Here is a 201,434-nt window from a genome sequence, read left to right as displayed (position 1 = left end):
CTCTGATTTCGAGTGAATCGCTTAGTTACGAGTAAATCTATTAACCGTACAGGTATCAAATCTATGGTCACATTAACATGCGGATGTAGTTTAGTGGTAGAACTTCAGCCTTCCAAGCTGATCGTGAGGGTTCGATTCCCTTCGTCCGCTCCAAATTATCCGACGGCTAACAACTCTAAGATTTCCACTTTTTAAGTGGGAAATAAGAATTGTACAGCCCCTGGATAGGTTCAACTATAATTCAGACAGAGTCTGAATTAAGTTTCACTCTATGGGTGCATAGCTCAGTTGGATAGAGCAACGGCCTTCTAAGCCGTGTGTCCGGGGTTCGAATCCCTGTGCGCTCACCATTTATATGGCGGTTAGCATATTGTGCTAACCCCGCCTATATGATATGATATATATAGATCATGCGTCCTTAGCTCAGTCGGATAGAGTCGCTGGCTTCGAACCAGTTGGTCGGGGGTTCGAGTCCCTCAGGGCGCACCAGTAAAAAGAAGGCTTGTGGCAGTAATTAATTTACTACTACAAGCCTTTTTACTACTATTTTACTACTACCACTTTTTTAAATCCAACAATTATGATGATTTTGTTTTTTGCTACTCACAATGTGCAACTTATTTAATAAAGTTCATATTATATCTAGCAGGAGAATGGAAAAAAATGTAGTATATATACAATAATAGACAAACTCCCCGAAATAAAGATGATTATTAAATATTGATACCATCAATCTAGACTGTTAAATTTTTAAGAAGATAGAGATTTTAGGAATAGAATACACAAATGATGGATAAACATTTAAATATAATAATTGAAATCGAAAACTGGGAGTGTTATAATGAAAACGTTTAATAATAATAGGGAGGAGGATGTCAAAGTGAATTCCGTTCTAGTGATGAAGGAATATGCAGAAGAGCGCATCCCCAAGAAAGCAAGAAAAATAATCGTGAATTGTAATAGTAAATGTAGTGCTAAAGGTAATGTTTCTGTCTTTACTAAGGAAGAAGTTCAAAACATTTATGCACTAGAAACTCGTCGTAGTGGATGTGATGAGTTTAGTGAACTATGGGATGAGTAAAGGGATGAAAGGGAGAATTACTAATGGGGGACTTGCCAAGATTAGTTTCACACAAAGATATTATTAGAGGAAAAATATTTAATGTAGCGGTGCCGCATACATCAGGGAGACCACTTAATTTTGTCATTGAAGATCCAGGACAAAAAGGGACATATAAAATAATAACTAAAGATGATGGATTTGAAGGTGAAAAGGACCCTAAGACAGGAAAAAAAATTGCTCCTGTTGTAAAGGTGGTCACTGAATTTAAATTACGACCTGCAATAGTTATTTCAGATGATTATTGGAATAACAATGAAGATTATTATTCTGTGGTTGTCGTGCCAATTGCATCAATATATGAAGAAGATAAGAAGAATCCACTTATAAAAAGAATGATGACAAGTAATGATTTAGATGGGTTGCACTATATAGGGACGAAAACAGGAAGAGATGCGTATGTGACAGTAAATGATCCTGTGCGTTTAAATAAAAATATGTTATTTGAGCCTAAAAAACAGATTGTTTTGGATGACCCGTTAATGACTGTTTTAATGGAAAAGTTTGCAAAGTGCTTCGCTGTGAAAAAAATTGCAAGATGCAGAGAATGTGAACACAATTGTGAGAGTTGTGAATTTAGGCTTGCAGTTAATAAGTAGAATTACATATACAAATTAAATCACCCAACAACCATTAGTTTGTTATATTTAATGGTTGTTGGGTGATTTAATTTTCATTGCTTGGCGAGGCTTTTTTATTTTGGAAAAGAAAGTTTGTTTTTGCAGCAGCAGCTTGCTTTATTTCTGGCATGACATGGCTATAAATGTCTAGTGTCATGCTGATATCGCTGTGTCCTAATATTTCTTGAACTACTTTGGGATGTTCGTTTAATTCTAATAGCCTTGTTGCATAAGTGTGTCTAAGGGCATGGAAGTTTACATTTTGAAGGTTGGCCCGCTTACTTATAGAGCGGCATTTTTGGAGAAAATTATTAGTGTCAACTATCTTACCGATTTCAGTGGAAAATAATAAATTATTATCCTCGTATATTTTACCAGCGATTAGCTTTTCTTGTAGCTGTCTTTTCCTGTGTTCCTTCAATTCTGCAACAGCGTTCTGGGGTAGGGAATGGATCTACGTCCAGACTTAGTTCTTGGTTCTTGAAAGATAATATGGGTTTTTGTAGTACTGCTAGGATCAAAGTTCTTAACCCTTCTCATTGGTGAACACACTCTCTTTTGACTGCCATCCACAGAGGATAGCAACTTCATTATAAATCCTCTTTGGAATTAAATCAAATAAAATTTTAGGAGGATGTACAAATGAAAAGAATGTATGTAGAATTACCTGAGAGTATTATGTCTATTGAGTTTGAGGATGAAATTTTCATTAATAGCTTGCATGTAAAAGATGAATCATCAGTAGAAGATAAAGAAATGTAGATATCAATCTAATATCTTATCAACTTTAGACGGGAGTTTTATCCCGTCTTTTTATATTAAACTTGGTCTGGGTAATATTATTACTATTTTTGATAATCGCTGAGAGGGCTCATGTGTGAATGATCATGAAAAATTGTACCACTTGCTAATGAATTTTTTTACCACTTCCGATCACCAATTGTTTACCACTTAGTGGTCATTCATCGGAGCGTAGCGGAGACTCTTTATTTTGAGTAGGAGCCATGTTAGCCTTATATGGCAAGGGGTAGGCAGATATGAGCCATCCCACTTTCCACTCAGAAACATGGCTCCAGAGGCTCAATGTAAAGAGTGACCACGTCTCTAAAGTGGTAAAATAATTCATTAGCATTTATGCTGTATTTGGTAAAGAAATTCGTTAGCATTTACACTCATGTATAAAAAAGATAAATTAACAAAAGATATCTCTAATTTAAAGGAATAAAATGGATTTTATTTTTATTACTAATTAGAGAGGAAGAAAATAATTGAATTACAGATTAAATAAATTTCAACCCCTATTCAGCAATAAAATTGTACTGAATGAAATTAAAGGTATAAAGATTCCTAACTTTAGAGAGAAGCATGATGTAATAAGAAGATGGATTATAAATAAGGATATATTACAAAAATCAAATGAGGAGGAAATAAAACCTGATTATTTCATAGATTTTTTTAAAACAATTCTAGGATACACTGGAATAACGACTCAAGAGGATAAATTCACACTTAGAATTGAAAAAAAGACTGAAACTGATAGAACTAAACCAGATGGTATCCTAGGATTTTATGATAAAAAAGGAAAAACAGAAACTACCCAAGCCGTTATTGAAGTAAAAGGCTGGAAAATAGATTTAGATGCAAAGCAGAAAGATAGAACGCCTGTTGAACAAGCATTTAGGTATCTACATAAATATGATAAATGTAGGTGGGTTATTGTAACTAATTTTTATGAATTAAGATTGTATAAAAATGGTAGAAGTCAAAACTATTGTGAAAGATTTTTTTTAGAAGACTTATAAGATGAGCAGGAGTTCAAAAAATTCTATCTGCTTTTGACTAGTGAAAATTTGATAAAGGAAAGCAATAAATCGTTTACAGAAGTATTAAGCGAAAAAAGTGAAATAAATGAAAAAGACATCACAAATAAATTTTATCATCAATATAAACAAATAAGAATTCAATTAATTCAAGGATTAAAGGAAAACAATGTAGGATTAAATATTGAAGATTTGGTTAGATTGGCTCAAAAGCTACTTGATAGAATAATTTTCATCCGATTTTGTGAAGATATGAGGCTTCTACCAGAAGAATTTAGATTAGGAGAAATAGTACAAGCAGCAAAGGAATCCTATCAAAATGTTTGGGATGTGCTCAAAAACCTCTTTAGATTGTTAGATGAGGGATGTAATGAGAAAAATATTAACAAATTTAATGGAGGGCTATTTAAGTTCGACAAGGAATTAGATAATTTAAATATTCCCGAATCATTGTTTCACTCTTTATTTTACTTTATATCCGAATATGATTTTTCTTCTGATATTAATGTAAATATACTTGGTCACATTTTTGAGCAATCAATAACAGATTTAGAAGAATTGAAAGCAGGTCTAGGCGATAGAATGGTCGGAAAAAAGCCTGCAAAGAAAAAGCGAAATGGGATTTACTATACTCCAAAGTTTATAACCAAGTATATTGTAGAAAATAGTTTAGGAAAATATTTAGAAGAAAAGCTTACTGAGGCTAGAGCAGAAGCCGAAAAAATCATGGAAAAAAGCAACAACAAGAGAAAACTGCCCAAAAATAAAATAGAACTTAAAACTTTAGAGATTTATAGAGATAAGCTTTATAAGATCAAAATTTTGGATCCTGCTTGTGGCTCGGGTGCATTTTTGGTTGAAGTATTTGATTATCTAATTGATGTATATACAGAAACACAGAAAAGAATTGAGGAACTGAGCAAGAGAGCAAATCAGATAAGCATTTTTGATTTAAATAAGCAAATTTTAAATAACAATATATACGGGGTAGATTTAAATGAAGAAAGCGTTGAAATAACAAAGTTATCACTTTGGCTGAAAACAGCAGAAAAGGACAAACCTTTAACATATTTAGATAACCAAATCAAATGTGGGAATAGCCTAATTAGTGATAAAAGGTATTTAGGAAATAAAGCGTTTGATTGGGAAAAAGAGTTTCCAGAGGTTTTTGAAGCTGGTGGATTTGATGTAGTAGTAGGTAATCCACCCTACGTAAATTCAAAATTAATTAGTCAGGAAGAACGACAGTATTATTGGGACAATTATAAAGAGATACTAAAGAATGATTTAGACCTATACCAAATTTTTATGTATTTAGGTTTCGACAAGTTGTTAAAGCAAGACGGATATTTAGGTTATATAACTCCTAATTCATATTTTGTAAATATGTCGTTTGAACTTCTAAGGGATAAAATTCTAAGCAACACTACGATTGTAAATATAGTTGATTTTCCATATAGATATTTTCCTTTTGAGGACGTAAATACTGAAACTGCTATTACTATTATTAAAAAAGCTGAGACTAAATCTCACTGGTCCAAAGTAAATAAAATCATTAAAAATGAAATTATGAATTTACCTATAAGGCTTCATAACCCTAGAGATATAAGGCTTCCAATGATGAGAAATGATAATAGGTTTTTTATAAACATAAGTGACCTGAGTCTGAATATTTTAGATAGAACTAAAAGTATCAACTTTGATAAGATATTTAAGGTTAGCAACCCTTCTAGCCTTGATAGAGCCAATAGATATCCAAGAACTTCTAGCAAAAAATATAACAAATGCATTTTTACCAAAGACGAATTAGAATTGGATCCAGAACTTAAAGAAATTTGTGTTCCGTGTATTGAGGGTGATAACATTGCAAAGTATCACATTCATGGTGAAGAAAAATACACAAACAAAGCGTGGCAAGAGAGTTCCACGATAAAAGAAATTAATCACAGAACTATGCAATTAATGAATCAAGAAAAATTAGTTGGGCAAAGAATTACAGGGCAGGCAAAAGAAAGAATTGTATTTAGCTATGACGAAAATAACCATATAACTATGCCGAGTGTGAATATAATCAATGTTATAGATAGTGGCGGTATGTATGACAAAAAGACTCTGTTACTGTTTTTATTAGGAACATTAAATTCAACATTATTTAATCATCTATATAAAGATATTTTTGGAGAAGCAAATACGAATATAACGAGTGATGTATTTACAACTATACCTATTCCGCAATATAGAAAAAGTTTTCTAGAAGAATTCGGAAAAGTAGTTAATGAGAAACTTGAAACTAAAAGAAAAATATATTCTCAGACAAACAATTTTACAAGCTATATGAATAAAGCACACAATATAGATAAAAATATTGGACCGCTTAAAAACTTCTACAAGCTAGACTTCCATACTTTCCTTGATGAGTTAGATAAACGAAAGATCAAATTGACTGAACAAGTAAAATTTGAATTAATGCACATATTTGAGCAGGAGAAAAAAAATATATTTAAGATGGAAGAAAAAGCGAGTAATTTAAGGAAGGAGATAGATTCATTAGTATATAAATTATATGGTTTGTCATCAGAAGAAATCGGAGAAATAGAAAAAAGTAAGTGATTACGGAAATGAAAGTAGTAAATATATAGTAGGGACTATAACTTAAAGGAGATTAACTGTAAAACTTGTACTACTATTTTACTACTACAGCAATGAAAAACTATTAATCTTAATGTTCTTATATGAACCAACTAACATTATAAGTGTTGGAATATAAACATTTATGAACGATAAAGAAGTTCGGCGACTTGTTTGCCAACGAACTTCGAACCAGTTGGTCGGGGGTTCGAGTCCTTCAGGGCGCACCAGTAAAAAGAAATAAAAAAACCATCAAAGCATTGCTTTGATGGTTTTTTTATTTCTTTTTGTATTTACGTAATCATGTTTTTGTCCAAGTATAATCTGGCATATTCTTTGCAACGAAAAAGTTTCTAATGGTACTGTTGAATGCTTTGGGATATTGAGGATGAAGTCATTGAGCAGTTCTATTATACAAAGGTAAGTGTAAGGAGGCGTAAAAATGGCAAAAGAGCTGATCATTCATCCTTCAAAATGTATTGGCTGCAGCAGTTGTGTATTAACGTGTTCAATTACCTACCATAACGAGTTTAGTAAAAGCAAATCGCACATATCTATCCAAAAAAATGATTTTGAAGGCATATTTCAAATCTGTTTTAAATCTACTTGTCTAAAATGTTGTAAGTGTGGTGAAGTGTGTCCAACAGATTGCCTAAGGGTGAGTAACTTATAAAGGAGATGGCGCAATATGAACGGATATGCCAATGGATTACTAGAGATTGATCTATCAAGTAATACCATAGAGTTACGGAAGATAACCAAAGAAATAAAAAAACAATATATCAGTGGTGCTGGATTGACTACAAAAATACTTTGGGATGAATTACCTAAAGGAGCGGATCCTTTAGGCCCTGACAATATACTTTGTTTTGCGGCTGGATTATTGGTAGGAACGAATATTCCTACAGCCTGTCGCGTTGAAGCCTCCGCAAAATCACCCTTAACAGGTCGTCTAGGAACATCAAACTCTGGAAACTATTGGGGAAGTGAATTAAAGTACGCAGGATATGATGGAATTATCATAAAAGGAGCAGCTGAATCATTAGTATATCTTTATATTAGCGATTATCATGTGAAAATATTATCGGCAGAGCATTTGAGGGGATTAGATGCATGGGAGACCATCCATCAAATACGATTAACCCATAGGGATCAAGAAATTCAAGTTGCCACCATAGGGCAAGCGGGCGAAAACTTATGCCGTTTTGCAAGTATTCAAAATGGACCTTTTGATGCATGGGGACGAAGCGGATTAGGTGCAGTCATGGGGTCAAAAAAGTTAAAGGCTATAGCTGTAAAAGGAAACAAAAGCATCTCTGTATTCAATAAAAAGGAATTTACAAAAATTTCCCAAGAAACTAGAAATGCCATATATTCCTCTCCCTTTTATGGTCCCTTTCGTAAATATGGTACGATGCTTGCCACGGTGCCTTATCATGAATTTGGGGCGCTGCCAGTGAGAAACTTTCAAAAAGGCTATGCTTCTAATTGGATAGAGACTAGAAGCAGGAAACAAGTGGATAACTATAGTACGAGGGGGGTATCTTGTATGTCATGTCCTATTGCTTGTGCTCATTGGGTTGAAATACCCCATGGTCCTTATGAAGGCTTGAGGATGAAGGATTTGGAGGTAACTCCTTTTGTGGGGTTTGCTGCTGGTTGTGATATCGAAAAAGTGGATTCTGTCATCAAACTCACGGAAATGTGCCAGCGGTATGGAATGGACCTTGTTTCAGCTGCTGCTGTAATCGCATATGCCATGGAGCTTTTTCAAAGAAATATTTTAACCGAAGAAATCCTTGGCTTTCAATTAGCATGGGGGGATGAAAAGGCTACACTTAAATTATTGGAACGAATTGCCCATAGGGAAGGCATCGGCGATGTATTAGCAGAAGGAACCTATAGGGCATCAAAGAAAATACCAAATTCAGAGCAGTATTCCATCCATGTGAAGGGCATGGAGATACCAATGATAGACCCTAGAGGCCGCTGGTCTACCTGGACATTTGGAAATCTTACGAATATTCGTGGAGGCGATCATCTAAGATGTCGTAATCCAGTGGAAAACTTAAAGTATAATGAAAACCCCACACCGTATATGACAGAAAAATTTGGTTTTTCGGACGAAATATATGAACAATTAGATATGACGGAGGAAATGAGAAATACAATATTTGACCAGGATACGAAAGATGTAAATATACCCTTCATGTCAAAGTGGGCTGAGGACCTAATTTCTGTTTACAACATCTTGGGGATGTGTATCAGACCACCAGTTTTACAGACCGTTGGGCCTACTAAATTGGCAGCTATGATTAATTCATTAACTGGTCAAAATATCCTTCCAGAAGAACTGCTAAAGGTAGGAGAAAGAACTTGGAATCTACAAAAACTCTTTAATGTTAGAGAGGGAGAAATCCATCAAGAAAGTAAGTTTCCAGAAAGATTTTACTGTGAAAAATTAATAGATCAGTCAGGTAAGGTGAGAGGCCTTGAAAGAGAAGCCGTGGAGAAAACCCTAAGTGAATACTATAGAGCTAGGGGCTGGCATGTTGATACAGGAGTGCCAATGAGAGAAAAGCTGGCACAGCTAGGCCTTTTGACCAAGGAAACTTATACATAGAAGTTATGATAAATATGTTATATGGCGCTGTAGTATATCGATGGTCCAATGAATCGAAAATATAATGAAATATAGAAAGGTGTTAATTTAAAAATTTTATAGGGTGATGCAGTAAAGCATCTCTCCTATGATAAATTGCATCATTAGATTCTAGACGGATTTTTATAGGGAACAAAGACATGTACTATAAATCAGTCCTATGAGAATCAATGATAGCTTGAGAATGAATGCTTTGTTTATAAATAGGATGCAAATACGCATCGAGTTCCCCTTAAATAGAATTCGTAAGAGGTATCTAAAGCAGGTTTTTAAGCAATAAATGATTGGCATACTTGTTGCAACAATATATGTACAATCCAAAAAATATAAGGGGGTATTTTCATGATCTTTAAATTAACGCAAGAGCAAGAAGCTGTGCAAAAACTTGTACGGGAATTCGTTGAAAAAGAAGTTGCTCCTGGGGTAGCAGAAAGAGATGAAAAAGAAGATTTTGCACCTACCTATGAATTGCTGATGAAAATGGGTAAGCTTGGTTTGCTAGGATTACCTTATCCTAAGGAATATGGTGGTGCAGGTGGAGATCAAATCGCTTACGTTTTGGCAGGATTAGAAATTAATAAAGTAGATGCCTCATTAGGATGTTCTTACTCCGTAGCAATTTCCTTATCTGCATGGCCAATATTCCATTATGGCAATGAAGCACAAAGACAAAAATACTCTGTACCTATGTTTAAAGGAGAAAAATTAGGCGCCTTTGCTTTGACAGAGCCGAATGCAGGCAGTGATTCAGGGGCAAGTGAATGTACAGCTGTGCTAGAAGGAGATCATTATATACTTAATGGTACAAAAATATTCTGTACGAATGCTGGTTTTGCGGATATCTATGTAGTATTTGCTATGACAGATCCATCAAAAGGCGTCAAAGGGATCAGTGCTTTTATCGTTGAAAAAGATACGCCTGGCTTTAATTTCATGAAGCAAGAAAGAAAGATGGGAATAAGAGCAACTGTTCAAAGAGAAATCGTCATGGAAAATGTTAAAGTACCTAAGGAAAACCTACTCGGAAAAGAAGGCGATGGCTTTAAGATAGCGATGACTACCTTAGATGGAGGAAGAATCGGTATCGCTGCCCAAGGAGCTGGTATTGCATTTGGAGCCTATGAGTATGCAAGAAAGTATGCTATGCAAAGAGTTCAGTTCGGAAAGCCCATTGCGGCACAGCAAGCAATTGCTTTTAAACTCGCAGACATGATTACAAAAGCTGAGGCATCTCTCCTACTATCATTAGAGGCTGCTTATCTAAAGGATTCAGGACAAAAATATGGGATGCATGCTGCAATGGCAAAAATGTTCGCCACCGATTCGGCTGCACAAAATGCATCAGAGGCAGTGCAGATTCTTGGCGGCCATGGGTTCCTCAGAGACCATCCTGTTGAAAGAATGATGCGGGATGCAAAAATAACACAAATTTATGAAGGAACCAATGAAATTCAAAAGGTTGTAATTAGCGGTCATATTCTAAGATAGTAGTTTACATATATCAGAACATGACCCCTCTTTAGAGGGGTCTTCAAACCATTTTGATTATACCGTAAAATGCTTATGAATAGATCAGGGAGGGGTATGGATGGTTCAAATAATTTCTATAGAAGCAGCAGCGGCCATGGTTAAAGAAGGAATGCGCATTATGGTGCCTGGATTTTTAGCAGTAGGAACAGCTGAAAAGCTGGTGGATGCTTTGGTAGCTGCGAATACGGGAAATCTCACTTTAATTGCCATTTCCACAGCATATGAGGGTAAGGGCAGTGGAAAGCTTGTAGTAAACAAACAGGTGAAGAAAGCGATTGTTTCATATATTGGAGCGAATCCTGAGTCAGGGCGACAATTTGCAGCAGGTGAACTAGAAGTAGAGTTTGTTCCCCAAGGTACATTGGTGGAGAGAATACGATGCGGAGGTATGGGTTTAGGCGGGGTTCTAACACCTACAGGGGTAGGCACAGAAGTAGAAGCACATAAGGAAAAAATTGAAATTGATGGACGTACATATTTGCTAGAAAAAAGACTCAGGGCAGATGTTGCTTTCCTGAAGGCGAAAAAGGCAGATAAGGCTGGTAATTTGGTGTTCCATCGTGCTGCAAGAAATATTAATCCAATTATGGGGCCAGCTGCAGACATTACGATTGTTCAGGCAGATGAAATAGTAGAGATAGGTATGCTTGACCCTGATGAAGTAATGATGCCGGGTATTTTTGTTGATTATTTGGTTCAGGGCTAAGGAGGGGGAAAGCATGGATATAAAGACGTTTATTGCAAAAAGAGTTGCTCAAGAATTTAAAAATGGTGATTTTGTAAACTTAGGGATTGGCATTCCTACTTTATCTGGCAATTACATTCCTGAAGGTGTAAAGGTAGTGATGCACTCTGAGAACGGACATTATGGTTTCGGACCTTCTCCTAAAAATGAGACTGAAACAGATAGTGAGTTGATAAATGCCAGTGGTGCTGTGGTTACCTTATTGCCAGGAGCAGCTTGCTTTGATAGCGCATTATCCTTTGGAATTATGAGAGGCGGCCATTTAGATGCGACTGTCCTTGGCGCCTTACAGGTGGACCAGGAAGGAAATCTAGCGAATTGGAAAATGCCTGGAGGGAAAACGCCTGGCATGGGTGGAGGAATGGATCTTGTGGTAGGTGCCAAAAGAGTTATTGTGGCGATGGAGCATACTGCGAAGGGCAGCCCTAAGATACTAAAAAGATGCACGATTCCATTAACTGCGGAGAAGGTAGTAAGCAGGATTATTACAGAAAAGGCTGTTTTTGACGTGACAGATCAAGGACTGATGCTCATTGAAATTGCAGATGAAACTACCGTTGATGAGCTTCGAAAAACGACTGAAGCAGACTTTAGGGTATCAGAGGATTTGAAAAAAATTGCAGTTGAATAAGATATTTATTTTTTTATTCAATATTTAGATTTTTACGAGGGGTGATGGGATGAAGAATAGAGCATTTGTCTTTCCTGGTCAAGGAACCCATTATGCTGGAATGGGGATGGATTTGGCAAAGAATTTTAGAGAAGCAGATGAAATATACCAAATGGCCAATGATATCATGGGCATTGATATAAGAAAGCTTTGCTTTATGGGGCCGGAGGAAGAGCTTTTGAAGACAGAAAATTCACAGCCTACAATTCATACCACGAGTATTGCAATATTAAAGGTATTACAAAAATATGGGTTTGAGGCAGATGTAACCGCAGGATTTAGCTTAGGACAATACTCTTCCTTAGTCTATGGGGGGGCTCTGAGGTTTGAAGACACTGTTAAGCTTGTGAAAAAAAGGGGCGTTCTCATGCAAGAAGCAGTACCTATGGGAAGGGGAAAGATGTGTGCGATCGTGGGACTCGAAAGAGAAGAAGTGTTTAGTATTGTTGAAGAATCTAAGCATTTAGGGCATATAGAACCATCCAATTATAATTGTCCGGGTCAGGTTATTGTGGCAGGTTTAAATGCTGCTGTAGAGAATGCATCAAGATTGGCCATTGAGAAGGGGGCAAAAAGTGCGGACTACTTGAGGGTGAGCGGCCCCTTCCATACGGAACTGTTAGTAGAGGCGGGAATAAAGCTAAGAGAAGAACTGGATAAGATCGATGTAAAGAATCCTATTAAACAATATGTAGATAATGTGACCGGAGATTTTTTCACTGAGAAAGACGATTTAAAGGAACTACTCAAGGAGCATGTGTATAAGGCTGTGATGTGGGAAGATTCAGTAAATGCAATGCTAAAGGCAGGTGTAGATACCTTTATCGAGATTGGGCCTAAGAGTGTACTAACAGCTTTCAACAAACGTACAGCAGAAAAGCAAGGAATTAAGATTAAGTGCTATAATATCGAAGATATGAAAACCCTTGAGGAATTTTTGAGACAAGAGTCTCCAGCGTAAATATTTTAGCCGGTATTATGTTCGTTTTTCTAAGAATTTATTATGGATAAAGGGGAGAGTATTTATGAAGATAAAGAAAGTATTAATTGTAGGGCCTGGACAAATGGGAAGTGGGATTGGCCACGTAATGGCTCAAGCAGGAATCGAAGTATCACTGAGGGCCCATGAGTTAGTCTTTGCACAAAAAGGATTAGCATCTATTGATAAGAATTTAAGCAAATTGGTGGAAAAGGGTAAAATGTCAGTTGAAGAAAAGGCTGTTATTTTAGGTCGTATCAATATTGGAGAAGGCTTTGACGAGAAAGATTGCGATGTCGATCTAGCCATTGAAGCAGTACCAGAACAAATGGAATTAAAGATAGAGATCTTCAAAAAATTAGATAAGCTTTGTCCGCCTCACACAATTCTTGCTACCAATACTTCTTCTTTACCTGTTACTGCAATTGGAGCGATTACAAGTCGTCCTGAGAAAGTAGTAGGAATGCATTTTTTCAGCCCGGTGCATTTGATGAAATTGGTTGAAGTTGTTAAAGGTTTGGCTACGAATGAAGAAACTGTTGAGACCATCATGAAGTTGGGTGTAGAAATTGGTAAGCGTCCTGTGGAAGTAAAGGACTATCCAGGTTTTGTTGGTAATAGGATTATGGTACCAATGATGAATGAGGCAATTTATACATTATATGAAGGTGTTGCAGATGCAAAAACAATAGATGATGTAGCTGTACTTGGCTTCAATCATCCAATCGGACCCTTAAGATTATGTGATGCAATCGGTAATGATACGATTCTTGCAGTAATGGAAGTTCTTTATAAAGAATTGGGTGATCCTAAATATCGACCTTGTCCATTATTAAGAAAAATGGTAGAAGCGAATTATTTAGGAAAAAAATCAGGGCGTGGTTTCTACAACGATTATCAAAAATAATTTATTTGAATAAGGGGGAGCGTTATGTCACGATACAAGAATTTGCTTTATCAAAATGAAAATGGCATAGGAATATTGACCATGAATAGACCTAAGGCTCTAAATGCCTTAAATGCAGAAACAATGGAAGAGCTTTCTGACTTCTTCGAAAGAGCAGCGAAGGATGAGGAATTAAAGGTTCTTATCATTACTGGAAGTGAGAGAAGCTTCATTGCAGGGGCAGACATCACTGAAATGCTGCCAATGTCAAGTGCAGAAGGTAAAGCATGGGGTGAAGTGGGGCATAAAGTTTTTAACCAAATAGAGTCTCTACCAAAACCAGTCATTGCTGCTATAAATGGCTTTGCTCTTGGAGGAGGCTGCGAGTTCGCAATGGCATGTGATATTCGCATTGCATCTGAAAAAGCAAAGTTTGGGCAGCCAGAAGTTGGTCTTGGTATCATTCCTGGGTTTGCAGGGACGCAAAGATTACCAAGGCTTATAGGAAAAGGCAGAGCAAAAGAACTTTTGTTTACATGTGATTTAATCGATGCACAAGAAGCATATCGAATTGGACTGGTGAACAAGGTAGTTGCACCTGAAGAATTATTAAACGCTGCCATGGCTATGGCCGAAAAGATTTTGAAACAGGCTCCTTATGCTGTTCGTTTGTGCAAAGAGGCTGTAAACGTCGGGATGGAAGTAGATCAAGATACTGGCACATCCTATGAGGGAACGCTATTTGGTATCACATGCTCTACGGAGGATAAAAAAGAAGGTATGACTGCATTTGTTGAAAAAAGAAAACCGACTTTCATAGGAAGATAACGTATCTAGGCCTTTGCGTAACAGTCAAGGGCCTTTTTTATATCATTTTTTTATTGTATGCATATGAATACATATATTTCTCTGGGCATATGCTTGTACATCTGCACATATAATTGGATTAGAAGTAGATTGGGCGGCGACTGAATGATATGCTTGAAAACTTACATTCACTGAAAATGACAAACAAATGGTGAAGAAATATGGAGTATTATAGGCCTCTAGCTAGCAGAGAATCAAGGGAAAGGAGGGAGAAATTTTGAAAATCCTTGTGTTAATGAAGGAAATAATAGACACGGAATGCCGTATTCGATTAGATAGTAATCATAACATCGATGAAGAGGACATAAAGTATATTTTTAACCCAAGTGATGAACATGCCCTTGAAGAAGCGCTCAGAATAAAAGAAACCGTAGGCGGAGAAGTCATTATTTATGCGATCGCGAGACAAGCATCTACACCATCGTTTAAATATTTATTAGCAAAAGGAGCAGATCGTGTATTTATTATTCCGAGCAATGAAAGTAATCCAGTTTTGATGAGTCAGATGATAGGAAATGCCGTCTACAATGAAAGCGGTGATTTTGACTTAATATTGGCAGGGGTCATGGGAATTGATAGAAACAATGGACAGATTCCTGGAAGATTGAGCATAATTTTGGACATTCCACTGGTGACCATGGTAGAAAAAATCGATTTAGTAAAGGACAGAATGATTTGTTATAGAGAAGCTGAAACTCAATTAGAGATGATCGAAGTTAGACTCCCAGCTGTAATCACAGTGCAGAGAGGAATAAATAAATTACGCTATCCCACAGCGAATTCGTTGATAAAGAATAACGAATCAAAAATTATATATTTATCAAACCAATTATCAATAACCCATGAAAAAGCGAATATCAAATATGCATATCCAAAGACAAGACCACCAGTTAAACTGTTTGATGGTCAGGAACCAGATAATGCGGTGAGAGAACTAATAAAGGCTTTAATCCAGGATAAGATATTGTGAAGATATATAGGTTAGGTGGGATTGGAATGGATAAGAGTATTTTGGTCATTGTAGAGCATGATGATGGTAGATTAAAAATTTCAAGTAAAGAAATTCTTAGCTTTTCTAGTGAAATAGCCGTAAAAACTGGAATGAAAGTATTTGCTGCAGTTTATGGAAGTGCTATTAACCATGAAGTGTTTGAGGAGATTGGGAAGTGTGGGGTGGGTGAGATATATTATGGAGAAAACCATCTTTTTTTGATGCCAAATGTTGAAATTTTACTTCCATTTCTAGCTGAAGTTATTACTGAATGTAGACCTCAGTTCGTATTCACTGGAAATACACCTATTGGAAAAGACCTTCTACCTCCGATGGCACAAATATTTTCATCAGAAATGGTTAGTGATGTTATACAAATCAATACGATCCATGATTCATTACAGTTCATCAAAACAATTTTTGGGGGAAAAATCATAGAAATGAATGGGTACAAAAAACAAAGAGTATTTGCAACCATACGACCGAATGCTATTGGCATAAGAAACAATATGGCAGTGATACCATCAATTAAAGTAATAAAAAGTCAAGTAAACCCTCCAATAAACTACATTCTCAAGGAAGTTGTTAAGAAAAATCAAAGCCGTAAACCGTTATATGAAGCAGAAATAATTGTTTGCGGAGGCCGCGGTATTAAGCGGTCAGAGGATTTTTTTCTATTAGAAGAATTGGCTGGAGTATTGGGGGCTTCGCTGGGTTATACAAGGGCAGTGATAGATGCTGGATTCAAGCCTCGTTCATTGCAGATTGGTCAAACAGGAAAAACTGTTTCACCCAAAATCATTATTACCTGTGGCATATCCGGGGCAATTCAATTTGTGGCAGGAATATCCACTGCCCAACACATTATTGCAATAAATAAGGATCAACGTGCTACAATTTTTAAGACTGCCCATTATGGAATAATCGGAGACTTATATCAAGTGGTTCCTGCTTTGACAGATGAGTTTAAGAGAATCCTGAATAAATAAAGTAAGTCACGGTAAGCAGGAATACCGTAAGTTTGACAAGTGACACACATTACTTATGGTAAATTTAAAAAGGAGAGTGAAGGTATGGATAAACAGTTCTTAGAACTTGTTAGTCATTTGTATGTTTTGGAGAATCAAACGATTCAACAGGCCATTGAATTATTGGATAATACACATGTAAATGCTCTCCCAGTAATTAGTGAAGAAAAAAAATACATAGGTGTTGTTACGCTAAAAAGTCTAATTTATAACAGGTGTATTGATCAAAATCAATCCATACTTACGTATATTAAGCGATATAAGCCCATCAGACTTAAAGATGATATGTTGAAAAAGGCAGCAGCAACAATAAAAAAATATCATTATGATATTGTACCAGTAGTAAAAAATAATCTTTATCAGGGATTTCTTTCAAAAGAAGATATCTATCATTTTGCCTATTTGCACTTTATGGAAAAATCAAATGAATACAGTCAGGTAATAGATTCTTCATATAATGGTATCGTAGCAATCAATGCAGAGGGGATTATTTTTGTATATAACCCAGCTGCGGAAAGAATACTTGGCTATAAAAAAGAAGAGATGCTTGGAAAGCACGTGTCCTGCTTAGACCCTGCTAATGGACTTTTAGAAACGTTAAAATCAAGGAAAACCTCTGTTGGAACCAAAACTACACTTAATGGTTTTACCATTTTGACAAATAGAACCCCTTTAATTTATAAAGGAGAATACGTGGGAGCAGTTGGCGTTTTTCAAGATGTTTCAGATCTAGAAAAGGCCAGTCATGAGCTAAATATATATAAAAGTCTATCCCAAGAGCTTAATACAATACTGGAAAGCTCTTATGATGGACTGTATATTTGTGATCAAAATGGCCGGGTTATAAGGGTAAATACTGCATGGGAAAAAATATGCGGGATTAAACGGGAATTTGCATTGAGCAAAACTGCAAAAGAATTAGTGGATGAGGGATGGTACGACAAATCTGCTGCCCTCATGACGATCAAGACCAAAAAGGTTTTTTCCACCATGTTAGAAATTAAGTCTGGGCCTAAAAAAGGTCAGATCATCATGGCTACAGGTACGCCAATTTTCGACGAAAATGGTGAGTTAATTCAGGTGGTGGTCAATGTTCGAGATATAACGGATCTAGAAAATCTTAAAGTACGGCTTTTAGAAACGATGGAATTAAGCAAACGCTATGAAAGTGAGTTAGAAGAGATTAGGCTTCAACTTCACAAAAAAAGTGATGATATCGTTGTTAGAAGTCCAGCAATGCAAAGTGTAATGGAATTGGCTGTTAGAGTCTCAAAGGTGGACTCTACGGTAATGATCACTGGGGAATCAGGGGTAGGGAAAGATGTGATTGCTAAAAAAATCCATATGCTTAGCAATCGAAGAGATAATAGTTTAATAAAAATAAACTGTGGAGCTATTCCCGAGAATCTGCTGGAGTCTGAATTGTTTGGCTATGAGGGAGGGGCTTTTACAGGAGCAAAAAAAGAAGGTAAGCCAGGAATGTTTGAATTGGCCTCGGGAGGTACGCTGTTTTTAGATGAAATAGGAGATATGCCATTAGGCTTACAGGTAAAGCTGTTGAAGGTGCTGCAAGAAAAGGAAATGATACGGGTGGGTGGGACAAAAACGATTAAAGTCGACGCGAGGATCATTACTGCCACCAATAGAGACTTGGAAGAAATGGTTAAGGAAGGCACCTTTCGCAAGGATTTATTTTACCGCTTAAATGTAGTGAATATAAAAATACCTCCATTAAGGAATCGGAAAGAAGACATGGAGCATTTGCTGGGTTTTGTGCTAAACAACTTAAATAAAAGATATCAGTCGAATAAATATCTTTCCCAGCCTGTGATTGAGAGACTACTTCAATATGATTGGCCAGGAAATATCAGGGAACTTGAAAATATGCTAGAAAGATTGGTTATACTTTCTGACGATCAACTCATTCAGTTGAAACATTTACCTGGTTTCTTAATTGAATCTGGAGTTGTCACTGACAATATTACTATAAAAGGAATCATTCCGTTGAAGGAGGCTGTGGAGGAGCTAGAAAGCCAACTGCTTAAGGAAGCACTAAAAAAATATAAGACCACAAGGCAGGTTGCAAAATCTCTGGGTGTTAATCAGTCGACCATCGTTCGAAAACTACATCAGTATCAAATTAACAGAGATGATGCAGAAGAGCATGACCTTGATGCGTATGGGCATCTAATTAAAATCTAAGACTAGCTCAATATTTGCGATAAACTGTTGTACCTTGATGCAATATTCAATCAAAAAACTTAAAAGTTAAAAATACAAAAAGAATCTTATCCATTGAAAGGGTGAGATTCTTTTTTTTATGAGTATTCCGATCGTGTAATTATCAAGGATTAAGGCGAAAGAAATTAAAAGTGATTCTATGCTGTATTGTTGGCACACAACTTGCTCTTCTCAAGGGCAGAGAGAACATATAGAAAATTAGAGAAAGGAGAGATCGTGTGAATAAATGGAACGAAATGTATAAAGCCAAACTGGCATCTGCAGAAGAGATTGTAAAAAACATTAACGCCGGTGAGATTTGCGCCAGTACCTGTGCATTAGGGGAACCGATTGGTTTAGTGGACGCTTTGGCAGAGAGAGCAAAGAGGGAAAAGTTAGAAGGAATCACCCATCACCTCTTACTGACACTTAGAAATAATCAATACTTATCCCCTGAGGTATCAAGTCGGTTAAAGCATGTAGCATGGTTTACCAGTGGATATGCACGAAAAGCAGTACAAGAAGGATATGCCGATTTCATGCCTTGCTATTACTATGAAGCGCCGAAGCTATGGCGGGAGTTTGTAGAAGCAGATGTATTCTATGCTACTGTTTCACCGATGGATAAGCAAGGATGGTTCAGCTTTGGTGTATCTGTAAGCAATGCTAGAGCACAAATGCTTCGGGCTAAAAAAGTATATTTGGAAGTGAATAAATACATGCCTAGAACGCATGGGAGAGGGTTTGTTCACATTTCAGAGGTTGATGCTATTTATGAAAATGATGTACCTTTGATAGAAATGATGGAGGCGCCTATTACGGAAAAAGATGAAATCGTAGGGAATTATATAGCTGAATTAATTCCCAATGAGGCAACTATTCAATTAGGAATTGGTGGAATCCCTAATGCAGTAGCAAAGGCACTTAGAAACAAACGAGACCTTGGTATCCACAGCGAAATGTTCACCGAGGGAATGGTAGATCTAATAGAATCAGGAATCGTAACCAATCGAAAAAAGAATGTAAACCCATATAAAACAATTGCTGGTTTCGCAGCGGGAACCCGTAGAATGTATGATTTCTTACATGATAATCCTGGTGTCGAATTTCATCCCATAGACTACGTTAACGATGTCAACGTCATTGCTTCTCATGATAACTTTATTTCTATCAATGCTACCCTTGAAGTAGATTTACTGGGGCAAGTATGTTCTGAATCTATTGGTTCTAAACAATTTAGCGGTACCGGTGGGCAGGTTGATTTTGTAAGAGGTGCAGGCGTTTCTAAAGGAGGAAAATCATTCATTACTACCTATTCCACAGCAAAAAATGACAGCATTACAAAAATCAAGCCAACATTGGCAGAAGGTTCCCATGTAACCTGTGCGAAAAACGATGTTGATTATATTGTTACTGAGTATGGTGTTGCAAGACTAAAGGGGAAGACTGCTTCGCAGAGGGCGACTGCACTAATTAATATCGCACACCCGAACTTTAGAGAAGAATTGACTCATGAAGCTAAAAAAATGCATTTGATTCCTTAAAGCGCGTGCTAAAAGGGGATATAGAGAAAAGCCATTGAAAGCATTAAGGTCCGGTAGGAAAGCATGACAAAATATGATTAAGGAGTGATTGAATATGACATTAATGAATGGAAATCAGTACAAAGAGAGCTTAAAGAAAATGCGTCCAAATATTTACAAGTTTGGTGAACTAATCGAGGATGTTACAACACATGCTGCAACGAGGCTGCACGTTGAATCAGTTGCCCACGCTTATGATATGGCTTTTGACGAGAAAAAATCTCCACTTTATACCACAATATCTTTCCTTTCTGGTGAAAAAGCCCATCGTTGGAATACGCTCATGACCTCAATGGAAGACATTGTTGGCAATGCTGATATGAAACGTGACCAATATCGCTGGTCTGGTACCTGTACCGGGGCTACTTGTGCGGGCTGGACCGTCCTTTCTGCTCTTTGGGATGCAACATTCCAATGTGATAAAGAAAACGGTACCAATTATCATGAGCGGCTTAAAAACTATATGATGCATGTGGAGGACAATGCCCTTGCATTGGTAGGCGCAATAACTGATGCGAAAGGGAATCGTTCTCTGAAGCCATCACAGCAATCCAATCCAGACTCCTACCTACATATTAAAGAAAGACGGGCAGATGGTGTTGTTATCAGCGGTTATAAAATCCAGATCTGCGGTACTGCAGCTGCCCATGAACTTGTGTTTATTCCCACCAGCGGTTATGGTGCAGATGATGCTGATTTCTGTGTAGCCGGTGCAATCCCCAAGGATGCTCCAGGGATCACCATCATAGAAACTCGTCGTCCAAGTGATGAGCGGGATTTGGAAGAAGGTTGGGATGCCCCAAAGGTTGGTAACATTACTCAGGCTTACATCCTTTTTGAAGATGTGTTTGTACCTAATGAGCGTTTATTCCTCTGTGGTGAATTCAAATACTCTGGCAAGATTATCGGTGATTTTGCGGCTATATACCGTGCAGCCATCGGTGCTTGCGTTGCTGGCCAGGGTGACATCATGATTGGAGCTGCTATCAACATGGCTCGCGCCAACGGGCTTTCCCAAAAGACATTCCAAACTACCCTCAATGAAATGGCAATAAAAAATGAAATTACTTATGGATTGGGACTTGGTGCCATGGTAAAAGGTAAGAAGACTGCCTCAGGAACCTTTATTCCTAGCCCTCTATTAGCCCATACCAACAAGACGCAAGTTGCAAAACTGCCCTATGATGTAAAGGTTATGGCCCAGGATATCAGTGGTGGTATAGCAGAGACAGGTTGTATGCCTCCCTACGCTGATTTCCAGCATCCAGAATACGGTAAGAAGTTGATCGAAACGCTTACAGCTGGTACAGATGGCGAGTCTCGTGCCCGTGCAGCTCGTCTTGTTGAATGGCTGACAGTTGGCGGCGGCATCCCAGGTTGTATGCACGGTGGTGGATCTCCTGATGGTGCCAAGCTAGTAGTTAAAGCACTTACAAAATGGGAAGACCATGCATCTGATGCCAAGAGAATTGCTGGTATCACAGCTGATCTTGCAGAACCTCCAAAAAAGTAAGCAACAAGAATATAGTAAATTTGACGAACACATAAGGCATTTCACCCTATAGGGGATGTGACCGAGGACATCGACAGGGATGTTATACGAATCATTACATTTGTTGGACTCCTGCTTTCAGTGAGGGTGGACCTCACAGCATACTAGTTGCTAATGAAAGTATGAGTATGGGGCCTCTCACCCTTGAAATAGGGGAGAGGACCCTACAAATAATTGGTGTTAAGGATGACAGCCATCTATACCACCGTTCTGATAGGTAAATATATCGATGAATTGAATGTAAGGATGCTTTCATAAGAACATATTTCTGAATTTTTAATGAATAAGGAGGGTTATTATGGCCATTGTTAGAGAGTATGGAAAAGAACAACCCTATATAAGTTTAGGACTTTTTAAACTGCGGCTGCCATTTATTCACTACCGCTGGGAATTACCAGAAATAATACAGGGGATATTACTGGTTGCGGTACCCATGGGGGCGATACCAGTGGTTCAAGAAACCTTAGGGTGTTCCTTTGAGGTTGCACTGACCATGATGATATTAAATGGATTGCTTTATATTTTACACCCTACATTTGGTGATCCCGTGTTTCCTGGATGGATTACACCTGCTATTCCTTTGGTACTTGCTTTTGCAGGTGGATTCCCAGAAGGACCTGATCGAATTCATGCAATTATCGCATTGCAGTTATCAATGGCAGTATTATTCACTTTTATGGGAGTAACAGGCTTGGCTAAAAAATTAGTCTCCTATGTGCCCGTTTCCTTAAGAGCTGGAATCATTCTAGGAGCTGGTATAGCTGCAGTTCATGGGGTAATCAAACCTGGTGGAAGAATGGAAGGAAAAGAGATTACGATATTGGTGGGAGCAGCCCTTTGCTTTCTAGTATTATTCTCATGGCGTTTTGCAGTGGCAAAAAATAAAAGCGCGTTCTTGGGTCAGGTATCCAAATACGGAATGTTACCTGGATTTATAGTTGCAGCAATTATTGGTCCTATTGTTGGAGAGATACCTGCTCCTGTCATCGAAGGTGGGGTAGTCAGCTTAAGATTTGGAGAGCTAATCAGTGGATATACAGTCTTAGGTACACCTGGGTTTCCTCCTTTGGCATACTTTATAAAGGCGATACCAATGGTGTTTGCAGCGTATATTATTGCTTTTGGAGATTTTGTATTGGCAGAGGTTGTGACGAAAGATGCTGATCAAGTCCGACAAGATGAAGTCATTGAATTCAATCCAACGAGATCAAATATTATCTCAGGAATTAGAAACCTGATCATGGGAATTTTTGCACCATATGCACCATTATGCGGCCCATTGTGGGCAGGGGGAACCATTGCAAACGCAGAAAGATATAAGCATGGTCGAAAAGCTATGGATAGTATTTTTTCAGGTATAAGCTCCTTTGTCTTTGCCATGGCCATAGCTGCCTTCTTTATGCCGGTTATTTCATTGGTTAAACCAGTACTTCCTGCAGGACTTTCTCTTACGCTCCTTGTACAAGGCTTTGCATGTACTTATATTGCGGTAGATATGCTAAAGAGCAAGGAAGAGGCTGGCGTAGCAGGAATTATGGCTATATTCCTTGCCTTCCAAAGTGCTGCTTGGGGATTAGCTGCAGGGATTGTTCTTCATTTCCTAATCGGAGTAAAGAAAGCATATGAAAATAAAAAAGAGCAGGAACAAGAGATTTCTGAAGCTTAGTTATATTAGATGGCTGTCACAAAGTGATAGGATAAACCAGTGGCAAACCCTTGGAAATGTAAATTTTCAAGGGTTTTTCCTTTCAGTTCCACGAAATGGTACCTTATAAACAATAAATAGGTCTTTTGTTTTAATATATGATGACGATATAATAAGATAGAAACTATTTATTGGACCACGAAGGGCATAAGGAGGCAAAATTGAAAAGACATATACGATTTGTATTTATATTAGGGATTGGAATGGGATTGATTATCGCTTCAATGTTAGGCATGGTAGGAACCAAGATGACGAATTATCAAAAAGAGGTCATGGGGAGGCTTGATGCTGCCAACCAGGTCGTTCAGGAAGAAACTCCAACCGACAAAGAAATTGTAGATAATGAAGAAAGCAAAGAGGAATCAGCAAATGAGCCAGAAATTGTTCAGATTGTGATCAAGGAAGGGCTATCATCGGAAGAAATAGCAGAAATGCTGTATCGGAAGCAATTAATAGCAAGTAAAGAGGACTTTAAAATCCTTTTAAACCTAAGAACACTAGATACTGTGAAAGCTGGACAGGTGTTAACCGATCACGGCATTATCAGCCAAGGATGGAAAGTAACCCAGCTGCTGGGCGTAGTATCAAGAAAGCATCATGTGACTTCACAAAAGATATATGAGGCCAAATTGATTGATGATGAGGCCAGCTTAACGTATATCTTAGGTGCATTAAAAGAAAAAGAAAACGTGGTTCCCGGTAAGAAGAGCATCAAAAGGGGAACGAGCATGAATGAGATTGTGGAAATACTCATTCAATGAGGCTAATTAAATATTAAAAGATCCGTCCAATTATCTTTCAGTTCCTTTTGGACGGATCTTTTTACTTTCTTTCGATTGTATTTTACATCTCCCATAACACCACAACCCCGTGATACTTCAGACATGCTGCGATTAAGTTTGTTGGCACTGTGGATAAAAGCCTTTTTTCCATCGAGATGGATGCTTTCTTTCTGTATTGCTTTTTTCTTTTTCATTTATGATCACCTCTTGTGTATATTATACCACAAATAATTTGGCATGGGTGAAAGGGATAAACAGGGATTTAGAAAAAGAAAAAATAAACGCAAAATATGGAGAACGATGTAGAAACTTGCAAATGAATACTATATAATACTGATAAGTATTTATATGATAACGGACAGATAAAAGATATCAAATTGCCGACAGGCTGTAACATGCATCCGCTAATGAGAAAAATATAAATTTCTATATGAAAGGTGTTCTACTATGAACAAGACAAACAAAGATAATGGATGGAAGCAGTCGATTCAACAAAGGGATACTAGCCAGGAAGTCGATGGAATAAAAGGGTTATTGGCATTACATAAAAAACCGGAGTTATCCCTTGTACCGATAAAGGTAGCACTGCTTTACTTAACCATAGGTTGTGCATGGGTCATATTATCTGATGAAGCCCTTGCCGAGCTTTTTAATAATATTGAAACTTTAACCATGGTACAAACCATCAAGGGCTGGATGTTTATCTTTGTCACAGGGATCATGATTTACTTTATGGTCGGAAGCAGCTTGAAAAAAGGCGAGTATTGGAATCAGAAACTGATTCAGAGCTATGAAGAACTAGAAGCTGTCCATGGGCAGCTTATCGCTACCGAGGAAGCCTTAAAAGAAAAATATGATGCGCTTTTGAAAAGTGAAGTAGCTTTAAAAGAGAGCGAAGAACGATATCGATTAGCCCTTGAAGGAACCAGTGATGGAATTTGGGTTCACGATATAACCAAACAAGACAATTTTTTCTTCAACCGAACCAAGGAAATCTTAGGGTATGAGGAAGATGAGATTCCCAACACAATAGAAGGGTGGCAGAGTATCATCCATGCTGAAGATATTGCCAGTACCTTGGAAGTAAGGGGAAAATATCTAAGTAGAAAAATACCTTCCTATGAGCATGAGTATCGATTACGGACGAAGGAAGGCGATTATCGTTGGATTGCCAGTCGGGGAAAGGCTGTATGGGATGATCATGGAAATCCCATCAGAATGGTAGGCTCCCATAAGGATATAACCAATCAGAAGCGGGCAGAAGAGAAGATACATCGGCTGGCTTATTATGATAATTTAACTGAGTTACCAAACCGTGTGGTATTTGAAGAAAGTCTTTCTACTTCCTTAGAGGATTCGAAGAAAAAAGGAGAAATGACCGCTTTGCTTTATCTAGATCTAGATAATTTTAAAATGGTTAATGATACCTTGGGCCATATTTTTGGAGATCTGCTGCTGAAGAATGTGGGGGAGCTTTTGAGACGATGTCTTGGTGAACAGGGAATTGTTACCCGATTAGGGGGAGATGAGTTTGCCATTCTTTTGCCCGGTATTACGAAAAAAGAGGATGTTATACCGGTTGTCAATAGGGTGCTTGCAGCTTTCCAAAACCCTTGGCTTCTAGATGACCGAGAGTTTTATATTACGACTAGTATTGGTATCGCCGTATATCCATTGGATGGAGAAGATCGGCATGCCCTCCTTAGAAATGCAGACACAGCCATGTATAGTGCAAAGGACTTCGGAAAGAACAATTTTCGATTCTATACCATGGATATGAATAAAAAGATTGTAGAGAAGCTTGAAATGAGCAATAGCTTAAGGCGTGCTTTAGAACGTAAAGAATTATTACTTCATTATCAGCCCCAAGTAGATCTGGAAAATGGAAAAATAGTAGGTGTTGAAGCCCTTATTCGATGGAATCATCCCGTCTGGGGAATGGTGCCTCCTGTAAAGTTTATTCCCATAGCAGAAGAGACGGGAATGATTATGGATATAGGAGAATGGATATTAAGTGAAGCTTGTAGCCAGTGCAGGAAATGGAAGGATGCAGGCTATCCACCATTAGGAATTGGCATCAATCTTTCGGCGAGACAGTTTCAACAACAGAATTTGGTGGAGATGATTCATCGCATCATCTTAGAAAATGATTTAGAGCCTGAGTACATAGAGTTGGAAATCACGGAGAGTTTGGCCATGAAAGATTTAGCACATACTGTGGAGATACTTAAAAAGCTCAGAAGCTTAGGCATTAAGATCGCTTTGGATGATTTTGGAACCGGATATTCCTCTTTGAATTATTTGAAACAGCTGCCAATAGATACATTGAAGATAGATAAAAGCTTTGTAAAGGATATTACTATGGGTTCCAATGAAGAGGCTATTGCCAAATCATTGATTACTTTGGCCCACAGCATGAATCTTACTGTGACAGCAGAAGGAATCGAAACAGAGACCCAACATAAATTTCTTCAAGAACAAAACTGTGATAAAGCCCAAGGATATTTATTTAGTAAGCCAGTATCCCCCGATGCATTGGAAAAATTGCTTGCAGATCAAGAAAAAGGCCTTGATTAGATTGAATAGTAATTAATTACATAAGAATGGACACATTACAAAACTCCTGGGTAAATCCAGGAGTTTTTATTTATATCTAGAAAATTACGATCTTAAATTTTCTAGATATGGGGGATTTTTAAAGGGGTTCATCCCTTTATGTCTAATATTTGGAGGGTCACAGCGAAGCGTCATAGGGAACTATTAGTTCCCTATGAAGAACAAAAGCATTTCCTTAGATTTCAGAGTATGAAATGTTTTTGTTCAAATTGATCATTTTTCGTAACTTTTTTGTAACGACTTAAAAGAACAGAGATAATACAATGGAACTATCAAGATAGGATACAAGCACAAGGAGTGGAACAAGGATGGAAGTTTTATCAGAGAACATGGAAAAGCAAGGATTGGGTCTAGAGGAACAGGAAATGGTTTATACCCTCTATTATAAAAACGTATATTATACTGTCTACCGTTTTTGCAGAGACTATGAATTGGCAAAGGAGCTAACCAATGAAGCATATTTAGTAGCTTTTCAAAAGATATCAATGCTAAAGGACATGGACAGATTTAAAGGTTGGATTTGTCGTATTGCTCTAAATTTAGCAAGAGATCATATAAGAAAGAATCATAGAGTATCACCCGTAGCTTCCATTGAGCAATGGACCCAGCCTTGCTGGACAATAGAAGATGAGGTAGTGGCAAAATTTGAATTTAACCAGATAAAAGCAGCAATCGATGGGTTGGACAGCCATTATCGCAAGGTAATCATTCTCAGGTATTACCATGATTTGCCCTATAATGATATTGCAAAAAGGCTAAATCTAAGCTGCGGTACTGTAAAAACGAGGATTCATCGTGCAAAGAGTAAGCTTTATCACCTTCTTGAGGAAAAAGAGTTGAAGCAAGAATTCACAGTTTCGTCTGCCATGTAGAGATAAATGGGCTTGTAATGATATAATTACAAATATACGCTAGAAACAAAGGAGTTGTACTATGAAGCATAAAGTCTTGATCGTAGAGGACGAACATAGTATCAGAAGCTTATTAAAAGTAAGTTTGGTTCATGGTAATTATGCGATTATTGAAGCTGCATCAGGAGAAGAGGGCCTAACAAAGGCTAGAGATGAAAACCCCCATGTGGTGATTCTAGACGTGATGCTGCCAGGGATAGACGGGTTTATGGTCTGTGAAGCCCTCCGAAAAGAATTTCATAACATTGGAATTATTATGTTGACTGCTCGAGGTCAAGATACAGACAAGATTTGCGGTTTGAAATTTGGCGCGGATGATTATGTAATAAAACCCTTCAATCCTACAGAGCTTGCATTACGGGTGAATGCTTTACTGCGACGTATGGAAAGCGGAGCAACGGCAATGGGCGTTCAACATATTGAAAGACCGCCTTTTCTGCTGGATACCGAGGCACATAAGATATTTAAGGAAGGCAAAGTACTTGAGATGACACCGAAAGAATACCTTTTAATGAAATTATTTTTAGAGAACCCTGGAAAAGCTTTTACGAGAGATGAACTGTTGAATGTGATATGGGGATGGAGCTATATTGGAGATACAAAAATCGTGGATGTAAACATTCGGCGCCTCCGAACGAAAATCGAAGATGATTCATCTAGCCCTACCTACATTGAGACAGTGTGGGGTACTGGATACAGATGGAAAATATGAAAAGTATAAAAAAACGATTGGTATTTGATTTCATGCTGGTTATTTTAATTACGGTCATTATATTGGAGTTGATATTGATTGGCTTTGTAAAGCATTATTATTATGCCAGCGTAGAAGATGTACTCACCAATCAAATTACGATGTCTTCACAGTTTTATTCTCGGTACTTTGCCAATACAACATTGGAGGAAAATATTTTAGATAACATAGATGTGTTTTGGAAACAAACATCGGCCCAAGTTCAAATCATCGATTCCGACGGAACGGTTTTGATGGACTCCATTGGTTTATCAATAAAAGAACCGATAGAGTCCAATGATTTTAAGATGGCTATAGACGGGAAAAAGGGAACTTGGATAGGCGCGGTGGATTATGATGATGCACCAGTGATGATCGTATCCTATCCTTTAAAATCTGAGCAGAAGGTTATTGGTGTCATTCGTTTTATCACATCTTTAAGAGAGGCAGACGATAGAATCCATAGGATATCCCAAATCTTTGTGGGTATTGGACTGTTGGTTATCTTGATTTCAGGGGCTGTGAGTATTGTATTGGCAAATAGCATCATTGGACCAATAAAAGAGGTAACTCAGGCAGCGGAAAAGATGGCGACAGGTAATTTTCGGGTGAGGAGCAGGAAACGATTCGATGACGAGATTGGAAAACTTTCCGATACGTTAAACTATATGGCAGGAGAAATCTTAAAAAAGGATGAGCTGAAGAATGATTTTATTTCTTCTGTTTCCCACGAAATTAGAACACCATTGACAGCGATCAAAGGCTGGGCTATTGTGTTAAACAAAGGTGAAATCAAGGATTCAGAGACTATCCAAGAAGGATTAGGAATCATTGAAAAAGAAAGTGAAAGACTTACTGTTATGGTGGAGGAGTTATTAGATTTCTCAAAATTTGCATCGGGAAAGATTACCTTAAACAAAGAAGAAACCCATATAGAAGAGCTGATACAATATATTGTCAACTATATGGCCCCAAGGGCAGATCGGGATGAAATCGAATTTATTGTGGAATGTGAAAAAAATCTGCCATTGGTGTGGATAGATGGCAATAGAACCAAACAGGTACTGATTAATGTGTTGGACAATGCTTTTAAATTCACTGATCCCGGAGGACAAGTATACCTTTTCGTAAAACGAGAAGATCAGTATGTATGTATGACTGTCAAAGATCAGGGATGCGGCATCAGCAGGGAAGATTTACCCAAAGTAAAAGACAAGTTTTTTAAGGGAAAAAGCAGCAAATCTCAGAATGGTATTGGTTTATCTGTATGTGATGAGATCATGAATTTGCACCAGGGTGATCTTGAGATTCACAGTGAATTAGGAATGGGAACTACGGTACACGTTCGTTTTCCCATAGACACTGCTTTCTAGAGGTAGGAGAAGGAACATGACAAAGCGGATAATAATATTGTTAATAGTATTAGGTCTGAATATCTTTATATTTCAAGGATGTACAGAGGTTAAGGTAGATACAGAGGAAGCTATAGTGCCCCCTAGAAATAAGTTCATTCCCATCAAAGGGACGTGGAGAGTCGAGGGTGGGATGATGCCAACAAAGGATAAACAAGTGTTTAGAAATTCTTTGGTGGGAAAGCAAGCAGCCTTTGATGAAAATATTGCGCTATTGGGAAGTGAACTCTGTGAAAATCCAGAATATAAGATTCGAAGTGTCCGGAGCAAGGACTATTTCTTATATACCTATCACATTTCTCATAAGATGTTGGGATCAATGGAATCAATCATAGAAATTGTTTCTGTAACAGCCAAGGGGCAACATTTTTATGATTTCATTGTAATAGATGATCAGCAACTAATTGTGCATAAGGACGACGCTTTTTTTTATCTAAAGTATGTACGTCCAGATGTGGATGAAAGAGCAGCAGATAGGTTTAACAAGAAGGTTGCGGGTAATGATCCTCAAATTCCTGCGATTGAATCTAACTTACTTCGGTCAGGCGTGTTACTGGGATTGAGATTCCCTAGCCATGGGAATGCCTCTAGTTTCCACGAGCAGGAGTGGGAAGGAGAAGAAATGAACTATAGAACAGTATGGATTGCTGCTAAAAATAGGCAGATTTTTTCCATAGAAGAAATTAAAAATCTGCTTGTTCCTAGAAAAAGTGGATTTTGGATTGTTGAAAGCAATCGTAACAACAGGAACGATTATTCACAAGATTATTTTATAGTGAGTCCTTTGGAAACTGGCACGGAAAGGACTAAAAAGACAAGCATGTTGTTACATCAACAGAAGAAAGAACAGCGGGAAACGGAATCAAGAGAGGAGACAAGGATATTTTCCGCAAATCTGTTCAAACGAATTCGATTTATTGGCAATGATTATGCTGCCATAGAATATCATCAATCACAGGAGAATAACGGAAATACAAAAAACTATTTCCAGCTTATGCCCATAGATAATATGAACAATGGACAAGGTATAAATATCTCTGACATAGCAGGAGCAGAGGGACGAGAGATATTATTAAATTCTGCCCAAGGCTATCTATCTAATAGAAACGGAAAAGAGCTTGACAGAATGGAAGAACAAGTCCGAGAGGATTATTTCACACTGGAGCGTAGGAACGGCCACTGGCTCATGAAGGGGAGATTGTATTATACCGATCATGAAGAACGGCCTTACGTGGACTACAGTATCAATATGATTCCCCCTGATAAGATCGTAAATTATGATGAACTTCATGTGTCCTGGAATAAGATTAAGGAAAAGGTGCCGGAAGCAATAGATGCTTTTGTTTCTCCCAATAAGGATATGGCGGTGATTGTTACGGAAAACTTCATCCATATCTACGGGCTTATCAAAGGAGAGCTCGGAGAAAAACCCCTGGAAAAAATCAAGCTTCTTGAAGGGGAAGATGTTGTTATGGCTGAGTGGGCTACAGGAAATTACGTAGAAAGGTGGAAAAATTTCATAAAAGAAAGCCTACCCCCTAAGTTGCACTAGGACAATGACCATGATGTATGAACGTAAAATATGTTGACATCACTGCTTGTTATGCAGGATTTTGTGTAATTAATGGAAAATATAATCAGGATTGGCTGCCTCATATTAAAATGAAATTAGGAAAGCTTTCATGAGGAGGTGGAACCATGAACGATAAAAATTATTCCATGGATCGCATTTACAGAATTTTGATGAATTCATCAGAACTCACCGATGCAGACCTAAGGTATTTGCCAATAGGGGCAATGGGTTTAAATGGAGAATATGATGCAAGAGAGTTGTTGATGATCTATGAAAAGCTTGGGGAAGTACAGAAAAAAAGCTTGATGAAATTCGCCAAGCAATGCTTAAAAGAAGAAAGTGGTAGTATGGCATAATAGCCAAGGGTATGTATCCCTTGGCTATTGTTATTTGCTTCTTAATTTGACAGCTGTACCATAGACCATAATCTCGGCTGCACCCTGCATTACCGCTGTGGTAGAATATCGAATACAGACAATTGCATCGGCATTTAATTCTTGGGCCTCTTGGACCATTTTGCCCATGGCAATTTTTCTAGCCTCTTCAATCATCTCGCTGTATTCCTTCAATTCGCCACCTACAAGATGCCGAAAACTGGCAACAATATCTTTCCCAATATGTTTTGCCCGAATCGTACTTCCCTTTACCAAACCTAGGGTTTCGGTAATTTCTTTTCCTGCAATTTCATTAGTATTTACTAAAATCATTTTTATCTTCCTCCTTTTGATCTTTTATTCTTTCCCGGATGACTGAAACCAAAAGGCCTACAGCACCAAAAATTCCAAGGCCTATGGCTATAAGAAAGAAGACAGGAACAAACATTGCTGTGACAAAGGGAAGTATAAAAATTCCAGCAAAATAGATGATACCTGCAAAAACGATGAGCCAACTAAAAAACTTGATCATACTTTCCTCACCTTCCTTCTTCTATTATATTATTCTTACCTTTGGGAGAATAGATGTAATCAAAAACGACTTAATTTGTTCACCCATTAAGTCGTTTTTGATTACTTTACAAATACGTTTAGCTGCAATGGATTTCGTATTGGATATAATCTGTTTCGATTTGCAGAAGCTTAATATGTTGAACCGTATAGAAACGATCACATAGCCCGAAGTCATTGGGTCCATATTCTATGGTCTCTTTTCCTAAGATGCCAAGATAACGGTCAAATCGGATGACGTCTCCAGGATAAGCAAGTACATACATGTTGGCACTGGATGCCCCTTGACAATTGGTGGGAGGGCTTTCACCCGAGGCGCAAGTGAAGCTGAGGATGAAATTAATCCTCCATGGATTGTCACACCCCGATCTTTCGGCACCCCCAAAAATGATTCGATAATATCCTGTTTTACACTTTGTATTGGAATGAAGAACTTCTGATCCTAAAAAACCGTCTTTTAACCAGATGTGGCCATGATGCTTCATATATCCGCCCCCTTCCACTAATAGTATATGACGGAAATTCTAAAAATGACTTTTGAAGGAGAATTCTAGGCAGAATAAACAATTTTCCCATCTAGTATTGTCATCACTACTTCGGTAGTTTTGATAGCGTTGGGATCTATGGTAAAGATATCTTGGGATAAAACCACCATGTCAGCCAGTTTTCCAGGGCTGATAGAACCTTTGATGTCCTCAGAGAAGGAGGCGTAGGCAGCACCCATGGTAAAACCATAAAGAGCTTGAGAAACAGAAAGTCTTTCCTCAGGAAGCCAGCCTTGAGGTGGATACCCTTGTAGATCTTTTCTCGTAACGGCGGCATATATACCAGGTAATACATCGAAGGGTTCTACTGGACAATCAGAACCGCAAGCTACAGTAACCCCGAGATTTACCATGGTACGCCAGTTATAGGAAGTCTGAGCCCTATCTTTTCCGATACGCTGCTCGACGATGTGAAGGTCATAGTCAATAAAAATAGGCTGAATATGGGCGATGACATCGAATTCAGCAAATTTATCCAGCAATGTTTCATCTGTAATTTGACAGTGGATGATACCATGGCGGTGGTTATCCTTCGGTTGGATATTTAATGCCTTTTCGATGCTCTCAAAAGCCATATACATGATACCGTCACCTATACAGTGAATGGCAAGCTGCATACCTCCTTGGTGGGCAGTGAGAACCAGCTGATCTAACGCCTGTTGCGTATAAACTGGAATGCCGCAAGTAGTAGGATCGTCAGTATAGGGATCTCTCAGATAAGCAGTTCTGGCACCAAGGGAACCATCACAAAGCAGTTTTAGAGGACCTAGTTTAAAAAAATCATCACCGTGTCCTGTTTGATAGCCTGAGGACATAAAAAGCTGCAGTTTTTCAATGGTAGGAAGCAGACACTGCTCATATACCCTTATGGGCAGCATGCCATTGTCCCTCAATGATTCATAGGCTTTGATAATCTTCATAAAATCCTTTTCAGGCAAGGCTTCGAAATCATCGGACTGAACAGATGTGATTCCTTGGGCAAGGGCAAGACGGCCGCCCTCTATGATCATGGACTTTATCTCTTCAAGGCTTGGGTCAGGAATATGTCGGCAAATGAGCTGGAGTGCATTCTCACGGAAGATACCAAGGGGCTCTCCTTCAGAATCTAGATCAAAATGACCTCCTTCTAATTGGGATGTAGCTTTGGTAACTCCTGCTATGGCAAGGGCTTTACTATTCACTACAATCACATGACCGCAGGCCCGGGCAAAAACAATAGGATACTCTGTTGTTATTTTATCTAGGTCATGCCGAGTGGGGAAGGTTTTCTCAGAGAAGAAGTCTTGATTCCAGCCCCTGCCTTGCAGCCAAAAACCACCTGTCTCTTCTCTGGAGGATAGAAAATCTATTCCTTTCTGAATGAATTCACCCATTGATGTTACACCCCGTAGATCAACCTGGTGCAGACTAAGGCTGTAGTTCAAAAGATGCATGTGGCTGTCATGAAAGCCTGGTACAAGCAGCTTACCACCGAGATCTATCATCTCTGTATGGTCTTTCTTAAGCTGAAGGATTTCATCCCTACTGCCTACTTTCATAATTTTGTTACCTTGTATAGCCACTGCTTCGGCTTCAGGCTGTGAAGAATCCATCGTAACGACCCTTCCATTATGTAAAATCATGTCCATTTTTTAACCCCCTCTGTTCATTTGATCATTTTATTTACATCATATATAGTAGAAAAGGAAAAATCAAACAAAAGGATCATAATCTTCTCTGCAGGCTCCATATCTAGGAAGTAGAAGATAAAAATATCCTAAGCATGAACAAAATGGAAAATAAAAAATATTCAGAAAACTATTGCATAATCTTACAGTTTAGTGATATAATAAATACAAGAAGAAGTTCTTCTAGCAGATTCTAATTCACGGTAGTGTAAGTTAAGGATCACTTGTTAGGTTTAATTTTCTTCAAGTTGTTGGCAGTGCACATTGGTGTTAGAAGTTAGAAGTTAGAAGTTAGAAGTTAGAAGTTAGAAGTTAGAAGTTAGAAGTTAGAGGTTAGAGGTTAGAGGTTAGAGGTTAGAGGTTAGAGGTTAGAGGTTAGAGGTTAGAGGTTAGAGGTTAGAGGTTAGAGGTTAAATAATTTAGCAAATTGGAAGTATTTGTCTAGAAAGAAAGGAATGGATGGTAATCAGTTTAAGTAATATGGGTGATTTAGAGTCTGCGGGATAGCTGGTTCTTCATTTGTAGGGAAGGCCCCCTGTGGCCTTCCGTTTATCTCGGGGAAACAACCTAACGGAACGGCACAGGGGCCGCTCCCTACGAATATTCTTTTCACAATCATGATCTCGATCTTGTGTCGCATCTTTTATCTTATATGTAAATCTCATCATTGGGTAAAAAAATAGAGACACAGCATCAGCTGTGTCCCTATTTTTTTATGTTATTCTTAACAACCGAAGCCGCCACAACCAAATAAAACGACTAGTAATAGGAAGAAGAACAACAATGAATCATTGTCACCAAAGTTAATGCCGCCGATACCACCAATACCACAGCCGCTGCCACTGAAGAAAAGAACAACCAACAATAGGAAGAAGAACAACAAGGATGAATTATCCCCAAAGCCAGCTAAAAATCCTTTTTTTGCGTCACTCATAAATCTGACCTCCTTAAATTATGATGAATGTGTTTTACACCTAGTTTTATAATATGATATAAGCATAAAAAGGTTACAAAAGACTAGAAACCCAAACCATAATAAAAAAGATCATATTTTGATTTGATCGTTTACAAATAAAACTTTAATGGTATAATGTATATGGAAAAGACTTATGAATGAATAAAAGACCAATGGGAAAATCCATTGGTCTTTGTGAGTATACAGGAAAGTGACTTCCTAGCGAAGAATAAAAGCATTTCCTTTCCTTACATTCCAGAGCATGAAATGCTTTTGTTCTATTGTATACTTTTCCTTATGATAGGAAAAAATTACTAGGGTAAGAGCGTCAACATAAATTGAATATGTTGCAAAAAATTAGTTTACATGGCATTTTTATGTTATAATAGTAAGGATTATACATAGCTGGTATAAACAAACGATTCTGATTCCCTTGTAAATTTTAAGCTCATTTTAAATATAGAGGAGGAACAAATTCAATGAGTTCAACTGTAGTAAAAAAGGAAAATAATGAAGTAACCTTAAGAATTGAAGCAAGTGCTGGAGATTTCGAAAAAGCGGTACAAAAGGCCTATACGAAAATGAAAGGAAGATTCAATATTCCTGGATTTAGAAAAGGGAAAGCACCTAGAAAGCTGATCGAGGTTCAGTATGGTGAAGGTGTATTCTATGAGGAAGCGATCAATGAGATCTTCCCTGAATTATATGATGAGGCAGTGAAGGAGCATAATTTAGAGCCAATCGATAGACCATCCATTGACATCGAGCAAGTAGGAAAGGGAGAAAACCTTGTAATTACAGCGGTGGTTACTGTAGTTCCAGAAGTTACCCTTGGCGACTATAAAGGTATAGAAGTAACTAAAAAAGAGTATAATGTAGAAGAAGCTGAGGTAGGTCAGGAAATTGAAAAGCTTCAGGAAAGAAATGCAAGATTGATTGCTGTAGAAAGACCTGTTCAAGACGGAGATACTTTGATTATCGACTATTCAGGCTTCGTGGGTGAAGAGCAGTTTGAAGGCGGCACAGCTGAGAACCAAACGTTGGTTATCGGCTCAGGACAGTTTATACCTGGTTTTGAAGAGCAGTTGGTTGGTAAAACAATTGGTCAGGAAGTAGAAGTAAATGTGACATTCCCAACAGAATATCACGCACCAGATTTAGCTGGCAAAGAAGCTATCTTCAAGGTTACAATCCATGAAATTAAAGAAAAGGAACTACCTGTATTAGATGATGAGTTTGCGAAAGATGTCAGCGAACATGATACATTAGATGAACTAAAAGCAGACTTACGTAAGAAGTTAGAAGAAACTGCGAAAAACAGAGCGGAAAGAGAAACAAGAGATGAAGTTGTAAAAAAAGTAACAGACAACGTTCAAGTGGATATTCCAGAAATCATGGTTGAACATCAGTTGGATGATATGTTAAATGAATTAGATTATCAGCTGAGATTCCAAGGTTTAAATTTGGAAACTTATCTTCAATATATGAATCAGAAACCAGAAGATATTAGAAACCAAATGAGAGATGATGCATACAATAGAGTAAAAACTCAGTTAACCCTTGAAACCATTGGTGATGTCGAAAATATTGAAGTTACTTCTGAAGAGCTTGATACAGAAATCGAAAAATATGCAAAGCAATACAATACAGAAATGGAGAAGTTCAAATCTTCTCTAAGAGATTCCGATTACAAGAACATCAAAGAGGGTATCAAAGTTAGAAAGACAATTGATTTCCTTGTAGAAAGCGCATCAATTGTAGAATAATGAGAATGAATGGAGGTCAGAGCCTATGCCTTTAGTTCCAATGGTCGTAGAGCAAACAAACAGGGGAGAAAGATCCTATGATATCTATTCAAGATTATTAAAGGAGAGAATTATATTCATAGGTGATGAAATTAATGATCATACTGCCAGCTTAGTAGTAGCACAGTTACTGTTTCTGGAATCTGAAGATCCAGATAAGGATATCAGTATCTACATAAACAGTCCTGGAGGATCTATCACTGCTGGAATGGCGATATTTGATACAATGCAGTTTATCAAACCAGATGTATCAACAATTTGTATAGGAATGGCAGCAAGCATGGGTGCATTCTTACTGGCTGCTGGCGCAAAGGGTAAGCGTTTTGCCCTTCCAAATGCGGAAATTATGATTCACCAACCATTAGGGGGCACAAGAGGTCAGGCAGAAGATATCCGCATTCACGCAGAACGAATGATACAGATAGAGATTTCTTTATGGAAGCTGCTGATGCTGTAGAATATGGCTTGATTGATAAGGTGATCACTTCTAGGAAATAAGACAAGAGAGGTGGAAAAATGTCCAGATTTGATGAGAAGAAGCAGCTAAAGTGCTCTTTTTGTGGTAAGTCCCAAGATCAGGTCAGAAGATTGATTGCCGGGCCTAGTGTGTATATATGTGATGAATGTATTGAACTATGTCAGGAAATTATTCAAGAGGAATTCGATGAGCATATCGATTTAGAAATGACTGATTTGCCGAAACCACAGGAGATTAGAAATGTATTAGACCAGTACGTTGTGGGCCAAGATCGGGCAAAACGAGCTTTGGCTGTAGCTGTATACAATCACTACAAAAGAATTAACCGGGAAGGCAAGCCTGACGACGTAGAGCTTCAGAAGAGCAATATTGCTATGCTGGGACCGACAGGATCAGGAAAAACACTACTTGCACAAACCCTAGCAAGAATTTTGAATGTTCCTTTTGCTATTGCAGATGCTACTTCTCTGACAGAAGCAGGTTATGTGGGCGAGGATGTTGAAAATATTTTATTAAAGCTGATTCAAGCAGCAGACTACGATATAGAGAGAGCTGAAAAAGGGATCATTTATATCGATGAGATTGATAAAATTGCTAGAAAATCAGATAATCCTTCTATTACCCGAGATGTAAGCGGGGAAGGGGTACAGCAGGCACTCCTGAAGATTCTGGAAGGAACTGTGGCCAGCGTACCGCCTCAAGGAGGCAGAAAACATCCCCATCAGGAGTTTATTCAAATTGATACAACCAATATCCTGTTTATCTGTGGTGGTGCTTTCGATGGTATTGATAAAATCATCGAAAGACGTATTGGACAAAAGTCCATGGGCTTTGGTGCAGATATTCAAAGCAACGTAAAGAAGGATGTTGGTGAGCTGCTAAATCGAATTCAGCCTGAAGATTTATTGCGATATGGTCTAATTCCCGAATTTGTAGGAAGAGTACCTGTGGTAGTAACCCTTCATGAGCTAGATGAAGAAGCGCTTGTGAAGATATTGGTTGAGCCTAAAAATGCTTTAATCAAGCAGTACAAAAAGCTCTTTGAGATGGACAATGTAGAGCTTGAGATGGATGAAGAAGCATTAAAGGCTATTGCTAAAAAGGCTATTGAGAGAAAGACTGGTGCGAGAGGTTTACGAAGCATTGTAGAAAATATTATGCTGGATGTAATGTATGATATTCCATCTAGAGATGATATCGAAAAGTGCATCGTGACGAGAGAAACCGTTGAGAACAATACGGAGCCTACATTGGTTTTATCTGATGCCAAGAAAAGAAAGAGCAAAAAGAAAAAAGAAGAAACTGCTTCTTAGTAAGAAGGCGAATCTACGGATTCGCCTTCTTTTTATTGTATCTCCAAATTTTGTACATTATATAAAGATTTTGAGGAGACATACTAAATTTAGTTACATAAAGTCAAGGTTAAGGTTAAGGCTAAGGTTAAGGTTAAGGTTAAGGTTAAGGTTAAGGTTAAGGTTAAGGCTAAGATAGAGGCTAAGGTTGAAGTTGTAGGGGCGAACAGTGTTCGCCCGTAGAGAATTAGATTGAGATTGTAGGGGCGATTCACGAATCGCCCGAAGAGAAAGGAGGAAGCGACATTGCCAAGTGCCTTTTTTTTAGTTCAATTCTTTTTTGCAGTGATTATTGGGCTATATTTTTTAAATCTGTTAAGAAGCCAGAGTGGAAATAAATCTGCTATTGAGAAGGAGTCTAGAAAGGAATTGGAAAGACTCAACGAATTAAAGAACATTTCATTGACCATACCCCTTTCAGAGAAGACAAGACCGCGATCATTTAAAGAAATCATTGGACAAGAGGATGGCGTCAAAGCCTTGAAGGCTGCGCTGTGCAGTGTAAACCCCCAGCATGTGCTGATCTATGGACCACCAGGGGTTGGAAAGACAGCGGCTGCAAGGCTTGTACTGGAGGAGGCGAAGAAAGTACAGCACTCACCCTTCAATTATCAGTCGAAATTCATCGAGATGGATGCCACAACCCTCCGATTTGATGAGCGAAGTATAGCTGATCCACTGATGGGCACAGTCCATGATCCCATTTACCAAGGAGCTGGTCCTTTAGGACAATCGGGAATTCCACAACCAAAACCCGGAGCGGTGACGAAGGCTCATGGAGGAATTTTATTCCTAGATGAAATTGGAGAGCTTCATCCCGTACAGATGAATAAGCTGTTAAAGGTATTAGAGGATCGCAAGGTATTTCTAGATAGTGCCTATTATAATTCAGAAGATCCAAATACACCAAAGTATATCCATGAGATTTTCCAAAATGGATTGCCTGCCGACTTTAGACTTGTAGGTGCAACGACCCGAACTTCCAATGAAATACCACCGGCTATCCGATCTAGATGTGTGGAAATCTACTTTAGACCTTTGCTACCTGAGGAAATAGGGCTAATTAGCAGGAATGCAGCAGAAAAAGTGAAATTTGCCATTGAGGATGAAGCAGTGGAGATTGTCAAAAAGTACGCCCACAGTGGAAGAGACGCCATCAATATGATTCAGATCGCCAGTGGTGTGGCATTGAATGAAGGGAGAAAGCTTTTGGTGAAGAAGGATTTGGAGTGGGTGGTAGAAAGTGGGCAATACCATCCAAGACCTCAATCCAAGATTGCTAAAGCGCCGCAAATAGGGGTTGTCAATGGCTTGGCTGTGGTAGGGCCCAATATAGGGGTTGTATCGGAAACAGAAGCCACTGCCATACCTACCGAAAAGGGAACAGGAAAGATCATTATTACAGGAATGGCTAGTGAAGAGGAAGTATCCTCAACAGGAAGAAAATTAAAGAGAAAAAGTACAGCCCAAGGGTCTGTGGAAAATGTAATGACTGTCATCAGAAAAAACTTTCAAATCGATCCAAGGGATTATGATATTCACTTGAACTTTCCAGGAGGCATGATGGTGGACGGTCCATCGGCAGGTATTACGGTGGCAAGTGCAATTTACTCCGCCATCACCAATAAAGAAATAGATCATCGTATTGCGATGACGGGTGAAATATCGATTAGAGGAAAAATAAGGCCTGTGGGTGGTGTTGTAGCCAAGGTAGAAGCTGCACGGTTAGCTGGATGTACCAAAGTATTGATCCCCAGTGAAAATTGGCAGGATCGCTTTAAGGATATGGGTGTAGAAGTAATACCCGTAGAAGATATACAAGAGGTGATTCATCATGCTGTGGTGAAAGAGCACGTAGAAATAGCATCTATCCCTAACAATCATGTGATGATTGCCATGGCCCAAGGATTAGATCGTCAGAATAGCACCCTTTCTTAGGTGTGCTATTCTTGGCTTTTTGTAAATTTTTGTGGTAAAATAGCATAGGCAATCGACTGGGTATGGAATGACAAGGGGGCTTAGAATGAATCATAAAATATTACACTTGACATAATGACCCAAGCCAGCAGTTATTTTATACTAATGGCCATGTTAGGAATAGGACTAGAGGTGAACTTCAAAGAAATAGGCAGCCGGGGCCTAAGGGCTTTCGGATTAGGTATTTCCATATTTGCTGTTATAGGTGTTGTAGGTATAACCATGGTATTGTTTCTAGTGGCATAATCGATCAAGGTATTTCGGTGAAAGAAGTATTGAAAAAATTGGTGATTTTATATATAATTAGGAATTGCCTAACAGTGGGTTTTAATATACGGTCAGATGTGTATATATAAGGTGTAACGATATACAAATGAAGGGTCATAACATCTAAATACACAGACTGTCTGAGATGGTGTGGTCAGACTGTTTATATAAACAGCCTTTCCTAGGAATATAAAGAGAAACAATGAGAAAAATATAATTGTAATCCTTAATAAACGAGGAGTTGATGAATATGGAGGATCAAAAGACGAAAAAAGAAATATTGCCTTTAATACCACTGAGGGGACTATCTGTTTTTCCATATATGGTACTGCATTTTGATGTAGGGAGAGAAAAGTCAATCAATGCCTTGGAAGAGGCCATGGTGAATGATCAATTGATTTTTCTGACCACCCAAAAAGAAGCAGAAACAGATTTGCCTTCAGCTGAAGATTTTTATGAAGTTGGTACCATCGCAAAGATTAAACAGATGTTAAAACTGCCGGGAGATGCCATTCGTGTATTGGTTGAGGGGATTAGCAGGGCAAGAATTATTGAGCTCGTCCAAGAAGAGCCCTTCTTTAAAGCAGAAATTGAGGAAGAAGTGGTGGACGAAGAGCTGGAGATTGATAAGGAACTGGAAGCCTTGATGCGAACAGTGCTGGATGCGTTCGAAAATTATGTAGGTATTAGCAATCGTATTTCACCTGAGATTCTTATGTCTGTTACAGCCATTGAAGAGCCAGGTAGATTGGCTGATGTCATTTCATCCCATATGCTCTTAAAAATAGAGCAGAAGCAAGAAATACTGGAGGCTTTTCAGCCTAAGGATCGACTAGAGGTACTATACCGCTTACTTCTACGGGAAATTGAAATTTTAGAAATAGAGAAAGAAATCAATGCCAAGGTAAAAAAACAAATCAACAAGGTGCAAAAAGAATACTACTTAAAAGAACAACTGAAGGTGATTCAAGAAGAGCTTGGAGATCATGGCAACATCGATGATGAGATGGAAAATTATCGTGATCGAATCAAGAAAGCAAAGCTCCCCAAGAAAGTGGAGGAAAAGGTTGTAAAGGAAGTAGACAGGCTCTCAAGATTGTCACCGGGTTCAGCAGAAAGTGGTGTTATTCGTACTTATGTAGATTGGATATTGGACTTACCATGGAATAAACAGACGAAGGACCGATTGGATATCAACAATGCCAAAGAAATATTAGATGAAGACCATTATGGTTTAAAGAAGGTTAAGGAAAGAATTATTGAGTATTTAGCCATTCGACAGCTGGCCAAGGAAATGAAGGGGCCGATTATTTGCCTTGTAGGGCCTCCAGGTGTTGGAAAAACATCTATTGCAAAATCTATTGCCCGATCATTAAATAGAAATTTTGTACGCATGTCTTTGGGCGGTGTACGGGATGAAGCAGAAATTCGTGGACATAGGAGAACCTATATCGGTGCGATCCCAGGGAGAATCATATCTGCCATCAAAGAAGCAGGTTCAAAAAACCCAGTATTCCTATTCGATGAAATCGATAAGTTAACCAGTGATTTCAGAGGAGATCCTGCGGCAGCCCTATTGGAGACTCTTGATCCTGAGCAAAATAAAGATTTTACTGATCACTATTTGGAAGTGCCCTTTGATTTATCAAAGGTAATGTTTATCACCACCGCCAACAGCCTAGGGACAATTCCAAGACCTTTATTGGATCGAATGGAAGTTATTGATGTTTCAGGCTATACAGAAGAAGAAAAATTGATGATTGCCCAGAAATACCTACTGCCAAAACAGATCAAAGAGCATGCCATGAAGCCAGAAAATCTACAGATTTCTGAGCAGGTTATCCGAGATGTGATTAATTATTATACACGGGAGTCTGGCGTAAGAAACCTGGAGCGGCAATTGGCTACCATCTGCAGAAAGGCTGTCAGAAGAATGCTGGAGGAAAAGACAAAAGTGGTGCGAATTCAGCCAGGAAATCTCAAAAATTATTTGGGGATTCCACGATTTAGATATGACAAAGCCCAAGAGAAGGATGAAGTAGGCATTGCCACTGGATTGGCGTGGACAGCTGTGGGTGGAGATACCTTATCCATAGAGGTTACCACCATGAAAGGAAATGGCAAGCTGGTACTCACAGGACAATTAGGGGATGTAATGAAGGAATCAGCGAGGGCTGGTATCAGTTATATTCGTTCCAAGATGGAAGAACTGAAGCTGCAGGAGGATTTTTATCAAACCCTAGATATTCATATTCATATTCCTGAAGGGGCCATTCCAAAGGATGGACCATCGGCGGGAATTACCATGGCCACGGCTGTTATTTCAGCGCTGACCAATATGCCAATCCATCGAGAGGTTGCCATGACGGGAGAAATTACCCTAAGGGGTCGTGTGTTGCCTGTAGGTGGCATCAAGGAGAAGGTTTTAGCTGCCAATCGGGCAGGGATAAAGAAAATTCTTCTTCCTGTTCAAAACCAAAAAGATGTGGAAGAAATCCCCGAGAATGTAAGGAAAAAGCTTGAGCTAGTATTCGTTGAGCATATGGATCAAGTACTAGCCCATGCCCTTGTTAGGAAGGAAGAAATCAATGAAGATTAAGAGTGCAGAGATTGTCATTAGTGCTGTAAAGCCATCTCAGTATCCAGAAGAAAATATACCTGAGATCGCCTTTGCTGGAAGATCCAATGTGGGGAAATCTTCGAGTATTAATATGCTGACAAACCGTAGAAAGCTGGCTAGAACCAGCTCAAGTCCAGGGAAAACACAAACGATTAACTTTTATCGTATTAACGATGAATTTAGCCTGGTGGATCTACCTGGCTATGGCTACGCCAAGGTATCCAAGAGCAACAAGGAGACATGGGGAAAGATGATTGAAACATATCTGACCAGTCGGAAAAACCTATTAGAAGTATTTCAACTGGTGGATATCCGTCATAAACCCACGGAGCAGGATCAGCAAATGTACAGCTGGATCAAGCACTTCGGTTTTAATGGCATTGTGGTGGTTACCAAGGCAGATAAGATTGGCCGGGGCCAAAGACAGAAACACTTAAAGATTATTCGAGAGACATTACAGATGAAAAAGGAAGATATACTGATTCCAATTTCTGCTGAAACCAGAGAAGGAAAAGAGGAGCTTTGGTCTGTAATTCATGAGATTTTTAGGGTAAATGGTCATCAGTTGTATGACATGGATGTGCTTCCTGATGAAGATGGAGAAGATTTCGAAGAAGGCATTGAAGAAGACGATGAAGTTATAGAGGAATAAAATAAAAAATGGGCATTTTGCCCATTTTTTATTTTATTCCTCTATAACTTTTCCCTTCTTTGCCTTGAAGAAAGATAGGTCAAAATCTATTTCAGCCACGATCATACCTGCAACAATCAAAATACTGCCAATGATTCCTCTATTGTTCATTACTTCCCCGATAAGAATATAGGCAAATATGGCAGAGAATACAGGCTCTCCTGTGAAAATAAGAGCAGTGTGGGTGGTAGAGGTATATTTTTGTACTGCATTTTGTACAATAAAAGCACCTGAGGTACATACAAATGCTAAAAATAAAATGGAGAACCAGTCACTTCCTGCTGCGGGCATGACAGGGGTTTCAAATAAAAAGCTAACGATGGTACTGAGGATGCCGACTACACCAATCTGAAGAATGGCCAAATTGATGGAATCCACCTGTACAGCGTATTTGCCCACGGTGATAATGTGCATAGCAAAACAAACGGCGCCGATTAGGGTGTAGAAATCACCTATGTTTAATTGTAAGTTGGCATCCAGGGTGAGCATACCTAAACCGATGATTGCCGATACAACGCCAATGATTGAAGAAAACTTTGGCAGTTTTCTTAAAACCACTGCAGAAAAGATGGGAACGATTACGACGGAAAAGCCAGTAATAAAGCCAGACTTTGACGCCGTGGTATAATTCAGTCCAATGGTTTGGGTGGCATAGCCAGAAAACATGATGACACCGATGAGAAGACCATATTTCAATGTGGTGCGATCAAGCTTCATCAATCGTTTATAAAAGAATAATGCCGAGGTAACAGCGGAAATTAAAAAACGAATGCCCAGAAAATTAAAGGTCTCTAGGGATTCGAGGGAATTCTTCGTTAAAATAAAAGAGATACCCCATGCTAAGGTTACACCAAGTAAGGCCAGGTCAGCCTGGTGCTGCTTCTTCATTGTGTTCACTCCTTTAAAGATATTTCTAGTATCTAAATATATTATGTAAATATTTTATCATAGAAGTAAGCACAGAAGTAAGAAGTATTATAGAGAAGAAACAGAAATTTGGGAATCAAAAAATGAAAGAGGCACACCCCAGTGCGCCTCGTATGTATGTTTTTTTATTCTTCTGGCTCAAACATATCCTTGCTTACGCCGCAAACTGGGCATACCCAATCTTCAGGAATATCTTCGAAAGCAGTACCTGGTGCGATGCCGCCGTCTGGATCGCCTACCTCAGGATCATAAATATAACCACATGGAATACATCTGTATTTTTGCATTTGACATTCTCCTTTCATTATAAAGCATGAATCAACAATCTAGTTTGATTTTACCCACCATAATAGTATTCTAAACAAAAAATATAAATCCTTTTTAATATTTGTTCATATTTATTTATATGTTAGGTTCAATACCATATGTATGTAAATTTGACATTTGGATGGAAATTATATAAAATTTTTAGAGAGTAAGAATATTAATAGACAATAATCGCATGTAGTTTATCCGATGGCTAACAACTCTAAGCCTCCCGCTTGCACGCTGTGTAAGCGATGATCAATAAATCAAAGATTTATGATCCCTGCTTATACAAGGGGGAGGCAAGAGTTGTACAGCCCCTGGATAACACGACTTGGCGTTCAGGTGGAGTTACCTGTGCCCGCGGGTGCAAACTCCATCTGAACTGAGTCTTAGTTGATAGAAGGGGATAGGGCTTATGAAAAATATGTTTAAAATGTTTATGATTTTTTTTAAGATTGGAGCCTTTACTTTGGGGGGCGGCTATGCCATGATTCCCTTAATTGAGGAGGAAATCGTTGAAAAAAATAAATGGATTGATCCTGAAGAGTTTATTGATATTATCGCACTATCCCAGACAATACCAGGAGCCCTAGCCATCAATTCTTCCACCTATATTGGCTATCGACTGTTCGGTTTTCCAGGGGCTGTAGTGGGGTGCTTAGGTACCATTATGCCCTCAGTAATTATCATCCTCCTGGTAGCAACGTTTTTTATTCAATTTAGAAGTCTGCCATTGATTGAGTCCATATTCCGCGGAATCCGGCCTGCCGTGGTTGCCTTGATTTTGCTTGCAGTTATGAAGTTGGGAAAACCCCTGCCAAAAAATGCTGTCAACTTGGTGTGGGTGATTGGTGTAGCATTGGCGATTACTTTACTAAACGTACATCCTATCATGGTTATTGTAATGTCAGGAATTGCAGGATATATGCTATTTAGAGAAGGAGAAAAGACGGATGAAGATACTCATTGAGATATTTCTAACCTTTGCCAAAATAGGTGCGTTTAGCTTTGGCGGTGGATTGGCAATGCTGCCCATGATCGAAGAAGAAATTGTACACACCCACCATTGGCTTACAGTCCAAGAGTTTATTGATGTGGTGGCGATCTCTGAGATGACACCTGGACCTATTGCGGTCAATGCTGCTACCTTTGTGGGGCACAAGGTAGCAGGTGTACCAGGAGCCATTGCTGGAAGCATTGGGGTAGCCATTGTTTCCTTTATGTTGGTCACATTATTGGCAAAGTTTTTTATGCGAGTCAAAGATGCACAGGCGACCCAAGCAGTGTTTAAAGGAATTCGCCCTGCTGTTTTAGGGTTGATTCTTAGTGCAGGGATTTCCATTGGTAAAACAGCCTTTGTAGATATAAAAAGCATAGGTATAGCAGTGGTTGTGTTCCTAGGTATATGGAGATTTAAAGTCAATCCTATTCTAGGGATTATCCTAGCCGGAGTCATGGGAGCGATTTTGTTTTAAGGGATGAGGTTAAGGTTGAGGTTAAGGTTGTAGGGGCGATTCACGAATCGCCCTTTGTCCTCAGCCAGGAGGCAGAAAGCATAGGAGTGATCAAAGATCACTCCTATGCTTTTCTTTTAACCTTAGCCTCAACCTTAACCTGCTAAAATGCCTTTGGCGAAAACTACCATGGGAAAACCATTGAACTTTCATGAAATGTCTTTATAATAGTAAGGAGTATAACAGTAAGGGAAGAAAGGTAAGGTGGGCAGTCAAGAAAGGGGGATACGGATGAAAAGGATCTATTGGTTTATAGGATTATCATTGATACTAGGTGTAGCAGCGGGATTCATATTTATGGTATTTCAATCCCAAGAGGTTTCCCCTGTGAGCTATGAGGGGAGGGCAAAGATCGTCATCGGAGCACGGCTGGTGGAAGAGGAGCCTTTGATTCTTTATAATGATGATATTTTGTACATGCCTTATGAAGTCATAAAGAATTATATCAACCAAGATATCATCCTTAGCGAAGATCAGAAGAGGGTATATATGCCACTGCAAGATACAACGATGGAGCTAGAAAACAAGGAGCTTACAGAATATGTAAAAAACGCTGGTGTTCAAGTAAATATACCAACCCGTATAGAAGAAGGAACCATATTTATACCTGTTACCCTTTTAAAAGAAATACTTGGAATAAAGATTGATTATATTGAGGATGGAGCCACTGTGATCATTGATGCAGCTGCCACAGAAATAAGCCAAGGCGAGATTGTCGGAAATAAAGTGGGAATGAAAGAAAAAGCTTCTCGTCTAGAATTCTCAAAGGCAGAGCTAAAGCTCGGTGACCGTATTGTGGTATTTGAAGAAGTGGGCGATTGGTATCATATTCGCAGCAATACAGGAGAATTGGGATATGTAGAGAAAAAGCATGTTCAAATTTTAAATCCAGTAGAGTCCCCTAGCATGCAGATCAATGAAAAACGGGCACAAGAGGATTTAGGTGATAAAAAAATAAATATCGCTTGGGAGTATGTCCATGACAAATCTCCTAATATAGGAGCAGAAAGCAGAATCCAATCGCTAGACGTGGTTGTACCCACATGGTTCAGCATTGCAGATGAATCAGGGATTGTGATGAACAAAGGGAATCGGCATTATGTGAATGAAGCCCATAAAAAGGGATATAAAGTGTGGGGGCTGGTAGATAATGGGTTTGACCCTGCATTAACTTCTCAAATACTACAGGATCCTCAGAAAAGAAAACAAGTGATCGGTCAACTGTTGATGTATGCAAGCATATATAACTTAGATGGAATCAATGTGGATTTCGAAAATATCTACTATAAAGATAAAGACGTTTTGACAGCCTTTGTAAGGGAACTAAGTTACTATACGAATAAGCAGAATATCAGCCTATCCATGGATGTAACCGTACCTTCCAGCAGCGAGCAGTGGTCAAAGGTTTACGATAGAAAAGAATTAGCGAAGCACGTGGACTATATGGCGGTAATGACATACGATGAACACTGGGCTACCAGCCCTGTCAGCGGTTCTGTTGCATCTATGCCTTGGGTCGAGCGTGGGATTATTCGAAGCATGGAGAATATACCACCTGAAAAGCTGCTTTTAGGACTGCCGTTTTATACTCGGGTTTGGAAAGAGTATAGGGATGAAACTGGAAAAATAAAGGTAGAATCTAAGGCTGTATCCATGGTAAGGGCCAAGGAAATCATAGAAGAAAAAGATGCAGCGGTACTTTGGAACGAGGATCTAGGACAGTATTATGCCCAGTATGAAGAAGATGGCGCAACCTTCAAGATTTGGCTAGAGGATGCAAGATCCATTGCCTTAAAAACAACCTTGGTGGAGAAGTATGATTTGGCTGGGACCGCCTCCTGGAGGCGGGGATTTGAAGACCAAGACGTCTGGATGGTGTTGGACGAGATAATCAAAAGAGGAAGAGAATATCACGAGCTGAGTTTTGAGAATAACTAGGGATGAACTCCCTAGTTTTTTATTTAGCCATGCAAGGCTAAGGTTGAGGTTGAGGTTGAGGTTGAGGTTGAGGTTGAGGTTGAGGTTGAGGTTGAGGTTGAGGTTGAGGTTGAGGTTGAGGTTGAGGTTGAGGTTGAGAGCGTAGGGGCGATTCACGAATCGCCCGTCAATCATTCTCTTTCTACATATTTCCCGGGAAAAGGACAAAAATATTTTTTAAATTCGACGTAATAAACTTGCAAAGGAATACTCAAAGGAGTAATATAATAGTGAGTAATCACTCATTTTGGAGGTGCTGATATGGATAAGGAAATCTTGACAACAGAACAGAAGATATTGGAAACAGCAGTGGAGATTTTTTCACAAAAAGGATTTAATGGTACAACGACGAAGGAAATCGCCCAAAAGGCAGGCATCGCGGAAGGAACCATATTCCGTTATTTTCCTAAAAAAAAGGATATACTGCATGGGATTTTGCTGAAGATGATCGAAGCAGTTGGACCTAAAATTGTTGGAAGCGGATTAAAAGAAATATTCGAAAGCAATGAAAAGAAAAGTGATCGAGAAATCTTCATGGATTTCATACAGAATAGAATCAAACTGATTAAATCCCATTTACCCCTTATAAGAGTGGTATTAAATGAAGCCCAGTATCACCCGGAATTACAGAGTGCCTATTTTGAAAAAGTAATACTGCCGATTAAGGGCGTGATTGATGAGTTCTTTCGAAGGGGCATGGAAGCAGGACGATTTAAAAATATTTGCCCCACGACCATGACATTAACCCTCATAGGGTTTACTGTAAGCAACCTGCTGGGAAACAATATACTGACTTTTTCAAAGGATATAAACGCAGACCAATTGTTGGAGGAAACTATAGAAATATTTTTGAAGGGAATATCAAAATAGTATTTGGGGGAATGATTTATGAAAAAAATCGGATGGATGGCGATCATATTCCTATTGATTTTAACGGGATGTGGGCAAAAGGATAGAGATCAATTGAGGTACACAGGCACAATAGAAGCTACCCAGTATGATGTGACAACGGATATCGGGGGGATGATCAAAGAACTTTTTGTAGAAGAAGGGGATGTTGTGGAAACAGGTAAAGTGGTGGCCCAGTTGGACGATGCCACGCTGAAATATAATGCTTTGCAGCAGGAGGCAGGCTATAATGCAAAGCAGGAGCAGCTGAATGACATCAAGAATGGCTCAAGGGAAGAGGAAATCGTCATTGCAGAGCAGGAACTCGAGGCAGCGGAAATTGCTTTGACAACGGCGAAAGAACAATATAGCCACCAGTTAGACCTTTATAATAGCACAAAGACACTGTTCAATGAAGGTGCCGTAAATGAGCAGCAAGTGAAAGATCGTAAGCTTCAACTGGATCAAGCAGAGGCAAGCGTACAAAATGCGGAAAAAGCCATTGAAAAAATGCGTTCAAAGGTGGCTTTGGTGAAAAAGGGTGCAACCCGGGAGACAGTGAAAAGCAGTGAGTATAGTGTAGCCCAGTCAAAGTATGCCTATGAGCAGGCTTTGACCCAAAAGGAGAAGGTGAACGTGAAGACAGTCCATCAGGGGGTTGTTTTATATAAATATTATCATGAAGGCGAATTTCTACCAGCAGGGGCACCGATCATTACCTTGATGAATAGGGAGGATTTGTGGATGAAAATATATGTACCTGAAAAAGAGATCCATCAAGTAAAAATTGGCGGGAAAGTGAATTTACTTTCCGATACAGTGCAAGACCAGAAACTGAAAGGAAAGGTTATATTTATTTCGCCCCAGGCTGAATTTACTCCATCCAATGTAACCACAAAGGAAGATCGCCATAATAGGGTCCACCAGGTTAAGATCAAGGTGATTGAGGGAATGGACCAGTTAAATCCAGGTATGGTACTAGATGCAGATCTCGATCAAGAGAACACAAATTAAGAAGGTGAGAAGATGGAATTTGCCATAGAAATTCAAGACTTAAAAAAACAATTTGGAGACTTTATAGCCGTGGATGGCATCAGCTTTTCTATTCCAAAAGGAAAGATATTTGGTTTCCTAGGACCTAATGGTTCGGGAAAATCAACGACGATTCGTATGTTGTGTGGTGTTCTAAGACCCACATCAGGGAAAGGAACGGTCTTGGGCTTAGATATCCTTCAAGATGCAGAAAAAATTAAACAAAACATCGGTTACATGTCTCAAAAGTTTGGGCTTTATGAAGATTTGACGATTCTTGAAAATCTGCAGTTCTTTGCATCTATTTACGGAATACCTAAAAAGGAGTTAGGATGTCGCATCGATGAAATCCTAGATTTGTGTGCTTTACGGGGAAGAGAAAATGCCATTGTCGGTATCCTCTCAGGGGGATGGAAACAACGGGTTGCCCTTGGATGTTCCTTACTTCACAAACCTGCACTGCTTATACTTGATGAACCGACGGCAGGGGTAGATCCTGTATCAAGAAGGGTGTTTTGGGAAGTGATTCATACACTGTCTCGAGAAGGCATTACGATTCTCGTTACAACCCACTATATGGATGAAGCAGAAAGCTGTGACATACTTGGCTTTATTTACCGAGGAAAGATTATTGCATTGGGATCGGTGGGGGAAATCATGGAGGAAAATAACAATAAAAACATTGAAGATATATTCATTTCCTATGTGGAGAAAATCAGTGATATTAAAGTAAGAGGATCCTTCAGAGATATGAAGGATCATATAGAATAGAGGTGGCTCCATGAATTTTCAGCGATTTATGTCTATTGTTAGAAAGGAATTTATCCATATTAGAAGGGATAAAGCCAGTATGGTTATTGCATTTATTGCACCGATTATGATGTTGTTCCTATTTGGATTTGCAGTAAAAATAGATATTGAGAATGTGGAAATGGCTGTAGTAGACTGGGATCAAAGTACGGCCAGCAGGGAGTTCGTCCAGAAGCTTAAGAATACAGATTATTTTATTGATAAATATTACGTATCAAGGGACCAGGATGCCATTGACCTTATTGATCGTGGATTGGTAAAGGTGGCTGTGATCTTTCCTCCGGGATTTGAAAAAGACATCCACAAAGGGAAGGAGGCAGAGGTACAATTCCTTATTGATGGCAGCGACTCAACGGTCTCAAGAACAGCCTTGCCCAGTGCTGTAATGACAGCAAACCAATATTCCGTACAGTTAAAGACAGAAGCCATGGAGAAAAAAGGAGCCATGGCAATGGGAGGGAAGGCTGGTGTGGCGGCAAAGGCGAGGGTTTTATATAATCAGGAAATGGATAGCATTAAGTTTACCATCCCTGGCTTAGTTGGATTGGTGATTCAGAACATCACCATTATACTGACAGCATTTGCCTTGGTCAGAGAGCGGGAACGTGGAACCCTAGAGCAGCTCATTATCACACCTATTCGCCCTATAGAGTTGATTTTAGGCAAGCTGACGCCCTATGTACTCATCGGATTTATGAACTTTGGTATGGTCATGATCTTAGCCATTGTTGTATTTCATATGGACATCCAAGGCAATGTGCCCCTTTTATTGGTATTGTCTGCCTGCTTTGTGATTTGTGCTTTGTCTATGGGACTTATTATTTCCACGGTGGCAAAAACCCAACTCCAGGCCATGCAATTATCTTTATTGGCATTATTGCCCAGCGTATTGCTATCCGGCTTCGTATTCCCCAGGGAGGCTATGCCAAAGCCCATCTACATGATGGGGTACGGAATCCCATTGACCTACTATCTACAAATCATTCGAGGCATTGTGCTGAAGGGCGTGGGTATTGAATATATCTATCAGCAGGTAATACTGTTGATTCTGTTTACCATTTTGTTGATTAGCATTGCAATCTTTAGGTTTAAAAAGAGACTCGATTAAGGAGTGTGGATATATCCACACTTTTCTTCTTGCATTTTCTGATTCCTTTTTATAATATAATACCAAAGGAACACAAATTCGAGGAAAGAGCTGCAACGGTGAAGCGTCGGGTGAGAATCCTAGATTATCTATGATTAAAAGTGAGAACAGGCAAAATTCTATAGTAAAATCTTGGGGAGATAAAATATGCCGTATACATATATTTTAAAGTGTTCAGACGGAACCCTATATACTGGTTGGACAACAGATGTTCATAAAAGGCTAATAGCTCATAATGAGGGAAAGGGAGCCAAATACACGAGGGCAAGGCTACCTGTTGAGTTAGTTTATTGGGAGGAAAGTTCGACCCGTAGTGAAGCTCAGATGCGTGAGAACAATATAAAGAAACTGAAAAGAAGCGAAAAAGAAAAACTGATAGAAACTAATTTTGAAAAGTGAGTCGAACAATGGTGCTGGCTTTCTTTTTGTTTATAGATAAATTTTTTCGATAAAACATAAAATCGACATAATTTTACTAAATATGAGTAATCGTTTATAATATAAATATCAAAAGAGTTTTCTATGTTTGAGTTGTTTTTTAAAATATGCTCTAATCATGATGTCTTAGTTGATAAAAACATTGTGTTGAAAGTGATGTGTTTAGATGAGTAAAGCCTTATATATTGCAGAAAAACCAAGCGTTGCACTAGAATTTGCAAAAGCATTAAATATTAAGGGTAATAAAAAAGATGGGTTTATCGAATCAAATGAAGCTGTTGTGACATGGTGCATTGGGCACCTAGTAACCATGAGTTATCCTGAAAAATATGATGAGAGGTATAAAAAATGGTCACTTAAAGACCTTCCATTCTTACCTGAGAAATATAAATATGAAGTAATAAAGAATGTAAAGAAACAGTTTGATGTACTAAAGGCACAGATGAAAAGACAAGACATATCTACCATATACGTATGCACAGACTCAGGGCGCGAAGGTGAATATATCTATAGGCTTGTAGATGAGATGATTAATGTTAAAGGTAAGACCAAAAAAAGAGTATGGATTGATTCACAGACAGAAGATGAAATAAAAAAAGGTGTCAAAAATGCAAAATCATTAAATGAATATGATAATTTAGCAAATGCTGCTTATCTAAGAGCAAAAGAAGACTATCTTATGGGAATAAATTTTTCTAGATTATTGACTCTGTGTTATGGAAACACACTGAGTAGACAACTTGCAAAGAAATATGTTGTTATCGCTGTTGGGAGGGTTATGACATGTGTACTTGGAATGATTGTTCAAAGAGAAAGAGAGATTAGGGAATTTGTGAAAACTCCATATTATAAGATTGTCTCTAATTTTCAATTCGATCAATCGATTGATTATGATGGAGAGTGGAAGGCTGTTGAGAGTTCGGATTATTATATGTCTAACTTGTTATTTAAGGATATCGGATTTAAGGATAAAAAATCTGCTGAGAAATTTATTCATGATTTAAAAGAGGACAATATAGATTTAATTGCTGTAGTGGAGGAAATTAAAAGGAAGAAGGAAACAAAAAATCCTCCTTTACTTTATAACTTGGCAGAATTACAAAATGAGCTCTCTAAGAAATTAAAGTTAAGTCCAGATGAAACACTCAAAATTGCACAAAAGCTATATGAAAAGAAGATGATCACTTATCCAAGAACAGATGCAAGAGTTTTATCAACAGCTGTAGCGAAGGAAATAGAATCAAACCTAAAAGGACTTTTGCATATCAAAGAATCCTGTAGATTAGATAGTAAAGATCAAGCAATAGGAAGTTTTCTTCAGAAAATATTGGATGAGAGTTTGTATAAGGGCTTACAGAAAACCAAGTATGTAAATGATAAAGCAATTACGGATCACTATGCAATTATACCTACTGGACAAGGGTTAGGTAGTTTTAATAAGTTGTCAGATCATGAAAAAGAAACGTTTCTGTTTATCATAAAACGGTTTTTAGCAATCTTTTATCCACCTGCAATCTTCAGTCAGTTATCAATCACGACTAAAATTAAAACAGAGAGCTTTTTTTCCACTTCAAAAGTATGTATACAAGAAGGCTATCTTGTAGTATTGAATGATGATAGTAAGGATGTATCTTCAAAACTGGATAAAGAAGAATCACTAAAGAAATTAAAAAAAGGCCAGAAAGTGAAAATTGATAAACTTGAAATCAAGGAATCAGAGACTACACCCCCTAAAAGATATAACTCAGGTTCTATGATTTTAGCTATGGAGAGTGCAGGAAAGCTAATTGAAGATGAGGAATTGAGGGAACAAATTAAAGGTAGTGGAATAGGTACTAGTGCTACAAGAGCTGAGATATTGAATAAGTTGCAGAAAATCCATTACATTGACTTAAATAAGAAGACACAAATATTAACCCCTACATCATTGGGGGAAGGGATTTATGACGTAGTGAATGGGTCGATCCCGTCATTATTAAAACCAGAATTAACAGCTAGTTGGGAAAAGGGACTTAGTATGATTGCTAATGGTGAAATAAGATCAGAAGACTATATGGTAAAGTTAGAGACATATATAAGGAAAAATACACAGAAAGTGTTAGAACTCAGTAACAATTCAAATCTTGCGAGTTCGTTTTCAATTAGTTCTAATAATGTTGGAGAAAGAAACATAGATGCTAAAAAAAGGAGAGAAAGAAGACTCGCTATTGGAAAGTGCATCGCATGTGAAACAGGAGAAATTTTAGAAAATAGTAAAGCCTTCTATTGTAGCAATTGGAAACAAAAATGCAAATTTACCGTTTGGAAAAATAGTCTGGATCTTTATAAACAAGAAGTCAATATGGAAATGGTAAAAGAACTGCTTGAAAAAGGAAAAATAGATAAAGTGAATATTGTATTACCACAAACAAAAGAAAATTGTACAGCATCCTTAGAATTCAAAGAGAGCAAAACTGGTGCACTAGAGCTGAAGAATGTTAATCGTATTACAGAATAGTTATTGACGGGTTATTGGGGAGGGTGCTTTGATTTTAATAATGCTTCAGATAATCAGGAAAAGGATAAGATAGTAAATAGCAAATAGAGAGGGTGTACTACACCCTCTCTATTTACATTGAAGTTTAAATTATAGAAGACCAATTCCTTTTAAGAATACAAGGGCAATAAGAATCGGAGCTACGAACTTTGTTAAGAAGATGAATGGCTCAAAATAACCAGCTTTCACACCCTCAGACCGTAACTCTTCCGCTACAGAGGATTTCTTCATATACCAGCCCACAAAGAGTGTGATGAATAATCCGCCCAATGGCAGCAATAGATTGTCTGAAAGCCACATCAATAGATCCATAAATGTCAATCCCAATATCTTAGCTTCGGCCAAAGGACCGTTAGATAATGAACAGAACACACCAATCACTGTGATGATGAGGGCAGCAATAAGGGTAGCCTTCTTTCTAGACATTTTTAAATCTTCCACAAAGTAGGCAACAACAACCTCAAGAATCGAGATCGATGAAGTTAAGGCTGCCACAGCAAGCAGTATGAAGAATAGTACGCCAAAGATATGTCCATAGGGCATATGTTGAAATACATTAGGGAGTGTTATAAAAACTAAACTAGGACCTGCACCGGGTTCAATGCCAAAGGCGAATACGGCTGGAAATATGGCTACACCAGCTAATAAAGCAATAAATGTATCAGCAAGGGTAACCTGTACAGCTGTTTCACCAAGATTTTCTTTTTTATGAATATAGGAGCCATAAGTAATCATGGTACCCATTCCTAAGCTGAGAGAGAAAAAAGCGTGACCTAATGCTGCTAGAATTGCTTCGCCGGTTATTTTTGACCAGTCAGGCTTGAACAGGAAGGCTAGACCCTTTTCTGCACCTGGAAGGGTAATAGCGCGAATATCTAGGATAATGATGAGAACAAGGAGTAAAGGCATCAATACCTTAGAGTATTTTTCAATGCCATCCTTAATACCAGCCACAACAATCCAGGCTGTTAATCCCATAAATGCGATCTGCCATAAAACTGGTTTTGCAGCTGAGCTTATAAATGCACCAAACATTCCCCCAATCTGGCCTGGAGATTGGCCAGCAAAGGCGTTGGCAGCGGCTTTCACAATATACTCCATACACCAACCTGCAACTACACCATAGAAAGAAAGAACAACGAAAGCTGCAGCCATCCCGATCCAGCCTGTTAAATACCAAGGTGTGCCCGGGGCTAATTTTTTGAAAGCGCCAATGGCATTCTTTTGTGACTTACGGCCAACCAAGAATTCAGAAAGCATTAGGGGAAAACCAATGAGTGCAATACAAATTAAATAAACAACAATAAAGGCAGCGCCCCCATATACACCTGTGATATATGGAAACTTCCATATATTCCCTAAACCAATGGCAGAGCCAGCTGCTGCAGCAATCACACCAAATCTACTACCAAAGGAATCTCTTTGAAGAGATGGTTTGTCCATTCATTCATCCTCCTTAAAGTTAAAGATAATTCTGAACTATCAAAAAAATACTAAAAAGTCTTAAAGAGATAGTAACACGGAAGATAAAATGTGTCAATTATGTAATAAATATCTCGATGTTTTAATATATATAAACTTTATTAAATGATTAGTGGGAATATGTGAGGATTTAGACTAACATTAGGGTATCCAAAACCTAATTATAAAAGCACACTTTGTCGAAGCAAAGTGTGCTTTTATTAGATGATTAAACAAATAAGTTCTTATTCTTGAAGCCTCGATAGGCCTGGAGTGCTGCCAATACCAACAAAATCAATGCTAGAACTGGAGGTCCAGTTACCAGTGCCTTTGCTACACCAAGGGAACGACCTGTATCAGCAACCACTTGACCAACAGCCTCCTGATAGTTCGATAAAGCATAGATGCCGTATCGTATCCAAATGAAGGATGTCATTAAGGCTACAGGTACCACAGAAAGGCTCATATATAGTCCATTGATTGAACGACTTTTTATGCCACGCATACCTAGGAACATAGGTACAAAAAATACTGCTGGGAGGATGAAGCCAAAGTATTGAGGAGAAAGGGCCAAAAATAGAGCCGAAGTAAAGAGGAAGTTGATATGATACCTATTTACCTCCTGAGTTTTGCCTTCAAAGTCGCCCTTGGCCGCATGTAAATATCGCACATAGCTTTCAAGTTTGCTTAGGTTCTCTTTCTGATCTTTGCTTTCCTTTAATTTTTTAACAGTGTCTTTACCTTTCTTGCAGAGGGCTTCATATACATGTTCATAGGAATCAGGAATTTCCATTCCCCTATAGCCTGTTTCCAAGGAAACGAGGTCTTTTCGAAGTTTATCCCCCTTGCCTGGAGCAATCACCTTGGGGTTTGCTGTCAAGGTATTTAATTCTTTCATGATATCCATTAAATGTGATGTATGCATGGAATCACTCCTTATCTGCTGATCATTTCATAACTATAGTATGATTGATATTAGTGTATCATATTCTAATCCCTGTTGTATATGGGTTGATATAAAACCCTGCCGATAATAAAACCCCACCAAAGGTGGGGTCCTATCCCTAAATTATTTGTCTCCCTTTAAAAGGGGCTTCATTGTAACCACTATGGCAACAATGATGATACTCCATGTAACAACCATAAATCCCAAAGCTGCACCTGTCATATGAATACCTCCTTCAATGTTATATACGAACAGTTACCTTATTGGTTTCAATTTCATCAGCATACTTTCTCTTAATAGATCTATAGGATTGGATGAAACCAATAATCATTACAGAGAATACCACAACTCTTGCAGCATTTACCCAAGGAATTAACTGTGGAGTACCTGCCACGAAATCTGGAATTGCCTTGAAGTATCCAGCTCTATAGAAATCTCTATAGGAGAAGAAGATTAAAATCATGATGACCAACGGTGTTACTACTTTGTGGAATGTATTGAAGAACCACTTTGGTACCTTCCAAATTCCACCACGATTCATTTCTTCAAATGCCCGATCACCCATCAACCAGCAAGCTGCGATGATTTCGATCAAACCAAGTACGATCAACAAGTTGGAACCTACCCAGTTATCAACCTCTGTAAAGTAAGCTAAATCTGCTGTTTTTGTTAAAATTGGTTCTAGACCAACTGGTAAACCTACAATGATATAGCCAAGGAATACTAACCAGGCTGCTTTACCTCTAGCAATACCCATATCTTCTTCCAAAAGGGCCACTAGATAGTTGTACATTGCGATTGCAGATGTAAATCCAGCGAAGAATAACAGTAGGAACCATAATGCTCCGAAGATTTCACCACCAGCCATTGTTCTAAATACGTTAGGTAAAGCGATGAAGGATAGACCTACACCAGCACCTACGCCATCTGGACCAAGGAATGCATACGCGATTGGAATAACCGCAGTACCACCAAGGATAATTTCTGCAAATTCATTTAACGAAATTGTAGCATAGGATGATAAAACTACGTCATCATCAGCTTTCAAATAAGAAGCATAGTTACAAATGATACCCATACCGATAGACAATGTGAAGAAAATTTGTCCAGCAGCAGCAACCGCTGATTTCCAGCTAAGGGCTGTAAAGTCAGGGTTCCAAATGTAATTTAGTCCTTTCATGGAAGACCAGTCAGGATTTACTGGGCTGCCAAGGGTTAAAGCACGGATTGCTAGGATGATACCGAATATATAAAGAACTGGCATCATTAATTTTGCCCAAGCCTCGATACCTTTTTGGATACCTCTCATAACTGCAAATCCAAGACCTGCAAGAGCCAAAATCCAGAAAGTAAATACCATACCTGGAGATTGGATGTAGTTTACAAATACTTCCCCTGTAGATACTGCTGTGTCTGAGTAACCACCTGTTACAGAAAGGAAGCTGTATCCCAATGTCCAACCGATGATGTGGTTGTAGTAGGAGTTAACTAGCAAGGTTACTGCGAAAGCAATCATACCCGCCAATGAACCAATGATAAGAGCAGTTTTTGGTTTTGTGCCTTCTCTAGCCTGTAGATAAACCATTGGACCTAATGTACCATGACCGTACTTACCGCCGTAACGTCCAAGGTTCCACTCTACCAACATAACAGGAATACCGATAAGAAGTAGTGCTGCAAAATAAGGAATCATAAATGCGCCGCCGCCATTGCTAGCTGCTTGATACGGGAATCTCCAGAAGTTACCCAAGCCAACGGCATTACCTGCCATAGCAAGGATCAATCCTAATTTGGATCCCCAGTTCTCTCTTGAATTGCTCATAAGAGTGCTCCCTCCTTTAAAATGTATGATTTCTATTTCAACTTCCATTATAAATAGTTTCAAAATAATTAGCAATGATTATTTTTACTTTTCTGAATGTTTATAATTAGGGAATAATTGTAGATTTTTTGTCAAAGTATTGTCATTTGAATAATAAAACATACAAATAAAGTAATAAATATACAATTGTTCAAGTTGAAAAGCAGGAAAAGTAATATATGTATCTTATGTATATGTTAATAAAATGATAAAATTATGACAAAAAAGTAAAAAAACTATTAAAAATAAAGCCAACAATGGAAAAAATTAGGGTATTTATATCCAAAAATATTTTTGAAATTTAAAGAGATAATAATCATTCTTTGAGTTGCTAAAATTTTTTAATAGCATAGTTTGGTTAGTAAGTTACTCTTTTATAGATATCAGGTAAAGAAGAATAATAATCATATAAAAATGAGGCTGTTAGCTTGACTTTTTCAAAAAAAGCTCTATAATTTAACATAAGTGAATATGATTTGCATTAGGTTCCGTTTAGGAAGAATAGGGAAGTACGGTGAAAAACCGTCGCAGCCCCCGCTACTGTAAGTGATGACGAAACCCCAAAAAAGCCACTGATTCATCGGGAAGGTGAGGGGAAGTAGATTGATTCATGAGCCAGGAGACCTGCCTATTGCTGATATCACTACCTTCGGAGGGAAGGCTAGGAAGTGTTGTCGTTGAACGCTCATCCTATCTTCTGATAGGATTTTTTATTTCTTCCTGTATAGAAGGTAACTGGTCTATTTTCAAACATTTTTTTCCTTAACTCGCCATCCAATAGGATGGCATTTTTTTTCCCAAATTACTTCTCTAAAGAATCCCTATTGCGCATAAACTAGAATAGATATAAAATAAGATTGTACTAAATAAGTATAAAAGTACAAAGTATATGTATTGTTCACTATTGAAAGGAAGGATTTACATGTCTACCCAAAGCATGAAGAAATACAATCGCCTCATGGAAAAGGCAGAAGAGTTATTCTTTACCATGGGATATAAGCGGGTGACCATTGATGAAATTGCCGCTGCTGCTGGAATAAGTAAAATGACTATCTACAAGTATTTTCCTTCTAAGGAAGATTTACTGATAGAGGTGTTAATTCAGATCAGTGAAAGGGCATTGCAGCCCATCATGGAAAAAGTAGATGAAATCGTGAGTCCTGCGGAAAAGATTGAATATATATTTTCTCTGGGTACAAATGCTGCGCGGACGATTCCTGTCGTTCTCTATAGAGATATACTGGAAACCCCTCGTGTGGTAGAAAAGCTGCAGGACTACAAAAAAAATCATATGTTTTCAATCTGGAATAAGATTCTACAGGAGGGGATTGATCAGGGAGAGATTAGGCCCTTTGACATTGAATTTATGTCTCATTTCCTATCGGATATGGCTGTCCATCTGGACTGGACAAAATTGCTCTCAAACTCTTTCTATTTAAATGAAGAAAAAGGAATCGGATGGTTGATTGAAAATATTTATGATTTTTTCAAATATGGATTATTGGGTAAGAAAAATGATAAAGCATAAAGTATCTATGCCATTGCAAAGGGGGGACAGATATGGAGAAGAAAATACTCATGGGTGTCCAAAATGTCAGCAAGACGTATCAGATGGGCGAGGTCAAAGTCCATGCGTTGAAAGATGCAAGCTTTGAGTTGTATGAAGGAGAGTTCGTGGTGATTTTAGGCCCTAGTGGTTCAGGAAAGAGTACGCTCCTAAATATCTTGGGTGGAATGGATTCACCTTCGGAAGGAAGGGTATTTATTCATGAAGAAGAGATTACCGATTATAATGATAAGCAATTGACAGTATACAGAAGGGATCATGTGGGCTTTGTGTTTCAGTTTTATAACCTGATGGCCAATCTAACTGCGAAAGAAAATGTGGAGCTGGCAACAGAAATTTGTAAGAATGCCTTGAACATTGATGAGATTATGGACGATGTTGGGCTGGGTGATCGAAAGGATCATTTTCCATCCCAGATGAGCGGGGGTGAACAGCAGCGAGTTGCCATCGCCAGGGCAGTTGCTAAAAATCCAGTGCTCTTATTGTGTGATGAGCCTACAGGGGCCTTGGATTTTCAAACAGGTATTATGATTTTATCTTTACTGCATAAAATTAATCGGCAGTTCAATAAGACGGTTGTGATTATTACCCACAATACGCCCATTGGAGAAATGGCTGATCGAGTGATTAAAATGCGCAGTGGAAAGATTGTTGAGATGAAAGAAAATGTCAATCCAATGCCACCAGAAAGGATTGAGTGGTAATGAGGAAGCTGGATATACGTCTATTAAGACTATTGCGGAATTCAAAGGGACAGTTTATTTCCATTGCCATGGTAGTTACCCTCGGGTTATGTATGTATGTTTCTTTTAGCATGACTGCCATGAACTTAAAAAATACAGTGGATTATTACTATGAGTTGACAAACTTTGGAGATATCTTTGCCCAGGTTGTTAAAATACCTGAAAGTGCGCTGGATAAAGTAAAAGAAATTGATGGCATTGAAGTCGTACAGGGACGCGTCAGCTTTGATGTTCCGTTAAAGGTAGAAGATGACAAAGAAAAGGTTCGTGTAAGAATCGTATCTCTCCCAGATCAGGAAAAACGTATCAATGATTTGTATATGCTTGAAGGTAAGATCCTTGAGGGCCAGCCTAAAAAGGTAGTCGTTCTGGAACAGTTTGCAAAGGCCAGAAACATTACCGTAGGAGATAAAATTGCGGCCTATATAAATGGAAGAGTAGTTCAGCTAGATGTATCAGGGATCGTGGCTAGTTCTGAATATGTATATCTCATGGAAAATGAACAAGCACTGCTTCCAGCACCTGAAAAATTTGGTGTGGTTTTCGTCAGTGAAGAGTTTGCTCAGATGACTTTTGGTTATCAAGATAGTTACAATGAACTGTTGATTCAGATAAAAGATCAAGAAAAGATGGATGAGGTTGTAAAGAAGCTTGAAGAACGATTAGACCGATATGGTGTAAAGAGAATCATCGAAGGAAAAGATCAATTAAGCAATCGGATGCTGACAGAAGAAGTTAAGCAATTGGATAATATGTCCAAGACTATACCCTTGCTATTCCTGTCGGTGGCTGCAATTATTATTTATATCATGCTGACGAGAATTGTGAAAAACGATCGTATTTATATCGGTGTGCTGAAGGCAATAGGGTATGGAAATTATGAAATACTGTCTCACTATGTGAAGTTTTCCTTGGTGATAGGAATAACGGGGGCAATGATCGGCAATGGGGTTGGGATCATGCTTTCAGGTCTATTGGCACAAGTCTATGTGATGTATTATAATCTACCGTTGTTAAGGTCGCAAATCTATTATGGATATATGGTGAATGCTATATTACTGACCTGTATCTTTTGTATATTTGCAGGCCTTATGGGTGCAAGGCCCGTGCTGGGTATTATGCCAGCGGATTCCATGCGCCCAGAGGCACCCAAAACAGGAGGAAGGATCTTATTGGAGAGAATTCCATGGTTTTGGAAGCATGTGAGTTTTAGCTGGAAAATGGTCATTCGAAACATAGCCAGGAGCAAGAAAAGATTTGTGTTTTTGGTACTGGGCATTGCATTGACCTATGGCATAACCGTTGTTCCAATTTTTCAGGGAGGTGCCATGGTCAACATGTTCACGCTCCACTATGGAGAGTTCCAGAAGATGGACTACAGCATTGACTTTAATAAACCGATGAATCGCAAGGCAATGATTGAAGTTAAGCAGTTGGCTGATATTCGTTATATTGAACCAAAACTAGAATATCCATTTGAGCTCAGAACGGGATGGAGAAAAAAGGTGGTAAGTATTGTAGGTGTTCCAAGGGATACCCAGTTCTATGATTTTACAAATAAAAACCAAGGGTCTATAAGGTTGCCTGAAAAGGGGATATTCCTTACGGCAGGATTGGCAAAAGTATTGAATGTTCAAGAAGGTGATCTCATCACCATTAAAAATTTCATTCCAGGTAAAGATGATGTCAAGGTAGAAGTGAAAGGAATCGTGGAGCAATATATAGGTGTCAATGCTTACATGAATATTGTGGAAATGGAAAATACCTTGACAGAAAAGGGGATGATTACTGGTGTCAATATCCGATCCAAAGACCGTGTACAGGAAAAAGTGAAGGATATAAAGCATGTTGCTGTTGTCCAGTCGGTGGACGATATGAAAAACAGCTTCTTACAGTTTCTAGATGCTGCCAAATATTCTACGGGTGTGATGATGATCTTTGGGGGAATCTTAGGATTTGCTATTGTGTACAATTCCACCATTATTAGTATTGCTGAGAGAAGTATGGAGTTTTCTTCTCTCCGGGTGCTGGGGTTTGAAAAGAAAAATATATATCAAATGATTACGAAAGAAAATATGCTGATGACCGTGGTGGCCATTATCCTAGGCATACCTATTGGATATGGAATGTGTAACGGCATTGCCCAGGCATTTAATACAGATATTTTTTCTATCCCAGTTTTCTTAACGCCAGACGTATTTATTACGGCCGCCATTGCTACAATTGGTTTTGTCTTTATTGCACAGCTGGCTACATGGAAGAAAATTTATGGGCTTAATTTCATAGAAGCTTTAAAAAATCGTGTCTCTTAGGGGGAATGAAGATGAAGAAGAAAATCAAATGGATTGCCTTAGCGGTTATAGTCATCGTAGGGATTGTATTTTTTGCAGTGGGTAGGAATCAAGCGGTAGAAGTAGAAACTTTCAAAGTGGAAACAGGGACCCTTGAAAAGTATATTGAAGAAGTGGGCACTGTAAAAATGGAACAACAAACCACTATTTATGCTTTAGAAACAGGAAAGGTCGTAGAGCTTTTTGTAAACGTAGGGGATTTGGTAAAGGCAGGAGACGTGTTAGCTAAGTTGGATGAAAAAGAAATGGCTATTCAGCTGGCAGGACTACAAGCGGAAAAAGAGGCTGCGGCAGCACAATATCAAGAAGCCCTAAAACCCAGTGACGGAGAAGCCATAAAAAAAGCTCAGTTGGCAGTAAAAACTGCTGAAATCAATTTTGAAGAAGCAAAACGGACTGCCGACAACAGCAAAAAACTTTATGAAGCAGGGGCGATAAGCTATGAGTCGTATAAGGGCGATTCAGCAAAACTGGAACTTGAAGAAGCAGCCTTGGAAAGTGCTAAAAGTGATTTAGAAATAGCGAAGAAGGGCATCTCTGCCCAGCAAAAAAAGGAGTTTGAAGCAAGAATCAGCCAAGTGCAAGCCCAAATAGACCTGTTAGATCAAAGGAAAATGAACTTTATCATCAAGGCACCTCAGGATGGTATGATCATGTCAAAGGAGATTCAGACGGGTACTTATATACAGACTGGAATGCCAGTCTTCGAGATTGGAAACAGTACCGATGTATATATTGAGAGTGATGTGTTAGTAAGTGAAATCGGCGATGTAAAGGAAGGCGGTTCTGTCGTTATTTGGAATGAGGATTTAAATATTGAAGAAGTAAAGGGAACAGTGAAAAAAATTCATCCAAAAGCCTTTAGCAAGGTTTCAGATTTAGGAATTGAGCAAAAACGAGTGAAAGTAGAAATCAATTTACCCCAGACAAAACTGAAATTAAGGCCAGATTATGATATGGATATCCGCATCGTCACTTTGACAAAGCCCAATGTTCTTTGGATTCCAGAGAACGCCGTTTTTGAATATCAAGGAGCGGATCATGTATTTATAAACAACAATGGAGCAGCATCTCTGCGAAAAATTGAAAAGGGCATTGACAGTGAAGACAGAGTAGAAGTTGTTGATGGTCTGAAGGAAGGTGAACAGGTAATCCTATCACCCGATGAGACATTGACGGAAGGCGCGAAAATTAAAAAGAAAGAATTAACAGAAAAAGCCCAGTAATCGGGCTTTTTCTGTTAATTGTTCTGTTTGTTTTGTAAGATTCGTTCAGCCAAAGGATTATCTCCCATGTACTTCTCAATATATTGAACCAGCTGATCCTGTTCGTTCCCTGCAAACTGTAGCATTTTATCGGCCGTATAGTCGATTACATTGGGCTCCTCACACTCAGAGATGACTTCGAATATTTCAGCTATGTGCTGGGCCAGTTTGGTTGCGGGTTTCGTAGAAGCATCTTCATCAGGAATGATATTGTGATGGGCCATGGTTTTCAGGGCATCGCATAAAATCCAAGCGGTTCCTTCTACAGTTTTTAGCAGATTGTTATGATGCTTGTGACTATCGATTTCATGCTGCATGGTATAACTCCTTTCTCATTATCTGCCTACAAACATTTGGGTGCACATCTTGCCATATTGGCCCCCTTCCTTAACGCCGATGCCAATGTGGGTAAAGTTAGGATTTAGGATATTCTCCCGATGGCCCTGGGAATTCATAAGGGATGTATGGGCATTGGCGATGGATGGATTTCCAGCAAGGTTTTCCCCTGCATAAATGTATTTGATCCCATATTGCTTCATCATATCAAAGGGGCTTCCGTAGGTAGGCGAATTATGGCTAAAATAACTATTGTCGATCATATCTTGAGATTTAAGCCTTGCTACCCGTGTGATTTCCATATCTACTTTTAATGGATTTAATCCCTTCTTCACCCTTTCTCCATTTAACAGACGCAGCATTTCTTCTTCGTTTGGTGTAAGCTTTGCAATACTTTGCTGTTGTCCCTCCATGGATGGAGGATCAATTTGAGGTTTTGCTTGTTTGGCTTCCACAGCGCCTACTTGGCCATCATCGGTTTCTACCACATACCAATCCTCAGCATCTCGAAGAACGTTGTAGGTGTTGTCTTTTGGCAGCTGCCTGATAATTGGGTATTCCGCTGAATGTCCAGTTCTCAAGGGTGCCTGATTGGCAATAATCCGAATTTTTTCCACATTTCCTTTTCGAAAGATGGAGGAGGCTTTTGGTGTAATCATTGGTTTCTGCTGTGCTGGTGCACAAGCAGTGAAAATCAGAACGCATACAATCAAGATACTAAATAATTTTTTCATGTTTTATCACCTCAATAGTATTATTTCCGACTTCCAATGAAACATGAATTGTGCAGATCATGGTTCCATAACACATAATGGAAAGAGAGGAAAAGAAAAAAGTGCAGAATTTCTGCACTTATATTTTGTATTTTTTGAGTTCAATTTTTAAATTGCTGGTTAAGCTTTCCAGTTGCTGGATGTAATCTGTCAAGTCCTTGATTCGATTGGAGTACTGGATCACATTGGCGCTCATTTCCTGGGTTGCAGCGGAGTTTTGTTGGGCAATGGCAGCCAGGGAGTGGATGTTTTGGAAGACATCAGAAATCTTTTTGGTTTCAAGGGACAAAGTCTCCACCAGATGCACAATTTGATTGGACACAAGGGTGATTTCATTGGTTGCCTTTTCATTATCGGAAGCGACAGCAGCCAAGGTTTTATTGCTATCTTCCAGACGATGGAATTGATTTGTTACCTGCTCAACCATTCCCTTAACATCAGATGTGAAAATTTGAAGGCTTTGATTGATGGTTTTTACAGCATCCTTAGAGTTCTCAGCCAATTTTCTGATTTCCTCAGCTACCACGGTGAACCCTTTGCCCATTTCACCAGCACGGGCAGCTTCGATGGCAGCGTTTAAAGCAAGCAAATTGGTCTGATCCGATATTTGTTCTACGGTTGTGACAATATCTATGATATCTTGAGCCCGTTTGGATAAATCATCACCTTGGGCATTTACCTTTGCAAAATCATCCTTCATGTGGAGGAGCATTGCTGCTACACCTTGGATTTCTTGGAAGGAGGTGCGAATATCGTCTACAGCCTCTTCAAGCTGTTTCTTGCTGCCAGCCTCTTGTTCCGCCAGCTTATTCAAGTTATCAATATTATCATTTAATATATAAACAGAGCGTTCTGTTTCTTCTGCTTGATGCATGGCACCGCCGGCAACCTCCTGTACCAAATCGGAAATACCATCGGATACCCCTTTCATCTCCTGGGCGATCTCTGAAAACTTCATGGTGAAATTATACATATCATCGGTACCGCCTTTAAGGAATAGGAAGTCTTTCTTTACCTTTGTTTTCATATCATTGATTTGATTCAGGTAATCTTCGAAATGATCTCCTGTTTTGATTTGTGAGCTGTTTGCAAAATCTAAGTCAGATAACATATCCAATTCGCCTTTGATGGAACGAATAGGTGAGAGCAATAGGGTACTGACGGCCAAGGTTGCAGCAAACACAAATCCTAGGATCAAAACGATGTTTACCATGGGATTGGTGCCGATTTTGATGAAAGGAATGACTGTAGAGATCAAAGTAACAGCAGCAGCAATTTTAAAAGGTATGCTCCTGACAAAACCAAAAGAGAGTATACGATTGACAGGATAGTTGGTGACATGACGGGTATCCTTCTCTAATTTGATTTTTATCCTTAAATAAGCCCTTCCATCAGGGTATGTACCTTTTTCAAGAATTTCTGTTTCAATCTTCTCTTGGAAGAATCGAGCGCTGCCCTCGAGTAATCCTAGGAAGTAATCGAACATTCCCCGCTTTGATTCATAGAGAATTTCAATTTCTTTTTCTGCAATTTCCGTAGCAATCAACCTAGGTGGTTTTGCTCCCTTAATCATCTTGGTCAGCTGAGCGTGCACATCATCCATCATCATAAGAAAGCCTTTTAAACTAAATCTTTCAAAATAAGAGGGAAACCAGGTACGAAAGGTCTCAATATTGCTTCGGCCGATTTCTCTCCAAACTTCACCAGGTGATTTGCTGACAATTTTCGCTACTGCATCTATAAGGGCTTTAGATTCATGATCAGGAATATCCTCTAAAGGCGTAATAACCCGGTCTACTTCCCAGCCAATGCTTCGTCCAGCCTTTTCAACGGTTGGTTTACCGTAGAGTTTTTCCAAGCTTTTGATCCATGTAGATACCACTGTACCCTTCATATGTTGTCCTCCTTAAGGAATGAGAGTCGTTTATGCACGATTGGTGTATACCCATTATAATATATATCTAATCAGACAATAATCGACATAAAAAAGATATTACATAAAATTCAAAAAACTATGTATAAAATGTATAGGGTTGGAAATAATGACATTAGAAAAGTACATTCGATTTAAAAGTCAAATGACTTTTAAATACACCTTATTCCCACCCACAACTCATCAAAGGAAGAGGCAGCTTATCGAGCTGTCTTTTTCTTTGTATAAATAGGACGAGAACGGATAAGCCTAGATATGAAAGATATGTAGAGAGGTGATCAAGATGAAGCTATGGATACCTGACCGGGTTTATTTTGAACCAGCGGCTATGGAATATCCTATGGGGGAACGAATTCTAAAGTTTTGCAGGGAACATCAGATTCCAATTTTGAAAACAACGTCTCATAATCAAGTAAGGGACATCCCTGGGGAAACAGAAAAGGCTAGATTCGCGAATGCAAAAAAAACCTTGGTGGTAGGGACGAAGAAGAGTTTAAAACTGGATGTATGCAAACCCTCAGCGCACTTTCAGTTTTCTTTGATGACCAATTGTCCTGGCAGCTGCGAGTATTGCTATCTATATACAACCCAAGGAAAGAAGCCATACGTAAGGGTGTATGTGAATCTTGAAGAGACTTTTCAGACCATTGACCGATATATTGAAGAAAGACTTCCAGAGACTACAGTATTTGAGGCAGCCAGCACTGGAGACCCATTAGGCATAGAGCACATTTCAGGGGCTTTGAAGGAAACCATTGAGCATTTTGGGCAATTAAAGAAAGGCAAGCTCCGGGTGGTTACTAAATTTTCAAATGTAGACTCTTTGCTTGATGCAAAGCATAATGGCAATACGAGATTTCGTTTTTCAGTGAATTCTCCCTATGTTATACATCAATTTGAACACAATACCCATTCTCTTTCAGAGCGATTGGAGGGAGCTGGGAAGGTGGCAGAAGCAGGTTATCCCCTAGGGTTTATTATCGCGCCAATTATTCTGCATGAAAACTGGAGAGAAGGGTATACAGAACTTATAGAAACCATGGGACAGAACCTTGCTTTCAAGAAGAAAAGCCATATCACCTTTGAGTTGATTCAACATCGATATACCAATAATGCGAAACAGATTATCCTAGAAAGATACCCAAATACTAAGCTCGACATGGACGAAAAAAAGAGAGTGTTAAAGTTTGGAAAATATGGGCGTACCAAGTATGTTTATCCAAAGGATGATGCCCGGGAAATGAAGTCATTTATTTCGGACCTGATTGTGAAGCACTTCCCAAATGGCCACATTCATTATTTTACATAGAAAAGGCAGTGGGGAGAGGCATATAGCAAAATTATTTTGGTTATAATTGTTATGGATCTGAGAATATGGTACAATTTATTAAATCGCTGGAGATGGAAGAATTTCAGTTTCTTAAAATATACGAAAGATGAGGGATGTTATATGAGTGATATTCGAGAGGGAAAAAAGCAATATACATTTGATGAATTATCTAAGCTGATTAAGGATAATACAGAGTTTGATGTAACCATGGACATTTCTTCCCGAACAAAGCGGGAGGATGTATTGGCTTTTATTTTACAATGTGATGCAGAAGCATTAAAAAAGGATTTAGAGGAAGAAGAATTGGAATTGGACATCGATGAAGATGAGGAAGCCTTTATTTCAGAGCTGATGAACAAAGCCGATGAATATGCAGTAGAGATTGAAGAAGTATTGCCAGAAGATTTATTGGCCTATTATTATGCTTTTGAGTATGATGAGGATGAAGGAGTAATCAAGACAATTTTGGTCATTTCCTTTGAATCCCTTGGAGAGCTAAAGCTAAGAGATGTAGGGAATCGATTGATTACGGTTGTAGGAGACTAAATATTTGCCTTTTGAGGAAAGCTATAGAAGAATGATCTTCTATAGCTTTTATTGTTAAATAGAAAGGAAAACTTTATGAAAAAATTCTACTTATTAATAACCACCATTATTCTCTTAATCGCTCTTGCTATGAACATGGATATTCAAAGCCTTTATCCTGACCAGGATCAGTTGGCTGATATGTATCTTAAGGCCAACCAAGATGAAGCTTATTTTATGAAGATTAAGAAAGACATATGGAACGTACTTGAAGAGCAGAAAGACAACATACTGAAGAAGAATTTAAATGGATATATGAAGAATATTGCATCAGTATATAGGGACGATAAAACGAGAGACTATGATCTGCTAAAAGATTCCTTGCAGTATGAATGGAATGAATACAGATACCAACATTTGAATTATAAGGTAGATATTTATTATCCCACATCAGATGGCATATGGGTTCGTGCATTAAAGGTGTACTCTTTGGAAAAGGATAACGAGGAAACCCTTCATGGGAAAGAGGTGGAAGATTTATTATTTATATGGGAAAAGGGGAAATGGAAGCTAAAGACAACAAAGAAAATCAGCGAATTGATATAACAAAAGCATGTCAGCTTAGATACGCTGACATGCTTCTGTTATATCATATATATGTAGTAAAGGAGGCATGTTTATTGATAAATTACTTTTACATCATATCTGGTGCTACCATCATCAGCATCAGCTTCTAAGACGATAGGAGAAATCAGCATACGATCCAATAACTGTCGATCGCTGCTAGATTCTTTCAAAGTGATATTAAAGATGTAGCCATAATTATCTTTCTTAACTTCAATATTTTTTATCAAGTGATCATGATGATCTCCTAAACTAATAAGGATGAAATTACCACAGCTAAATTGATTCTTATAAATACCTGTACTTTCTTGGGTAGCTTCAATCCATTCCTGCACATCAGGGTCGAGCTGATCCACATCATAGATAATTTTAAAATCCTTCATGCTGCTGGTCAATTCATCTTCATCGCAGCCTATGAGCCCAAACACACAAACGGCGCTTAGCACAAAAAATAGCAGTATCTTCTTCATGATTTTACCCCCCGATTGGTTCCCCTATATATATAGACGTAAAAAATAGGAAAAAGTTTCATATTGTTATAAAAATATTTTTTTACGATAAAACGGACATACCGTATATGTCCGTTTTATCGTAAAAAAATATTAATCTAGGTCTTGAGGGAGTTGATCGTTTGTATAAACCATGCCATTTGATGCGTTTTCAACCAGTCTCTTGGTCATTTCACCACCAAGCTGTCCACCCATTTGGCCTGCTTGTCGAGATGTGATTTCACCGCCAAAGGTTTTGTTGGTCATATCCATATGGAGTTCTCCTGCGATTTCTGCTTTGAATTCATTGAGCGCGGCTCTAGCTTCAGGTACCATTGGTCGTTTTGTCATGTATATCACCTCTTTTCTTTTAAGTTAGAAAGACTACTATTAGTATGAGCAAAGAAATTCTACAGTATTTTAAAAAATCATGGAAAATCTATGAAATGTTTTTTTTCTTGTTAAGGAAATCTGAATGTGTTAAAATAAGGGCGGATAGTATCGAAAGAACTATACCAACGAGATCAATGATGAAAATTAATGGATTCTGCTCTGAGCCAATAGGACCGAGACAGGAAAGGTAAATTTGGATGATAATGCCTTTTTGTGTGATGCTCAGAAAGGCTTTTTTGTTGCCTTTTTGGGAAAACTAAAATCACACTTCACTGTTTTGCGATGCTGGCAGTGGAGTGTGATTTCTGCTATAAGGAAGTGAGTAAATGAAATTTGGGTTTATTGGTGCAGGTAAGGTCGGAATAGCCTTTGGCATGTATTTAAGAAAAAAAGGCTTTCATATACAGGGATATTTTAGTAGAAATTTCATGTCTGCGCAGATTGCAGCGGCAAAAACAAATAGCCATGCCTATAAGGAAGAAGAACAGCTGCTTCGTGAAATAGATTTTTTATGGATTACAACGCCCGATGATGAAATCAAAGAAGTATGCAATTCTTTGGCAAAAAGAAAACTTTTTCGAAAAGGACAGATTGTTGCCCACATGAGCGGAGCAGCACCATCAACACATTTAGAAGAAGCTCACAAAGAAGGCTGTTACATTTATTCTATTCATCCACTTCAATCTTTTGCTGAGATCGAGAAAGCAGTAAAGGATTTAGAGAATACTTATTTTGGTCTTGAGGGAGATATAGAAAAAATCTCAATCATTGAGGACTTATTTGAAAAGCTTGGAAACCCCATCTTTAAACTTTCAACAGAGCATAAGGGACTCTATCATGCAGCGGCATGTGTATTTTCCAATTATTTGGTGTCATTGATAGATGAGGGTTTGACGTATTTAGATGCCATTGGTATTAATCGAGAAGAGGGATTTAAGGCTGTGCTGCCTCTGATGCTTGGAACGCTGCATAATATTGACGCCATGGGGACAACCAAGGCGCTGACAGGACCCATTGTGAGAGGGGATCAGTTGACTGTAGAAAAACATATTGAGATTCTTGAAAAGGAATTGCCGGAGTCTGTGATGTTTTATAAGCGAATGGGTCAGATGACCTTGGATATTGCTTCTGGTGAAAAATTAAAGGATATAAAAAAGATTTCAGCTTTAGAAAATATATTGAAAGAGGTGTAATGATGTCAGGAAAAAAATTTACAACTTCGTCGTTTATAGAAGCTAAAAAGAAAAATGAGAAAATTTCAATGCTCACTGCCTATGACTATTCGACAGCGAAGCTTTTGGACGAGGCAGGGGTAGACAGTCTGTTGGTAGGAGATTCATTGGGGATGGTTGTACTGGGATATGAAAATACCCTTCAGGTAACTGTAGAGGATATTGTTCATCATTGTAGGGCAGTGGCAAGGGGTGTGAAAAGAGCCTTAGTGATTGCCGACATGCCTTTTCTATCCTATCATGTTAGTGTAGAGGAAAGCGTACGTAATGCTGGACGGATGATTCAAGAAGGAAATGCCCATGCAGTGAAGCTGGAGGGAGGAGAAGAAGTAATAGACAAGGTGAGGGCCATCGTTAAAGCACAAATTCCTGTGATTGGTCACCTAGGCTTGACACCCCAGTCCGTAAATCTTTTCGGCGGTTTTAAGGTACAGGGAAAAAGTGAAGAACAGGCAAAAAAAATGATTCAGGATGCTTTATTGCTTCAAGAAGCAGGTGTATTTGCTATTGTGTTGGAGTGTGTGCCAGAGCCCTTGGCTAAATTGATTACAGAGAAGTTAGACATCCCTACCATAGGCATAGGTGCAGGGAAGTATTGTGATGGACAGGTATTGGTAACCCAGGATATGCTGGGCATGTTTTCTGATTTTAAGCCTAAATTTGTGAAGCAGTATGCTCAATTAGGGGAGGATATGAAAATAGCATGTAAGCAGTATATCGAAGAAATGAGGGACATGGAGTTTCCAAGCAAGGAGCACACCTTTGCCATGGATGAGGACGTGTTGTCAAAATTGTATTAATGGCAGGAGGCTAGGCAATGAAGATTGTTGAAACGGTTAAACAGATAAGAGAAGAAGTAGCAAGGGCTAGACAAGAAGGAAAAAAGGTAGGATTTGTGCCTACCATGGGATATCTTCATGAGGGGCATGCTTCTCTGATTCAAAGGGCAAAGGCAGAAAATGAGTTTGTGGTGGTAAGTATTTTTGTGAATCCTACCCAGTTTGGCGTGGGTGAGGATTTTGAAACCTATCCTAGGGATTTGGAGCGGGATAGTGAGATTGCAGAACAGGCAGGGGCAAATATCATTTTTCACCCTACTGTGGGTGAAATGTATCCTTTAGGATATAGAACATATGTGGATGTAGAAGGTATCACCAGTAAGCTGTGTGGCGCATCTCGACCAGGACACTTCAGAGGTGTAACAACCATTGTCAGCAAGCTTTTCCATATGGTAAAGGCAGATCGTGCCTATTTCGGTCAAAAGGATGCCCAGCAGGTTGCTGTTATTCAGCAGATGGTAAGGGATCTGAATATGGATATTGAGATCGTACCCTGCCCCATTGTGAGAGAAGCAGATGGATTGGCCATGAGTTCAAGAAACACCTATTTGAATCCATCAGAAAGACAAGCTGCCCTCATACTCTCAAAATCCCTTTTTGAAGCCCAGGGCAGGATTGATCATGGGGAGCATGATGCAGGAAAGCTAGGACTGTGGATCAAGGAAAACATTCAGACTGAGCCTTTGGCAAAGATAGATTATGTAGAAATTGTGGATGCTGTGACCTTGGAGGAGATTGAAGAAATCAAGGGAGATGTTCTCATTGCTTTGGCAGTGAGAATTGGAAAGACAAGGCTAATCGATAATATACGCTTGGAGGTATAAAACCATGTTGTTGAATATGTTTAAATCAAAGATTCACCGGGCTACAGTCACAGAGGCAAACCTAAATTATGTGGGAAGTATTACCATAGATAAAACCCTTCTTGATGCAGCCAATATTCTCCCTGGTGAGAAGGTTCAGATTGTAAATAATTACAATGGTGCCCGCTTAGAGACCTATGTGATTGAGGGAGAGGCCAACAGCGGTGTGATCTGCTTAAACGGCGCAGCCGCCAGATTGGTTCAGCCGGGAGACAATGTAATCATCATTGCCTACTGCTGGGTAAGCCCTGAAGAAGCAAAAACATTAAAGCCAAGTATCGTATTTGTGGATGAAGACAATAGAATTCTAGAGTTGGCAGAAATTGAAAAGCATGGAGAAATAAAATAAGTGCACGGAGTGCACAGGTTGAGGTTAAGGTTAAGGTTAAGAAAAACCAATGGGCGAATAATGTTCGCCCATTTTTATTGTCGGTTTTTAGGGCCCTAATTGACGTCCCTATCAACCTTAACCTTAGCCTCAACCTTGCGTAGCTTTGCTACGCATTAATCTCCTTACATAAACTCCTCCATGAGTTCATCAAACTTATGACGTATGTCTAGATCCTGCTGAACCACAGGGGTTCCTCGCTCTCCGGGGAGTTTGCTGTAATAATCTGGATCTGTATTTTGATAGAGAATGCCCGTGAAGAGCCCATCTGTTTCGATGTATTTATTCATGGCTTTTTGAAAATCTGCAGTGTTATGGTTCCCTTCATCATCCAGATTGACCAGGTGATCCCTAAACCATTGATAGGTATTGGTTTTATTAAAGGTTACACATGGGCTGAATACATTAACAAAGGAGAAACCCTTATGCTGAATGGCTTTTGTGATGATATCCACCAGTTGGTCCTGGTAGGCAGAAAACCCTTGGGCCACAAAGGTTGCACCAGCAGATAGGGCTAAGAGCCCTGGTTTTATCGGTGCTTCGATGGAACCATGGGGCGTACTTTTCGTAACAAAGCCCGTCTGGCTTAATGGAGAAGTATGACCCTTTGTAAGACCATAAATTTGATTGTTCATAACAATGTATGTCATATCAATATTCCTGCGGAAAGCATGGATGGTATGGGCTGTTCCGATGGCAAAGCCATCACCATCGCCTCCTGAGGCCACCACGGTAAGTTCCGGATTTACCAGCTTAATGCCTTGGGCTACAGGTAAGGCCCTTCCATGGATGCTGTGAAAGCCATAGGCATTTAGGTAGCCTGAGATTCGCCCAGAGCAGCCAATGCCAGAAACAACAGCTAGGTTGTGGGGTTCAATATCAAGGTGGGCTGCTGCAGCTTGTAGGGAGCGAAGGACGGAAAAATCACCACAGCCGGGGCACCAGGTCGGTGTCGTTTGGTTACTATAATTCTTTGCATTTCCCATTATATCAGCTCCTTGATCTTGTTATGGATTTCTTCATATTTAAAGGGTGTACCATCATACTTAAGGAGACTTTCTATTTTCCTATGAAAGCCAACTTCTGATTTGATGATAGCTGCCAATTGACCAGTGGCATTTCCTTCGATCACCAATATCTTGTTATACTTTGCACATAATTCTTCCAGTTGTTTAATGGGCATAGGCTTAATCATCTTAAACATGCCATAAGTCGCAGGAAGTTGTTCTCCTTCTACTACCCGTTGAATCATACCGAAATTGGAACCAACGGAAAGAATGAGCAAATCACTTTCCAACTGACCATAAAGATCGATATGGTCTAACTCTTTTAATCCTTGGAGTTTTTTCAATCTCTTGTCCATCATCTTTTTTCTGTTATCATTGCCTTCAAAGGGTTTACCGGTTTCCATGTGCTCTATACCTGTGATGTGGTGCATACCGAAGGGCTGCCCTGGAATAATCCTAGAAGATACCCCATCATCTGTAAAAGCAAAGCGCTTAAAGGGCATATCTGATTCTGTAAACTCATTGGAATTCAGAAGTTTTCCCCGATCTATCTGAATTTTTGAAGAATCTAATGGATCAATGGTCTGTCTAGACAGGCCCAAGTGGAGGTCGCTCAAAATCATTACAGGACATTGATACTGTTCTGCCAAATTAAAGGCATCTATGGTTTGATAAAAGCATCCTTCCACAGTATATGGAGAAAGGATGATGATAGGTATTTCACCATGGGCACCATAATATAGAAAGTCTATATCACTTTGCTCGTGCTTTGTAGGCAAGCCAGTGCTTGGACCTCCCCGCTGTATATCTGCGATGACCACAGGGATCTCAGTCATGGCTGCAAGGCCAATACCCTCCATCATTAAGGATAATCCAGGACCAGATGTGGCAGTCATGCTTCTGACGCCACCGTAGGCTGCACCTACTGTCATGGTAATGGCAGAGATTTCATCTTCTGTTTGGATCATGACACCATTAAAACCTGGAAACTTTTTTGTTAAGTATTCCATAACCTCAGAGGATGGAGTGATGGGATATGCTGCCATAAATCGGCATCCTGCCATGAGAGCACCAAAGGCTATCGCTTCATTCCCAAGCATGGATGCTTTTTTTTGATTGTTTTGTACGGGTGATAATCTGTACTGATGGGAGAGGGAATTGTTTTCCAAAGGCAGTTCATAACATGCTGTCAGGACCTTCATATTGTTTGCAACAATTTCTTCTCCTTTACCGTTGAAATTCTTTGAAATCACACGGCTTACGGATTCGATAGGCATATGAAACAATTGTCCTAAGAACCCTACTACGCCAGTATTTTTCATGAGGGTATTCCCATACTGCTTTGCAATGCTCGTAAAAGGGATCGGAAGAATGATATAGGATGAGGGCGCAATGGATGCTAGCAGTTCTTTCACAGAGACGATGTCATCATAGACGAGCAAACCGCCTTTTTTAAGCTTAGGAAGATTTATTTCGATAGAATCTTGGTCAAAGGCAATCAAGATGTCCAAAGAATCATCACAGCTTAAGGTTTTGTGGGTTGAAATATCGATGACATAATTTGTATGTCCACCCTTTATTCTAGAAGAAAAGGTTCTATAGCCAAAGGCATAATATCCTGCTTGAGAAAGAGCACGGATCAGGGTATCTCCAACGCTAACGATTCCCTCACCTTGGATACCGCCAAGCATGAGGGTTAGTTGTTTTATCAAAATGATCACTCCTCTGTGGATTTTTTCACATGCTTTACATATACCTACAAAGACATCACTCTAATCAGAGAAAATATTTCACTTGTATTATATGTGAATAGGTTGGAAAATATGGTTTCCTATTTCTTGGGAAAAATCTGCGATGAGCATGGCAAGCTTTGGTTCAAGGTGATATTGTTGTAGAAGTGTAGTTGAACTGAAATGTATACATAAAAAGGTATCAAGGGGAGAATAATGTTTATATACAAATATGGAGGTGTAATCAATGGTTGAAAAAAGAAGAGAGCAGGGTCAGCTAAATATAGGCCAAATGTTTGTACGAATTCTGGTTTCCATGATTGTACTTGCAGTTGTGGCATTTTTTACCCCTTATTTTTCAATTACAGGATTTGTACCATTACTTTTGGCCGCAGTAATAATTGGTGCGTTGGACTATCTGATTGAAAGATTTACAGGATTTGACGCGACGCCTTTTGGCAGAGGCATCACAGGATTTATTGTTGCAGCAATTATCATTTATCTGACAGGATATTTGGTTGCTGGTGTAACTGTAGGTTTTATGGGTGCTATATTGGGAGCATTAGCCATTGGTATCGTCAACATGATCATCCCTGGAAAGGGAGTGTTTTAAAAAACGCTTAGATCTAAGCGTTTTTTATTTTAATATAAAAGAATGCGCAAATTGCTGAATTGTGGTAAAATATGTCTTGTGTAGGTTGAAAATAAAAAATCCATATATGCAATACATATAGACGAAAGGGTGAAGGTATGAAGGGGGACAAGGCAATTGCCGGGATGATCGTAATCCTGACCATGGTACTAATGGGTGGTACTGTGGGCATGGCAACCAGCTACTATTTGATGAACAGTGCAGCCAGCGTAGAGGCAGAGGCGAAGCAATTTAAGACCCTTGAACAGGAGTTTGAACAAAGCAATGAGAAACGAGTGAATACTGAGAATGAAGAAGTAAAAATAGATAGTCCTGGGGAACCGGTACAGCCGCTGAAAACAATTCAAACCGAGCAGATGGGGGAATTGCACCAAGCCTTAGATATTTGGAAGGAAATCATGTTTCAAGTAGCTAAAGGAGAGTTATCTCAGGAAATGGCTGGGAAATTACTGTATTCAATATCTGGGGAGGTTTATAAAAGAAACCTGCCAGAAACATTTTCACCCTATTGGTTAAGAAGTGTTATCAAGCACAGAAAGGATCAAGAAAATGTGCTGCAAGGGATACAGTTTTCCGAGGCTATTCATGAAAAGAATGGAATGACTTTGGTAAACGTCACAGAGACCTATACGAAGACCACAGCATCCTATCAGCTAAAATTAAAGAAGGAAAATGATCAATGGCGTTTTATTACCCAGATCATACAATAGAGCTTGAGTAGACCTCAGGCTTTTTTCATACATACAGGAATTATGGTTTTCATCTCTTACGGAAAAAGAGGAAGAAGACTTGAGTGTGTAGAATTGTTTAAGGTCAGGAAACAGAAAAAATTGAGGGAGAATCGAAAATGAGAAGAATCATGATCGTATGTTTACTGCTGTTATCTATGGGATCAGCTGTTTATGGAGATGATGCTGTATTGGGCGGCAGTGGGAATACTGTTTATCCCATATATGATACCCAGGTAGAAATGCTGTCTGAGAAAATAGATATTGAAGTACAGGGAGACTATTCCCTTGTACGGTGCGAGTTTCTTTTTAGAAATACCGGGGAGAAGGAAACGATTACGGTAGGATTTCCAGCCTATGGCACATTACCGCCCTTGGAGCATCGAGCTGCCTTTGAAGATGATGAAAAGCTTTATGACTTTCAAACCTATGTGGATGGACAAGAAGTGAAGACAGTTATAAAGGAAGGCTTAAAGGAAGAAGGAAACAATCAAGGAAGTATGTATTATGCCAATTGGCATGTGTGGGAGATGACATTTGATAAAGGGCAGGAAAGAAGGGTAATCAATACGTATCGTATAAAAAATGCCTATGACTCTATTGGAGGAAAAACAATAAAATATATATTGGATACGGGCGCTACATGGAAAAATAAAATTGGATATGGAAAGGTGAACGTTCACTTTGATCAAAAGATGGATCCACAGAATTGGAGCATTATAGATTACCAAGGCTATGAAAATCATCCCAATGTAAAGGTAAAGGTATATCCTGAAAACAACCAAATCCTTTGGGAGTTTTTTGATGTAGAGCCTGACTTTAATATCGGATTGTATTATCAAGAGCCTATGGAAAGACAATACCATTTGATTTTTGATGGGGTAGAGGATGGAGCGAGCAAGGAAAAGAATATGGTGAAGAACCATGGCTTAACAGCATACAAAGCCTACATGGCTGGTGATGATGAAGAGGCTTTGGAGGCAATCAAAAAAGTCAATAGCTATAAGGAACACGGGGATAAGGAAGTAGCCAGCTATGCCTTAGAAGCAGCCAATTATCTTGACTATTATCGGGGGCTTATCCATATGAAACAAGGGGATACCAAGGGGGCTATTTATTACCTAAAACTCAATGGGTTATTACAGGATAGGAATGTATATCTTTTAAGTCAGCTCTATAAGACCACCGGCAATCACGATCAATATATACAAATGTTAAATCGAATGATCAAAGGAAATGTATACGGAAATGTGTTAAGAATTTGGGCCTATCAAGAACAGCAGGGATTGCCCCAAGGTATAAAAGTGAAATATGGTATCACGGATAGTGAACTGAAGATTACAGAGTCCCAAGAATCTATAAAAGAACAGTCAAAGACCCCATCCAAGAAGCAAGAGGCCTTTTCCTATAAAGGATTTATCGTGTTCAATATGGGAATCGTCATATTCGTATTTGTAATTTTTTGGAATATAAGAAAGAGATAAAATAATGGTAGAATATAGGGAATTTGGATATATAGTTAATGATTAAGGATTGTTTGTAACGTTTCCTTAAAATCTATAAAAAATGGTGAGTGTTTGATGAAAAGGATAAATAAATACATTGTTTTGTATATGATGATCATGGGTTTTGTGTGGTTTATTCAGTTTAAAATGGTGGAGGAAAAGGTGCAGGCTGCCGATGTTCAGATTGAAACGCCTATAGCCTCGGCGATTATTTCTTCTGCAGAAGGGCAGGACAATAGTCCAGCGTTAGAAGAATTGGATGGGGCACCTACTAACGGGGAAGAGATTGATCAAATCCAAACCAATAGCGAGAACAGGATATCTTACAGCATCAAGAATCATGTATTTTATAAAGGCGGCGGGCAAGCGTCAAAGATTGCGCTTACCTTTGATGATGGACCTGACCCCTATTATACAGGGAAGGTTCTGGATATTTTAAAGGAGCATGAGGTCAAAGCAACCTTTTTTCTGATAGGCACCCATATAGAAAAATATCCTGACGTAGCAGCCCGTATTGCGGAAGAAGGTCATGGGATCGGAAACCACAGCTGGGGGCATAAAAAGTTTACATGGCTTTCACCAACGGATATTCAAAGTGAATTGGAGAAGACAGGGGATTTGATTGATTCCATTACTGGCTATCATTTCAATATTTTTAGGCCGCCCTTTGGTACAATGAATAAAAAAACCCTAGAGCTGGTAAACGCTGCAGGTTATAACGTGGTCAATTGGTCTGTAGACACAAAGGACTGGAGTGGTACGCCGGTATCAAAGATTTTGTATTATGTTAAAATGCAGTTAAAGCCTGGGGGAATTATCCTCATGCACAGCAGCGGCAGGAAGCAGGCCATGGAAAACATGCTGGCATCACTGCCCCAGATTATCCAACTGGCCAAGGAAAAGGGATATGTATTTGTAACCGTACCAGAGGTTTTAGGTTTGGAAGAGGATACTGTGATAAATGTGGAGGAAGGGAAACAGGGGGAGTAGACCAATGTTAGTCAAAACGGAGATAACGCAATCGATTTTGGACTTCTTAAGGGCAGATTTGCCAGTGAATCTGAACCTGCTAGGAATCATAGATAATGTTCCCCACATAGAAATCTATGTAGACCATGTGGAGAAACCCAGGGGTGTATTTATAAAGAAAGGCTATTTTCATTATCTGTATACCAAAGAAGACCAATTCATAGAGGCTGTGATGAATCAGTTCTTGCAGGAAGGATTCTATGGATTTTCGGGGGTGGAATTATCCATTGGGAAAAAGATTATGGAAAAATATCATGTGGACTGGACCAGTCCGTGCACCCTTTATTATATGCCAACGGAAAACTTAAATATGAAACTGATGAAGCATTCTGTCCAGTCGATCGCACTGGAGGACGCTGATATTATAGATCATTTTTATACCTATCGGAACGAGTACAGTTTAGAAGCCATCCGAAAGGATATAGAAGAACGTCCTTCTTCAGCGATCTATGTGGATGGAGAAATCGCCTGTTGGGTTCTCGTCCATGATGATGATTCCATGGGTATCATGTATACCAAGGAGAATCATAGGAAAAAGGGATATGCAGTGGATGTGACCATTGATCTGGCATCAAAGATGATGAAAAAGGGAAAGGTTCCATACTTACAGATCGTGGAAGGAAATAATATGTCACCTGGTTTGGCAAAGAAGTGTGGTTTTGTTGAATGTGGGAAAGTCATATGGTTTGGCATCGTAGCGGGTAATCCAAAGGAATAAATGGAAGGGAATAAGCCCACAGAGTATCTAAATCTACTTAGAAGATCGCCCTTGAAGGATTCAAGGGTTTTATTTATAATTAAAATTTCCAATTATTTCTTGTAAAAGTGAAACAAAATCATTAGATTTTACGTCTTTAAAAAGGAATGTATTACATAGCACCCAGACCAGCAGATTTGATGATATAGCATACAGGCTGCGGTTTAAGGAGGGAGAGGGTTATTATTGGTATGGTGAATATCCAGAATGTGCGGAAAGTATACAAAATAGGAGAAGAACGGGTTGTAGCATTAAATGATATTTCCTTGAAGATTCATCCAGAGGAGATATGTTGTTTTCTAGGCACCTCTGGTTCAGGGAAATCAACTCTTTTAAATATTATGGCTGGTTTAGAGAAGCCTACAAAGGGAACCATCACAATTCAGGGGAAGAAAATAGAAAAAATGAGCGAAAAGGAAGTCACTAAATTTAGACAAAAAAATATTGGGTTCGTCTTTCAGTCCTATAACCTTCTTCCATCTCTGACCGCATTGGAAAATGTAAGTCTTCCCTTGACATTCCGGGGAGTGCCGAAAAATATGCGTGATCGAATAGCCATGGAAATGTTAGAGTCAGTAGGCCTCAAAAAACATATTGCCCACAAGCCATCTCAAATGAGTGGAGGGCAGCAGCAGAGAGTAGGAATTGCCAGAGCTTTTGTGAGCAAACCCCCTATTGTCTTTGCAGATGAGCCCACGGGAAATCTTGATTCAAAAACAACAGAAGAAGTCATGTCCCTCATGCTGAATATGGCCCGAGAATATAAGCAGACATTGATTCTTGTTACCCATGATAAGAGTATTGCTGAATTTGCAGATCGAATCGTGTATATTTTAGATGGAAACATTGAAAAAGTAGAAGAAAAAGGTTTGATGAAAGGGGCGGGAATAGAATGAAAAATTCATTTCTTTACATACTTGTGTTTATCATTATCTTAATGGGCGTTTATCCTACAAGCTATGCTGTCACAGAAACGGAAACAGATGTAGATCCTTACATGGGAAGTCCAAACCTTGTGATTGGAAGAAACACAAAAATGCCTATATTTAAAGCAGGAGAAGAAGCAAGACTTGCAATTCCCATTGAGAATACCAATGTGGGCACTGCAAGGAATGTAATCGTTACGCCGGTCATTGACGATCCAAATAGTTATCCCTTTGATATTGATGAAATGGCGACAAAAAGGAGAATCCATGAGATAAACGGTCACGGTAAGGAGGAGGCTGTTTTCTACTTTAAAGTAAAATCAAATGTGGAAGGAAAGATATATCCACTCAAATTTAATATCGAGTGTACTAGTCTAAGCGGGGGTTCATTTAATCAAGCTGACACGGTAAATGTAAAAATAGAAAACAATCTTAAGATACCCTCTTTACAAGTTAATAAGGTAAGTATAGAAGGAGATGCTTTAACCAGTGGCAGAACAAAATCTGTAACACTGCATATAGAAAACACAGGAGATTTGACTGTTAAAGATGTGGACGTGCGCTTAGGTGGATTTTCAAACGACGGTCTCATCTTAGGTTCTACCGTAGATACTCAAAAAATAAAGACATTAGAGGGCGGCAAACAGCAAAGTGTTATTTTTAAAATTTCTGCGGCTTCCACCATGGAAGACGGAACCTATAGCTTAGACCTTACCATGGATTATAAGGATGAGTACAACAAAGTCTACAAAAATGAAACGAAGATATATCTTCCTGTGGATGGGGCAGGTTTAAAAGAAACGAACTTTTCTTTTGAAAATCTAACATATCCTGGTGGAATCGTTGGGACAAATAATGACTTTAAGATTTCTTTTGATTTGAAGAATGTTGGTAATGCAGAGACAGAAGGCCTTCAGGTAAGCATTGATGGAGGAAATGAAATATTGCCCAAATCATCCCCGGTGAGAAATATAAAAGGATTACCCCCAGGTGAAAGTAGAAGTTTCGAGTTTGTTTTATTTGCCAAGGACGGCATTGAGTCCAAAAACTATCCAGTGAAAATCAACGTAGCCTATGATGTAATGAATGGAAGATCCAAGACTACCCAAAGTATCAGCCAATATGTGGGCATATTGGTCAATGATCAAGGAGACAAAAGCGGCGTACCGAAAATCATTATTGATAATTATGACTATAATGGAGAATTTGTAAAAGCGGGAGAGAATTTCCCTTTAAACATCTCTTTTTTCAATACCAACAAGGGAAGCGCTGTGCGAAATGTGAAGGTAAGTCTTAGTGCTGACGAGGGTGTATTTTCTCCAGTGGGCAGCAGCAGCTCCTTTTATATCGGAGAGATTTCTGCTGGGGGAAGAGTGGAAAAGAGCCTCATCCTAAAGCCAAAGATCGATGCAAGTTATAAGACCTATAACATCGCTGCAGACATAGAATATGAGGATCATAAAGGAGAAAAGCTTGCGGCTAAGGAGGTCATCAGTATTCCAGTCATTCAAGAAACGAAGCTATTAATCTCCGATGCAGAAGTACCCACTGAAAATTTAGTGGGCAGCGCTGTGGGTGTTACAATGGACTTTTACAATGTAGGTCGGGCACTCATCCGGAATTTGATGATTCGAACCGAAGGAGACTTTGAAATAAGAGATGGAAGCTTATACATAGGAAATCTAGAAGCTGGTAAGGACAATTATTATGATGTAACTGTCATTCCTGGCAAGACTGGAAATTTGGCTGGGAAAGTAATATTTGAATATGATAATGAAATTGGTGAACATTATGCCATTGAAAAGGAATTTCAAATTCAAGCCATGGAAATGCCTGCACCTCCAATGCCAGATCCATCCATGGAGATGCCCAAACCACAGCAGGGATTGTCAATGAAAGCTTGGATCCTTATGAGTATTTTCTTATTGGGTATTGGTGGAGTCGGGGTAGTTTGGCGTAAAAAGCGGAAGAAAAAGCTGGAGGAAGTGACAGCCGATGAATAATCTGGACTTAATCAAGATGGCCTTAGGCAACTTGCTGCGGAGGAAAACTAGAACATTGCTCACGATTTTAGGTGTGGTGATTGGCACCAGTTCCATTGTTGTTATGCTGTCATTAGGTATTGCCATGGATTATAGCTTTAAAGAGCAGCTTTCTAGAATGGGTAGTTTAAATTTGATCGACGTGAACAACTATGGATTTTATGGAGAGGGTATAGCACCTGGTGGTGGAAAAGACTTAAAGCTTGATGACCATGCGGTGAACAGTATCCGCCAAATTCAAGGGGTTCAAGGCGTTATGCCTATCAAGACTGCTTATGTTCGAATTGTGGCAGGAAAAATGATGGGTAATCTTCCTGTTATCGGCATTCAACCCGAACTTATGGAGGTCTTTGACTTTAAAGTGGAGACAGGGCGCTTGCTTATGGCTTCTGATAAGGATGCAATTGTTTTTGGTAAACAAATAACCATGAATTTTTATAATCCACGTCTTCGTAATCCACAGTTTGGACCCATGGGACCAGAGCCTCCTAAGATTGATCTGATGAACAATAAGCTGATTTTAACCACGAGTATGGAATACGGGGAAAGGCGAATGGCAGGTGTAGAAAGGGATCCTAACCAGAAACCGCCGAAACTTTATAAGGTGAAGGGGGTAGGTATTCTTCAAGAAAGTCAAAGTGAGAAAGACTATAACGCCTATATGCATATGGATACGCTTCAGAAAATTCTTGAGGAAAGCCAAAGAACTGAGCAGGGGGAAGGGCAGAGACGAAGGGGAAGCCAACAGAATGATCAGTATGAGCGAGTCAGTGTAAAGGTAGAAGATATTAACCAAGTGGAAGCTGTACAGGAACAAATTAAAACCATGGGTTTTCAGCCTTTCAGTTTGACAGATATGCTTAAATCTATGAAAGAAACCTCAAGAAAGATGCAGGCTATTTTAGGTGGTATCGGCGCTGTGAGTTTATTTGTTGCAGCCATTGGCATTACTAATACCATGGTAATGAGTATTTATGAAAGAACGCGAGAAATTGGAGTCATGAAGGTGTTAGGTGCAGATTTGACAGATATTCGAAAGCTATTTCTACTGGAAGCAGGTATGATTGGCTTTGGTGGCGGTTTGCTGGGTCTTGTACTAAGCTATTTGATTTCCCTTGGATTAAATAAGATTGGTGGAGGATTCCTTGGTGGTATGGGTGGGAACACTGGAATTTCGGTGATTCCCTTTCAGTTAGCCATGGCAGCGCTGGCTTTCTCAACGATAGTAGGACTTGTTTCTGGATTCTCACCAGCAAGGAGGGCCATGAATCTGAGTGCCTTAGAAGCCATTCGCTCCGAGTAAATATCCATAGGAAGACGCCTTTTATAGGCGTCTTTTGAATGTTATTGACATCCCGCCGAGGCACTACTATAATTACTACAATATGTATTGTTGATCAACTGGGATGGGAGGGATTTCTTTGGAGCTTGGAGAACAGAAACTGTTAGATATCAAGGAGGGCCTAAAGAGCGGGGTGCCCATAGTGATTGGCTATATACCCATTGCCATGGCCTTTGGTATTCTAGCGAAAACAGAAGGTGTCTCTCTCTTGGATACCATGCTGTTTTCAGTATTGGTCTTTGCTGGAGCGAGTCAATTTATGGCCTTAAATTTACTGGCTGTAGGTGTAGGCGCGGGGGAAATTATCCTGGCAACACTGCTTATGAATTTCCGTCATTTTCTGATGAGTGCTTCTCTCGCAGCCAAATTGGAGGATCGAAGGAAGCGATGGATCCCGCTGGCAGCTTTCGCTGTCACCGACGAGACCTTTTCCGTGGCGGCTTTAAGGCAAGGGACGCTAACGTTAAACTATCTATTGCCCATGGAGTATGCTGCCTATGGGTCTTGGCTAGGAGGAACTGCCCTTGGCTACCTTTTAGGCAGCGCATTACCGGAATTAGTAAAAGCTAGTATGGGGGTTGCCCTGTATGCCATGTTTACAGCAATTTTGGTACCAGCCGTTCGTAAATCGAAGGTGGTCACAATCCTAGCTCTTGGAGCAGGAATATTGAATACAGTGCTGAGTTATTCCAGGATTGTAACTTCAGGATGGAGTCTAATTCTTACAATTCTTTTGGTGGCAGCTGCTGGGGCATGGATATTTGACGGAGAGGAAGTGGAGAGGGATGAATGATATGCTTGTATTGATTGTGGGAATGATGGCAGTTACCTATCTACCCAGGGTGATTCCATTCTTTATTGTTTCTCAAACGAAGCTGTCCAAAAGAATCCAAAGATTCCTGCAGTTTATTCCCTATGCAGCCCTAGGTGCGCTCATTATCCCTGGTGCTTTTTCAGCCACGCCTGACATGCCATCTGCAGCCATGGTAGGAATACTCTTCGCTGGATTATATGGATGGTTTAGGGGAGGGATTATTATTCCCGTATTAGGGTCTATCATCGCTACCTGGATGATTTTATCGTCAGGTTTTGGTATGATTATGTAGTGCCAGATCAGATTATTGGAAGAGAAGGGGGAGAAACATGGTTTCATATCTATTACAGGGTTTTATGCTAGGACTTGCTTATGTGGCACCCATAGGAATGCAGAACCTATATGTAATCAACACAGCAGTAAGTATGAAAAGAATTAGAGCATATCAAGTTGCATTCATTACGATTTTTTTTGATATTTCCCTTGCAATTGCTTGCTTTTTTGGAATGGGATTATTGATGGACCAATTTGTCCTTTTAAAAAAGGGAATCCTCTTGGTGGGTGGGGCAGCCGTAGTTTATATTGGGGTTAACTTGGTAAAATCAGTGCCAGAGATTCAACAAGGGGTGAATGTAAATAAGACACTTTTAGAAACAGCAGGAATTTGCTTTGCTGTAACCTGGCTCAATCCCCAGGCATTGATAGATGGGTCCCTTCTTTTAGGTGGTTTCCGTGCATCTTTGCCCATAGAGGCGTCTAGGATATTCATTTATGGTGTCTGTGCTGCATCTTTTACATGGTTCATGGGCCTTGCAACCATCGTTTCTATTTTTAGAAACTTAATCAATAGCAAAGTGTTACGGTGGATCAATTGGATTTGTGGAAGTATCATCATTTATTATGGCTTAAAGCTATTATATGATTTTATGAAGATGATGTAGATGGGTCTTTGCGTACATAAAATTTTTTTACTGTAATCATTCGTATATCGAAATAGTGATCTAGCACAAAGGAGATTAGGTCATTTGAGAAATGGGGGAAATATATGATTCAAGGACATTTTGGGGAAATTGCATCCTTTATTACCGCAGTATGCTGGACCATTACGGCAGTAGCTTTTGAAAAGGCGGGACGCAGAATAGGTTCTCTATCAGTAAATATTATTCGTCTTGTGATGGCTTTTGTTTTGATTGGTTTATATACCACCTTTTCAAGAGGAATGTTTCTACCCTTGGATGCCACCAGAGAGGCATGGATTTGGCTGACATTGTCTGGGATGGTGGGCTTTGTCATAGGAGACCTATTTTTGTTTCAGGCCTATGTAGAAATAGGTTCTAGAATTTCTATGCTGATTATGGCTACAGTGCCGCCAATCACGGCATTGGCAGGATTCATTCTTATGGGAGAAACCTTGACCTTGGTAGACTTATTAGGTATGTTTATCACCATAGGCGGGATCGCCTTAGTGGTTCTGGTAAGGGGATCTACAGAAGAAAAGAAAGTAGAACTTTCCCATCCCTTAAAGGGATTAGTCTATGCCTTCATTGGTGCCTTGGGTCAAGCCTTTGGATTGATTCTAAGTAAATATGGTATGGGGGCTTATGATGCCTTCGCTGCTACTCAGATTAGAATTATCGCTGGTATCATTGGCTTTGCTGTAGTCGTTACCTTTGCAAAAAGCTGGGGTAAAATCTATGAATCATTGAAAGATCTGAATGCCATGAAAAATACAACCATAGGCGCATTCTTTGGTCCCTTTGTGGGTGTATCTTTTTCCCTTTTGGCGGTGCAGCATACAACAACTGGGGTTGCGTCTACCATAATGTCCATCAATCGAATATTGATTATTCCTGCCGCAATTCTTATATTTAAGGAGAAGGTATCGATGAAGGAGATTATTGGCGCGTTGATTACCGTGGTTGGAGTTTCTCTATTGTTCATGTAGTGATGGAGAAAGATATGGCAATGATATAGACAGGGGAATAATTTTTAAGGGTATTTGGAAATGGAGGAAAATAGATGGAGTTAAAGAAAATCAAAGGTCAGATTTATTACATACCCAATGTGGTGAATATAGGCTGCATTGTTCAGGGGAATGATGTTATTCTTATCGACACAGGACTAGAGGACGCTGTAGGGAAGAAGATCATAAATTTATTGGAAAAAGAAGGGCTTGATGTAAAAGCGGTGATCAACACCCATTCCCATGCAGACCATTTTGGCGGGAATGCCTACATAAAGGAAAAAACAGGGGCTATGATCTACGCCCCTGCCATTGAAGAGGCAGCCATAAAATACCCGTATTTTGAACCCATGTACCTCTTCTCAGGGGCAAACCCTGTGAAAGAACTACACAACAAATTCCTGATGGGAAAGCCTTCCCCTGTGGATTATGTCATTGGCAGTGAAGAAGAGACCTTGGAGATTCTGGGACTGTCCCTTAGGGTTCGTTCTTTACCAGGGCATTCCATGAATCAAATCGGCATTGAAATGGATAACGTCATATTCTGCGGCGATGTCTTCGTTGCGGAGGAGATATTGAAGAAGCATAAGATTCCTTTTAATATGGATATTCAAAAACACCGGGATACTTTGCATTGGTTGAAAGGGACGAACTATGAATGGTACATCCCATCCCATAGTGGGCCGATCCAGGATGTGAAAGAAGTGGTGGACATAAATTTTCAGGTGTTGGATGAGATTGATCAGTGTATTGGCACCCTTTTGGCAGAGCCCCAGACTACGGAAGAGCTGGTGCAGCATGTCTGTGATGCCTATGAAATTCACTGTACCAACCTAGGGCAATATTATCTGTTTCATACAGCCATCATGGCCCATATCAGTGCCTTATCCGATCAAAAGAAAATCCGATCCCAGATAGAAAACAATCGGGTATATTGGGTGGTATCGTAGGGGAAGATCGAGGTTAAGGCTAAGGTTGAGGTTAAAAGAGTAGGGGCGATTCACGAATCGCCCGCAGACCACAGATACTATGCAACACCTACAGGCTGTATCGAATAAATAGCGGGCGAACACTGTTCGCCCCTACATTTTTTTCACCTTTGGTAAAGGCAAATAAATCCTTATCTTGGTACCTACTTGGACAGTGCTTTCTACTTCAATATGCCCCTTGTGACGATCAATGATCAGCTTAGCAATAGATAGACCAAGACCGTGACCACCACTGGCCTTCGTTCTGGATTTATCTGAGCGATAGAAACGATCAAAAATATGGGGTATGTCTTCTTTCGGTATGCCTGCACCCGTATCCTCAATGACGATAACAGCATGCTTTTTCTGAAGAAAGGTCTCAAGATGAATGACGCCGCCAGATGGTGTAAACTTTACACTATTGTCTATAAAAACCCGTAATGCCTGTTTTAGATTTTTGCGATCAGCCTGAATGCTGATCTTTTCTTTTGAGGTGTATTGAATGTCGTGGTTATCATCAATTAGTCGCGTTTCTTTGGTCACCTCGTCCAGCAAATCGTTGAGCACAAATTCTTCGATGTCCAGCTTTTGTAAACCCTTGTCGCTTCTAGCTAAAAACAGAAGTTTCTCCATAAGGGACTGCATGTTTTCTGCCTCTCCCTTGATGGCATAAATGGACTCTTCCAACACTGCGCGGTCATCCTTTCCCCAACGATCCAATAGATTGGCATAGCCTTGAATCACAGCAATAGGTGTTCTCAGTTCATGGGAAGCGTCTGATACAAATTGATTTTGTCGATCATAGGAGGCTTGAATACCATCGAACATCTCATTAAAGGTTTCTGCCAGCTCTTTCAATTCATCCTGAGAGCCCCTCACATCTAATCGGCGATTTAAATCATAAATATTAATATTCTTAACGGTTTCAGTCATGGTTTCAATGGGCTTTAGCATTCTCCTGCTGATACTGGAGCCGATGATTAGAATCATGACAATACCAATACCGTTTACAGCCAATAGTACAAGGCCAAGAATCTGAATATATGCGTTGTCAGTTTTCATATTTTTTTCCACTTGAATAAAGTGATTTTTAGTGCTTGTGGGGATAGACTTTGTTAGTACCATGTATTGACCATAATTTTGATCCAGGACTGTGGGAGAATCCAGTTGTAAGAACAATTGGATATTGGCGTGATCCTCCTCCGTACTATATACAATGATATTTTCCCTGTCAAAAATATGAATCTCTAGATCTTCCTGCTTTGCAAGATCAACAATGTTTTCTTGGGCGATTTGGCCGTTTTCATCTGTATAATAGGCTAAGATAAATTGGGTATTTCGTTCTACATCCTTGCGAACCTGCTCCAAGAGAAAGAAACGAAAGCCCAGGAGGATACTGGCGTTGGAGAGGAGCAACAGAATAGATATAATCAAGGCGTAAACCACGGTGATTTTAAAGGTGATAGAAAAGCGGAAAAGCCTTCGAATCCGTTGTCTAGCACCCTTGAAAATCTTCCCAAAGGATTGAAATATCCAACCAATACCTTCAAAGAGATAGGGAAGGCCTTTGATCAATATCTTTATGCCGTAAAACAGAAATAAAATAAGCTGATACAGCAGTCGAAAGATTTTTTTTAGACTATTCATCTTTGAAAAGGTATCCCACCCCTCGAATGGTATGGATGAACTTCTGGTTGTATTTTTCATCAATTTTGCTTCTCAGATATCGGATATATACATCCACCACATTGGTATCTCCAAGATAGTCGTATCCCCATACAGCTTCAAGGATTTTGTCCCGGGTCAAAACGATATTCTGGTTTTCCATAAGGTATCTCAATAAATCGAATTCCCTTTTGGTCAAGTCAACGGTCTCATCTTGATATGTTACCAAATGCTGCTCTAAATCCAGCTTCAAACCATTAATAGAAAGAGGTTTTGAAGAATGCGTCAGATTTTTTTTACGCTTTAGGGCTACCCGAATTCTAGCCAATAATTCTTCGATGGCAAATGGTTTCGTGACATAATCATCAGCACCCAAGTCCAATCCCATCACCTTATCCATGGTATCATCCTTGGCAGTTAGCATGATGATCGGTGTTTCCATGGTCTGACGAATACGGCGGCAAACCTCCATGCCATTGAGACTTGGCAGCATCACATCTAGTATAATAAGGTCGAAGGTGCCTTGGAGACTTTCTTGTAAGCCCGATCGACCATCATAGGCTAAGGTCACATGATAACCTTCATATTTCAGTTCCAGTTCTAAAAAACGGGCAATCTTTACTTCATCTTCCACGATCAAAATCCTAGGTGCATCCAATACCGTTCACTCCTATTCAACGAAACTCTTTTTTCCATTATATCTCATTTCATTATAATTAAACATAAATAACCTACATGTCCATGTAGGTTATTAGGGGTAAGGTAGTAAGATTCTTTATTTCTCTGTTCCTTGTTCAGGAGCAGTCTCCGTGCGAAGCTTATCCGTCATATCATCTACGGCGTTGGACACCTTATCTAGTACTTTATTGATCTGTAGGTCTCCTCCATCTTCCTTTTCAATCTTGATCTTATGCTTTGTCAGCAGGGCTACGGGTAAGCCAATCACCAAAACTGGGGTAGCTACGATACCGATGAGGACAGCGGCTGTAACTGGTAGATTAATGATGTTTTCATCATCTTTTTTGATGATAAACTTTGTTTCATTTCCTTTTCGAAGGATATCCTTTACAGTGGCCATAAACTTTCCTTCACACTTAGACTTTCTTTCAGGTCGAAGCTTGCTTTCCTTTTCTAAATACACCAATGCTTCCACAATATCATCGTTACACTTCTCTAATGCATCTTTAGCATCCTGATAGCTTACATTGGCTCTTTCCCTTAATAAATCGATTCTTTCTAATGAGATTGACATCTTTATCCCTCCATGTATTGTTTGATATAATTAGTATAAAATAGAGGGATTAAAGGATCTTTAAAGAAAGATTAGAATTTGATTAGAAAATGGAAATAATGAAAATAAAAAGAATTTCATCCGATGGCTAACAACTCTAAGACTCCCGCTTGCACGCTGTGTAAGCGATGATCAATAAATCAAAGATTTATGATCTCTGCTTATACAAGCGGGAGACAAGAGTTGTACAGCCCCTGGATAACACGACTTGACGTTCAGGTGGAGTTACCTGTGCCCGCGGGTGCAAACTCCATCTGAACGAGTCTTAGTTGATTGGAGTGTGAGAAGATGCGTGTTTTTATTGCAATAGAGCTTGAAGATGGATTGAAAGCATACATAGGAGAGAAACAGCAGGAGGTAAGAACCCATAGTGAAAAGGGAAATTTTACACGATTAGAAAATCTTCATCTTACCCTGCGGTTTATGGGAGAGGTGCCAAACCAAGGGATAGAGAAAATAAAGGAGGCCATGGCAGCCACAGCAGAGGAGATAAACGCCTTTCCAATGACATTGGGAACATTAGGGGAGTTCCCCAGGGGAAACAAGAAAATATTATGGATGGGTATACATCAAGGACAGCCAGCCCTGCAGCAGCTCTTTCAAGCGTTAGAGAAATGTCTTGAAGAGAAGGGCTACTCTCGAGAGGAAAAAGGATTAAAGCCCCATATTACCTTAGGCAGAGAAGTTATTCTAAAGAAGCCTTTTGATGAACTAAAGGAAGAAATAGCAGTGGAGGAAAAAAACATCGAAGTAAAAGGGATTACATTGATGGAGAGCACCCGTATTCAAGGCGTTTTAACCTATGTACCCATATATCGTAGGAATCTACAATAACATATCCTCTGCTGAAGAAGTTGATGAAATAAAAAGATTGACTGATAATACCAAATTATGGTATATTCTATATGAAAATAAATTTTTGTGAGAAGGAGGTCGTGATTCATGAGAAACAGTAGTGTATGGAGCGCAAGGGTATTTACTTTTTTGAATAATAGAAACGACCTTCATCAAAGGGATTAAAGTATTGTTTTGCTTTTGATATTTTAAGTCATAGGGTCGTTTTGATCCTATGGCTTTTTATATTTCTTAATTAAGTAATAAAAAGTCATGGTATATCCCAGTGTTTCTAGAGCATGGGGTGAACTATGGCTTTTTGTTTTTGGTTAGTGGATAGAGGTTAGAAGTCAAAACCAAAAACCTCTAACCTCTAACTTTTAACCCTACAAGGAGGGAGCTGGAAAAATGAAATATTTAAAACAATTGTTTACACCATACAAAGGATTGCCCAAAGAGGTCTATGTAATCTTTGTGGCGAGAATCATTAATGCATTGGGCTGTTTTGTCATGCCTTTGATGACCATTATACTAAAGGACAGCATAGGCTTGTCAGATCAACTGACAGGCGTGTATATCAGTGCAGCAGGGCTGCTATTCTTACCAGCGTCTATGATTGGAGGTAAACTAGCGGATACCATTGGAAGAAAAAAGGTTATCATACTTTTCGACTCTATGGCGGCAGTGCTCTACATTTCCTGTAGTTTTATGATACCTTCCATGAAAATGATTTATGTGATTATGGCAGCCGCTGCCTGCTTGGTGACAGCAGGGCCTGCCCATGATTCTCTCATGGCGGATATCACGACCCCACAAAACCGAGAAAGTGCCTATGCCCTTTCCTACATGGGATGGAATCTAGGTTTTGCCATTGGACCATTTGTCGGTGGAATGTTGTATGAGAAATATCTTCCATTGGTCTTTCTCGGGGATGCGGTTACTGCGCTGTTATCCCTTAGTTTGGTGGTCCTATTCATTAAGGAAACCATCCATAAGACAGAGGAGGAGATTACCGATGAAAGCCGTGTATTGGAGAAACGTGAACAGGGGTCTATCTTTTCTGTTCTTATAAAAAGGCCTGTTTTGATTTATTTTGCGTTGATTATATTTGGCTTTAACTTTGTGTATTCCCAATGGTCTTTTTTGATTCCCATTCATATGCTAGAGAAGTTTCCTGCCCATAAGGCTGAGTATTATGGTAGCCTCGCTAGCTTTAACGGACTAATCGTCATTCTGTTTACACCACTGATTACCTATTATTTTCAAAAATCGAAAAGCATACGACGAATGGTTTATGGAGGATTTCTTTATGCTATAGGATTCGGTATGCTAGGGCTGTTTAATGGATTAGTCCACTTCTTTATATCAGCTTTCATTTTTACCCTGGGCGAGATTTTACTAGCCATCAGCACTGCGCCTTTTATTGCCAATCATACGCCCGCATCCCATAGGGGAAGAATGAGTGCTGTGATTCCCATGATTTTCGGCATGGGGCAAACCTTGGGACCCATAGGCATGGGTCAAATTTTGACCTATACCGGTATTGAACCAGCATGGCTCCTTATGGGAGGAATAGGAATGATTTTTACGATTTTGATGTTTATACTAGAGCAGAAAGAGGAAAAGAAGCAATTAGGAGTATTGGAAAATCAAGGTGTATAAAACAAAAGGAATAAAGTCATATGAAATGCCATAGGGATGAAGGAAAAGAGATATCTATGAAGAAATAAGAAGAAAAAGAGAGGACTAAAGGCTAAATATTTCGGGGGTGTAGAAGATGAGTGGAGAAAAAAAGAAGGTAATCGCATTAATACATCATGATTTTGAAGATTTAGAGCTCTGGTATCCCATATTAAGATTGAGGGAAGAGGGCGTTCAGGTTGATGTCGTAGGGGAAAAGGCAAAGGAGCAGTATATTGGCAAATATGGTGTGCCAGCCTATTCAGATTATAGCTTTGGGGAAGTAGACTCAGACCAGTACGATGGTATCCTTGTACCTGGGGGATGGGCACCCGACAAGTTGAGAAGATTTCCTGAAGTGTTAGAGATGATCAAAAAAATGGATGAAGCACAGAAACCCATCGGACAGATTTGTCATGGGGGATGGGTGCTTATATCTGCCAAGATTCTCAATGGCAAAAAGGTCACTAGTACGCCTGGTATTCGGGATGATATGGAAAATGCAGGGGCTATCTGGTTTGATGTACCTGTGATCGTGGACGGCCACATCGTATCCAGCCGTCGGCCACCGGATTTGCCAGAGTACATGAAGGCATATATAGATGTTTTAGGGAAATAAAGGATATAATAACTATATTGAATGATGATAAAACGCTTGGAGGTGATCCATCGTTTAGCGAAAGGTCACCCCCAAGCGTTTTATCATTGGTTTCGATGTTTCAAGGGGAAAGCTTGAAAAGCAAGTTGTTCACGTGTGCATTAAACGAAAGGATGAAGGAGGAATATTGTGAAGGATATCCATGTGATTATAGAAGGAATGAGAAACGGTAATATGGATGTAAGGATAGAAGGGATCAAGTTGTATAAGAATTCTTTTCAATGTAAGGACGGCGTCAAGGTAATGATGGCCAAGCTGCAAGGAGAGAAGGTACTCTTGGCAGTTGGAGAGGGACAGCTATGCAATGACCTGCAAGGACAGGAAGAGAATGGGTATAAGATTTGCCCCCTAATCCATGAAAATAGGCGGACATTGAACAAATATTTCGATTTCACGGTCCCCAGAGCTTTTGGACAAGAGATGGCAACCATGGGTTTTGGAGATCGGCTGGGACTTGCATCCCCGGGCCATATCAAGACAATTAAAGGAAAAGAGATACGGCCTGTTCTGGCACAGCAGAGTATACGGGAGTTGAATTTAACGGGTAGAACCTACCAGGACGTATTAGATGCTGCAAGCTTTGCAGTATTTCAAGAAGGATACCAAGACGGCTTTGGCGCAGATGGGGACCATCTAAAGACCCCAGAAGATATAAAGATGGCCTTAGATCTTGGATTTACCATGATTACCCTGGACTGCTCTGAAAAAATTGACAATACCATATCACAGCTGTCCATAAGGGAAATTCAACAAAAATACGAACTTCTCCCTAGTGCATTGAGAAAACAGTATGAGGCGTATTATTTGAATAAAGAATTTCAACTGATGGGAGACACTTTATATTTTGATCGGGAAACCCTCATGAAGAATGTATTGATATATGAAAAAGCCATAGATTTTATGATATCCATTTATAACACATATATCATGAAGGCAGGAAGACAAATAGACTTTGAAATCTCCATTGATGAGACAGAAACCCCCACTACGCCGGAAGCCCACTATTTTGTAGCCCGGGAAATCTATTCAAAGGACGTGAGCATTACCAGCATGGCCCCGAGATTCTGCGGTGAATTCCAAAAGGCCATTGATTATATTGGGGATCTGGCACAGTTTGAAAGGGAGTTTAAAGTTCACAAGGAGATTGCGGATACCTTTGGGTACAAGGTGAGTATCCATTCTGGAAGTGACAAGTTCAGTGTATACCCTATTATAGAACAATATACCAAGGGACGGTTTCACGTGAAAACAGCTGGAACCAATTGGCTGGAAGCCATGAGGGTGATGGCAAAGGTAAATCCTAGTCTATATAGAAGAATGCACCAATATGCATTGGATCATTTCCAAGAAGCAAAGGCCTATTACCATGTCACCACAGATATCCAAAGGATTACGCCATTAGAAAACGTGACCGATGAGGACTTACCTACTTATATGGATGAGAACAATGCAAGACAACTGATCCACATCACCTATGGTATTTTGCTGCAAGCTGTGAATAAGAACGGGGAGTACTTATTTAAAGACGAATTTTTTAAGACATTGGAAATCTATGAAGAAGAATACGATAAAGCTTTAATAACGCATATTGGAAAGCATATTGCACTATTGGGGAAATAGGGGTTAAGGCTTTAAAAGACTATAATACCTGGAGAATGAAAGGGATGATGAACATCAAGACAGATAAAATTTATAATTTTGGCATCATTGGTGCTGGAAATGTTTCAAAAATCCATGCAAAGGCAATAGCAGAAATAGGAAAGGCGCGATTACTGGCGGTTTGTAGCACAAATACAGATAAAGCAAGGGCTCTGGCGATAGACTTTGGGGTAGACTATATTTACACCGATTACCATGAAATGCTGCAGCGAGATGACCTAGACATTGTTTGCATCTTAACACCCAATGGCACCCATGCTGAGATCGGTATTGCGGCTGCCCAAGCAGGTAAACATGTCATTATTGAAAAACCCATTGATATTTCCCTGGATAAAGCAGATGCATTAATAAATGCCTGCAAAGACAGTCATGTAAAGCTTGGAATTATTTTCCAGCATCGCTTTGATGAATCGACCCAGTTCCTTAAGGATGCTGTAGATCAGGGAAATCTAGGAAAATTGATACTGGGAGATGCCCATATTAAGTGGTACAGATCTCAGGATTACTATGACAGCGGGGCATGGAGGGGCACGTGGGGAATGGATGGTGGAGGCGTCTTGATCAATCAAGGCATCCACACCATTGATTTATTGCTTCATGTCATGGGGGATGTAGAATCAGTCTTTGGATACTGCAGTACTCTAGGCCATGAAAGAATTGAAGTGGAGGATATGGCAACTGCCGCATTGAGATTTAAAAATGGAGCACTAGGCACCATTATCGGTTCAACCTGTGTACATCCAGGTTTGCCAGCTCGGTTGGAGATCCATGGCACGAAGGGATCAGTTAGTGCGCTATGAGGTAGGGAAAGAAGAAACTGGGAAAGGAAAGGATACAGCCTCGGTAGAGACTGGCGCCTCAGACCCCATGGCGATTGACTTTAAGGCCCATAAGCTGCAGATACAGGATATGATAGACGCCATAGAAGAGGGACGAGAACCTTTTGTAACTGGTGAAGAAGGGAAGAAAGCCCTGTCATTGATTTTGGCCATCTATGAGTCAGCAAAGACAGGGAAGTCCGTGAAGCTATAGACAGCTAGATGGAATTTATATGATAAAAGCCTAACCATCTTTGATGGTTAGGCTGATTTTAATATCTAGTAAATTTGTTTTTATAACACCAATTGGGCCAATACACCGCCGGCCAGGAAGGAAATCACAAAGCTTCCAATCCAAATCAGGGCTGATTCCTGCCAGCTTCTTTCTTTGAAAATGACCATGATCGCTGCGATACAAGGCACGAACAATGTAATCACAACAAGGGCAATCACCGTTTGTAAGGGATTTAATAATCCTTGGGAAACCAAATCGTTTAATCCAGCAGCGCCGAAGTCACGACGGATGATACCCATAATAAAGGTTTGGGCTGTTTCCTTTGGCAGCTTTAAGAAGCCTTCTGTGACTGGGGCAAAAGTATCCATGATGCTTTCCAATGTGCCGCTGTATTGTAGCATAGTCACCACCACTGCACCCAAGACAAAGAGTGGTCCAGCTTCCATGATGAACATCTTAGACTTAATATAGGTTTTTCTCAAGACATTTGTTGCAACAGGTATTCTTAACGGTGGAAGGTCAATCAATAAATCCGTGGACTCTCCAGGCATAATTTTGTTTAAGGCAGTTCCCGTTAATACAAATACAACAAAGATGGTTGAAGCATATAGCAGAACGATTTTTCCGCCTAGAGGTGCAATTAACCCTACTATAACACCCAGCTGGGCAGAACAAGGAATTGCTAAGCCCAAAAGCATGGTTGCGATAAATCGTTCCCTTTTGGAACCTAATAATCTCGTCGTAATCGTAGCCATGGTGACACAGCCAAAACCAAGAATCATGGGAATGATGGCGCGGCCATTGAGGCCTAATCCTGTAAGTAAACGGTCTACCAAGGCTGCGATCCTAGGCAAATAACCTGAATCCTCCATGATCGATAAAATGAAATAGAAACCAACTACCAAGGGCAACAACAAACCTAAAAGATAAATAGGCGCCATGGTAAGAATACCAAATTCACCAATGAGCAATTGACCTATGAAGGAGGTCTCGCTGACAAGCCTCGTCATAATACCCATGATGAAATCATAATAGTACTGTCCCATGATAACTTCTTCTGTGATACCTACCACTGTCTGGGCAACGAATACGCCGATGGCTTGGTAAGTTAGATACAATGCGACAAAAAGAATTGGAATACCCGTGATTGGCTTTAACATCCACCGACCGAGTTTGGTACGGAAAGAAGCACCTTGATTTGTGGTTGTGACAACAGCATTGATAACTTCATCGATTCGATTTCTTCTAAGCTTATAGATTTCTTCACGGTTTCCATATTGATTTTTCAAATCATGTCGTTCAAGAACGTTTTCATCTTCTTCCACCACAAGGAGGGCTTCTGCATCCACATCTACCTGATCAACGACTTTTTCCATGAGGGTTTTTACTTTAGGAATTCGGTTCCCTACCTTTGCCCTAGCCAGGGCAGCTTTCATTTCTTCCATACCTTCCTTCTTAATGGCTGTTGTAGGAATAATTTCTACGCCCAGCTCCTTGGAAAGAAGGTCTATATCAATGTTTAATCCATTTCGTTTTACTTCATCCATCATATTTAAGGCAATCACCATAGGGATGCCCATATCGATAATCTGTTGGGTTAAAAATAAATCCCGCTCAAGATGAACTGCATCCACCACATTGAGGATGACATCGGCGAAAAGGATCACATCACGGGCTACCCGTTCTTCATCATTAAATGAGGAAACACCGTAAACACCAGGTGTGTCCATGACCACATCATCTTTATATTTACCAATGCTTATATCGACGGTTGTACCAGGGAAGTTTGAAACATCTACATACATGCCAGTTAAAGCATTAAAGAATACGGATTTTCCTACGTTTGGATTTCCAGCGAGAACAATTTTCCGAGCCCCTTCTGGAATTTCCATGGTGCAAACAGGATTATGACAGTGCATGATTCGAGTACCTCCTTGTTATTATAAAGCCTTTATTGCTATTTTCTTTGCTAAATTCCTTCCTATGGCAATTTCCTGCATTCTATTTTGTAAAATCACAGGGCCTGCAGGGAGTTTTTCTGAACAAATAAGTTTGGCACCTTCATAAATACCCAATCGAATAGCTTGGGCTCTGATCGTCGCGTCAGGAATGGTAACAACCTCAATCATTTGTCCTCTCATGGCTAAATCTAATGTCATACTATGTACCCCCTATAAATAAAATTAATAATTAATACAATTCTATAATGAAAATCATTATCATCAAAATAGCATAATTTTTCATTGATGTTACAAAATAATCATACACTTAGTGAGAATGACTGTCAATATTGTAAAACAAAAATACCCTGTGATTTTCGTCACAAGATATTTTTGTTTTAACATATTCACTGCCAATAGACGATTGGAAATACTTAATAGCTAGGACAGTAATATGCGTATTATATTCTATATATGGCTATATGGCAAATCGATGGTTGCCAATAACTTTGATGATTTTACGGTTAAATATCCATCTGGAAGTAGAAATTTTAGGATTATAATAGTATAAACATCCCTCGGTAGGGTCATGTCCCTTTAGGGCAAGCTCTGCCGCCAAATAAGATTCATTTTCAGGAATCAAATGAATTTGTCCATCAGAAATCGCTGTAAACTGGTTAGGTTGAAAAATGACATCCTTTATTGTTCGAGGAAACTCTTCACTTTTTAATCGATTTAAGACAACGCTACCTACAGCAACTTTTCCCATAAAATTTTCTCCTCTTGCCTCTGCATGGATCAAGGCTGCGAGAAGATGATATTCTTCTTCTGTACAGGAATAGCGAAAGGAAGAACGACTAACATTGCCTGGAATGCAATGAACCTTCATCTTGTGATATGGTTTCACAATCATATACTAGTTCTTTGGTTTCGGTGGGGGTGAAGGCATTGGTTACACCGCCGCCGACGATCATGAAAGCCAATGCCAATGTGATCCATGATTGATGCACTTTTTTCATCCGTTATCCCTCCTTTTGGATGAATCAATTGTCTTGGAAGACAAAGGTCAATGGGATTATACCTATAAAATTTATAGATATATTTTAGTATTCACTCAATATTTAAGTTCTATGAAAGCAATGGTTGACTATAGCACCAAAAATTATAGAAAAGGGAAAAATTTTATAATTATGATATAATGAGGTTATAAGCTTGGTACATTTAGGGAGGCATGTTGTATGCTAGTGAAAGACCATTTGGATGATAGGAAGATATTTTTAAATGAATATGACGATATATTAAATGCCATTCTTGACGCTGCAGACAATGCCATTATTGCGATCAATAAAAAAAATGAAATTGTTGTTTATAATAATTTTGCTGAAAAAATACTAGGCGCAAAGGTTGAAGAAAGTCTAGGTCGAGGCATATATCAAGTGCTGCCGAACTCTAAGCTGCCTGAGGTAATAAAAAGCGGACAAAAGGAACTGGAAAAAGTAGAAATTTTCAATGATAGACAATTGATAATTCACCGAACGCCCATTAAAAAAGGTGAAGAAATTATTGGGGCAGTGGCGGTGTTTCAGGATATTACAGATTTAAAGCGAGTTACCCAAGAACTAGAAATGGAAAAGCATATTTCAGAAATCCTAAAGACCATATTAGAAAATGCATATGATGGTATTGTGGTAGTAGATGAGCATGGGATCGTCACCATGATGAACAATGCCTATGCCGATTATCTTGGTGTAAAGAAGGATGAAGTGGTTGGAAGGCACGTCACGGAGGTAATTGAGAGCAGTCGGCTTCATATTGTAGCCAAGACAGGCAGAGAAGAAATTGGGGAAATCCAAAACATTAAGGGTAAAAATATTGTTGTTATGCGTATACCCATCATAAAAGAAGGAAAAGTGGTAGCAGTTGTCGGAAAAATTATGTTTAAAGATGTTAAAGAAGTGGGGATTTTGGCAAACAAAATCAATACGATCCAAAAGGAATTAAAGTACTATAAGGATGCATTGCAACAGGTAAGTGGTGTTAAATATAATTTTGACAGCATTGTAGGGACCAGCGACAAGATGCAGGAAGCGAAATATCTAGGGGAAAAAGCAGCCCATACCAATTCTAATGTGTTGATTCGAGGCGAAAGCGGTACAGGTAAAGAACTTTTTGCCCACGCAATCCATAGTCGAAGCAACCGTGCCATGGGCGCCTTTATCAAGGTAAACTGTGCTGCCATACCAGCTGAACTTTTGGAATCTGAACTCTTTGGCTATGAGGAAGGGGCTTTTACAGGGGCAAAAAGAGGGGGAAAAAAGGGAAAGTTTGAGTTGGCCAACGGAGGGAGTATTTTCTTAGACGAAATTGGGGACATGCCCCATAATATGCAGGCGAAATTGCTGCGGGTTCTTCAAGAAAAAGAAATTGAGCGGGTAGGCGGTGTAGAGAACATTCCTTTAAATGTAAGAATCATTGCTGCCACCAATAGAAATCTGGAAGAAATGGTGGAAAAGGGAGAGTTTCGTGAGGATTTATACTATCGTTTGAATGTAATGACCATAACGATTCCGCCCCTTCGAGAAAGACCCGAAGATATAGAGGTATTGATTCAGCATCTGATGATTAAAATCTGTGAGCAGGTTGGTAACTATGTGACAGGCATATCATCCCAAGCCATGAAGCAGATGAGAAGTCATGGATGGCCGGGAAATGTCCGAGAACTGGAAAATGTTTTGGAACGAGCTGTGAACTTGGCCGACTATGGAAAAGAAATCCAGATGAATCACTTACCAAGATACCTAAAAAAGTCAGAAATCAGTGTTCATAGCAGTGGGAAAAGGGAACTAAAGGATATTTTAGAGGAAGCTGAAAAAGACGCGATTATCGAATGCTTAAAAAATACGGGCGGTAACCGGACAGAAACGGCTCGAATATTAAATATCAGTCGGTCCAGCCTATATGAGAAGATCTGGAAATATGGAATATAAATGAAGGAATGTCCCATGGGACATTCCTTCATTACGTTTTATGAAATCTATCAATGGCAAAGAGTAAACCCAACATACCTAAGAATAGAAAGAAAGAGCTGCTTAAGAACCTTGGATGAAGCAGGTCCCAAAAGGACAATCGATCAAAATCATTTCCCACATAGCTGAATATTAAGGTAGGGGGTATGGTTATGGCAGTAATCAAGCCTAACTTAAGGCTGAATCGATGTTGTCTTTTGCTCTCCAGGAAATCATCCAGTTCTTCAAGGCCCTGCTTTACCTCACAGTATAGGGCTTCATTCTCAAACAATGTAAACCAATGCTTCCAGATAGCCATGCCCAGTTCTGAATTGGTAATTTGGGTAAACCAAGCAGTATTTGTAAACTTAAGAATTTCAAAGCGAATGTGCTCAATCTTCTGCTTATAATGAATGAGGGATTTAAGCATGCTTAGTTTTCTACAATAGTTTATCAGTGAGATGCGTTGATATAGGGCGAGAATTAAGATATCCAAATAATAGGTAGAAAAATAGCTGGGAATATAGGCTTCACAGATATTGGGCAGTATTTCCTCTCCTTTCAAATCCTTATCTATGGTCAGTAAAACACCGCCTTCTTTACTAAAGCCGTAAATGGAGGATTTGTGACGGGAAAAATAGACCTGTTCCTGGTCCGTTGAACTTAATAGAATCATATTCTCCTTATCTGGTTCATAAAGACTGCAGCTTCTTAGGGCTTCTACAAGGTCTTTCCGTTCATATACCCATTGATCCGCAGCCAGGGATTCTTTTTTTAAACATGCGTAGCTGTAGAAAATCAATCGATCAATGTAGATGTTATAGATCTTTTCCTTGTGATCAAAGGCATTGATCTCACCCAGAAGGGTATCCAAAAGATCTTTTAGCGTATACAGGGGTATATCCTTGTGAAATCGAAGGTGGGCCATGGGATAGTCCTTGTATAAGGGACGAATGGGGCGTATCAGCTGATTGATTCTGATCATATCATTCAATGTCAACTCGTTTTCTTTACTGATGACGGAGAAGTATAGAAAACCTACACCACCGTGGAATATTTTTAAATGTATATTTTCAAAATTTAAGGTGTAAGATGCTTCGTCGCATAGGATATCAAAGGATTGATAAGTTTCCAATAGATTTGGCTTAAGGACAAAATCCAGACTGCTCAACTCTTTAAGTATATGGGGGGCTATGGAGTCCACTTCTTTTTTTTCCTTTTCATTTAAATACATGGTGGGATATAAAAACTTGATAATATGGGGAAGGAAGTACTCAGTACGGATATGATCTTCATCTTTTTCGCTCTTATACACCGTTAGCTGCCATTGGCTTTCTTCTTGGAGCAGACACTTGATAATATTGGCATAATTACTATCCTCGTAGATGAATGGATGAATAAAATACATTTTATAGCTGTGTATGATTGGCTGTTCCATGAAAAAATCCTCTCCGTATTTGATGATAGTTGCTAAGTTTGTGTTTATCTTTATATGGATTTCACCAACTGAATCACTACTTTATATGGTTAGCAGTTAGCGGTTAGCGGTATAAAAAATGATGGACCTGCTAACGGCTAACTGCTAACCAGAGGGTTAAAAGATATTTGAGTTGAAAGTTAAAAGCTTGATGATGCGTACCCATATATGAGCTTGTCAGTATTATTGCCCATGACAGGAATACTGATACCAAAGATGTGAAGTTATGGTAAAATAGAAGCTAGAAAACCATTGGAAAAGTAGGGATATCGAATGCATGCAGGAAAGATTACTTTATACAAGGGCATAACTGGCAGCGGCAAAACCACTCTGCTGATGAACCAATACCAGCGCTGGATGGACCAGGGGGTTGCCTCCCATCAAATATTGGTACTGCTGCGAAATCGGCGGCAGTCTCAGCTGTGGAAGGAGTCCATCCAACCCAGTTATTCTGCAAAGCTTAAGCTGTTCTCATATTTTGGCTTTGTTCAGGAAGAACTGAGAAAGTATTGGCCCTTGGTTCAGCAGGAAATACCATGGCAGGAATACCAGCGATTAGAGCCTGTGTTTATGACTATAGAAACCTCTCAAAGTATCATGGAACAGATTGTAGATGAGCATCGGAGAAGGGGAAAGCTGTTAGATGTGGGTGCTGCCCAGGACCGTATTGCCATGGAATTGATTCATAATTTATCGAAAGCAGCCATGGGCAGCGTAGCCCTTGATCAGATTGGGGAAATCCTCTACGGCACCCAAGGGGAGCAGGGAAAAATACCTCCCCTTGTCTATCGGGAGATCCAGGAAATTTGTGATCAATATATGGAAGAAACCTTGGAAAAAGGTGTGCTTGATTATGGAATGACGGTCTATCTCTATGACCGATATTTAAGGAATAATAAGGACTATAGCGCCCTGTTACGGAAGCAAAATGCTTTTATGATTGTAGATGATTTAGAAGAGGCGGTGCCTGCAGAAGCAGCATTGATCCTTGACCTTTTGGAAGGGGCCAAGGGGAGCGCATTGACCTATAATACAGATGGGGAAATGACAAGGGCCTTAGGGGCATGTCCTGAGTTGATAGAGGAAACTATTTTCCCGTTATGTACCCAAGTGGAGTTAAAAGAATGTTACACCCGTGGCAAGCACTTTAAAGGGATGGGTGGACAAATAAAAAATATCATAGTATTTGATAAACAACCTGTTGAAACAGCCATTGGCTGTATCGAATTATTGGAAGCTGAGCTGAGAAGCGAGATGCTCAATCGGCTAGGAGAAAAGGTTTTAACCTTATTACAGGATGGTGTAAAACCCAGAGAAATTGCAGTCATATGTCCCGTGGCTGACAGCGTAACAGAATACACCTTGCGGCGTCAGTTAGAAAAAGGAGGATATGGGGTTGAAAGCATTGCAAGAAATAAACGGGCCATCGACCAGGTATATGTCAAAGCGTTGGTTACCATGGCATCCATTGCCCACCCCCAGTGGGATTGCTATACGAATCCCGAAGATTTGGCTGTAACCATATCGGTAATTCTGGATATAGATCCTATTCGATGTCATCTGCTGACAAAGGAAATCATGAAGCAAAGGCCTTACCAACTTCCCCCAGAACAACACATCGATGAGGTTGTGAAAAGAAGAATTGGTCAAGGGCCTTTGAAGAAATATGAAAGCCTAAGGCGTTGGCTCAACGATTACATGACAGGTGGAATCTATGATATTGAATATTTTTTTCAAAAATTCTTTGGAGAAGTCCTTATTTTTCTGCCCCATGGGGAGAAACAAGGGATTGTCTGTAAACAGTTGATCGATTCGGCGGGAAACTTTCGTATGGTCATGGCTTCCCTTGGCAATGAGGGCATAGATATCAATCGACGGTTCATTGATGCCATCAAGAAGGGGATGAAGACTGGAGAAAGCCAGGAAGAGATTCATCATAAACGATACTGTGAAGATGTGATTCTGGTGACGCCCTATACCTATTTATCCTTTGGATATCAAAGAAAGGTTCAGATTTGGAGCGACGTTCTGTCAGAAGAGTGGGCCAGCAGCGATGTGAAAGCGTTGACCAATCCCTATGTATTTTCTCCCAAGTGGAATCCTAGTCAGCCATGGAATGATGATACAGGAGCGTATTTTAGAAAGAGAAAACTAGGTATTACAGTGAATAGATTGATAAACCGATGTGGTGAGAGAATTATTGCTGCCCAGAGCCTTTATAGCAAACACGGCTATGAGCAAGAGGGGCTGTTAGGTATTGAATTACAGGGAACTTGCAGCAAGAAATAATTGTCATCATGGGTTAAAGAAACAACCATGAAGAAAGGATTTTTACGATGGCGGATATTCGATTAAGACCAGGTCAAAAAGAGGTTTGTGATTACCGAGGGGGCTTTCTAGGAGTACCGTCCGTGCCAGGGGCTGGAAAGACCTTTACTTTGGCTGTCTTGACGGCAAATCTCATCAAAGAGGAGCGACATTTGCCGGGAAAGATTCTGATTGTTACTTATATGAATTCAGCGGTGACAAACTTTAAAATGCGGATAGGGGATCTACTGGAAGAGAAGGGTCTCCCCAGGAATAAGGGCTTTGAAGTGATGACCCTTCACAGCTTGGCCATGAAGATTATCAAAGAAAAGCCAGAGGTTTTGCTTCTAACCGATGAATTTATCCCCTTGGATGAAATTGAGCAAAACCGAATTCTACAGCGGGAAACGAGTCAATGGATCGAAGAAAATGACGCTGTTTTCAAGAGCTTCATTGCGTTTAATGAGAAGGATAAAAGCTTCCAGGTAAAATCAAAGATCGATCAATGGACAAAAAAAATCAACAATGTGTGTAAGGAAATGATCTCCTACTTTAAATGTAAAGGCATCGATATTCATCGTGTTCCGGATCTGTTGAAAGGACTTCCCCAACACTCCCTCTTAAGAATGACCCTTGATGTATATGAAAAATATGAACGTTACTTGCGGCACATGGGCATGATCGATTTTGATGACCTGATTGTGAAATCTATTGATTTGCTAAAGATCGATGATGGTCTCAGAGAAAGGTTTCAAGAGAAATATACGTATATTTTTGAAGATGAAGCCCAAGATTCAAGCATACTCCAAGAGGAGCTATTGCGCATACTTTCAGAAAAAAGCGGAAACTTAGCCCGGGTAGGAGACAGCAATCAGAGCATCATGTCTACTTTTACTGTATCGGACCCAAAACTATTTAAACGATATTGTGAACAGAAAGGAACCCAGGTCAGTAAAATTCTGGTTTCCAGTAGAAACTCAAAGGATATTATTGACACGGCCAACTACTTGGTGGAATGGTCTCAAGAACTTCATCCTACGGAATTATGCCGGGATAGTCTTGAACCCCAACTGATTTCACCCGTAGGAGGTGATGACCCATTCCCAAATCCTAAACCCCAGGTCTATACCATAGGAAAAATCCTAGCCAAAACGAGGCGGGAAGAGCTGTTAAAGATTGCAAAGAATGCTGAGAAACAACGGGATAAAGACAAAACTATCGCCGTGTTGATTCCAAATGGTTACATCATGGATGAGATAAAGGAGATCATGGATCAGCAGGATATTCCCTACAGGGAGGTCAGCAGCTTCCCAAAAGAGCGGGCGAGAGCCACGGAGGCTTTGGGCTGTATCCTTGATTTCATCGCCCACCCCGATGATCAGGAGAAATTTATCCACTTGTTAACCCAATACCTACAGGAAGAAACAAAGGAAGATGAGGAGCTTTTAGGATTTTTAGGAAGCTGCTACCTAGAGAATATTTTCTACCCAGCAGACCAAGATACCCTAGAAAGAGAAGTACCCCGGGAGATTTTGAGCAGTCCTAACGGGAAGCAGTTATTAGAAAATATTGAAGTGTTGAAGAGGTTTATGGAAGCCAGTACCGTGGAACCAGAAGCCTTAGTGTTGCATATTGCTGAATCGCTGCACTTTGATGAAGAACAGATGGCCATTGCCCAAAAGGTGGCTTTAGATATTCAATACATGATGCAGCTTAACCCGAATTGGAGAATGGCCGAGTTGGCTGCCCAGTTAAAGTACATAAGAAATACCTATAATTATTTCGCCAATTTGGTCTATGAACGAAACGGATTTACGGCTGAACCTGGCACCATTAACCTCATTACCTATCACAAGAGTAAAGGGTTAGAGTTTGATACAGTATACCTTACCTGTATGACCTCTGAGGAATTTCCAGCAAAGCTAGAGGATAAATTCAGAAGTGATTATTGGTTTCTCAAACATGATTACAAGAATCCTACGGCTGTGGCTAAGGCGGAGCTGGACATGCGTATGGGCGAGGCCCATGCTTTATCTCCCATCGAGAAGGCACGGGTTGATACCATTCAGGAAAGGCTGCGGCTCCTTTATGTGGGGATTACCAGGGCCAAGGAAAATCTGCTGTTTTCCTGTCATGAAGCCTATGATTCAGACTTTGGGCGAAAAAATGTGACACCTTCCCACTATTTTCATGTGCTGAAAAATTATATTGAGGAGAAACGAAGCAATGAAGGAAACTAGATTTGAACACCTTTATTTTAGTCAATATGGACTCCAGCTGTTCCAAAGCTGTCCACTGCGATTTCAAAGAAGATATTTTGAGGGGCTTACTTGGAAATTAAATCGGTTGGCGAATCCCGATGTGCTCCGGGGGCAGGAGCAGGGCAGGCGCTTTCATCTCTTGGCAGAACGCTATTTTTTAGGTATTCCTACGGGCATTGAGAATATACCTCAGGAGAAGATGCTGCATCAATGGATCGCGGCACTAAAGCAGTTTGCACCAGTGATCCCAGACAATCAATATTTTCCTGAATTTGAGCTGAGACTAAACAAAGGGGAATTGAAGCTTCAAGGAAAGTATGACCTCATTCGAGTAGATCAGGAGAGAAACATTACGATTTATGATTGGAAGACCGAAGAGAAGCTTCTTTCTCCTTCCAAGGTGCAGGGGAGCTTTCAAACTATTTTGTATCGGTTTTTGATGGTGGAAGCCGGGGCTGCAGTAATTGGAGGAGCCATTCAACCCCAACATGTGAGCATGATCTATTGGCAGCCCAATCATCCCGGGGAAGCCATTAAGATTAGATACTCAGATGCATTATATGAGCAGGACAAAAGATTTCTAGAGAACCTGATTGGAGAGATAAAGGGATTTGACTTTGATGCCTTTGACAAAGAGCAAACCGATAGGAAAGTCTGTAAATACTGTGAATATCATGGCATATGTCACAAAGAACCTGGAAATTATGACATGATTTCATATCAACAGGAAGAGGATGGCGAATGAAGTAGAATGATTTATTTTAATTTTTAGAAAAGTCAGAAGGAATTTTTAAAAATGAATAGAATTAATAGAGTATGAAAGAAATTACTCCTTTCTTTCAAGTTCGGAAAACTGCTATGGAAATGGGCACGATATCGTGCCCAAATTTTTTTTTGTATTTTTTATTCTAAGCCTTGTTCTTTTTTCTTTTTCTCTACACGGTTTTCAATGGCATCCCCATCGGATACATGCTCATGGGTAAAGCTCATGCCCACGCCGACGTCTTCACGATTATGAAGGGTTGGTATTTTTTTGCCGACAATCCCTTTTTTCGTTTTTCTTGTCATAGCCATCCTCCTTAAAAAGTATTCAACAATTCTTTTCAGAATGTGATACTATTATTATGCACAAGGGAAACAGAAACATTCACAACATAAGGAGAGAGCAACATTGGAGCAAAGGGATCTTTTTACAGAGGCATTGCTGCAAGAGGTTTTAGAAATCGAAGAGATCCATGAGCGAGATTTGCTGTGGATAACAAAAAAAATCTATAGCTATTATGCACAGGGAGAATATATTGGAGAAGTAACCTGGTCGAATCGATTGAAAACGTCCGGCGCAAATATTCGGTATCAACCGAAGTTCGATTTGGCCATGATCCATGTGAACAAAGCCTATGTAGATAAATTTGGAAGACAGGAATTGATCGAAATTTTAAAGCATGAGCTGACCCATTATTATCTCTACAAACGGGGGAAAATGAAACATGGACATGGGGAGATTTTTAGAAAAACCCTGGAGCATGTTTTTAACAGCTACTGTATGATGGCAAAATTTAACGAGGATATGTATCAATATACCTATGGGTGTAAGCAATGTGGAAGCATCTATAAGAGCACCCGAAGAATACAGCGGCCCATATACTGCGGAAAATGTGCGAAGAATAATGGAGGAAAAATTCGAGAAGACTTTGGAATGGTATTGAAGGAGCGGTGCGAAGAAAGAAAAATATAAGAAATTTTCGTAGGAGCAGACGCATAAGCGTTAACTAAAAACATAATTTGTCATCCTGAGCGAAGTGAAACGGAGCCGAAGGATCTAAGACCCTAAAGGTAGACCTGCTAAACCAAGATTCTTCGCTACCGCTCAGAATGACAGCCGAAGAAAAGTTTTGGTAATAATCGTAATACTTAATGCCATTGAAAAAGGATTATATGTCCAGTATAAACGACATATAATCCTTTTAACTTTATTGTTTTCTAAAGCTATCTTCTGTAGTTTCCGCATCGACGATTTGAATGATTTCGTAGCCATCCTTCTCTAAAACATCCATCTTCTTCCCTAATTTTTTCTTATTCAAATAATGAATCACAACAATATTTCCTTGGCAAATTAAGCTTTCTGAAAGGTCAATGGCCTTTTCGGCAAACATTTCATCCAGAACGACAAGGGCAATCTTTCTTTTTTGGTTAGGTATCGTAAAGCCCCTTTCCTTTAATATCCCAATGATTCGTTCAAATCCTATGGAGAAGCCAACGGCAGGGATGGATTCGTTTTGAAACTTACTCAGCAAATTGTCATACCTTCCCCCCCCAGCGATGGAGCCTTTAAATTCATCACTGACAATTTCGAAGATAGGCCCTGTGTAATAGCCCATGCCCCTTACCAAGGTAGGGTCAAATATAATGGAATAATACTTTCCGGTAGTATCTATAATCTTTTTCAAATCTTGGGCATAAGAGCTATCAAAGCTTCCCAAATCAGTTTCTAAGCTGGTGAGCAATTGTTGAATCTTATCATTTTCAAAGCCTTTGGATTGTAAATCGTTGATGACGCCTTCGGTGCCTATTTTGTCTGTTTTATCTAAGGTGATGCAAACGGTATCAAATTGGCTCTCTTCAAATCCAGCAGCCAATACCAACTGCTTCAACAGACGTCTATCATTGATCTTTATGGTAAAGTTTTTAAATCCTAGATCATACAATGCTTTTGGTACAGTCAGCATTAAGTCAATTTCTGCATAGATGGTCTTGTCACCGATGATGTCTATGTCACATTGGGTAAACTGACGGAACCTGCCTTTTTGTGGTCTTTCAGCCCTCCAAACATAGCCGGTTTGAAAAGCTTTAAAGGGCATAGGCAGTTCATTTCGATTATTGGCATAGAATCTGCTTAAAGGCAAAGTGAGATCAAATCTTAGGCCTAAATCGCATAGGGAATTTTCGGATAGCTCCTGGAAGTCTAACTTTTCGCCCCGTTTAAGAATCTTAAACAAAAGACTGAGGTTTTCTCCCCCTTCACTGTTGGTCAATAGATCTAAGTTTTCAATACAAGGGGTTTCAATCTGGGTATATCCCCTGGAAAGGTAAGCATTGCTAATTACGTTTCGAACCCAATTGCGAAGCTCCATATCCCCGGGTAAAACATCAAAGGTTCCTTTTACTGGTTTTGCACTAAACTTCATAACATATCACTCCTTTTTTCAAATAAAAAACCCATACAGTCATTGTATCTGCATGGGTGTATATATACGAAATCATCGAGTCCCATCACCACAGATACAATACCTACAAATACCTATAGGCCTGTATCTATGGAAAGCTCTTTTCCATAAAACAAGCCTTAGCTGTGATGATGATGGATAAACAGATTGATTAGTTTTGACTGATTCATTGCCTTCACTCCTTAAATTATTAAGAATGATATCATATCTATAAAAAACTTTCAAGGGTTTGCTTTTATTTCCTTTTTTTAGAAATTATGAAGGTATTTTCTATTGATTTGTCTAATATGTAAGAATTATAAGATAAGAAAGGAAAGATTATGATGAAATCAAATAGAAGCTATATCGTTTCTTCTTTGGCTGCCCAGATGATTATGATTCCTGTCATACTCACACCCCTGTTTATTGCCATGCTAAGTATCGCGGGTCAATTTCCGGGTCTAGCACAGCTCGGCAAAAGTACTTTCAGGCTTATTGCCATTTTAGCGGCTTTTTTTGGTCCTTTTGTCGTCGGTGGCACAGTCGGGTATGTTTTCTCAAAAAGATCTAAAGAGAAACCCGAATCTCCAAAGGTCAGGTATTTAACACCCTTATTTCCTATCCTGTACGCATTGATCTTTGCAGTACTGGCGGTGACCCTTTCCAAAGGAAACTATAACTCCCAGTGGTGGGGCATCTATGCATTCAAAAATCCATTTTTTATTATCTTTGATTTTATCATTGCCTTTATGGGCCTGCACTTTGTTATGCCAGTGGCAGAGCTATCTGGATATCTAGGTTTTGTTGGGGGACTCCTTCTCAATGAAAGGGCAACAAAAGCATCCATAAAAAACGAAATGGGGAAAAAATTAAAAATTATCCTTGCTGGTGTAAGCATTCTTGTGGTGATCTTCCTAGGTGCCAGTAACAGAGAGATTATCGGAAATGGCTTCCTTGAATTACGTTATGGAGAGGTAACGGTGGGAAATGATTTGACGGAATTTGACCTAATTAAGATTGCTCCCTTTAAGGAGAACAATGGATTGGCTAGGTTAGATGGTGAAGCGTCCCTTCAATTTGAAGAACTCGAAGAAATGCCCCGGCTCGACGGGGCGACCGCAGCCTATCCCGTGTATGGAGCATTTGTGGAATCCGTATATAAGGGGCTAGGTGAATACTATGAAGCAAATAAAGACAGCCATGAGAAGGATGTGTATATGGCTTTCGTGGAAAGTAAGCAGTATCCCTTCAACATTGTCCAGTGCTCAAAGACCAATGGTGCCTATGAGCGATTGATTAACGGGCAAACCGATATAATCTTTGTTGCAGAGCCATCAAAGGCCCAGGTTGAGATGAGCAAAGAAAAGGGTGATGAATTTGTATTGACACCCATCGGATATGAAGCTTTTGTATTCTTCACAAATATAAAAAATCCCGTAGAGAATCTCAGCATCCAGGAAATACAGGATATTTATGCTGGAAAGATCACCAACTGGAGAGATGTTGGGGGAGCAAATAAGAAGATATTACCTTATCAGCGGCCTGAGAATTCAGGCAGTCAGACTGTTATGGAGAATAAAGTAATGAAGGATAGAACAATGTTGGAGCCCACCAAGGAAACCTATGCTGGAGGGATGGGAGAGATCATTAGCCAAGTATCCAACTATAAAAATGCCAAAAACGCCATTGGATATTCCTTTATGTACTATTCTTCCTCCATGATCAAAAACAACCAGATCAAATATATTTCTGTTAATGGGGTGAAGCCAACGCCTGAAACCGTTCGAAATAAGGAATATCCATTTACCGTTCCAGTATATGCTGTAACGCTGAAATCAAATACCAATGAAAATGTGAGCAAGTTTTTGGAATGGGTCTTGTCCGATGAGGGGCAGAACCTTATTGAGAAAACAGGCTATGTATCAGCAAGGTGATTTGCTGGTAAAGAATAAATTATTGAGAGAATTCGATAGGGCATATACGTATTAAAGATTGGAAAAGGGGGAGAAGAGAACCATGGATATCAAGATAAAGGCAGTTGAATTATCAGAAATTCAGCCTATGTTACTAGAAAACATTATGGGATTTGTAAGTTGTTTTGATTCATATTTAGAAAGCCACATTGTGAATGCCCAACACTATCGAGTCATGAAGGATACAGAGGGTATTGGCTATTTCTCAATATTTAATAAAGGTTTACTGACACAGTTTTATCTAGACAAAGATTACCGACAGCATGGGCAAGAGGTTTTCCACAAGATCAGAAAAAGTGAGGAAATCCAGCATGCATATGTTCCAACCAGTGACGAATTCTTTTTATCCCATGGGTTAGAGTATGCAAGGAAAATCGACATACAAGCATACTTTTTTAAAGATTCAAAAAGGGACGTTAAGCATATAAAGATACCTAATTTCGTCTGTAAACAAGCAACAGAAAGGGACATAGAATTTATCAGAGAAAAGTCAGGAGATTTCTTCGATGATGTGGACCGACATATAAAGAATAGAGAGTTGTATATTGGAGAAATAGAAGGAAAAGTAGCAGCCTTTGGTATCATTGAAAAAAGTAAGCTCTATGATCAAGTCGCCAGCATAGGTATGTTTACAATAGCGGAAGGTAGACAGCAGGGTATCGGTACCAATATGATTATTGCATTAAAGGAATTATGCTATGAAGAAGGAATCACACCAATTGCAGGCTGCTGGTACTATAATCATCATTCTAAGAAAACCTTAGAAAAGGCAGGCTTATTCAGCCAGACTAGGTTATTGAAGATACAGCTATAGACAGGAGGGAAGAACGATGAACTTAATAAAACCAAAAAAACTAAATCGTGGAGATAAAGTTGCAACGGTGAGCTTGTCATGGGGTGGTGCAGGGGACAGCGACATTCTATGGCGCTATCATATTGGTAAACAACGGCTGCAGGAAGTGTTTGGTCTTGAGGTTGTGGAAATGCCTACTACCTTAAAGGGTTCACAATACGTATACGACCACCCTGAGGAACGTGCGGCAGATTTGATGAAAGCTTTTGCAGATCCATCGATAAAGGCTATCTTTTCGTGTATCGGCGGATATGAAAGTGTCAGAATGCTGCCATATATTGATTTTGATGTAATCAAGAATAATCCCAAAATCCTTATGGGGTATTCTGATACGACCGTGGCCCACATGATTTGCCATAAGGCAGGCATCTCTAGTTTTTATGGACCGTCTATCCTCGCAGAGTTTGCTGAGAACGTAGAAATGTTTTCATATACCCAGCATTGGATTGAAAAGACGCTATTTGATAACAATACAATTGGAAAAATCGATCCATCCCCTATTTGGACCAGTGAATACTTACCATGGGAAGAGCAAAATAAGCATACAAAGAGGGAAGTGCAGCCTAACAATGGATACGAGGTACTCCAAGGCCAAGGAATCTCTGGCGGGAGATTAATCGGCGGCTGCATGGATGTCCTAGAAATGCTGAAAGGGACAGAAATATGGCCTTCCGCTGATGCGTGGCAGAACAAAATACTGTTCTTAGAAACCTCAGAAGATAGACCCAGCCCAGAATATGTGGAGTACTGGCTAAGAAACTATGGTTCTCAAGGAATATTACAGAAAATAAGTGGAATCCTTTTCGCAAAACCCTATGGCAATATGTATTATGAGGAGTATAAAAAAGCACTTTTCACCGTTGTGAGAGATGAACTTAAGCTCCATGATTTGCCCATTCTATATAATATGAATTTTGGGCATACAGCACCGATGATCACATTACCCTACGGCGCCATGGCAGAGATCAATTGTGAAGAGGGTACACTCACCATCACAGAAGCTGGTGTGTTATAGGGCGTTATGTTTATCTGTATTTTCCGCTAAATAGAAAGAAAAAGTGTATCCCTGCGATGAGCAGAAGAAAATAGGAGATGATTTTAGGGACTGGATAATTTAAGATATTCATGGAAGCAATGATAGTGATTAAGACACATTTAATAAATATTGCGACGTAAGATCGAGATCAAGATTGAGATCGAGTAAAGACGGTAGGGGCGCGGGTTTCCCCGCCCGAAGACCCAAGAGATCAGCAGAAGAAGGGCAGGATGACCCTGCCCCTACGGGTTTCAATCTGGATCTCGATCTTAATCTGCGGGATTTGTGCCGCATCTTACTACAACTATGAAATTACTTGTATTTATATTACCATTTAACTATAGAACTGTGAAACTTATATACACAAAACACAAGGATCTTGCATTCCTCAACTGAGGAATGCAAGATCCTTTGTTGTCTATGGGATAAATAATTTAAATTATCTTAAAATACTAACTCAAGCCTTGATAGTCTATCCTTCAACTCCTCCATAATCAGCTTTTCTTCTTCATAATCCTTTGCTTCAAAGGTAACAGATAATCTTAGGAATGCACCTGCATCGTCCCATGGCACGGTGGAGATGTGGGCTTCTTTGATCAAGTAGTTTGAGACCTGTTCGGCATTTTCAAATATAAGCCCTGATTTGGTTCCCTTGGGAATTGCCACATAGCAGTAGAAGGTACCTTTAGGTTTTCTCGCGTCAAACCCTATTTCTTGCAAAGTTTCTATTAACAAATCGAATCTTCTGGAATAGCGTTCACAGTTAGCCTGGGTGATCTCTGGATGCGCTAGGGCAGTGATCCCAGCTTTTTGGATAGCCATAAATTGTCCTGAATCTGCGTTGTTCTTTACATTACCATAGGCCTCGATAATCTTGGCATTCCCCGCGATAAAGGCAAGGCGCCAGCCCGTCATATTGAAGGCTTTGGATAGGGAGTGAATCTCAGCACCAACTTCTTTGGCGCCATCCACCGATAGAAAGCTTAGGGGCTGGTAGCCATCGAAGGTGATGGCACCATAGGAGGCATCGGAGATGACGACGATATCATTTCTATAGGCGAAATCCACCACATGCTTATAAAACTCTGCAGTCGCTACTTGGCCGGTGGGATTATTAGGATAGTTAATATATAAAAGTTTTGCCCTTCCCAAAACATGATCGGGGATCCTTGAGAAATCGGGGTAGAAGTTGTTTTCTTTGTACAAGGGCAAGTTATATACTTCGCCCCCTAAGTGTTTGGTATTGGTGGCAATGACTGGATATCCAGGGACTGTGGCAAGGGTGATGTCTCCAGGATTGATAAAGCACAGTGGGAGCAAGGCCAAAATAGATTTTGCTCCGATCCCATGAAGCAGTTCTGAGTCGGGATTTATGTTTTGCAGTCCATAGGTATTCTGTAAATACTTGGCGGCAGCTTCTTGAAATACTGGAATGCCATTGTCCGCATACCATCTGTTTTCCCGATGACCAGCCTCAGCAGCCAAGGTGTTTACCACCATAGGATCTGCAGGTAGATCAGGTTCTCCTACACCAAGGTCTATAATGGGAATTTCTGGGTGATCGGCCATGGCTTCAGCCTTGGCTTTTTTTATTTTCATAAATTTATAGCTCTTTTTAGATGTATCGAAATCCTTACCGCCTAGGCGGTCGGCTATTTTATTACGGATAAAATACATTGCAAGTCGTCCCCTTTCCATTGAACCTGTGATCCAAAACAATAGGAATAAGTATACCTTTTACTATCATATTCCCAGGGAACGAAAAGTGTTCAATGGGAAGGAGGAGACAAAGCTTAAAAATACAGGTCAAATCCCTACATAGGGACACATATACTAATAATAATGTTTCTTTAAGGGGGGAAGCCGTTGATTCCATTTACAAAAATGAATGGCGCAGGAAATGATTTTATCGTGCTTGATCATCGACACGAGAAATTTGCAGAAGGATCGTTGAAGGACATAGCAATATCAGTATGTAGAAGAAGATTTGGTTTGGGCGCAGATGGACTTCTTTTGATTGAACTTCCTAAAACAGATACGGATTTTACTATGCGGATTTTCAATGCCGATGGCAGTGAAGGTGAGATGTGTGGCAATGGTGCCCGATGCATCGCTAGATATGCTTATGAAAAGGGGATTGCAAAGGAACACATGGTTTTTGACACCTTGGCGGGAAAAGTAGAAGCCGCGGTAAAAGGAAGTGAAGTAGCAATCAAGTTAAATGATCCTTCTATTGTAGAAAAGAAGAAAAACATTTTTATCGATAAAGCCTTAACTTGTATATATATAGAGTTAGGGGATCCTGGGGTGCCCCATGTGGTTGTACCATTCAATGGTCTTACGGATACGCCATTGACAGAATTACTGGTTTTGGGAAGACAGCTTCGGTATCATCAAGGATTTCCTAAAGGCACCAATGTTAATTTTTATGAGAAATTAGAAGATGATCATGTGTTGGTAAGAACCTACGAAAGGGGTGTGGAAGATATCACAATGGCTTGCGGCACTGGGGCAGCCTCCGTGGCTATCGCTTTGGTCTTGGAAGGGATCATGAAAGGGCCCAAGATAAAAATATTAACGCTGGGAGGGGTACTTGAGATAACCATTGGGCAATTCGTTCCAAGGGTACAGCACATTTATTTAAAGGGGCACACTGCCTTTGTAGCAGAGGGTAAGATTTTGGATGAAGGCTTAAGGAAGATAGAAGAAAGGTGGTGATAGGTTCATTCAGCAAAATATAGTAAGGAGAAGGAGGGTATTTATGAAAAATGTGAAAATCAGGAGAATGGGCTTAGTACTTGTGATGGTCATGGCTGTTTTTGTGATGGCTATGGGAGGTATGATCTTTGCAGATGGTGGTGAGAGTGCTCCTGCACCAAGCTTTGGCATATTTTCTTTACTGCCTCCATTGATTGCAATTATATTATGTCTCGTTACAAAGGAAGTATTGCCATCGTTATTTATCGGAATTTGGGTGGCCGCTACCATGCTGACAGGAGGAAATCCAGTATCTGGTTTCGGAAAGACGGTAGAAATGCTATGGACCAATCTAGGGGACCCTTGGGGAGCCCGTATTGTACTGACAGGCTTGGCCATGGGAGGATTAGTAGGTATTATGTGGGTTGGCGGAGGTATCGATGCAGTGGTGCAATGGATTACCTCTAAGATTAAAAGCAGAAAGGGTGCATTACTGGCCACGGAGCTTGCAGGATTTATCGTTTTTTATGAGGATTATGTGAATACTTTGGTGGTGGGAACTGCCATGAGTCCTATTACAGCCGATTACAGAATTTCCAAAGAAAAGCTTTCCTATATTGTAGACGCCACAGCGGCTCCAATTGCGTGTATTGCTTTGGTATCTTCCTGGATTGCTTATATGACGGGCCAAATAGGGGCGCAATTTGATGCATTAGGAATCACCTATTCCACCTATGGCGCCTATGTAAAATCGATTCCCTATATTTTTTATAACATTGTTTCCCTTATCCTGCTTACCTATGTGATTTGGTCAGGGCGAGACTATGGACCGATGCTGGCAGCTGAAAGAAGAGCGATCTCTACAGGGAAAATCCTTCGAGATGGCGCTCAACCCCTAAGTGCCACAAAGATGGATGAAGAATTGACACCCTCAGATCAATGCCCAAGAAGGTTGGTAAATTTCTTCATTCCTATTGGTTCTTTGGTTTGCTTGATTCTTTTCCTCATGTTAAAGACAGGCGGCTGGCCTGAGGTATCGATTACGGCAGCCATAGCCGATGCAGGAACGTCTGTTGCTTTATGCTGGGGATCTTTTGGTGCATTGTTTATTACCATCGTACTCTATCGAATCCAGAACCTTGCATCTACCAGCAAGATATTTAAAGGCTGCATGGAGGGAATGCGCGCCATTGTCTATGGAACACTGATTTTGATTTTTGCATGGAGTATCGGGTCAGCCATTAAAGAAGTAGGCACAGCCAAATTTATCGTTAGTATTACCCAAGGGGTCATTTCTCCAGGGGTCATACCTCTGATTACATTTATCGTGGCCAGTATGATTTCTTTCTCCACGGGGACTACCTATGGAACCATTGCTGTGATGATGCCTATCGTATTACCCATGATTCACGAATCATCCATGGCAGCAGCCATTGATCCCATGACTTTCCTTTTTGCTACGATTGGTGCTGTATTCGGAGGCTCTGTTTTTGGAGACCATTGCAGTCCTATTTCAGATACAACCATCATGTCCTCCATGTTTACGGGGTCAGATCATATGGACCATGTAAACACCCAAATCCCCTATGCTTTAATGGGGGCTGCAGGCGCTGCTATGGGATACGTAGGCGTGGCTATGGGCTTACCTGTATTGGTAAATCTGATATTGGCAGCGGGTGTAACCCTCGTACTATTTAGGGTGATGTCAAAGCCTATTGAAATAGAGCTTGTACAACAGGAGGAGAAGGGATGAAATTAAAGCCAAAGCCGCTAAAGCCAGGGGATACCATTGGTATCATTGCCCCTAGTGGACCATCAACGAGAGAAAAATTGGATAAAGGCGTTCAAATTCTTGTTAACATGGGCTTTCGGGTTGTTTTAGGAGAGTCGGTATTTCATAAAAGAGGATACTTGGCTGGAGAAGATCATATTCGATTGAAGGATATCCACCAAATGTTTCGAGACAAAAACGTTCAAGGAATCGTTTGTATGCGGGGTGGGGATGGAGCGGGAAGGCTCTTGGATCGCATTGACTATGATACGATTGCAAAAAATCCAAAGGTGTTTGTGGGTTATAGTGATATTACGGCACTGCATATTGCCTTTTTACAAGAAGCAAAGCTGATAACCTTCCATGGGCCCATGGTGACCTCGGATATGATAGAAGAAAGCTTCGATGGATATAGCAAAGAAGCTTTTATAAAAGCTGTTTCTTGGGAAAAACCTTTGGGTGAATTGAAAAATCCTGATAGGGAAGAGATGAAAACCATGGTGGAAGGCCGTGCTTATGGAGAAATCGTTGGCGGAAATCTAGCTTTGATTTCTTCCACCATGGGAACCGCCTTTGAGCTGGATACAAGGGGAAAATTACTTTTTATCGAGGATATCCATGAAGGTGTTTACCGTATTGATCGGATGCTGAACCAGCTGTTATTGGCGGGCAAACTTCAGGAGGCATCAGGTATCATTATCGGAGAATTTATCGACTACGAACCAGAAAATCCAGAAGACAGTTTGACCCTGGAGAATGTCATCCATGATTTGATTGTACCCTTAAATAAACCCACTGTGATGGGTTGGAAATGTGGTCATGGAAAGCATAAGCTGACCATTCCCTTGGGGGTTAAAGGAGAGTTAAATGCTTTAGATAGACAAATTCGGATCGTAGAATCGGCAACGCAATAATGCCAAGGGGTATAGCCCCTTGGCATTATTATATATGCTCTAAACACTTCATGATTATTGCCGGTGTAACCGTCAGAGAGTACGGAAGATTTAGGCGTTCCGTGTATTTATGGGGATCTTTACCCAATGTGCCGATGTTCAAAACGGGAACATGGATCTGTTCCAATGTATCTATAGGCATGTCATAGGAGATTCCCCACAGGGGCATATTTGGTTTGAATTCGTGGACAATTGATTGGCCATTTTTAACGCCAAAGTAGCTGTTATCGGAGAGACCTGGGAAAAAGGCACAGGGCTCAAGGATTGTATCAAAGGCAGACTGGGCGTAGGCAATGAGCTCATCCACCATGGATAAAGCTGCTGCCTCATGATTGGTTGTGCCCTCATTAAAACAGCTGGGGTAATAGGGTGGCGCAAAAAGCAGTATTACCAAAGGTTTTTTCTCTGGATAATAGGCATAAACTGTATCTACGATCTTGATGGTTAACTCTCGATCATCTTTGATCCCGTTTTCTATCCATTGGGGAATTTGCTGATTTAGATATTGAATCAAACCATCGCCATGGGTTTCAAGGGCTTTCCGATAGACCTCATCATAGGTTTTTACCTCCACATCCCATGTAGGCACTTGAAGGGGATAATCGGATTTACGGAGATAAGCTGTTACTTGCTTTGTCCGCTCCTCAAGTACAGAAACTATGGCTTCTTCGGAAACCTTTTTGAGTTTATTGAGAATAACTTGGGGGGTGTCCCGTAAAATCATCCAATTATAATAAGCAACCGCAGCCCTTGGAATTTGAACGGAATACGAATCCTTTAAATCTTTTTGCTTAAGGCACGATGGGGGAGGGGTAACAAAGCGACCCCAAGATTCACAAAATTGTGGGTTTGCTTCGATACGACGGTTAATCTCTGAAAGAATCAGATTGGGATTTAGACCTGAATAGGGTTCGCCCACATGGGTTTCCTTGCCTGCACAGTAAATCATAGGCAGAAGCTTGCCAATGGAGCCTGTATAGAGATATTTTTTTGTATCTCCAGCGTACAAAGGAAAAAAAGGCTCTGTGTTAATCACCAAATGATAGTCTAAATCGTGAGTATCCCTTAAAGCCAAGAGCATTGAGGCCGAACCCAGCATACCCCGGGAGTTCCCTTCTTCATCAGGTACCGCCAACAATAGTAGATTGCAGTCTAATTTTTCGGGATGGGCAGCATAGTAGCGGAGAACCTCAATTTCTATGGCTAGCCCGCATTTCATATCCATGGTTCCCCTGCCGAAGAGCCAATCACCAGAGGTTAAATCATCCTGGACATCGAAGGGGAGGCTCAGTTGGTGGAATTCTTTGGCTAGGAATTCCGGATCGAAAGCATGATCCTTAAGATATCCGTATTCATCGACGGCAACCACATCAAAGTGGCTGAGTAAGATAACGGTTTTTTTCGTAGGGAGAGGGTTTTTCCATAGGGCAATGATAGAATACAGATCATGGTCAGGGATAGGGTGGAGCATGAGTTGATTGGGGTTATTATGGAAGTATGAAATCTCGTGTAATATACCATAAAGGACATGGGCCATATTTTTTTCATCCAGTGATTCGGTGATACTTGGACACTGAACAAGCTGAAGCAGGGTGTTGTAGATATTTGATTTCATAGGGTGACCTCCTAGCATTCTTTGCAGGAAATATTCGATATCTTCTATAGTATATCCTCCATTTTGCATAAAAAAGCATCTAACGATGCCTTCGCTAGGGGAACCTAGTTCCCCTTCGACGGCTGCTATGCAGCCTGAGCACCCCTCTGACTACGGCATGGGAATACTTCCCCTGCACCCCTGTCTTTTATTTAATAGGAAAGGAGAGCTTTCCTATTAAATAAAAGAACAAGGTGCTGCGGCAAAAACAGCACCTTGTTTCCCGTATAGAACTTTTATAGGACTTCAACATCGGCATTCAGTTTATAGATTACATCCTTCCGTTCGACGATGAGGGTAATCTTTTTTCTCAGCTCCTCATCTAACTGAATGTTATGGATCAATTCTTTGGTAGGGTTGATGGTAACAGGATGCCCGACCAGCTTTAACATGGCAAGATCCCCATTGGTATCACCATAAGAATAGCTTTTGGATAAATCAATTGCATATTTGTTAACAAACTCCATGATTGCTTTATGTTTGTTCTCAGAATCCCACATCTGGACGATTTCTCCAGTGTAATTATCTTGATCATCCAAGAGGTATTCTGTACCTCTAAAATCCGTAATTTCATATTTTTTTGCCATTTTTTCTACAAGGAATGAGGGACTCCCAGAGATGAAGATTGTCTTATGTCCATGGCATTTGTGCCAGGCAATTCGAGCACGGCTATAGCGATAGACTCTATCGCCCTTCAAATTGATTACCTGATCAGAAATGAAATCTATGTTGTGTCTATTTAAGCCCTTCATAGAATCAATGTAGATTTGGGCCAATTCTAAAAGATAATCATCATAGTTACCCTGTCGTCTATCCCAGTCTTCGTAGGTATGTTTTGCATGATGATGCCATAGGGATGCATCAATGACTTCATATTTAAGGAGCTTCTTGAAATGTTCAACCATGAGAGAATCACGATAAAGGGTTCCATCAATATCAAAAAAAGCAGCGACTGTACCCATAGACACCTCCTAAGAAAAATTGGTATTTATAGTATATTCTATCATATTCTAGATTGCCAACGAAGTGAATAAAAAATGTGTTGTTTTTAAAACAACAAAAGACAAAAACAAAATATTCTAAATTTTTTTGCTGTTTATTGCTTTTGTATGTTTTTTTGGGGTAAAATCTTAATAAGAAAATTTAGAGAGGGTGGGATGGGATATGTTGAGTTCAATCATTGTTGCAGGATTTATTACAATGATAATATTTGTTACCGTGGAAAACTTCCGTAGAGATATGACACTAAGGCATATCCTAACAGTCAACGAACGGCTCAAGGAGTATATATCTGGATGTGTAGGAGAATTATCGGGATTTGATGTGTTCATGGTAAAAAGCCTACGGGACAGAATTCGTGAGGATTTTATAAACCAAGAACAAATTGATCATTTTGAGTTATCTATGATTGACAGCAGAAGGTTGAAAATTGTCTATGAGATTGATGGAACAAGGGAAGAAGTTGAGGTATCCACGGCTTTAGGCAGAGTAGAAATTACAGAGATGACAATGCCTGAGGAAGTGGGCGAATTCGAATAAAGTCGATCCACCTCCATGGCGGAGGTTGATATAGATCATTATAGGAATGCACACAGATACGGATCTGTGTGCATTCTTATTCCCATAACAGTTGACAAGGCTTTCTATATAAAATATAGGAAGCCTTGTCTATGTTTGAGTGGTATGGGTTCGTAAGGGTATACAAATCATAAAATTTTTGCTAAATACTTACCCATGTTGGTAAGGGAAAGCTTTGAGTTTGTATATTGTACCAATTGTTCACTCTGTAAGTCACCAATCAGCTTTCGCAGCTTGCGGTCACCTCGTATGAGTTCGTCCAAAGATATGTTTGAACCATCTGTTTTATCATGGTCAGACTCTTTTTCATAGATCATTTTTAATACACTGATTTTATCCATTACCATAACCTTCCTTAGAACTGTACAATGAAATTTAGAGAGTAGGTTTACTATTATTGTATATGACTATGGTTTTTTTTCAATAAGGGAGCAGGTCAGAAAAATAAAATAGGATATTGTGCCTATAAAAGACCTATGCATATGTGACGCAATTATTTAATGCTGAATCAACCTTAAATGTTGATTCAAAGCTAGAACTCGATCCTGTTAGTCGTTAGCAGTTAGCGGTTAGCCATATTTAAGTCTATCTTTAGAGAATTTAATCTATTAGCGGATGGTGACATATTTCCACTTTCCTGATTGGAAACGAAAATATACAAGAGCCCATCGGACCAATTGATCGGCAAATACAGCCATCCAGGCACCAACGAGGCCATAGCCCATGATGCTGACCAATATGTAAGACAATACTACCCGGACACCCAAGACACCAATAAAGGTAGAAAACAAGGGGAATACCGTATCACCAGCACCACGTAGGCCGCCTGCCAGTATAAACTGAGAGGATTGAAAGGGTTGAACCAAAGCGATAACCTTCAAAGCCATAGAGGCACTTCGAATAATTTCTGGATTTTTTGTATACAAACCAACGATTTGAGGACCAAATACAAAGAAAATAAAGGCCATAAATGAAGAGATAATAGAACCCAGTTTTCTTGTTTCCCGTGCATATTCCTGGGCCTTATCTGGCTCTTTGGCGCCTAAGCTTCTACCCACAAGGGAGGAAGCTGCTATACCAAAAGCTTGGCCTGGTTGGAAAGAAAGACCCAAAATACTCAGGCATATTTGATGGGCTGCGAAAGTAACGGTTCCCAGGGCAGCGACCACTTTTACAAAAAGAAAAATACCTATTCTTAAGGCCAATTGTTCAATGGATGCAGGTACCCCAATTTTTATCAGATTGTATATGATATCCCGATTCAACCGGAAGGGGTTTGAGAGATTAATCTTAATGATACTCTTGCCTTTCAGAATATATCGGAGGAGGATAATGCTTGCCAGTACATGGGAAATGGCAGTAGAGATGGCTGCACCCGTTACACCTAACTGGGGAAAGCCAAATAACCCGTAGATAAGCAGGGCATTTCCAAAAACATTTAAAAGATTTACCCGAATATTCACTTTCATCGGAAGTTTTGTATCTCCCGCGCCACGAAGAGCAGCTGACAGAGCGAAGGTAAAACCTTGAAAAATGAATCCGATCATGATAATTCTAAAGTAACTTCTACCGATGGCCAGGGTATCGGCCTTAGCACCTACGAAAGCCATGATAGAGTCTGTAAAAATAATTGCGAATATGGAAAGGGGTAAAGCCAACAAAAGTTGATTTAGTAGAATAATATGCTTTACGGTATTCTCGACCCTTTCATGCTGCTTGGCGCCAAGATAACGGGCCACCATGGCTGTTCCCCCTACATTGAGGGCTTGAATGAGGGATAATCCGATGAAAACAGGCTGATTGGTGATTCCAACAGCAGCCACAGATGCAGCTGCTACAGCAGGATCATTCATTCTACCCAGCATCATCATATCGATCATTCCAAACAAGGAGCCCAATAACAGCTCAGTCAAAACAGGCCATGCGATGGTAATAACATCCTTACGCACAGCATTTGAAAACAGCAGCGCAAATAATCGTTCTTTCTTTTCTAGCATTTTGTACATAAAGAACATCCCTTTTCAAATAAGAATTATAGTGAGTATATGATGGATTATAAACATTTAGACTCTCTAAATATCATATCATACTCCAAGATGCTTTACTACAAAGCAGATAGAAATTTCTGGATAGATGTGTCTAGAATCATACCGTCCTTTCCATGAAGATTTCAGGATTTTTCAAGGATTGAAAGTCAAATTGTGCATATAGGCCATGGGCATCCTTCGTGCGCAGCAGCCACTTCCGTAAGGTGCACAAATCAGGGTGGTCTAAAATATATTGGATGAATGATTTGCCTAGACCATATCCTCGATAATTCTCATCGATATATACATCGCATAAATAGGCAAAGGTGGCTTGATCTGTTACAACCCGTGCAAAGCCAATCTGTTTTGAGTGGGAAAACACAGCAAAGCATAAGGAATTCTTCATGGAGCGTTCTATGGTCTCCTTGGTACGGGTAGAAGCCCAGTAAGAATTATTCAGCATGGTGCAGATGCTATCAAGATCTAGTTGTTTTGAATCACTGGTAAAGGTAAATTGATTAAGGTGAGGGCTCATATATACATCTCCTTTTTGGTTTTATTAAAGTAGTGTATTGGTTTTGGCATGATCCGGAGGTTGTTCCAGCAGGGTGATACATGGAAAGAATCCAAAGTGAGTATAGAACGATAATGCTGCATGATTGTCAGTTGAAACGCCTATGATGATCTTTTTCGGACTATGGGTTGTAAGCCAATTTAAGGATTGCTCCATAAGTTGCTTACCAATGCCGTGACTTCTGAAAGATTCAATAACAAAGAGGGAGTCTATTTCACCAATCCGATCTACTGATAAAGAGACTACACAATAGCCAATGTCTTCATTCGAAGCGGCATTCATGGCTAAAATAATATGCAGATCACCTTGCAGAGATTTTTTCAATAAATTTTCTTTTCTAGACTGAAAGCTCAGATTCCCGTATTTCCCTTTGAAATGAATAGAATGGGTTTTATGATAGCTGTTTAACTGCTCCCAAAGGGGAGAGATCCGATCTAACAAATCAATGCCACCTGAAACATATTGGATTTGCTTCATAAAAGTAAGTCCCCTTTACCTCCAAATTTTTATATAATGAATGGTAAAACTATGATACAGTTATAGTGTATAATGGAAAATCTCCTAAAAAAAGTGAACAATTTCACAACTGTACTGGTACAAAATGGGGTGGAAAAATGGCAAAATACCAAGAGATTAATGCATTTATCCATAAAGAAATTGAAAAGGGGAAGCTAAAGCCAGGAAACAAGCTTCCTTCAATTCGTGATGTTTGTAAAATGTTTCAGTGCAGCAAAGGGACTGTTATACGTGCCTATCATGAGATGGAGAGAAACCATCTGGTTTATTCCATACCACAAAGCGGTTATTATTTGCTTGAAAGTAAGGGAAAAGAAGAAGTGTCCCAAAGATATCATGAAATTGATTTTATATCGGCCTCCCCAGACACCAGGGCATTACCCTATCGGGAATTTCAACATTGTCTGAATCAAGCCATCGATTTACATAAGGAAACATTATTTTCATATAATCATCCCCAAGGTTTGAGCCCATTGGTTGAAATACTGAAGAAGCATCTCCAAGAAGAACAAATTTTTGCAGAATATGAAAACATCTTTATTACTTCCGGTGCCCAGCAGGCAATTAACATATTGGGAAGAATGCCCTTTCCCAATGGGAAAAGAAATATTTTGGTAGAGCAGCCAACCTATCAAGGCGCCTTAGAATCCTTTTTACAGCATGGACTTACTGTAATGGGAATACACAGAACTGTCAAAGGCCTTGATTTTGATGAACTGGAGCGCATCTTCCAAAATGGACAGGTGAAGTTCTTTTACACTATACCTAGATTCCATAATCCACTGGGTATTTCCTATAGTAATGGGGAGAAAAAACAGCTGGCAAAGCTGGCCGCAAAATATGATGTCTATATTATAGAGGATGATTATCTTAGTGATTTGGAGCTAGACGGGAAAGCGGACCCTATATATGCCTTTGATGTAACATCAAGAGTCATTTATCTTAAAAGCTTTTCAAAGGTTCTACTGCCTGGATTGAGGCTTTCGGCAGTCGTTCTTCCAAAACAATTGACAAAAGTCTTTGAGGAATATAAAAAATGGACAGATCTCAATACATCTATTCTGTCCCAGGGAGCCCTGGAGATTTATTTAAAAAGCGGAATGTTCTATAGCCATAGGAGAAAAATAAAGCAAATCTATCATGATAGGATGGAATATTTAAGAGGGCTTACTCAGGAATGGAATATACCCTATATTCGGTGGCATGTGCCAAATACAGGTTTTTTTGCTTACTTGGAGGTCCACAAACAGATCAATACTGAAACTGTACTTCAACAGCTTGCAGCAAAGGGAATTTGCCTATCAGACGTAAAGAAACATTATCTTCCCAGCTTTGCCCATGACCCAGGATTAAGAGTGAGCATCAGCCGAGTAGAAAAGGATCAGATCAAGAATGGATATTTTGAGATTATGGAAACCTTTAAAGGGTATAGCGATAGAATGAAAAATAGAGATGAGACATTCCATTTATAAAAAATTCATAGAATAGTATTAGACAATTAGAGAAAACATCCGTAATAATATATAGAAGATAAAGATTAAATAAGAAAGGTGAGGAAAATGATGATGACCACAGAACAAAAACTATTGTGCGCTATCGCTCACTTAGGGTGGATGGTGGCTTTACCTATATTGGCGCCATTGGTGATTTTGGTACTAACCAATGATAGCTTTGTAAAGAATCAAGCAAAGGAAGCTTTAATTTTCCAGATAGGTGTTGCAGTCTTGTCCTTTGCATTTGCTGTCTTATCCATCCTGCTGATTGGGATTCCTCTTTTGTTGGTACTCCTTGTAGGTGCATTGATATTCCCAATCATTGCTGTGGTGAAGTCCTGTGATGGGGTAGATTATTCTTATCCAGTGACAGGAAGTATCGCAAGAAAATTTTAAATAGTAATAGCCAAAGGGTAATTTCCCCTTTGGCTATTTTTTTAAACCCTTGAAGGCAACTAAAACCTGAGATCCTTCACTGTGGTTCAGGAGGAAGTTAAATGCTTCTTAATAATTTCTACAATCTTATCCTTTTCCCGTACAATATCCACTGCATCCACATCTATTTCAATCAAGGGTGACAAATCATATTTTTGGTGCCACTGGGTATATTTTTCATTCAGTCTTTCCCAGTATCTACGGGGTACAATGAGTTCATATTCACGGCCTCGGGTCTCGATATTCTTGATGGCCTGATTCACAGAACACTTTAAATAAATCATCAATCTTGGTGGACGGGCGTGTTCCAGCATGTTGTCTAACAATGTAACATAGGTGGTGAACTCTTCCTTGCTCATAAAACCATCTTCGTAAAGCATACTGGCGAAAATCCGATCCCCAAAGATGGAACGATCCAAAATACCGCCGTTGTTTTTATGGACTGCCTTAATCATCCGGAATCTTTCGTTAAGAAAATGAATTTGCATGGTAAAGGCCCAGCGGGTTTTATCTCGATAAAACTTATCCAAAAGGATTTCCGTATCTGGATTACACAGTTCATGGAAGGTTGGAATATTTAGTTCTTGTTCAAGAATTTCAGCCAAAGTCGTTTTGCCACAGCCTACAACACCATCAATACAAATCACTGGATTCATCCTCTCTCTCCTTCGATCATTCATGAATTATGTATCATTATATCAAATCATGGAATAGGATATCAATTCTTCCTTCCCATGAATTTATTTGCAATATGGGTAATATGTGGTAGAATTTGATTAAAAGTCTTAGGTTCAGGAAAACCTATTACAAAAGCTGAAAAAAGAAAAGGTGGAACGATATATGGTGGAAATCGGTAGATTTAATACATTAAAAGTGGCCAATGCCACAGCAATTGGCGTATATTTAGATGCTGGAACAGATGACCCGAAGGATAATATTTTGTTACCGAACAATCAACTTCCCGAGGAAGAGGTTAGAGAAGGTGATGAATTAGAGGTATTTATCTATAGGGATTCCAAGGACAGATTGATTGCTACGAGAAAGAAGCCCTTGGCTCAAGTGGGAGACTTGGCATATTTAAAGGTGGTGGAAACCTCTGAAATTGGCGCATTTTTAGATTGGGGCTTGGAAAAGGATTTGTTTTTACCCTTTGGAGAACAAAAGTATAAGGTGCAAGAGGGCAGGAGTTATCTTGTACGATTATATATTGATAAAAGCGGGCGCATTAGCTCTACCACAGATGTTGAAAAATATTTAACCACAGATAGTCCCTACAAGAATGGAGATCAGGTCACAGGAACAGTTTATCAGGTGAAAAAGGACATGGGAGCTTTTGTAGCGGTGGATAATCAGTATGTGGGACTAATACCCAAGAACGAATATTTCCATGACATTAGAAACGGTGATGTGGTTGAGGCTAGGGTAGTGGAAGCAAGGGAAGATGGCAAATTGACCCTTTCACCACGAAAAGCAGCCTATAAGCAAATGAAGACAGATGCAGATACTTTGTTGGAAACGCTGGAAAAAAAGAATGGTTTTATTCCTTTAAATGACAACAGCAGCCCCGAACAGATCAAGTATCATTTAAACATGAGCAAAGCAGCCTTTAAGCGAGCGATAGGTGCTTTGTTAAAGCAAGGTAAGGTAGAGCAAACAGAAGATGGATTGCGATTGAAATAGGGTGCCCACAGGGCACCCTATTTCAATGTTTTATTACTTTGTGTTAGAATGAGAGTATTCATTATAATATTTGGAGGCATAGGCATGGGGAAGATTAAGATACTGCATTGTGCAGATTTTCATTTTGATACGCCTTTTCGTGAACTGGCAGGTGCAGGGGCTGAGAAACGTAAGGAAGATCTAAGGGAAACCTTTGGCAGGGTTATTCAGATAGCGAAGGAAGAAGCAGTAGATGTGATGCTGATCAGTGGAGATTTTTTTGATAACGAGCGAGTCATGAAAACTACCTTAGATCATATCATAAAAAAGTTTGAAGAAATTTCTAACATCCGGATATTTATTTCGCCCGGTAATCATGATCCTTATACCCCAAAATCCTACTATCATCTTGTACAGTGGCCGGAAAATGTTCATATCTTTGATTCACACGCGACAGGTATTGCCATTCCAGATTTAAACCTATGGGTCTATGGGGCGGGTTTCTCTAAATCCCATGAAAAACAGGCCTTGCTCCAAGGATTTCAGGTAGAGGACAGAACCATGATGAATATCATGGTACTCCATGGAGAAGTAGTCTCTGAAGGTCAGGGAAGTGATTATAATCCCATAACGCAAAAGAGCATCAGTGAAAGTGGATTAGATTATTTGGCTTTAGGCCATAAGCATAGTTTTTCTGGAATCATGAAGGCTGGGGGAACCTTCTGGGCCTATAGCGGCAATCCAGAAGGTCGTGGATTTGACGAGACAGGCAGTAAGGGTGTACTCTTGGGAACATTGGAAAAGGGGCGTTGTGACCTGCATTTTCAAGAGATCTGCAAGCGTAGGTATATGACTGTCAAGGTAGATATAGAAGGATTAGCTACCTACGAGGAAATCGCAGAGAAGATAAAAGAACAGGTTATTGATCCAGAGCGGGCTCAGAATCTATATAAAATTATACTGACTGGGGAGATCAAAGAGGATTTTACCATCCATACGGAGGTCTTGAGAGAAAAGTTGTCATCCACATTTTACAGTGTGAAGCTTGTGGATGAAACAAGTCCTTGGTTAGACTATGAAGGATTAGCCAATGAATTCTCCCTACGGGGCATTTTTATTCGAAATATGCTAGAGAAGTTGGAAGCGACGCCTGATGAAGAAGGGAAGAAACAAATAAGGCGTGCTTTAAAGCTAGGTATCCAAGCATTAGGCACAGGTGAGGTGATCATAGAATGAAGATAAAGGGTATGCGAATTGGGCGTTTCGGTAAACTGAAGGATCTAGAGATACAACTGGCTGACGGATTAAATATTATCTATGGGGAGAATGAGGCAGGAAAAACGACACTTCAAACCTTTATGAAGGCGATGTTTTACGGGTTAGGTTCAATGAAGAAGGAGATTAGGGACAATGAGCGAAAACGGTTCTTACCTTGGAGTGGAGATGATGCAGCCGGTGAATTACTTTTCCAAGATGATTCTGGAAAGGAGTTTCTTATTAAAAGAAGCTTTGGAGAAAAGAGAAAAAAGGACGATACCCTTATTTTAGACCCAGTTTCAGGAGCTGAAATCGGCTTTGTTGATAGAAATCAACCAGGTCAGTCCTTTTTTGGCATGGGAGAAGAGGCCTTTGAAAAGACAGTGTTTATTAAGCAGCTCCATAGTCAGGTAGAACGGGATCGAGAGGACGAGATCATGAAGCGGCTGACCAACCTTCATCAGACGGGAGATGAGGATACCTCCTATCATAAGGCAATGGGTGCTTTACAGCTAGCACGTAAGGGTTTAATCGGCCAGCGGAAAATGGGTAAGCTGGATGAGCTGAAGGCAGCCCAGGAGAGATTGAAGGACGACTTGAAGGTCGCCAAGGATCTTCAAGAAGAGAACATTTGCGATCAGATGACTATGAATCAGATACAAGAACAAAAGATAATCCTCCATCATGAGATCATGAACTTAGAAAAGAAGAAAAAAGAAATTCGACAGTTAGAGCAGAAACAAGAGTATCTAGAACTATGTAACTATGCAGACCGTATAAAAGCTTTGACCCTTGCTTGGGAGGAAAAACAAAGAGCCATGAAAATAGGAGATCGGGAAATGGATGAATCTCATATCCTTGATCTACGAGATCAGCTTAGACAATGGAAGGAATTGAAGCGGCAACGCGTAGAGTCTACAGAACTAACAAGGCTGATAAAGGCTGAGTATGAAGAAAAAATGGCTTATTTACAGCATTTCAAAAACCATGATCATATAGAAGATATAGAATTAAAACTGACAAGGATGATGCAAGAACAGGAACATTTAGAAGACCGTTTAAGGACATGGAATAGGACGATAGACGAGATTCATGACTTAGAAAATCAATTGGAGAATGAGCGGAATAATCTTGGTATTTTAAGGAAATTCGAGGATGTAACACCTGATATAGAGTTAAGCATATATCATAAGGAAGAGCAGCTGAAGGAATTGAAAGAAAAATTATCAGGAGATCAACGGAGAGATCACCTCCAATTAAAAAGAGAAATATTAAGCAGTCAAAGAAAGAACAGCATACTTCTACTGGCAGTCGGTATTCTTGCTTTGGTCATAGGTATTGCAGGGGGAGTAGGATTGACGCCTTCATTTTATGTGGCTGGCGTGATCGGTGTGTTATTAAGCATTTATGGGGTATCTTCTAAAAAGAAGAGTGAAAAAGAACTTTCGGCGATAGAGGAAGAAATCTCTGCCATAGGGGATAGTCAGAGTATAGAGAAGGCAATGGAGGATATACGCAAAGAACTGGGTGAAATCTACTATCAGCTGGGGGTTATGGGTTTACAGGAATTCCGTACCTATATGTCGAGATACAATGAAAAGAAGAATCAAATGGAAGGACTTCGAATTCGTATTGAAGACCGGCAGGAAAACATGAATGGGGAGAAGGCCCAGGAGCTAAGAGAAAAATTAAAGATTTTGAAGGCCAGTATTCAAAGAATTTTTGCCCAATGGGATTGTGATAGCCTAGAAACTTTTCAGGATAGTTTTAAAAATTATAAACAAATTCTTTCTGAAAAGGATAGGGTGGAAAAAGAGCTCAAGGATCTTGGTGAAAAAATTGGTCAGCTAGATGTCCAGAGAGAAGAGCTTGGGAAGGGATTAAGGCAACAATTAAATCTCATGACGTTGGATGAAACGGCGGTGGAAAACAGCATCGCCAGATTGGCAGAAGGGTTAAAAGAAATCAGTGATATAGAAAGAGACAAAGATTCCTTGGAAAATACTTTCAATAGCCTGTTAAAAGGAAGAGTTTTTGAGACCATCCAGGATGAAGTGAGGACTTTTGAAGAAATTTCTGCAGCAGAGGAGCTGGAAAGCCAAGAATTGCTGGAAAAAAAGTTAAAAGAACAGCATCAACAGCTGATTGAACTGGAAAAGCAGATAAAAGATATTGGATATCGCATACAGCAGCGATTTGCTCAAAGCCGTAGTGTGTCAGTGATCGAAGAGGAAATAGGTATTGTAGAGACACAAATATTGGAGCTAGAAGAGGCGGCTGCAGCCATCGACTGCAGCATGGAGGTGCTGGAAGACTCTTTTCATGAGATTCAACGAAGCTTTGGACCAAGGCTAAACAAATCAGTAGGTGAAATTCTGGGAAAAATCACCCGGGGAAAATATGAAGATCTTATGATTTCGGAAGGATATCATGTAAAAGTGATAGATCCTGTGGAGGATAAGATCAAAGAGATTGATTATTTTAGCAATGGCACCTGGGATCAGATTTATTTTGCCATGAGGATGGGGATTACACAGTTGATTTTTGATGGTTCATCCATACCTGTTATCATGGATGATGCCTTTGTGCAGTATGATGAGGGGAGACTGGAAGCGGTTTTGAACTATCTATATGAGTATGCCAAAACCCATCAAGTGATTTTATTCACATGCCAAAAACGAGAACTTGATTTGCTAAGAAACTATGAGAATGTTAACTATATCTATTTGAAATCAGGAGGACATCTATGTTAAAGGCCCATAGGCCAATCCGTATCATGCTGGATATGGATGGTGTATTATCAGATTTTACAAAGTTCTATCTAACTGCTGCCCATAAAAAATATGGAACACCTCTGGTGCCAGTGGTTACCCATTGGAACTATTCAGAAGCGGGTATTGGTCTTTCCCATGAAATGTCCATGGAGGTATGGAAAACCATTTTGGGTATAGAAAATATGTGGGAAAGCTTGGAGCCGATCATTACCCATGAGGAAAGAGAAATATTACAAGACATGATTCAAGATCCCGCATATGAGTTCTATGCAGTTACAGCGAGACCCCAAACACCCGGGAGATCGGTGATGCTGCAATGCTATCATTGGCTTGAGCAATATATAGGGAAAGGGATCAGCGTTATTCCAAGAAGGGATAAGGTGAAAGCCTGCAAGGGCTTGGATATTGACTATGCCATCGATGATTCACCAGTTTTTGTAAAGGAGCTAATGGAAGGGGAAGTAAATGTATACCTGCGGGATCAACCCTATAACCAAGAGGTAGAAGGTGTTCCCCGTATGTATTCGCTGAAGACGTTTTTGGAATTGATTCAAGAAGAAAGAAAGCTGGCAGCGGAACAGGAGATTGAATAATGGGTGAGAAATTGTGCACTAATGTGCACAGGTTAAGGTTAAGGCTGAGGTTAAGAAAAAGACTCTCAGAGCCGTACTGAAGAAAGCATTCAACCTTAACCTTAGCCTCAACCTTGCGTAGCGTTGCTACGCATTTTTATTTGTCACAGGAGTGTAGAAAATTAATATAATACTAATAAGAGGGAGGGAGTATATTGTCTAATTCAGAGGGTTTTAAAATCGATATTTTATGGATTATTCTACTTGCTTTGGTTTTTATTTTTGGAACTGGTCGGGGAACACCAGGATCAGGGGCTCCCATCATCATACCAGGATAAATACTTCAAGAATGATTAAGGAGGCGTTTTTGTGTTTTCACCTGATCAGTTGGATATGCTGATGAAGGAAGCCATGGCGGAGTTGGGAAAGCATGATTTGAAAAATCAAGGCAAAATAGGCAGGAAGAGTAACCTTGTGGGCGTGAATGGACGGTTGACCACTGCCCAGGCGTTAGTAATCTTGGGCATTTTGTCTGGGTCTTTAAGTGTATTTTCTGTATTGGTCGATGCAGACCAAGTGGTAAGCATCGTGTTGCAGGGATCTCTAAAGAAAGAGGAAAAAAATGAAGTGGACAATATTTTGGCGCAAATCGGACATCTACCCTTTGATGATGTGGTAAAAGCCATGATGAAAAGAATAAAGTAATCATTTACATGGATTTTTATCTCGCCTCCCAGTTTCAATGCAAACACTAGGTCTTAAAGGGATAGGCCCATTTTGTTTGTGCCAATAGATAAGCTCTGGAATTAATTCCAGAGCTTATCTATTGGCTATAAAAAAGAGAAGGGATTATTAGAAAAACACTGAAAATACTAAGTGTAGGGAAAACTATAAAGTGATAAGGGATGAACGGAGAGGAATCTATGAAAAAAGAGAAATTATATTACCGTCTAGAAGAACAGATCTTAATTTTTGATGGAGCTATGGGGACCATGCTAATGGATAGAGGGTTGAAAATGGGACAATGTCCTGAGTGCTTTAACCTAGAGTATCCCGACACTGTACTCCAAATCCATAGGGAATATGTAAAAGCGGGGGCAGATATCATTCAGACCAATAGCTTTGGTGGAAATTCCATGAGACTTAAAGATTTTCATATGGAAAGCCAATTCGTAGAAATCAACCAAAGAGCTGTGGACATTGCCTTAAAAGCTGCCGGCGGAAACTGTCTTGTGGCAGGGAATATAGGGCCAGTTGGGAAACCATGGGATGATGCAAGAAAAGACGAGGTATATCAAACTTTTTATGAACAGGGAAAAATTTTATCTTCTGAAGGTGTAGCGTTGATCAATATAGAAACAATGATGGATGTAAGAGAAGCGGTGTTGGCTGTGAAAGCTGTAAAGGAGATAAAGGATATCCCTATTGTTTGCACCATGACCTTTGGGAAGGATTTAAAGACCCTGGATGGAAGTACGCCAGAAATGGCTGCACTGCATCTTAAGGAGGCGGGAGCTGACATTATTGGGAGCAACTGCGGCAGCGACATGGAGGATATGATGACGGTGATGAGAAAAATGGTTCAAGCAGTCCCAAAGTATTGGTCTGTTAAACCAAATGCAGGATTGCCAAAAAAAATAGGGAATCAAATGGTATATCCTCTTATGCCAGAAGACATAGCCTATTACGGCAGAAAATTTGCGGAACTTGGTGTTCATATTATTGGAGGATGCTGCGGTACAACCCCAGCCCATATTCAAGCAATCAATGAAGCAGTTAGATCTATAAAATAAAAAGGAAGAAAATCACTTTTCTTCCTTAAGAATATTTACTAGGTTTTTTACAATCCGGGCTGTCATACCCCAAATGATGTGCCCATTGTATTCATAGAAAAGCTCAGGCAATTTACCAACCTTCCACTTGTAGTTTTTGCCGTTCTGAATCATATGGAAGGGGAAATCGTCATGGGTGGAAGCCTTGATATGGATAAAGTGATGCTCGGGTTCGGTATTAAAGAAATAATCTAAGGGAACTGTAAAGATACTGCCAACCTCCGAAGGATTAAACTGAATTTCATCAATCCCTTTCTGAGGAATTGTACCTAAAAATGGGTAAAGAATCGTATTAAAAGGTGTAACTACATAATCCAATGGGCCAAGCAGCTCGATTTCCCCTAGAGTCAGATTTAATTCCTCAGCGGTTTCACGGATGGCAGCTTCCGCGGGTGTTTCATTCTTTTCAATTTTACCTCCAGGAAAACAAATTTCTCCTGGTTGATTTCTTAAATGGGCTGCACGAACCTCAAACAAAAGATGAAGTTCACCTTGAACTTTAACAATAGGAACCAAGATGGAGAAACGATGGAAGACACCTTCAGGGCCTGGGATTCTTTGCTGGATAATATCGTTAATTTTTTTAATTTCCATGGATGCACCTGCCTTAAATGTTGAAGTTAATGTTATTGTTTAATTATAATATAAGTATATAATACCTCTATTCTTTAGAAAACATTTAATTTGTTATACAAAGGAGACAATCATGGCCAATACATATTATTTACTAAGTATATCCATCCTCATTGTGACGGTAGGATTTATCATATATAGAATGAAATGGATCACCTTTGATGCATTGGCAGCTTTGTGGTTGATTGGATCAGCAGCAGGCATCAATGGATTTTTTTGGCTTTTTCCCTTGGGATACTTCTTGGTATCAGGAAGTATGCTGACAAAGCTTCAAACGGATTATAAAAGAAGCATCAAATCCAAGGAAAAAACAGCGAGAAACTGGAAACAGTTGTTTGCCAATGGATTATTAGGGGCTGGCTGCGCCCTACTATATTTTTTACAACATGAGCCTGTATATTATTATTTATATCTCACCGCCATTGGCGTAAACCTTTTTGATACATGGTGCGCCGAGATAGGAACCCTTTTTCCAGCAAAAACCTATTCTCTTTATAAACTAAGGGAAGTACCCCAAGGGGCCTCTGGAGGGATTACCCTTATGGGGACCCTGGGAGGATGTATTGGACTAGGAGGATACTTTGTTATGGTCTATCTCCTAGGTTGGTTGGGATGGTTACCGCCTGCAGCATGGCAAATCTATGGATTGATGGCCATTGGTGGAATTTTGGGTGGTTTTTTTGATTCGTTCCTGGGCATATTTGAAAATGAGAAGGATTTTGAAGGTGTATATACACATAATCAGACGATTCCTTGGCTCCAAAACAATGGGGTAAACTTTCTGTCCTCAGTATTTGGATGTATCATATTTTCTATTTTCTATATTCTAAGATAGGATGAAATCTATGCATATATTTCATAGGTTTTGTTTAAAATACCAAATGAAATGAGATAGGAGGTAGAGATATGGATCATTTAAGCATTATGAGCATACGTGTAGATCATCGAACGGATTCTGCACCAAAGGTACAAGAAATATTAACGAAAAACGGAGATATTATCATCGGAAGATTTGGGATCCATGATCCCGGAGAAATAAATCATGGATTGATCACCCTCAATATCCGTGCAGATATGGGAAGAATTCGGAATATGGCCGATCAATTAGAAGGATTGGATGGCATCAAAATAAACCATATGCAAGCCTAAGCTTGCAAATAAATTAGGACAGTTCGCTCCAGCGAACTGTCCTTTCATGTCATCAAAAAAAGATACTCCAAACACCACTATCTTACCAAAAAAGTGACAAATTGGCAAGAAAAAATGTGAAAAACAGAGGAAAAAATATGATGCTTCATTTCGAAGGTTGGAAAGCTATGACAAAGGGCAAGGGGAGGTTTGAAAATATACTGCTTTTCTCTTAGAATTGATTTACATAGAAAAAGAGGAGGCTCGGGATATGCCGATGACAAATCATCCAGATTATCAGTTGGAAAAAGATCATCTTGAGGAAACCATCGAATGGATTGAAGGGGAAAAAGGATTCCTTGAGGAGTATGAGATGATCTTAAAAGAGCGGCTGAAAGAGATACGTAAATCTGTAAATACTTTAACCGATGAAAGATTGATTGCCAATCAACAGCTTTACAGTATTGCGACCAAAGATATTGAGAGCTTAGATAAGAGTAAAGAAAACCCTTATTTTGGACGTATTGACTTTCAAGAGAATCGAAGTGAAGAAAAGGAAACGATCTATATTGGAAAATACGGACTCCATGATCGAGATAGAGAAGTTCCAGTAGTGGTAGACTGGAGAGCCCCCGTTGCAGATATCTATTACAGCGGTCACAGCCAGGAGGTTTCCTATAAATCTCCCTCAGGGGAAATCAAAGGAACTATGTTTCTAAAACGCCGATATGAAATCAATGGGGGAGAACTTCAAGAGATATTTGATGACAAGACTTCTGAGGATCGGATTGAAGATAGTTTAAAGGGGAAAGGGGGATTTTTGGCAGAGGCTCTGAACAAGACGACCCAAGGAAGACTCAAAGAGATTGTGGCGACAATACAGGATCAACAAAACAAAATTATTCGAAGTGAAATGATTCGACCCTTGGTGGTGCAGGGAGTAGCGGGAAGCGGAAAGACGACCATAGCCCTTCATAGAATGGCCTATCTTATTTATAACAACCGAAGAAATAGCGATGCAAACTATATGGTGATTGCCCCCAATAAATTGTTTCTAAATTATATCTCTGATATACTACCTGATTTAGGGGTAGAAAATGTTTTTCAAACTACTTTTGAGGACTGGGCTTTGGGACTGCTGAATAAAAAGATAGAAATTACCCAAGGCTCTGATAAGTTGAATCTTCTGATGAATGGGAATACAGAGGAAGTGGAGATGGTCACCGTCGCATCACGGCTTAAAGGATCATTGTTATTTAAGAAGGTTATCGACAACCGTCTAAAGCAGTTGGAGCGGAGCTTGCTCCCTGGGGTCAATCTAACGATGGAAGGAATTGATTTGGTTACCTATGAAAAACTCAAGGAAGTATTTCTAACCAGTAATGTACATTTACCGTTGGTACAGAGGATAGAAAAACTAAAGGATTATTTAACAGGAAGATTGAAAAATGATATACAGGAAATTTATGAAAAAATAGAAGAGGTCTATAAGGGAAAGATCCAACTGCTTAAAAATCAAGCAGAAGATGTGGAGGCCATTCGAAAGGATATTATAGCCCTCTATGACGAAAGAGATAACAAGATAGAAAAAATCAAGATGAACCTGCCTGGTGTCATAGGGGAATATATCGGACAAATTGCAAAACCAGATAGCTTTCAATTTTATACAAGCCTTTTTGATAAAGACGAAGAGCTGACAAAGGCCTTTGAGAATAAAATTGGCGAGGATTTGTTCGGAGCAATTTGTCAGTACACTTTAGGGAAACTCAAGAAAGATATTTATGAGAATGAAGACTTGGGACCAATGGCGTATATCCATATCAAACTCTTTGGCATAGAGGACAGAAGTCGATATGCCCATATCGTGGTGGACGAGGCCCAGGATCTGGATGAGTTTAAGATGAGTGTACTGCGAGAAATATCCATGAACGATTCTTTTACCTTTGTGGGGGATTTATCTCAAGGAATCTACGCCTACAGGGGAATTAATAACTGGGAAAAGACCATGAAGAAGGTGTTTAAAGACAAGGAGTATAATTATCATCTCTTAACCACCAGCTATCGATCAACCATAGAGATCGTGGCCCTAGCCAATGAAGTGATTAAGCAGTGCAAGGGCTTGGAGGCAGTATTGGCTGAGCCCATTTTCAGGCACGGAGAGAAGCCTGTTCTTCATCGATGTAAAGATGAGGGAGAAGTTCTCCAACAGATGGTTCTACAGATCAAGTCATTACAGCAGGAGGATTTTGGGTCAATCGCAGTGATCTGTAAAGACCTTCAAAGCACAGAAATGGTGTTTCAAAGTTTGAAGGATCAATTTGAGGATATTCACTTAATCAGTGATCATGTGACTGATTTTCATGGAGGCGTTGTTGTGATTCCGTCTTATTTATCCAAGGGGTTAGAATTTGACGGCGTGCTGATCCATAGGGTAGATCAATCCATTTATGAAGATACGGAAATGGATGTGAAGTTATTGTATATCGCTGTCACCAGAGCGCTGCATAGGGTGCATATGTACTGTACGGAGGAGCCAGCTTCGGTGCTAAAGGAGTCGAAAGATTTATATGAGATAGAAGATCGAGATTAATGGCACCGTTGTAGGATAAAGCGCACGGAGGTGCCCAGGTTAAGGTTAAGGCTAAGGTTAAGAAAAAGACCCTGAACGTCATACAGAAGTAAATCCTCAATCTTAATCTCGCGTAGCCCGCAAATCACAGATTTTCAACCCTAATGTCATCCAGAACGTAGTGAAGGATCTAGGGTTGGGTCTTTGAGATGCTTCGCTGCGCTCTGCATGACAGGGTTTATAGCATTATCCTGAAAGTTTGGTACTCTCAAAATAATTAGGCGAACACTGTTCGCCGCTACGGTTTTAACCTTAACCTCAATCTTAGCCTATGCGACATTTATGTCGCATATTACTCTGTATACATCAGCCGCTCTCTATTTGCTTTAAAATACTGTTCTACCAGATAGATGAGCCTTGTCATGGAAGGAACAGTTTCTTTGTTTTTATGATAAACCATATGATAATCATATTGCCAATTTCGGTTTGAAAATTTGATTTCTTTCAGGCGGCCATCTTTTAATTCTCTCTTTACTGCAATATAGGGTAGAATAGCAATACCATGATTTTCTGCCACCAAATATTTCATCGTTTCCACGCTGCCAATGAGCATAGCGGGTTGGAATGGTAAAGAGAGATCCTTATATATCAGTTCTGCCAATTCATAGAGCTTAGATTGATAATCGTGGGCAATGATATTCTGATCCAATAGTTGGTCGCGGGTTAGTGCATCTGAGTCCACCAAGGGATTTTCCGGTGAAGCCACCAACACCACCTGGTCCTCCCAAAGCTTATGAGAGCGGATGTTCGGGTGATCTGGAATGGTACCGCCGATAATGGCAAAATCAATTTGATTGAGTTTCATGAGATTATGGATATCATAGGTATTTCCTAGATGAAGATGGACCCTTACCAGGGGATAAAGTGATCTGTACTGACTGATGATTTCTGGCATCACATAGATAGAGGGTGCGTTAGTGCATCCAATAAACAAACTGCCCCAAATTTTATCTTCCATCTCTTGTATTTTATTTTCAGCTTCTTCCACGAGGTGAAAAATCTTACTGGTATATTCATATAGAAGCTTGCCATGACCATTGAGATAGATATTTCTGCCAAGGCGATCAAACAGAGGCATGCCCAAATCATCTTCAAGCTTTTTTATCTGCATGGAGATGGCAGGCTGACTGATATGTAATTGGGTGGCAGTTTTGGAAAAGCTTAGATTTGTTGCCACGATATGAAACAACTTGAGATAATGAAGATCCATATACTACCCTCTTCCAAAGATAATTTTTTAATTATATCCTACTATAAAATCAAAAGGTTTGCCATATATAATTTGAAATAGGCTGTACATACTAATAGGTGAATACATGAAAAAGGAGGTATAAGTTGTATGGCCAAGAAAGTAGTTGTTGAGAACAATTTAGAGGAAGTAAGAGCATATCTAGGCGAAAAAGGCTATGATGTGAGAACTATGTACCGAAATGACACCCTTCAAGATATTACCAGTGATAACTATGAAGCCATTATTGTATCAGATTTAAATAATATGAATCTCTCCCAGGGCTTGAAAGCAAAGGCTTCTATCGTTGAAGCAGCTGGACTAACACCTGAGCAGATTTACCAAATCATCCATAACAAGGTAAGATTCTAATATATTGACCTAGGCTTTGTGCCTAGGTATAATAATTTGTATTGACATAAAATATAATGTGTATTATTATATTAAATAACTTTATAATTATGCAGATAGAGGTGTGCTTGACAAGAGTACCTTAGGGAAGGCAATAGAGTAGTCGTTGATCCTAGGGGGAAGGGGATGGCACCGAAGATGAAATTCACTCTAGAATTTACATCTGGTTTCAGGATTAAGAGTCCTGCGACTGTCACCAGAGATGCTGGTGGAGCGCTATCTTGTTTGTGTTCATAAGCTTTTTTTGTGCTGTTTTTGTGAGACAAGCAATTGGTGTTCAATGCCAATTGCTTTTATTTTTTTGAAAATTATTCAAAAGGAGTGGATTATTCATGGCAAGAGTTGTGGTAATAGGTGGGGGCTGGGCAGGATGTGCAGCAGCTGTTGGTGCTGCAAAGGCAGGTGCAAAAGTAGTATTGTTAGAGAGGACAGATATGTTATTGGGTACCGGCCTCGTAGGCGGAATCATGAGAAATAATGGTAGATTTGCTGCCACGGAGGAAATGATCGCCATGGGTGGGGGAGATCTTTTTCAAATCTGTGACCAGCATGCAAGACATAAAAATATTCAATTTCCAGGGCATCATCATGTGAATTTGTACGATATTGCTGATACCCATGGAGCGGTCATGGCACATTTAAAGGAATTAGGTGTTGAAATCGTATTTGAGGCACGGGTAGATAAAGTGACCATGGAAGGAACGAAGATCATAGCTGTAGCTGACCAATCAGGACGGAGCTTCCAAGGGGATGCCTTTATTGATACAACTGGAACTGCAGGACCCATGGGAAATTGCGCTAAATATGGCAACGGCTGTGCAATGTGTATCTTAAGATGTCCGAGCTTTGGAGGCCGTGTAAGCATTGCAAAACTGGCTGGCGTGGAAGAGATGGTTGGAAGAAAGGCGGATGGTACCATCGGTGCCATGAGTGGTGCATGCAAACTTTATAAGGAATCTCTTTCCCAGGGAATACAAGAAGAGTTAAAGCGAGAGGGTGTTGCCATTATTCCACTGCCTCAGACGTTAATTGAGGACCATTTGGATGCAAAGGCCTGTCAACAATATGCACTTCCAGAGTTTAAAGACAATATAATCCTGCTGGATACAGGCCATGCAAAATTGATGGGGCCATTTTTCCCTTTAGATAAGCTAAGGCAAGTGCCAGGTTTTGAATATGCAAGATACGAAGATCCTTATGCCGGGGGCAAAGGAAACTCTATGCGTTACTTCAGTATGGCACCTCGAAATAATAACCTGAAGGTAGATGACGTGGACAATCTTTTCTGTGCTGGAGAAAAGGCAGGACTCCTCGTTGGTCATACAGAAGCCATTGTTACAGGAATTTTGGCAGGTCACAATAGTGTTCGACATGCCGTTGAGATAGAACTACTGGAGCTGCCGACAGAATTAGCCATTGGAGATGCCATCGCTTTTGTAAAGGAAATGATGGCGACAGAAGAAGGGATGGGAAAAAAATATACCTTCTCAGGCTCTATTTATTTTGAAAGAATGAAAGAAAAAGAGCTTTACACTACAGATGTTCAGTTGCTGAAAGATAAGGTAAAGGCACTAGAATTGACAGATATTTTTAGTAAGAAATTGGTTAAGGAATTAGAGATCGAGACGATAGAAACATCGCTTTGTTCTTAAATTTCATCAAAAAGGTATAAATCAAGCAGAAATATTCATAAGGGGGAAAAGATATGGTTCAACTAACGTCGCTGCATTATATTTACATTTTTATGGTCTTAGTCGTAATGGTAACCATGGCATTCCGAAAAGATACGGTATTGCCCTGTATAATAGGACTTTTTGTTATGGGGTATGCATCTTCGGGAAGTTTTGTAAAGGGTGTACAGGTAATCTACAATGCCCTGATTGCAGCAGGAACAGAGTTTTGGGGGATTATCGTTGTAATTTCTTTGGTGGTTGCCATGTCCCAAGCCCTAAGAGATATTGGGGCCGATGAACTGATGATGCGTCCTATTAAGAAATGGATGACGAATCCAACGGTGGCGTTTTTTGGACTGGGTATTGTGATGTTACTTTTCTCTTGGTTTGTTTGGCCATCTCCAGCTGTAGCTTTAGTAGGTGCCATTATGCTCCCAGGAGCTATCCGTGCTGGATTACCTGCCATATGGGCAGCAGTAGCCATGAATATATTTGGCCATGGGGTGGCGCTGTCCAGCGACTATTTCATCCAGGGAGCTCCAGCTATTACGGCAAAGGCAGCTGCCATAGAAAACCCTATGGAATTGATTCAAGCCAGTGTACCTTTGTGGTTAACCATGAGTATTGTGACTGTAGCCTGCTCTTATTTCATGATGCGTAAGGAAATGAAATCCTTCGAGACCGTGGCTGTAACAGCGGAGTTGGAGCGGCCTTTGAAACTATCCATGGGTGTTTGGGTAGTTGCTGTGATTACACCTGTAGCGTTCCTAATAGATGTATTTCTTATGTATAAGTATCAGCTGAGAGGCGGCGATGCAACAGCGCTGGTTGGTGGTACGGCAATTCTGATTATGAGCTTTACGGCAATTGTGCAGCATAATTTTGTTAGCTCCTTTGAAAAGATTACGGATTATATTCGAGATGGATTTGGATTTGGAATCAAAGTTTTTGCGCCGGTTATTATCATTGGGGCCTTCTTCTTCTTAGGAAGTGAAGGCACAGCGAAAGCTATACTTGGCGAAAATGCTACGGGCCTATTATCGGATATGGGATTATATTTAGCAGATCGCATTCAACTGTCAAAATTCCCCGTGGCAGTCATCCAGATGGTGATTGGAGGTATTACTGGCTTAGATGGCTCTGGGTTCTCGGGACTTCCGCTGGTAGGTGGCTTGGCACAAACCTTTGGATCAGCGATCGAGGTAAACAAAGCAGTCCTTGCTGTTTTAGGACAAATGACAGCCATATGGGTAGGGGGAGGAACGATTATTCCTTGGGGAATTATACCAGTGGCAGCCATCTGTAACGTAAATCCCCTGGATTTGGCAAGAAAGAATATCATTCCTGTTTGTATAGGTTTTCTAGCAACTTTGATTGTGGCGTTGTTTATTCTATAGGTCAAATATGGTATGCTTAGAGGAGTTGCTATTACTGGTAGCTCCTTTTTTGTTTAATCTACAGACATGGGAGGGAAAAACATAATAAACCGAAATGGTCAATGACCATTCCCTATTAGGTAAAGTAATAGCAGAATTCGTAGGGAACGGTTAGTAACCGTTCCGCAAGTTATTAACGCAATAATTAGATATCTACAAGGAGGGTCAGGTTGTGAAACATAAACGATATATACTCCTCGTTGCAGCCACTTTACTTTTGAGTGTTGGGTGTACGAAGATCCAAGATGCAGAAGCTGTAAAACCGCCAGAAACCAGGGTGCAGCAAAATAGTACCATGGAAGCTGCTAAAATAGAAGAACAGTTAAGCTTTACAGTTTCAGTCCTGCCCTATGAAATTATTGAGAAAATAGATGGTGTATCTTGGAAGATTGGAAGCCCTGTGGCATTGGAACAGCTAGCCTATGTGAAGGTGCTATACTGGGGATTTGATGGTGAGACCCATGAAGGAGAATTGGTGGTTCATGGGGCGGTTGCGGAGGAAATTCTAGAGATTTTTCAAATCCTTTATGAATCGAAATTCCCTATAGAGAAAATCCGATTGGTAGATGAATATGGTGGGAATGACGACCTTTCCATGGAGGATAACAACACCTCGGCATTTAACTTTAGAGAGGTGGCCGACAGTAAAGGTGTGTTATCGAAGCACAGCTACGGCATTGCCATTGATATTAACCCCATACAAAATCCTTATGTAACAGGGGGCAAGATATCGCCTGCAGCTGGAAAAAACTATATAGATCGCACAGTTGTTCAAAAAGGGATGATCGTCAAGGGCGACGTATGCTATAAGGCTTTCACAGACCGTGGGTGGACCTGGGGCGGTGAATGGAAAAGCCTGAAGGACTATCAACACTTCCAAAAATCCATACCGCTACAATGACTTGTATAGGAGAGGAAGTAAAACTACGCAGTAGGGTATTTTCTCTACTAACTTGTATAGATATGCGTATACGGGAATAAAAAGTAATATCCCATGTTGTCCAAACAACATGGGATATTACTTTTTATTCAATGTTAATACCCTTTTTTACCTTGGGGCCCTTGGCTTTAGGTATCTACTTTCATGGCTGTTGTAAAAAGACCTAGTCCAAAGTCATTGTGGAACATTCTTTCCACCATTTGTTCAAAATCACCAACGGTTTTACCAAAAGGAACTAAACCGCCAAACACAATTTACACCTCCAAACCCAGTAGTTTTAAAAGTCATTTCCAATATTAATTTATGCAATAGAATGATGAAAGGACAGCATGTATCAAATAAGAATGTCACATATGAAATACTCTTTTCTGCATATTCTTCCTCTATTTCATTTTATATCCTACACCGCGGATTGTTTCGATATAAATAGGATATTTATCATTATCTTCAATCTTCATTCTTAGATATCTGACATGAACGTCTACCGTTCTTGTCTCTCCAGAATAATCATATCCCCATACTTCAGTTAATAATTGATTTCTAGATAATACTTTACCTCTGTTTTCTGCCAAAATACGTAATAGGTCAAATTCCTTTAATGTTAGTTCAACCAGTTTTTCGTTTTTATATACTTCATGATTTGCTGTATCAATGAAAATATCATGGATCTTTAAAGTTTGTGCCTTTCTACTAGGGATATCATCTGATCTTCGCAAAACAGCTTTAATCCGAGCTAACAGCTCTCTTACGCTAAAAGGTTTGGTGAGATAGTCATCTGCTCCTAGTTCCAAGCCTAATACCTTGTCTAACTCTTCTCCTTTTGCGGTTAACATAATGATAGGTATTTTCCTCGATCTCTCACTACTTCTAATTCTTTTACATACTTCAAACCCATCTATTCCGGGTAACATTAAGTCAAGTATAATTACATCGGGTGTCTGCTCTCCTACAATTCTGATGGCATCTTCACCATTGTCACTGATCAAAACATCAAAATTACTATTCTCTAAATTAAACTGAATTAATTCCGTAATATGATGCTCATCATCTACAACAAGAGCCTTTTTTCTACTCATAAAACCACTCCTCGTTAGATGCGATACTAGTCGCTGAATCTAGCCATTCATCCTGTTATTCTCTTATTCTCATATGTTTATCATATATTTAACATACCTCTTTGAATTTTAAAAAACTATCAATGTTTGTAAAACTTTCGTTAAATTTTCCTATAGGAAATTCATCAATAGATTGTTATAAATGAATTGATAGATACTAAACAATCATGGGAAATGAGTCAAAATCACACTGACATTCTTAACTATAAATTAATATGGTTTTAATTTGTAGTTAAAGATGAAGTTATACAATAGGAGTATAAACTCGGAAGGAGAGGTGTAGATCTAATGAAATTAAATCTATGTATTGACATTGATGGCACCATTACGGGAGCATATTATTGGTTGGATATTGCGAACAGATACTTTAAAACGAATATAAAGCCTTCTGAAGTGAAAGTCTATGATATTCACGAAGTATTAAAAATACCGAGAGAAGCCTACTTGAAATTTTATGAAATGTATGGTGAGGAAATCCATGCCCAGGCAGATTTACGGCAGAACGCAAAAGAAATCCTTTGGAAATTAAATCAAAAGCATAATATTTACTATATTACTGCCAGGGAAAAGACACTAGAAGAGGTAACCAAAGGATGGTTCCATAGAAATGAACTACCCCAAGGAGAATTGCATTTGCTAGGAAGTCATTATAAAGTAAATCAGGCAAAGGAACTGGGCTGTGACATTTTTATAGAGGACAGATATGAAAATGCAATTCAACTGGCATTAGCAGGTTTTGAAGTACTATTAATGGACTGTAACTATAATCGACTACCGCTAATTCCAGGAATAACAAGGGTTTATGATTGGAAAGAGATCCACAAGGTTATTGAGGAATATATTGCAGGTTCAAATGAAAAGTCAACAAAAATTGCTTAAATAAAGATGAGCGAAAGGCTTCTAGAAAGCCTTTTTTTCATGTAATACTTTTCCTATAAAAAATAAAGTTGAAAGCAGAATGTGTACAAGAAAAGAAAAAAATCAACGACAAATTTCACCATAATTTAACAAATTTCTAACATGGACATAAGTAAAAGTGATATATAATGAATATGAAAATAATGAACTATAGGGGATGAAACTGTGAGTACGCCAGCAAAAAATATATGTGATTATAATGAATTGATACAGATTTTAAGGAATAAATCCATCAGAACAGTCTATCAACCCATTGTAAGCTTGGATGACGGTCATATTTTAGGATATGAGGCATTAAGCAGAGGACCCCGCGATTCTTTTTTTGAGTCCCCAGGAAATTTATTTGATGCAGCTGAACACTTCAACCGTCTTTGGGAATTAGAGCTGCTCTGCCGAACAAAGGCATTGGAAAACGCAAGAGAGTTACCAACGGGTAAATTACTTTTTATAAATGTAAATCCAGAAATCATAAAGGATAGAAAATTTAAGAAAGGGTCCACAAAAGATTATATATCTAAGTTTGGAATGAATCCTAGTAATATTATATTTGAGATTACAGAGAAAACAGCTGTCAGTGATTACAAGAGTTTTAGAAAGACAATCGAAAACTATATTAGTCAAGGATATAAAATTGCAATAGATGATACAGGTGCAGGTTATTCTGGTTTAAGACTCTTGACAGAAACCCGCCCTCAATACATAAAGATTGACATGGCTCTGGTAAGAGATATTGATAAGGAAAGCATTAAACAGGAACTTATGAAAACTTTCTACTCTTTTGCGAAGATTACCAATATGCAGCTGATCGCTGAAGGAATTGAGACAGTCAATGAGTTAAACACCTTAATTGATATAGGCGTACAATATGGACAGGGATATTTTTTTCAGAGACCAGCTGCTGAATTTACTTCAATTGGCCAGCAAATAAAAGAGAAGATCGTCTCTAGAAATCAGTTAAAGGTTAAGACTGACACGCTTTTATATGAAATGAAGATTGGAGAAATTGCAAGAATTGACAAAGTAATAGAAATTACTAGTTCCATTGGACAGGTCAACGAAGCTTTGCAGAACATTCACAATTTACAGGGCTTAGTAGTGTGTGATCAAACACAGCCTGTTGGACTTATTATGAAATCAAAGTTAGATCTGGAAATTTCATTGAGATCAAAGAGCGATGAATTTCTAAAAGAAAGTATTGTAAAGATTATGGAAAAGAATCCTCTTATTCTTGACTATTCTACTTCTGTGCAAGAGGCATGTAGAAAAGCCACTGCGCGAAGTGATAGCAATATTTATGATTATCTTATCGTAACCCGAAATAATAAATACTATGGTATTGTATCTGTAAGGAAATTGTTAACTGTATTAAACGATCGAATAGAAGATTTTCAACAACCATTGGAATAATTATTAGTGTCGATTGAGTAAAACAGAAGGGATGGGGAATAAAACCTTGAACTTCTGTTTTTGTATTACAATTTGTATCTATATAATGAAAGTAACTAGGACTGAATTCCTAATTATACAATGAATTGTATGGAGTGAATAAAATGAGCCATAACGGAATTGACTTTTTAAATGATAAGAAATTGGAGAAAATCATAGCCAACGAAGCGATAGAAAATGTTTTTCAGTCGATCATTTCTCTAAAGGATGGTAGTATATTGGGGTATGAGGCTCTATGTAGAGGACCAAAAGATACAATCTAATTTTAAACCCTACAATGATGTCTATGGGTTTGACAATGGAGATAAGATCATTGAGATGACAGCAGGACTTATAGAGCAGAGAATGAAAGCCCTTGATTTTCACGAGGGGTTTTTAGGTCATATAGGGGGTGATGATTTCGTAGTCATAGTGGAAAGCCATCAAATTCATAAGCTGTGTGAAGCAATCATTGACAAATTTAATAAACGAATTCTAGATTTTTATTCAGAAATAGATCGAAGAAATGGATATATTACAGCTGAAAATCGACATGGTATCATTGAGAAGTTTCCATTGATGAGTTTATCTATTGCAGTTGTTACAAATAGATTTAATAACTTTGAAAATGCATCTAAGTTGGCAGAGTATGCCAGTAAAATTAAGAAAAAATGCAAGGCGTGCTGGGAAAGTAACTATATTATAGGAGAAGCCAATGAGTAAAGGATAATACAGGAGAATGGTGTAATCAGATATTCATATAACCATGAGTATTTCTATGAAGAGTTAACTTAAGGTTTAAATAACTTCAATCATGTAAAATCTATTAAAAGAACCCCTTAGCTTTTGCTTATGCAAATCTATGGGGTTCCATTATTGCTCTTTTCAATCCACAGAGCTCCTATAAAATATATGGTTTCATAAGAATTGAGCAGATAAAGAGGGGAAATATATTATGGGATATAGCGGAAGATAAAAATGTTTTATATAATCACGCTAGAAGGTTTTTGCAAAAAAAATGAATCAAAAGGTAGTATTTCTTTAAAAATTAGATAAAGAAAACTTGCGGAGGTTCTCTGTGCTAGACCAAGCAACTCTTTAGTAGCCTCAATCTTATTTTTAGAATTCGGATTCAGCACTAATTCGCTATATTCAATAGCGGAAAATGCATTGTGCTGTAAGATGTCCATGGGATTACTGAAATTATAAATGCCACCATCAGAAACTTGAAAAGATGTATAATTCTCTAATACCCAGTTTTCATATTCGCTATGACCTTTTAATAGATGTCCTAGTGCATGATGGGGAACGCATACGTCTTGAATTAGATGTAAAGTTGCCCCAAGGTAAAAAAAACAATCTTCAAAGGATGAATTCCTAAAAGCTTTCTGAGCTCTATCGATGTTCATATACAACTGGCTGTCAGCACCTGCTAAGCCTACGATTCCCCTACCTGTTTTAGGATGATAAAAATGATGGATGTTCTTAAAGCCTTCATCGCTCCACGAATTACCTCTATTAAATATTCTTAAATATTTGCCAAGGTTATCACCTAAGATGGTATGTTGATCATTTTTAAGAATATCAACTGCTTGGGATGTACAGAAAGAATGGACAAGGCATTCAGCGGGTTCTTTTTGAAGTAATAGTTTGTTCATAGAGACTTCTCCATGGGGAGTGCGACTTCATTTGATTGAAAAGAATAATCTAGCTTGTCCAATTCCTCTACTATCTCCTTAAGTCCTCCAATGCCCAATCCACCTCCCATAATAAGTATTAGCGGTTTATGGTTATCTGATTTCATATGAGATCTATCTATGTTTTTTGTATTGGAAAAGCTCTTTTTTAAAGGTATTCCTGTATCAAATACACGATCCATGGGATAGTTGGTCTTATATAATTGCTCTTGTATTTCGTTATTTGCAACAAAATAGCCTCTTATTTTAGGGTTAAACCAGATTGGATGAAAAGAATAATCTGTAATAATTGTCCATGCAGGAACTCTTAAGGATTGATGATAGCCTATGACAGGGAATGGATGTGTAAATATAAATATATCAGGCTTAAATACTTTTTTGATGTTGGTTAGACTCTTCAAACAAAGAAAACTCAAGTAATTTATTAAAGTAGTAGTGCTTTGATAACGCTGTGTCCATGAATAAATTTTACTGTACAAATATGGAGTTTTGTCTACAATCTCTAAGTAAATACTTTTTAGCAACTGAGATATTTTACTGTCATCTAATATATCGAATATTTGTGTATTATGATAGCCATCGTCATGGAGTGTTTCCTGAAGTGCCAAAGCCACAGAATTATGACCATGACCTATTGAAGCAGTAACAATAGCAATATTCATACGTATCCCCCTTTCTATTCATAATTTAATCATAAAGCAGTATTTTTGAATCTATTCGATAAAAAAGTAAAGATTATGTTAAAATTCAATCTTGTAGAACGTGTTTCACGTATTGCCATAATACCCATGCATAGTGTTAGATGGGAATTTTTTAAGGGGTTCATCCCTTTATATTTTTAGAATAGATCAAGACATAAATGGCAAGATAAAATTGAAGGATTTTTGCCAATGAACAATATCATAAGAAACAACAATGCCATGGTAAGGAGGAATGAGCATATGGGTAAGCTCCCGAAGGTCTTTTATGAAAGAGATACCTTGGACGTCGCCAAGGGATTATTGGGGAAGGTTTTGGTACATCGGAATCAGGGGATAGAAATAAAAGGAAAAATCGTTGAAGTCGAGGCTTATATTGGTGCCATAGATAAGGCTGCCCATACATATAATAATCTCAGAACAGAGCGTACAGAGGTAATGTTTTGGTCTGGGGGGTATGTATATGTTTATCTTATTTATGGGATGTATCATTGCATGAATGTAGTTACAGGTAAGGAAGGAGAAGGTTCAGCGGTGCTCCTAAGAGGTTTAGAGCCGACCCAGGGGATAGAGCAGATGAGCATTCATCGCTACGGGAAACCCCTGGAAACTTTGAAGCGGAGCCAAATCATCAACCTGACGAATGGACCAGGAAAGCTGTGTAAGGCTATGGGAATTACGAAGGAGCTTTATGGAGCGTCTTTAATGGGAGATAAAATTTTTATAGAAGATTTGAAGGATAAAGAGGAATTTGACATAGGTGTGTCTAAAAGAATTAATATTGACTATGCCGAGGAAGCGAAGGAGTTTGAATGGCGTTTTTTTATCAAAGGAAACCCTTATGTTTCAAAGGGGTAGTATATGGACGATAGACAGCGTGTGTATTTTTAGACAATTTTAAAAAAATAATTGCAATATCGATTCTTGTCGTTTAAAGTTAAAGTATATACCTTGAGGAGGATCAAGATGCGTATAAAAATAATAACCGATAGTTCTTGTGATTTACCAAAGCATTTGATTGAGCAATATGATATTGGTGTGGCACCTCTGCATATATACATAGACGGAAAAGATTATACCGATGGCAAAGATATTACCCATGAAGAGTTTTATGAAAAATGCCGAGCGGCTGAATCTTTACCAAAGACATCCCAACCGGCACCTGGAGATGTACTGCATATCATTCAAGAAAGTTTGAAGGAGTATACCCATGTACTATCAGTGAACTTATCGTCGGCTCTTAGTGGAACCTATCAGACCGTAAATATGCTGAAAGAATCTATAGGAGATGCGCTAACAGTTTTTGATAGCAAAAATGGTTCCTTGGGGGTAGGCATGCAAGCATTGAAGGCCTGTGAACTGGTAAAAGAGGAACTATCCAAATCTGAAATCATAAGAAGACTAACGGAGTATAGAGAAAGCTTAGATACCCTGGTATACTTAGAAACATTGGAAAATGCAGTGAAAGGTGGCAGAGTAAGCAAGTTTTCCTATGTTGCCGCCAGCATGTTAAATGTAAAGGCGATTGTGTATATAGATAAGGAAGAAGGAACGGTGAAGGTAAGGGAAAAGATTCGAGGCGAAAAGAAGGCGTTACGCTATATCATTGATGCGATTAAAAATAAGGATATTGATTTCTCTGATCGGGTAATAGGAATTAGCCATGCTGGTTGTATAGAACGGGCAAACGAATTCATAGAAATGTTGAAGGCAGAGGTCAAGCCAAAGGAGATACTCCTTAGTTCGATGGGGCCTGTGATTGGTACCTATGCAGCCCAAGGTGCTATCTATGTTTGCTTTTAATTGTTAATAAAATGAAATAAATTGGTTAACAATGCATCACATGCCATTATTTGAGGGTTACCCCCGAGAGGTATATAGTTTATACTTTAACAAAAGGGGGAATAAGACATGAAAAAACTGTTAATTGGTTCAACATTAGCTTGTCTCCTATTTGTTTCAGCAAATACAATTAGCGCTGAAGCAGCAACGAGTACCCATACTGTGGTATCAGGAGATACTTTGTGGAAGATCGCAGTAAAGTATGAAGTTGGTGTAAAGGAGCTTATTCAAGCAAATCCTCAAATTTCAAATATCAATTTGATTTATCCAGGCATGAAGGTGAATGTACCTGCCGACAGTCCTGAAGAAGCTTTTGAAAAAGAAGTGGTACGATTGGTGAATGTGGAAAGAGCAAAGAATGGATTACAGCCATTAAAGGAAAACTGGGAGCTATCCAGAGTAGCAAGATATAAATCCATGGATATGAGAGACAAGGGATATTTTTCCCATACATCACCAACATATGGATCACCATTCGATATGATGAAGAGCTTCGGCATCGCATATTCTACTGCCGGTGAAAATATCGCCATGGGGCAGAAAACACCTGCCGATGTAATGAAAGGCTGGATGAACTCTGAAGGCCATCGTAAGAATATTTTAAGCCCGAGTTATACCGAAATTGGTGTAGGCTATGCTGTCAACAGCAAAGGCAGTACCTACTGGACGCAAATGTTTATAAAGCCAAGATATTAAATATAAAAGAAGCTATAGCTGTGCTATAGCTTCTTTTATACATATAAACTAATCCATAGGCATAGATTCATAGATTGTGAGATAAATAAGGTTATCATAATCCCCTACCTCAGTGATGCGAAAACCTGATTCTACGACTAAGGTTTCTATCGCTTTACGCACTTCACAGTAGGTATCCCATCTTTCATCTTGTCCATCCTCAGCAGTCTCTGTTTCATATACCCATTGAATATGATCTTCTTCTAAAACAAATTCACCCTGTAATCGGGAGAATTTTTCTTGGAGCAGTGTATGTAATCCGCTTAAGTTCATTCTGAGCACTCCCTTCAGTGATATTTAAAAGTAGATATTATCATTATACCACCATTTGTCCAACATTACTCGGTAGATAGCTATATAAAACGGTATTTATAATGGTAGAGAAGAAAGGTATAATAAGGATAAAACCGTGAGATTGAGATCAAGTAAGAATGGAGGGAATGGCATGCAATTTAAAATTGGGATTTGTCAGATGATGGTGATGGAAGATAAAGTAGAGAACATAGAGAAGGCAGAATCCATGATCCGTGAGGCAGCAGGAAACGGGGCTCGAGTAGTTGTTTTACCAGAAATGTTTAATTGTCCTTATGAGAATAAGTATTTTCCTCTCTATGCGGAAGCCTATCCAGGGGAGACCACAGAGCGGCTATCCTTGATGGCAATAGAGTCCAATATTTATTTAATTGCTGGCTCCATACCAGAGCAGGAGGGAGATCATATTTACAATACCTCATTCATATTTGGGCCCGATGGCAAATTGATTGGCCGACATCGAAAGATGCATCTTTTTGATATTGATGTGGAAGGCAAAATACGATTTAAAGAATCCGATACCTTGGGGTATGGTGAGGAAATTACCGTCGTAGAAACGGAATTTGGGAAAATAGGTGTGGCTATTTGCTATGATATGCGGTTTCCTGAACTGATGCGGTTAATGGTATTAGAGGGTGCGGAGGTTATCATTGTACCTGCAGCCTTTAATATGACTACAGGACCAGCACACTGGGATATCACGATAAAAGCACGGGCTTTAGACAATCAAGTATATTTTGTGGCCGCGTCGCCAGCGAGAAATATGGATGCAACTTATCATGCCTATGGTCATTCCAGTATTGTAAGTCCTTGGGGAGATGTGATTGCCCAAGCCGACGAAAAAGAGACAATCCTCTACGGAGAGATAGACTTAGAAAAGGTAAAGAAAGTACGAAGGGAATTGCCGCTGCTACAGCACCGAAGAACTACTCTGTATGATGTGGTGAAGAAGTAGATTGAGATCAAGATCAAGATTAAGACTGAGATAAGGATAAGGGGACGACTTGTGTTCGTCCCCTTATCCTTTTTTTCCTCGATCTAGATCTTGGTCTGTGCGCTTTAGCGCACCTTCTTTGACCGTCGTTTAATTTCTTCCAACACATTTTTGTGCTCATTTATACCAAAATTTTGCCTTGCCTGCTCCACATTGATCATTTCATCAGACAGATGGTACTTATTTTTTGTCCGTATAACCCTTAGAACAGATTGGTTTATTCGATCTTCAGAAATGCGGCCGTCTTGAACGGCTCTTTTTATAATATCTAGGATCTTAACCTGAACATCATAGGTATGCCCCACAACGAAAATATCTACACCCCCATGGATAGATAATAGGATAGACTCCTCTAAATCATCCTTCTGGCCCATATATGCAGACATCTCTATATCGTCGGTGATGATTAAGCCTCCGTAGCTTAGCTCAGTTCTCAACAGATCTTTCATTATTACCGCTGATTTGGTAGCAGGCAATCCAGAAGGATCTATAAGTGGAAAGGCTAAATGACCAACCATAAGAGCATAAACCCCCTCATTGAAGGTTTCTCTAAAGGGAATGAGTTCGCGACGATTGAGCATATCTCTATCCGCCATGATTTTAGGAAGTCCTCCATGGGAATCTACGATGGTATCACCATGGCCTGGAAAATGCTTCGGGACTGCGATAACATCTGATTTCTGTTGGCCTTTTATAAATTGCAGGCCATGGACTGCAACTGTTTCTGGCGTACTTCCAAAAGCTCTACGAATCAATAGCTTGTTCTCCTTTGATGCAACGATATCTAATACAGGAGCGAAGTTAAGATTAACACCCATGGCTTTTAATTCCCTGCCGATGACTTGTCCCATTTGATAGGTTAAATTGGGATCATTTATTTGTCCTAGAAGCCTGGCATCAGGAAATTTCGTACCTTCATCGGGAATCCGGGATACGGTACCACCCTCTTCGTCTATGGAAATGAAAAGGGGGAGAGGATTTTCTTTATTCCACGACTTTAGTTGATTTGTAAGTTGGACAGCTCCGTCAAAATCCATATAGTTTCTCTGAAATAAAATAAAGCCGCCGATTTTATTATCTTGAATGAGCTGCTGTGTCTGAGGTGTAGGCAAAGCTTCTTCAAAGCCAACGATCAGCATCTGACCAATTTTTTCTTCTAAGTTCATCTTTTCCAATAAGATTTGGGAAGGATCAAGTTCTTTAGGCGGCATTGGAATTTCTGTTGCTTCTGATGGTGTTATAGGGGTAGTATCTCGGTTTTTTTCTGGCCTAGAACAGCCAGATAGGATAGACAAGACGAAAATGCAAATTAAAAACAGGATAAATAAATAACTTTTGCGGCTCATGGTTTCACATCCTTATATGTACTCATTGATATTATATGCAAAGAATGACAGGAATACAAGGACGTGGGCGCGGCTAGACCATTGAAAAAGTCCAATAACAGGAATGTAAATTTTGTAGAAGTATGATTATATAAGAGCGCGAATAAAAATACATTAAATAAGGAGAATATACAGTTTTTGCAGGATAACGTTTTCATGCAATACATTGAAAATGCTTGATTTTTAAAGAAAGTTAGAATAAAAAATTATTCAAAAATTGTTGAATGCAGTGAATAAATATGATAGAATAACTCCTATATAATTTTTCTGAAAATTATAAAAATTAAACAAAAAATCAATTATTCTAGCAGTTTTGGTTTGCCGTATGCTGCTATTTGAAAGGGTGGGAAATAAAATGGTTCAACATGGGTTACCAGAGAAGCAGGGGTTGTATAACCCCAGTATGGAGAAGGATAGCTGCGGTGTAGGATTTGTCGCCCACATCAAGGGGGAGAAAAGTCATGAAATTCTCCAACAGGGATTACAAATACTAAAGAATTTACAGCATCGGGGTGCAGTGGATGCTGATACCAACACCGGGGATGGTTCCGGGGTCCTGACCCAGATTCCCCATGAATTTTTCAAAGAAGAGACAAAAGCATTGTCCATCGATCTTCCTAGCTATGGAGACTATGCAGTGGGAATGATTTTTTTACCTAGAGAGCCCCATAGTCGTATATTTTGCGAGGGAGTAGTGGAAAGAATTTTAAAAGAGGAAGAACAGAAACTATTGGGCTGGCGAACTGTACCCATTGATGAGGAGGCCTGCGGTGAAGCTGCCAGAGCTACGAGACCTGTGGTTGTACAAATCTTCATCGACAGAAATGGGCAAGCTAGGGATGCTTTCGAGCGAAAGCTTCTCATGGTTAGAAAACGTGCACAAAAATTAATCACTGACACGCAAAAGCCTTACACAGAGAGTTTTTATATCTGTTCTCTTTCTACACAGATCATAATCTATAAGGGCTTGATTGCAGGATGCAGATTGCAGGAGTTTTATACAGACCTTTCAAACCCCATGATGAAGACAGCCATTGTAATGATTCATGAAAGATACAGCACCAATACCTTTCCTTCTTGGCAGCTGGCACAACCCTTCCGCTATATTGCCCATAATGGAGAAATCAATACCATCCGTGGAAATATCAACTGGATGCAGGCCAGGGAAGGTGTAATGCACTCTAAACGATTTGGTGATGAGTTCTCCAAAACCTTGCCTATCATGGAGCCTGGCGGCAGTGATTCTGCATCCTTTGATAATGCGGTAGAGCTATTTGCCGCCAATGCCCATCCGTTGGAGAATATCATGATGATGATGATTCCCGAAGCATGGCAAAATGACCATAAGATGGATCGGGAAAAGAGAGGTTTTTATGAATATCATGCCAGGGTAATGGAACCTTGGGATGGACCTGCCACCATCGCTTTCACCGATGGGGTGAAGGTAGGGATAACTGTAGATCGAAATGGTTTAAGGCCTGCTCGATATCTAAAAACCAAGGATGATTTGGTCATCATGGCATCTGAAATCGGTGTATTGGATATAGCCCCTGAAAACATCGTTGAAAAAGGATGTCTACAGCCTGGAAAGATTTTGCTGGTGAATACGGAAGAGAGAAGGATTGTTTCCGATGAAGAACTAAAGGCAGTGGCATATCACCGTAAGCCTTTTGGCGATTGGGTAGAAAAAAATCGTGTGACACTGAAGGCTATCGAGAAGCCCTTTGATGGAAAGAAAATGAGCTTTGAAGTATTGCATAGGAATCAATTGGTTTTCGGATTTACAAAGGAAGAATTAGAAAAGATTATTTTCTACATGGCTAAAAGTGGGAAAGAACCTATTGGATCTATGGGTATAGATACACCATTGGCTATACTATCCGAGCGCCCCCAGTTATTATTCAGCTATTTTAAGCAGAAATTTGCCCAAGTAACCAACCCAGCCATCGATCCAATACGGGAGTCTTTGATTATGTCTTTGATCCAGTTTATAGGCACCCATGGAAGGCTATTGGATGAAATAGAAACGGAAAAGGATAACAAATATATTCTGATAGAACACCCTGTGCTGCAAAATCATGAATTTGAAGGTATTTGCAGTCTTCATACGGAAGATTTTTGTTCTATCACCATCCCTTGTGTTTTTCAAGCAGACCATGAGGGCAATGGCTTAAGACATGGGCTAGATTATCTATGTAAGCGGGCGGAAGAAAGTGTCAAGATGGGCTACAATATTCTCGTTTTGAGTGATCGCAATGTAGATATGTACAATGCACCGATTCCGAGCTTATTGGCTCTAGGGGCAGTGCATCACCATTTGGTAAGAAAGAAGCTTCGAACAGCCGTTGATTTGATCGTAGAGGCAGGAGATGCCCGGGATGTGATGCATATGGCTTTATTGATTGGATTTGGTGCCAAGGCAGTCCATCCATATATGGCATTTGAGTCCATCGGTCATATGATTGAAAAGAAGGAGCATAAGAAAGCAACCGACTTGGAGGAAGCCTATACCAACTATCGAGATGGGATTTCTGGAGGACTATTAAAGATTATCTCAAGAATGGGAATTTCCACTTTGCAGAGCTACTGTGGAGCCCAGATATTTGAAGCCGTAGGAATCCATCAAAACGTGATTAAGGAGTACTTTACAGATACCCCAGCCATTTTATCAGGTATTGGATTAGATGAAATTGCTAAAGAAGTATTGGATAGACATCAACGGGCTTATCGGGAGTTTGGAAAGCTGGATGACGGCGGGGAATTATCCTATAGGAAGGATGGAGAATATCATATCCTACATCCAGATACCGTTCGTGCGTTGAGAAAAGCCAGTATCGATGGTGATTTGCAGAAATATCGATTGTTTGCCCATGAAGTGAACGGACAGAATGAAAAGCGGGCTACAATTCGCAGTTTGTTGAACTTTAAAAAGATAAACAGCATTCCCATGGAATCTGTGGAGCCAGTAGAAAAAATTGTGAAGCGATTCCGTATTTCTGGCATGTCTTTTGGGTCATTGAGTATGGAATGTCATGAAACCCTAGCCATCGCCATGAATAGGCTGGGTGGTACAAGTAATAGTGGCGAGGGGGGAGAAGACCCACGGAGATATGCATTGAATGGAACAGGACAAAATATGAAGAGTGCTGTAAAGCAGGTGGCCTCAGGGAGGTTTGGGGTTACCATCAACTATCTGGTGAACTGCGATGAACTAGAAATCAAAGTGGCCCAGGGAGCGAAGCCGGGCGAAGGAGGACATCTGCCGGGGGATAAGGTGACACCTGAAATTGCAAAGGTGAGACATTCAACACCTGAGATTGATTTGATTTCACCGCCGCCCCATCATGATATCTATTCCATTGAAGATTTGTCTCAGCTGATTTTCGACTTGAAGAATGCAAACCCTGCTGGGCGGGTAGGGGTGAAATTAGTGTCTCAAATGGGTGTTGGCACTGTAGCGGCAGGTGTTGTAAAATCCCATGCAGACTTCGTACTTATAGGAGGGCATGATGGAGGATCGGGAGCTTCCCCTATCAGCTCCATGAAATACGTTGGATTGCCATGGGAACTAGGTCTCGCAGAAGCACAACAGACCCTTTTGTTAAATAATCTGAGAGGAAAAGTAATCCTTCAAGTGGATGGAAAGATGTTGACGGGAAGAGATGTGGTCATCGCTGCACTACTAGGTGCGGAAGAGTATGGATTTGCTACGGCCCCATTGATTGCCGCTGGTTGTGTGATTTGTAGACAATGTCATTTGAATAAATGTCCATCGGGCATTGCAACCCAGGATCATAAATTAAGGGAAAAATTTAAGGGTAAGCCTGAACATGTGATGAATTATTTAACCTTTGTGGCAGAGGAAGTACGTGAATATATGGCTCAGCTCGGATTTAAAACCATGGATGAAATGATTGGCAGAGTAGATGCTTTAGAGATTGAAAAGATCAATGTAGGAAAGCTAAAGGATTGCGACTTATCTGCCATATTATATAAGCCGGAGCTGCCTTCACGTATCGCAGGAAAATACGGAGTGCCTCAGAAATTTAACGGGGAAGCCCTCCTCGATAGCAAAATCCTTGAGGATACCATGACAGCTTTACAAGAAGGAAAGGGTATATATCATCAGCTCAGGATTAAAAATACAGATCGATCCTTTGGAACCATGCTTAGCGGAGAGATTGCTCGCTGTTATGGAGAACAGGGCATACCTGAAGATGCAGTAAAAGTTGAGGTGAAAGGGTCGGCAGGGCAGAGCTTTGGTGCTTTTGCTGCAAAGGGTATGACCCTAATACTGGAAGGGGATGCCAATGACTACTTAGGCAAAGGGTTATCCGGGGGGAGAATCATCGTCGTGCCTCCAGCAGGCATTATATTTGATCCTAGTAGAAACATCATCGCTGGAAACACGCTGCTGTATGGAGCTACCTCAGGTGAGGCTTATATTTCAGGACGAGTAGGTCAGCGATTCTGTGTAAGAAACAGCGGTGCCGTTGCAGTGGTTGAAGGTGTAGGGGATCATGGATGTGAGTATATGACAGGTGGAACGGTTGTGATCCTTGGTGCTACAGGCAGAAACTTTGGTGCAGGCATGAGCGGCGGTGTTGCCTATGTTCTGGACGAAGAGAATGGATTTGTAGATCAATGTAATTTAGATATGGTAAACATAGAGGGACTCGTAAATCTAAAAGAGGTACAACAGGTAAAAGACTTAATTCATAAGCATTATCTTTATACCCAAAGTGTTAAGGCGAAGGTGATTTTAGATCAATGGAATGAATATCAGAAAAAAATTGTTAAAGTAGTTTCACCTCTTTACCAAAGCCATATGGAAAAGATTGGTTAGGTCAAATTCAGAAGTTAATTAATTATCAATTGTTGAAATAGTCTGGATATGTTTATATAATAAATATATCCAGACTAGAATATTTATCCAACTTGATAAGGACCATATGATAGCAGCGAGAGATATCTTGTTGAAGATAGCCGAAGAAGCAATATCAGAAGAGCCATCTATTTGATAGAAACTTTCAGGCAAAAATATCGTTGTTAGATGGAACTCTGAAGAGATCGCAATGGCGGCGCCGTAGGAGAAATACATGATCCATGTTGAAACTCTCAGGCAAAAATACAGAGAGATATAATGGCAGCTTTATTGTCATGCCACTATATCTCTTTATTTATTTACTAAATTAACAGAAAATTTAGAAAACAAAAATCAATTTGCATATAAAAATAAATTTCTAAAGGAGGATGATTCTATGGCTGAACTCAGAAAGACAGCCCTTTTCCCTGCCCATGAGAAATACAAAGGAAAGGTTGTTGACTACGCTGGATGGGCACTGCCAGTGCAATTTGAGGGCATTGTGGCTGAGCATGAAGCAGTGAGAAACGCTGCAGGACTATTTGATGTATCCCATATGGGGGAGGTTGAAATCAAAGGAGCACAAGCCGGGGAATACGTTCAAAATCTGGTGACCAATGATGTATCTGTATTAAATGACAATCAGATTTTATACACATTTATGTGTTACCCCCACGGTGGTATCGTGGATGATCTCTTGGTTTACAAATTTACGAACAATCACTATTTTCTTGTGATCAATGCAGGCAATGTTGAAAAAGATTATAAATGGATGAAAGACAATGTAGGCACTTACGATATTGAGATGAGAAATCTTTCTGATGATGTATCAGAACTGGCACTTCAGGGGCCAAAGGCACAAGAAATATTGCAAGGGCTTACAGATACTGATTTGTCAGAGATTGGTTTCTTCTACTGTAAAAGAGATGTAAATATAGCCGGTGCAAACTGTTTAATTTCAAGGACTGGTTATACAGGGGAAGACGGATTTGAAATCTACCTGGATCATAAGGATGCAGAAGCAGTATGGGATAAAATCATGGAGGCTGGTCAAGAAAAGGGAATCAAGGCAGCAGGCCTTGGTGCCAGGGATACTTTAAGATTTGAGGCTACCTTACCCCTTTATGGAAATGAGTTGGGAGAAGATATCACCCCATTGGAAGCAGGCTTTGGCATGTTCGTGAAATTGAACAAGGCGAACTTTATTGGAAAAGAAGCACTGCAAAAGCAGAAAGAAGAAGGGCTAAAAAGAAAGATTGTAGGGTTTGAGATGGAGGAGAATGGCATCCCAAGACATGGGTATGACGTATTGTCCAATGGTACGATGATTGGTTTTGTGACGACGGGATATTTTTCTCCAACCTTAAAGATAAATATTGGGTTGGCAATGGTGGATATTGCCTATGCAGAGTTGGGAACACCTCTAGAAATTCAAATCAGAAAAAAAGCTTTAAAAGCCAAAGTAGTGAGCAAAAAATTCTATAGTAAAAACTATAAAAAATAAGGAGGAAGAAAAAATGAAAACAATAGCAGGCCTTTTATATTCAAATGACCACGAGTGGATCAAAGTTGAGGATGGAAAGGCGTACATTGGTATTACCGATTACGCACAGCATGCTTTAGGGGAAATCGTTTATGTTGAATTGCCAGATGTAGACAGTGAATTCAAAGCAGGGGATGTTTTTGGTGTTACTGAGTCAGTAAAAGCAGCGTCTGATTCCTATTTGCCAGTTTCAGGTAAGGTGCTAGAAGTCAATGAAGAACTGTCAGACTCTCCACAGCTGATCAATGAAGACCCTTATGGAAGCTGGATGGTATTGATAGAGCTAAGCGATGAAACGGAGCTTGAGCAGTTGATGAATGAACGTCAATATCAGGAATTCTGTGGTAAGGAGGAATAATATGCATAGGTATATACCAAATACTGAAGCAGATGCAAAACAGATGCTGGATAGTATTGGCGGAGCATCTATAGAAGATTTATTCAAAGATATACCGAAAGACCTTCGATTGAATAGGGGACTTAATCTGGGTGAATCCCTTTCTGAGATGGAGCTTATAAGTCATATGAAGGGATTAAGCAATCAGAATAAGAGCGTGGAGGACTTGGTATGCTTTTTAGGGGCGGGAGCTTATGATCACTATATTCCTGCCATTGTAAAGCATTTGGCCATGAGATCTGAGTTTTATACAGCATATACCCCTTACCAGCCAGAAATCAGCCAAGGTACACTTCAGGCAATATTTGAATATCAGTCAATGATTTGTCATCTTACGGGGATGGATGTAACCAATGCTTCCATGTATGATGGTGCAACGGCCTGTGTAGAGGGTGCCATGATGGCTGTGGAAAATACAAAACGGAAAGCCATCATTGTGTCAAAAACAGTTCATCCGGAGGTTAGAAAAGTCCTTGATACCTATGTAAAGTTTAGAGATTTCCAAGTGGTTGAAATAGATATGGCAGATGGTGTTACAGATCTAGAACAATTAAAGACTACCATGGGCAAGGAAACCGCCGGTGTAATTATACAGAATCCAAATTTCTTTGGTGCGTTGGAGGATATGGCAGCTATTGAAAAAATCACCCATGAAAATAAATCTATGCTTATTAACTATGTGGACCCAATTTCTTTGGGAATTTTGAAAGCACCGGGAGAGCTTGGTGCAGATATTGTTGCGGGCGAAGGACAGTCCTTGGGGAACCAATTAAATTTTGGCGGTCCGTATCTTGGATTTCTTGCGGCAAATGCTAAATTGGTAAGAAAGATGCCTGGAAGAATCGTTGGTCAGTCAGAGGATGTTGATGGAAAGAGAGCATTTGTACTAACCCTGCAGGCTAGGGAGCAGCACATCCGAAGATTTAAAGCTACTTCTAATATTTGTTCGAATCAAGGTCTAAATGCACTTATGGCTGCGATCTACTTAACAACTATGGGTAAACAGGGGATTAAAGAAGTAGCAGTCCAAAGCGCTCAAAAGGCCCATTATGCCTTTGAGCAGATTACAAAGAGTGGGAAATTCAAGCCATTGTTCAATCAACCGTTTTTTAAAGAATTTGCTGTGACCAGTGATCTAAAAGCAAGTAAGGTCAATGAAGCATTAATGAAGCATAATATTCTGGGAGGATATGAACTAGGAAAAGATTATCCTCAGTTCGAGAATGGATTGCTGTTCTGCGTCACTGAGAAAAGAACAAAAGCGGAAATCGATCGGCTTGTTCAAGTACTGGAGGTGATATAATGAGGGACTACAACAAGCTAATTTTTGAAATCACCAATGGGGGGAGAAAGGCTTATCATCTTCCAGATTGTGATGTGGCTGAAAAAGAGCTGGAAAACATCATTCCAAGCACATTTTTAAGAGAAAATGAAGTGGATCTGCCAGAAGTTAGTGAAGTGGATGTGATTCGGCACTATACCAGATTATCCAATAAAAATTATGGTGTAGACACGGGTTTTTATCCCCTAGGTTCTTGTACCATGAAGTATAACCCTAAGATCAATGAGGATATGGCATCCCTTGATAAATTTGCAAGGGTTCATCCCTATCAACCAGAAGAAACTGTGCAGGGTGCTCTTGAGCTGATGTATGAACTGGATGGAATGCTCTCAGAAATATCCGGTATGGAAAGAGTAAGCCTTCAGCCTGCTGCAGGGGCCCATGGAGAAATGACAGGGCTAATGATCATGAAGGCTTACCATGAGAACAGGGGAGATCATAAAAGGACAAAGATCATCGTTCCAGACTCTGCCCATGGAACCAATCCTGCCAGTGCAGCTGTTGCTGGGTTTGACATCGTTGAGATAAAATCTGATAAAAACGGAGCAGTGGATATAGAAAGCCTAAAGGCTGTTTTGAATGATGAGATTGCAGGCTTAATGCTGACAAATCCAAGTACCCTTGGATTGTTTGAAACCAATATTAAGGAAATCGCAGACCTAGTCCATGAAGCAGGGGGCTTGCTTTATTATGATGGTGCCAATATGAATGCCATCATGGGCATCACAAGACCCGGAGACATGGGATTTGATGTGATTCACTTTAATCTGCACAAAACTTTCTCTACCCCCCATGGAGGCGGTGGACCAGGCAGTGGGCCTGTGGGCGTAAGAAGTGATTTGGTGCAATTCCTGCCTGTACCTGTTATAGAAAAAACAGGTGAGAGATTTGTACTGGATGATAATCGTCCTCTATCTATCGGTAAAGTAAAAAGCTTCTATGGGCATTTCGGCATCATGGTTCGTGCCTATACCTATATTCTTACATTGGGAGCAGCAGGATTGAAAGAGGTAAGTGAAAAGGCTGTGCTGAATGCAAATTACATGATGCACAAGCTAAAGCCATATTACCACTTACCGATTGATCAAGTATGTAAGCATGAATTTGTTTTAGGAGGCCTTTTAGAGGAGAAATTAGGTGTTTCTACCCTTGATATTGCAAAACGTCTTTTGGACTATGGTTATCATCCGCCGACGATTTATTTCCCATTGATTGTAAATGAAGCAATCATGGTAGAGCCAACAGAAACGGAAAGCCTAGAGACCATCGACAGTTTCATAGATGCAATGATTCAAATCGCAAAGGAAGCAGGAACGAACCCTGAAATATTAAAAACTGCGCCCCATGATACACCTGTAAGAAGAATCGATGAGGTGAAGGCGGCAAGAAATCTTATTGTAAAGTGGGATAAAAGTAAATAACCATTTTTGGAAGGCAGAAGAGGAGGGATGATCATGCTATTTGCCCATGATGGGAACGTGGAAAAAGCTTTAAAAAATAGCATCGCTGGATCTTTGGAAGAGAGAACAGCAAAACTATGTGAGACCTGAGATGCTGCAAGTGCGCTTGCACATGCCTGGGGCGTGAAAGAAACTGTAGAACCCACACAGGTTGAAAATGTGAAACAATACCTAGAAAGTGTGGTAGGCTCCGAAGTTCAATTGAAGTCAGGTCAAAGAGTGAATATTTTAAAAGCTGACCTTAAGGAAAAAAATGATGTATTTCTCATCTATAGATACCAATTGGTAAGCTAGGGCTAGAATGCTTTCAATAAAAAACAGATACCCTCCACTCGACTGAGCGGGGGGTATTCAGTATCATCACTATGGCACAAAACAAGGGAATAAGGAGCGGAAAGCAATGGATTTAAATATTTTAGATTTAGGAAGATGCGGGTATCAAGAAGCTCTAGAAATTCAATATGATATTTTAAAGAAAAGACAGGATGATAATATTGAGGACACCTTGATTTTGGTAGAGCATCCCCCTGTGATTACCATAGGAAGAAATGGATTTCCATCTAATATTATCGTTCCAGAGAAATATTTGAAAGAGCAAGGGGTTGAGGTCCATCAGGTCGAAAGAGGCGGCGATGTAACCTACCATGGGCCAGGACAAATCGTTGGGTATCCCATTGTTAAACTTAAGGATAGGAAGATGGGAATTAGAGATTTTGTGGAGGGAATTGAAGAAACATTTATTCAATTGCTTGGAGAAAATTATAGCATTATAGCGGGTAGAAATTCCGAACATACAGGGGTGTGGATAGACAACAATAAGATTCTTGCCATTGGGTTGGCGGTGAAGCGTGGTGTCACCATGCATGGGTTTGCATTTAACGTAAAAACAAAGTTAGATCATTTTAATCTGATCGTACCTTGTGGCATATCCAATAAAGGCGTTACCTCTATCGAACATATTACGGGTCATCCTGCTGAGTTAGCGCAGGTAAACAAGCAGATAATTAAACACTTCAGCAAGAGTTTTGATTATAATGCCATTCAAAAATGATGTATCTATGAGTCCAGATGGAAAGAGGTAATGATGATGGAGATAAGCAGAAAGCCAAAATGGCTGAGAATCGATTTAAATAAAGGGCGAAGTGTGGACTATGTAAAGAAAGTGCTAAAGGAGTTTTCTTTAAACACAGTTTGTGAGGAGGCCAATTGCCCCAATCGAATGGAGTGCTTTAGCAAAAAAACGGCAACCTTTATGATTTTAGGAAATCAGTGCACAAGAAGCTGTAGATTTTGTAATGTCTCCCATGAAAAACCTCAAATGGTAAATGGGGATGAACCTGACAATGTTGCAAAGGCAGCCGTCCAGCTTGGTTTAAAGCATGTGGTGATTACCTCGGTAACCAGGGATGATTTGCCCGATGGAGGTGCAAACCACTTTGCCAAAGTAGTGGAAGCCATCAAAGCCCGTGATGAAAATATGATAATTGAAGTGCTCATTCCTGATCTGCAAGGAACGACAGAGGCATTAGAAGCGGTCGTAAAAGCAAAACCAGCGGTGATCAATCACAATATAGAGACAGTACCGAGATTATACGATCAAGTAAGGCCCCAGGCAGTGTACGATCGCTCCCTTCAATTATTAGAGAGTGTGAAGGCCTTGGATGACAATATACTAACAAAATCAGGGATTATGGTGGGACTAGGGGAAACGGAAGAAGAAGTCATAGAAGTACTAAAGGATTTACGCAGGGTAGGGTGTAATTTCCTGACCATTGGCCAGTATTTGCCTCCAAGTGTGCAGCATTATCCTGTGGCAGAATATATACATCCGAGTGTTTTTGAAAAGTACAAGGAAAGAGGCATGGAACTGGGATTTGATTTTGTAGCCTCCGATCCCCTTGTTAGAAGCTCATACAATGCTTCAGAGATGATAAAAGCATTATGAAGTGCTTTTGATAGGAGCCAATGGGGCCGTTGTTAATAGCAGTTTGGTACTAGGGGCGATTCACGAATCGCCCGCAGATCGAAAAAACTTTATCTATCGTTCATTAAGGGGCTATATGTAAACCATGTAGGCTCTTTTTGTCGATGACAGAAAGAGAAGATGGAGATAACAAAATTTATGTATAAAGAATGATCAATATAAATCTATGCATCTATTAATATTTTCAATAGCTGGAAGCTCTGTAAAAGATTGTCTCTGAAACCGCTGGCTGATACACTGAAATAGAATGTAATACTTTATCGTATCTAAGGGGGAATAAACTATGAGACCAGCAATTATGGAGCAGCTGCTATTGGCTATGAAGAATAGCCTATACATAATCATTAAAGATAGAGGGAAGCATGAATGCTTTCCTCTATCTTTATATGAAACTCAACTGGAAAAATGGGTTTGTCTTAACAAATTTTCTGTTGTATCTGACAGTTTTAAATCAGCAGCGATTTCTTTTCCTGCTGCTTCTAGAAGGCGTAGATAATCAGATAAAGCAGATTTTAATTCTTCCGTTGGCGCAGTTAAGAGCTTACCTTGTACAGCATAAATTTCTCCGATTAAATCCATGCCCATCTTAAGGGCTACTCTCCGCATCCAATGGGAGACTACTTGGAATTCTTCTCTGTCAGGATGACCACAGCTGGCAATGATCATCAGTTTGGGTGATTGTGCTGTTGGTGACTTTGAATCTTGCACTTTCTCAGATTTATCTTTCTGAGATTGAGGGCCCCCTATCATAGTCATTCGATCCATAAAAACTTTTAACATCCCTGAGATATTCTCAAAATATATGGGTGTAGCAAAAATAATAACATTTGCTCCTCCAGCCAGGGATAGGACTTCGAGCATATCATCGCTGATTACACATTGCCCAGGTCCCCTGAGCCAGCAGGTGTGGCAGCCTTTACAATGCTCGATTCGCTTTTCTGATAGAAAGATATTTACTGTTTCTGCACCTTCTTCTCGGGCACCCTTTAGGAAGGCATCAACCATCACATTGGTGTTGCTATTTTCGCCTTTGGGACTTCCGTTAATTGCTACGATTTTCATTTCCTGACTTCCTTTCTCTTTTTTACTTCTTTCTCCAGTATTGGCTGCCATCAGGTTTTCGGTCTAGAAAACCATACTCTATTAAGTATCTTCTCAAAGCGGTAAAATCGTCATAAAAATTTTCTAAGATAGCATTAATTTCTTTCTCGCTATAGAGGCACCCAGGCTGAAATTGTTGGATCACTTCTTGGAGAGCGATAAGACTATCAGGTTCTAATTGGAATAGCTGACCATCTGTTATATCCATACTTGTTTTGATGATGATCTTTTGCTGTGGATTATTTATAACTTCTAATTCTGTTTTATGGTCCATTGATGCACCCTCCTTTCATTTTATTAATAATAGACATAAAACAAAAAGTTTGTTTATATATAGATATAATACATAAATATCTATAAAAAGTCAATTTGATATATAAACTCATAGGTAAAGGATATATATCCATGACAATAGGATTTACGGTTTAAACTTATAAAGTAACAAAACATAATTTCAAAAGGGTAGATTAATAGATAAATACGTTTAGAATGACAGAAAATGAGTCATATTAAGAGGGTATAGGCTATCAAAAATCAGAAGGATATATGAATTTAATAAGGGGTTGGTAAACATAGATACAAAACGATCTTTCAAAAAAGTAGGTACCCATGATGGTCGATTCCATGCGGATGAGGTAATGGCAACGGCAATTCTGGATAAACTATTTGAACTTGAAGTGGTTCGCACAAGAGATACACGAAAACTAGGAGCGCTAGATATCGTTTATGACGTTGGTGGAGGAGAATTTGACCACCATGGGGTGGAAAAAATCTATCGAGAAAGCGGAACCCCTTATGCAGCTTGTGGTTTGATATGGAATCACTTTGGCAGAAATGTGATACACACAGAAGACTCATCCTTAACAATGGAAGAGGTTGAGTCTGTTTTTGATTATGTAGATCGATTCCTCATAGAGGGGATCGACGCCCATGATAATGGTCTGAAGGTCGTGGATGAAATCATTCCTTCCATGAATATATCAGCGATCATATCAGGATTTAACCCACCGTGGTATGCAGAGGAAAAGGAAGAGGAAGCCTTTTATGAGGCAGTGGAAGTAGGCAAAGCAGTTCTGCAGAATACGATGAGTCGCAAGATTGCAATATTGAAAGCAAAGGATAAGATTATTCAGTCCTATGAAAATAGAGACAGATCAGAATTCTTAGTTCTTGATACATTTTGTCCATGGGAAGAAGCATTGCAGGAAATCGATGAAGAGGGTGAAGTGGTTTTCATCATCTACCCTGACAAAGGTAGATATTCAATGCAGACTGTCAGAGGCAGGGATGGTAAAACCCGAAAGAACCTGCCTAAGAGTTGGGCAGGGAAAGAGAATGAGGAGCTTTCTGCCATCACGGGGGTTGATGACGCAATATTTTGTCATACTGGAAGGTTTATTGCAGTGGCAGGAAGTTTTGAAGGTATTCAGAAACTGGCTGAGATTGCCATCGATTATCATGAAGATTAAGGAATGACAGTAGAAGATGAAAGGTTTTTTTGATACAGATAATAACATATAAACGGATAAGGGAAGCAATTGACAATCATAAAAAATCTATGATATATTTTAAATAATGAAGCCAAGAAGGTTTCGCTGTATGTTTATTTTATACAAAAGCCGCAAATCAGGCCCATGAAGGGGCTGGAAACATTATTCTGCCCTTCGTGGGTCTATCATTTTATAAGGGAGCTGGTAAAAATGCATATGGCAGATGCCTTAATTTCGCCAATCGTTGGGGGTACCATGTGGGCTGCCACATCCGGTGTGATGGCATATTCAATCAAGAAAGTTCAGCATGATATGGATGATAATAAAATTCCACTGATGGGTGTCATGGGTGCCTTTGTTTTTGCTGCACAAATGATTAATTTTTCCATTCCTGGCACTGGGTCCAGCGGCCATTTGGCTGGTGGGATGCTGTTGGCAATACTATTGGGGCCTTACGCTGGATTCTTAACAATGGCGTCAGTCCTATTGATCCAGGCATTGTTTTTTGCCGATGGTGGTTTGCTGGCCTATGGATGTAATGTCTTTAATCTTGGATTTTTTTCTTGTTTTGTTGCATACCCTATGATTGATAAATGGTTTATTCGTGACGAGATGACTTCAAAGAGAATATTTGCAGCTTCTATGGTATCATCTGTGGTGGCACTTCAAATAGGTGCTTTCAGTGTCGTACTGCAGACTTTTCTATCTGGAAAGACGGAATTACCTTTTGGGACCTTTGCACTTTTCATGCAGCCGATCCATTTGGGCATCGGTGTGGTAGAAGGATTGGTTACAGCAGCAGTTGTCACCTATGTATGGAAAGCACGGCCAGAGATTATTGAAAAATCAATCCATGGACAGGAGCTTAACGGGCATTCTATGAAAAAGGTTATAACCACATTGGCCATTGTTGCTGTCATTGTAGGGAGTGTATTCTCCTGGTTTGCTTCAGCAAGTCCAGATGGATTGGAATGGTCAATGTTAAAGACAGCAGGAGAGACAGAATTGGAAACACCCGATGGTATACATAAGACCTTATCTCAAATACAAACGAAGGTATCATTTCTACCAGATTATGAATTTAAGAACCATGAAAGTGATGAAGCTGTACCTACGGAGGCTGGAGAACCATGGCCTGCAGTCAGTGCTGGAACCAGCATTTCCGGGATTATTGGCGGGCTCATTACACTTTTATCAGCAGTTTTTACAGGTTTTATGATCAGCATAGCAAAAAGAAGGAAAAAGAGAATAATTGTTTAATATATATTATATGGGGCAGATAATTCTGCCTTAAATTATATAATGGGATTTGATGAATAGCATGGCAAACTTTTCAAATACATTGTACAATATGGGTGTCATGAATGATCTTGCGAGAAAGGATACGCCTATACATAGGATTCATCCTCTTGCGAAGGTCTTGACAACATTTGTTTATTTGTTGATCTTGGTGTCTTTTGATCGATATGAAATCAGTGGTTTGCTGCCACTGATTTTTTATCCATTGTTGGTATTTCTGTTTGCGGAACTTCCAGCAGGACCAATACTAAAAAGGATTCTGTTTGTTGAGCCTTTTATTATCGGTATTGGGATATTAAACCCGTTTTTTGATCAGGAAATTGTCATAATAGGAGGAATTGCCCTATCCAGGGGATGGATCACCTTTTTTTCAATTTTCATAAAGAGTGGATTGGCTGTAACTGCAGGGCTGCTTCTGATGGCTACTACAGGTATGGATAAGCTTGCAGCTGCCCTAAGGCTTTTAAAAATCCCGCGATTGTTTGTTTTACAGCTGCTGCTAACCTACCGATACATATCCCTATTAATGGAAGAGGTTGCAAGAACTATACGTGCCTACTCGTTGAGAGCTCCGACCCATAAAGGCGTTCATCGGAGTGCCTGGGGTTCACTGGCGGGGCAACTGCTATTGCGAACCCTTGATAGGGCACAAAGAATATATCAGGCCATGTGCTTAAGGGGCTTCACTGGTGAATATCACACTGGAGAAGATGCACACATGCAGTGGAGAGATTTTATCTATGTAATAAGCTGGAGTATCTTCTTTGTAATCATAAGATTGTATAATATACCGATGGTGATAGGTGCTTTGTTAATGGGAGTGATCAGATAAATGAGCCATCATAAAATTGAAACAAAATCATTAGGTTATTCGTATCCAGATGGACACGTAGCCATAAAAAATATATCCTTTTCTATCCATCACGGCGAATCCGTAGGCATTATTGGAGCCAATGGGGCGGGGAAATCTACCCTCCTGATGCTCTTGATGGGTATTCTCTTTCCAAACCAAGGAGAAATCCTTGTAGGGGATGTTCATGTAACAAAAAATACACTATCTATGATACGACAGAGGCTGGGTATGGTTTTTCAAGATCCAGATGATCAGCTGTTCATGACAACGATTTATGATGATGTGGCTTTTGGACCCCGTAATTATAGGTTAGATGAAAATGAAGTTGAGCAACGTGTGATGAATGCTTTGGAGACCGTTGGAATATCTCACTTGAAAGAACGTGCCCCGTTTAAATTGTCTGGGGGAGAAAAGAGAGCAGCTGCAATTGCTGCAGTTCTTTCCATGGAGCCCGATGTTCTCATTATGGATGAACCGACGGCAGCCCTTGATCCCAAGTCTAGGCGGAGATTGATAAACTTGCTCAAAGGATTTGAGCATACAAAGATTATCACAAGCCATGATTTGGATATGGTATTGGAGGTTTGCAAAAGAATTATTGTCATTAAAGATGGGGAAATAGCAGCAGATGGAAATGGTGAGGATATTCTAACAAATGCGGATTTACTCGATGCGTGTGGGCTGGAGATACCCCTTGCACTTCAGAATTGTCCTGTTTGCGGCGTAAATAAAGATAAAGAAAGATGGGTGAAATAGCATGCGTATCGCAGTGATAGATGGTCAGGGCGGAGGAATAGGCAAAGCCATTGTAGAAAAGCTAAGACAGGTATTCGGAAAAGAGGTAGAAATCATTGCTTTAGGTACCAATGCCCTTGCTACGGCACTGATGCTAAAATCCGGTGCTGATGAAGGGGCCACAGGAGAAAATGCCATCGTTTTTAATGCTTCGAGGGTGGATGTGATTATGGGAACCATAGGGATTATTGCTGCCAATGCAATGCTGGGGGAACTGACACCTATGATGGCCAAGGCCATCGCAGAAAGCCCGGCAAGGAAGATTTTGATTCCGTTAAATAGATGCAATATAAAAGTGGTTGGAACCAAGAATGAGCCAGTTCCCTATTATATTGATGATGGAATGGAATTTGTTAAAAGTTTTATGAAGGGTGAATAGAGATCGTAATAAAGGCAAGGTTTATCCTTGTCTTTATTACTTACTGGACAAATCGTAAGTATAATCCAGGGGATGAAAGAAAAGATATGAAACCTTTTATGATTCTTTTCGTCTAAGGCTATGTAGCAAAATAAAAGTACTCAGAATAGGGAAATGTCTATATAGATAAACTTAGGAGGGAATTGTCATGATGACTATGTTTTATAGAAAATCATTCTTGCGATCTGCTGCTGTTCTAGCAATCGTTGGAGCTACTTTACTATCAGGGTGTGCTTCAAAGGCGCCTGATAATGGAAGTAAAGATGCAGAAAAGAACAAACCGGTTGTACAGGAAGATAGCCAGGAAAAAATAATGGCCGACTTGAATGATCTTTTGGAAAGCAAGCCCAAGGCGGATGCCATGATTCAATTTATCGATAAAAATATTGCCAATGTTTCGAAGGAAAATGCATCTGTAATGATGATGGCGTTTGAGGAAATTCAAAAATCAAATTTACCAGCACTGGAAGAAAAGTATTTTAACGGTGAGACCGTACAAAGTAAGCTGGCGGAAACATATATGTCTGGATTTGATATAACGAAGTTTGAAGACATACAGGATGAAGAATTGAAGAGTTTGTTAATGGAAACCAAAGATACAGGATACAAAGTTGAAACCGCAGAAGGTACATTTTTTCCTATCATTAACTATGAATTCTATAAAAAATTCAGTGGCTATGTGTCCGAAGATATAAAGGATTATATCGATATCATGACTGTGGAATCCAACAATGTTCCTGCAAAAGATGCGGCCCTAGTGATTGGATGGGATGAAATTATTGAGAGAGCTTTAACCCAGGAGAGATTTATGAAGAATCATGGAAACTCTGCAAAAGCAGAAGAAGTAGAGCAATTGCAAAAAAAATACTATGCATTTATGATGTATGGCGCAAATAACACACCGCTTTTCAGTTATGAAACGAAAACAATGGTACCCGATGCAAAAGCTGCCTATGAAAATGCACTGAAAAATAAAGACGATAGTGAAACGATTAAAATGTTAGATAACTATATGGATGTACTGGACAAAACAGACTATAAACTATCCGATGAAGCAGAAAAATTTAGGAAGGATGCGGTTGAAAGGTTGTAAGCTAAATGCTGATCCCTACAGAAATATATTAAAAATGCTGCAAATGAACGAGGTTCATTTGCAGCATTTTTAATATATTGAAGATTTTTAAAGGGACCTTGACAATGGATATACAATAACGTATCCTAAAAAAAACCGACGTCGGTTTGTTTTAGGAGGTGTAAATATGGATAAAGCAGCAAAAAAAAATACAAGTAAGAAAAATGAGTTGGTAGAGATTGCTGAAAAGCTATTTATAGAAAAGGGGTATGAAGAAACCAGCGTTGAAGATATCTTGAAGGCTTCAGGGCTCTCAAAAGGAGGATTCTATCATTACTTTAAATCTAAAGAAGAAGTGTTGGTGGAAAGTATCCATAACTGGGCAGAAGGGCTACTAAAAGATATTGAACCGATCATAGAAGACCAAGGGTTGAATGCTGTGGAAAAGCTGAATCGGATGATGGAAAAAAAGGCAGCTGCCCAAAAACAAAAGAAAGAGATCATACAATATTTGTTTATGATCATGAAATCGGATTTTATGTTCTATAAATACTGTATCATCATGGCTCAGAAGTACGTCGGCCCATTCGCCCGAATTATTGAGCAGGGCACAAAAGAAGGTATCTTCAATGTAGCGTTTCCCCGTGAAACAGCAGATATATTACTAAGGGCTATAACTTCTGTCCCGCAAAGCATGTTCTTTGATGAATACATGGAGGACAAAACACAATCGTTAAATTATAAAGCTTCTTTAGAAGCGGTAGTTGCCAGGGCGCTAGGTATAGAAGCTAAAGAAATACGGATATTTCCATAAAGAATGTTGGTGAATAAATAAAGATTAAATTTCCACAAGATGAATGTCTGCGTATATTCAGTTAAGGAGGGATATTATGACAAATATGGTGAAAAGCTTTAAAGCGTTAACACCTGATCTGCAGTCTTCAGCAGGAGGTAAGGGCGGTATGCTGGCTAGATTGTATCAGGCAGGCTACCCTGTGCCAGAAGGCTTTGTGATTCTGCCTGAGGCTTTTTTAGGAGAGAAACTAAGGGGTGAAGCTTGGAATGATATTCTTGTCTTCTTAAATGCCATTAGAAAGAATCATGAAGAAGCTATGTTTGCCGTACGCTCCTCTGCCATTAGTGAAGATTCTGCCCAGGCATCCTTCGCAGGTGAGTTTGAAACTGTCCTCAATGTGAATACAGATCATGAGATTGAGGAAGCCATTTATACAGTTTTCAGATCAAGGGAATCAGAGCGAGTGAAGACATACAGCTCGGTTAAAGGAATAGAGCAATCCCACCAAATTGCAGTGGTGGTTCAGCTGATGGTGACTTCTGAAATTTCTGGCGTGTTGTTTACTGCAGATCCCATTACAGGCAGTTATACGAACATGATAGGGAACTATGTCCATGGTTTAGGGGAACAGCTGGTATCAGGTGAATCCAATGCCTATGATTTCAAGTTGAAAAGGCCAAAAGGAAAGTATGACGGTCCAGATGAGTTTGCTAAATATGCTTCAAAGCTGTACGCGTATGCTGCAAGGCTTGAGAAAGAACTGGATAGCTCCCAAGATATTGAGTGGGCTGTAGCAAAAGGAAAGGTATATATTCTGCAAGCGAGACCAATCACTACTTTTTCTATAGGTAACATAGACACCTATGAAATCAATTATTCGTTGATGGAAGATCAACTTTGGACCAATACCAATGTGGCAGAAGCAATACCCGATGTTTATCCTCCATTCACCTGGAGTATAGCAAGGCTGTTGGATGACTCCATGAATTTTATTCCTGGATATTATGTGTTTTCAGGGAATATCTGTGGAAGACCCTACATGAATATCAGTAGAAGGGTATCTATGATATCGACTGTACTTGGAAAAGATGGAAAAGGTGCGCTAAAGCTCCTGGGAGATTTATATGGACAGATGCCTGAGGAAATGGTTATGCCAATTCACCCCTTTACACGGCTAGAGGTGATGAAGGTGATGTTACCCATCGTCATGGGCACGACAAAGGAGGCATTAAGGGCTTCAAAAAATTTACCCCAGTTTCTTAAGGACACACCTGACTGGTGTGTAGAGATGAGGAAACGAATTGAAAGTGTAAAGGAAAAAGAAGCGCTGCTGAACTTATGGGAGGATGAACTGCGCCCCTATGTCTTAAAAGCGTTAAGTGGGGCTTCTATGGCTGCCATGAAGCTGACCAATATTACAACTTTAGATAAGAAACTTACACAATTGGTGGGGGCAGAAGACAGCAATACCCTTCTCTCTAATCTCAGGGGAGACGCAGGATTAACAAGCTTAGGACCCGTGATTGGTATTTCCAAGGTCATTCAAGGAGAGATGAGCCGCCAGGAATACTTGATGAAATATGGCCATAGAGGGCCCCATGAGTATGAATTATCCATGCCTGATCCAATGGAGGATACGGATTGGTTAGAAAAGCAGATCGCTGAAGCGAAAAGGTCGAATATGGATGTGGAGGGACTTCTAAAGAGGCAGTATAGCCAATATGAGGCTGCAAAAATGAGATTTAAAGAGAGTTATCCCAATAAGGTCAATTGGCTTGAGAAACAAATAAAAAAAGCAGGTGAAGCTGCTCGACGCAGAGAGGAAGGTCGTTCAGAATTTGTAAGGGCATTTAGGCTGGTTCGGGCTTTTGCCCTTAAGGCGGGAGAACTTATAGGAATAGGAGACGACGTATTCTTTCACTATATCGATGAAGTAGAAGCGCTTCTTTCAGAGAAGCTTTCAAGAGTGATGCATATTCCTGCCAGAAAAGAGAATTTCGAAAAATACAGAGCATTACCACCGTTCCCAGCTATTATACGTGGACGATTTGATCCATTTGCGTGGGCAAAAGACCCTAATAGAAGACTTGACTATTATGATGCTACCAGGCCTATGGTTCGTGAACCTGATACCCAAAGTCTTAAAGGATGCGCTGGCGCAGCAGGTAGGGTAGAAGGCATTGTACGAATTCTTACGAGACCGGAAGAGGGAGATGCACTTTTACCAGGTGAAATACTGGTGGCAGCAACGACTAATATAGGATGGACACCTCTCTTTCCTAAAGCAGCAGCAATCATTACTGATATAGGCGCACCTTTATCCCATGCAGCCATTGTGGCTAGGGAACTGGGTATTCCTGCTGTGGTAGGATGCGGAAATGCCACCACCAGACTCAAGACAGGAGATCGCGTCATCGTTGAGGGTGGGCAGGGGATTGTATACTTAAAGGGGTTTAAAGAAAACTGATATGTTTTTTTCAATCAAAATCATAGCTTTTTTACCTTCAATTAACATATTCTTAATGTTTGTTTAAAAATAAAAATATACAATATCCATGGAGATTGAAGATGGTAAAAAATAAAGTTGAGTAGAGGAAGACTGAAGTAACAATGTTATTGAATGATTATTCGTGAAACTCTAGGTATATCTACAGATGCTATTATATGTACGATAAACGTGAAAAACAAGATAAATATTCGTATATTTACGAATTTTAAATGGAGAAATAGTTGAAATATATTGTATTTGGAATATGTTCATGTTAAAATGATACTACATTAAATAGCCGCATCCATATAATCCTAATAATATGGTTTAGGAGTTTCTACAGATTGCCGTGAACTTTCTGACTATGGGTGAATTGTTATTGAATACTACAATGATTCTAAATCAAGAATCATCTGTTGATGTAGTCTGTATTTTAATAACGATTGCCCTAGGAGTCTCTTTGCCTAGGGTTTTTTAATTCAATTTATCATGGAAGGGATAGCTTATGATGAAAGAAAAACTTCTCTCAAAAAAGGTTGGTATTATCGGTGGGGGACAACTGGGTAAAATGATGGTAAACGAAGCATCAAAGATGGGGATTTACACCATGGTTCTTGATCCCTGTGAAGATTGTCCAGCTGGCTATCTTGCCAATGATAAAATTATTGCAAGCTTTGATGATAAGACGGCACTAAAAGAATTGGCAAAGCAGGTAGATGTTTTAACCTGTGAATTTGAGCATATATCAACGGAAGCACTAAAGGAACTGGAGTCTGATGGTTTTGTTGTTTATCCGAAGGCAAGCAGTCTTGAAATTATTCAAAATAAGTATCATCAAAAAATGGTGCTCCAAAAGCACAATATTCCTTTAGGTGACTTTGTTCTGGTGAATGACATAAAAAGCATAGAAGCAGCAATCGATGAATTTGGATATCCAGTGATGTTAAAAAGTGCCCTTGGGGGATATGATGGAAAGGGAAACAGCCTTATACGGTCTCAAGAGGACATAGAAAAAGCCTTCGAAGAATTAAAAGGGGATACCAATCCCTTGTATGCTGAGAAGTATATTCCTTTTATCAAGGAAATCTCTGTTCTTTGCTGCAGGGGAATTGACGGTGAGACCGTAGTATATCCAGTGGCAGAGAATATACACAAAGACAGCATCCTGTTTGAGTCTTCAGTGCCTGCGGCAATAGACCAAGAGTGTGAAGAGAAGGCCATGACCATTGCAAAAAATGTCTGTGAGATTTTTGAGACCGTTGGAATGTTTTGTGTAGAGATGTTCTTGACGGAGCAGGGTGAGGTCCTTGTGAATGAGGTTGCACCAAGACCCCATAATTCAGGACATTATACGATAGAAGGATGTATAACATCTCAGTTTGAAAATCATATGAGAGCGATCCTAGGGTTATCGCTAGGAAAAACGGATCTCCTCAGGCCAACGGTGATGAGAAATATATTGGGAGCAGAGGGTTATGAAGGAAAACCCCTTGTTTTGGGAGCATATGAGGTTTTATCCATAGAGGGGGTAAGTCTTCATATATACGGAAAAAAAGAAACAAAAGCCCAAAGAAAAATGGGACACCTAACTGTAGTCGCACAAACATTAGATGAAGCAAAAGAAAGAGCGGAAAAAGCAAGTGCTTGTGTGCGTATTATCTCTGAATAACTTGAAAGAAAAGGGAGGTAGTTCATGAAACCAGTAGTAGGAATAATCATGGGAAGTGATTCAGACTTACCAGTAATGAAAGAGGCAGCTGAAATGCTGCAACAGTTTGAGATTCCATACGAAATGACAATCGTTTCAGCCCACAGAACACCGGAGAGACTATACACTTATGCCAAGGAAGCAAAAGATAGGGGTATAAAAGTGATCATTGCTGGAGCCGGCGGCGCTGCACATTTGCCTGGCATGGTGGCTTCCCTCACATCGCTTCCGATTATAGGTGTACCTGTAAAAACCAGTAGTCTAAATGGAATAGATTCCTTATACTCAATTATACAAATGCCCCCGGGTGTTCCAGTGGCCACAGTTGCAATCAATGGGGCAAAAAACGCGGGGATTTTAGCGGCACAGATCTTAGGTATTACAAATGAAGCTATCTACTATAGGGTAGTGCAATATAAAAAAGATTTAGAGAAGATGGTATTGAGAAAAGCAGAAGAACTTGAAAAAGGTAACATATAATTTGTATAAAAAGACTCGGAGTGATCCGAGCCTTTTTAATGTAGTTAAGAAATAAATATAATCATATCACCAATACGGTCAATTAAATTAAGATATAATTGGCCCCATAGATTATTCTTCCCGCCATATTGTGAACTGGTCTGGACAACTATACGATTATAAGGCATTCGTTTTGAATTACACTTCAAAACGGATGCTTTTGTTCTGCCTTTGAGCTTGTAGAAAATAGATTACTTGCGTGATAAAAGGCTACACGTATATTAGGGCGATTGTATTTGATTCTTTCCAGAAGACTTTGCTTTATACAACAGTTGATCAACGGAGGCTATGAAACTGTGTTGTTGACAAGGTGCTTGACAATAGACTCCATGGGATACACCACCGCTAATGGTAACCTGAATAACATGATCATCGAATTGAAAAGGATGACTCGCAATAATATTTCTTATTCTTTCACAGACTATTCTAGCTTCATCAAGAGGAGTATTGGGAAATATGATAGCAAATTCTTCACCACCATACCTAGCGGCAACGTCAGATTTTCTAATACTCTCTAGAATGAGGGAAGAGGCTTGTTTTAAAATTGTATCCCCAGCCAAATGACCATAAGTATCATTGATCCGTTTAAAATTATCAATATCAAATAGTGCTAGGCTAAATGGTGTTTATTGAATATGTGAACTTTCGACAATATTATTAAAATGGGCATAAAAGCATTTGTGATTATACATATTGGTTAAATAATCCCTATTGGCCATTTCACTCAGCTGTAGATTTTTTTCCTCGAGCTCATTATACATATAGGCCATTTGATTTTGTAATTGACTCATTTCATGAAAAACGGAGGCTAAAATATAGCCTAAAAGATAAAATAAAAAAATATGTATCATATAATCATAGGATAATAACAACTTAGGATTTTCTAAAACAATGATAAATGTATAGCATAGGGTGGCAAAGGTGCTGAATAGAGCAAAGCTACTATCGTGAAAAAGCATGATCTGAAAGACAATGTAGAAATAAAATAGATGGGATATGATGGGGAGATGATCCATCATAATATATACATACTGTGTAAGAAAAATACCATCTAAAAAACCAAGGAATAGGCTTGGATGGAGCTCCTCTTTTATGTTTTGAAAGTAGAACTTTTGTACAAAAAAAATGAGTTTCATTACAATATAAAAGACATAAAGGGCTAAAAAAATGTTTATATTAGTAAGCATGTTTGTTTTTGGGATGGCTAGATTATCGATAAAAAAAAGGATTGCAAGAATACTCATAATCTGAATTCCTAGATAAAACTCATGAACCATTCGCACACGAAAATGAGAAAAAGATGTCATGGAAAAATTTACTCCTTTCTGCTATAATGATAATGATTATTGTTATCATTATATTATCCTTGATTTTATCTGTCAATAAACAGCAGAAGATTAAGCAAAGAATCTATGTGATATTTAATGAAAGGACGGAAATAGTACTTTGAGAAAAGAAGGGTGAAGGCTTAATAAATATGGGTAAATCTCTTAAGCGACAATTGACATGACAACAAATCACTATGTAAATGAGAGGAGAAGAAAATGGAGAATTCTTCTATGGAAATATACCATGATATTTTAGAATGCATGGTGGGCGCATTAGAAGCTAAGGACCAATACACCTGTGGCCATTCTAATAGAGTGGCGGATATGAGTTATCACTTGGCAAAAACGATTGGAATAAATGGAACAGAACTTGAAATGATACATATTGCAGCACACTTGCATGATATAGGAAAAATTGGAATTTCAGATAATATTTTAAATAAGTCAGACAAGCTTACCTCCGATGAATGGGAGCATATTAAGAAGCATCCAGAAATCGGGTATAATATATTGGTTCGATCAAAAAAGTTAGAATATATTGCTCATATTATATTGTTTCATCATGAACGTTGGGATGGTAATGGCTATGGAGTGGGACTAAAAGGGGAAGAGATTCCTTTAGGGTCAAGGATTATTGGTATCTGTGATGCAATAGATGCTATGACCTCAAACAGAGCATACAGAAAAGCCATGCCATGGACTTTGTGTCGAGAAGAAGTTAAAAGGAATAAAGGTTTGCAGTTCGATCCCCGCTTGGTTGACGCCCTTGATTTCTTGTGGCAGCCGTGGGAGAGTCAAAACCGTTAGAAAAAATCTTTATATAAGCCAGCCTAGGAACACGATACTATATTTCTATTTAAACATGTGAATAAAGTGATTCTTTAAAGGGTTTTCACATATCTTTTAAATATGATGCTGTATATTTAAGAGATAGATTTACAAGGGGGCAGGCAGTATGGGTATGACATTGATCCTCTATGGAAGTGCTTTTGTATTGCTGATGGTATCCTATGGCAAGGATAAAAACAAAACAAAAAAAGCAGTGTTGAAAGCATGGAAATCCTTTGAAAATATAATGCCCCAGTTCCTGGGAATCATTTTTATCATTGGGATAACACTGGCTGTACTGCGGCCGGAAGTGATATCAAGTATTTTGGGAGAATCTTCCGGCATATTCGGTGTTTTATTAGCTTCAGTGATAGGAGCAATCACCATGATGCCAACCTTTGTAGCATTCCCCACCGCAGACATGCTATTGAAAAATGGCGCGGGATACGCCCAGGTGGCTGCATTGGTATCCACCCTAACATTAGTTGGGGTAGTCACATTTGCTCTAGAAGCTAAACATATAGGGAAAAAGGCAGCATTTCTTAGAAACTTTATCGCCTTTATCTTTTCTTTTGTGGTGGCAGCGATGATTGGAATGGTATTGGGGGGATGAAGATGAAAAGGGTTTTTAGAAGATATGCCTTTGCTTTAATTGCCTTTCTGAGCACAGTACTCATTACCCTATTCAATAGGGAAATTGGTATGAAAACCTTCATCATAGCAGAGGACTCCCTAAAACAAATGCTAGGGGTACTACCTCCTGTGATGCTGCTATTGGGATTGATGGATGTGTGGGTTCCAAGGGAGACCATGATGAAGTATATGGGAGATGATTCTGGTTTCGTGGGGATTGCCTTCGCCATTTTGATAGGCTCTTTAGCGGCAGGACCCATGTATGCAGCTTTTCCATTTACCCTGGTCCTGCTAAGAAAAGGTGTGAAGTTTAGCAATGTAATCATATTTATGAATGCATGGTGTGTTACCAAAATACCTACCCTTATCTTTGAATTAACAGCATTAGGGTATGAATTTACAATGGTTAGATTACTGATGAATCTACCAGGTATCATTTTAATGGGATATCTGGTAGAGCGGTTTCTTCCTCGAGATGAACGGGATAAACTATACATGGATGCTGAGAAAATACAGCAGCAATCAGGATGATACCAACGGTTATTGGGATTAAATCGTTCTAGATTATGATAATAAGGTGAACTTTCTAAGTTTCGGGATCATTTGGATTTACTTCAGCATGTATTAATAGGAAAATAAGTTAACAGCAAACCCTGCAGTGTGGACAACAAAAAAGTCTACTTTGCAGGGTTTTTCTATATATATAGATATAACAGAAATACGCAATATGAAAAGTTAAAACGCTAAAGTGAAGATATATAGCAGGGGGTAAAGCTATGATTCGCGTAGTAATAGCCGATGATGAATCACGCATATGCAAACTTATCATGAAACTGATCGATTGGGATCAGATCGGTATGCTTGTAGTAGGAACTGCGAGCAATGGAATCGAGGCCCTTGAACTTATTGAAAAAGAGGAGCCAGACATTGTGATAACGGACATAAGAATGCCTGGTTATGATGGGCTAGATATGATAGAAAAAGCGAAAAAAATTAATGATGATTTGGAATTTATTATAATAAGCGGATATGGTGAATTTGAATATGCCAAGAAAGCAATGGCATTTGGTGTTAGAGATTACCTACTTAAGCCTATCAATAAAGATGATTTACTAAATGCACTATTAAGGTTACAGAAGGATGTTATGGAAAAAAAAGAACAGCTTAACTGGGGGAAAGAATTTGAATCAAAGCTTAAAAAAGATATGAATAAGGTTAGGGAAGCTTTTTTAGGCAAACTTATACTGTTTGACGCTGAAATTCATAAAACCTATACCTTGAGAGAGATCAATGAAAATTATCATTTTCATTTTCAGAGGGGAATTTTTTCTATTGCTGCTTTAAAGCTTGATGATATGGGCAAAGAAGGCTTGAATCATTTGAAAAATATAATGGATGAGATCAAGGACATTGTGAAAGCAAAGTTACAAGGCATTATGTATGAGTTGGATGTCATTCAGAGTAAAAGCGATATATATATTGTGATGAATTATGACCACAGCATGAAAAAGAAAATTGAGATAGTTTTCGAGAAAATATTAGAGTATTTAAATCAAAGGATTTTTGGTATTGAGAAGGTTGAAATTACCATGGCATTTGGTGAAGAAGTAGGAACGTTACAGGATATTGCAAAGTCCCTTAAGTCTGCCCAGTTATTAATTGAAGACAGAATATTAAAAGGGACAGGAAGAATTATTAGGGCCGATGGGAAAAGAGCAGATGGCGCCGAGCTAGAAAATATCTTCTATAATGTCTCCACAAAGTTTATAAAAGCTGTGGAAGTATTCGATATGAATGACATAGAAAATGTAATATTAAATTTCAAGAAGGAGATAAGCTTTAGGAGCATCCGAGGCATTGAATTAAAAAACATGATCAGGGAGCTTGCCAATATGTATTACATAACCATGAAGCGCAATAACATAAGGATGGATCACGGGGCTGAAGCCTATCAAAACCTAATGGATTTAGTGAATGATTGTAATTCTACCGAGGGTTTATTTCATGAACTATTAAATCATATAACCTCGTCTATAGCTGCTTTAGATCGGGATAAAAACCATAGCAATCTAAAACATATTAGACAGGCTAGGAAATTTATAGAAGAAAACTATATGAACAATATCACCCTGGAGGATCTAGGGGCACATATCGGATTTAATCCAAGCTACTTCAGCTGTATTTTTAAGAAAGAAACGGACATGTCCTTTATTGAATATCTCTCTAAGGTCCGTATTGAAAAGGCAAAGGATTTGTTAAAGGAATCCGATTTAAGAATACAGGATGTATGCTTGATGGTGGGATACAATGATGTCAAATATTTTACGAAATCATTTATTAAGCATACAGGCTTAAAACCAAATGAGTATAGAAAAGTATTTGCTTAGGAGAATGGGATGAGGGATAAAAAGACGCTTTATTTATTAGATAGAGTTTTTATTGTTCTCATGATGATGATCATCATGCTGTTAATCGCATTTTTACACGTGATGTCCAGTGCCATAAGCACGAGAACATATATTTTTTTGTCTATCTATACGGTTTTCCTAGGGGGAATTTTCTACCTCTCCTATGAATGGATATACAAGCCCTATAAGGAAAGCAACAAAGTATTGAGGCTTTTCCACGAAGGCTATATTTTCAAAGGGGTTTTCCGGTTAAGAGTTCCCTTTAACCATGAGTCTGCACTTGCCTTTCAAAAATTTAAAGAAATCATTGATACCAAAGAACTTATCGAGAGTTCCAAAAAGCATGCTGAATATTTAGCCCTGCAGAATCAGATTAATCCACACTTTCTATATAATACCTTGGAAGGAATCAGGAGTGAGGCTTTAATAGAAGGGGTGGATAGTATTGCCAATATGACGGAGGCCCTTGCTACTTTTTTCAGATATACCATTTCCAATGTAGATAAGCTGGTGAGTCTTGAAGATGAAATAGCGAATGTGGAGAATTATTATAAAATACAAAAATTTAGATTTGAAGAAAAACTAGATTTTCAGGTGGATTTCCAAGGTGATATAGACAAAGAAACATTGAAAGCAAGGATTCCAAAGCTCACTTTACAACCTATTTTTGAAAACGCAATTTTTCATGGGGTAGAGCGAAAGATGGGGAAGGGTATATTGATATTAAAAGTGATTGGAACGGGAAAGCGGTTGATCATTACAATCTCTGATAATGGCGTAGGCATAGAAGAGGAAAGGCTTAGCATATTGAATAAAAAGCTTAGGGGTGCATCCCTTGAACATATGAAGGAAGACAAGCATGAAGGCGGGATCGCTTTACTGAATGTAAGCAATCGGATAAAGTTAATTTTCGGTGATGAGTATGGTCTTTATGTATATAGCAAGCTAGGTGCTGGAACAGATGTGGAGATAACGATACCTTTGATAATGGATTGATATGGGTGAGGATTGAACCATGAGGGAAGAAATTCTAAGAATAGAGAATGTGACAAGAGAGATGGATGGGATTACATATCTAGACAATATAAACTTCCATATTTTTAAAGGAGAAATCATGGGATTAATGCCCCTGAATAACCATGGCAAAAGACAGCTGATAGAACTCATATCCCAAAATGTATCGATTGATTTTGGCAGAATATTTTTTAATGAAAACCTAGTAAATTATTATGAGCACAGCAGCTTGACCAATAACAGCGTATATGCAATTGACAAAGAGACCAAGCTGATAGAAGACCTTAAGGTGATAGACAATATTAATGTTCTCAACCATAATTTCCATGACTTCGTCATAAAGGAAAAGGCGTTAAAGGTTAAAACCGATGAGCTGCTGAAGCAGCTGGAAATAAAAATAAACACATCTGAATATGTTTCGAAACTATCTCTTTTTGAGAAGACGGTGATTGAACTCATCAAAGCCATCATAAATGGTGCAAAATTGATCATACTCAATGAGTTAGCAAGCTTTTTAAGCATGGAAGAGCTCGCAGATTTTCAAAAGCTGATCCTTTTTTATAAGAAAAGAAGCATCTCGTTTCTCTATATAGCAAATCACCATGAAGAGGCCTTTAAGATATGTGACAGAGCTTGCCTGTTGGAAAATGGAAGAATCGTTAAGGTAATCGATAAAAAAGATTTTTCTGATGAAATTTTACTTCCTTATATTATAACTTTCAATAATAGTATAGGCCTAAATGAAGCAGGTAGAAGCACTGGAATATTTGAATTCAGAGGTTTTGTCTCAGAAAATCTTAAAAATATTAGTTTTTCTGTAAAGAGAAGTGAATGCATAACAATACTTGATATCAATAATAAAGGGATCCAAGACATTGTTGAAATACTCATGGAATTTAGTCAGCCTATACAGGGAGAGATCTTCCTTGACCATCGGAAAATTGAACCTATCAATCCTGGCAACCTGTTGCGAAATAAAGTCGTGTTCATACCCGAAAATCCTATAAATAATTCATTATTCCATGGCATGTCCTATCTTGAAAATTTAACCTTTCTTATGGACAGAAAACTGAACAAAAGCGTCATCAATAAAAAGATAATGAAAAGCATAAAGGAACAATATAGATCATTGGCAGGAAATCATGTGGATGCCAGTGATCTTGCAGGACTTAATACGAAATCCTTATATGATCTGATTTATTTTAAAATACATATATTTAGCCCGAAAGTCGTGTTTATCATGCAGCCATTTGCTGATGCAGACATGTATTTAAGAGGCAGGATCATAGAACTCATCCACAAGCTCAAGGAAAAAGGGATTGCAATTGTCATACTGGCTGTGAATATCTCAGATACTTTAGCCGTTTCAGATCGATTATTGGTGATGGAAGATGGTAGATTTTTGGGCAATTATGACAAAAAGACTCTGGAAATACAAAAACGATGAACATCTAATAAATGACCCCCTAAATCAAAAGAATGTCTACCACGTGATTTTTAAAATCATGATAGGATTTTTAATATACAGGAAATTATAGTCAAATAATTTCCTGTATATGGGGTGTGCAGAGGGGATTCCCCTTTGCCGCTTTCAGGAAGGTGCTCAGGCTGTCTCGCAGCCGTCGAAGGAAACCTAGGGTTTCCTAGCGAAAACAAATTGCCGATAGGCAACTTTGTTCAAGATTGTATGGTGGAAGCTTGGTTAGGGGGTTTTTATGGATAAGTATATTGTTGAATTAGAAAACGTTTCCAAGGATTTTCCTGGTGTGAAGGCACTGGATAATGTTTCATTTCAACTGAAATCAGGAGAAGTCCTTGCCCTTCTTGGAGAAAATGGAGCAGGCAAATCTACCCTTATGAAAATATTGTCCGGTGTGTATACCAAAGATAGTGGCACAATGAAAATATTTGGCAAGACCATCGATGATATGGATCCAGTGAAGGCCCAGGAACTAGGTATAGCTATTATTCATCAGGAGTTGAACATGTGTGATCACCTGACGGTGGCCCAAAACATTTTTCTAGGGAGAGAGTTAACGAAGAAGGGTGTTTTAGCAGATAAAGAGATGAATGAAGAGGCTGGGAAAATTCTTAGGGGTTTGAACATCGATATCAACCCTGAGACAATCGTTGGAGATTTATCCGTGTCTAAGCAGCAAATGGTAGAAATTGCTAAAGCCTTATCAACGAAGGCAAAAATTTTGATTATGGATGAGCCTACATCTGCTTTAACATCTAAGGAAATCGATGATTTATTTACCATCATCAAAAGATTGAAAAACGAAGGTCATGGCATCGTATATATATCCCATAGACTTGAAGAACTACAGTATATCGTGGATAGAGTCATGATTTTAAGGGACGGACAATATATAACTTCTATGAACTACAAAGATACGAGCTTGAAGGAAATCATATCGTATATGGTAGGCAGAGAGATTACTGAGAAATTCCCTCGAGTGGAGAGGCGTGTAGGAAAGAAAATACTTGAAGTGAAGAATCTAAATGCAGGGAAAATGGTGAGAGCTATTAATTTTTCCCTTTATGAGGGTGAAATCGTTGGAATGGCCGGGCTAATGGGTGCGGGAAGAACAGAAACCACCAGGGCGTTGTTCGGTGTCGATCCCAAGGAATCTGGAGAAATTTTTGTTGATGGGGGAGAGGTTAAAATCATGAAGCCCATAGATGCAATAAAATCAGGAATTGTACTAGTTCCAGAAGACAGAAAAAAGGATGGATTATGTACGAAGCTAAGCATACGAGATAACATAGCCCTTCCCAATCTGGACATCTTGGCGAACAAACTGGGCATTGTGAATAGAAAAAAAGAGGAAGAAGTGACCATAAGATCTGTTGAGAACCTTGGGATTCGGTTAGCCAACGCCGAAGTAGATGCAGGGAGCCTTTCAGGAGGCAATCAACAAAAGGTTGTTGTGGGTAAATGGCTGATAAGAAATTCTAGGGTGGTCATATTCGATGAACCCACAAGGGGAATCGATGTGGCCTCAAAGGTGGAAATCTATAATCTCATGAATGAATTAAAAAGCCAGGGGATTGGTGTGCTGTTCGTTTCATCGGAAATGCCAGAGATCCTAGGTATCAGTGACAGAATACTTGTCATGGCAGATGGAAGAATCACAAAAGAGCTTGATATCCAAGAAGCCACACAGGACATTATTCTTGAATATGCCACCAAATTTGATAATAAGATGAAAGAAGGCAAAGGGGCTTGAGAAGAGATGGGGGAGATTATCATATGGAAAACATAAATGAGCCAAACAAATTCATGAAGCTCTTTTCCAAAAGAGGAATGGGGCAAGTTGTTACTGTGACCATCGGACTTTTGGTGCTGATTGTGGTGTTTGGCATATTAAATCCTAACTTTTTTTCCAATAGGAATATTTCTAACCTGTTAAGACAGATTGCTCCGATTATATTGATCGGGATTGGCCAGTCCTATGTCCTCATCACAGGAAATATTGATTTGTCCATAGGCTCTGTTGTGGGGATGAGTTGTATGATTTCAGCGACACTCATGACAAAAGGGATGAACCCATGGCTCGCTGTAGGTATTACCTATATAACGGCCCTCATCATAGGCGTATTAAATGGACAGTTGATATCAAAGGCTAAGCTGCCAGCCTTTATCGCAACCCTTGGTACCATGACCATCGCAAGGGGTATCGCACAGATTGTTAACAATAACTACAATACCGATTCCATAGGGGAAGCAGCAGAAGGATTTAGAAATTTCTTTTATTATGGAAAAACCTTTGGACTCTATAACACCATATGGATTGCCCTTGGGATTTGGGTGGTGTTTAATTTCATACTCAGCAAAACGAGAACAGGAAGACATATTTATGCGGTAGGAAGTAATATCCATGCGGCCCACCTTTCCGGGGTAAATATTGCAAGTACAGTCACTAAGACCTATTTGGTAAGTGCAGTATGTTCTGCCACCGTAGGCCTTGTGATTACAGCTACCAGCGGAATGGGGACCATGGATGCAGGAACAACCTATGAACTTTATGCAGTGGCAGCGTCAGTTATAGGCGGAGTCAGTACCCTTGGCGGACAAGGGATTCTCCTGGGAACCATAGTAGGAGCGTCCATTTGGGGTGTATTACAGAACGGCCTTCAATTTGCCGGTGCACCTGTGGCCATCAGAAATATCGTCATAGGCATTATTGTGATCATCTCGGTGCTCCTGGATATTATTGTAAGGGCAAATAAAAACAAGGCAAAAATAAAGGCCCGAGCCAAGGTATAGCCTACAGAAGTTATTAAAGCGAAAGCTTTATAAATAAAAAAATGGGGGGATTGTTGTGAAGAAAAAGATTTTTGCAGTGATTTTAGCTTTAACACTTATTCTTTCAATGGCAGGATGTTCAAGCAATACGGATGTAAGCAGCGGCGGTGGTGAGACTGATAAGTATCAGGTGTATTTGATCACCATGGACCAAATGGATCAGCACTGGGTAACGGTTGATGCAGGCGCAAAAAAGGCTGCAGATGAGCTTGGGAATGTAGACTACAAATGGCTTGCCCCGGATGTGAAAGATGATGCAAAGCAGATCGAAAGTATCAATAATGCCATCGCAGGTGGAGCCGATGCAATTCTTTTAGCAGCCAATGGGCCAACAGCCGTAACATCAGCACTGAAAGAAGCAGAGGCAGCAGGAATTAAGATTGTATACGTAGACTCACCAGCTGATTTTCCAGCAGAACAAACATTGGCGACAGACAATGAAGCCGCTGGTAAAACAGCAGGAGAAGAAATGCTTAAAGCCTTAGGGGGTAAGGGTGTTACATCTGGCAAGATTGGTATTGTCAATGTAAATGCGTCAACCGCATCAACTGTAGCAAGAGAAAAGGGATTTAGAGCAGCCTTTGAAGGCAAAGGTTTTGAGATTCTTGAGACACAGTATGGAGATGGAGATGCAGCAAAATCAAAGGATATAGCAGCCAACTATATTACGGAAGGCGTTGTAGGTATATTTGGAGGAAATGAAGGGTCAACCGTAGGAACAGGAAATGCAATCAAAGAAGCAGGTGGAGAAGTTATAGGTGTAGGCTTTGACAAATCCGATATGATTTTACAGCTTATTAAAGAAGACCATCTTTTAGCCACAATGTCACAAAATCCTGATGTGATGGGATATGAAGGTATGAAGACCGCTGTGAAAGTACTCGAAGGCGGTACTGTTGATAAGGACTATGTGGATACAGGTGTTTCTGTAATCACAAAGGAGTCTCTATAGAAAGATGTTTATTAAGGGGTTACTTAGGTAACCCTTTAAAATCATATCAGCATTCATCGTACTTATAGTGTAAGGGTGATATCATTTGAAAAACAAAATAGATCATATATTAAAAGAATTTATAGAGAAGTATCCCATGATGGATTACCTTGAAAACAACATTAGAGCCTTAATAGATCAAATCGTATATAGAATAAAAAATGGAGGGAAAATCCTTGTTTGTGGAAATGGTGGAAGTGCCGCCGATAGTGAACATATCGTGGGAGAGCTTTTGAAAGAATTTTACATAAAGCGACCAGTGGATGAAAACTTCAAAGAAAGGCTTAAGGCCTGTGGATATGACAAAGACTACGAATATATAACGGGTTGTATTCAAGGGGCAATACCTGCAGTGTCTCTGGTATCACAGACAGGATTTCTAACAGCTTATGGGAATGACGTAAGTTTTGATATGGCTTATGCGCAGCAAGTATATGCCTATGGGGAAAAAAATGATGTCCTTATAGGATTATCCACATCGGGAAATGCCCAAAATGTTTGCTATGCTGCAAAGGTAGCGAAGGCAAAAGATATTTTTGTGGTTTCCCTTACTGGAGAAACCGGGGGAGAGCTTAAAAAACTAAGTGATATTTTGTTAAATGTTCCTGTCCAGGAGACATTTATGGTACAGGAATACCATCTTCCTTTATACCATTTTATTTGTAGAGCTCTCGAATATGAAATCTTTGGAGGAATTTATGATTGTTTTAGGATTTGACATTGGAGGAACGAAATCGGCTGTCATCCTAGCAGAAGTATTCAATGACAGGATTCATTTTCTTGGTAGAAAAGAGATAGAGACTACAACAAACTGGAAGGAAATAATGGATCAGTTAATCCTGGCAGGAATGCATATGCTAGAGATCAGCGGTAAAAAAGATGAGAACTTTAAAATCGGTGTTTCCTGCGGAGGTCCCCTTGACAGCAAGGAGGGCATTATTCAATCACCACCAAACCTCCCAGGGTGGGATCATGTCCCCATTATTGAGTATCTCCATGGTAAATTAGGTGTTAAAGGAAAGCTCCAAAATGATGCTGACGCCTGTGCTTTGGCAGAATGGAAATATGGGGCTGGAAGAGGTCATGAAAATTTAATCTTTCTTACATTTGGTACGGGATTAGGGGCAGGTCTGATTCTTAATGGAGGTTTATATACAGGTGCCTGCAACATGGCTGGAGAAGTGGGACATATATCTTTAGAGATCGATGGGCCAGTAGGCCATGGAAAGCATGGGAGCTTTGAAGGGTTTTGTAGTGGAGGCGGTATTGCCCAAATAGCCAAATTAAAAGCCCATGAATTAGAAGAACAAGGTACAAAAGCATCATTTATGAAGAGTTCAATACACCACATCACAACGAAGGATGTGGCTGAAGCTGCTGAAGCTGGATACGGAGATGCACTGGATGTATTTAGGATTTCAGGAAAGTACTTTGGCAGAGGATTATCCATCCTTATAGATATCTTAAATCCTGAAATCATCATTGTGGGCAGCATATATGCACGGGCAGGAAAGTTCTTAGATGAAGAAATGTACAGAGAGATTGAAAAACAAGCTCTAGAGCGTTCTAGAAAGGCTGTCAAAATCGTTCCGGCACAATTAGGTGAAAGAATCGGAGATTATGGGGCGATAGTCACAGCTATTGTATAAATAAATTGTTTTGGGTTGGGAGTGAAAGCCATGTTCGGTGCCATAGAAGCAGGTGGTACAAAATTTGTTTGTGCAGTGGGAGATGAGAAATTTCAAATAGTAGATAAGACTTCTATTCCTACCACATATCCAGAGGGAACACTGCAAAAAATTTTTAACTTTTTCGATGGGTATAGGAATCTGAAGGCCATGGGAATAGGTTCCTTTGGGCCTATTGGTACAAATAAAAAGTCAGAAACATATGGGTATATTACCTCTACACCGAAAAAAAACTGGAGAAACTTTAATCTTCTAGGTGAGATAAAAAAGCATTACAGCATACCCATTGGATGGACCACCGATGTAAACGCAGCCTGTTTAGGGGAATATCAAGTTGGAAGTGCTTCAGCGAATAATAGCTGCATTTATCTGACGGTGGGTACTGGAATAGGCGGGGGTGCAATACTAGATGGAAAGATTGTAGAAGGGTTCGGGCATACAGAAATGGGTCATATTATCATAAGAAATCATACTGATGATGATTTTGAAGGCGTGTGTCCTTACCATAAAAATTGTCTTGAAGGACTTGCAGCGGGTCCATCTATTGAAAAGCGATATGGTGTAAAAGCACAAAATTTAGGTGCTGATCACAGGATTTGGAGGATCATTGCTTATTATCTAGCCCAAGCCCTGGTGAATTATACACTAATACTAAGACCGGAAAAGATTATCTTGGGGGGCGGCGTGATGGATCAGCCTAGGATGATCGATTTCGTAAGGGAAGAGTTTTCATTGTTATTGGCAAACTATGTTGAAACCCCGGATTTGGTTTCCTACATTGTAACACCTGCCCTAGGAAATAATGCAGGAATTACGGGAGGATTCATATTAGCCCATCGAAGTCTATCGGATATAAATTTTGCAAAGGAATGAAGCTTAACAGGATTTCATTCCTTTGATTTTTTTGGAGAGAGTTATATATCCATGTTTAGCTGTCATATTTTAATACTGTAATCATTATTGTTTATAAAGTATTAAAAGGGGGAGACAGATGGAACTATTGTTTTTAGATGGAGTTTTTCATGAAAAGATCTGGGGCGGAAATAGGGTGAAAACATATTTTGATTATTCTATAGATAGTGAAAATATAGGGGAATGTTGGACGGTAAGCGCCCATCAGAACGGGGATTGTAAGATCGTAAATGGTGAACATAAAGATAAAACTTTAAGCTGGATGTGGGAAAACAAAAGAGAAATTTTCGGAAATCTAGAAGGCGATAGGTTTCCCCTACTTACGAAAATAATTGATGCCAGTGATGATCTCAGTGTTCAGGTACATCCGGATGATTATTATGCCTATGAATATGAAAATGGTGAGTTAGGCAAAACGGAATGCTGGTATATCATTGACTGTGACGACAAAGCAGAATTAATCCTAGGACATCATGCAAAAAGTAAAAGAGAAATGGAAGAAATGATAAATCAAGGTAACTGGGAAGATTTACTCAGAAAAGTCCCAATTAAACCAGGAGACTTCTACTATATTCCTGCAGGTACAATGCATGCAATTGGAAAAGGGACATTACTTTTAGAAATACAACAATCCAGTGATATAACCTATAGAGTATATGATTATGATCGTTTAGAGAATGGTAAACCTAGAGAATTACATATCCACAAAAGTATTGATGTAACCACTGTGCCCCATAGAGATCATGAAATCGTTAGGCATATTCAAGAATTCGAAAATGGATATAAAGAAAACTTAATAGAAGAAAAATATTTTTCTGTATATAGACTGTATGCAGATGGGAAAGTGAACTTTGACCACAATAATAAATTTAAAATAATAAATATTTTGAAAGGTTCAGGCAGTATTGACGGTGTAGATATTAAAAAAGGGGATCATTTTATCATTCCCTCTAATTATGGTCCATTAACCTTCGTAGGAAATTTGGAACTAATCATTTCCCATGTTTAGGAAAAAGCAAATTACTCACAAAATATTTGTATAGGGGCCTTTTATAAAGTTTATGGCCCATATCTTCCATAAAAATCCAACAAAGTAGTTGATCCACGATAATCTACTTTGTTGGATTTTTATGTCTTCAAAGGAAACGAGATAACGATCACAATATCTATTGACAGTAAGTGAAGATGAAACTATAATAGGTAATGTTGATATTGATAATCATTACTATTTATAAATGAGTTTTTGAGGAATGGAGGTTGAATTATGGGGCGTCTTTATACAGAGAGCTTAAGCGTTGGCTATGGAGAACAGTTGATTGTAAAGGGTCTCAGCGTGGAGATTCCAGACAAAAAAATTACAACTATTATTGGTTCCAATGGTTGTGGAAAGTCTACCCTATTAAAAGCAATCACCC

The 201,434-nt window shown here is 39.4% G+C and carries 185 protein-coding genes, 3 tRNA genes, 1 pseudogene and 5 riboswitches (1 of these 194 only partly in view); of the genes and pseudogenes, 141 read left to right on the top strand and 48 right to left on the bottom strand.

Features of this window, described 5'->3' with window-relative positions:
* The first annotated feature begins 79 nt into the window (after positions 1-79).
* From K0R93_RS01215 to K0R93_RS01195, 5 genes are all read left to right on the top strand, one after another.
* Positions 80-153 (top strand) — tRNA-Gly (locus K0R93_RS01215).
* Positions 154-273: 120 nt separating this feature from the next.
* Positions 274-350 (top strand) — tRNA-Arg (locus K0R93_RS01210).
* Positions 351-412: 62 nt separating this feature from the next.
* A tRNA-Arg gene (locus tag K0R93_RS01205) sits at positions 413-489 on the top strand.
* 391 nt (positions 490-880) lie between these two features.
* The gene (locus K0R93_RS01200; RefSeq protein WP_300296305.1) at positions 881-1,081 is read left to right on the top strand and encodes a hypothetical protein; all 201 of its coding nucleotides are present in this window, start codon (positions 881-883) and stop codon (positions 1,079-1,081) included.
* A 23-nt stretch (positions 1,082-1,104) separates the two neighbouring features.
* Positions 1,105-1,719, top strand: coding sequence for a type II toxin-antitoxin system PemK/MazF family toxin (locus K0R93_RS01195; protein WP_300296300.1), 615 nt, complete (start codon positions 1,105-1,107; stop codon positions 1,717-1,719).
* Positions 1,720-1,786: 67 nt separating this feature from the next.
* On the opposite strand, the gene K0R93_RS01190 is transcribed toward K0R93_RS01195, so the two are convergent.
* Positions 1,787-2,161, bottom strand: a complete 375-nt coding sequence (locus tag K0R93_RS01190) for a tyrosine-type recombinase/integrase (protein ID WP_300296298.1) — start codon at positions 2,159-2,161, stop codon at positions 1,787-1,789.
* Positions 2,162-3,008: 847 nt separating this feature from the next.
* Between K0R93_RS01190 and K0R93_RS01185 the strand changes: the two genes are divergently transcribed.
* From K0R93_RS01185 to K0R93_RS01110, 16 genes are all read left to right on the top strand, one after another.
* A complete protein-coding gene (locus K0R93_RS01185) occupies positions 3,009-3,542 on the top strand; it encodes a type IIL restriction-modification enzyme MmeI (RefSeq protein WP_300296295.1) in 534 nt (177 codons plus the stop codon).
* Between the two features lie 48 nt (positions 3,543-3,590).
* On the top strand, positions 3,591-6,170 hold the full coding sequence (locus tag K0R93_RS01180) for an Eco57I restriction-modification methylase domain-containing protein (RefSeq protein ID WP_300296292.1): 2,580 nt from the start codon (positions 3,591-3,593) through the stop codon (positions 6,168-6,170).
* 706 nt (positions 6,171-6,876) lie between these two features.
* Positions 6,877-8,811, top strand: a complete 1,935-nt coding sequence (locus tag K0R93_RS01175; RefSeq protein WP_300296289.1) for an aldehyde ferredoxin oxidoreductase family protein — start codon at positions 6,877-6,879, stop codon at positions 8,809-8,811.
* A 381-nt stretch (positions 8,812-9,192) separates the two neighbouring features.
* Positions 9,193-10,338, top strand: coding sequence for an acyl-CoA dehydrogenase family protein (locus K0R93_RS01170; protein ID WP_300296286.1), 1,146 nt, complete (start codon positions 9,193-9,195; stop codon positions 10,336-10,338).
* A 100-nt stretch (positions 10,339-10,438) separates the two neighbouring features.
* Positions 10,439-11,086, top strand: a complete 648-nt coding sequence (locus tag K0R93_RS01165; RefSeq protein ID WP_300296283.1) for a CoA transferase subunit A — start codon at positions 10,439-10,441, stop codon at positions 11,084-11,086.
* A gap of 13 nt (positions 11,087-11,099) precedes the next feature.
* Entirely contained in the window at positions 11,100-11,756 is a 657-nt protein-coding gene (locus tag K0R93_RS01160) for a 3-oxoacid CoA-transferase subunit B (protein WP_300296280.1), read from the top strand.
* Positions 11,757-11,805: 49 nt separating this feature from the next.
* Positions 11,806-12,756, top strand: coding sequence for an ACP S-malonyltransferase (fabD, locus tag K0R93_RS01155; protein ID WP_300296277.1), 951 nt, complete (start codon positions 11,806-11,808; stop codon positions 12,754-12,756).
* A 64-nt stretch (positions 12,757-12,820) separates the two neighbouring features.
* Positions 12,821-13,681, top strand: a complete 861-nt coding sequence (locus K0R93_RS01150) for a 3-hydroxyacyl-CoA dehydrogenase family protein (RefSeq protein WP_330684955.1) — start codon at positions 12,821-12,823, stop codon at positions 13,679-13,681.
* A 24-nt stretch (positions 13,682-13,705) separates the two neighbouring features.
* The gene (locus K0R93_RS01145) at positions 13,706-14,488 is read left to right on the top strand and encodes an enoyl-CoA hydratase-related protein (protein WP_300296273.1); all 783 of its coding nucleotides are present in this window, start codon (positions 13,706-13,708) and stop codon (positions 14,486-14,488) included.
* Positions 14,489-14,744: 256 nt separating this feature from the next.
* Entirely contained in the window at positions 14,745-15,497 is a 753-nt protein-coding gene (locus K0R93_RS01140) for an electron transfer flavoprotein subunit beta/FixA family protein (protein WP_300296270.1), read from the top strand.
* Between the two features lie 26 nt (positions 15,498-15,523).
* The gene (locus tag K0R93_RS01135) at positions 15,524-16,507 is read left to right on the top strand and encodes an electron transfer flavoprotein subunit alpha/FixB family protein (protein ID WP_300296267.1); all 984 of its coding nucleotides are present in this window, start codon (positions 15,524-15,526) and stop codon (positions 16,505-16,507) included.
* Positions 16,508-16,591: 84 nt separating this feature from the next.
* Entirely contained in the window at positions 16,592-18,748 is a 2,157-nt protein-coding gene (locus tag K0R93_RS01130; protein ID WP_300296264.1) for a sigma-54-dependent Fis family transcriptional regulator, read from the top strand.
* Between the two features lie 257 nt (positions 18,749-19,005).
* Positions 19,006-20,310: an acetyl-CoA hydrolase/transferase family protein gene (locus K0R93_RS01125; protein WP_300296261.1), complete on the top strand. Its 1,305-nt coding sequence runs from the start codon at positions 19,006-19,008 to the stop codon at positions 20,308-20,310.
* A 94-nt stretch (positions 20,311-20,404) separates the two neighbouring features.
* A complete protein-coding gene (locus K0R93_RS01120) occupies positions 20,405-21,862 on the top strand; it encodes a 4-hydroxyphenylacetate 3-hydroxylase N-terminal domain-containing protein (RefSeq protein WP_300296258.1) in 1,458 nt (485 codons plus the stop codon).
* A 337-nt stretch (positions 21,863-22,199) separates the two neighbouring features.
* Positions 22,200-23,567 carry a hypothetical protein gene (locus K0R93_RS01115; RefSeq protein WP_300296255.1) on the top strand — a complete coding sequence of 456 codons (1,368 nt, stop codon included), beginning with the start codon at positions 22,200-22,202 and terminating at the stop codon, positions 23,565-23,567.
* Between the two features lie 200 nt (positions 23,568-23,767).
* Positions 23,768-24,367, top strand: coding sequence for a hypothetical protein (locus tag K0R93_RS01110; RefSeq protein WP_300296252.1), 600 nt, complete (start codon positions 23,768-23,770; stop codon positions 24,365-24,367).
* Between the two features lie 2 nt (positions 24,368-24,369).
* On the opposite strand, the gene K0R93_RS01105 is transcribed toward K0R93_RS01110, so the two are convergent.
* Complete coding sequence (locus tag K0R93_RS01105) at positions 24,370-24,582, bottom strand: hypothetical protein (RefSeq protein WP_300296250.1); 213 nt, start codon at positions 24,580-24,582, stop codon at positions 24,370-24,372.
* 253 nt (positions 24,583-24,835) lie between these two features.
* On the opposite strand from K0R93_RS01105, the gene K0R93_RS01100 reads away from it, so the two are divergent.
* The 6 genes from K0R93_RS01100 to K0R93_RS01075 all read left to right on the top strand — a co-directional run bounded on the left by K0R93_RS01100 (position 24,836) and on the right by K0R93_RS01075 (position 31,986).
* Entirely contained in the window at positions 24,836-26,965 is a 2,130-nt protein-coding gene (locus tag K0R93_RS01100) for a putative bifunctional diguanylate cyclase/phosphodiesterase (RefSeq protein WP_300296248.1), read from the top strand.
* 347 nt (positions 26,966-27,312) lie between these two features.
* Positions 27,313-27,876, top strand: a complete 564-nt coding sequence (locus K0R93_RS01095; RefSeq protein WP_300296245.1) for an RNA polymerase sigma factor — start codon at positions 27,313-27,315, stop codon at positions 27,874-27,876.
* Positions 27,877-27,937: 61 nt separating this feature from the next.
* Positions 27,938-28,627: a response regulator transcription factor gene (locus K0R93_RS01090; protein ID WP_300296242.1), complete on the top strand. Its 690-nt coding sequence runs from the start codon at positions 27,938-27,940 to the stop codon at positions 28,625-28,627.
* Entirely contained in the window at positions 28,624-30,018 is a 1,395-nt protein-coding gene (locus tag K0R93_RS01085; protein ID WP_300296239.1) for a sensor histidine kinase, read from the top strand. Before K0R93_RS01090 ends, K0R93_RS01085 begins: the two co-directional genes overlap by 4 nt.
* A gap of 16 nt (positions 30,019-30,034) precedes the next feature.
* Entirely contained in the window at positions 30,035-31,609 is a 1,575-nt protein-coding gene (locus tag K0R93_RS01080; RefSeq protein WP_300296236.1) for a hypothetical protein, read from the top strand.
* A 146-nt stretch (positions 31,610-31,755) separates the two neighbouring features.
* On the top strand, positions 31,756-31,986 hold the full coding sequence (locus K0R93_RS01075; RefSeq protein WP_300296233.1) for a hypothetical protein: 231 nt from the start codon (positions 31,756-31,758) through the stop codon (positions 31,984-31,986).
* Positions 31,987-32,016: 30 nt separating this feature from the next.
* Here K0R93_RS01075 and K0R93_RS01070 read toward each other — a convergent pair whose 3' ends face one another.
* The 5 genes from K0R93_RS01070 to K0R93_RS01050 all read right to left on the bottom strand — a co-directional run bounded on the left by K0R93_RS01070 (position 32,017) and on the right by K0R93_RS01050 (position 35,720).
* Positions 32,017-32,337: a YbjQ family protein gene (locus K0R93_RS01070; RefSeq protein WP_300296230.1), complete on the bottom strand. Its 321-nt coding sequence runs from the start codon at positions 32,335-32,337 to the stop codon at positions 32,017-32,019.
* Complete coding sequence (locus K0R93_RS01065; protein ID WP_300296227.1) at positions 32,318-32,536, bottom strand: hypothetical protein; 219 nt, start codon at positions 32,534-32,536, stop codon at positions 32,318-32,320. Before K0R93_RS01065 ends, K0R93_RS01070 begins: the two co-directional genes overlap by 20 nt.
* Positions 32,537-32,654: 118 nt before the next feature.
* Complete coding sequence (locus K0R93_RS01060; protein ID WP_300296225.1) at positions 32,655-33,059, bottom strand: hypothetical protein; 405 nt, start codon at positions 33,057-33,059, stop codon at positions 32,655-32,657.
* A 65-nt stretch (positions 33,060-33,124) separates the two neighbouring features.
* On the bottom strand, positions 33,125-34,747 hold the full coding sequence (locus tag K0R93_RS01055) for an amidohydrolase (RefSeq protein ID WP_300296222.1): 1,623 nt from the start codon (positions 34,745-34,747) through the stop codon (positions 33,125-33,127).
* A gap of 763 nt (positions 34,748-35,510) precedes the next feature.
* Positions 35,511-35,720 (bottom strand): hypothetical protein, encoded by a 210-nt coding sequence (locus tag K0R93_RS01050; RefSeq protein ID WP_300296219.1) that lies wholly within the window; start codon positions 35,718-35,720, stop codon positions 35,511-35,513.
* 500 nt (positions 35,721-36,220) lie between these two features.
* On the opposite strand from K0R93_RS01050, the gene tig reads away from it, so the two are divergent.
* The 7 genes from tig (at position 36,221) to yihA (ending at position 44,892) form a co-directional block, all read left to right on the top strand.
* Positions 36,221-37,507 carry a trigger factor gene (gene tig, locus K0R93_RS01045; protein WP_300296216.1) on the top strand — a complete coding sequence of 429 codons (1,287 nt, stop codon included), beginning with the start codon at positions 36,221-36,223 and terminating at the stop codon, positions 37,505-37,507.
* 25 nt (positions 37,508-37,532) lie between these two features.
* A complete protein-coding gene (locus K0R93_RS01040; RefSeq protein ID WP_300296214.1) occupies positions 37,533-38,003 on the top strand; it encodes an ATP-dependent Clp protease proteolytic subunit in 471 nt (156 codons plus the stop codon).
* Between the two features lie 59 nt (positions 38,004-38,062).
* On the top strand, positions 38,063-39,337 hold the full coding sequence (gene clpX, locus K0R93_RS01035) for an ATP-dependent protease ATP-binding subunit ClpX (protein ID WP_300296211.1): 1,275 nt from the start codon (positions 38,063-38,065) through the stop codon (positions 39,335-39,337).
* A gap of 285 nt (positions 39,338-39,622) precedes the next feature.
* Positions 39,623-41,314, top strand: a complete 1,692-nt coding sequence (gene lonB, locus K0R93_RS01030; protein ID WP_300296208.1) for an ATP-dependent protease LonB — start codon at positions 39,623-39,625, stop codon at positions 41,312-41,314.
* Positions 41,315-41,458: 144 nt separating this feature from the next.
* Positions 41,459-41,599 carry a hypothetical protein gene (locus K0R93_RS01025; RefSeq protein ID WP_300296205.1) on the top strand — a complete coding sequence of 47 codons (141 nt, stop codon included), beginning with the start codon at positions 41,459-41,461 and terminating at the stop codon, positions 41,597-41,599.
* A 271-nt stretch (positions 41,600-41,870) separates the two neighbouring features.
* Positions 41,871-44,219, top strand: coding sequence for an endopeptidase La (gene lon, locus K0R93_RS01020; RefSeq protein ID WP_300296202.1), 2,349 nt, complete (start codon positions 41,871-41,873; stop codon positions 44,217-44,219).
* The gene (gene yihA / locus K0R93_RS01015) at positions 44,209-44,892 is read left to right on the top strand and encodes a ribosome biogenesis GTP-binding protein YihA/YsxC (RefSeq protein ID WP_300296199.1); all 684 of its coding nucleotides are present in this window, start codon (positions 44,209-44,211) and stop codon (positions 44,890-44,892) included. The genes lon and yihA overlap by 11 nt, the downstream gene beginning before the upstream one ends.
* A gap of 33 nt (positions 44,893-44,925) precedes the next feature.
* Here the strand turns inward: yihA and K0R93_RS01010 are convergent, their stop codons facing one another.
* Both K0R93_RS01010 and rd read right to left on the bottom strand, forming a co-directional pair.
* Positions 44,926-45,819 carry a DMT family transporter gene (locus K0R93_RS01010; RefSeq protein ID WP_300296196.1) on the bottom strand — a complete coding sequence of 298 codons (894 nt, stop codon included), beginning with the start codon at positions 45,817-45,819 and terminating at the stop codon, positions 44,926-44,928.
* A 164-nt stretch (positions 45,820-45,983) separates the two neighbouring features.
* Positions 45,984-46,145 carry a rubredoxin gene (rd, locus tag K0R93_RS01005; RefSeq protein ID WP_184307006.1) on the bottom strand — a complete coding sequence of 54 codons (162 nt, stop codon included), beginning with the start codon at positions 46,143-46,145 and terminating at the stop codon, positions 45,984-45,986.
* 437 nt (positions 46,146-46,582) lie between these two features.
* On the opposite strand from rd, the gene K0R93_RS01000 reads away from it, so the two are divergent.
* From K0R93_RS01000 to K0R93_RS00960, 9 genes are all read left to right on the top strand, one after another.
* Positions 46,583-47,137, top strand: a complete 555-nt coding sequence (locus K0R93_RS01000; RefSeq protein ID WP_300296189.1) for a chromate transporter — start codon at positions 46,583-46,585, stop codon at positions 47,135-47,137.
* Positions 47,121-47,642 (top strand): chromate transporter, encoded by a 522-nt coding sequence (locus tag K0R93_RS00995; protein WP_300296186.1) that lies wholly within the window; start codon positions 47,121-47,123, stop codon positions 47,640-47,642. Before K0R93_RS01000 ends, K0R93_RS00995 begins: the two co-directional genes overlap by 17 nt.
* Positions 47,643-47,912: 270 nt before the next feature.
* On the top strand, positions 47,913-49,619 hold the full coding sequence (locus K0R93_RS00990; RefSeq protein WP_300296184.1) for a glycosyl hydrolase family 18 protein: 1,707 nt from the start codon (positions 47,913-47,915) through the stop codon (positions 49,617-49,619).
* 300 nt (positions 49,620-49,919) lie between these two features.
* Entirely contained in the window at positions 49,920-50,528 is a 609-nt protein-coding gene (locus tag K0R93_RS00985) for a TetR/AcrR family transcriptional regulator (protein WP_300296181.1), read from the top strand.
* Between the two features lie 18 nt (positions 50,529-50,546).
* Positions 50,547-51,560, top strand: a complete 1,014-nt coding sequence (locus K0R93_RS00980; protein WP_300296178.1) for an HlyD family secretion protein — start codon at positions 50,547-50,549, stop codon at positions 51,558-51,560.
* 12 nt (positions 51,561-51,572) lie between these two features.
* Positions 51,573-52,349, top strand: a complete 777-nt coding sequence (locus K0R93_RS00975; RefSeq protein ID WP_300296175.1) for an ABC transporter ATP-binding protein — start codon at positions 51,573-51,575, stop codon at positions 52,347-52,349.
* Positions 52,350-52,359: 10 nt separating this feature from the next.
* Positions 52,360-53,496, top strand: a complete 1,137-nt coding sequence (locus K0R93_RS00970; protein WP_300296172.1) for an ABC transporter permease — start codon at positions 52,360-52,362, stop codon at positions 53,494-53,496.
* 186 nt (positions 53,497-53,682) lie between these two features.
* On the top strand, positions 53,683-53,934 hold the full coding sequence (locus K0R93_RS00965; RefSeq protein ID WP_300296170.1) for a GIY-YIG nuclease family protein: 252 nt from the start codon (positions 53,683-53,685) through the stop codon (positions 53,932-53,934).
* A gap of 205 nt (positions 53,935-54,139) precedes the next feature.
* Positions 54,140-56,470 (top strand): DNA topoisomerase, encoded by a 2,331-nt coding sequence (locus tag K0R93_RS00960; protein ID WP_300296167.1) that lies wholly within the window; start codon positions 54,140-54,142, stop codon positions 56,468-56,470.
* A gap of 129 nt (positions 56,471-56,599) precedes the next feature.
* Here the strand turns inward: K0R93_RS00960 and K0R93_RS00955 are convergent, their stop codons facing one another.
* The 3 genes from K0R93_RS00955 to K0R93_RS00945 all read right to left on the bottom strand — a co-directional run bounded on the left by K0R93_RS00955 (position 56,600) and on the right by K0R93_RS00945 (position 60,738).
* Positions 56,600-57,952 carry a sodium-dependent transporter gene (locus K0R93_RS00955; RefSeq protein ID WP_300296164.1) on the bottom strand — a complete coding sequence of 451 codons (1,353 nt, stop codon included), beginning with the start codon at positions 57,950-57,952 and terminating at the stop codon, positions 56,600-56,602.
* A 247-nt stretch (positions 57,953-58,199) separates the two neighbouring features.
* Positions 58,200-58,895, bottom strand: a complete 696-nt coding sequence (locus K0R93_RS00950; RefSeq protein ID WP_300296161.1) for a hypothetical protein — start codon at positions 58,893-58,895, stop codon at positions 58,200-58,202.
* A 262-nt stretch (positions 58,896-59,157) separates the two neighbouring features.
* Positions 59,158-60,738, bottom strand: a complete 1,581-nt coding sequence (locus K0R93_RS00945; RefSeq protein WP_300296158.1) for a sodium-dependent transporter — start codon at positions 60,736-60,738, stop codon at positions 59,158-59,160.
* A gap of 505 nt (positions 60,739-61,243) precedes the next feature.
* Positions 61,244-61,423, top strand: a riboswitch (cobalamin riboswitch).
* Between the two features lie 276 nt (positions 61,424-61,699).
* Here K0R93_RS00945 and K0R93_RS00940 point away from each other — a divergent pair.
* From K0R93_RS00940 to K0R93_RS00925, 4 genes are read left to right on the top strand one after another with little or no spacing between them, the layout of a single operon-like run.
* Positions 61,700-62,305 carry a TetR/AcrR family transcriptional regulator gene (locus tag K0R93_RS00940; protein WP_300296155.1) on the top strand — a complete coding sequence of 202 codons (606 nt, stop codon included), beginning with the start codon at positions 61,700-61,702 and terminating at the stop codon, positions 62,303-62,305.
* Between the two features lie 32 nt (positions 62,306-62,337).
* On the top strand, positions 62,338-63,048 hold the full coding sequence (locus tag K0R93_RS00935; RefSeq protein ID WP_300296153.1) for an ABC transporter ATP-binding protein: 711 nt from the start codon (positions 62,338-62,340) through the stop codon (positions 63,046-63,048).
* Positions 63,048-65,399 carry an ABC transporter permease gene (locus tag K0R93_RS00930; protein WP_300296150.1) on the top strand — a complete coding sequence of 784 codons (2,352 nt, stop codon included), beginning with the start codon at positions 63,048-63,050 and terminating at the stop codon, positions 65,397-65,399. The genes K0R93_RS00935 and K0R93_RS00930 overlap by 1 nt, the downstream gene beginning before the upstream one ends.
* Before the next feature lie 11 nt (positions 65,400-65,410).
* A complete protein-coding gene (locus K0R93_RS00925; protein WP_300296147.1) occupies positions 65,411-66,664 on the top strand; it encodes an efflux RND transporter periplasmic adaptor subunit in 1,254 nt (417 codons plus the stop codon).
* Between the two features lie 14 nt (positions 66,665-66,678).
* On the opposite strand, the gene K0R93_RS00920 is transcribed toward K0R93_RS00925, so the two are convergent.
* From K0R93_RS00920 to K0R93_RS00910, 3 genes are all read right to left on the bottom strand, one after another.
* Positions 66,679-67,020, bottom strand: a complete 342-nt coding sequence (locus tag K0R93_RS00920; RefSeq protein WP_300296144.1) for a hypothetical protein — start codon at positions 67,018-67,020, stop codon at positions 66,679-66,681.
* Positions 67,021-67,038: 18 nt separating this feature from the next.
* Positions 67,039-67,773, bottom strand: a complete 735-nt coding sequence (locus tag K0R93_RS00915; RefSeq protein WP_300296142.1) for a CAP domain-containing protein — start codon at positions 67,771-67,773, stop codon at positions 67,039-67,041.
* A 118-nt stretch (positions 67,774-67,891) separates the two neighbouring features.
* On the bottom strand, positions 67,892-69,706 hold the full coding sequence (locus tag K0R93_RS00910) for a heme NO-binding domain-containing protein (protein ID WP_300296139.1): 1,815 nt from the start codon (positions 69,704-69,706) through the stop codon (positions 67,892-67,894).
* Between the two features lie 322 nt (positions 69,707-70,028).
* Between K0R93_RS00910 and splB the strand changes: the two genes are divergently transcribed.
* The 3 genes from splB to K0R93_RS00895 all read left to right on the top strand — a co-directional run bounded on the left by splB (position 70,029) and on the right by K0R93_RS00895 (position 72,206).
* Positions 70,029-71,054 (top strand): spore photoproduct lyase, encoded by a 1,026-nt coding sequence (splB, locus tag K0R93_RS00905; RefSeq protein ID WP_300296137.1) that lies wholly within the window; start codon positions 70,029-70,031, stop codon positions 71,052-71,054.
* A gap of 141 nt (positions 71,055-71,195) precedes the next feature.
* The gene (locus K0R93_RS00900) at positions 71,196-71,621 is read left to right on the top strand and encodes a hypothetical protein (protein WP_300296134.1); all 426 of its coding nucleotides are present in this window, start codon (positions 71,196-71,198) and stop codon (positions 71,619-71,621) included.
* 75 nt (positions 71,622-71,696) lie between these two features.
* Positions 71,697-72,206 carry a hypothetical protein gene (locus K0R93_RS00895; RefSeq protein WP_300296131.1) on the top strand — a complete coding sequence of 170 codons (510 nt, stop codon included), beginning with the start codon at positions 71,697-71,699 and terminating at the stop codon, positions 72,204-72,206.
* Positions 72,207-72,277: 71 nt separating this feature from the next.
* Here K0R93_RS00895 and K0R93_RS00890 read toward each other — a convergent pair whose 3' ends face one another.
* On the bottom strand, positions 72,278-72,694 hold the full coding sequence (locus K0R93_RS00890) for a hypothetical protein (RefSeq protein ID WP_300296128.1): 417 nt from the start codon (positions 72,692-72,694) through the stop codon (positions 72,278-72,280).
* 132 nt (positions 72,695-72,826) lie between these two features.
* Positions 72,827-73,063, bottom strand: coding sequence for an alpha/beta-type small acid-soluble spore protein (locus K0R93_RS00885; protein WP_300296125.1), 237 nt, complete (start codon positions 73,061-73,063; stop codon positions 72,827-72,829).
* A gap of 368 nt (positions 73,064-73,431) precedes the next feature.
* Here K0R93_RS00885 and K0R93_RS00880 point away from each other — a divergent pair, with 368 nt between their 5' ends.
* Genes K0R93_RS00880 through panD form a run of 4 tightly spaced genes read left to right on the top strand, consistent with a single transcriptional unit; the run spans position 73,432 to position 76,388 of the window.
* Positions 73,432-74,298 (top strand): Rossmann-like and DUF2520 domain-containing protein, encoded by an 867-nt coding sequence (locus K0R93_RS00880; RefSeq protein ID WP_300296122.1) that lies wholly within the window; start codon positions 73,432-73,434, stop codon positions 74,296-74,298.
* Positions 74,299-74,300: 2 nt separating this feature from the next.
* A complete protein-coding gene (panB, locus tag K0R93_RS00875) occupies positions 74,301-75,137 on the top strand; it encodes a 3-methyl-2-oxobutanoate hydroxymethyltransferase (protein ID WP_300296119.1) in 837 nt (278 codons plus the stop codon).
* 17 nt (positions 75,138-75,154) lie between these two features.
* Complete coding sequence (gene panC, locus K0R93_RS00870) at positions 75,155-76,000, top strand: pantoate--beta-alanine ligase (protein WP_300296117.1); 846 nt, start codon at positions 75,155-75,157, stop codon at positions 75,998-76,000.
* 4 nt (positions 76,001-76,004) lie between these two features.
* Positions 76,005-76,388 carry an aspartate 1-decarboxylase gene (gene panD, locus K0R93_RS00865; protein ID WP_300296114.1) on the top strand — a complete coding sequence of 128 codons (384 nt, stop codon included), beginning with the start codon at positions 76,005-76,007 and terminating at the stop codon, positions 76,386-76,388.
* A 164-nt stretch (positions 76,389-76,552) separates the two neighbouring features.
* Here panD and K0R93_RS00860 read toward each other — a convergent pair whose 3' ends face one another.
* Both K0R93_RS00860 and K0R93_RS00855 read right to left on the bottom strand, forming a co-directional pair.
* Complete coding sequence (locus K0R93_RS00860) at positions 76,553-77,413, bottom strand: 2-oxoacid:ferredoxin oxidoreductase subunit beta (RefSeq protein WP_300296111.1); 861 nt, start codon at positions 77,411-77,413, stop codon at positions 76,553-76,555.
* Complete coding sequence (locus K0R93_RS00855; protein WP_300296108.1) at positions 77,413-79,146, bottom strand: 2-oxoacid:acceptor oxidoreductase subunit alpha; 1,734 nt, start codon at positions 79,144-79,146, stop codon at positions 77,413-77,415. Before K0R93_RS00855 ends, K0R93_RS00860 begins: the two co-directional genes overlap by 1 nt.
* A 265-nt stretch (positions 79,147-79,411) precedes the next feature.
* On the opposite strand from K0R93_RS00855, the gene K0R93_RS00850 reads away from it, so the two are divergent.
* From K0R93_RS00850 to K0R93_RS00790, 13 genes are all read left to right on the top strand, one after another.
* The gene (locus K0R93_RS00850) at positions 79,412-79,777 is read left to right on the top strand and encodes a phage holin family protein (RefSeq protein WP_300296106.1); all 366 of its coding nucleotides are present in this window, start codon (positions 79,412-79,414) and stop codon (positions 79,775-79,777) included.
* 137 nt (positions 79,778-79,914) lie between these two features.
* A complete protein-coding gene (locus tag K0R93_RS00845; RefSeq protein ID WP_300296103.1) occupies positions 79,915-80,526 on the top strand; it encodes a hypothetical protein in 612 nt (203 codons plus the stop codon).
* 137 nt (positions 80,527-80,663) lie between these two features.
* Positions 80,664-82,028: a tetratricopeptide repeat protein gene (locus tag K0R93_RS00840; protein WP_300296101.1), complete on the top strand. Its 1,365-nt coding sequence runs from the start codon at positions 80,664-80,666 to the stop codon at positions 82,026-82,028.
* 96 nt (positions 82,029-82,124) lie between these two features.
* Positions 82,125-83,039 (top strand): polysaccharide deacetylase family protein, encoded by a 915-nt coding sequence (locus tag K0R93_RS00835; RefSeq protein ID WP_300296098.1) that lies wholly within the window; start codon positions 82,125-82,127, stop codon positions 83,037-83,039.
* 4 nt (positions 83,040-83,043) lie between these two features.
* Positions 83,044-83,796: a GNAT family N-acetyltransferase gene (locus tag K0R93_RS00830; RefSeq protein ID WP_300296096.1), complete on the top strand. Its 753-nt coding sequence runs from the start codon at positions 83,044-83,046 to the stop codon at positions 83,794-83,796.
* A gap of 230 nt (positions 83,797-84,026) precedes the next feature.
* Positions 84,027-84,731, top strand: coding sequence for an ABC transporter ATP-binding protein (locus K0R93_RS00825; protein ID WP_300296093.1), 705 nt, complete (start codon positions 84,027-84,029; stop codon positions 84,729-84,731).
* Positions 84,728-86,764, top strand: a complete 2,037-nt coding sequence (locus K0R93_RS00820) for a COG1361 S-layer family protein (protein WP_300296090.1) — start codon at positions 84,728-84,730, stop codon at positions 86,762-86,764. Before K0R93_RS00825 ends, K0R93_RS00820 begins: the two co-directional genes overlap by 4 nt.
* On the top strand, positions 86,757-88,106 hold the full coding sequence (locus K0R93_RS00815) for an ABC transporter permease (protein WP_300296087.1): 1,350 nt from the start codon (positions 86,757-86,759) through the stop codon (positions 88,104-88,106). Before K0R93_RS00820 ends, K0R93_RS00815 begins: the two co-directional genes overlap by 8 nt.
* Before the next feature lie 118 nt (positions 88,107-88,224).
* Positions 88,225-88,938 (top strand): AzlC family ABC transporter permease, encoded by a 714-nt coding sequence (locus K0R93_RS00810; RefSeq protein WP_300296084.1) that lies wholly within the window; start codon positions 88,225-88,227, stop codon positions 88,936-88,938.
* Complete coding sequence (locus K0R93_RS00805; protein ID WP_300296080.1) at positions 88,931-89,251, top strand: AzlD domain-containing protein; 321 nt, start codon at positions 88,931-88,933, stop codon at positions 89,249-89,251. Before K0R93_RS00810 ends, K0R93_RS00805 begins: the two co-directional genes overlap by 8 nt.
* A gap of 37 nt (positions 89,252-89,288) precedes the next feature.
* Positions 89,289-89,900 carry a LysE/ArgO family amino acid transporter gene (locus K0R93_RS00800; RefSeq protein ID WP_300296077.1) on the top strand — a complete coding sequence of 204 codons (612 nt, stop codon included), beginning with the start codon at positions 89,289-89,291 and terminating at the stop codon, positions 89,898-89,900.
* A gap of 104 nt (positions 89,901-90,004) precedes the next feature.
* Complete coding sequence (locus tag K0R93_RS00795) at positions 90,005-90,904, top strand: DMT family transporter (RefSeq protein ID WP_300296074.1); 900 nt, start codon at positions 90,005-90,007, stop codon at positions 90,902-90,904.
* Positions 90,905-90,978: 74 nt separating this feature from the next.
* Entirely contained in the window at positions 90,979-91,872 is an 894-nt protein-coding gene (locus tag K0R93_RS00790) for an MBL fold metallo-hydrolase (RefSeq protein ID WP_300296072.1), read from the top strand.
* 132 nt (positions 91,873-92,004) lie between these two features.
* On the opposite strand, the gene K0R93_RS00785 is transcribed toward K0R93_RS00790, so the two are convergent.
* The 3 genes from K0R93_RS00785 to K0R93_RS00775 form a co-directional block, all read right to left on the bottom strand.
* Entirely contained in the window at positions 92,005-93,537 is a 1,533-nt protein-coding gene (locus K0R93_RS00785; protein WP_300296070.1) for a sensor histidine kinase, read from the bottom strand.
* Positions 93,530-94,213, bottom strand: coding sequence for a response regulator transcription factor (locus K0R93_RS00780; protein ID WP_300296067.1), 684 nt, complete (start codon positions 94,211-94,213; stop codon positions 93,530-93,532). Before K0R93_RS00780 ends, K0R93_RS00785 begins: the two co-directional genes overlap by 8 nt.
* A 117-nt stretch (positions 94,214-94,330) precedes the next feature.
* On the bottom strand, positions 94,331-94,807 hold the full coding sequence (locus tag K0R93_RS00775) for a DUF4342 domain-containing protein (RefSeq protein WP_300296064.1): 477 nt from the start codon (positions 94,805-94,807) through the stop codon (positions 94,331-94,333).
* Between the two features lie 327 nt (positions 94,808-95,134).
* Between K0R93_RS00775 and thpR the strand changes: the two genes are divergently transcribed.
* The 6 genes from thpR to K0R93_RS00745 all read left to right on the top strand — a co-directional run bounded on the left by thpR (position 95,135) and on the right by K0R93_RS00745 (position 100,709).
* Positions 95,135-95,680 (top strand): RNA 2',3'-cyclic phosphodiesterase, encoded by a 546-nt coding sequence (gene thpR, locus K0R93_RS00770; RefSeq protein WP_300296062.1) that lies wholly within the window; start codon positions 95,135-95,137, stop codon positions 95,678-95,680.
* Positions 95,681-96,088: 408 nt separating this feature from the next.
* Entirely contained in the window at positions 96,089-97,342 is a 1,254-nt protein-coding gene (locus K0R93_RS00765; protein WP_300296059.1) for an MFS transporter, read from the top strand.
* Positions 97,343-97,457: 115 nt separating this feature from the next.
* On the top strand, positions 97,458-97,979 hold the full coding sequence (locus K0R93_RS00760; RefSeq protein ID WP_300296057.1) for a type 1 glutamine amidotransferase domain-containing protein: 522 nt from the start codon (positions 97,458-97,460) through the stop codon (positions 97,977-97,979).
* Positions 97,980-98,147: 168 nt separating this feature from the next.
* Entirely contained in the window at positions 98,148-99,638 is a 1,491-nt protein-coding gene (locus K0R93_RS00755; protein ID WP_300296054.1) for a tagaturonate epimerase family protein, read from the top strand.
* Between the two features lie 44 nt (positions 99,639-99,682).
* Positions 99,683-100,477: a Gfo/Idh/MocA family protein gene (locus tag K0R93_RS00750; protein ID WP_300296051.1), complete on the top strand. Its 795-nt coding sequence runs from the start codon at positions 99,683-99,685 to the stop codon at positions 100,475-100,477.
* Positions 100,446-100,709 carry a Gfo/Idh/MocA family oxidoreductase gene (locus K0R93_RS00745; RefSeq protein ID WP_300296048.1) on the top strand — a complete coding sequence of 88 codons (264 nt, stop codon included), beginning with the start codon at positions 100,446-100,448 and terminating at the stop codon, positions 100,707-100,709. Before K0R93_RS00750 ends, K0R93_RS00745 begins: the two co-directional genes overlap by 32 nt.
* Before the next feature lie 80 nt (positions 100,710-100,789).
* Here the strand turns inward: K0R93_RS00745 and feoB are convergent, their stop codons facing one another.
* From feoB to K0R93_RS00725, 4 genes are all read right to left on the bottom strand, one after another.
* Positions 100,790-102,649, bottom strand: coding sequence for a ferrous iron transport protein B (gene feoB / locus K0R93_RS00740; RefSeq protein WP_300296045.1), 1,860 nt, complete (start codon positions 102,647-102,649; stop codon positions 100,790-100,792).
* Positions 102,650-102,670: 21 nt separating this feature from the next.
* Positions 102,671-102,889 (bottom strand): FeoA family protein, encoded by a 219-nt coding sequence (locus tag K0R93_RS00735; protein WP_300296043.1) that lies wholly within the window; start codon positions 102,887-102,889, stop codon positions 102,671-102,673.
* 259 nt (positions 102,890-103,148) lie between these two features.
* On the bottom strand, positions 103,149-103,439 hold the full coding sequence (locus tag K0R93_RS00730) for a cell wall hydrolase (protein WP_300296040.1): 291 nt from the start codon (positions 103,437-103,439) through the stop codon (positions 103,149-103,151).
* A gap of 88 nt (positions 103,440-103,527) precedes the next feature.
* Positions 103,528-103,689 carry a hypothetical protein gene (locus tag K0R93_RS00725; RefSeq protein ID WP_300296038.1) on the bottom strand — a complete coding sequence of 54 codons (162 nt, stop codon included), beginning with the start codon at positions 103,687-103,689 and terminating at the stop codon, positions 103,528-103,530.
* Positions 103,690-103,908: 219 nt separating this feature from the next.
* Here K0R93_RS00725 and K0R93_RS00720 point away from each other — a divergent pair, with 219 nt between their 5' ends.
* The gene (locus K0R93_RS00720; protein WP_300296035.1) at positions 103,909-105,657 is read left to right on the top strand and encodes a sigma-54 interaction domain-containing protein; all 1,749 of its coding nucleotides are present in this window, start codon (positions 103,909-103,911) and stop codon (positions 105,655-105,657) included.
* Between the two features lie 31 nt (positions 105,658-105,688).
* Here K0R93_RS00720 and K0R93_RS00715 read toward each other — a convergent pair whose 3' ends face one another.
* Entirely contained in the window at positions 105,689-107,113 is a 1,425-nt protein-coding gene (locus K0R93_RS00715; RefSeq protein ID WP_300296032.1) for a hypothetical protein, read from the bottom strand.
* A gap of 312 nt (positions 107,114-107,425) precedes the next feature.
* Between K0R93_RS00715 and K0R93_RS00710 the strand changes: the two genes are divergently transcribed.
* Genes K0R93_RS00710 through K0R93_RS00700 form a run of 3 tightly spaced genes read left to right on the top strand, consistent with a single transcriptional unit; the run spans position 107,426 to position 112,465 of the window.
* On the top strand, positions 107,426-109,441 hold the full coding sequence (locus tag K0R93_RS00710) for a UvrD-helicase domain-containing protein (RefSeq protein ID WP_300296029.1): 2,016 nt from the start codon (positions 107,426-107,428) through the stop codon (positions 109,439-109,441).
* Positions 109,442-109,488: 47 nt separating this feature from the next.
* Positions 109,489-111,699 (top strand): ATP-dependent helicase, encoded by a 2,211-nt coding sequence (locus tag K0R93_RS00705; RefSeq protein WP_300296027.1) that lies wholly within the window; start codon positions 109,489-109,491, stop codon positions 111,697-111,699.
* Positions 111,686-112,465 (top strand): PD-(D/E)XK nuclease family protein, encoded by a 780-nt coding sequence (locus K0R93_RS00700; RefSeq protein WP_300296024.1) that lies wholly within the window; start codon positions 111,686-111,688, stop codon positions 112,463-112,465. The genes K0R93_RS00705 and K0R93_RS00700 overlap by 14 nt, the downstream gene beginning before the upstream one ends.
* Before the next feature lie 158 nt (positions 112,466-112,623).
* Here K0R93_RS00700 and K0R93_RS00695 read toward each other — a convergent pair whose 3' ends face one another.
* Positions 112,624-112,788, bottom strand: coding sequence for a hypothetical protein (locus K0R93_RS00695; RefSeq protein ID WP_300296020.1), 165 nt, complete (start codon positions 112,786-112,788; stop codon positions 112,624-112,626).
* A gap of 103 nt (positions 112,789-112,891) precedes the next feature.
* Here K0R93_RS00695 and K0R93_RS00690 point away from each other — a divergent pair, with 103 nt between their 5' ends.
* Positions 112,892-113,455, top strand: a complete 564-nt coding sequence (locus K0R93_RS00690; protein WP_300296017.1) for a SprT-like domain-containing protein — start codon at positions 112,892-112,894, stop codon at positions 113,453-113,455.
* A 235-nt stretch (positions 113,456-113,690) separates the two neighbouring features.
* Here the strand turns inward: K0R93_RS00690 and hisS are convergent, their stop codons facing one another.
* The gene (gene hisS / locus K0R93_RS00685; RefSeq protein ID WP_300296014.1) at positions 113,691-114,905 is read right to left on the bottom strand and encodes a histidine--tRNA ligase; all 1,215 of its coding nucleotides are present in this window, start codon (positions 114,903-114,905) and stop codon (positions 113,691-113,693) included.
* Between the two features lie 362 nt (positions 114,906-115,267).
* On the opposite strand from hisS, the gene K0R93_RS00680 reads away from it, so the two are divergent.
* The 3 genes from K0R93_RS00680 (at position 115,268) to K0R93_RS00670 (ending at position 118,764) form a co-directional block, all read left to right on the top strand.
* On the top strand, positions 115,268-116,857 hold the full coding sequence (locus K0R93_RS00680) for a PstS family phosphate ABC transporter substrate-binding protein (protein ID WP_300296011.1): 1,590 nt from the start codon (positions 115,268-115,270) through the stop codon (positions 116,855-116,857).
* Between the two features lie 82 nt (positions 116,858-116,939).
* Complete coding sequence (locus K0R93_RS00675) at positions 116,940-117,710, top strand: GNAT family N-acetyltransferase (RefSeq protein WP_300296009.1); 771 nt, start codon at positions 116,940-116,942, stop codon at positions 117,708-117,710.
* 16 nt (positions 117,711-117,726) lie between these two features.
* On the top strand, positions 117,727-118,764 hold the full coding sequence (locus K0R93_RS00670; protein WP_300296007.1) for a S66 family peptidase: 1,038 nt from the start codon (positions 117,727-117,729) through the stop codon (positions 118,762-118,764).
* Between the two features lie 465 nt (positions 118,765-119,229).
* On the opposite strand, the gene K0R93_RS00665 is transcribed toward K0R93_RS00670, so the two are convergent.
* Positions 119,230-120,462: an LL-diaminopimelate aminotransferase gene (locus K0R93_RS00665; protein WP_300296004.1), complete on the bottom strand. Its 1,233-nt coding sequence runs from the start codon at positions 120,460-120,462 to the stop codon at positions 119,230-119,232.
* 189 nt (positions 120,463-120,651) lie between these two features.
* On the opposite strand from K0R93_RS00665, the gene dapF reads away from it, so the two are divergent.
* Genes dapF through K0R93_RS00650 form a run of 3 tightly spaced genes read left to right on the top strand, consistent with a single transcriptional unit; the run spans position 120,652 to position 124,167 of the window.
* A complete protein-coding gene (dapF, locus tag K0R93_RS00660) occupies positions 120,652-121,503 on the top strand; it encodes a diaminopimelate epimerase (protein ID WP_300296001.1) in 852 nt (283 codons plus the stop codon).
* 43 nt (positions 121,504-121,546) lie between these two features.
* Positions 121,547-123,235 (top strand): Na+/H+ antiporter NhaC family protein, encoded by a 1,689-nt coding sequence (locus K0R93_RS00655; protein WP_300295998.1) that lies wholly within the window; start codon positions 121,547-121,549, stop codon positions 123,233-123,235.
* Positions 123,232-124,167, top strand: coding sequence for a S66 peptidase family protein (locus K0R93_RS00650; protein WP_300295995.1), 936 nt, complete (start codon positions 123,232-123,234; stop codon positions 124,165-124,167). Before K0R93_RS00655 ends, K0R93_RS00650 begins: the two co-directional genes overlap by 4 nt.
* Positions 124,168-124,195: 28 nt before the next feature.
* Here the strand turns inward: K0R93_RS00650 and K0R93_RS00645 are convergent, their stop codons facing one another.
* Entirely contained in the window at positions 124,196-125,821 is a 1,626-nt protein-coding gene (locus K0R93_RS00645) for a M20/M25/M40 family metallo-hydrolase (protein ID WP_300295993.1), read from the bottom strand.
* A gap of 275 nt (positions 125,822-126,096) precedes the next feature.
* Positions 126,097-126,822, bottom strand: a complete 726-nt coding sequence (locus tag K0R93_RS00640) for an HAD-IB family hydrolase (protein ID WP_300295990.1) — start codon at positions 126,820-126,822, stop codon at positions 126,097-126,099.
* Positions 126,823-127,024: 202 nt separating this feature from the next.
* Between K0R93_RS00640 and K0R93_RS00635 the strand changes: the two genes are divergently transcribed.
* Positions 127,025-127,399 carry a hypothetical protein gene (locus K0R93_RS00635; RefSeq protein WP_300295988.1) on the top strand — a complete coding sequence of 125 codons (375 nt, stop codon included), beginning with the start codon at positions 127,025-127,027 and terminating at the stop codon, positions 127,397-127,399.
* Positions 127,400-127,566: 167 nt separating this feature from the next.
* Here K0R93_RS00635 and K0R93_RS00630 read toward each other — a convergent pair whose 3' ends face one another.
* The 4 genes from K0R93_RS00630 to K0R93_RS00615 all read right to left on the bottom strand — a co-directional run bounded on the left by K0R93_RS00630 (position 127,567) and on the right by K0R93_RS00615 (position 130,516).
* Positions 127,567-127,779, bottom strand: a complete 213-nt coding sequence (locus K0R93_RS00630; RefSeq protein WP_300295985.1) for a hypothetical protein — start codon at positions 127,777-127,779, stop codon at positions 127,567-127,569.
* Between the two features lie 267 nt (positions 127,780-128,046).
* Complete coding sequence (locus tag K0R93_RS00625; RefSeq protein WP_300295982.1) at positions 128,047-129,444, bottom strand: MATE family efflux transporter; 1,398 nt, start codon at positions 129,442-129,444, stop codon at positions 128,047-128,049.
* A gap of 139 nt (positions 129,445-129,583) precedes the next feature.
* Positions 129,584-130,000 (bottom strand): GNAT family N-acetyltransferase, encoded by a 417-nt coding sequence (locus K0R93_RS00620; protein ID WP_300295979.1) that lies wholly within the window; start codon positions 129,998-130,000, stop codon positions 129,584-129,586.
* 24 nt (positions 130,001-130,024) lie between these two features.
* Positions 130,025-130,516, bottom strand: a complete 492-nt coding sequence (locus K0R93_RS00615) for a GNAT family N-acetyltransferase (RefSeq protein ID WP_300295976.1) — start codon at positions 130,514-130,516, stop codon at positions 130,025-130,027.
* Positions 130,517-130,653: 137 nt separating this feature from the next.
* Between K0R93_RS00615 and K0R93_RS00610 the strand changes: the two genes are divergently transcribed.
* The gene (locus K0R93_RS00610; protein ID WP_300295973.1) at positions 130,654-132,027 is read left to right on the top strand and encodes an aminotransferase-like domain-containing protein; all 1,374 of its coding nucleotides are present in this window, start codon (positions 130,654-130,656) and stop codon (positions 132,025-132,027) included.
* A 90-nt stretch (positions 132,028-132,117) separates the two neighbouring features.
* Positions 132,118-132,444, top strand: a complete 327-nt coding sequence (locus K0R93_RS00605; RefSeq protein WP_300295970.1) for a DUF4870 domain-containing protein — start codon at positions 132,118-132,120, stop codon at positions 132,442-132,444.
* A gap of 86 nt (positions 132,445-132,530) precedes the next feature.
* Here the strand turns inward: K0R93_RS00605 and K0R93_RS00600 are convergent, their stop codons facing one another.
* Positions 132,531-133,139 carry a deoxynucleoside kinase gene (locus tag K0R93_RS00600; protein WP_300295967.1) on the bottom strand — a complete coding sequence of 203 codons (609 nt, stop codon included), beginning with the start codon at positions 133,137-133,139 and terminating at the stop codon, positions 132,531-132,533.
* Between the two features lie 184 nt (positions 133,140-133,323).
* Here K0R93_RS00600 and K0R93_RS00595 point away from each other — a divergent pair, with 184 nt between their 5' ends.
* The 7 genes from K0R93_RS00595 to K0R93_RS00565 all read left to right on the top strand — a co-directional run bounded on the left by K0R93_RS00595 (position 133,324) and on the right by K0R93_RS00565 (position 140,538).
* Entirely contained in the window at positions 133,324-134,163 is an 840-nt protein-coding gene (locus tag K0R93_RS00595) for a CvfB family protein (protein ID WP_300295964.1), read from the top strand.
* An 84-nt stretch (positions 134,164-134,247) separates the two neighbouring features.
* Positions 134,248-135,378: a metallophosphoesterase family protein gene (locus K0R93_RS00590; protein ID WP_300295961.1), complete on the top strand. Its 1,131-nt coding sequence runs from the start codon at positions 134,248-134,250 to the stop codon at positions 135,376-135,378.
* Positions 135,375-138,152: an ATP-binding protein gene (locus K0R93_RS00585; protein WP_300295958.1), complete on the top strand. Its 2,778-nt coding sequence runs from the start codon at positions 135,375-135,377 to the stop codon at positions 138,150-138,152. The genes K0R93_RS00590 and K0R93_RS00585 overlap by 4 nt, the downstream gene beginning before the upstream one ends.
* A complete protein-coding gene (locus tag K0R93_RS00580) occupies positions 138,146-138,766 on the top strand; it encodes a 5' nucleotidase, NT5C type (protein WP_300295956.1) in 621 nt (206 codons plus the stop codon). Before K0R93_RS00585 ends, K0R93_RS00580 begins: the two co-directional genes overlap by 7 nt.
* Positions 138,767-138,960: 194 nt before the next feature.
* Positions 138,961-139,083 carry a hypothetical protein gene (locus K0R93_RS00575; RefSeq protein WP_300295953.1) on the top strand — a complete coding sequence of 41 codons (123 nt, stop codon included), beginning with the start codon at positions 138,961-138,963 and terminating at the stop codon, positions 139,081-139,083.
* 31 nt (positions 139,084-139,114) lie between these two features.
* Positions 139,115-139,450, top strand: a complete 336-nt coding sequence (locus tag K0R93_RS00570; RefSeq protein ID WP_300295949.1) for a hypothetical protein — start codon at positions 139,115-139,117, stop codon at positions 139,448-139,450.
* A gap of 218 nt (positions 139,451-139,668) precedes the next feature.
* A complete protein-coding gene (locus K0R93_RS00565; RefSeq protein ID WP_300295946.1) occupies positions 139,669-140,538 on the top strand; it encodes a homocysteine S-methyltransferase family protein in 870 nt (289 codons plus the stop codon).
* 12 nt (positions 140,539-140,550) lie between these two features.
* On the opposite strand, the gene K0R93_RS00560 is transcribed toward K0R93_RS00565, so the two are convergent.
* Positions 140,551-141,171, bottom strand: a complete 621-nt coding sequence (locus K0R93_RS00560; protein WP_300295943.1) for an NUDIX hydrolase — start codon at positions 141,169-141,171, stop codon at positions 140,551-140,553.
* A gap of 112 nt (positions 141,172-141,283) precedes the next feature.
* On the opposite strand from K0R93_RS00560, the gene K0R93_RS00555 reads away from it, so the two are divergent.
* The 3 genes from K0R93_RS00555 to helD all read left to right on the top strand — a co-directional run bounded on the left by K0R93_RS00555 (position 141,284) and on the right by helD (position 144,928).
* Complete coding sequence (locus K0R93_RS00555; protein WP_300295940.1) at positions 141,284-142,045, top strand: DUF92 domain-containing protein; 762 nt, start codon at positions 141,284-141,286, stop codon at positions 142,043-142,045.
* 71 nt (positions 142,046-142,116) lie between these two features.
* The gene (locus K0R93_RS00550) at positions 142,117-142,359 is read left to right on the top strand and encodes a hypothetical protein (RefSeq protein WP_300295938.1); all 243 of its coding nucleotides are present in this window, start codon (positions 142,117-142,119) and stop codon (positions 142,357-142,359) included.
* Positions 142,360-142,609: 250 nt separating this feature from the next.
* Positions 142,610-144,928, top strand: coding sequence for an RNA polymerase recycling motor HelD (gene helD, locus K0R93_RS00545; RefSeq protein ID WP_300295935.1), 2,319 nt, complete (start codon positions 142,610-142,612; stop codon positions 144,926-144,928).
* A gap of 331 nt (positions 144,929-145,259) precedes the next feature.
* On the opposite strand, the gene K0R93_RS00540 is transcribed toward helD, so the two are convergent.
* Positions 145,260-146,177: a LysR family transcriptional regulator gene (locus K0R93_RS00540; RefSeq protein ID WP_300295933.1), complete on the bottom strand. Its 918-nt coding sequence runs from the start codon at positions 146,175-146,177 to the stop codon at positions 145,260-145,262.
* A gap of 129 nt (positions 146,178-146,306) precedes the next feature.
* On the opposite strand from K0R93_RS00540, the gene K0R93_RS00535 reads away from it, so the two are divergent.
* The 4 genes from K0R93_RS00535 (at position 146,307) to K0R93_RS00520 (ending at position 150,616) form a co-directional block, all read left to right on the top strand.
* Complete coding sequence (locus tag K0R93_RS00535) at positions 146,307-146,567, top strand: YkuS family protein (protein ID WP_300295930.1); 261 nt, start codon at positions 146,307-146,309, stop codon at positions 146,565-146,567.
* 88 nt (positions 146,568-146,655) lie between these two features.
* Positions 146,656-146,833: riboswitch (Lysine riboswitch) on the top strand.
* A 105-nt stretch (positions 146,834-146,938) separates the two neighbouring features.
* Positions 146,939-148,258 (top strand): FAD-dependent oxidoreductase, encoded by a 1,320-nt coding sequence (locus tag K0R93_RS00530; RefSeq protein ID WP_300295928.1) that lies wholly within the window; start codon positions 146,939-146,941, stop codon positions 148,256-148,258.
* Between the two features lie 53 nt (positions 148,259-148,311).
* Positions 148,312-149,676 (top strand): hypothetical protein, encoded by a 1,365-nt coding sequence (locus tag K0R93_RS00525; RefSeq protein ID WP_300295926.1) that lies wholly within the window; start codon positions 148,312-148,314, stop codon positions 149,674-149,676.
* Between the two features lie 211 nt (positions 149,677-149,887).
* A complete protein-coding gene (locus K0R93_RS00520) occupies positions 149,888-150,616 on the top strand; it encodes a M15 family metallopeptidase (RefSeq protein WP_300295923.1) in 729 nt (242 codons plus the stop codon).
* A 167-nt stretch (positions 150,617-150,783) separates the two neighbouring features.
* Here K0R93_RS00520 and K0R93_RS00515 read toward each other — a convergent pair whose 3' ends face one another.
* A complete protein-coding gene (locus tag K0R93_RS00515; RefSeq protein WP_300295920.1) occupies positions 150,784-150,906 on the bottom strand; it encodes a hypothetical protein in 123 nt (40 codons plus the stop codon).
* Between the two features lie 132 nt (positions 150,907-151,038).
* Positions 151,039-151,731 (bottom strand): response regulator transcription factor, encoded by a 693-nt coding sequence (locus K0R93_RS00510; RefSeq protein WP_300295917.1) that lies wholly within the window; start codon positions 151,729-151,731, stop codon positions 151,039-151,041.
* A 327-nt stretch (positions 151,732-152,058) separates the two neighbouring features.
* On the opposite strand from K0R93_RS00510, the gene K0R93_RS00505 reads away from it, so the two are divergent.
* The 4 genes from K0R93_RS00505 to K0R93_RS00490 all read left to right on the top strand — a co-directional run bounded on the left by K0R93_RS00505 (position 152,059) and on the right by K0R93_RS00490 (position 154,836).
* Positions 152,059-152,649 carry a 5' nucleotidase, NT5C type gene (locus tag K0R93_RS00505; protein WP_300295915.1) on the top strand — a complete coding sequence of 197 codons (591 nt, stop codon included), beginning with the start codon at positions 152,059-152,061 and terminating at the stop codon, positions 152,647-152,649.
* 204 nt (positions 152,650-152,853) lie between these two features.
* The gene (locus K0R93_RS00500) at positions 152,854-154,095 is read left to right on the top strand and encodes an EAL domain-containing protein (protein WP_300295912.1); all 1,242 of its coding nucleotides are present in this window, start codon (positions 152,854-152,856) and stop codon (positions 154,093-154,095) included.
* Between the two features lie 143 nt (positions 154,096-154,238).
* Complete coding sequence (locus K0R93_RS00495) at positions 154,239-154,397, top strand: hypothetical protein (RefSeq protein WP_300295909.1); 159 nt, start codon at positions 154,239-154,241, stop codon at positions 154,395-154,397.
* Positions 154,360-154,836 (top strand): diguanylate cyclase domain-containing protein, encoded by a 477-nt coding sequence (locus K0R93_RS00490; protein ID WP_300295906.1) that lies wholly within the window; start codon positions 154,360-154,362, stop codon positions 154,834-154,836. The genes K0R93_RS00495 and K0R93_RS00490 overlap by 38 nt, the downstream gene beginning before the upstream one ends.
* A gap of 260 nt (positions 154,837-155,096) precedes the next feature.
* On the opposite strand, the gene K0R93_RS00485 is transcribed toward K0R93_RS00490, so the two are convergent.
* Together K0R93_RS00485 and K0R93_RS00480 are read right to left on the bottom strand one after the other, a co-directional pair.
* On the bottom strand, positions 155,097-155,771 hold the full coding sequence (locus tag K0R93_RS00485) for a zinc dependent phospholipase C family protein (protein WP_300295904.1): 675 nt from the start codon (positions 155,769-155,771) through the stop codon (positions 155,097-155,099).
* The gene (locus tag K0R93_RS00480; RefSeq protein ID WP_300295901.1) at positions 155,768-156,472 is read right to left on the bottom strand and encodes an MGDG synthase family glycosyltransferase; all 705 of its coding nucleotides are present in this window, start codon (positions 156,470-156,472) and stop codon (positions 155,768-155,770) included. The genes K0R93_RS00485 and K0R93_RS00480 overlap by 4 nt, the downstream gene beginning before the upstream one ends.
* A gap of 228 nt (positions 156,473-156,700) precedes the next feature.
* On the opposite strand from K0R93_RS00480, the gene K0R93_RS00475 reads away from it, so the two are divergent.
* The 3 genes from K0R93_RS00475 (at position 156,701) to safA (ending at position 159,046) form a co-directional block, all read left to right on the top strand.
* Entirely contained in the window at positions 156,701-157,366 is a 666-nt protein-coding gene (locus K0R93_RS00475; RefSeq protein ID WP_300295898.1) for a DNA-3-methyladenine glycosylase, read from the top strand.
* A 108-nt stretch (positions 157,367-157,474) separates the two neighbouring features.
* A complete protein-coding gene (locus K0R93_RS00470; RefSeq protein WP_300295893.1) occupies positions 157,475-158,311 on the top strand; it encodes a DegV family protein in 837 nt (278 codons plus the stop codon).
* 108 nt (positions 158,312-158,419) lie between these two features.
* Positions 158,420-159,046 (top strand): SafA/ExsA family spore coat assembly protein, encoded by a 627-nt coding sequence (gene safA, locus K0R93_RS00465; RefSeq protein WP_300295890.1) that lies wholly within the window; start codon positions 158,420-158,422, stop codon positions 159,044-159,046.
* Between the two features lie 48 nt (positions 159,047-159,094).
* Here the strand turns inward: safA and K0R93_RS00460 are convergent, their stop codons facing one another.
* Positions 159,095-159,358 carry a hypothetical protein gene (locus K0R93_RS00460; protein ID WP_300295887.1) on the bottom strand — a complete coding sequence of 88 codons (264 nt, stop codon included), beginning with the start codon at positions 159,356-159,358 and terminating at the stop codon, positions 159,095-159,097.
* A gap of 172 nt (positions 159,359-159,530) precedes the next feature.
* Between K0R93_RS00460 and K0R93_RS00455 the strand changes: the two genes are divergently transcribed.
* Positions 159,531-160,352 (top strand): carbon-nitrogen hydrolase family protein, encoded by an 822-nt coding sequence (locus K0R93_RS00455; protein WP_300295886.1) that lies wholly within the window; start codon positions 159,531-159,533, stop codon positions 160,350-160,352.
* 104 nt (positions 160,353-160,456) lie between these two features.
* Here K0R93_RS00455 and K0R93_RS00450 read toward each other — a convergent pair whose 3' ends face one another.
* Positions 160,457-161,737 carry a glycoside hydrolase family 3 protein gene (locus K0R93_RS00450; RefSeq protein ID WP_300295883.1) on the bottom strand — a complete coding sequence of 427 codons (1,281 nt, stop codon included), beginning with the start codon at positions 161,735-161,737 and terminating at the stop codon, positions 160,457-160,459.
* A 394-nt stretch (positions 161,738-162,131) separates the two neighbouring features.
* On the opposite strand from K0R93_RS00450, the gene gltB reads away from it, so the two are divergent.
* From gltB to lipA, 8 genes are all read left to right on the top strand, one after another.
* The gene (gene gltB, locus K0R93_RS00445; protein WP_300295881.1) at positions 162,132-166,622 is read left to right on the top strand and encodes a glutamate synthase large subunit; all 4,491 of its coding nucleotides are present in this window, start codon (positions 162,132-162,134) and stop codon (positions 166,620-166,622) included.
* Between the two features lie 106 nt (positions 166,623-166,728).
* A riboswitch (glycine riboswitch) is annotated at positions 166,729-166,832 on the top strand.
* A 3-nt stretch (positions 166,833-166,835) separates the two neighbouring features.
* Positions 166,836-166,912, top strand: a riboswitch (glycine riboswitch).
* A gap of 125 nt (positions 166,913-167,037) precedes the next feature.
* The gene (gene gcvT / locus K0R93_RS00440; protein WP_300295879.1) at positions 167,038-168,144 is read left to right on the top strand and encodes a glycine cleavage system aminomethyltransferase GcvT; all 1,107 of its coding nucleotides are present in this window, start codon (positions 167,038-167,040) and stop codon (positions 168,142-168,144) included.
* A gap of 13 nt (positions 168,145-168,157) precedes the next feature.
* Positions 168,158-168,541 (top strand): glycine cleavage system protein GcvH, encoded by a 384-nt coding sequence (gcvH, locus tag K0R93_RS00435; RefSeq protein ID WP_300295876.1) that lies wholly within the window; start codon positions 168,158-168,160, stop codon positions 168,539-168,541.
* A 1-nt stretch (position 168,542) separates the two neighbouring features.
* Entirely contained in the window at positions 168,543-169,883 is a 1,341-nt protein-coding gene (gene gcvPA, locus K0R93_RS00430) for an aminomethyl-transferring glycine dehydrogenase subunit GcvPA (protein WP_300295873.1), read from the top strand.
* Positions 169,883-171,343, top strand: a complete 1,461-nt coding sequence (gene gcvPB / locus K0R93_RS00425) for an aminomethyl-transferring glycine dehydrogenase subunit GcvPB (protein ID WP_300295870.1) — start codon at positions 169,883-169,885, stop codon at positions 171,341-171,343. Before gcvPA ends, gcvPB begins: the two co-directional genes overlap by 1 nt.
* Positions 171,344-171,505: 162 nt before the next feature.
* Complete coding sequence (locus K0R93_RS00420; protein WP_300295867.1) at positions 171,506-171,676, top strand: hypothetical protein; 171 nt, start codon at positions 171,506-171,508, stop codon at positions 171,674-171,676.
* Positions 171,677-171,782: 106 nt separating this feature from the next.
* Positions 171,783-172,433: a lipoyl(octanoyl) transferase LipB gene (gene lipB / locus K0R93_RS00415; protein ID WP_300295864.1), complete on the top strand. Its 651-nt coding sequence runs from the start codon at positions 171,783-171,785 to the stop codon at positions 172,431-172,433.
* Positions 172,434-172,469: 36 nt separating this feature from the next.
* Entirely contained in the window at positions 172,470-173,327 is an 858-nt protein-coding gene (gene lipA, locus K0R93_RS00410) for a lipoyl synthase (RefSeq protein WP_300295861.1), read from the top strand.
* Between the two features lie 432 nt (positions 173,328-173,759).
* Here the strand turns inward: lipA and K0R93_RS00405 are convergent, their stop codons facing one another.
* Both K0R93_RS00405 and K0R93_RS00400 read right to left on the bottom strand, forming a co-directional pair.
* The gene (locus K0R93_RS00405) at positions 173,760-174,428 is read right to left on the bottom strand and encodes a flavodoxin family protein (protein ID WP_300295858.1); all 669 of its coding nucleotides are present in this window, start codon (positions 174,426-174,428) and stop codon (positions 173,760-173,762) included.
* A gap of 22 nt (positions 174,429-174,450) precedes the next feature.
* Positions 174,451-174,741 (bottom strand): DUF2087 domain-containing protein, encoded by a 291-nt coding sequence (locus K0R93_RS00400; protein ID WP_300295855.1) that lies wholly within the window; start codon positions 174,739-174,741, stop codon positions 174,451-174,453.
* A 289-nt stretch (positions 174,742-175,030) separates the two neighbouring features.
* Here K0R93_RS00400 and K0R93_RS00395 point away from each other — a divergent pair, with 289 nt between their 5' ends.
* From K0R93_RS00395 to purE, 10 genes are all read left to right on the top strand, one after another.
* Entirely contained in the window at positions 175,031-175,936 is a 906-nt protein-coding gene (locus tag K0R93_RS00395) for an MYG1 family protein (RefSeq protein ID WP_300295852.1), read from the top strand.
* Between the two features lie 231 nt (positions 175,937-176,167).
* Positions 176,168-177,217, top strand: coding sequence for an energy-coupling factor ABC transporter permease (locus K0R93_RS00390; RefSeq protein ID WP_300295850.1), 1,050 nt, complete (start codon positions 176,168-176,170; stop codon positions 177,215-177,217).
* Between the two features lie 61 nt (positions 177,218-177,278).
* Entirely contained in the window at positions 177,279-178,088 is an 810-nt protein-coding gene (gene cbiQ / locus K0R93_RS00385; protein ID WP_300295847.1) for a cobalt ECF transporter T component CbiQ, read from the top strand.
* Positions 178,089-178,865: an energy-coupling factor ABC transporter ATP-binding protein gene (locus tag K0R93_RS00380; RefSeq protein ID WP_300295844.1), complete on the top strand. Its 777-nt coding sequence runs from the start codon at positions 178,089-178,091 to the stop codon at positions 178,863-178,865. It begins immediately after the preceding gene.
* A 1-nt stretch (position 178,866) separates the two neighbouring features.
* On the top strand, positions 178,867-179,283 hold the full coding sequence (locus K0R93_RS00375; protein ID WP_300295841.1) for a DUF3842 family protein: 417 nt from the start codon (positions 178,867-178,869) through the stop codon (positions 179,281-179,283).
* 187 nt (positions 179,284-179,470) lie between these two features.
* Positions 179,471-180,415 (top strand): hypothetical protein, encoded by a 945-nt coding sequence (locus K0R93_RS00370; RefSeq protein ID WP_300295838.1) that lies wholly within the window; start codon positions 179,471-179,473, stop codon positions 180,413-180,415.
* Between the two features lie 166 nt (positions 180,416-180,581).
* Positions 180,582-181,208, top strand: coding sequence for a TetR/AcrR family transcriptional regulator (locus tag K0R93_RS00365; protein ID WP_300295835.1), 627 nt, complete (start codon positions 180,582-180,584; stop codon positions 181,206-181,208).
* 76 nt (positions 181,209-181,284) lie between these two features.
* Positions 181,285-183,657 carry a PEP/pyruvate-binding domain-containing protein gene (locus tag K0R93_RS00360; protein ID WP_300295832.1) on the top strand — a complete coding sequence of 791 codons (2,373 nt, stop codon included), beginning with the start codon at positions 181,285-181,287 and terminating at the stop codon, positions 183,655-183,657.
* A gap of 305 nt (positions 183,658-183,962) precedes the next feature.
* Positions 183,963-184,063, top strand: a riboswitch (purine riboswitch).
* A 120-nt stretch (positions 184,064-184,183) separates the two neighbouring features.
* Positions 184,184-185,347, top strand: a complete 1,164-nt coding sequence (locus K0R93_RS00355; RefSeq protein WP_300295829.1) for a 5-(carboxyamino)imidazole ribonucleotide synthase — start codon at positions 184,184-184,186, stop codon at positions 185,345-185,347.
* A 24-nt stretch (positions 185,348-185,371) separates the two neighbouring features.
* Positions 185,372-185,866, top strand: coding sequence for a 5-(carboxyamino)imidazole ribonucleotide mutase (gene purE / locus K0R93_RS00350; protein WP_300295826.1), 495 nt, complete (start codon positions 185,372-185,374; stop codon positions 185,864-185,866).
* Positions 185,867-186,126: 260 nt separating this feature from the next.
* On the opposite strand, the pseudogene K0R93_RS19235 reads toward purE, so the two are convergent.
* Positions 186,127-186,516, bottom strand: a pseudogene (locus K0R93_RS19235) (GGDEF domain-containing protein); the annotation flags it as partial.
* Positions 186,517-187,464: 948 nt separating this feature from the next.
* On the opposite strand from K0R93_RS19235, the gene K0R93_RS00345 reads away from it, so the two are divergent.
* The 14 genes from K0R93_RS00345 to K0R93_RS00280 form a co-directional block, all read left to right on the top strand.
* The gene (locus tag K0R93_RS00345; protein WP_300295823.1) at positions 187,465-188,040 is read left to right on the top strand and encodes an HD-GYP domain-containing protein; all 576 of its coding nucleotides are present in this window, start codon (positions 187,465-187,467) and stop codon (positions 188,038-188,040) included.
* Positions 188,041-188,188: 148 nt separating this feature from the next.
* Positions 188,189-188,674 carry a hypothetical protein gene (locus tag K0R93_RS00340; protein ID WP_330684949.1) on the top strand — a complete coding sequence of 162 codons (486 nt, stop codon included), beginning with the start codon at positions 188,189-188,191 and terminating at the stop codon, positions 188,672-188,674.
* A gap of 2 nt (positions 188,675-188,676) precedes the next feature.
* The gene (locus K0R93_RS00335; RefSeq protein WP_300295820.1) at positions 188,677-189,225 is read left to right on the top strand and encodes a permease; all 549 of its coding nucleotides are present in this window, start codon (positions 188,677-188,679) and stop codon (positions 189,223-189,225) included.
* Between the two features lie 245 nt (positions 189,226-189,470).
* Positions 189,471-191,081, top strand: coding sequence for a response regulator transcription factor (locus K0R93_RS00330; RefSeq protein ID WP_300295817.1), 1,611 nt, complete (start codon positions 189,471-189,473; stop codon positions 191,079-191,081).
* Between the two features lie 9 nt (positions 191,082-191,090).
* Entirely contained in the window at positions 191,091-192,098 is a 1,008-nt protein-coding gene (locus K0R93_RS00325; protein ID WP_300295815.1) for a sensor histidine kinase, read from the top strand.
* 19 nt (positions 192,099-192,117) lie between these two features.
* Positions 192,118-193,563 (top strand): ATP-binding cassette domain-containing protein, encoded by a 1,446-nt coding sequence (locus K0R93_RS00320; RefSeq protein WP_300295812.1) that lies wholly within the window; start codon positions 192,118-192,120, stop codon positions 193,561-193,563.
* Positions 193,564-193,831: 268 nt separating this feature from the next.
* Positions 193,832-195,349, top strand: a complete 1,518-nt coding sequence (locus K0R93_RS00315; protein WP_300295810.1) for a sugar ABC transporter ATP-binding protein — start codon at positions 193,832-193,834, stop codon at positions 195,347-195,349.
* A gap of 23 nt (positions 195,350-195,372) precedes the next feature.
* Positions 195,373-196,389, top strand: a complete 1,017-nt coding sequence (locus K0R93_RS00310; RefSeq protein WP_300295807.1) for an ABC transporter permease — start codon at positions 195,373-195,375, stop codon at positions 196,387-196,389.
* 55 nt (positions 196,390-196,444) lie between these two features.
* On the top strand, positions 196,445-197,380 hold the full coding sequence (locus tag K0R93_RS00305) for an ABC transporter substrate-binding protein (protein ID WP_300295804.1): 936 nt from the start codon (positions 196,445-196,447) through the stop codon (positions 197,378-197,380).
* An 85-nt stretch (positions 197,381-197,465) separates the two neighbouring features.
* The gene (locus tag K0R93_RS00300) at positions 197,466-198,137 is read left to right on the top strand and encodes a D-sedoheptulose-7-phosphate isomerase (RefSeq protein ID WP_300295801.1); all 672 of its coding nucleotides are present in this window, start codon (positions 197,466-197,468) and stop codon (positions 198,135-198,137) included.
* Positions 198,118-199,068: an ROK family protein gene (locus tag K0R93_RS00295; protein ID WP_300295798.1), complete on the top strand. Its 951-nt coding sequence runs from the start codon at positions 198,118-198,120 to the stop codon at positions 199,066-199,068. Before K0R93_RS00300 ends, K0R93_RS00295 begins: the two co-directional genes overlap by 20 nt.
* Before the next feature lie 30 nt (positions 199,069-199,098).
* Entirely contained in the window at positions 199,099-199,980 is an 882-nt protein-coding gene (locus tag K0R93_RS00290) for an ROK family protein (RefSeq protein ID WP_300295795.1), read from the top strand.
* 118 nt (positions 199,981-200,098) lie between these two features.
* Positions 200,099-201,028: a mannose-6-phosphate isomerase, class I gene (gene manA, locus K0R93_RS00285; protein ID WP_300295792.1), complete on the top strand. Its 930-nt coding sequence runs from the start codon at positions 200,099-200,101 to the stop codon at positions 201,026-201,028.
* Positions 201,029-201,283: 255 nt separating this feature from the next.
* Positions 201,284-201,434, top strand: the start of a protein-coding gene (locus K0R93_RS00280; protein ID WP_300295789.1) for an ABC transporter ATP-binding protein. 695 nt of this gene lie beyond the right edge of the window; only the first 151 of its 846 coding nucleotides appear in the window; it begins with the start codon at positions 201,284-201,286; its stop codon lies off the right edge, out of view.

The sequence above is a fragment of the Anaerosolibacter sp. genome (genome assembly GCF_029240175.1).
Classification (GTDB): domain Bacteria; phylum Bacillota; class Clostridia; order Peptostreptococcales; family Thermotaleaceae; genus Anaerosolibacter.
The sequence above is the reverse complement of the archived record's forward strand: the minus strand, read 5'-3'. Positions and strand labels throughout refer to the sequence as shown.

Excerpts from the sequence above, each read along its gene's own strand:
- K0R93_RS00710 (WP_300296029.1), top strand. The coding sequence starts at position 107,426 with ATGCATGCAGGAAAGATTACTTTATACAAGGGCATAACTGGCAGCGGC.
- K0R93_RS01135 (WP_300296267.1), top strand. The coding sequence starts at position 15,524 with ATGGATAAGAGTATTTTGGTCATTGTAGAGCATGATGATGGTAGATTA.
- K0R93_RS00295 (WP_300295798.1), top strand. The coding sequence starts at position 198,118 with ATGATTGTTTTAGGATTTGACATTGGAGGAACGAAATCGGCTGTCATC.
- K0R93_RS00645 (WP_300295993.1), bottom strand. The coding sequence starts at position 125,821 with ATGAAATCAAATATCTACAACACCCTGCTTCAGCTTGTTCAGTGTCCA.
- K0R93_RS00375 (WP_300295841.1), top strand. The coding sequence starts at position 178,867 with ATGCGTATCGCAGTGATAGATGGTCAGGGCGGAGGAATAGGCAAAGCC.
- K0R93_RS00680 (WP_300296011.1), top strand. The coding sequence starts at position 115,268 with ATGAAATCAAATAGAAGCTATATCGTTTCTTCTTTGGCTGCCCAGATG.
- K0R93_RS00480 (WP_300295901.1), bottom strand. The coding sequence starts at position 156,472 with ATGAATATTGCTATTGTTACTGCTTCAATAGGTCATGGTCATAATTCT.
- K0R93_RS00790 (WP_300296072.1), top strand. The coding sequence starts at position 90,979 with ATGGAGTTAAAGAAAATCAAAGGTCAGATTTATTACATACCCAATGTG.
- K0R93_RS00675 (WP_300296009.1), top strand. The coding sequence starts at position 116,940 with ATGGATATCAAGATAAAGGCAGTTGAATTATCAGAAATTCAGCCTATG.
- K0R93_RS01130 (WP_300296264.1), top strand. The coding sequence starts at position 16,592 with ATGGATAAACAGTTCTTAGAACTTGTTAGTCATTTGTATGTTTTGGAG.
- K0R93_RS00610 (WP_300295973.1), top strand. The coding sequence starts at position 130,654 with ATGGCAAAATACCAAGAGATTAATGCATTTATCCATAAAGAAATTGAA.
- K0R93_RS00735 (WP_300296043.1), bottom strand. The coding sequence starts at position 102,889 with ATGACATTAGATTTAGCCATGAGAGGACAAATGATTGAGGTTGTTACC.
- K0R93_RS00315 (WP_300295810.1), top strand. The coding sequence starts at position 193,832 with ATGGATAAGTATATTGTTGAATTAGAAAACGTTTCCAAGGATTTTCCT.
- K0R93_RS00620 (WP_300295979.1), bottom strand. The coding sequence starts at position 130,000 with ATGAGCCCTCACCTTAATCAATTTACCTTTACCAGTGATTCAAAACAA.
- K0R93_RS00490 (WP_300295906.1), top strand. The coding sequence starts at position 154,360 with ATGAGGCTCTATGTAGAGGACCAAAAGATACAATCTAATTTTAAACCC.
- yihA (WP_300296199.1), top strand. The coding sequence starts at position 44,209 with ATGAAGATTAAGAGTGCAGAGATTGTCATTAGTGCTGTAAAGCCATCT.
- panB (WP_300296119.1), top strand. The coding sequence starts at position 74,301 with ATGTCAGGAAAAAAATTTACAACTTCGTCGTTTATAGAAGCTAAAAAG.
- K0R93_RS01105 (WP_300296250.1), bottom strand. The coding sequence starts at position 24,582 with ATGAAAAAGAAAAAAGCAATACAGAAAGAAAGCATCCATCTCGATGGA.
- K0R93_RS00495 (WP_300295909.1), top strand. The coding sequence starts at position 154,239 with ATGAGCCATAACGGAATTGACTTTTTAAATGATAAGAAATTGGAGAAA.
- tig (WP_300296216.1), top strand. The coding sequence starts at position 36,221 with ATGAGTTCAACTGTAGTAAAAAAGGAAAATAATGAAGTAACCTTAAGA.
- K0R93_RS00340 (WP_330684949.1), top strand. The coding sequence starts at position 188,189 with ATGGGTATGACATTGATCCTCTATGGAAGTGCTTTTGTATTGCTGATG.
- K0R93_RS00880 (WP_300296122.1), top strand. The coding sequence starts at position 73,432 with ATGAAATTTGGGTTTATTGGTGCAGGTAAGGTCGGAATAGCCTTTGGC.
- K0R93_RS00320 (WP_300295812.1), top strand. The coding sequence starts at position 192,118 with ATGAGGGAAGAAATTCTAAGAATAGAGAATGTGACAAGAGAGATGGAT.
- K0R93_RS00540 (WP_300295933.1), bottom strand. The coding sequence starts at position 146,177 with ATGGATCTTCATTATCTCAAGTTGTTTCATATCGTGGCAACAAATCTA.
- K0R93_RS00580 (WP_300295956.1), top strand. The coding sequence starts at position 138,146 with ATGTTAAAGGCCCATAGGCCAATCCGTATCATGCTGGATATGGATGGT.
- K0R93_RS00505 (WP_300295915.1), top strand. The coding sequence starts at position 152,059 with ATGAAATTAAATCTATGTATTGACATTGATGGCACCATTACGGGAGCA.
- K0R93_RS00820 (WP_300296090.1), top strand. The coding sequence starts at position 84,728 with ATGAAAAATTCATTTCTTTACATACTTGTGTTTATCATTATCTTAATG.
- panC (WP_300296117.1), top strand. The coding sequence starts at position 75,155 with ATGAAGATTGTTGAAACGGTTAAACAGATAAGAGAAGAAGTAGCAAGG.
- K0R93_RS01070 (WP_300296230.1), bottom strand. The coding sequence starts at position 32,337 with ATGATTTTAGTAAATACTAATGAAATTGCAGGAAAAGAAATTACCGAA.
- K0R93_RS01090 (WP_300296242.1), top strand. The coding sequence starts at position 27,938 with ATGAAGCATAAAGTCTTGATCGTAGAGGACGAACATAGTATCAGAAGC.
- thpR (WP_300296062.1), top strand. The coding sequence starts at position 95,135 with ATGCGTGTTTTTATTGCAATAGAGCTTGAAGATGGATTGAAAGCATAC.
- gcvH (WP_300295876.1), top strand. The coding sequence starts at position 168,158 with ATGAAAACAATAGCAGGCCTTTTATATTCAAATGACCACGAGTGGATC.
- K0R93_RS00370 (WP_300295838.1), top strand. The coding sequence starts at position 179,471 with ATGATGACTATGTTTTATAGAAAATCATTCTTGCGATCTGCTGCTGTT.
- K0R93_RS00615 (WP_300295976.1), bottom strand. The coding sequence starts at position 130,516 with ATGAAGCAAATCCAATATGTTTCAGGTGGCATTGATTTGTTAGATCGG.
- rd (WP_184307006.1), bottom strand. The coding sequence starts at position 46,145 with ATGCAAAAATACAGATGTATTCCATGTGGTTATATTTATGATCCTGAG.
- gcvPA (WP_300295873.1), top strand. The coding sequence starts at position 168,543 with ATGCATAGGTATATACCAAATACTGAAGCAGATGCAAAACAGATGCTG.
- K0R93_RS01115 (WP_300296255.1), top strand. The coding sequence starts at position 22,200 with ATGGCCATTGTTAGAGAGTATGGAAAAGAACAACCCTATATAAGTTTA.
- K0R93_RS01145 (WP_300296273.1), top strand. The coding sequence starts at position 13,706 with ATGTCACGATACAAGAATTTGCTTTATCAAAATGAAAATGGCATAGGA.
- K0R93_RS00995 (WP_300296186.1), top strand. The coding sequence starts at position 47,121 with ATGAAGATACTCATTGAGATATTTCTAACCTTTGCCAAAATAGGTGCG.
- K0R93_RS01060 (WP_300296225.1), bottom strand. The coding sequence starts at position 33,059 with ATGAAGCATCATGGCCACATCTGGTTAAAAGACGGTTTTTTAGGATCA.
- K0R93_RS01165 (WP_300296283.1), top strand. The coding sequence starts at position 10,439 with ATGGTTCAAATAATTTCTATAGAAGCAGCAGCGGCCATGGTTAAAGAA.
- K0R93_RS00470 (WP_300295893.1), top strand. The coding sequence starts at position 157,475 with ATGCGTATAAAAATAATAACCGATAGTTCTTGTGATTTACCAAAGCAT.
- K0R93_RS00450 (WP_300295883.1), bottom strand. The coding sequence starts at position 161,737 with ATGAGCCGCAAAAGTTATTTATTTATCCTGTTTTTAATTTGCATTTTC.
- K0R93_RS00985 (WP_300296181.1), top strand. The coding sequence starts at position 49,920 with ATGGATAAGGAAATCTTGACAACAGAACAGAAGATATTGGAAACAGCA.
- K0R93_RS01170 (WP_300296286.1), top strand. The coding sequence starts at position 9,193 with ATGATCTTTAAATTAACGCAAGAGCAAGAAGCTGTGCAAAAACTTGTA.
- lon (WP_300296202.1), top strand. The coding sequence starts at position 41,871 with ATGGAGGATCAAAAGACGAAAAAAGAAATATTGCCTTTAATACCACTG.
- K0R93_RS00980 (WP_300296178.1), top strand. The coding sequence starts at position 50,547 with ATGAAAAAAATCGGATGGATGGCGATCATATTCCTATTGATTTTAACG.
- K0R93_RS00940 (WP_300296155.1), top strand. The coding sequence starts at position 61,700 with ATGTCTACCCAAAGCATGAAGAAATACAATCGCCTCATGGAAAAGGCA.
- K0R93_RS00720 (WP_300296035.1), top strand. The coding sequence starts at position 103,909 with ATGCTAGTGAAAGACCATTTGGATGATAGGAAGATATTTTTAAATGAA.
- K0R93_RS00635 (WP_300295988.1), top strand. The coding sequence starts at position 127,025 with ATGTTGAGTTCAATCATTGTTGCAGGATTTATTACAATGATAATATTT.
- fabD (WP_300296277.1), top strand. The coding sequence starts at position 11,806 with ATGAAGAATAGAGCATTTGTCTTTCCTGGTCAAGGAACCCATTATGCT.
- K0R93_RS00640 (WP_300295990.1), bottom strand. The coding sequence starts at position 126,822 with ATGGGTACAGTCGCTGCTTTTTTTGATATTGATGGAACCCTTTATCGT.
- K0R93_RS00475 (WP_300295898.1), top strand. The coding sequence starts at position 156,701 with ATGAACAATATCATAAGAAACAACAATGCCATGGTAAGGAGGAATGAG.
- K0R93_RS00525 (WP_300295926.1), top strand. The coding sequence starts at position 148,312 with ATGGTTCAACTAACGTCGCTGCATTATATTTACATTTTTATGGTCTTA.
- K0R93_RS01025 (WP_300296205.1), top strand. The coding sequence starts at position 41,459 with ATGGCCATGTTAGGAATAGGACTAGAGGTGAACTTCAAAGAAATAGGC.
- K0R93_RS00345 (WP_300295823.1), top strand. The coding sequence starts at position 187,465 with ATGGAAATATACCATGATATTTTAGAATGCATGGTGGGCGCATTAGAA.
- splB (WP_300296137.1), top strand. The coding sequence starts at position 70,029 with ATGAAGCTATGGATACCTGACCGGGTTTATTTTGAACCAGCGGCTATG.
- K0R93_RS00665 (WP_300296004.1), bottom strand. The coding sequence starts at position 120,462 with ATGTATTTTATCCGTAATAAAATAGCCGACCGCCTAGGCGGTAAGGAT.
- K0R93_RS00630 (WP_300295985.1), bottom strand. The coding sequence starts at position 127,779 with ATGGATAAAATCAGTGTATTAAAAATGATCTATGAAAAAGAGTCTGAC.
- K0R93_RS00900 (WP_300296134.1), top strand. The coding sequence starts at position 71,196 with ATGAGTGATATTCGAGAGGGAAAAAAGCAATATACATTTGATGAATTA.
- K0R93_RS00885 (WP_300296125.1), bottom strand. The coding sequence starts at position 73,063 with ATGACAAAACGACCAATGGTACCTGAAGCTAGAGCCGCGCTCAATGAA.
- K0R93_RS00910 (WP_300296139.1), bottom strand. The coding sequence starts at position 69,706 with ATGAAGGGTACAGTGGTATCTACATGGATCAAAAGCTTGGAAAAACTC.
- K0R93_RS00390 (WP_300295850.1), top strand. The coding sequence starts at position 176,168 with ATGCATATGGCAGATGCCTTAATTTCGCCAATCGTTGGGGGTACCATG.
- panD (WP_300296114.1), top strand. The coding sequence starts at position 76,005 with ATGTTGTTGAATATGTTTAAATCAAAGATTCACCGGGCTACAGTCACA.
- helD (WP_300295935.1), top strand. The coding sequence starts at position 142,610 with ATGCCGATGACAAATCATCCAGATTATCAGTTGGAAAAAGATCATCTT.
- K0R93_RS00825 (WP_300296093.1), top strand. The coding sequence starts at position 84,027 with ATGGTGAATATCCAGAATGTGCGGAAAGTATACAAAATAGGAGAAGAA.
- K0R93_RS01050 (WP_300296219.1), bottom strand. The coding sequence starts at position 35,720 with ATGAGTGACGCAAAAAAAGGATTTTTAGCTGGCTTTGGGGATAATTCA.
- K0R93_RS00290 (WP_300295795.1), top strand. The coding sequence starts at position 199,099 with ATGTTCGGTGCCATAGAAGCAGGTGGTACAAAATTTGTTTGTGCAGTG.
- K0R93_RS00310 (WP_300295807.1), top strand. The coding sequence starts at position 195,373 with ATGGAAAACATAAATGAGCCAAACAAATTCATGAAGCTCTTTTCCAAA.
- K0R93_RS00550 (WP_300295938.1), top strand. The coding sequence starts at position 142,117 with ATGGATCATTTAAGCATTATGAGCATACGTGTAGATCATCGAACGGAT.
- K0R93_RS01040 (WP_300296214.1), top strand. The coding sequence starts at position 37,533 with ATGCCTTTAGTTCCAATGGTCGTAGAGCAAACAAACAGGGGAGAAAGA.
- K0R93_RS00365 (WP_300295835.1), top strand. The coding sequence starts at position 180,582 with ATGGATAAAGCAGCAAAAAAAAATACAAGTAAGAAAAATGAGTTGGTA.
- safA (WP_300295890.1), top strand. The coding sequence starts at position 158,420 with ATGAAAAAACTGTTAATTGGTTCAACATTAGCTTGTCTCCTATTTGTT.
- K0R93_RS01000 (WP_300296189.1), top strand. The coding sequence starts at position 46,583 with ATGAAAAATATGTTTAAAATGTTTATGATTTTTTTTAAGATTGGAGCC.
- gcvPB (WP_300295870.1), top strand. The coding sequence starts at position 169,883 with ATGAGGGACTACAACAAGCTAATTTTTGAAATCACCAATGGGGGGAGA.
- K0R93_RS00485 (WP_300295904.1), bottom strand. The coding sequence starts at position 155,771 with ATGAACAAACTATTACTTCAAAAAGAACCCGCTGAATGCCTTGTCCAT.
- K0R93_RS01160 (WP_300296280.1), top strand. The coding sequence starts at position 11,100 with ATGGATATAAAGACGTTTATTGCAAAAAGAGTTGCTCAAGAATTTAAA.
- K0R93_RS00595 (WP_300295964.1), top strand. The coding sequence starts at position 133,324 with ATGGTGGAAATCGGTAGATTTAATACATTAAAAGTGGCCAATGCCACA.
- K0R93_RS00725 (WP_300296038.1), bottom strand. The coding sequence starts at position 103,689 with ATGAAAAAAGTGCATCAATCATGGATCACATTGGCATTGGCTTTCATG.
- K0R93_RS00915 (WP_300296142.1), bottom strand. The coding sequence starts at position 67,773 with ATGAAAAAATTATTTAGTATCTTGATTGTATGCGTTCTGATTTTCACT.
- lipA (WP_300295861.1), top strand. The coding sequence starts at position 172,470 with ATGGAGATAAGCAGAAAGCCAAAATGGCTGAGAATCGATTTAAATAAA.
- K0R93_RS00355 (WP_300295829.1), top strand. The coding sequence starts at position 184,184 with ATGATGAAAGAAAAACTTCTCTCAAAAAAGGTTGGTATTATCGGTGGG.
- K0R93_RS00560 (WP_300295943.1), bottom strand. The coding sequence starts at position 141,171 with ATGGAAATTAAAAAAATTAACGATATTATCCAGCAAAGAATCCCAGGC.
- K0R93_RS00955 (WP_300296164.1), bottom strand. The coding sequence starts at position 57,952 with ATGGACAAACCATCTCTTCAAAGAGATTCCTTTGGTAGTAGATTTGGT.
- K0R93_RS00850 (WP_300296106.1), top strand. The coding sequence starts at position 79,412 with ATGGTTGAAAAAAGAAGAGAGCAGGGTCAGCTAAATATAGGCCAAATG.
- K0R93_RS00895 (WP_300296131.1), top strand. The coding sequence starts at position 71,697 with ATGAAAAAATTCTACTTATTAATAACCACCATTATTCTCTTAATCGCT.
- K0R93_RS00845 (WP_300296103.1), top strand. The coding sequence starts at position 79,915 with ATGAAGGGGGACAAGGCAATTGCCGGGATGATCGTAATCCTGACCATG.
- K0R93_RS00950 (WP_300296161.1), bottom strand. The coding sequence starts at position 58,895 with ATGCATACATCACATTTAATGGATATCATGAAAGAATTAAATACCTTG.
- K0R93_RS01195 (WP_300296300.1), top strand. The coding sequence starts at position 1,105 with ATGGGGGACTTGCCAAGATTAGTTTCACACAAAGATATTATTAGAGGA.
- K0R93_RS00960 (WP_300296167.1), top strand. The coding sequence starts at position 54,140 with ATGAGTAAAGCCTTATATATTGCAGAAAAACCAAGCGTTGCACTAGAA.
- K0R93_RS00965 (WP_300296170.1), top strand. The coding sequence starts at position 53,683 with ATGCCGTATACATATATTTTAAAGTGTTCAGACGGAACCCTATATACT.
- K0R93_RS00535 (WP_300295930.1), top strand. The coding sequence starts at position 146,307 with ATGGCCAAGAAAGTAGTTGTTGAGAACAATTTAGAGGAAGTAAGAGCA.
- K0R93_RS00935 (WP_300296153.1), top strand. The coding sequence starts at position 62,338 with ATGGAGAAGAAAATACTCATGGGTGTCCAAAATGTCAGCAAGACGTAT.
- clpX (WP_300296211.1), top strand. The coding sequence starts at position 38,063 with ATGTCCAGATTTGATGAGAAGAAGCAGCTAAAGTGCTCTTTTTGTGGT.
- K0R93_RS00990 (WP_300296184.1), top strand. The coding sequence starts at position 47,913 with ATGAAAAGGATCTATTGGTTTATAGGATTATCATTGATACTAGGTGTA.
- K0R93_RS01100 (WP_300296248.1), top strand. The coding sequence starts at position 24,836 with ATGAACAAGACAAACAAAGATAATGGATGGAAGCAGTCGATTCAACAA.
- K0R93_RS00555 (WP_300295940.1), top strand. The coding sequence starts at position 141,284 with ATGGCCAATACATATTATTTACTAAGTATATCCATCCTCATTGTGACG.
- K0R93_RS00925 (WP_300296147.1), top strand. The coding sequence starts at position 65,411 with ATGAAGAAGAAAATCAAATGGATTGCCTTAGCGGTTATAGTCATCGTA.
- K0R93_RS00785 (WP_300296070.1), bottom strand. The coding sequence starts at position 93,537 with ATGAATAGTCTAAAAAAAATCTTTCGACTGCTGTATCAGCTTATTTTA.
- K0R93_RS00405 (WP_300295858.1), bottom strand. The coding sequence starts at position 174,428 with ATGAAAATCGTAGCAATTAACGGAAGTCCCAAAGGCGAAAATAGCAAC.
- K0R93_RS00920 (WP_300296144.1), bottom strand. The coding sequence starts at position 67,020 with ATGCAGCATGAAATCGATAGTCACAAGCATCATAACAATCTGCTAAAA.
- gcvT (WP_300295879.1), top strand. The coding sequence starts at position 167,038 with ATGGCTGAACTCAGAAAGACAGCCCTTTTCCCTGCCCATGAGAAATAC.
- K0R93_RS00800 (WP_300296077.1), top strand. The coding sequence starts at position 89,289 with ATGGTTTCATATCTATTACAGGGTTTTATGCTAGGACTTGCTTATGTG.
- K0R93_RS00945 (WP_300296158.1), bottom strand. The coding sequence starts at position 60,738 with ATGAGCAATTCAAGAGAGAACTGGGGATCCAAATTAGGATTGATCCTT.
- K0R93_RS00670 (WP_300296007.1), top strand. The coding sequence starts at position 117,727 with ATGAACTTAATAAAACCAAAAAAACTAAATCGTGGAGATAAAGTTGCA.
- K0R93_RS00795 (WP_300296074.1), top strand. The coding sequence starts at position 90,005 with ATGATTCAAGGACATTTTGGGGAAATTGCATCCTTTATTACCGCAGTA.
- K0R93_RS00380 (WP_300295844.1), top strand. The coding sequence starts at position 178,089 with ATGAGCCATCATAAAATTGAAACAAAATCATTAGGTTATTCGTATCCA.
- K0R93_RS00775 (WP_300296064.1), bottom strand. The coding sequence starts at position 94,807 with ATGTCAATCTCATTAGAAAGAATCGATTTATTAAGGGAAAGAGCCAAT.
- K0R93_RS00585 (WP_300295958.1), top strand. The coding sequence starts at position 135,375 with ATGAAGATAAAGGGTATGCGAATTGGGCGTTTCGGTAAACTGAAGGAT.
- K0R93_RS00625 (WP_300295982.1), bottom strand. The coding sequence starts at position 129,444 with ATGTACAAAATGCTAGAAAAGAAAGAACGATTATTTGCGCTGCTGTTT.
- K0R93_RS01085 (WP_300296239.1), top strand. The coding sequence starts at position 28,624 with ATGAAAAGTATAAAAAAACGATTGGTATTTGATTTCATGCTGGTTATT.
- K0R93_RS00460 (WP_300295887.1), bottom strand. The coding sequence starts at position 159,358 with ATGAACTTAAGCGGATTACATACACTGCTCCAAGAAAAATTCTCCCGA.
- feoB (WP_300296045.1), bottom strand. The coding sequence starts at position 102,649 with ATGCACTGTCATAATCCTGTTTGCACCATGGAAATTCCAGAAGGGGCT.
- gltB (WP_300295881.1), top strand. The coding sequence starts at position 162,132 with ATGGTTCAACATGGGTTACCAGAGAAGCAGGGGTTGTATAACCCCAGT.
- K0R93_RS00400 (WP_300295855.1), bottom strand. The coding sequence starts at position 174,741 with ATGGACCATAAAACAGAATTAGAAGTTATAAATAATCCACAGCAAAAG.
- K0R93_RS00590 (WP_300295961.1), top strand. The coding sequence starts at position 134,248 with ATGGGGAAGATTAAGATACTGCATTGTGCAGATTTTCATTTTGATACG.
- K0R93_RS01150 (WP_330684955.1), top strand. The coding sequence starts at position 12,821 with ATGAAGATAAAGAAAGTATTAATTGTAGGGCCTGGACAAATGGGAAGT.
- lipB (WP_300295864.1), top strand. The coding sequence starts at position 171,783 with ATGGATTTAAATATTTTAGATTTAGGAAGATGCGGGTATCAAGAAGCT.
- K0R93_RS00745 (WP_300296048.1), top strand. The coding sequence starts at position 100,446 with ATGGCACGAAGGGATCAGTTAGTGCGCTATGAGGTAGGGAAAGAAGAA.
- K0R93_RS00840 (WP_300296101.1), top strand. The coding sequence starts at position 80,664 with ATGAGAAGAATCATGATCGTATGTTTACTGCTGTTATCTATGGGATCA.
- K0R93_RS00455 (WP_300295886.1), top strand. The coding sequence starts at position 159,531 with ATGCAATTTAAAATTGGGATTTGTCAGATGATGGTGATGGAAGATAAA.
- K0R93_RS00760 (WP_300296057.1), top strand. The coding sequence starts at position 97,458 with ATGAGTGGAGAAAAAAAGAAGGTAATCGCATTAATACATCATGATTTT.
- K0R93_RS00975 (WP_300296175.1), top strand. The coding sequence starts at position 51,573 with ATGGAATTTGCCATAGAAATTCAAGACTTAAAAAAACAATTTGGAGAC.
- K0R93_RS00805 (WP_300296080.1), top strand. The coding sequence starts at position 88,931 with ATGAATGATATGCTTGTATTGATTGTGGGAATGATGGCAGTTACCTAT.
- cbiQ (WP_300295847.1), top strand. The coding sequence starts at position 177,279 with ATGGCAAACTTTTCAAATACATTGTACAATATGGGTGTCATGAATGAT.
- K0R93_RS00815 (WP_300296087.1), top strand. The coding sequence starts at position 86,757 with ATGAATAATCTGGACTTAATCAAGATGGCCTTAGGCAACTTGCTGCGG.
- K0R93_RS00510 (WP_300295917.1), bottom strand. The coding sequence starts at position 151,731 with ATGAGTAGAAAAAAGGCTCTTGTTGTAGATGATGAGCATCATATTACG.
- purE (WP_300295826.1), top strand. The coding sequence starts at position 185,372 with ATGAAACCAGTAGTAGGAATAATCATGGGAAGTGATTCAGACTTACCA.
- K0R93_RS00890 (WP_300296128.1), bottom strand. The coding sequence starts at position 72,694 with ATGAAGAAGATACTGCTATTTTTTGTGCTAAGCGCCGTTTGTGTGTTT.
- K0R93_RS00335 (WP_300295820.1), top strand. The coding sequence starts at position 188,677 with ATGAAAAGGGTTTTTAGAAGATATGCCTTTGCTTTAATTGCCTTTCTG.
- K0R93_RS00655 (WP_300295998.1), top strand. The coding sequence starts at position 121,547 with ATGAAAAATGTGAAAATCAGGAGAATGGGCTTAGTACTTGTGATGGTC.
- K0R93_RS00330 (WP_300295817.1), top strand. The coding sequence starts at position 189,471 with ATGATTCGCGTAGTAATAGCCGATGATGAATCACGCATATGCAAACTT.
- K0R93_RS00730 (WP_300296040.1), bottom strand. The coding sequence starts at position 103,439 with ATGGGAAAAGTTGCTGTAGGTAGCGTTGTCTTAAATCGATTAAAAAGT.
- K0R93_RS00530 (WP_300295928.1), top strand. The coding sequence starts at position 146,939 with ATGGCAAGAGTTGTGGTAATAGGTGGGGGCTGGGCAGGATGTGCAGCA.
- K0R93_RS00930 (WP_300296150.1), top strand. The coding sequence starts at position 63,048 with ATGAGGAAGCTGGATATACGTCTATTAAGACTATTGCGGAATTCAAAG.
- K0R93_RS00325 (WP_300295815.1), top strand. The coding sequence starts at position 191,091 with ATGAGGGATAAAAAGACGCTTTATTTATTAGATAGAGTTTTTATTGTT.
- K0R93_RS00750 (WP_300296051.1), top strand. The coding sequence starts at position 99,683 with ATGATGAACATCAAGACAGATAAAATTTATAATTTTGGCATCATTGGT.
- K0R93_RS00860 (WP_300296111.1), bottom strand. The coding sequence starts at position 77,413 with ATGGGAAATGCAAAGAATTATAGTAACCAAACGACACCGACCTGGTGC.
- K0R93_RS01080 (WP_300296236.1), top strand. The coding sequence starts at position 30,035 with ATGACAAAGCGGATAATAATATTGTTAATAGTATTAGGTCTGAATATC.
- hisS (WP_300296014.1), bottom strand. The coding sequence starts at position 114,905 with ATGAAGTTTAGTGCAAAACCAGTAAAAGGAACCTTTGATGTTTTACCC.
- K0R93_RS00765 (WP_300296059.1), top strand. The coding sequence starts at position 96,089 with ATGAAATATTTAAAACAATTGTTTACACCATACAAAGGATTGCCCAAA.
- K0R93_RS01065 (WP_300296227.1), bottom strand. The coding sequence starts at position 32,536 with ATGATCAAGTTTTTTAGTTGGCTCATCGTTTTTGCAGGTATCATCTAT.
- K0R93_RS00695 (WP_300296020.1), bottom strand. The coding sequence starts at position 112,788 with ATGACAAGAAAAACGAAAAAAGGGATTGTCGGCAAAAAAATACCAACC.
- K0R93_RS00700 (WP_300296024.1), top strand. The coding sequence starts at position 111,686 with ATGAAGGAAACTAGATTTGAACACCTTTATTTTAGTCAATATGGACTC.
- K0R93_RS01120 (WP_300296258.1), top strand. The coding sequence starts at position 20,405 with ATGACATTAATGAATGGAAATCAGTACAAAGAGAGCTTAAAGAAAATG.
- K0R93_RS01055 (WP_300296222.1), bottom strand. The coding sequence starts at position 34,747 with ATGGACATGATTTTACATAATGGAAGGGTCGTTACGATGGATTCTTCA.
- K0R93_RS00600 (WP_300295967.1), bottom strand. The coding sequence starts at position 133,139 with ATGAATCCAGTGATTTGTATTGATGGTGTTGTAGGCTGTGGCAAAACG.
- K0R93_RS00835 (WP_300296098.1), top strand. The coding sequence starts at position 82,125 with ATGAAAAGGATAAATAAATACATTGTTTTGTATATGATGATCATGGGT.
- K0R93_RS00650 (WP_300295995.1), top strand. The coding sequence starts at position 123,232 with ATGAAATTAAAGCCAAAGCCGCTAAAGCCAGGGGATACCATTGGTATC.
- K0R93_RS00360 (WP_300295832.1), top strand. The coding sequence starts at position 181,285 with ATGACAAATATGGTGAAAAGCTTTAAAGCGTTAACACCTGATCTGCAG.
- K0R93_RS00715 (WP_300296032.1), bottom strand. The coding sequence starts at position 107,113 with ATGGAACAGCCAATCATACACAGCTATAAAATGTATTTTATTCATCCA.
- K0R93_RS00705 (WP_300296027.1), top strand. The coding sequence starts at position 109,489 with ATGGCGGATATTCGATTAAGACCAGGTCAAAAAGAGGTTTGTGATTAC.
- K0R93_RS00830 (WP_300296096.1), top strand. The coding sequence starts at position 83,044 with ATGTTAGTCAAAACGGAGATAACGCAATCGATTTTGGACTTCTTAAGG.
- K0R93_RS00970 (WP_300296172.1), top strand. The coding sequence starts at position 52,360 with ATGAATTTTCAGCGATTTATGTCTATTGTTAGAAAGGAATTTATCCAT.
- K0R93_RS01010 (WP_300296196.1), bottom strand. The coding sequence starts at position 45,819 with ATGAAGAAGCAGCACCAGGCTGACCTGGCCTTACTTGGTGTAACCTTA.
- K0R93_RS01175 (WP_300296289.1), top strand. The coding sequence starts at position 6,877 with ATGAACGGATATGCCAATGGATTACTAGAGATTGATCTATCAAGTAAT.
- manA (WP_300295792.1), top strand. The coding sequence starts at position 200,099 with ATGGAACTATTGTTTTTAGATGGAGTTTTTCATGAAAAGATCTGGGGC.
- K0R93_RS01095 (WP_300296245.1), top strand. The coding sequence starts at position 27,313 with ATGGAAGTTTTATCAGAGAACATGGAAAAGCAAGGATTGGGTCTAGAG.
- K0R93_RS00565 (WP_300295946.1), top strand. The coding sequence starts at position 139,669 with ATGAAAAAAGAGAAATTATATTACCGTCTAGAAGAACAGATCTTAATT.
- K0R93_RS01075 (WP_300296233.1), top strand. The coding sequence starts at position 31,756 with ATGAACGATAAAAATTATTCCATGGATCGCATTTACAGAATTTTGATG.
- K0R93_RS00605 (WP_300295970.1), top strand. The coding sequence starts at position 132,118 with ATGATGACCACAGAACAAAAACTATTGTGCGCTATCGCTCACTTAGGG.